General features: G+C 41.7%; 173 protein-coding genes, 28 tRNA genes, 1 pseudogene and 1 riboswitch (2 of these 203 running past the window's edge). Of the genes and pseudogenes, 92 read left to right on the top strand and 110 right to left on the bottom strand.

What is annotated here, in order from left to right; all coding sequences use genetic code 11:
* A protein-coding gene (locus AACU32_RS17440) for a hypothetical protein (RefSeq protein ID WP_096601631.1) crosses the window boundary here: on the bottom strand, window positions 1–167 show its 5' end (the start). Its footprint begins 403 nt before the window's first position; only the first 167 of its 570 coding nucleotides appear in the window; it begins with the start codon at window positions 165–167; the stop codon falls past the left edge of the window.
* 174 nt (window positions 168–341) lie between these two features.
* Complete coding sequence (locus AACU32_RS17435) at window positions 342–1,103, bottom strand: M48 family metallopeptidase (RefSeq protein WP_096601628.1); 762 nt, start codon at window positions 1,101–1,103, stop codon at window positions 342–344.
* A gap of 444 nt (window positions 1,104–1,547) precedes the next feature.
* Here AACU32_RS17435 and AACU32_RS17430 point away from each other — a divergent pair, with 444 nt between their 5' ends.
* On the top strand, window positions 1,548–1,790 hold the full coding sequence (locus tag AACU32_RS17430) for a helix-turn-helix domain-containing protein (RefSeq protein ID WP_096601625.1): 243 nt from the start codon (window positions 1,548–1,550) through the stop codon (window positions 1,788–1,790).
* The gene (locus AACU32_RS17425; protein ID WP_096601623.1) at window positions 1,787–2,431 is read left to right on the top strand and encodes a hypothetical protein; all 645 of its coding nucleotides are present in this window, start codon (window positions 1,787–1,789) and stop codon (window positions 2,429–2,431) included. Before AACU32_RS17430 ends, AACU32_RS17425 begins: the two co-directional genes overlap by 4 nt.
* Before the next feature lie 2 nt (window positions 2,432–2,433).
* On the opposite strand, the gene dcm is transcribed toward AACU32_RS17425, so the two are convergent.
* A complete protein-coding gene (gene dcm, locus AACU32_RS17420) occupies window positions 2,434–3,933 on the bottom strand; it encodes a DNA (cytosine-5-)-methyltransferase (RefSeq protein WP_339378007.1) in 1,500 nt (499 codons plus the stop codon).
* Between the two features lie 248 nt (window positions 3,934–4,181).
* Here dcm and purM point away from each other — a divergent pair, with 248 nt between their 5' ends.
* Both purM and AACU32_RS17410 read left to right on the top strand, forming a co-directional pair.
* On the top strand, window positions 4,182–5,210 hold the full coding sequence (gene purM, locus AACU32_RS17415; protein ID WP_096601620.1) for a phosphoribosylformylglycinamidine cyclo-ligase: 1,029 nt from the start codon (window positions 4,182–4,184) through the stop codon (window positions 5,208–5,210).
* A gap of 319 nt (window positions 5,211–5,529) precedes the next feature.
* A complete protein-coding gene (locus tag AACU32_RS17410; RefSeq protein WP_096601617.1) occupies window positions 5,530–6,216 on the top strand; it encodes a PHP domain-containing protein in 687 nt (228 codons plus the stop codon).
* A gap of 58 nt (window positions 6,217–6,274) precedes the next feature.
* Here the strand turns inward: AACU32_RS17410 and AACU32_RS17405 are convergent, their stop codons facing one another.
* Complete coding sequence (locus AACU32_RS17405; protein WP_096601614.1) at window positions 6,275–7,039, bottom strand: DeoR/GlpR family DNA-binding transcription regulator; 765 nt, start codon at window positions 7,037–7,039, stop codon at window positions 6,275–6,277.
* Window positions 7,040–7,451: 412 nt separating this feature from the next.
* On the opposite strand from AACU32_RS17405, the gene AACU32_RS17400 reads away from it, so the two are divergent.
* The gene (locus AACU32_RS17400) at window positions 7,452–9,362 is read left to right on the top strand and encodes a transketolase C-terminal domain-containing protein (protein ID WP_096601611.1); all 1,911 of its coding nucleotides are present in this window, start codon (window positions 7,452–7,454) and stop codon (window positions 9,360–9,362) included.
* A gap of 222 nt (window positions 9,363–9,584) precedes the next feature.
* Here the strand turns inward: AACU32_RS17400 and AACU32_RS17395 are convergent, their stop codons facing one another.
* From AACU32_RS17395 to AACU32_RS17385, 3 genes are all read right to left on the bottom strand, one after another.
* Window positions 9,585–10,142 (bottom strand): hypothetical protein, encoded by a 558-nt coding sequence (locus AACU32_RS17395; RefSeq protein ID WP_096601608.1) that lies wholly within the window; start codon window positions 10,140–10,142, stop codon window positions 9,585–9,587.
* A gap of 262 nt (window positions 10,143–10,404) precedes the next feature.
* Entirely contained in the window at window positions 10,405–11,751 is a 1,347-nt protein-coding gene (locus AACU32_RS17390) for a cytochrome P450 (protein ID WP_096601605.1), read from the bottom strand.
* 71 nt (window positions 11,752–11,822) lie between these two features.
* A complete protein-coding gene (locus tag AACU32_RS17385) occupies window positions 11,823–13,715 on the bottom strand; it encodes a lipoxygenase family protein (RefSeq protein ID WP_096601602.1) in 1,893 nt (630 codons plus the stop codon).
* Window positions 13,716–14,125: 410 nt separating this feature from the next.
* Between AACU32_RS17385 and AACU32_RS17380 the strand changes: the two genes are divergently transcribed.
* On the top strand, window positions 14,126–14,509 hold the full coding sequence (locus tag AACU32_RS17380) for a cyclic nucleotide-binding domain-containing protein (protein ID WP_096601600.1): 384 nt from the start codon (window positions 14,126–14,128) through the stop codon (window positions 14,507–14,509).
* 183 nt (window positions 14,510–14,692) lie between these two features.
* Here AACU32_RS17380 and AACU32_RS17375 read toward each other — a convergent pair whose 3' ends face one another.
* Together AACU32_RS17375 and AACU32_RS17370 are read right to left on the bottom strand one after the other, a co-directional pair.
* Window positions 14,693–14,896, bottom strand: a complete 204-nt coding sequence (locus AACU32_RS17375; protein ID WP_096601597.1) for a hypothetical protein — start codon at window positions 14,894–14,896, stop codon at window positions 14,693–14,695.
* A gap of 83 nt (window positions 14,897–14,979) precedes the next feature.
* Complete coding sequence (locus tag AACU32_RS17370; protein WP_096601594.1) at window positions 14,980–15,882, bottom strand: class I SAM-dependent methyltransferase; 903 nt, start codon at window positions 15,880–15,882, stop codon at window positions 14,980–14,982.
* A gap of 344 nt (window positions 15,883–16,226) precedes the next feature.
* Here AACU32_RS17370 and AACU32_RS17365 point away from each other — a divergent pair, with 344 nt between their 5' ends.
* The gene (locus AACU32_RS17365) at window positions 16,227–17,738 is read left to right on the top strand and encodes a hydroxysqualene dehydroxylase (RefSeq protein ID WP_096601591.1); all 1,512 of its coding nucleotides are present in this window, start codon (window positions 16,227–16,229) and stop codon (window positions 17,736–17,738) included.
* A gap of 146 nt (window positions 17,739–17,884) precedes the next feature.
* Window positions 17,885–18,361, top strand: coding sequence for a hypothetical protein (locus AACU32_RS17360; protein ID WP_096601588.1), 477 nt, complete (start codon window positions 17,885–17,887; stop codon window positions 18,359–18,361).
* Between the two features lie 101 nt (window positions 18,362–18,462).
* Here the strand turns inward: AACU32_RS17360 and AACU32_RS17355 are convergent, their stop codons facing one another.
* Window positions 18,463–19,671, bottom strand: coding sequence for a NupC/NupG family nucleoside CNT transporter (locus AACU32_RS17355; protein WP_096601585.1), 1,209 nt, complete (start codon window positions 19,669–19,671; stop codon window positions 18,463–18,465).
* A 115-nt stretch (window positions 19,672–19,786) separates the two neighbouring features.
* Here AACU32_RS17355 and AACU32_RS17350 point away from each other — a divergent pair, with 115 nt between their 5' ends.
* The 9 genes and pseudogenes from AACU32_RS17350 to AACU32_RS17310 all read left to right on the top strand — a co-directional run.
* On the top strand, window positions 19,787–20,062 hold the full coding sequence (locus tag AACU32_RS17350) for a peptidase (protein ID WP_096601582.1): 276 nt from the start codon (window positions 19,787–19,789) through the stop codon (window positions 20,060–20,062).
* 216 nt (window positions 20,063–20,278) lie between these two features.
* Window positions 20,279–20,485 (top strand): hypothetical protein, encoded by a 207-nt coding sequence (locus AACU32_RS17345; protein WP_339378006.1) that lies wholly within the window; start codon window positions 20,279–20,281, stop codon window positions 20,483–20,485.
* Between the two features lie 259 nt (window positions 20,486–20,744).
* Complete coding sequence (locus AACU32_RS17340) at window positions 20,745–21,965, top strand: RNA-guided endonuclease InsQ/TnpB family protein (RefSeq protein WP_096601579.1); 1,221 nt, start codon at window positions 20,745–20,747, stop codon at window positions 21,963–21,965.
* 261 nt (window positions 21,966–22,226) lie between these two features.
* Window positions 22,227–23,525, top strand: a complete 1,299-nt coding sequence (locus AACU32_RS17335; protein WP_096601576.1) for an acetyl ornithine aminotransferase family protein — start codon at window positions 22,227–22,229, stop codon at window positions 23,523–23,525.
* 131 nt (window positions 23,526–23,656) lie between these two features.
* The gene (locus tag AACU32_RS17330) at window positions 23,657–24,577 is read left to right on the top strand and encodes a DUF1338 domain-containing protein (RefSeq protein ID WP_096601573.1); all 921 of its coding nucleotides are present in this window, start codon (window positions 23,657–23,659) and stop codon (window positions 24,575–24,577) included.
* 610 nt (window positions 24,578–25,187) lie between these two features.
* On the top strand, window positions 25,188–27,233 hold the full coding sequence (locus AACU32_RS17325) for an AAA-like domain-containing protein (protein ID WP_096601570.1): 2,046 nt from the start codon (window positions 25,188–25,190) through the stop codon (window positions 27,231–27,233).
* A gap of 390 nt (window positions 27,234–27,623) precedes the next feature.
* Window positions 27,624–31,142 carry an AAA-like domain-containing protein gene (locus tag AACU32_RS17320; protein ID WP_096601567.1) on the top strand — a complete coding sequence of 1,173 codons (3,519 nt, stop codon included), beginning with the start codon at window positions 27,624–27,626 and terminating at the stop codon, window positions 31,140–31,142.
* Window positions 31,143–31,480: 338 nt separating this feature from the next.
* Window positions 31,481–31,726, top strand: coding sequence for a hypothetical protein (locus AACU32_RS17315; protein ID WP_339378005.1), 246 nt, complete (start codon window positions 31,481–31,483; stop codon window positions 31,724–31,726).
* A 316-nt stretch (window positions 31,727–32,042) separates the two neighbouring features.
* Window positions 32,043–32,342: pseudogene (locus tag AACU32_RS17310) on the top strand (type II toxin-antitoxin system PemK/MazF family toxin); the annotation flags it as partial.
* A gap of 269 nt (window positions 32,343–32,611) precedes the next feature.
* Here AACU32_RS17310 and AACU32_RS17305 read toward each other — a convergent pair.
* Together AACU32_RS17305 and AACU32_RS17300 are read right to left on the bottom strand one after the other, a co-directional pair.
* The gene (locus AACU32_RS17305) at window positions 32,612–33,514 is read right to left on the bottom strand and encodes a hypothetical protein (protein WP_096601558.1); all 903 of its coding nucleotides are present in this window, start codon (window positions 33,512–33,514) and stop codon (window positions 32,612–32,614) included.
* Window positions 33,515–33,699: 185 nt separating this feature from the next.
* The gene (locus tag AACU32_RS17300; RefSeq protein ID WP_339378004.1) at window positions 33,700–34,194 is read right to left on the bottom strand and encodes an Lrp/AsnC family transcriptional regulator; all 495 of its coding nucleotides are present in this window, start codon (window positions 34,192–34,194) and stop codon (window positions 33,700–33,702) included.
* 675 nt (window positions 34,195–34,869) lie between these two features.
* Between AACU32_RS17300 and hppD the strand changes: the two genes are divergently transcribed.
* The 8 genes from hppD (at window position 34,870) to AACU32_RS17260 (ending at window position 44,691) form a co-directional block, all read left to right on the top strand.
* Window positions 34,870–35,976 (top strand): 4-hydroxyphenylpyruvate dioxygenase, encoded by a 1,107-nt coding sequence (gene hppD / locus AACU32_RS17295; RefSeq protein ID WP_339378003.1) that lies wholly within the window; start codon window positions 34,870–34,872, stop codon window positions 35,974–35,976.
* Window positions 35,977–36,145: 169 nt separating this feature from the next.
* Window positions 36,146–37,366 (top strand): homogentisate 1,2-dioxygenase, encoded by a 1,221-nt coding sequence (locus AACU32_RS17290; RefSeq protein ID WP_339378002.1) that lies wholly within the window; start codon window positions 36,146–36,148, stop codon window positions 37,364–37,366.
* Between the two features lie 238 nt (window positions 37,367–37,604).
* Window positions 37,605–38,525, top strand: a complete 921-nt coding sequence (locus tag AACU32_RS17285; protein WP_096601552.1) for a hypothetical protein — start codon at window positions 37,605–37,607, stop codon at window positions 38,523–38,525.
* A gap of 142 nt (window positions 38,526–38,667) precedes the next feature.
* Complete coding sequence (locus AACU32_RS17280; RefSeq protein ID WP_096601549.1) at window positions 38,668–40,779, top strand: AMP-binding protein; 2,112 nt, start codon at window positions 38,668–38,670, stop codon at window positions 40,777–40,779.
* Window positions 40,745–41,929 carry a hypothetical protein gene (locus tag AACU32_RS17275; RefSeq protein ID WP_096601546.1) on the top strand — a complete coding sequence of 395 codons (1,185 nt, stop codon included), beginning with the start codon at window positions 40,745–40,747 and terminating at the stop codon, window positions 41,927–41,929. Before AACU32_RS17280 ends, AACU32_RS17275 begins: the two co-directional genes overlap by 35 nt.
* Before the next feature lie 158 nt (window positions 41,930–42,087).
* Window positions 42,088–42,450, top strand: coding sequence for a four helix bundle protein (locus AACU32_RS17270; RefSeq protein ID WP_096601543.1), 363 nt, complete (start codon window positions 42,088–42,090; stop codon window positions 42,448–42,450).
* Window positions 42,451–42,540: 90 nt separating this feature from the next.
* A complete protein-coding gene (locus AACU32_RS17265) occupies window positions 42,541–44,172 on the top strand; it encodes a CocE/NonD family hydrolase (protein WP_339378001.1) in 1,632 nt (543 codons plus the stop codon).
* A gap of 33 nt (window positions 44,173–44,205) precedes the next feature.
* The gene (locus AACU32_RS17260) at window positions 44,206–44,691 is read left to right on the top strand and encodes a YcxB family protein (RefSeq protein ID WP_096601538.1); all 486 of its coding nucleotides are present in this window, start codon (window positions 44,206–44,208) and stop codon (window positions 44,689–44,691) included.
* A 98-nt stretch (window positions 44,692–44,789) separates the two neighbouring features.
* Here the strand turns inward: AACU32_RS17260 and AACU32_RS17255 are convergent, their stop codons facing one another.
* Window positions 44,790–45,248: a VOC family protein gene (locus AACU32_RS17255; RefSeq protein ID WP_096601535.1), complete on the bottom strand. Its 459-nt coding sequence runs from the start codon at window positions 45,246–45,248 to the stop codon at window positions 44,790–44,792.
* A 77-nt stretch (window positions 45,249–45,325) separates the two neighbouring features.
* Here AACU32_RS17255 and AACU32_RS17250 point away from each other — a divergent pair, with 77 nt between their 5' ends.
* The 4 genes from AACU32_RS17250 to AACU32_RS17235 all read left to right on the top strand — a co-directional run bounded on the left by AACU32_RS17250 (window position 45,326) and on the right by AACU32_RS17235 (window position 51,131).
* Complete coding sequence (locus AACU32_RS17250) at window positions 45,326–45,799, top strand: DUF4385 domain-containing protein (RefSeq protein ID WP_096601532.1); 474 nt, start codon at window positions 45,326–45,328, stop codon at window positions 45,797–45,799.
* Between the two features lie 134 nt (window positions 45,800–45,933).
* Complete coding sequence (gene nifJ, locus AACU32_RS17245; RefSeq protein ID WP_096601529.1) at window positions 45,934–49,599, top strand: pyruvate:ferredoxin (flavodoxin) oxidoreductase; 3,666 nt, start codon at window positions 45,934–45,936, stop codon at window positions 49,597–49,599.
* 230 nt (window positions 49,600–49,829) lie between these two features.
* Entirely contained in the window at window positions 49,830–50,039 is a 210-nt protein-coding gene (locus AACU32_RS17240; protein ID WP_096601526.1) for a hypothetical protein, read from the top strand.
* Between the two features lie 60 nt (window positions 50,040–50,099).
* Window positions 50,100–51,131 (top strand): dihydroorotate dehydrogenase-like protein, encoded by a 1,032-nt coding sequence (locus AACU32_RS17235; RefSeq protein ID WP_096601523.1) that lies wholly within the window; start codon window positions 50,100–50,102, stop codon window positions 51,129–51,131.
* Between the two features lie 761 nt (window positions 51,132–51,892).
* Here AACU32_RS17235 and AACU32_RS40750 read toward each other — a convergent pair.
* Window positions 51,893–53,593, bottom strand: a complete 1,701-nt coding sequence (locus AACU32_RS40750; RefSeq protein ID WP_445223182.1) for a caspase, EACC1-associated type — start codon at window positions 53,591–53,593, stop codon at window positions 51,893–51,895.
* A gap of 413 nt (window positions 53,594–54,006) precedes the next feature.
* On the opposite strand from AACU32_RS40750, the gene AACU32_RS17220 reads away from it, so the two are divergent.
* Window positions 54,007–56,178 (top strand): DEAD/DEAH box helicase, encoded by a 2,172-nt coding sequence (locus tag AACU32_RS17220; RefSeq protein WP_096601520.1) that lies wholly within the window; start codon window positions 54,007–54,009, stop codon window positions 56,176–56,178.
* A gap of 241 nt (window positions 56,179–56,419) precedes the next feature.
* On the opposite strand, the gene AACU32_RS17215 is transcribed toward AACU32_RS17220, so the two are convergent.
* Complete coding sequence (locus AACU32_RS17215; protein WP_096601516.1) at window positions 56,420–56,683, bottom strand: hypothetical protein; 264 nt, start codon at window positions 56,681–56,683, stop codon at window positions 56,420–56,422.
* Between the two features lie 113 nt (window positions 56,684–56,796).
* Between AACU32_RS17215 and AACU32_RS17210 the strand changes: the two genes are divergently transcribed.
* Window positions 56,797–57,105 carry a HigA family addiction module antitoxin gene (locus AACU32_RS17210; protein WP_096601513.1) on the top strand — a complete coding sequence of 103 codons (309 nt, stop codon included), beginning with the start codon at window positions 56,797–56,799 and terminating at the stop codon, window positions 57,103–57,105.
* Window positions 57,106–57,678: 573 nt separating this feature from the next.
* Here AACU32_RS17210 and AACU32_RS17205 read toward each other — a convergent pair.
* Complete coding sequence (locus AACU32_RS17205; protein ID WP_096601509.1) at window positions 57,679–58,722, bottom strand: WD40 repeat domain-containing protein; 1,044 nt, start codon at window positions 58,720–58,722, stop codon at window positions 57,679–57,681.
* 94 nt (window positions 58,723–58,816) lie between these two features.
* On the bottom strand, window positions 58,817–59,788 hold the full coding sequence (locus AACU32_RS17200; RefSeq protein WP_096601506.1) for a CobW family GTP-binding protein: 972 nt from the start codon (window positions 59,786–59,788) through the stop codon (window positions 58,817–58,819).
* A gap of 131 nt (window positions 59,789–59,919) precedes the next feature.
* Here AACU32_RS17200 and AACU32_RS17195 point away from each other — a divergent pair, with 131 nt between their 5' ends.
* Both AACU32_RS17195 and AACU32_RS17190 read left to right on the top strand, forming a co-directional pair.
* On the top strand, window positions 59,920–60,486 hold the full coding sequence (locus AACU32_RS17195) for a hypothetical protein (RefSeq protein ID WP_339377999.1): 567 nt from the start codon (window positions 59,920–59,922) through the stop codon (window positions 60,484–60,486).
* 326 nt (window positions 60,487–60,812) lie between these two features.
* On the top strand, window positions 60,813–61,025 hold the full coding sequence (locus AACU32_RS17190; RefSeq protein WP_096601503.1) for a hypothetical protein: 213 nt from the start codon (window positions 60,813–60,815) through the stop codon (window positions 61,023–61,025).
* A gap of 294 nt (window positions 61,026–61,319) precedes the next feature.
* Here AACU32_RS17190 and AACU32_RS17185 read toward each other — a convergent pair whose 3' ends face one another.
* From AACU32_RS17185 to AACU32_RS17160, 6 genes are all read right to left on the bottom strand, one after another.
* Window positions 61,320–62,105: a peptidylprolyl isomerase gene (locus AACU32_RS17185; protein WP_096601500.1), complete on the bottom strand. Its 786-nt coding sequence runs from the start codon at window positions 62,103–62,105 to the stop codon at window positions 61,320–61,322.
* A gap of 191 nt (window positions 62,106–62,296) precedes the next feature.
* A complete protein-coding gene (locus AACU32_RS17180) occupies window positions 62,297–63,814 on the bottom strand; it encodes an HlyD family efflux transporter periplasmic adaptor subunit (RefSeq protein WP_096601497.1) in 1,518 nt (505 codons plus the stop codon).
* A gap of 337 nt (window positions 63,815–64,151) precedes the next feature.
* Complete coding sequence (locus AACU32_RS17175) at window positions 64,152–67,166, bottom strand: peptidase domain-containing ABC transporter (protein ID WP_096601494.1); 3,015 nt, start codon at window positions 67,164–67,166, stop codon at window positions 64,152–64,154.
* A gap of 21 nt (window positions 67,167–67,187) precedes the next feature.
* On the bottom strand, window positions 67,188–67,766 hold the full coding sequence (locus tag AACU32_RS17170) for a helix-turn-helix domain-containing protein (RefSeq protein WP_096608050.1): 579 nt from the start codon (window positions 67,764–67,766) through the stop codon (window positions 67,188–67,190).
* Window positions 67,767–68,860: 1,094 nt separating this feature from the next.
* Window positions 68,861–69,778, bottom strand: a complete 918-nt coding sequence (locus AACU32_RS17165; RefSeq protein ID WP_096601491.1) for an alpha/beta fold hydrolase — start codon at window positions 69,776–69,778, stop codon at window positions 68,861–68,863.
* Window positions 69,779–69,802: 24 nt separating this feature from the next.
* Window positions 69,803–70,237, bottom strand: coding sequence for a SufE family protein (locus AACU32_RS17160; protein ID WP_096601488.1), 435 nt, complete (start codon window positions 70,235–70,237; stop codon window positions 69,803–69,805).
* A 181-nt stretch (window positions 70,238–70,418) separates the two neighbouring features.
* Between AACU32_RS17160 and AACU32_RS17155 the strand changes: the two genes are divergently transcribed.
* Entirely contained in the window at window positions 70,419–70,712 is a 294-nt protein-coding gene (locus AACU32_RS17155) for a BrnT family toxin (protein WP_096601485.1), read from the top strand.
* Window positions 70,709–70,927: a DUF6364 family protein gene (locus AACU32_RS17150; RefSeq protein WP_096601482.1), complete on the top strand. Its 219-nt coding sequence runs from the start codon at window positions 70,709–70,711 to the stop codon at window positions 70,925–70,927. Before AACU32_RS17155 ends, AACU32_RS17150 begins: the two co-directional genes overlap by 4 nt.
* Before the next feature lie 214 nt (window positions 70,928–71,141).
* Here the strand turns inward: AACU32_RS17150 and AACU32_RS17145 are convergent, their stop codons facing one another.
* Window positions 71,142–74,597 (bottom strand): calcium-binding protein, encoded by a 3,456-nt coding sequence (locus AACU32_RS17145; protein WP_339377997.1) that lies wholly within the window; start codon window positions 74,595–74,597, stop codon window positions 71,142–71,144.
* 587 nt (window positions 74,598–75,184) lie between these two features.
* Between AACU32_RS17145 and AACU32_RS17140 the strand changes: the two genes are divergently transcribed.
* Together AACU32_RS17140 and psaK are read left to right on the top strand one after the other, a co-directional pair.
* Window positions 75,185–75,760 carry a TMEM175 family protein gene (locus tag AACU32_RS17140; protein ID WP_096601479.1) on the top strand — a complete coding sequence of 192 codons (576 nt, stop codon included), beginning with the start codon at window positions 75,185–75,187 and terminating at the stop codon, window positions 75,758–75,760.
* A gap of 189 nt (window positions 75,761–75,949) precedes the next feature.
* Complete coding sequence (psaK, locus tag AACU32_RS17135) at window positions 75,950–76,216, top strand: photosystem I reaction center subunit PsaK (RefSeq protein WP_096601476.1); 267 nt, start codon at window positions 75,950–75,952, stop codon at window positions 76,214–76,216.
* 182 nt (window positions 76,217–76,398) lie between these two features.
* Here the strand turns inward: psaK and AACU32_RS17130 are convergent, their stop codons facing one another.
* Together AACU32_RS17130 and mtnA are read right to left on the bottom strand one after the other, a co-directional pair.
* On the bottom strand, window positions 76,399–76,713 hold the full coding sequence (locus AACU32_RS17130) for a hypothetical protein (protein ID WP_339377996.1): 315 nt from the start codon (window positions 76,711–76,713) through the stop codon (window positions 76,399–76,401).
* Window positions 76,714–76,911: 198 nt separating this feature from the next.
* Window positions 76,912–77,973 carry an S-methyl-5-thioribose-1-phosphate isomerase gene (mtnA, locus tag AACU32_RS17125; protein WP_096601470.1) on the bottom strand — a complete coding sequence of 354 codons (1,062 nt, stop codon included), beginning with the start codon at window positions 77,971–77,973 and terminating at the stop codon, window positions 76,912–76,914.
* A 587-nt stretch (window positions 77,974–78,560) separates the two neighbouring features.
* Between mtnA and AACU32_RS17120 the strand changes: the two genes are divergently transcribed.
* The gene (locus AACU32_RS17120; protein ID WP_339377995.1) at window positions 78,561–80,093 is read left to right on the top strand and encodes a hypothetical protein; all 1,533 of its coding nucleotides are present in this window, start codon (window positions 78,561–78,563) and stop codon (window positions 80,091–80,093) included.
* 99 nt (window positions 80,094–80,192) lie between these two features.
* On the opposite strand, the gene AACU32_RS17115 is transcribed toward AACU32_RS17120, so the two are convergent.
* The 3 genes from AACU32_RS17115 to petH all read right to left on the bottom strand — a co-directional run bounded on the left by AACU32_RS17115 (window position 80,193) and on the right by petH (window position 83,689).
* Window positions 80,193–80,678 carry a hypothetical protein gene (locus AACU32_RS17115; RefSeq protein WP_096601464.1) on the bottom strand — a complete coding sequence of 162 codons (486 nt, stop codon included), beginning with the start codon at window positions 80,676–80,678 and terminating at the stop codon, window positions 80,193–80,195.
* A 245-nt stretch (window positions 80,679–80,923) separates the two neighbouring features.
* Window positions 80,924–82,222 (bottom strand): homoserine dehydrogenase, encoded by a 1,299-nt coding sequence (locus AACU32_RS17110; protein ID WP_096608048.1) that lies wholly within the window; start codon window positions 82,220–82,222, stop codon window positions 80,924–80,926.
* A gap of 147 nt (window positions 82,223–82,369) precedes the next feature.
* Window positions 82,370–83,689, bottom strand: coding sequence for a ferredoxin--NADP reductase (petH, locus tag AACU32_RS17105; RefSeq protein ID WP_096601461.1), 1,320 nt, complete (start codon window positions 83,687–83,689; stop codon window positions 82,370–82,372).
* 389 nt (window positions 83,690–84,078) lie between these two features.
* Here petH and AACU32_RS17100 point away from each other — a divergent pair, with 389 nt between their 5' ends.
* The 5 genes from AACU32_RS17100 (at window position 84,079) to AACU32_RS17080 (ending at window position 93,155) form a co-directional block, all read left to right on the top strand.
* A complete protein-coding gene (locus tag AACU32_RS17100) occupies window positions 84,079–84,207 on the top strand; it encodes a hypothetical protein (protein ID WP_339377994.1) in 129 nt (42 codons plus the stop codon).
* Window positions 84,208–85,210: 1,003 nt separating this feature from the next.
* A complete protein-coding gene (locus AACU32_RS17095) occupies window positions 85,211–86,215 on the top strand; it encodes a phosphoribulokinase (RefSeq protein ID WP_096601458.1) in 1,005 nt (334 codons plus the stop codon).
* Between the two features lie 393 nt (window positions 86,216–86,608).
* Complete coding sequence (metK, locus tag AACU32_RS17090; RefSeq protein ID WP_096608047.1) at window positions 86,609–87,883, top strand: methionine adenosyltransferase; 1,275 nt, start codon at window positions 86,609–86,611, stop codon at window positions 87,881–87,883.
* Window positions 87,884–88,532: 649 nt separating this feature from the next.
* A complete protein-coding gene (locus AACU32_RS17085; protein WP_096601455.1) occupies window positions 88,533–90,257 on the top strand; it encodes a sensor histidine kinase in 1,725 nt (574 codons plus the stop codon).
* A 441-nt stretch (window positions 90,258–90,698) separates the two neighbouring features.
* Window positions 90,699–93,155, top strand: a complete 2,457-nt coding sequence (locus tag AACU32_RS17080) for a hypothetical protein (protein ID WP_096601452.1) — start codon at window positions 90,699–90,701, stop codon at window positions 93,153–93,155.
* Between the two features lie 74 nt (window positions 93,156–93,229).
* Here AACU32_RS17080 and AACU32_RS17075 read toward each other — a convergent pair whose 3' ends face one another.
* Window positions 93,230–94,090: a DUF4388 domain-containing protein gene (locus AACU32_RS17075; protein WP_096601449.1), complete on the bottom strand. Its 861-nt coding sequence runs from the start codon at window positions 94,088–94,090 to the stop codon at window positions 93,230–93,232.
* 1,096 nt (window positions 94,091–95,186) lie between these two features.
* On the opposite strand from AACU32_RS17075, the gene pcrA reads away from it, so the two are divergent.
* The gene (pcrA, locus tag AACU32_RS17070) at window positions 95,187–97,499 is read left to right on the top strand and encodes a DNA helicase PcrA (protein ID WP_096601446.1); all 2,313 of its coding nucleotides are present in this window, start codon (window positions 95,187–95,189) and stop codon (window positions 97,497–97,499) included.
* 93 nt (window positions 97,500–97,592) lie between these two features.
* Here the strand turns inward: pcrA and AACU32_RS17065 are convergent, their stop codons facing one another.
* The 4 genes from AACU32_RS17065 to AACU32_RS17050 form a co-directional block, all read right to left on the bottom strand.
* Window positions 97,593–97,886, bottom strand: a complete 294-nt coding sequence (locus tag AACU32_RS17065) for an antibiotic biosynthesis monooxygenase family protein (protein ID WP_096601444.1) — start codon at window positions 97,884–97,886, stop codon at window positions 97,593–97,595.
* Between the two features lie 550 nt (window positions 97,887–98,436).
* The gene (locus AACU32_RS17060; protein WP_096601441.1) at window positions 98,437–101,265 is read right to left on the bottom strand and encodes a calcium-binding protein; all 2,829 of its coding nucleotides are present in this window, start codon (window positions 101,263–101,265) and stop codon (window positions 98,437–98,439) included.
* A gap of 177 nt (window positions 101,266–101,442) precedes the next feature.
* A complete protein-coding gene (locus AACU32_RS17055) occupies window positions 101,443–105,432 on the bottom strand; it encodes a two-partner secretion domain-containing protein (protein WP_096601438.1) in 3,990 nt (1,329 codons plus the stop codon).
* A gap of 285 nt (window positions 105,433–105,717) precedes the next feature.
* The gene (locus AACU32_RS17050; RefSeq protein WP_096601435.1) at window positions 105,718–108,060 is read right to left on the bottom strand and encodes a calcium-binding protein; all 2,343 of its coding nucleotides are present in this window, start codon (window positions 108,058–108,060) and stop codon (window positions 105,718–105,720) included.
* A gap of 213 nt (window positions 108,061–108,273) precedes the next feature.
* Here AACU32_RS17050 and AACU32_RS17045 point away from each other — a divergent pair, with 213 nt between their 5' ends.
* From AACU32_RS17045 to AACU32_RS17020, 6 genes are all read left to right on the top strand, one after another.
* Window positions 108,274–109,467, top strand: coding sequence for a sigma-70 family RNA polymerase sigma factor (locus AACU32_RS17045; RefSeq protein WP_096601432.1), 1,194 nt, complete (start codon window positions 108,274–108,276; stop codon window positions 109,465–109,467).
* Window positions 109,468–109,637: 170 nt separating this feature from the next.
* Complete coding sequence (locus AACU32_RS17040) at window positions 109,638–110,789, top strand: DUF1822 family protein (RefSeq protein ID WP_096601426.1); 1,152 nt, start codon at window positions 109,638–109,640, stop codon at window positions 110,787–110,789.
* A 121-nt stretch (window positions 110,790–110,910) separates the two neighbouring features.
* Window positions 110,911–111,540: a Uma2 family endonuclease gene (locus AACU32_RS17035; protein ID WP_096601423.1), complete on the top strand. Its 630-nt coding sequence runs from the start codon at window positions 110,911–110,913 to the stop codon at window positions 111,538–111,540.
* Between the two features lie 311 nt (window positions 111,541–111,851).
* The gene (locus AACU32_RS17030) at window positions 111,852–114,443 is read left to right on the top strand and encodes a CHAT domain-containing protein (protein ID WP_096601420.1); all 2,592 of its coding nucleotides are present in this window, start codon (window positions 111,852–111,854) and stop codon (window positions 114,441–114,443) included.
* A gap of 113 nt (window positions 114,444–114,556) precedes the next feature.
* Complete coding sequence (clpS, locus tag AACU32_RS17025; RefSeq protein WP_096601417.1) at window positions 114,557–114,862, top strand: ATP-dependent Clp protease adapter ClpS; 306 nt, start codon at window positions 114,557–114,559, stop codon at window positions 114,860–114,862.
* Window positions 114,863–114,867: 5 nt separating this feature from the next.
* Complete coding sequence (locus AACU32_RS17020) at window positions 114,868–115,161, top strand: DUF2103 domain-containing protein (protein WP_096601415.1); 294 nt, start codon at window positions 114,868–114,870, stop codon at window positions 115,159–115,161.
* 55 nt (window positions 115,162–115,216) lie between these two features.
* On the opposite strand, the gene AACU32_RS17015 is transcribed toward AACU32_RS17020, so the two are convergent.
* Both AACU32_RS17015 and AACU32_RS17010 read right to left on the bottom strand, forming a co-directional pair.
* A complete protein-coding gene (locus AACU32_RS17015; RefSeq protein ID WP_096601412.1) occupies window positions 115,217–115,537 on the bottom strand; it encodes a hypothetical protein in 321 nt (106 codons plus the stop codon).
* Between the two features lie 305 nt (window positions 115,538–115,842).
* Window positions 115,843–116,910, bottom strand: coding sequence for a glycosyltransferase family 4 protein (locus tag AACU32_RS17010; protein WP_339377992.1), 1,068 nt, complete (start codon window positions 116,908–116,910; stop codon window positions 115,843–115,845).
* 602 nt (window positions 116,911–117,512) lie between these two features.
* Between AACU32_RS17010 and AACU32_RS17005 the strand changes: the two genes are divergently transcribed.
* The 3 genes from AACU32_RS17005 (at window position 117,513) to AACU32_RS16995 (ending at window position 121,382) form a co-directional block, all read left to right on the top strand.
* Complete coding sequence (locus AACU32_RS17005) at window positions 117,513–118,475, top strand: glycosyltransferase family 4 protein (RefSeq protein WP_096601406.1); 963 nt, start codon at window positions 117,513–117,515, stop codon at window positions 118,473–118,475.
* Between the two features lie 118 nt (window positions 118,476–118,593).
* Window positions 118,594–120,051, top strand: a complete 1,458-nt coding sequence (locus AACU32_RS17000; protein ID WP_096601403.1) for a class I SAM-dependent methyltransferase — start codon at window positions 118,594–118,596, stop codon at window positions 120,049–120,051.
* 5 nt (window positions 120,052–120,056) lie between these two features.
* Complete coding sequence (locus tag AACU32_RS16995; RefSeq protein ID WP_096601400.1) at window positions 120,057–121,382, top strand: ABC transporter substrate-binding protein; 1,326 nt, start codon at window positions 120,057–120,059, stop codon at window positions 121,380–121,382.
* 264 nt (window positions 121,383–121,646) lie between these two features.
* Here the strand turns inward: AACU32_RS16995 and AACU32_RS16990 are convergent, their stop codons facing one another.
* Both AACU32_RS16990 and AACU32_RS16985 read right to left on the bottom strand, forming a co-directional pair.
* Complete coding sequence (locus AACU32_RS16990; protein WP_096601397.1) at window positions 121,647–123,716, bottom strand: prolyl oligopeptidase family serine peptidase; 2,070 nt, start codon at window positions 123,714–123,716, stop codon at window positions 121,647–121,649.
* A gap of 27 nt (window positions 123,717–123,743) precedes the next feature.
* Complete coding sequence (locus AACU32_RS16985) at window positions 123,744–124,508, bottom strand: hypothetical protein (RefSeq protein WP_096601394.1); 765 nt, start codon at window positions 124,506–124,508, stop codon at window positions 123,744–123,746.
* 112 nt (window positions 124,509–124,620) lie between these two features.
* Between AACU32_RS16985 and hemE the strand changes: the two genes are divergently transcribed.
* From hemE to AACU32_RS16965, 4 genes are all read left to right on the top strand, one after another.
* Window positions 124,621–125,673 carry a uroporphyrinogen decarboxylase gene (gene hemE / locus AACU32_RS16980; protein WP_096601391.1) on the top strand — a complete coding sequence of 351 codons (1,053 nt, stop codon included), beginning with the start codon at window positions 124,621–124,623 and terminating at the stop codon, window positions 125,671–125,673.
* A 232-nt stretch (window positions 125,674–125,905) separates the two neighbouring features.
* Window positions 125,906–126,874: an NAD-dependent epimerase/dehydratase family protein gene (locus tag AACU32_RS16975; RefSeq protein WP_096601388.1), complete on the top strand. Its 969-nt coding sequence runs from the start codon at window positions 125,906–125,908 to the stop codon at window positions 126,872–126,874.
* 147 nt (window positions 126,875–127,021) lie between these two features.
* Window positions 127,022–127,198 carry a hypothetical protein gene (locus AACU32_RS16970; protein WP_339377987.1) on the top strand — a complete coding sequence of 59 codons (177 nt, stop codon included), beginning with the start codon at window positions 127,022–127,024 and terminating at the stop codon, window positions 127,196–127,198.
* 235 nt (window positions 127,199–127,433) lie between these two features.
* Window positions 127,434–129,023, top strand: coding sequence for a B12-binding domain-containing radical SAM protein (locus AACU32_RS16965; protein WP_096601385.1), 1,590 nt, complete (start codon window positions 127,434–127,436; stop codon window positions 129,021–129,023).
* Window positions 129,024–129,160: 137 nt separating this feature from the next.
* On the opposite strand, the gene AACU32_RS16960 is transcribed toward AACU32_RS16965, so the two are convergent.
* On the bottom strand, window positions 129,161–129,661 hold the full coding sequence (locus AACU32_RS16960) for a sterol desaturase family protein (protein ID WP_096601382.1): 501 nt from the start codon (window positions 129,659–129,661) through the stop codon (window positions 129,161–129,163).
* Between the two features lie 737 nt (window positions 129,662–130,398).
* On the opposite strand from AACU32_RS16960, the gene AACU32_RS16955 reads away from it, so the two are divergent.
* Both AACU32_RS16955 and AACU32_RS16950 read left to right on the top strand, forming a co-directional pair.
* Entirely contained in the window at window positions 130,399–131,103 is a 705-nt protein-coding gene (locus tag AACU32_RS16955) for a haloacid dehalogenase type II (RefSeq protein ID WP_096601379.1), read from the top strand.
* Between the two features lie 173 nt (window positions 131,104–131,276).
* Window positions 131,277–131,459: a hypothetical protein gene (locus AACU32_RS16950; RefSeq protein ID WP_096601376.1), complete on the top strand. Its 183-nt coding sequence runs from the start codon at window positions 131,277–131,279 to the stop codon at window positions 131,457–131,459.
* Between the two features lie 133 nt (window positions 131,460–131,592).
* Here the strand turns inward: AACU32_RS16950 and AACU32_RS16945 are convergent, their stop codons facing one another.
* Together AACU32_RS16945 and AACU32_RS16940 are read right to left on the bottom strand one after the other, a co-directional pair.
* Window positions 131,593–132,063: a YbhB/YbcL family Raf kinase inhibitor-like protein gene (locus tag AACU32_RS16945; RefSeq protein ID WP_096601373.1), complete on the bottom strand. Its 471-nt coding sequence runs from the start codon at window positions 132,061–132,063 to the stop codon at window positions 131,593–131,595.
* A gap of 207 nt (window positions 132,064–132,270) precedes the next feature.
* On the bottom strand, window positions 132,271–133,389 hold the full coding sequence (locus AACU32_RS16940; protein WP_096601370.1) for a Gfo/Idh/MocA family protein: 1,119 nt from the start codon (window positions 133,387–133,389) through the stop codon (window positions 132,271–132,273).
* 348 nt (window positions 133,390–133,737) lie between these two features.
* Between AACU32_RS16940 and AACU32_RS16935 the strand changes: the two genes are divergently transcribed.
* Window positions 133,738–134,202, top strand: coding sequence for a cupin domain-containing protein (locus AACU32_RS16935; protein ID WP_096601367.1), 465 nt, complete (start codon window positions 133,738–133,740; stop codon window positions 134,200–134,202).
* Between the two features lie 490 nt (window positions 134,203–134,692).
* Window positions 134,693–135,529, top strand: a complete 837-nt coding sequence (locus AACU32_RS16930) for a hypothetical protein (protein WP_339377986.1) — start codon at window positions 134,693–134,695, stop codon at window positions 135,527–135,529.
* 34 nt (window positions 135,530–135,563) lie between these two features.
* On the opposite strand, the gene AACU32_RS16925 is transcribed toward AACU32_RS16930, so the two are convergent.
* Window positions 135,564–135,797: a hypothetical protein gene (locus AACU32_RS16925; RefSeq protein ID WP_096601361.1), complete on the bottom strand. Its 234-nt coding sequence runs from the start codon at window positions 135,795–135,797 to the stop codon at window positions 135,564–135,566.
* Window positions 135,798–135,936: 139 nt separating this feature from the next.
* Between AACU32_RS16925 and AACU32_RS16920 the strand changes: the two genes are divergently transcribed.
* Window positions 135,937–136,737: an isopentenyl phosphate kinase gene (locus AACU32_RS16920; protein WP_339377985.1), complete on the top strand. Its 801-nt coding sequence runs from the start codon at window positions 135,937–135,939 to the stop codon at window positions 136,735–136,737.
* Window positions 136,738–136,751: 14 nt separating this feature from the next.
* On the opposite strand, the gene AACU32_RS16915 is transcribed toward AACU32_RS16920, so the two are convergent.
* The 5 genes from AACU32_RS16915 to AACU32_RS16895 form a co-directional block, all read right to left on the bottom strand.
* The gene (locus AACU32_RS16915; protein WP_339377984.1) at window positions 136,752–137,495 is read right to left on the bottom strand and encodes an RNA ligase family protein; all 744 of its coding nucleotides are present in this window, start codon (window positions 137,493–137,495) and stop codon (window positions 136,752–136,754) included.
* Between the two features lie 281 nt (window positions 137,496–137,776).
* Entirely contained in the window at window positions 137,777–138,223 is a 447-nt protein-coding gene (gene aac(6') / locus AACU32_RS16910) for an aminoglycoside 6'-N-acetyltransferase (RefSeq protein WP_096601352.1), read from the bottom strand.
* Window positions 138,224–138,446: 223 nt separating this feature from the next.
* A complete protein-coding gene (locus AACU32_RS16905) occupies window positions 138,447–139,040 on the bottom strand; it encodes a neutral zinc metallopeptidase (RefSeq protein WP_096601348.1) in 594 nt (197 codons plus the stop codon).
* A 287-nt stretch (window positions 139,041–139,327) separates the two neighbouring features.
* Entirely contained in the window at window positions 139,328–140,149 is an 822-nt protein-coding gene (locus AACU32_RS16900) for a CheR family methyltransferase (RefSeq protein WP_339377983.1), read from the bottom strand.
* Window positions 140,150–140,160: 11 nt separating this feature from the next.
* A complete protein-coding gene (locus AACU32_RS16895) occupies window positions 140,161–141,234 on the bottom strand; it encodes a protein-glutamate methylesterase/protein-glutamine glutaminase (protein WP_096601342.1) in 1,074 nt (357 codons plus the stop codon).
* A 97-nt stretch (window positions 141,235–141,331) separates the two neighbouring features.
* Between AACU32_RS16895 and AACU32_RS16890 the strand changes: the two genes are divergently transcribed.
* Window positions 141,332–141,550, top strand: coding sequence for a hypothetical protein (locus AACU32_RS16890; protein WP_339377982.1), 219 nt, complete (start codon window positions 141,332–141,334; stop codon window positions 141,548–141,550).
* 51 nt (window positions 141,551–141,601) lie between these two features.
* On the opposite strand, the gene AACU32_RS16885 is transcribed toward AACU32_RS16890, so the two are convergent.
* The 3 genes from AACU32_RS16885 to AACU32_RS16875 all read right to left on the bottom strand — a co-directional run bounded on the left by AACU32_RS16885 (window position 141,602) and on the right by AACU32_RS16875 (window position 145,728).
* Window positions 141,602–142,909: a methyl-accepting chemotaxis protein gene (locus tag AACU32_RS16885; RefSeq protein WP_096601336.1), complete on the bottom strand. Its 1,308-nt coding sequence runs from the start codon at window positions 142,907–142,909 to the stop codon at window positions 141,602–141,604.
* Between the two features lie 108 nt (window positions 142,910–143,017).
* Window positions 143,018–143,458 carry a chemotaxis protein CheW gene (locus AACU32_RS16880; RefSeq protein ID WP_096601333.1) on the bottom strand — a complete coding sequence of 147 codons (441 nt, stop codon included), beginning with the start codon at window positions 143,456–143,458 and terminating at the stop codon, window positions 143,018–143,020.
* Window positions 143,459–143,595: 137 nt separating this feature from the next.
* The gene (locus AACU32_RS16875) at window positions 143,596–145,728 is read right to left on the bottom strand and encodes a chemotaxis protein CheA (protein ID WP_096601330.1); all 2,133 of its coding nucleotides are present in this window, start codon (window positions 145,726–145,728) and stop codon (window positions 143,596–143,598) included.
* A gap of 580 nt (window positions 145,729–146,308) precedes the next feature.
* Here AACU32_RS16875 and AACU32_RS16870 point away from each other — a divergent pair.
* The 5 genes from AACU32_RS16870 (at window position 146,309) to AACU32_RS16850 (ending at window position 151,726) form a co-directional block, all read left to right on the top strand.
* Window positions 146,309–146,677, top strand: a complete 369-nt coding sequence (locus tag AACU32_RS16870) for a response regulator (protein WP_096601324.1) — start codon at window positions 146,309–146,311, stop codon at window positions 146,675–146,677.
* Window positions 146,678–146,875: 198 nt separating this feature from the next.
* On the top strand, window positions 146,876–147,481 hold the full coding sequence (locus AACU32_RS16865) for a chemotaxis protein CheC (RefSeq protein ID WP_096601321.1): 606 nt from the start codon (window positions 146,876–146,878) through the stop codon (window positions 147,479–147,481).
* A 16-nt stretch (window positions 147,482–147,497) separates the two neighbouring features.
* Window positions 147,498–149,111: a hybrid sensor histidine kinase/response regulator gene (locus tag AACU32_RS16860; protein ID WP_096601318.1), complete on the top strand. Its 1,614-nt coding sequence runs from the start codon at window positions 147,498–147,500 to the stop codon at window positions 149,109–149,111.
* On the top strand, window positions 149,108–150,289 hold the full coding sequence (locus tag AACU32_RS16855; RefSeq protein ID WP_339377981.1) for an FAD-dependent oxidoreductase: 1,182 nt from the start codon (window positions 149,108–149,110) through the stop codon (window positions 150,287–150,289). Before AACU32_RS16860 ends, AACU32_RS16855 begins: the two co-directional genes overlap by 4 nt.
* A gap of 213 nt (window positions 150,290–150,502) precedes the next feature.
* Window positions 150,503–151,726, top strand: a complete 1,224-nt coding sequence (locus AACU32_RS16850; protein WP_096601315.1) for a tetratricopeptide repeat protein — start codon at window positions 150,503–150,505, stop codon at window positions 151,724–151,726.
* Between the two features lie 17 nt (window positions 151,727–151,743).
* Here AACU32_RS16850 and AACU32_RS16845 read toward each other — a convergent pair whose 3' ends face one another.
* The 5 genes from AACU32_RS16845 to cobG all read right to left on the bottom strand — a co-directional run bounded on the left by AACU32_RS16845 (window position 151,744) and on the right by cobG (window position 155,438).
* Window positions 151,744–152,079: a hypothetical protein gene (locus AACU32_RS16845; protein WP_339377980.1), complete on the bottom strand. Its 336-nt coding sequence runs from the start codon at window positions 152,077–152,079 to the stop codon at window positions 151,744–151,746.
* Window positions 152,080–152,090: 11 nt separating this feature from the next.
* Window positions 152,091–152,456 (bottom strand): papain fold toxin domain-containing protein, encoded by a 366-nt coding sequence (locus tag AACU32_RS16840; protein WP_096601309.1) that lies wholly within the window; start codon window positions 152,454–152,456, stop codon window positions 152,091–152,093.
* 120 nt (window positions 152,457–152,576) lie between these two features.
* Window positions 152,577–153,281 carry a precorrin-2 C(20)-methyltransferase gene (locus tag AACU32_RS16835; RefSeq protein ID WP_096601307.1) on the bottom strand — a complete coding sequence of 235 codons (705 nt, stop codon included), beginning with the start codon at window positions 153,279–153,281 and terminating at the stop codon, window positions 152,577–152,579.
* A gap of 3 nt (window positions 153,282–153,284) precedes the next feature.
* Entirely contained in the window at window positions 153,285–153,911 is a 627-nt protein-coding gene (locus tag AACU32_RS16830) for a precorrin-8X methylmutase (RefSeq protein ID WP_096601305.1), read from the bottom strand.
* Window positions 153,912–153,992: 81 nt separating this feature from the next.
* Entirely contained in the window at window positions 153,993–155,438 is a 1,446-nt protein-coding gene (gene cobG / locus AACU32_RS16825; RefSeq protein WP_096608045.1) for a precorrin-3B synthase, read from the bottom strand.
* 61 nt (window positions 155,439–155,499) lie between these two features.
* Window positions 155,500–155,581, bottom strand: a riboswitch (adenosylcobalamin-variant (AdoCbl-variant) riboswitch).
* Window positions 155,582–155,673: 92 nt separating this feature from the next.
* Between cobG and cbiE the strand changes: the two genes are divergently transcribed.
* From cbiE to AACU32_RS16805, 4 genes are all read left to right on the top strand, one after another.
* Complete coding sequence (gene cbiE / locus AACU32_RS16820) at window positions 155,674–156,897, top strand: precorrin-6y C5,15-methyltransferase (decarboxylating) subunit CbiE (protein ID WP_096601303.1); 1,224 nt, start codon at window positions 155,674–155,676, stop codon at window positions 156,895–156,897.
* A 186-nt stretch (window positions 156,898–157,083) separates the two neighbouring features.
* Window positions 157,084–157,464: a YtxH domain-containing protein gene (locus AACU32_RS16815; protein ID WP_096601301.1), complete on the top strand. Its 381-nt coding sequence runs from the start codon at window positions 157,084–157,086 to the stop codon at window positions 157,462–157,464.
* Window positions 157,465–157,472: 8 nt separating this feature from the next.
* The gene (locus AACU32_RS16810) at window positions 157,473–158,021 is read left to right on the top strand and encodes a DUF948 domain-containing protein (RefSeq protein ID WP_096601300.1); all 549 of its coding nucleotides are present in this window, start codon (window positions 157,473–157,475) and stop codon (window positions 158,019–158,021) included.
* Between the two features lie 553 nt (window positions 158,022–158,574).
* On the top strand, window positions 158,575–159,384 hold the full coding sequence (locus tag AACU32_RS16805) for a TPM domain-containing protein (protein WP_096601299.1): 810 nt from the start codon (window positions 158,575–158,577) through the stop codon (window positions 159,382–159,384).
* A 134-nt stretch (window positions 159,385–159,518) separates the two neighbouring features.
* On the opposite strand, the gene AACU32_RS16800 is transcribed toward AACU32_RS16805, so the two are convergent.
* Complete coding sequence (locus AACU32_RS16800; RefSeq protein ID WP_096601298.1) at window positions 159,519–160,118, bottom strand: MBL fold metallo-hydrolase; 600 nt, start codon at window positions 160,116–160,118, stop codon at window positions 159,519–159,521.
* Window positions 160,119–160,130: 12 nt separating this feature from the next.
* A complete protein-coding gene (locus AACU32_RS16795; RefSeq protein ID WP_339377979.1) occupies window positions 160,131–160,337 on the bottom strand; it encodes a hypothetical protein in 207 nt (68 codons plus the stop codon).
* Window positions 160,338–161,127: 790 nt separating this feature from the next.
* Here AACU32_RS16795 and AACU32_RS16790 point away from each other — a divergent pair.
* The gene (locus AACU32_RS16790; protein WP_096608044.1) at window positions 161,128–161,502 is read left to right on the top strand and encodes a four-helix bundle copper-binding protein; all 375 of its coding nucleotides are present in this window, start codon (window positions 161,128–161,130) and stop codon (window positions 161,500–161,502) included.
* 114 nt (window positions 161,503–161,616) lie between these two features.
* On the opposite strand, the gene AACU32_RS16785 is transcribed toward AACU32_RS16790, so the two are convergent.
* Window positions 161,617–162,177 carry a pyridoxamine 5'-phosphate oxidase family protein gene (locus AACU32_RS16785; RefSeq protein WP_096601294.1) on the bottom strand — a complete coding sequence of 187 codons (561 nt, stop codon included), beginning with the start codon at window positions 162,175–162,177 and terminating at the stop codon, window positions 161,617–161,619.
* Between the two features lie 178 nt (window positions 162,178–162,355).
* On the opposite strand from AACU32_RS16785, the gene AACU32_RS16780 reads away from it, so the two are divergent.
* The 4 genes from AACU32_RS16780 (at window position 162,356) to AACU32_RS16765 (ending at window position 167,007) form a co-directional block, all read left to right on the top strand.
* Window positions 162,356–163,288: a 1-aminocyclopropane-1-carboxylate deaminase/D-cysteine desulfhydrase gene (locus AACU32_RS16780; RefSeq protein WP_339377978.1), complete on the top strand. Its 933-nt coding sequence runs from the start codon at window positions 162,356–162,358 to the stop codon at window positions 163,286–163,288.
* A gap of 141 nt (window positions 163,289–163,429) precedes the next feature.
* Window positions 163,430–164,518 carry a DUF4350 domain-containing protein gene (locus tag AACU32_RS16775; protein WP_096601290.1) on the top strand — a complete coding sequence of 363 codons (1,089 nt, stop codon included), beginning with the start codon at window positions 163,430–163,432 and terminating at the stop codon, window positions 164,516–164,518.
* 212 nt (window positions 164,519–164,730) lie between these two features.
* On the top strand, window positions 164,731–165,681 hold the full coding sequence (locus tag AACU32_RS16770; RefSeq protein WP_096601288.1) for an AAA family ATPase: 951 nt from the start codon (window positions 164,731–164,733) through the stop codon (window positions 165,679–165,681).
* Between the two features lie 3 nt (window positions 165,682–165,684).
* Window positions 165,685–167,007 (top strand): DUF58 domain-containing protein, encoded by a 1,323-nt coding sequence (locus tag AACU32_RS16765; RefSeq protein ID WP_096601286.1) that lies wholly within the window; start codon window positions 165,685–165,687, stop codon window positions 167,005–167,007.
* Here AACU32_RS16765 and AACU32_RS16760 read toward each other — a convergent pair.
* Together AACU32_RS16760 and AACU32_RS16755 are read right to left on the bottom strand one after the other, a co-directional pair.
* Complete coding sequence (locus AACU32_RS16760) at window positions 166,985–167,848, bottom strand: DUF4114 domain-containing protein (protein WP_096601284.1); 864 nt, start codon at window positions 167,846–167,848, stop codon at window positions 166,985–166,987. The genes AACU32_RS16765 and AACU32_RS16760 overlap by 23 nt on opposite strands.
* A gap of 416 nt (window positions 167,849–168,264) precedes the next feature.
* On the bottom strand, window positions 168,265–169,230 hold the full coding sequence (locus AACU32_RS16755) for a stage II sporulation protein M (RefSeq protein WP_096601282.1): 966 nt from the start codon (window positions 169,228–169,230) through the stop codon (window positions 168,265–168,267).
* Window positions 169,231–169,309: 79 nt separating this feature from the next.
* Here AACU32_RS16755 and AACU32_RS16750 point away from each other — a divergent pair, with 79 nt between their 5' ends.
* Together AACU32_RS16750 and AACU32_RS16745 are read left to right on the top strand one after the other, a co-directional pair.
* Window positions 169,310–170,164, top strand: a complete 855-nt coding sequence (locus AACU32_RS16750) for a DUF975 domain-containing protein (protein ID WP_096601280.1) — start codon at window positions 169,310–169,312, stop codon at window positions 170,162–170,164.
* A 224-nt stretch (window positions 170,165–170,388) separates the two neighbouring features.
* Entirely contained in the window at window positions 170,389–171,168 is a 780-nt protein-coding gene (locus tag AACU32_RS16745) for an RDD family protein (RefSeq protein ID WP_096601278.1), read from the top strand.
* Between the two features lie 108 nt (window positions 171,169–171,276).
* On the opposite strand, the gene AACU32_RS16740 is transcribed toward AACU32_RS16745, so the two are convergent.
* From AACU32_RS16740 to AACU32_RS16575, 34 genes are all read right to left on the bottom strand, one after another.
* Window positions 171,277–172,074 carry a DUF1868 domain-containing protein gene (locus AACU32_RS16740; protein WP_339377977.1) on the bottom strand — a complete coding sequence of 266 codons (798 nt, stop codon included), beginning with the start codon at window positions 172,072–172,074 and terminating at the stop codon, window positions 171,277–171,279.
* 274 nt (window positions 172,075–172,348) lie between these two features.
* A tRNA-Ser gene (locus tag AACU32_RS16735) sits at window positions 172,349–172,432 on the bottom strand.
* A 7-nt stretch (window positions 172,433–172,439) separates the two neighbouring features.
* Window positions 172,440–172,514 (bottom strand) — tRNA-His (locus AACU32_RS16730).
* A gap of 6 nt (window positions 172,515–172,520) precedes the next feature.
* Window positions 172,521–172,594, bottom strand: a tRNA-Ala gene (locus AACU32_RS16725).
* Between the two features lie 6 nt (window positions 172,595–172,600).
* A tRNA-Arg gene (locus tag AACU32_RS16720) sits at window positions 172,601–172,672 on the bottom strand.
* Window positions 172,673–172,678: 6 nt separating this feature from the next.
* Window positions 172,679–172,753: transfer RNA gene (locus tag AACU32_RS16715), tRNA-Val, on the bottom strand.
* 5 nt (window positions 172,754–172,758) lie between these two features.
* Window positions 172,759–172,830: transfer RNA gene (locus AACU32_RS16710), tRNA-Gly, on the bottom strand.
* Window positions 172,831–172,852: 22 nt separating this feature from the next.
* Window positions 172,853–172,923, bottom strand: a tRNA-Gly gene (locus AACU32_RS16705).
* 4 nt (window positions 172,924–172,927) lie between these two features.
* Window positions 172,928–173,004 (bottom strand) — tRNA-Thr (locus AACU32_RS16700).
* An 82-nt stretch (window positions 173,005–173,086) separates the two neighbouring features.
* Window positions 173,087–173,160 (bottom strand) — tRNA-Leu (locus tag AACU32_RS16695).
* A 6-nt stretch (window positions 173,161–173,166) separates the two neighbouring features.
* A tRNA-Lys gene (locus AACU32_RS16690) sits at window positions 173,167–173,241 on the bottom strand.
* 41 nt (window positions 173,242–173,282) lie between these two features.
* A complete protein-coding gene (locus AACU32_RS16685; RefSeq protein WP_096601274.1) occupies window positions 173,283–173,957 on the bottom strand; it encodes an HNH endonuclease in 675 nt (224 codons plus the stop codon).
* 46 nt (window positions 173,958–174,003) lie between these two features.
* Window positions 174,004–174,076: transfer RNA gene (locus AACU32_RS16680), tRNA-Lys, on the bottom strand.
* 43 nt (window positions 174,077–174,119) lie between these two features.
* A tRNA-Leu gene (locus AACU32_RS16675) sits at window positions 174,120–174,197 on the bottom strand.
* 20 nt (window positions 174,198–174,217) lie between these two features.
* Window positions 174,218–174,291: transfer RNA gene (locus tag AACU32_RS16670), tRNA-Leu, on the bottom strand.
* 3 nt (window positions 174,292–174,294) lie between these two features.
* Window positions 174,295–174,371 (bottom strand) — tRNA-Pro (locus AACU32_RS16665).
* Between the two features lies 1 nt (window position 174,372).
* Window positions 174,373–174,453, bottom strand: a tRNA-Leu gene (locus AACU32_RS16660).
* A gap of 6 nt (window positions 174,454–174,459) precedes the next feature.
* Window positions 174,460–174,535: transfer RNA gene (locus AACU32_RS16655), tRNA-Gln, on the bottom strand.
* A 5-nt stretch (window positions 174,536–174,540) separates the two neighbouring features.
* Window positions 174,541–174,617: transfer RNA gene (locus AACU32_RS16650), tRNA-Gln, on the bottom strand.
* Between the two features lie 5 nt (window positions 174,618–174,622).
* Window positions 174,623–174,720: transfer RNA gene (locus AACU32_RS16645), tRNA-Asn, on the bottom strand.
* Window positions 174,721–174,729: 9 nt separating this feature from the next.
* Window positions 174,730–174,802, bottom strand: a tRNA-Phe gene (locus tag AACU32_RS16640).
* 6 nt (window positions 174,803–174,808) lie between these two features.
* Window positions 174,809–174,883 (bottom strand) — tRNA-Arg (locus AACU32_RS16635).
* A 5-nt stretch (window positions 174,884–174,888) separates the two neighbouring features.
* A tRNA-Ser gene (locus AACU32_RS16630) sits at window positions 174,889–174,973 on the bottom strand.
* Between the two features lie 4 nt (window positions 174,974–174,977).
* A tRNA-Tyr gene (locus AACU32_RS16625) sits at window positions 174,978–175,058 on the bottom strand.
* A 92-nt stretch (window positions 175,059–175,150) separates the two neighbouring features.
* A tRNA-Glu gene (locus AACU32_RS16620) sits at window positions 175,151–175,224 on the bottom strand.
* Between the two features lie 147 nt (window positions 175,225–175,371).
* Window positions 175,372–175,468, bottom strand: a tRNA-Trp gene (locus tag AACU32_RS16615).
* A 3-nt stretch (window positions 175,469–175,471) separates the two neighbouring features.
* A tRNA-Ile gene (locus AACU32_RS16610) sits at window positions 175,472–175,546 on the bottom strand.
* 5 nt (window positions 175,547–175,551) lie between these two features.
* Window positions 175,552–175,625: transfer RNA gene (locus AACU32_RS16605), tRNA-Cys, on the bottom strand.
* A gap of 5 nt (window positions 175,626–175,630) precedes the next feature.
* Window positions 175,631–175,707: transfer RNA gene (locus tag AACU32_RS16600), tRNA-Glu, on the bottom strand.
* Between the two features lie 3 nt (window positions 175,708–175,710).
* Window positions 175,711–175,786 (bottom strand) — tRNA-Asp (locus AACU32_RS16595).
* A gap of 204 nt (window positions 175,787–175,990) precedes the next feature.
* Window positions 175,991–176,527 carry an HNH endonuclease gene (locus AACU32_RS16590; protein WP_096601272.1) on the bottom strand — a complete coding sequence of 179 codons (537 nt, stop codon included), beginning with the start codon at window positions 176,525–176,527 and terminating at the stop codon, window positions 175,991–175,993.
* Window positions 176,528–176,918: 391 nt separating this feature from the next.
* Complete coding sequence (locus AACU32_RS16585; RefSeq protein ID WP_339377976.1) at window positions 176,919–177,065, bottom strand: hypothetical protein; 147 nt, start codon at window positions 177,063–177,065, stop codon at window positions 176,919–176,921.
* Between the two features lie 345 nt (window positions 177,066–177,410).
* Window positions 177,411–178,094 (bottom strand): hypothetical protein, encoded by a 684-nt coding sequence (locus AACU32_RS16580; protein ID WP_096601270.1) that lies wholly within the window; start codon window positions 178,092–178,094, stop codon window positions 177,411–177,413.
* A gap of 4 nt (window positions 178,095–178,098) precedes the next feature.
* On the bottom strand, window positions 178,099–178,665 hold the full coding sequence (locus AACU32_RS16575) for a hypothetical protein (protein ID WP_096601268.1): 567 nt from the start codon (window positions 178,663–178,665) through the stop codon (window positions 178,099–178,101).
* 296 nt (window positions 178,666–178,961) lie between these two features.
* Here AACU32_RS16575 and AACU32_RS16570 point away from each other — a divergent pair, with 296 nt between their 5' ends.
* From AACU32_RS16570 to AACU32_RS16560, 3 genes are all read left to right on the top strand, one after another.
* Window positions 178,962–180,212: a DUF4331 family protein gene (locus tag AACU32_RS16570; RefSeq protein WP_096601266.1), complete on the top strand. Its 1,251-nt coding sequence runs from the start codon at window positions 178,962–178,964 to the stop codon at window positions 180,210–180,212.
* A 97-nt stretch (window positions 180,213–180,309) separates the two neighbouring features.
* On the top strand, window positions 180,310–181,707 hold the full coding sequence (locus tag AACU32_RS16565) for a tetratricopeptide repeat protein (RefSeq protein WP_096601264.1): 1,398 nt from the start codon (window positions 180,310–180,312) through the stop codon (window positions 181,705–181,707).
* A 219-nt stretch (window positions 181,708–181,926) separates the two neighbouring features.
* On the top strand, window positions 181,927–183,018 hold the full coding sequence (locus AACU32_RS16560; protein ID WP_096601262.1) for a HupE/UreJ family protein: 1,092 nt from the start codon (window positions 181,927–181,929) through the stop codon (window positions 183,016–183,018).
* 33 nt (window positions 183,019–183,051) lie between these two features.
* On the opposite strand, the gene AACU32_RS16555 is transcribed toward AACU32_RS16560, so the two are convergent.
* The 4 genes from AACU32_RS16555 to AACU32_RS16540 all read right to left on the bottom strand — a co-directional run bounded on the left by AACU32_RS16555 (window position 183,052) and on the right by AACU32_RS16540 (window position 185,965).
* Window positions 183,052–183,450 (bottom strand): helix-turn-helix domain-containing protein, encoded by a 399-nt coding sequence (locus AACU32_RS16555; RefSeq protein WP_096601260.1) that lies wholly within the window; start codon window positions 183,448–183,450, stop codon window positions 183,052–183,054.
* Complete coding sequence (locus AACU32_RS16550) at window positions 183,434–183,733, bottom strand: type II toxin-antitoxin system HigB family toxin (RefSeq protein WP_096601258.1); 300 nt, start codon at window positions 183,731–183,733, stop codon at window positions 183,434–183,436. The genes AACU32_RS16555 and AACU32_RS16550 overlap by 17 nt, the downstream gene beginning before the upstream one ends.
* Before the next feature lie 318 nt (window positions 183,734–184,051).
* On the bottom strand, window positions 184,052–184,864 hold the full coding sequence (locus tag AACU32_RS16545) for an SDR family NAD(P)-dependent oxidoreductase (protein WP_096601256.1): 813 nt from the start codon (window positions 184,862–184,864) through the stop codon (window positions 184,052–184,054).
* Window positions 184,865–185,560: 696 nt separating this feature from the next.
* Window positions 185,561–185,965 (bottom strand): fasciclin domain-containing protein, encoded by a 405-nt coding sequence (locus AACU32_RS16540; RefSeq protein ID WP_096601254.1) that lies wholly within the window; start codon window positions 185,963–185,965, stop codon window positions 185,561–185,563.
* 687 nt (window positions 185,966–186,652) lie between these two features.
* Here AACU32_RS16540 and AACU32_RS16535 point away from each other — a divergent pair.
* From AACU32_RS16535 to AACU32_RS16520, 4 genes are all read left to right on the top strand, one after another.
* The gene (locus AACU32_RS16535; protein ID WP_096601252.1) at window positions 186,653–192,085 is read left to right on the top strand and encodes a phytase; all 5,433 of its coding nucleotides are present in this window, start codon (window positions 186,653–186,655) and stop codon (window positions 192,083–192,085) included.
* 671 nt (window positions 192,086–192,756) lie between these two features.
* Window positions 192,757–197,514: an esterase-like activity of phytase family protein gene (locus tag AACU32_RS16530; RefSeq protein WP_096601250.1), complete on the top strand. Its 4,758-nt coding sequence runs from the start codon at window positions 192,757–192,759 to the stop codon at window positions 197,512–197,514.
* Window positions 197,515–198,303: 789 nt separating this feature from the next.
* A complete protein-coding gene (locus AACU32_RS16525) occupies window positions 198,304–201,183 on the top strand; it encodes an alkaline phosphatase family protein (RefSeq protein ID WP_096601248.1) in 2,880 nt (959 codons plus the stop codon).
* Between the two features lie 424 nt (window positions 201,184–201,607).
* Complete coding sequence (locus AACU32_RS16520; RefSeq protein ID WP_096601246.1) at window positions 201,608–203,740, top strand: DUF4114 domain-containing protein; 2,133 nt, start codon at window positions 201,608–201,610, stop codon at window positions 203,738–203,740.
* Window positions 203,741–204,025: 285 nt separating this feature from the next.
* Here AACU32_RS16520 and AACU32_RS16515 read toward each other — a convergent pair whose 3' ends face one another.
* Complete coding sequence (locus AACU32_RS16515; protein ID WP_096601244.1) at window positions 204,026–205,369, bottom strand: hypothetical protein; 1,344 nt, start codon at window positions 205,367–205,369, stop codon at window positions 204,026–204,028.
* 211 nt (window positions 205,370–205,580) lie between these two features.
* Between AACU32_RS16515 and AACU32_RS16510 the strand changes: the two genes are divergently transcribed.
* Entirely contained in the window at window positions 205,581–205,826 is a 246-nt protein-coding gene (locus AACU32_RS16510; RefSeq protein ID WP_096601242.1) for a type II toxin-antitoxin system RelN family antitoxin, read from the top strand.
* Entirely contained in the window at window positions 205,819–206,169 is a 351-nt protein-coding gene (locus AACU32_RS16505) for a type II toxin-antitoxin system RelE family toxin (protein WP_096601240.1), read from the top strand. Before AACU32_RS16510 ends, AACU32_RS16505 begins: the two co-directional genes overlap by 8 nt.
* Before the next feature lie 267 nt (window positions 206,170–206,436).
* Here the strand turns inward: AACU32_RS16505 and AACU32_RS16500 are convergent, their stop codons facing one another.
* The 4 genes from AACU32_RS16500 to AACU32_RS16485 all read right to left on the bottom strand — a co-directional run bounded on the left by AACU32_RS16500 (window position 206,437) and on the right by AACU32_RS16485 (window position 210,352).
* Window positions 206,437–206,883, bottom strand: coding sequence for a DUF3598 family protein (locus AACU32_RS16500; RefSeq protein ID WP_096601238.1), 447 nt, complete (start codon window positions 206,881–206,883; stop codon window positions 206,437–206,439).
* A 93-nt stretch (window positions 206,884–206,976) separates the two neighbouring features.
* A complete protein-coding gene (locus tag AACU32_RS16495; protein ID WP_096601236.1) occupies window positions 206,977–208,395 on the bottom strand; it encodes an aldehyde dehydrogenase family protein in 1,419 nt (472 codons plus the stop codon).
* A 121-nt stretch (window positions 208,396–208,516) separates the two neighbouring features.
* A complete protein-coding gene (locus AACU32_RS16490) occupies window positions 208,517–209,560 on the bottom strand; it encodes a nitrilase-related carbon-nitrogen hydrolase (RefSeq protein WP_096601234.1) in 1,044 nt (347 codons plus the stop codon).
* An 18-nt stretch (window positions 209,561–209,578) separates the two neighbouring features.
* Window positions 209,579–210,352, bottom strand: coding sequence for a red chlorophyll catabolite reductase (locus tag AACU32_RS16485; protein ID WP_096601232.1), 774 nt, complete (start codon window positions 210,350–210,352; stop codon window positions 209,579–209,581).
* 150 nt (window positions 210,353–210,502) lie between these two features.
* Here AACU32_RS16485 and AACU32_RS16480 point away from each other — a divergent pair, with 150 nt between their 5' ends.
* Window positions 210,503–211,441 (top strand): NmrA family NAD(P)-binding protein, encoded by a 939-nt coding sequence (locus AACU32_RS16480; protein ID WP_096601230.1) that lies wholly within the window; start codon window positions 210,503–210,505, stop codon window positions 211,439–211,441.
* 82 nt (window positions 211,442–211,523) lie between these two features.
* Here the strand turns inward: AACU32_RS16480 and AACU32_RS16475 are convergent, their stop codons facing one another.
* Both AACU32_RS16475 and AACU32_RS16470 read right to left on the bottom strand, forming a co-directional pair.
* On the bottom strand, window positions 211,524–212,678 hold the full coding sequence (locus AACU32_RS16475) for a glycosyltransferase family 4 protein (protein WP_339377974.1): 1,155 nt from the start codon (window positions 212,676–212,678) through the stop codon (window positions 211,524–211,526).
* A gap of 71 nt (window positions 212,679–212,749) precedes the next feature.
* The gene (locus AACU32_RS16470) at window positions 212,750–213,928 is read right to left on the bottom strand and encodes a glycosyltransferase family 4 protein (RefSeq protein ID WP_339377973.1); all 1,179 of its coding nucleotides are present in this window, start codon (window positions 213,926–213,928) and stop codon (window positions 212,750–212,752) included.
* A gap of 802 nt (window positions 213,929–214,730) precedes the next feature.
* Here AACU32_RS16470 and AACU32_RS16465 point away from each other — a divergent pair.
* The 3 genes from AACU32_RS16465 (at window position 214,731) to AACU32_RS16455 (ending at window position 219,506) form a co-directional block, all read left to right on the top strand.
* Window positions 214,731–216,953 carry an SMP-30/gluconolactonase/LRE family protein gene (locus tag AACU32_RS16465; protein WP_096601228.1) on the top strand — a complete coding sequence of 741 codons (2,223 nt, stop codon included), beginning with the start codon at window positions 214,731–214,733 and terminating at the stop codon, window positions 216,951–216,953.
* A gap of 578 nt (window positions 216,954–217,531) precedes the next feature.
* Window positions 217,532–218,314 (top strand): PIG-L deacetylase family protein, encoded by a 783-nt coding sequence (locus AACU32_RS16460; protein WP_096601226.1) that lies wholly within the window; start codon window positions 217,532–217,534, stop codon window positions 218,312–218,314.
* Between the two features lie 82 nt (window positions 218,315–218,396).
* Complete coding sequence (locus AACU32_RS16455; protein WP_096601224.1) at window positions 218,397–219,506, top strand: glycosyltransferase family 4 protein; 1,110 nt, start codon at window positions 218,397–218,399, stop codon at window positions 219,504–219,506.
* A gap of 72 nt (window positions 219,507–219,578) precedes the next feature.
* On the opposite strand, the gene AACU32_RS16450 is transcribed toward AACU32_RS16455, so the two are convergent.
* The 5 genes from AACU32_RS16450 to AACU32_RS16430 form a co-directional block, all read right to left on the bottom strand.
* Window positions 219,579–221,030, bottom strand: coding sequence for a GH39 family glycosyl hydrolase (locus AACU32_RS16450; RefSeq protein WP_339377972.1), 1,452 nt, complete (start codon window positions 221,028–221,030; stop codon window positions 219,579–219,581).
* 327 nt (window positions 221,031–221,357) lie between these two features.
* Window positions 221,358–223,985, bottom strand: a complete 2,628-nt coding sequence (locus tag AACU32_RS16445; protein ID WP_096608041.1) for a CHAT domain-containing protein — start codon at window positions 223,983–223,985, stop codon at window positions 221,358–221,360.
* A 263-nt stretch (window positions 223,986–224,248) separates the two neighbouring features.
* Window positions 224,249–226,285 carry a WD40 repeat domain-containing protein gene (locus tag AACU32_RS16440; RefSeq protein ID WP_096601218.1) on the bottom strand — a complete coding sequence of 679 codons (2,037 nt, stop codon included), beginning with the start codon at window positions 226,283–226,285 and terminating at the stop codon, window positions 224,249–224,251.
* 254 nt (window positions 226,286–226,539) lie between these two features.
* A complete protein-coding gene (locus AACU32_RS16435; RefSeq protein WP_096601216.1) occupies window positions 226,540–229,935 on the bottom strand; it encodes a two-partner secretion domain-containing protein in 3,396 nt (1,131 codons plus the stop codon).
* Window positions 229,936–229,971: 36 nt separating this feature from the next.
* Window positions 229,972–230,686, bottom strand: the 3' portion of a protein-coding gene (locus AACU32_RS16430; protein WP_096601214.1) for a DUF11 domain-containing protein. 1,607 nt of this gene lie beyond the right edge of the window; 715 of the gene's 2,322 nt are visible here — the last part of the coding sequence; its start codon lies off the right edge, out of view; the stop codon is at window positions 229,972–229,974.

The following is a 230,686-nucleotide window of genomic DNA, read 5'->3' as shown; positions in this document are numbered from 1 at the left end:
TCAGCTACCCAAGGACTGGCGACAATTTGGCTGCTTTGTTCTTCAAAGTCGCCATCGAATAGGGGAGTAGGACAGGAAGCTTTTACTTTAACAGAGCCAAGACACTGGGTAATTCCAATAGTAATAAATAATGTGACTGTGGCGATCGCGAATTGTTTGCTAGTCATTTATGCTGACCTCTTGACTCAGGGTGATTACCCAAGTCAATGAGTATATAATATACTCACGCAATCAGCTTGAGGGAAATTACTGGTTTTACGGATAAAAGCGATCGCGACAAGGGAAGGGGGACAAGGGAGACAAGGAGGACAAATGACAAATGACAAATGACTATTGACAAATTACCTACCATTAGCAATTTTTCTTTCTATAACAGAAATACGTTCTTGGGTTGCAGGATGGCTACTCAAAAATGATGGTTGAGAAGATTGACGAAGTAATTTTCTCAAAAATGCAGGCATAGCGTTTGGGTTATACCCAGCGCGTTTCATATACTGCAATCCCTTATCATCAGCATTAAATTCTGCTTCCCGGCTATTAGGTAAGTCCACAGCCAGCTGATAAGCTATGGCTGTGACAGCACTTTGGTCTAGACCAGCAAGGGACGCTGCACCTTGAGCAAGTTGGGTTTGTTTCAATTTATTGATCAGGTCGTTGTTGCAAATATGAGCAATTTCGTGTCCCATAACAGATGCTAGTTGGTCTTCATTATCCGCAGCATTTAATAGCCCAGTGTGGACGTATACATAGCCACCTGTGGTTGCAAAAGCATTAATACTAGAGTCTCGCACGACATAAAAGCGAAAAGGAATTTGAGAACAGCTACTCGCTTTAGCCAACCTTTGACCAACACGGTTAACGTAAGCATTGGTTTTGGAGTTAGAATCCAGTTTGTAATTTTGTTTTACCTGCTGATGAATATTTTGTCCCAGAGTGACGGTTTGCTGTGGGGAAATGTTGGAAAGTTGCAACAACTGAACACCATTAAATATTAGCTGACCCCAAGGAATTGCACTGGCTGGCGCAAGAGAGGTTGAGCCTACAGCAAAAGCGGTGCCTACACCAAGGATTACAGAAAAACCTTTATGCATTCTCGAATTCATAACCAAAAATCAACAATTTCTAAGTGATGAACAGTAAAATTAAGTTTCTACCTCTGCGTCTAAATTAGGTATTTTTATTAGGAAAAAATCAAAAACTAGGTGATAAAATTGTGTTAGCAAAAAATAAAAAATTTTGACTAATATACTGGATTGAGTTATCTGAATATTCATACTTTAACGAAAAAAATTCTAAATAAAACCAGCATAAAGGAAGAATTTTAGAAGAATTTTACTTGCAACCTAACACTTTCAGTATCAGTCGCCAGCATTAAATAAGTGCGTGAAGAAATCGAAGAGTCTGGACAGCACGACAGCAATGCTTTGCAAAAACCGACAGAGTTTCGGTAAGACGAGCGGCAGGCAATTCGCTTCCGGATAGAGACGATACTTATAGTCCGTAGACTTATAGTCATCTATTGAGGTTTACTGCTGCATGATATGTCAATGCAGCCTAACAAAGACAAAGTGATTTTAAAGCTTTTCGGGGAGCGAGTACGTACTCTCAGGCAGTCTCGTGGCTGTTCACAAGAAGCCTTGGCACTGGCAGCAGGACTGGACAGAACCTATATTGGTGGTGTTGAACGAGGCGAACGTAATATCAGCCTGATCAATATTCAAAAGATAGCTTGTGCTCTTGAGGTGTCTGCTGCTGATTTGCTTCAGTTTCAGCAGGATGGAGATTTATGAGAGAACCTGCCTCAAATGGATTCGTAAATTCAAGTGCATTGGAGCGTATCGGTTTAAGCCATGACATATTACAAGAAGCAATTAGGGACACTTACCAATTGCTTGATCAGATAGATGCAACGCTTGAAATAGCGGGAGTTTTTCCATTGAGTCAGACGGTTGAGTTAGCCAATTTATCCTCAATGATTGGAAACATCTTCGCTTCAGCTATAGCAAAACATTCAAAGAATTTGCTCAGACGTAACGGACCTCATAAATATCCTGATTTGCTAACAACCGGGATTTCTCTGCAAGTGCCAAATATGGAACTAAAAATGGCTCTTGAGACTAATAAACCCAAAGGGCATCTTGCAAAAGAAGGACATTATCTCACATGCCGTTACGTCCTCTGTCAGTCTGATGGTTCTTTTAAAATTGGAAAGGAGAACCGTGGCATCAAGCCCTACATTTGGGAAGTACGCTGTGGTTATTTATTGCGAGAACATTTCAACATTAGCAATACAGAAGGTGATTCAGGAAAAACTGCTGTCGTAAATGCTGCGGGTATGGAAATTCTGGAAATAGTTTACTGCGACCTGGAACGTGCTCCTCTCTCACATAGAGGTAAAGCATATCAGAGATATCAAAAGCTTTTTGAGTAATATTAGTCACTCTCCAAAATCCCTTGTGCTATGATGCGTCCGAGTAATGGTGGTACAGCATTTCCAATTTGCTTGACAATCTGAGATCTTGTGCCAATGAATTCAAATGTATCGAAAAAACCTTGCAAACGTGCGCCCTCGCGTGGTGTTAATGCACGATCTTGGGTAGGGTGAATGCAACGATTTGAAGCTGGATGAACAAAATTAACAGTTAAGGTTACGCTTGGTTCTTCAGGGTTTAATCTGCTATAGCAAGAACTAAAACCGCTTGTGACTGTTCCTGGTGGTAAAGCATAAATATTTGCACCTGCTTGTCGAATTATTTCTAGCATTCGAGCAGAGTGATCTGTTGCTTCATGCATCGTCAATTGGTGTGCTTGATTGCGAATGAAAGTTTCGTATGATGTCAATTCAATATTCTCTTGATATGCGATCGCTCGTTCTCCAGCCTTAACAGGGGGAAGATCGTGAATTGCTTCATTAATCGTAATGGCAGGCTTTAGTTCTTGGGAAAATAGTCTTTCTGGTGGTTTAAGAACAAACTCTTGTTTCCCAGCCATACTCCGATGTTCGCACCAATGGGTAGGTTGATTCCATTTGAAAGGTTTACCTTGTCGATTCCCAACAATAATAAGACGCTCTCGACGCTGCGGTAATCCATAGTAAGCAGCATTTAGAACTTTATAGCTGGTTCGATATCCGATTTCTTCAAACGCTCCGATAATGGCTCTTAAGGTTTGTCCTTTGTTATGTGTCAGCATCCCCACTACATTTTCAAAAACTATCCATTCAGGCTGTAGCTCATGAACTATTCGACAGAATTCTTCTGCTAAGTTATTTCTAGGATCATGGCGTTCTACATTCCGAAATGGACGAATAGACGAAAAACCTTGACAGGGAGAGCCACCTACAATCACAAATGGGCGAGGATTCTCATGATCCAAAACATTAGTAGAAATAGTCCGAATATCTTGACCATAGGCATTTGCAGCAACATGATTGCAAGAAAATGTCTGTAATCGATCGCTTAGAAGATCAACACCAGCAACTACCTGAAATGCCTCATGCATCTCAAAACCAAATGAGAATCCGCCAACTCCACAAAACAAATCAAGAACAGCTTTTTTTCTAGCATCCGGATTTCTTTGACGTGGAATTTTTATATTGCTTTCGGGTCGGCCTGTAACGTAACCTTCACCTGTTAAAGGATGTTCACAAAGTTTGTTTTGACCGACTATGAGTTGCGCCGCGTCTATCTCCAAACAGTAGGATATCTGCTGAAGTAGCTTTTTTGAAGGCATAACAAGCCCCCGTTCTAGTTTCATCAGCTCATGTAGAGAAATCCCAACAGCAGAAGCAAGGTCACGCTGTCGCATTTTGCGGATTTGTCTTGCCGAGCGAATATCTAAGACCATACCAATCCAAATACTACGTACAGGTGGGAATATAGTGATGATATATATAGTCATCACTTTCATCAAGTTACTGCTGGATTTTGTCAACCTCGGTTTCCTAACGATAACTTTTCAACGGCATCTGGATGTTAGTGAAATTGTCCCAGAGACAGACCAAATCTCTTTTGACTCTGGAGTCACTTCTATTGCTGACCCCGACAAGTTTTAACTAATTTGTTTTGCGATCGCACCTTGAACAAGCTGTTTCAAACCCATACATTACTGTAGGGGTTGTTAAATGTCCCAACAACTTACTAGAGTGAATTAATAACAGTGCAGTCAGGAAGCGGTTAGGAATGGATTATCGGGATGCTGGGGTTGATGTTGAGGCTGGGCGAGCCTTTGTAGATCAAATTCGCAATTTGGTTCACAGTACTTTTAGAAAAGAAGTTCTTGGTGGACTGGGTGGTTTTGGTGGTTGCTTCCAGCTTCCTGGGGGTTTCCGGGAACCAGTGTTAGTTTCGGGAACAGATGGTGTCGGTACAAAGCTGAAAATTGCTCAAGTTCTTAACCGCCATGATACTGTCGGTATTGATTTGGTGGCGATGTGCGTCAATGATGTGCTGACATCAGGGGCGGAACCATTGTTTTTCTTAGATTATTTGGCCACAGGGAAGCTGGAGAAAGAACAATTAACGGAGGTTGTTGCGGGTATAGCCTCTGGATGTAAACAGGCTGGTTGTGCTTTGCTGGGAGGAGAAACAGCAGAAATGCCTGGTTTCTACCAAGTGGGTGAGTATGATTTGGCGGGATTTTGTGTGGGGATTGTCGAAAAAAGCCAAATGTTGGATGGTTCTCAGGTACAAGTAGGAGATGTGGCGATCGCTCTTGCGAGTGCTGGTGTCCATAGTAATGGCTTGAGTTTAGTCCGGAAGATTGTCAGCGATGGCGGATTCGCTTGGAGTGAACGCCCAGAATTATTAGGTGGCGAAACGATCGCCGAAGCTTTCCTAACACCAACGCGAATTTACGTCAAACCTGTGCTAGCTGCACGTCAAGCAGGGTTAGATATTCACGGGATGGCGCACATCACAGGTGGTGGTTTGCCAGAAAATTTACCTAGATGTTTAGGAACAGGTCAAGCAATTAAAATTAACCCCAATAGTTGGGCGATTCCACCTGTATTTAAGTGGTTGGCTGAAGCCGGAGGAGTGAGTGCCGAAGCAATGTATAATACCTTCAATATGGGTATTGGCTTTGTGCTATTGGTGTCACCCCAGCAAGTAGAACAAACAATTACTTACTTTGAATCACAAAATATTCCCGCTTTTGCGATCGGTGAAGTAATTACTGGTGATAATTCACTAGTGGGATTGCTTAGTTAAATACAGAATATCAATATAAGTAAATCAACTAGATTGAGGTTTAGTATGGGGAAATACTTTACTAAACCTCAAAGTGACTAAACTAACTGCAATGATAGTTTGGCAGTATTTGTTACATATTCTGATAATTGCAATTGAATATACTCATGGCCGTCAGCGTTAATATTTGCTAACGTAGTCTTAACATATTGCAAAATTTGCAGTGAATTCGAGAAAATACCTACCAGCACTAGCAAGAGCGTGTTGGTGGTTTCTCATCTGGAGATGTGTAGCGTGTTGGGGTATTTAGAACCATGTATTTTTTATCTCAGAGGGGGTTATGGTTGTAAATTTAGCTCGGAATTTTGCTTCTACGGAAATTTTAAAGCAAGTATTTGAGAATATTGATGCTCAAAGTTGCCCGACATTATTTAACTTTCATCTGCATACTGTCCATTCTGATGGCAAATTACAACCACATGCCTTAATGGAACAAGCGATCGCGATCGGATTAAAAGGACTGGCTATCACCGATCATCATAGTATTGCTGGTTTTCAAGCAGGAAAAGCTTGGTTAGAAGACTTCAGGTGGAATCATCCAGGTGCAACAATTCCCCACCTGTGGAGTGGTGTGGAAATTAATGCCAATCTTTTAGATATTGAAGTGCATATTTTGGCTTACTCTTTTGAGCCTGAACACAGCAGCATGAAACCCTATTTGCAAAGAAAAATTACCACAGGTAAAGAATATCAAGCAAATAACGTGATTGCTGCGATTCACGAAGCTGGAGGTTTAGCTGTACTAGCCCATCCAGCGCGTTACAGGCGATCGCACTTCGATTTAATTCCGGCGGCTGTAAATTTGGGAATTGATGGCGTGGAAACTTTCTACGCTTACAACAATCCTCACCCTTGGAAACCAAGTTATTTGGAATCAGAACAGATACAAAATTTGGCTGGACAATACAATCTTTTCAATACCTGTGGTACTGATACCCACGGTTTAAACATACTCCAGCGTTTGTAATCATGCAGCTAGATTGCTTTCAACTCCTGGTTTAACCAGCCAGGGGCTTTTACCACATTTAGATTAGGTCGTCGCGGATAATTGTTAATCCTAAAGCTTTATAAGCAGTCAGCATTTCATTAGATACTGTCGGTGCAGTGACAAGATAAGTTAGTGCATGAATGGACTCCACTACATAAGCAGCAGCTGTGTCTAATTTTTGTGCTGTCACTAATCCTACTACCTCAGCCGAGCCAGCAATCATGGCGCGTTTAACATGGGCTTCGTCTAAGTTTGGTACGCTAATCCCCACCTCTGGATGTAAACTGCACACTCCTAACATGCACAAATCTGCACGAATCATCCGTAATGACTCAATGGTAACTGTACCGACGTTGACTAAGGCTTGTTTGTAGAGTTTTCCACCCAACATCACAACTTCTATATTTGGATGTTCGGCTAAAGCGATCGCAATCGGTGGACTATTTGTCACGACTGTAGCTTGCAAATCTTGGGGTAAATGACGGGTTACCTGAAGAGTAGTTGTCCCCCCATCTAATATTACTACCTGTCCGGGACAAACTAATTTGGCAGCGGCTCGGGCGATCGCTTCTTTTTCTTTCGGTGCTTGTTTTTGGCGATCGGCGTAACTGGCGGTAGCTGGGGAAGCCAGCAGTGCGCCACCATGTACGCGCACTAAAAGTCCCGCTGCTGCAAGTTCCCGCAAGTCCCGACGAATCGTATCCTCAGAAACCTTCAGCACAGCACTAAGTTCCGTTGACAGCACCTTCTTATCACGATGCAGAATTTCTAAGATAAATTGTCGGCGTTCAGCAGTCAGCATAATTATTTTTCCGGAAGTTGCGTTTTTGGTCTTGAAACTGCACGTTTGTGAGTTTATACTTATAACATCAAGTTTCAATGACATAGACGACAACAACTAGATTGAACTTCCAAACTTTTTCCTTTCCGGACAAAGGTTTGGAGACATATCTGGATGTAGTCTATTCATTTAAAAATAGCGGTAATGTGCAGGTTTTTGGACATTTAACCGTAACTTCAATTGCATTCAAGCAAATTCAGGCACAGTTAAACGTATTAATTGTGCCACTTGGGCCTATGCCAACTCAAGCCACATGGTTCAATAATGGTTTCTAGTGGGCTACTTTTGCTTGGGAAACGATTGGATATCGATTTTTCGTTATTTGCTCATGTGGTAGGTCTGTTCAAATTAGTCCTTATTCCGGAAAATAGCCATGACTATTGCTAAGACCCAATTTCCCATTGATCTCGGTGCTTACAAATATTTAGCACTCAATCCCGCCAATGCTACTCTGACGGCACAACAGCGAGACACTCTCAAGGCGAATATTCAACTTTGTCGAGATGCGATCGTCTTTTTTACAGCCACAGGTGCGGCTAGAGGAGTGGGTGGTCACACTGGTGGGCCCTACGATACAGTCCCAGAGGTGATGATTCTGGATGCTTTCTTCCGGGGTGCATCTGAGCAATTTGTGCCAATTTTCTTTGATGAAGCTGGACATCGTGTTGCTACTCAGTACCTCATGGCGACGCTACATGGTGAATTACCAGCAGAACAACTCCTACGCTATCGAGAGGCACATTCACATTTACCAGGACATCCAGAATTAGGGCTAACGCCTGGTGTAAAATTTAGCTCTGGACGCTTGGGTCATGTGTGGCCTTACGTAAATGGGGTGGCAATGGCGAATCCCGGTAAAGTGGTTTTCTGTCTTGGTTCCGATGGTTCCCAGCAAGAAGGTAACGATGCGGAAGCGGCGCGGTTGGCGATCGCTCAACATCTCAATGTGAAGCTGATTATTGATGATAATGATGTGACGATCGCGGGTCATCCTTCTAAATATTTACCTGGCTTCACCGTCGCCAAAACTCTAGAAGGTCACGGGTTAAAAATACTTGAGGGAGATGGGGAAGATTTAGACGATTTATATCGCCGTCTTTGTGAAGCTGTGAATACACCAGGCGCGATCGCACTCATCAACAAACGCCCCATGTGTCCTGGAATTGAAGGCTTAGAAGGTTCCACCCACGGACATGATGTGATTTCCGTCGATTTGGCGATTAAATATCTCGAATCTCGGGGACAAACTGCGGCTGTGGAATACCTCAAGAGTATCGAGAAACCCAAGCAAACCTATACATTTCTCGGTTCTAGCGATAAATGGGGTGCTAACCGCAATGTCTTTGGGGAAGCTATGGTAAGTGTCCTCAGCCGCATGAGTGAAGCAGAACGCAAGGAAAAAGTCTTAGTTATTGATAGCGATTTAGAAGGCTCATGCGGATTGAAGAAAATCCATGATACCTATCCCGAAATTTTTATCCCCTCTGGCATCATGGAAAGGGGTAACTTCTCAGCTGCGGCTGGATTTGGGATGGTAAAAGGCAAACAAGGTATTTTCGCCACCTTCAGCGCCTTTTTGGAAATGTGCATTTCCGAAATCACGATGGCTCGGCTGAACTATTCCAACGTCCTGTGTCACTTTTCTCACGCAGGTATCGATGACATGGCGGATAACACCTGTCACTTCGGTTTAAACAATATGTTTGCCGATAATGGCTTGGATGACGGCTATGAAACAAGATTGTACTTTCCCGCAGATGTTAATCAAATGACAGCCTGTGTGGAAACTGTGTTTTCCGATCCTGGATTGCGGTTTATTTTCTCTACCCGTTCCAAAGTGCCCAATATCTTGGATAGTAAAGGTAATGACTTCTTTGGCAGTGGTTACAAATTTGTCCCTGGTAAAGATGAAGTTATCCGCGAAGGCACACAAGGTTATATTGTGAGTTTTGGTGATGCTTTATATCGTAGCCTTGATGCTGTAGAACGCCTCAAGCAGGAAGGATTAGACGTAGGTTTGATTAACAAACCTACTTTAAACGTAGTGGATGAAGAAGCGATCGCTAAAATTGGCAAAGCACCCTTCGTTCTGGTGGTAGAAGCCTTCAACCGTCGGACTGGCTTAGGTAGCCGTTTTGGTTCCTGGCTGTTAGAACGTGGCTTGACTCCCAAATATGCGCACCTGGGAACGCATAAAGAAGGTTGCGGTGGTTTGTGGGAACAATACCCACATCAAGGTATTGATCCTGTGAGCATTATTAACAAGGTGAAGGAATTACAATAATTCGTAATTCGTCAACCAATTTTGGATTTTGGATTTTGGATTTTAGATTAAAAATTCCTCAATCCAAAATCTAATATCAATTTGAAAAAAGAATGAGACAGATGCATCTTTACCGGCGGCGAAACCCCCGCCTTTACCACAATCTACATGTCACGATCATTAATTGAATCGTTATAAAATCCGGTAATTACAAATGACCAATGACAAATGACTAATGACAAATTACAAATTACGAACAATCACCAAACATTCATTTGGCGCCTTACTCAACATCTCTGGAAACGCTGGAGTATAGTTACCATCTGCATCCACAACTTTACGAAGTGTATAATCGCCAAGTCCAGGAAACATGCCGAAAAAAATGTTCTTGCGATACCAAATATCGCCATTTGGAGAATTTTCGTCTTGGATCATGGTAAAATTTAATATCCACTTGGGAATTGTCAACCCAAAAGCAAAAGCCATGATTTGCGATCGCTGCAAAGTTTCATCTTCAAACTGAATTTTGTAGGTAAACCGAGCTATTTGGGCACCAATAAGTAATAGCCATCCAGCAAATGAATTATGAAAAGTCCACTGCAATGGAGCAAAGACAGGTAGAACTAAGCTCAGGGTTTGGGTGTCCCATTCTAAGTTGTACATGGTGATGCAAGTATCAGGAAGGGGATTGCCATCCATAAAGAATACACCCTTGAGGGGCGTTGGTAACTTTGTTTCGGCGATGGGAATCATCCAGGTTGCAATATTGTCGAGTTGCTTTTTCTCGATTGGTTCAATCATAATAGCGGCTAGGGGCTAGGGGCTAGAGAAGAAAGATTTTACATGAACTCGTTGTGTGATTTATCACATTATCTGATATCTTGCACCTTTACGGGTAATTACTTGTTGTGAAAATAAAAGTCATTAATTTAACAGGATAAAACTTGGCATTTTTAGTCCATTACAATGGACTTCAATACTTTTCGCTCAAGGTGAAAGGGTTAGGGTTAAAGGTTTTTTCATTCCCCTTTTTCCCCTTAACCGAAAAGTATTGGGATGTCTCCTATCTATGAGCAAAGCCTTGTAGGACTAAATTATTAGGAGTAACAGCAGTTACTTTTTCAAAATCCCACTTAACCTCTGTAAATGAGTTCCATTGATAATTTTTCAACAAATACAGACAGAACATTTTTATTATGCCAATTGATAATGATCTGCCAGGACAAACTCGCTCATGTCCCTCGCCGTTCCAAGATACAATATCAGAGAAATCTCGCGTTAAGTCAAAATCATCTGGATTTTGATATCTTTGCGGATCTCGATTAGCAGTAAAGATAGAGCCAAGCAACCGAGTACCTTTTTGGAATGGACATTGTTTCCCACCGATTTCAACTGTCCCCCTTTCTGTAGTGAGTTGGCTAACAAATCGCACAGGTGGATAAAGACGCGCCGTTTCCAAAATTACTTTATTGATGAGTGTTGACTGTTCTATCGCGTAGCCGCTGGGAGTATTGTTTCCATCCCAAACAGCATTAATCTCTGCTTCTACATCATCTCTTAAGCTATCATTGAGGCAGAGAACACCAATTACAGATCCCAAAAGCGCACTTGTACCAGCAGTGCCGGCAATATGAATCATATCGAAGATGCTGTTAGCAATTTGGTGTTCGTTCAACTGATACTGGGCAGCAATTTGCATGTATGATGCCCATTTTGGCGATTGTTTGTATCGCTCGATTAACCGCTGACGATGACGAATGTTTGGTGCTGTTTTAAAAGACAGGAGATACTTGCTCACGAAATTTGGCAAGGATGAGAGAACCAAACCTTTAATATAAGCAGCCGATGCAGTGATTTCTTCCTCAGATAATGAAATCTGGAAAACAAGTTGGTGCAAAATCGCTAACATCATCTTAGGCAAATCATTGCCGATGTGTAACTGATTTTGTGTCGCCGCTTTTGACAAGGATTGATCGACTAATTGTCCTAAAAACTCTGCCTGTGCAGATGGATCTGGTAATGCTTGCAAGAACACAGCACGAACTCCTGTGTGTTCATTACCATTCATTCCCAAGCTCAATGGATTGTTGAGCATGTAGCTAGAAGCTAAGATTCTAATGATACCTAAATCATTTCCCCGCAATTGCGGCTCGACTTGCATTAGTTCCTTCACCTGAGAGTGAGAGGAATGCATAATCGCCTGATCTACTGCAAAAAATTTGTCTCCGATATTGTCCCTGCGGATGTAAAGAAAATCCCTCCATGCCTTCAGCAATATCGAGCCATCCAGATAATAAAAAACCAAGCGCAGCAGCTTGCCAATCGGAGTGTTATAACCAACTTTGGCGAGAAGGCGTGAAAGCCTAATTTGGCGGTTGTGGCCTTTGAGAATTTTTTCTTTGAGTTCCATAATGTTCTCTATCTAGGGCATGGGGCATGGGGCAACTGTATTTACACAAATGACAAATGACAAATGACCATTTAAATATTAATGCTCTGAGGAATTTTGGAAGGGAGCAGATACTCATAGGGTGGACGGTTCAAGTTGCGCTGATTGATGGTATTTTCAACTTGTTGCAGATTTTCCTGGAACCCTTGCAAAAAGGGTTTTACGCGCGCGTCAGTAAAGTATCCCTGCGGATATTCACCGAGTTTATTAAAATATACTGAACCCAGCAACGCCAGCAGGTTGTATTGTCGTTGCGACTGATCTAGGGGTGAGAGCAAATTGAAGTAGTCTTCCTCAGTAACTTCTCCTTGGAGAGTTGAGGCGGGTAAATAACCTGCCAAAGGTGTGGAGCCGGCATAGCCCATTAAATCTTTCTGGGGAAAGTTAACGGCTGCATGTTGGGCGCTGGCGGTGAAAATGATCAGCGTTACGGCATCAACTAGGTATTCTCGCGTCTGGATACGTCCATCTTCCCCAAACTCGCTAATGCGTCCACCTTCATACGCTTGAACTTCGGCAGCCCATGATTGCAAAGCGGCATCATTTTGAATTTCTTTATCTGTAGGGTAGTAAAGTTTGAGGTAGTCGGCAACCCATTGATGAATGGCATCCCAGACTAATAGGGCATCATCTCGGTAAGGATAAACAGGTAGCAAATTGCGATCGCCTACACCGCGCTGCTCGAATTGCTTTGGTAACATGGCACCGTTGAAGCCATAGCTTTGCAATCCCTTCACGGCTAACACTCGTGAGTTATCAATTGTCGATGATAGCAATCTATCTACCCCACCGCCACGCGCAATCAGAATTCTTTGGGCGGCATCATTGATCGCTAAAGTACCTACAAAATGGGGGCGTAGCAGTAAACTCAGGGGGTGTGTACCTGGTAGTTGTCGATAGGTAGCCATGACAAAAGCACCGACAAACAAGTGGGTTCTGGCTAGGTGGGTAACAGGTTCATGGAAGTTAGCATCGGCTATTTGCACAATTGTTTTGGCAAACAACCAAGTGTATTTACCAGAGTTAGGTGTAATAATTGGGTAATCGGGGCCGGGAGTTTGCCCACATTGAATGGCTATTGGGCGCAGTAAACGATCGGGACTTGAGCCTTTGGGTACAGCAAACAGTGCTAGGGGCGCATAGACATATTTTTGGGCTTTTGGGTGTGTACCATTGAGCGCACCCGCAAAAATTCCATAATCTGCGAGGTAAAGTCTTCCTTCTTCCCCAGCTGCTTGTAATGAATCGTCGCTTCCCATGACGGCTTGGTAATGCTCATCCGTGACAGGAAAGCGATCGCTTGTGCTGGTTACTCTCTCAATCATCACTGGATTGTACCCAGCTACCCGCATATAGGCAAATACTTCATCTTCTTGAAAAGTTTTGGCGATCGCCGGGACTCCAATGATCGGGAACAACTTTTCGTACTCTGTCAGGTTGGTTACATGTCCTGTAGGCTGTCCTTCATACAGCATTTCAATTACCCGATTCAGAGTATCTCTGAGAATCTGGACTCCGTTGTCCTTGAGAATAGAAAAAAACAGATCGTCAAGTTCGTGAAAATCTTTGGATATTCCTTTAATCAAAAACTGGGGGATAATTTGCAGCAGCCTAGCAATAATGCTGATATTTAAAGGAATCGCTCCCTTGAATAAGGCTTCCAAAATAAACAATTTCACATCATCACGAACCGACTTAGAACCGCGATTACCTCGGTTGGTAATCAAGGTATTGACAAAAATCATCCGTAACTGCTGGGCTAACAAAAAATACCAGCTAGTGGAGAATTTTTCCCCTGGAGGTAGCTCATCCACCATCGCCAGGGGTGGAATATGGCTATAGTTATATCGATATTCCTGCCTAGCTATCTCCAGGCTTTGAGTAATTGGCAGACTTATCAAATTATCTGGTGATGAAGCAGTCATGGACATTCTTGCATATATTATTCAAAGAGAACTTCAAAACAGTTAGCTCTGTCTCGTAGAGCTTATCGAATATTTTGCCCTAGTGGTCGTTATTCACAGGTTGTGTTGCAAAAATTTGTATGGAACAGAACTCTGGTATAGATTACAGGTAATTATGCCGCTATTCCAGAAATTTTGGCGATAAACTTAAAATTACGTTTTACCACAAGTTAATGCTTTGTTAACCTTGCTTGTTTTACCCTAGCATCTACAAACAGCGATCGCATTTGCCAAAGCTAGTGGTTCATCGCATTAATTTTGCACAGTTGCAAGATCCCCGACTTCTTTTAAGAAGTCGGGGATCTAAACACGCCCGACTCATGTACTAGGCAAAACATAGGTGAAAAATATACTATTTTGGAGCAGTTTTGATGTTAAATGCAGTACAGACTATCAGTATCTTTCAAAAACAACCAGATCCGAAAATATTTGCCGCCGGACAAGTAATATTTGAGGTGGGAGAACCTGGAGATTGTATGTATGGTATTATAGAAGGCTCGGTTGATATATTAGTTGATGGCAAAATTGTAGAAACAATTACAGCCGGAGAAGTTTTTGCGATCGGCGCACTTGTAGGTGTAAAAAATAGAACTTATACAGCTATTGCCAAAACCGATTGTCAACTTGCTTTTCTTGATGAACAAAGGTTTCTGTTTGTAGTGCAAGAAACTCCCTTGTTTGCTCTGCAAGTGATGAAAAACTACTCAGAACGTCTGACTCGTGTAGAGCGATCGCTCTCTAGTCTTTCATTATAATAAATCATTCGTGAGAAGTAAGATCCCCGACTTCTTTGAGGATAGTGCTGGCGAATGGCGGGTTTGATCCTCAATATTGATCGCTTACCCAACATACCGCCCGCAGGCTAGAAGCCACTGGCTAACGCTACAAAGCCTACCTTCGTAGGCTAAGAAAATTTAGCCCACGAAGGTGGGCTTTGTTCAATTAGCCCCACCCTTCCAGGGTGAGGGCGGGATTTCGGGATCAGTGAGGGGTCTTACTCCTGATTCGCCAGCAGCATCCTTTGAGAAGTCGGGGATCTGGAAGGCGATCGCTTGAACGCACCTGATAATTAAATCTTTAGTTGATAAAATAAAAAGAAACCACTGACTAACAATGGTTTCAAATTGACAAAAAAGAGTCAATAGTCATTGGTCATTGGTCATTTGTTATTTCTCCCCTGTCTTCCTTGTCCCCCTTCCTTTCCCTCATCCCCCTCATCCCCTACTCACTCCAGTGGATTACTATAGGCACTAAAGCCATAAGCTAAAGTTTCTTTCCAAGCATCTGAAGGTTTGAGACTTTGATTAATTGCTTTAGCAAACGGGACTGGAATACCTTTGATGGTTTCCGGTAAAATTGCATATTCTGTTGTTGGTTCAACTGTATATTCTGGACACTTGGTTTTGATTCCAGCATTATTCAACATTTCCTGAATTTCTATCGCTGAATATTGCTTGAGATAAATGGGGTTTTTCCCAAATATATTCAGATTTCTAATGAAATTATGAATGATATGGGAAGGACAAGATTTGTTATGGAAAGAATGGTTAAAAACGAACATTCCCCCAGGCTTGAGGACGCGAAATATCTCAGTCAATAAGTTTCTTAACTGCACATCTGGTATATGCATAAATACACAGTTAGAAATTACTAAATCGACAGAATTATCTGCTAAAGGTAATACTTCTGCGGAATTACAAATTATATTAAATTCTGCCTCTGGAAAAAAGTCATACTCTTGCTTAACTTTGATTAATCTTCTTAACAAAGATTCAGAAATATCAATAGCATAATATTTTTGACATTGCAGATTTTTAGCTTTGGAAAGATGTAAGGGCGCACGTCCGTAGCCACAACCAATTTCCAGAACAGAATCAACAGATTTATTCATCGGAAATTTATTCCAAGTCCCCCCAGGTTTACCACCTAACAAAGTGTAATCTTGTTTAATTGGTGATGTTTCTGCTACCTGCTCAATTTTTTGGGAACCATAGTATGTCTTACCAATTGCATCCCATTTTTGTTTATGTTCAGTATTTTTTAAATCTTCATAGTTTTTCGGAAAATAAATGCCATCCCGCAGATGAAATTCACTGAGACTAATTCTAGGTGTTTCTAATTGAGTCATCGGAGTATTTTTTTGATGTATAACTAGATATTTTTCTTGTTATACTCCTACCCAATAATTAACCGCAAGTGTGATTTTATCTAAATTATAGCAGTCCATTAGCTCCCTGACTTTTTGGATAAGTCGGGGATCTGGAAGGAGCGAATTTAAAAAAATCATCTAAGATTAATTACTTGAAAATGCAGTGGACTGCTGAAAAAAAATCTGTTAAGCAACGATATTTTTTAAATATTCTCAAATAAAATCATTGTCAATTATCAGTAATTTTACTATCAGACAGTTAAATTGCTTTACAAATACTTTAAATTTAATTATAGACGACAATGATCGGAGACTGTGCGGTAATGAATGAAGAGTCACAACAAAAACGGGTAGTAGTTGTAGGCGCAGGTTGGGCTGGTTTAGGCGCAACCTACCACTTAGCAAAACAAGGATATGATGTGACGCTTCTAGAAGCAGGGCCTTATCCTGGGGGATTGGTTGCTGGTTGGAAAACAGCCGCAGGACGTTCTGTAGAAGCGGGTATACATGGCTTTTGGTATCCTTACAGAAATATTTTTGCACTCATCAATGAATTAGGAATTAATCCTTTTACATCATGGACTCGTTCTGCGCAATATTCCCCTGCGGGTTTGGAAGTGGAATCGCCAATTTTTCAAGAGTTACCACGTCTTCCTTCACCACTCGGAACTTTCCTCTACACTCATTTTCAGCGTCTACCATTAATAGATCGTTTGAGTGCCTTACCTTTACTTTATGCTGTAGTTGATTTTGATAATTCTCATGAAGCATGGCGGCGTTATGACTTTGTCACGGCGCGAGAATTATTCAAAGATTTTGGTGTGTCGGCGCGACTTTATAAAGAAGCATTTGAACCAATGTTATTGGTAGGATTGTTTGCTCCTGGCGAACAGTGTTCAGCCGCCGCAACTTTAGGAATGCTGTACTTTTTTATTCTGGCACATCAGCCTGATTTTGATGTGGTTTGGTGTCGGGGAACTGTGGGAGAAAAAATATTTCGCCCTTGGGTAGAAAAAATTGAAAAAGCTGGTGCGAAAGTTTTATCGAAACGGCGAGTAACTGACTTAATAGTTGATAGTAATAATCAAGCCAAGGGCGTGGTTTGTGATGATGAAGTGTTTGATGCTGACGCTGTGATTTTTGCCGTTGGTGTGACGGGAATGAAGAAAATTGTTGCCAATAGCCCCAGTTTACAAAGTTGTGAAGAATTCCGCAATTTAAATAATTTGGGAGCAATTGATGTTTTAGCAACGCGGTTATGGTTTGACAGCCAGATAAATATTCCTCGTCCTTCTAATGCTTGTTTTGGATTTGATGATACTACAGGATGGACATTTTTTGACTTAAATGCCCTGCATGATGAATATAAAAATGAATCAGGAACGGTAATTGAAGCTGATTTTTATCACGCTAATCAATTTCTCAATTTAAGTGATGCGGAAATTGTGCCCATAGTGCAGCGTTATTTAGCAACTTGCGTCCCCGGTTTTCGCGAAGCAAAGGTGATTGATAGCAGTGTCATTCGCCTAGCAAATGCGGTGACTCATTTTGCGCCAGGAAGTTATCGTCATATGTTACCAGCCAAGACAAGTTTGGCGAATGTATTTATGAGTGGCGATTGGATTGTTAACCGTCATGGTTCATGGTCGCAGGAAAAGGCTTATGTTACTGGCTTAGAAGCCGCGAATTTGGTAGTGTCCTATTTAGGAACAGGTCAGCCATCTGTGATTTTACCAGTAGAAGCAGATGAAGCACATATACAAGTAGCGCGATCGCTCAACCAAACAGTGCGTCATCTAAGCAAATCCATTATGCCTAATTTTTGGTTACCTTAGCAGCCAGCTTGGGCATGGGGCATTGGGCATTTGTAAGACTCCCACACTGCCCACACTCCCCATATCTCCCTAGCCCCTAGCCGCTCATGGGTGACTTAAATAATAGTTAAGCTATAACAGCAAAAGGTAGTTTTGGATATTAAGAAGTGCGAAGTCGTCAATTCCTTTATATCTTGTTTGCCATTAGCTTAGTTGGTATACTAGGCTTTTCTTATATATCAGAGCGATCGCCTATCGGTAAATGTTATAAAAGTGGCTTTTTAAATTTTAGTCAAAAATATTACATTCAACCCGAAAAAATAGTTATTCAGCCTTGGCGTGGTCAGCATCATGTCTATGGCATTTTTATGATTCCAGATGAATATATACATGACTATTTGTTGCAATTTAAGTTACCAGGAGACAGGACTTACTGTGGAACTGTGTACTCTGGTATTAGTACTGATTTACAAAGTATCAGTTTGCCACCAGGTAATTACTTAGTTACGGGATTTGTAAATACAAGGTTGGCTTTGTTGCTGATAGCACAAGGAAAGCTAGATTACTTACAACAACCAAGTAATTGGAAATTGGGAATTGGGGATCAGAGGGAGTTCAGGGGAAGAGGGGGAAGAGGGAGATGAGGGAAGGGGGAAGGGGAAAGGGGGACAAGGGGGACAAGGAGGACAAGGAGGACAAGGTCGATAAAAAAGAAATACCCAATGCCCCCATGCCCCATACCCATTTAAACCAACATCCCTGCAATACAAGCAGTGATAAAACCTGCCAGTAATCCGCCAATCATGGATTTTACACCCATACGCGCTAGGTCATGTTGGCGATCGGGTGCTATACCTGCAATACCACCTACAGTAATTCCTATAGAGCCAATATTCGCAAAATTACATAATGCATAAGTGGCAATAATTATCGCCCTTTGGGAAATTTTGCCACTAGCAATCAGGGCCTTTAAATCTAGAAAAGCAATAAACTCATTGAGAATTGTCTTTGTACCCAATAATGCGCCTACTTGCAAACAATCAGCCCAAGGCACACCCATCAACCAGGCTACAGGAGCCATAATAAAAGACAAAATCCACTGCAATGACAACTGCGGTAAACTAACAAACCCTCCCAACCACCCCAGAAAAGCATTGAAGGCAGCTAGTAACCCCAAAAACGCTATGATCATTACCGCAACATTAACTGCTAGCTTCACGCCATCAATTGCCCCTGTAGTAGTAGCATCAATCACATTGATGTAATTTGTTTCCACTTTAAGCTTGGCATGACCAGCGGTTTCTGATATTTCCGTTTCTGGATAAAGCAGTTTTGATACTACCAAGGATGTAGGCGCAGTCATAAAGAAAGCAGCAATTAAGTGTTCTGCTGGTATGCCAAATGACAAATAAGCTCCTAGTACTCCGCCGGCAATTGTGGCAAAACCACCCGTCATGACTGCATGGAGTTCTGATTGCGTCATTTTAGCTATATAAGGCTTAACTATTAATGCTGACTCAGTTGGCCCCAAAAATATATTGCCTGCACAGGATAAGGACTCAGAGCCTGATGTTTTCATCGTCTTCATCATTACCCACGCTAGCCCATTCACCACGCGCGGCAAAATTCCATAGTAATATAAGACACTACTAAAGGCAGAGAAAAAGATAATCGTGGGTAAAACCTGAAAGGCAAATAAATGATCCTTAAAATTTTCGCCAAAGACAAATTTTGCCCCCACATCCGAGAATGCCAAAAAATTGCTGACCACATCGCCTAAAGTTTTAAATATAGTCAAACCACCAGGAGTTTTCAGAATCAGCAGGGCAAATGTAAACTCCAAACCCAAACCCCAGGCCACTGTTCGCCAACGAATAGCGCTACGATTAACAGAGAGCGCGTAAGATATACCTATAAAAACTAATATTCCTAGGGCGGAAATAGCGCGTTCCATAATTAATTCCCAAAAATGCACTGCTGAGACACTTGGTCACAAAGCATACACAAAAATATGTCTTTTTTGACAAATTAGTTTGATAACCTGAAGTTTACTAGATGAGAATTTACTTATGAATCGAGCATTTCGCAAATATCATCGCCAGATTGCTATCATCCTATGTCTGCCCTTGTTTTTGACTGTGTTGACTGGTTTGGGCTACACCATTGTAGATGAATGGTTTGGACAAGGCGAATTAGGGGAATTATTTCTCCGCATTCACACTATGGAAATATTACATTTAGGCAAAATTTATCCGTTGTTGAATGGTTTGGGGTTAATCGGCTTGTTGATTACTGGTATAAGTATGACGGGCTTATTTCGCAAACGTTCAGATTCACATAGCTAGGGGCTAGGGAGATGAGGGAGATGTGGCTCGACTTCGCGGTAGTTGAGCGGAGCCGAAACTCACCAACCGGGGGACAAGGGAGACACACTTCGGCTTCGCTCAGTGACCGGGGGATAACTATTGACTATTGACTATTGACCATTGACTATGGACACGCAAAGCGCAGTCAAAAAAAAAGACCCCCGGTAGTTAGCCGAGGGATTCTGCAAGTCGGTATTGTCGCACAAAGACATTCGCGAACCTCAAGATACCAACTTGACAATTCAAATATCTGCCAAAATGCCAAATCTATATGTTTACAGGATTGTAGACAATCTGCTTGCGATCGCTTCTCCAGCTAAAGCCTTGTTTAATGCTGTATTATGTCTCGGATTAGCACAGCTGACGGTGTTGCTGAAATCAGGGATGAAAGTTTGTCATTAAAATCTTAAAACTATCATTTTTTCTGCCCTGCTGTTGCCTCATGCGTGAGACAAATGATACCGCAAATCTGCAACACTAAAATTTTTATCTTAACAAGTTAGAAGACTCCAGGTGAAGCGAAGCGCAACCTGGGGATGAATAACGGTTAAAAACGAAACACCCTCTTAGACAATATTTCGTACAACGAAATAAGTTTAGGAGGGTAGTTGAGTTTTTGACAACTTTTTGATAATCTACTTAATAGAAATTCAGAAAAAACATGATAGTCTACGAAGCAAAAGCAGAAACCAAAAAACAGCAGTTACTTAAGATAAATGAAGTCTTAAGGACTGCTCTTTTTGTGCGTAACTCTTGCCTGCGCTATTGGTTAGATGGTCATGCAAAAACTGGATTTGATTTAAATAAATATACGAAAGTTCTGTCAGACAATCCTGACTTTCCTTGGGTATCAAAATTGAACTCAACGGCAAGACAGGCAATGGCAGAACGAGCGTGGGCAGCAATCACAAGATTCTTTGATAATTGCCAGAAAAAGATCCCAGGCAAGAAAGGGTTTCCAAAATTTCGGAGATTTCAAACCAGACTATCTGTTGAATACAAGCAAAGTGGATGGTCGCTTTCAGAGTGCCGTCGATTCATAACATTCACACATAAATTTGGTGTGGGAACAATAAAATTAATGGGAACTCGTGACTTAAATCACTATCAAATAAGTCAGATAAAACGGGTAAGAATTGTTCGTCGTGTAGATGGAATATACATTCAATTCTGCATCGACCACGACAGAAAAGAGGAGTTAACACCAACAGGTAAATCTTTAGGCATTGACTTAGGATTAACCAGTTTCTACACCGACTCTGATGGTAATAAAATAGAAAATCCTCGGTATCTCAGAAAGTCCGAAAAGGTATTAAAAAAGGCACAACAAAGATTATCTCGTTGTGCCAAAGGGTCGAAAAATCGTGTTAAAGCACGGAATCGACTCGGAAGGAAGCACCTGAAAGTACAACGCCAGCGTCAAGATTGGTGCGTGAAATTAGCCCAATGCGTAGTGAAGTCGGCAGACATCGTGGCTTATGAGAACTTACAGGTGCGCAATATGGTGAAAAATCATCATCTTGCCAAAAGTATTTCTGACGCGAGTTGGTCAACTTTCACTAACTGGTTGGAATATTTTGGCAAAGTATATGGGCGAGTTGTGATAGCTGTACCTCCTCACAATACGACAATCAACTGTAGTAATTGTGGGCATCCAGTACACAAAATATTGAGTACTAGGACACATATCTGCCGTGCTTGCTCATATATCGATTGCCGAGATATTAATGCCGCAAAAAATATTCTTAACAGAGGATTAGAACTGATTAAAAATACCGATGGGCTATCGGAAATTCACGCTTCTGGAGAGCTTGATCCCTGCTCAAAGAAGGCAACTTCTGCGAGTAAATCATCTCGTGGAAAGAAGAATCCCCGCACATAGCGAAGTGACGTACGGGGAGTGTCAATATGCTAAATTTAATGGAAATTATAATAAGATTGTCCGACGTAACCAGACAATAAAGATTTTTCAGGATAGCTGTTGATGTCAAGCTCAACTGTTAACTCAAAAGCCGATGTTTGGCCTTGTACTTTGTATTTAGTAATCCAAGTATAAATCTTTGACAAAGAGAATCAATTGATACTGCAATAGTTGCAACCTCAGCTTTAAATCAAAAATTATCTTAAAAAAATCTAAAAAACTATGTTAAGTATCTCTGTTAATTTGGGTTTACCGCGTGTACCCAACTTGGTGACTTCTTTACCAGGGCCGCGTGCCCAAGCAATTATAGAACGCGATCGCGCTGTAACTTCTCCTTCCTACACTAGAGATTATCCCTTGGTGGTGGCTAGGGGTGAAGGTTGTATGGTGGAAGACGTTGATGGCAATGTTTTCTTGGATATGACAGCAGGTATTGCTGTTACCAACACCGGACACGCCCATCCAGAAGTTGTGGCTGCAATTCAAGCCCAGTCAGCACAGTTGCTACATATGTCGGGGACTGATTTTTATTATGAACCGATGGTAGAATTGGCGGAAAAATTAGCGGTTCGCGCCCCTTTTCCCCAAGGTGCAAAGGTATTTTTTACTAACTCAGGGGCAGAGTCTAACGAAGGCGCAATTAAACTGGCTCGATATTACACCAAGCGATCGCACATCGTCGCATTTTTGGGCGCATTCCACGGACGCACCTATGGCGCAATGTCTTTGACTGGTTCTAAAGCAGTGCAAAGAGCCAATTTTGGGCCTTTTGTTCCGGGAGTGACTCATATTCCCTACGGCACTCATGCAAGCTTGGATTATCTAGAAAAACAGCTATTCCCGACCATATTACCACCTGAGGAAATTGCAGCAATTGTAGTCGAAGCAATTCAAGGTGAGGGGGGATACATCGTCCCAGAGTCAGGATTTTTGCCACGAATTCGCGATATATGCGATCGCTATGGCATCCTGATGGTAGTAGATGAAGTGCAATCCGGGATGGGACGCACCGGTCGCCTATTTGCGATCGAGCATTGGGGCGTAATGCCAGATATTATAACCACAGCCAAAGGTATCGCCAGCGGTTTACCCTTAGGTGCAATACTCTCCCGCCCAGAATTAATGACTTGGCCTCCTGGTGCCCATGCAACTACATTTGGCGGTAATCCAGTAGCTTGCGTTGCTGGTATTGCCACACTGCGACTGTTAGAAGATGGTTTGATAACTAACGCTTCTCAGATGGGAGAGTTATTACAAGCTGGTTTAACGCAACTGCATCAGAGATTTCCCAGATTATCCTTACCGCGAGGTAAAGGTTTAATGGTAGCGGTAGATTTATTGGATGAAGAAGGTAATCTTGATCGTCACATGCGCGATCGCATAATTCAAGAAGCCTTCTTACGGGGTTTGTTATTACTTGGTTGTGGTAAAGCCGCAATTCGTTTTTGTCCACCTTTAATTATTGATAGCAACCAAATTCAGATTGGCTTAGATATTCTCGCGGATATTTTAGGTTCTTAGGAAGGCAGAAGGCAGAGGGCACAAGGGGGATGAGGAAAAGGAGACAAGGGGGACAAGGAGGACAAGGGGGACAAGGAAGATAAATGCCCAATGACAAATGACAAATGACAAATGACTATTGACAAATAATTATGAAACCCGAACTTGCTATTCATCTTTACTCATTACTGTGGCAAGAATATAGTGCCAGAGTAAATTATGCTCGCACCTATCAGCAAATGATTACAGCGGCTGGTGGGATTGTTGCTAATGATCACATTGCTTTGCGGTCTTTGCGTCTGTCGCTGGATAGCCCAAAAGGTCAGGTTAGCTTGGGAATGGACTACCTTGAACAACTAGCCACAGCTTTGGGTTACGTAGCAGGGGGGGAATATATTTTTCCCGAAACTCATTTATATGCCCGTCATTATACTCACCCGCAGGAAGCAAAATTTGATTTGCCTAAGCTGTTTATCAGTGAGTTAATTGTTGATGAATTGCCTGATAGAATTGCCCAACTCATCCAAAAAACAGTATCTTCACTTCAGGATGAACTCATCTTTTCTGTAACTGATGCTTTACCAGAAGATGGGAACGTAGAAAGTATTGCCCAACAACTCCACAAAATCTTTACTCGTCCTTGGCTACCTCCCCAACGTTCAGTTGTGGAAGAAGTTAACCAAGTAACTCAGTATGGTGCTTGGGTATTGTTGCATGGTTATGCTGTTAACCATTTCACAGGCTACGTCAACCGCCAGAACGCAGCAAAATACCCAGATATTGAGGCTACAGTTAGCGGTTTAGTTAACCTGGGTGTCCCGATGAAAGCGGAGATAGAAGGTAATATTGCTTGGGGTTTGCGTCAAACTGCAACTCAAGCAGTAAAAGAAATGGTAACAGTTTTAGATGATAACAGCGGTGAGGAAATTCAGATTCCTTGGACTTACGCTTATTATGAAATTGCCCAGCGTTATCCTGTAGAAATAGAACCGGGAAAACATATACTGTTTGATGCTTTTTTGGGTAAGAATGCCCAGCAATTATTTGAAATGACGCGGGTTGGTAGTAAGTAAATCTCGTCCATTTTGAAACCTGGAGTAGTGCGGGCATCTTGCCCGCTACAAAGAGCAGGGAGCTATTAAAACTATGGTTCTCAAATATAGATGTAGTTTAATTTTATCAGTGGCGGGGCGACTATTTGTTTGTGAAGTTGCGATCGCATTACAGGTCGATGCAACTCAATTGTAGGGCGATGTTGAAAAACTTAAATGTAGGGTGTGTTGTCGCCAAGCGCCGCACCGACGCACCATTAATGATTCAAGATGCCGTAACTTCAGCAGTAAAATACTCTACAAATAATTTATATTTCTTCACATACATTAGATTTTTCTCGCTGACTTACTGATAAATCAACTTGTTGGTCAAGCTTGATAGACAATATCTGATTGTTACAAAATCCCAAAAAAAATTAGCTAGGGTTGATTTTGACCGTCAACTCGCAGTAAATTACTGATAATAATCCCTAAAATAGCGTTTTTTGCTCCAACAGTAGATATTAAATAGTTTTTATCTGTACAGCTAAATTCCTAAATTATATAAAAAAAATGGTAAAAAAATATACTAGTTAATTTTTTCGTGTCCATTATTTGACAAATTATCAGCTTAAAAGATAGAGGACGCAAAATGAGTTTAATTGGGGTAACGCTGCGAAATCGATATCAAGTTTTTAAATTGTTGGGAATTGGTGGATTTGGTGAGACTTACCTGGCTTATGATTTGGATTTACCCGGTTACCCTACATGCGTAGTCAAGTATCTCAAACCTAAAAATGCAAATCCTGCGATTTTAGAGATTGCTCAAGACAAGTTTGACAAAGAAGCAAAAATTTTATACAAACTTGGTAACACACATCCGCAAATTCCCCAATTATTTGCCCATTTTCTAGAAAACAGAGAATTTTATTTAGTTCAAGAATATGTTGATGGCAATAATTTGGGCACAGAAATTATCCCTGGTTACCGTCAAAGCGAAGCTGACGTATTAAGACTTACGAAGGAAATCTTAGAAGTTTTAGCTTTTGTTCATCAACAAGGTATTATCCACCGAGATATCAAGCCACTGAATTTGATGCGGCGCAAAGATGGGAAAATTGTCCTGATTGACTTTGGCGCAGTTAAAGAAATTGGTGCTTTGCAAGTTAATCCTCAAGGTCAAAGTAGCCTGACAGTAGCAATTGGTACTCCTGGCTATATGCCAAGCGAACAACAGGCGCTTTATCCCCAGTTTAGTAGCGATATCTATGCAGTGGGGATTATTGCTTTTCAGGCTTTGACTGGGTTACAACCTCTCCAGCTACCACGAAATGCTAATGGTGAGATATGTTGTGCTTTGTTCCAAGGCACAGTTAATATCAGCCTTGGCGTTGCAGAATTTTTAGATAAAATGGTGCGCTATGACTATCGCCAGCGTTACCAAGATGCTAATGCTGCTTTGCAGGCTTTACAGCAACAGTTTAATATATCTCAGGCTCAAACATTGGTGCCAGCGCCACCAACAGCTAGGCTAATTTCTTCTCAGTCTGGTGGTGAGGCTTCTATTTTCCAAAAAATTAGGCAATTCTTCCAAGAGTTATTTAGTGAAAGTACACCGGATAATTCCTTTGCATCAACTATTCCGATTACTCAGCCTGCTTTTAATTCTGCCTCTAAACAGATAAATTTTGAACAACCAGAAGGACAGGTTAGCTTAGAATCAGCTTTTTATATAGAACGTCCACCGATTGAGAATGACTGTTATGAAGAAATTTTACGACCAGGGGCGCTGATTCGGATTAAAGCTCCTCGGCAAATGGGTAAGACTTCACTGTTAACGCGCATTCTCGATTGTGGAACAAAACAAGGTTATTCTGCTGCTTATTTAAACTTTCAATCAGCAGATGCAGAATTTTTTACTAACTTAGATAAATTCTTGCAATGGTTTTGTGTCAGTATTGCTCAAGAATTGAATCTCCAAGATAAATTAACAGAATATTGGCAAGGTGTTTTGGGTAGTAAAGACAAGTGTACAAACTACTTTCAAAGATATTTACTTTCAGAAATTCCTCACCCGATTGTTTTAGGTTTAGATGAAGTCGATCAAGTTTTTCAATATCCGCAAGTAGCCTCAGAATTTTTTGCTTTGTTACGAGCTTGGCATGAAACCTCTAAGAATAAAGAAATTTGGAAAAAATTGCGTTTGGCAATTGTTCATTCTAAAGAAGTTTATATTCCTTTAAATATTAATCAATCGCCCTTTAATGTGGGATTGCCCATTGAATTACCAGAGTTTAATAAATTACAGATAGAGGATTTGCTGCAACGCCATAATTTGCATTGGAATGAAGGAGAAATTCAGCAATTCATGGATATGTTAGGAGGACATCCTTATTTGGTGAGAAAAGCTATTTATGAAATAGCTCGTGGCAGGATGAATTTGTCACAATTATTACAAATTGCTCCTACAGAAGAAGGTTTTTACAGCGACCATTTACGTAGACATTTGTCGAATTTACAGGAGGATATTAACTTAGCTAGTGCTATGAAACAAGTAGTTACCGCTACTAGTTCAGTACGCATAGATTCTGGGTTGGCATTTAAATTACGCAGTATGGGATTGGTGAAATTTCAGGTGAATAATGTGATTTCTTCATGTGAGTTGTATCGTCAGTATTTTGATGAGCATTTGGGGTGAATTTATGAGGATGTCTAAAAAGCTTACAAGGGGAGCATCCCACTTTTTTACATGTCATTGCGTTCGCGAAACGTCTCGAAGAGAGGAACGAAGCAATCGCAAAATCTTCCAGTTCAGAGCGAGTCCATGAGATTGCTTCGTCGTTCCTCCTCGCAATGACATTTATTCTCTTGTTGAGAAATAAAAACTGGGATGCACCCGCTTACAAGTAGGTTGGGTTGAGGAACGAAACCCAACATTTGCGTTTCTTTGTTGGGTTTCACTCCGTTCAACCCAACCTACATTTCTGAGCGCATAACCACAAATTTGGTCAGAATTTCTCAGCTAGCGTCGGGAAAAGCCTTATCAGCACGAGTAGTTATTAAATAAACAAAATTTGAGATATAACTAATGAATGCCATACCCCGCCCATCTTACGAATATCAAGTAGGGGGCAGTTTGCCAGTTAATGCCCCGACTTATGTGCAACGGGAAGCAGATATTGAACTTTACCAAGCATTAAAAGCGGGAGAGTTTTGTTATGTGTTGAACTCGCGGCAAATGGGTAAGTCGAGTTTGCGGGTACAAACGATGCAACGATTGCAAGCAGAGGGTATTGCTTGTGCGGATATTGATATTACAGCAATTGGCAGTTCTGATATTACTTGTGAACAATGGTATGCAGGGGTGATTAATGGCATTATTAACAGTCTTAATCTTTACGAAAGCTTTGATTTAAATGATTGGTGGGCTAGTCACAGTTCATTGTCTCCTGTTAACCGATTTAGCGAGTTTGTTGAAAGAGTTCTGCTTAATTCAATTTCACAGAAAATTGTGATTTTTGTTGATGAAATTGACAGCGTATTGAGTCTGGAATTTAATATTGATGATTTTTTTGCGGTAATTAGAAAGTTTTATAACAGTCGCGCAACTCAGCCAGAATATCAAAGGTTGAGTTTTGCTTTATTTGGAGTGGCGACTCCCTCAGATTTAATTCAAGATAGGCGACGGACACCTTTTAATATTGGTAGGGCAATTGAACTGACTGGTTTTAAGTTACAAGAAGCTCAACCATTAGCTGCGGGTTTGGCGACGAAAACTAAAAATCCCATGTTGCTAATAGAAGCAGTCTTAGAGTGGACGGGGGGACAACCATTTCTTACCCAAAGAATTTGTAAATTAATTCTGAATCATGATTATCCTATTCCAGAAGATAGGGTGGCGGCGTGGGTAGAGGAGTTGGTGCAAACTCAGGTAATTTCTAATTGGGAATCTCAGGATGAACCAGAGCATTTAAAGACAATTCGCGATAGAATTTTACGCAGTGGTGGACAGCGTACAGGTAGATTATTAGGGTTATATCAGCAAATTTTGCAACAGGAAGAAATTGCAGATGATAATAGTTTAGAACAAACTCAATTGCGGCTTTCGGGATTGGTAGTCAGGCGCAAGGGCAAGCTGGGAGTTTATAACCGGATATATGCTGCTGTGTTTAACCTGAATTGGCTGGAAAAAGCACTGGCTGATTTACGTCCCTATGGAGAAGCATTAAAAGCTTGGGTAGATTCAGGTTATCAAGATGAATCGCGTTTATTGCAAGGGCAAGCTTTGCGGGATGCCTTAGCTTGGGCAAGTGATAAAAGTTTGATTGATGAAGATTATAAGTTTTTATCTGCTAGCGAAAGAATAGATAAAAGAGAAATTGAAATTGCTTTAGAAGTCAAAGAAGAAGAGGGACGGATATTAGCACAAGCGAATGAGACATTAACGAAAGCGCAAAAAAAAGCCAAGCAACAAATTCGCATTGGCGCAATTGTTTTAGGTGTGTCGATAGTTGGAGCATTTATCACTGGGATATTTGCAGCTAATGCAATTAAGCTTAAGCAAGTACAAGAAGCACAGGAAGGTATAAAGCTTGAACAAACAGGAGTTTCAGCATTAAACCAGTTTGAGAAACAAAATCAAGAACTAGATGCTTTAGTTGCGGCTATGGATGGGGGACAAAGGTTACAAGAACTGGTGAAAGATGGACGACCTTTAGACCTATACCCCGCTAGTAGCCCGATTTTGGCTTTGCAAACAATTGTTGATAATATCCGCGAACGGGTGCAACTTAAAGGGCATCAAGGTTCGGTGAACAGCGCCAGCTTTAGCCCGGATGGACAGCGCATCGTCACTGCATCAGATGACAAAACCGCCAAGGTGTGGGACAGCAATGGCAAGTTGCTCGCTGACCTCAAAGGGCATCAAGGTGAGGTGTACCGCGCCAGCTTTAGCCCGGATGGACAGCGCATCGTCACTGCATCAGCTGACAAAACCGCCAAGGTGTGGGACAGCAAAGGCAAGTTGCTCGCTGACCTCACAGGGCATCAAGGTGAGGTGTTCAGCGCCAGTTTTAGCCCGGATGGACAGCGCATCGTCACTGCATCACGGGACAGAACCGCCAAGGTGTGGGACAGCAAAGGCAAGTTGCTCGCTGACATAACAGGGCATCAAATTTGGGTGAACAGCGCCAGCTTTAGCCCGGATGGACAGCGCATCGTCACTGCATCAGCTGACGGTACCGCCAAGGTGTGGGACAGCAAAGGCAAGTTGCTCGCTGACCTAACAGGGCATCAAAATGAGGTGAGCAGCGCCAGCTTTAGCCCGGATGGACAGCGCATCGTCACCGCATCTCTTGACGGTACCGCCAAGGTGTGGGACAGCAAAGGCAAGTTGCTCGCTGACCTCAAAGGGCATCAAGGTTCGGTGACCAGCGCCAGCTTTAGCCCGGATGGACAGCGCATCGTCACCGCATCTCTTGACGGTACCGCCAAGGTGTGGGGCAGCAAAGGCAAGTTGCTCGCTGACCTCACAGGGCATCAAGGTTCGGTGACCAGCGCCAGCTTTAGCCCGGATGGACAGCGTATCGTCACTGCATCATTGTACGGTACCGCCAAGGTGTGGGACAGCAAAGGCAACTTGCTTACTGACCTAACAGGGCATAAAAATTGGGTGTTAAGCGCCAGCTTTAGCCCGGATGGACAGCGCATCCTCACTGCATCATCTGACAAAACCGCCAAGGTGTGGGACAGCAAAGGCAAGTTGCTCGCTGACCTCACAGGGCATCAAAATGAGGTGAGAAGCGCCAGCTTTAGCCCGGATGGACAGCGTATCGTCACCGCATCTCTTGACGGTACCGCCAAGGTGTGGGACAGCAAAGGCAAGTTGCTCGTTGACCTCAAAGGGCATCAAGGTGAGGTGAGCAGCGCCAGCTTTAGCCCGGATGGACAGCGCATCGTCACTGCATCACGGGACAGAACCGCCAAGGTGTGGGACAGCAAAGGCAAGTTGCTCGCTGACCTCAAAGGGCATCAAGGTTCGGTGACCAGCGCCAGCTTTAGCCCGGATGGACAGCGTATCGTCACCGCATCTCTTGACGGTACCGCCAAGGTGTGGGATAGCAATGGCAAGTTGCTCGCTGACCTCACAGGGCATCAAGGTGAGGTGAGCAGCGCCAGCTTTAGCCCGGATGGACAGCGCATCGTCACCGCATCAGATGACAAAACCGCCAAGGTGTGGGATAGCAATGGCAAGTTGCTCGCTGACCTCACAGGGCATCAAGGTACGGTGATAAGCGCCAGCTTTAGCCCGGATGGACAGCGCATCGTCACTGCATCAGCTGACAAAACCGCCAAGGTGTGGGACAGCAAAGGCAAGTTGCTCGCTGACCTCACAGGGCATCAAGGTGCGGTGATAAGCGCCAGCTTTAGCCCGGATGGACAGCGCATCGTCACTGCATCAGATGACGGTACCGCCAAGGTGTGGCGGGTTGGTGGGTTGGATGAATTGCTGGCGCGGGGTTGCGACTGGCTGCAAGATTATTTTGTCACCCATCCAGAGGTGCGGGAGAGGTTGAAGGTGTGTGAGGTGACAAGTAGGCGAGATTAGGGGGAAAGGGGAAGGGAAAAAGGGGAAGGGGGAAGGGGGAAGGGGGAAAGGTTTTTTCTCCTGGGAGGCGGCTATTTGTTTGTGAAACAGCAATTCAATTGCAGGGTGATGCGATGTCTACGACAAGCCTTACTCTGCGAGAAGCCTCGCTAGCCTGCGGCAACCCCTACGGTGTACGCTCGTCTACCGCGTCTACGCACTTTTGCTCTCGATGTCTGAGCGATCGCTTTTAGTATTGTGTTAAAAATGACAACTAAAGGCAATTTGGTATCAGTAACAGATACCTCAAAGTCGTTTTGATCGTCGTCAACATCGTTTTGATCGTCGTCAAAGTCGTTTTGATCGTCGTCAACATCGTTTTGATTGTCGTCAAAGTCGTTTTGATCGTCGTCAAAGTCGTTTTGATCGTCGTCAACATCGTTTTGATCGTCGTCAAAGTCGTTTTGAGGTTTTTCAAACGCGATTGCACCGCCATCAAGTACACAGGTGCGATGTCTGGCGACAACAAGCCTAGCTCTCTACCCATTGTCAGTCGATACATTAACAATGTCACCCAATGCGATCGCACTAACCGTTCTCTTTAATTAAACTTTAGGCGATATCTCTTGACTTACCGCTTTGCTTTTACGCTGTTTTGGGGTTCGAGATTAAGCTACTATATTAGTATGAATTATTTTTACTACTAATTGGTAGGAATGTCAGTAACCCAGCCCTAAAAGGACTGGGCTTGCAAGAGAAATCAAACAAGCCGTACTGACCAGACCACTCGGTAAAACGAGTAGCCGTTATTTGAGTCACGACACCTCGGAATGCGTAGCTAGTTCCTCGCTCTGTCGCTTGTGATTAAACAGTTCTAAGGTCACTGGAACAGTGTTGCAAGCTTAAAATGACCTTAGTCCTACGATAGGTTCAGAAATGGGTAAACGCCGCCCAGTGCTAATAGTAAGTAATGATATAAGTAATAATGCTGCTACTACTGTGACTATTTTACCTCTTACTTCCAATGTTAGCCGGGTTTATCCCTTTGAAGTTTTGCTCAATCCAGAGGTGAGTGGCTTAACAAAATCTTCTAAAGTACAGGCACAGCAAATAAGAACAATTTCCAAGCAGCGCATTATTAGCGAAGTAATAGGTAGTTTAAACGAAGATATGATGGTACTAATTGATGCTGCCTTGAAATTGCATTTGGGATTGAGTTGAGTTTAAATAAAAATAGCGATCGCATTTGTGAGAGTTCTCAGATCAGCGGTAGGCGATGTCTGGCGACAAGAAGCCTAGCTATCTACGCACTTTTAGGCGGAGTATCCCAATTTTGCCCTTAATAAATTTGTAGTGGGAGCATTTTGCTCCCTAATGGAAATATTGCGGGCTAGAGAGTCCGATACACTCTTTTGGGCACGGCAGTGCCGTGCCCCTACAGGCAATGGTATAATTTTGTATTGCATCCTACTGAGAAGCGCTATATTTCCTTACACACTTTCTAGTAATTTTAGTTCCTTAAGGTCATCTATTGGTTCTTGAAATGAGCAGGAACCGAAGGAACGGAAAAAGTTTTTTCTAGCTGACTGTATTTCTGCAATATTTAGATGATAATTTTTCCACGAAAGGCGATCGCTTGTAAAGTGAAAATTATCTGTTGATGATTCTTGCAGTAGTTCTAGGGCTATCTCTGGTGTTAATTTTTGCTGATAAGCCAGTGCGGCTAAAACTGCGACATTTAAAAAACCTTGCATCAAAGCCACAGGACTGTTTGGCTCAGTGGTTACAGGATGTTTACTGAGTAATGGATGATGCAATCCGGCGGTGGCTTTAAAGGGAATTTGCGCTGCTGCAAAGGCGAAGATACTTTGGCACAGTTGAGTGATACTGGGAAAGGCATCAACTGTTACTCCTCCAGTACGAATTTTTGCGGCGGCGCGAGTCTGTTGCAACACAGATAAATAGCTTTGCAAGTCACTGTTAAAGGGAATTTCAAAGAATGATTCCACTTCAGCAGGAAGCAAAGGAAGTATCTTTGCGATTTCTGTTGGTGGAAGTGGGGGAAATTCTAGGGATGTAATCGCAATTTTCGGATTGTTGAGTGACTGTAAAAGAGCGTAGACGCTTCGCGGCTTGTCGTCAGACATCGCGTCTTTCACATCTTTGGTGATAATTATGCTCAATGGCCATTGTGTTGGATACTCAGGTAAAAGTTGCTCAAACTCCTGCAAACGGGAGATTGGCAAAATAAAGCGACCTAACATCCAATTGTAGGGACTTGTCTGATATTGAGCATAATTCGCCATTGCTGGTTGTAATTCCAACTTTGCTGGCGGGAATAATCCAGCATAGTCCACAACTGATGAAAGCAGCGCCTCTAATGATGCAAGCATTGTAATTCGTAATTCGTAATTCGTAATTCGTAATTATGAAAACCAGGTAGGTCTAGGTTTAGGGGTTTGAATGTGTTACCGGATTTTAGAGAATTTGTATGAGTCAGCGATTGAACAGAACTATGTTATTCAGCGTAAACACCCTTGCAACTCCTACCAATGACAAATGACAAATGACAAGCTATCTAATCTAATGGTAGCGAGGTGGAAGCTTTTATTTCATTCAGCACAATATTGGTCTGGATTCTATCTATACCAGGAATGCGGGTAATTTTTTCTGACAGTAACTTTGCTAAGTGCTGATGGTTAGGGACAACCATTTTTAATAAATAGTCAAATTCGCCGCTAAGATGATGACATTCTAAAACCTCTGGTAATTCCTTGACGCGATCGCAGAACATTCCCACACATTCAGGCTGATGATTGACTAAAGTAACCTGAGCAAAACACAGCAAGTCTAAACCTAGCGCCTCTCGATTCACCAAAGTGACATAGCGGTCAATCACTCCTTTTTCTTCCAGCTTGCGCAATCTCTTCTGTAACCCCGGCGTTGAAAGATTAACGTGACGGGCTAATTCCGCGAAAGTTATGCGGCTGTTCTCTTGTAAGAGACACAACAGTTGTCGGTCTATGTCATCTAATTGTTGGAGTTGTTCCAAGTTTTTGAGTGTTGGCTTCACTTTTACAGTCTCCAGTCTTATGAAGAAAGGCACAGGGGACACTAAGCTGAGTCGAAGTGTCCATAGAGCAGAAGGAAAGAAGTAAGCTATTCTGCTTTTAAGTTGCACAATCCATCGTGAGGGCTGTTGACAGTTGACCGTTGACAGTCAACAGTTAACAGTTAACAGCCCTTATTAGTAGTTATGCTTTTTTAGCGCGCATTAGCTTACTAATTAACAGCAACAAAGCAACTTTCCTCCTACGTGTACAAGGAAATTGGATTTTTTGTTGTTATATTTAACAATATCCCTAGAGAGGGTAGTTAAAACTACATTCTAAATGTATCTTAAAAGTTAATATTTTATACTTGTAGATACTTGTTAGTAAAATTTATAATCTAAATTAGGAGTAGAGTTAATAATCTCAACTCAGGGTTTGGCAAAAAAAGACAGATTTTGGCACAAGGCATCAGGTAAATCTGCCAAAGGGGAGATGTTTATTTATATCAATCTCCTTCTTGAGGAGACTGTGCCTATATTGATAGCACAGGTATGTAGAAAAAAAGGCCTTCATTCCCGACCATGTTTGGTTAAAACATGGAATACCTGAAACTGTCTGCATTTAAGCTGATTGAAACTGCTGTTCAATCGGCAGAAAGTTCAGCAGTTAAACAAGCTTTCTAGAAGGAGTAATATATGATGAAAGATTTTTGCCCAATAAAGCGCATCGACCACTTAGAATTTTATGTTGGTAACGCCAAGCAAGCAGCGCTATTTTATGCGCAGTGTTTTGGATTTACTAACACAGCTTATCGAGGATTAGAAACCAGCTACCGTGAAACAGCATCCTATGTGATGCAACAAGGAAATATTAATTTTGTTTTAAGTTCTGGGCTGAGTCTGGATCATCCCATTGCCAAAAGTGTCTTGAAACATGGTGATGCTGTGGCTATTATCGCTCTAGAAGTACCCGATGTGGCGATCGCTTACGAGCAAACAACGAGCCGAGGTGCAATAGGAGCGATCGCGCCCACAGGAGAAGAAGATAAATATGGAATATTCCGTTATGCTGCAATTCGCGGTTACGGTGACACTCTAATTAAGTTCATCGATCGCAGTGATTACGCAGGTGTATTTGCTCCTAGTTTCGAGGCGCAAAATAAAGCGCACCTGAAAAGTAAAGGCGTAGGACTAAAAGCCATTGATCACATAGTTGGTAACGTCGAATTAGGTGCAATGGAACGGTGGGTAGAGTTTTTTGCTCAAACAATGGGCTTTAATCTTTTAGTAGAGTTTGATGATAAAACCATTGCCACAGAATATTCTGCCTTAATGTCCAAGGTAATGCAGGATGGTGCAGGGAAAATTAAACTACCAATTAACGAACCTGCTACAGGTAAACGCAAATCTCAGATTGAAGAGTATTTAGAATATAACTATGGGCCGGGAGTTCAACACGTAGCTTTGGCAACTAACAATATTATTGCCACAGTTAGCCGCATGAGAGAAACGGGTGTAGAATTTTTGGTTCCCCCAGCAACTTATTACGATAACTTAGAACAACGGGTAGGAAATATTGACGAATCGATAGATCAGTTGGCAGAATTAGGAATCTTAGTAGATCGGGATGAAAATGGGTACTTGCTACAAATTTTCACCCAACCTGTACAAGATAGACCAACACTATTTTTTGAAGTCATAGAAAGACATGGGGCGCGGGGTTTTGGTGAAGGCAACTTCAAAGCCTTGTTTGAAGCTATTGAACGCGAACAAGCACGGCGCGGAAATCTCGTCAGTGTATAGAAATAATTCGTAATACTTCCCTGCGGGACGCTACGCGAACGACTTCGCTCAGTACAAGTTCGTAATTCGTAATTCGTAATTAATGAAGTGGGGAAAAAGAAAGTTAATTACTGAAGATTGTCATTGATCATCAAATGACAAATGACAAATGACGAATGACGAATGACAAATGACGAATTACCAATTGGAGCGCAGCAATATGACTTATTACTATCAATTGGGAAACATCCCACATAAAAGACACACCCAATTTCGTCAAGCTAACGGTTCTTTATATCATGAAGAATTAATTAGTATTCACGGCTTTTCCGGTGTGCAATCTCTGCTTTATCACCTGCATCCACCGACACAAATTGAGAAGATTTTGGTGGAAGAAAAGGTAGAAATTCCCTATGCAGAAACAGGTGCTTTGTTGCATCGCCATTTACGGACAGCAACAGTAGAGACGGGTGGGGATGCGATCGCATCTCGTGTTCCCCTGATGGCGAATACAGATGTCTGCATTTCCGTGGCTCGTCCTACCCAAGCGATGTATTACTGGTATCGCTTTGCTCATGGTGATGAAATAATTTTCATCCATGATGGTAGCGGTATCTTAGAAAGTCAATATGGTCTGCTGCGTTACAAAGTCGGAGATTACCTAGTAATTCCCACAGGTGTAATGTGGCGGATTATTCCCGACACTGGAATAGAGCAACGAATGCTGGTAATTGAAGCCAGGGGACATATTGAACCACCAGCCCGTTACCTCAATCGTTACGGACAATTTTTAGAACATTCTCCCTACTGCGAACGTGACATTCGCCCGCCTGATGAGCTAATTACCCACGACGAAGCAGGAGAGTTTGAGGTGCGAGTTAAAGCCCACGATAGAATTACCAGTTACCTGTATCGCCATCATCCCCTAGATGTGGTGGGTTGGGATGGACATCTGTGGCCTTTTGCTTTCAATATCGAAGACTTTGAGCCAATTACAGGGCGATTGCATCAACCACCGCCAGTGCATCAAACTTTTGAAGCCCCAGGATTTGTTGTGTGTTCTTTTGTACCGCGTCTATTCGATTATCATCCCCAAGCAATTCCCGCGCCTTACAACCATTCCAACGTTGATTCTGATGAAGTCATCTATTACGTAGAAGGTAACTTCATGTCCCGCAAAGGAATTGACCGGGCTTCGATTACCGTTCATCCTAGCGGTATTCCCCACGGCCCCCATCCGGGGATGTATGAGGGGTCAATTGGCAAAGAAGGGACGAATGAACTGGCAGTGATGGTTGATACTTTCCGTCCAGTGAAACTAACGAAGTATGCTTTGGGTTTAGAAGATAAAAACTATTCTTACAGTTGGATGTCATATACAGCAGAACCTATACAAGGCTTAAAGCCGTGAGTTTTTCATCAGGACTGAGGTATAGGGAAGGGAAAAAACCGCAGAGGACGCAGAGAACGCAGAGGAATAAGAGTTTGAGAGGTTTTTTGCGCAAGTTCTATAGCTGTAGCCAGATAGATTAGGACATCAAGCTAAAATCAAACCCTGACAATAACAGTCAACAGTCAACAGTCAACAGCTATAAGAATCAATGAACCCTTCTGCCTTCTGCCCTGTTTCTTAAAAACGAGGTATATTTATGAATCAAGTTATTGCAAAACCAAATAATTTAACGATTTCTTCACGGATTGAAGAACGCTGGCAGCGAGGTGAGTTAACTCAAGCTCAAGTGGAGAGTTTCCGCGACTTCCTCACTGAGGTAGAACGGGAATTTTTACAGCACCGCATCATTACTAATAACACCTATACTCAATGGTTTAGCAATGGTACGGCAACAGATACAGAATTACGGCACTTCCTCAAACAATTCTCGGTTTTCTCTAACCAATTTTTAATTGCAGCTTTACTCAAAGCAATCAACTCGCCTACCCTCCAGCAATCGCGGGCTAGTCGAGAGATTTTATTGAATGAGTTGGGTGTAATTTATCGCCAGTCTGGGCAAAATGTCGGTGAACGCATTGAGCAAACTGAAGCACAAAAAGACCGAGAAGGCGACCCCGAACTAATCAGTACAGAAGGTACAGTAGACGGTGGTATTTGTCGTTTTCGGGCGGCGCATTTTGAATGGCTGCTAGGTGTAGCTGAGGGTTTGGGGCTACACTACGAAGAATTGGGTAAGCGCAAACATGGCCGCCCTTCAACTTTACACTTTTGTGACGAATTGCAACGCCTCTATGGTAGCGATGACTCCCAAATAGCTGAGGGTGCTAGCTTTGCGGTAGAGAATTGGGCAGCCGCAGGCTTTTGGCAAGAATTAGAAGACGGACTAACGCGGATTAAACAAACACGACATCCGCAGTTACATCTAGCATTCTTCACTTGGCACAACCGCGTTGAAGGACAGCACGCCGGACATACCTTAGAAGAACTGGAAGAAGTCTATTTTCAGTCCAACTTTGACCGAAGTAAATTCATACTCGGTGGGCGAGAAATTTTAGATGCGATCGCCATCTTTTGGTATGGTCTCAACGAAGATAGAGTAAACCAAGTTTTTACTTAAAACTCCTTATCCTCTCTGCGTCTCTGCGCCTCTGCGGTTCAAAAATAATTTTTCTAACCGCAGAGGCGCAGAGGGCACAGAGTTAAGAAGATTACTGCATTTTTAATCCAAAATCTAAAATTCTTATATGAGGTAAAAAGCGATGACAAAGCAGTTGTCGCTCGAACAAATTACCGCTTGCGGCATAGCAAAAGAAACCGCTGCCGCAATGCTACCACAAATCAATCACTGGCTATCCTCCCGAAGAGCCTCAGAATGCTGGCAGCATCTCACCCAGCATATCCTCAAACCTGACCAACCCTTTAACTTTCACGAACTGCTTTATCAAACCACCTTTGCTGATTGGCATAGCAGCCAAGGAATTCCTCCCGCTTGGTTACCCAGCGATGAGCAAATCCAGTCAACCAACATCGCGGCGGTGATGAAGCAACTAAACGTGAAATCCTACCCAGAACTACACGCTTGGTCAGTTCAGCATCGTGGTGAGTTCTGGGAGATAATGATTCAACGATTAGGTATCTCCTTACAACAGCCATACAGCAAAATTGTTGACTTATCGCTGGGTGCAGAGTCACCCCAATGGTTAGTGGATGGGCGGTTGAATATTGCTGAGAGTTGTTTTTTAGCAGATGAAAACGCCCCCGCTATTATCTTTCAGGAAGAAGGTGGTTCTTTATCTACCCTCAGCTATGGTGAACTCCACAGTTTAACCAACCGAGTCGCCAATGGATTGGTACAAGCTGGCTTTATGATTGGAGATGCGATCGCGATCGCTATGCCCATGACTGCGGAATCGGTGGGGGTATATTTAGGTATTATCAAAGCTGGCTGTGTGGTTGTTTCCATCGCTGATAGTTTTGCACCTGCGGAAATTGCCATGCGGTTGCACCTTGCACAGGCGAAAGCTATCTTTACCCAAGATTATATTTGGCGTTGCGGTAAACAACTACCCCTGTATAGCAAAATTGTTGATGCTAATGCACCGAGAGCGATCGTGTTAGGCTCATCTGTGGAACTGCGTTTTGGTGATTTGACTTGGAAGGAATTTCTCAGTCACAACGAACAATTTGCTGCTGTTTCTGCCCATCCGACAGCTTACACCAATATCCTATTTTCTTCAGGTACTACCGGAGTACCCAAAGCAATACCCTGGACGCAAACTACCCCGATAAAATGCGCGGCTGATGGGCATTTACATCAAGATATCCATCTTGGTGATGTGGTAGCTTGGCCTACCAATTTAGGCTGGATGATGGGGCCTTGGCTAATCTACGCCAGTTTAATCAATCGCGCAACCATTGCCCTTTACTATGGCACGCCTACAGAAAGGGGATTTGGTGAATTTATTCAAAATGCTCATGTGAATATACTGGGTGTAGTGCCAAGTTTAGTCAGCATTTGGAAAACCACCGCCTGTATGCAAGGACTGGATTGGAGCAGTATCAAAGCCTTCAGTTCTACAGGAGAGTGTTCTAATCCCCAAGATATGCTGTTTTTGATGTCCAAAGCTGGCTACAAACCAATTGTAGAATATTGCGGCGGTACAGAAATTGGCGGCGCATATATTACTAGTACAGTGGTACAGCCTTCTGCACCTTCAACTTTGACTACACCAGCTTTAGGTTTAGACTTGGTGATTTTTGATGCCGAAGGTAACCCAGCGGATAAAGGCGAAGTATTTATAGTTTCTCCTTCCATCGGTCTATCTACTGAGTTAATCAACAAAGACCACCATCAAGTTTACTTCGCTAACACCCCCCCGCTCACTGAGCGAAGTCGAAGTGAGCGGAGTCGAAGTGCTGCCCCCCTGCCCCCCTGCCTCCTCCGCCGTCACGGTGACCAAATCGAACGATTAACCAACGGCTACTACCGCACTCTTGGTCGTGTTGACGACACAATGAATTTAGGCGGTATCAAAGTTAGCTCGATGGAAATTGAGCAAATTTTGAATACTGTAGAGGGAATTTGCGAAGCTGTGGCGATCGCTTATTCACCTCCTGAAGGCGGGCCTAGTCAGTTAGTCGTTTACGCTGTGCTGGAAACTAATATACAGCAAAACAAAGAATTACTGAAAAATTCCTTACAAACAGCAATCCGTCACCAACTCAATCCCTTATTTAAAATTCAAGACCTCGTAATTATTGATACATTGCCACGGACTGCATCGAATAAAGTTATGCGGCGTGTGCTGCGCGAAAATTATCAGGAGGCAAAGAATTATGACTGCTATAGCACCCAAACCTTTCCAACTTGAAGATTACGAAGTTAGTCCGGAAACTGGTTTTTTACCAACCCATTCTCCATCTGAGGTGCAATTACCGGATATATTTTGGCAAGTCCAAAAAACTGTGAGCTTGCTACCAAAGTTGATGGCGACTCGGAAGATTCGCTCCTTTATCGATAGCATCCTCAAAGTAGACGTAGAACGAGCCACATTAAATCAGATGCAATTGCGACAGGCAATGCAAGTATATTCTTACCTCACCCATGCCTATGTTTGGGGAGAACCAACACCCGCTCAAGTCCTACCAGCTAATATTGCTGTGCCTTTTTACACAATTGCCCAAAAACTGGGCAGACCACCCATATTGTCCTATGCTTCCTATGCCTTAGACAACTGGGTACGAATTTACGAAACCGAACCCATCGAAATTGGCAACATCATGTTGTGGCAAAACTTTTTAGGTGGTTTAGATGAAGACTGGTTTATCTTGATTCACATAGACATCGAAGCTAAAGCTGCACCTGCATTAGCCGTGATTCCCAACATTTTGCAAGGGATTGGGCAAGACAACAAAACTACTGTCATTAGTGGATTAGAGAATATCAAACAGGCATGGATAAACATTAACACCACCATGAAACGGATGCCAGAAGCCTGCGATCCCTACATTTATTACAATCGGGTACGTCCCTACATTCACGGCTGGAAAAACAACTCGGCATTACCAAAAGGCTTAATATATGAAGGCGTAGAAGCTTATGGTGAAAAGCCCCAGCAGTTTCGTGGTTCGACAGGGGCACAAAGCAGCATTGTACCGACAATGGATGCTCTATTTAATATAGCCCACGAAAGCGATCCCTTACAGGAATTCTTAATAGAATTGCGGGATTATATGCCACCATTACACAGTGCTTTTGTCAAAGAAGTAGAAAAGCGTTCCACACTACGTAGTTTTGTCAAAACTCGCATGGAGAAAGTACCTAAACTCAAAGATTTATATAATGATTGCGTTTCTCTGATAGAACAATTTCGGACTCAACATCTCAAATTTGCGGCTGCTTATATTCACCAGCAAACTGCAAAATTCAACAACAACACCGATATTGGTACAGGCGGTACACCATTCATGGAGTATTTGCAAAAACATCGTCATGAAAATAGCCAGCATTTATTAACTTAAAATTCGGTGAAAAGTCAGGTAAGCTTTCCTTTGAGCTTGTTTTGATGATGGTTAACTGTTGACGGTTGACAGTTGACGGTTGTCGGGTGACAATAAACACTTTGTTAGGCTAGTTTAGCGGTTGACAGTGAACAGTCAACCGTTGTCACTTAACAATTATGGAAACCTTTCAAAATTTGCGAGTTTACCAATTATCAGAAAAGCTAGCGAATGAAATTTGGTTTGTTGTAGAGAAATGGGATTATTTTGCCAAAGATACAATTGGGAAACAAATTGTTAAATCAGCAGACAGTATAGGTGCTAATATTGCAGAAGGTAATGGTCGCTATAATTTACAAGATAATCAAAGATTTGTAAAAATTGCTAGAGGTTCTTTAAATGAAACAAGGCATTGGTTAAGACTTGCTTGTAAGCGAAAACTTTTGACTCAAGAACAAATAGATATAATTAAACCAATTATTGATGAATTGTCACCTAAATTAAACGCTTATATGAACTCACTTAAAAGGAAATCTGAATAACAGTCAACAGTCAACAGTTAACAGTCAACGCGAAATCACATCCCCTTTTAGGGGTGGGATGAGCTTAAGAGAGATATTCAATAATTTTCTATGTTCAAAGTTCTTCCCAAACAAACAGCTTCTATGCATACCCGTGACGGTGTGCGTTTAGATGCAGATATTTACCGTCCTGATGCTCAGGGTAAATTTCCAGTATTATTAATGAGACAACCTTATGGTAGAGCGATCGCATCTACTGTTGTCTATGCTCATCCTACTTGGTATGCTGCCCAAGGTTATATTGTTGTGATTCAGGATGTCCGGGGACGTGGTACTTCTGAAGGAGAATTTAAATTATTTGTCCATGAAATTACAGACGGCGAAGATACGGTAAATTGGGCGGCGAATCTTCCCCAAAGTAATGGTAAAGTTGGGATGTATGGCTTTTCCTATCAAGGGATGACTCAACTATATGCTGCTGCTACCAAACCCAGCGCTTTACAAACAATTTGTCCGGCAATGATTGGCTATGATTTGTATACCGATTGGGCTTATGAAGGTGGTGCATTCTGTTACCAAACTAATCTTGCATGGGCGATTCAATTAGCAACTGAAACCGCCCGCTTACGCCAAGATAAAGCAACTTATCAAGCCTTATTTGCTGCTGCTCGCAATTTGCCTTTAACTAATCCAGAAATTCTCCAAACTCTCGCCCCTGATTCTTTTTATCACGATTGGCTGGCTAATTCCCAAGCAGATGCAAACTATTGGCAAGAACTTTCACCGAAACGCTATTTGCAAACTGTTGATTTGCCTATGTTCCATATTGGGGGATGGTTTGATACTTATCTGCGGGGGACTCTGCATTTATATCAAGATATGGCAGCCCGTAGCCACACACCCCAACATCTCTTAGTCGGGCCTTGGGCACATTTACCTTGGGGTCGTAAAGTTGGTAATGCTGACTTCGGTGCAAACGCAGCTAGTCCTGTAGATAGGATGCAAATTCGCTGGTTCGATCAGTTTCTTAAAGGTGTAGATACAGGTTTACTGAAAGAACAGCCTGTTTGCTTATTTGAAATGGGAAGTAATATTTGGCGCAGTTTTCCCAATTTAAAAACACAATCTCAGAAATTTTATTATTTGTCAACTACCGGACTAGCTAGTATCCGCGAAGATTCTGGAAAACTCAGCACTGAGCGATCGGCAACCAGCACTACTGACGTATTAGTTCACGATCCTTGGCGACCGGTTCCGGCTTTGGGTGGACATGCAGCGATACCAGCGGGAGTGTTTGAGCGATCGCATTTAGATTTACGTTCAGATATATTAACTTACACTAGCGAACCACTCAAAGCCGACTTACATTTAGTAGGGAATGCGATCGCTCAAATCTTTTGCAGTGCAGATCAACCCAGTTATGATTTGTGTGCCATACTGTCGGAAGTTCATCCTGATGGGCAAGTATATAATTTGACCCAAGGTTATGTACATTGTCGAGTAGGAACGAATTCCGCACCCGTAAAAATTCAACTGCAAGCGACTTGTGCGCGGATTTCGCAAGGTAATGCTTTACGACTGAGTTTGAGTGCAGCATGTTTTCCCGCCTACCCCATGAACTCTGGAAATGGTGTAGTTATTAATAGCGAAGGTTTGCTGAATGCTCAGATTATTACCTTAACAGTGAGTTGTGGAGGTGAGGGGAATTCTCAACTTTTATTATCTGTGATGACACCTTCTTAATCATGCCTTCCTGATAACTATTTGTAAATCAATATGCTAATTAGAACTAAACAATTTCAAATATCGCCCAAAGACTTGAAGGGAATTATTGCCGTTGATTATTATAAGCGCATGAAGTTAACCTTAATTATCTTGTCGGTTCTCATAGTCATAAATATTATCTTTGCTATCATCGAAAAGCGATTTGATTGGTGGTTGATATATCTCTTGGGTTTAATGGCTTACTTTCTATCTGTACCGCTTTTTTTTCGTCTGCAAGGACGCACTTCCGCATTAAATTTCCAGAGTAGATACTGCGAAATGGATGAAAACTTTTTTGCGATATTTTTTGAAGATGGTAGTATCACCAAGCTCAGATATGAGCATTTTCTGAAAGTTGTCAAAAAAAGTGAGTATTATTTTTTATATATCACAAAAATGCAATATCACTATTTACCTGTAGCAGCTTTTGAGTCAGAAAAAGATATGCACAGGTTTGATTTATTTTTAGAAGGTAAACAACTAATTAAATTGTGGTAAGGGGATTGGGCATTGGGCATTGCGGAGATGAGGGAAGGGGACAAATGACAAATGACAAATGACAAATGACTATTGACAAATGACTATTGACTATTGACTTATTCTGGATCGCAGCGAATCTCAATCATAAAACCATCAGGATCGTAAAAGTACACACCTCTACCAGTAGGACGAGTTACAGGGCCGTGAGCGATCGCAATTTTATTATCTCTGATTACTGCCACTGCTTGATCGAATAACTGCGGATCGATGTCAAAAGCCAGGTGGTATGCTCTAGTGAAAGACTTTTCTGGATTGGGATCTGGTGGTGATAATTCCGGTTCCCCAAATAAATCAACAATTGTACCATCGGGAGTGATGAAGTTAGCTACTTTCCCCGCAGCGACAAGTTCAATTAAGGTGGCGGGTACTTCATCGCCTGTCAGTTCATGCAAACCCAGGATAGTTCCATAAAAGTGTCGGGAAGCTTGCATATCTTTGACGTTGAGTGCAATATGATGCACTTTACGTAAAACACCTGGAGCTAGGACACTTTGCGTACAAGAGTTAGATAGCATGGCAGAATCAACTTTCTCCACAAAGATAGAAGTTCAACTCTTTATTTAGAGTTTATTATTTATCTTAAAAACTTACCATGCCTTTTGATTATTCTTTAGACTTCCAAAATATCAATTTTCGCCAACATCCTGAACTGTATCGTGTTGGCAAAGGTGAGCAAGGTGTACTTTTGGTAGAACCATATAAATCGGAAATTCTCCCTTACTGGCGATTTAAAAATCCTGATATTGCTAGAGAATCGAGCGAAAAAATCTATGAAATTTTTCTAGCTTATTTAGAGCAAGATGATTTTGTTGGTGCAGATATGGCCAGGAAGTTTTTACAAATGGGTTATACTCGCTCTCGCCGTTATGCTAATCATAAAAGCGGCAGAAAGTATAAAAAAACTTCGCCAGAGATGGGTGAAAAAAAAGAAATTCTACCTAATGAAGTAGATCCAATTAAAGCCGAATCCGCAGCAATATTTAAAGTCAAGTGGATACAAGCTAAGACAAATGATAAATATCTCCAGCTTTTAGGCAAGCATAAACAGATGTATGAAGTAAAGTAACATAGTGTCGAAATAATTAATCATTCTAACAATATGCAACGCCAGCGACTTCCTCACAAGTTCCTCAAGCTTTAGGTATATGTTCAAGGTGAAGCCTGAAAAATCAGGGCTAAGAAGCTGGCGGTTATACGAAAATGACTAACAGAACATTTGCAACCATTGATGGCAATGAAGCTGTAGCCCAAGTAGTCTATAAATTGAATGAAGTCATTGCTATTTACCCGATTACTCCTTCTTCACCGATGGCTGAGTGGGCGGATACATGGGCGAGTGAAGGAAAACCCAACATCTGGGGGACTGTTCCATCAATTGTACAGATGCAGAGTGAAGGCGGTGTTGCTGGTGCTGTACATGGTGCTTTGCAAACAGGTTCGCTGACAACTACATTTACCGCATCTCAGGGATTATTGTTGATGATCCCGAATATGTACAAAATTGCCGGAGAGTTAACACCTACAGTATTTCATATTGCCGCGCGATCGCTCGCAGCTCAAGCTCTCTCCATTTTCGGCGATCATAGTGATGTGATGTCAGCGCGGAGTACTGGTTTTGCGATGCTGTGTGCTGCATCTGTGCAAGAAGCTTATGATTTTGCTTTAATTAGCACCAGGGTGAGTTTAGAATCACGAGTCCCATTTCTGCACTTTTTTGATGGCTTTCGGACTTCCCACGAAATTAATAAACTGCAACTGTTAGCAGAGAATGATTTACAAAAATTTATACCAGATGAATTAGTATTTGCTCATCGTTCCCGCGCCCTCACTCCCGATAAACCGGTGTTACGGGGTACAGCACAAAACCCCGATGTTTACTTCCAAGCTAGGGAAACTGTTAATCCTTACTATTTAGCTTGTCCAGATATCACCCAAAAAGTGATGGATGAATTTGCGGCGATGACTGGACGACAATACCAATTATTTGAATATTACGGTGACCCATCTGCTGAACGAGTTATTGTTTTGATGGGTTCTGGTTGTGAAGCCGTCCATGAAACTGTAGATTATTTAAATAGTATTGGTGAGAAAGTTGGGGTTATTAAAGTTAGATTATATCGCCCCTTTGATGGTTCGCGATTTGTCGCCGCTTTACCAACAACTATTCAAAGCATAGCTGTTTTAGACCGCACCAAAGAACCAGGCGCATTGGGTGAGCCACTTTATTTAGATGTGATAGCTGCGATTCATGAGGGATGGGGAGCAGGGGGGCAGGGGAGCAGGGGAGCAGGGGAAACAATTTCTTCCTTGTCCCCCTTGTCTCCCTTGTCTCCCTTGTCCTCCTCATCCCCCCCATCCCCTAAAATCATTGGTGGGCGTTACGGTTTATCTTCTAAAGAATTCACCCCAGCAATGATTAAAGCTGTCTTTGATAATCTTGCTGCGGCTGAACCAAAAAATCATTTTACGGTGGGAATCAACGATGATGTTACCCACACCAGCTTGAATTACGACTCGGAATTTAACATCGAATCAGACGACACAGTGAGAGCTATTTTTTATGGTTTAGGTGCAGATGGGACAGTAGGCGCTAATAAAAACTCAATCAAAATTATTGGGGAAGAAACAGACAATTACGCCCAAGGTTATTTTGTCTACGATTCCAAAAAATCCGGTTCAGTGACAGTTTCCCATCTCCGCTTTGGTGCTAAACCAATTCGCTCTACATATTTAATTACTCAAGCCAATTTTATTGCCTGTCATCAATGGGATTTTATCGAAAAGTTTCCTATCCTCAAAGATATTATTCCTGGTGGTACATTCTTAATTAATTCTCCTTATGACAAAGCGGAAGTTTGGCATCATCTACCAACCTCAGTCCAAGAGCAAATTACCCAGAAACATCTCCAAGTTTATGTAATTAACGCTTACAAAGTCGCCCGTGCCGCTGGGATGGCTGGACGTATTAATACGGTAATGCAGGTATGTTTCTTTGCATTATCGGGTGTTTTACCACGAGAAGATGCGATCGCCGAAATTAAAAAGTCCATCCGCAAGACGTATGGTAAAAAGGGCGATGAAATTGTCCAAATGAATATCAACGCCGTTGATACCACCTTAGATAATTTATATCCAGTAGAGATTGGCAAACTAAACCTCAATCTCGAATCCCCAATCGAAAATTCAAAATTTATTGACAATGCGCCCGCTTTTGTCCGCGATGTCCTTGGTAAAATGATTGCTCGTGAAGGGGATGAACTCCCAGTTAGTGCTTTACCATGTGACGGTACTTATCCCACAGGTACGGCGAAATGGGAAAAACGCAACATTGCTCAAGAAATCCCCGTTTGGGACTCTGATGTCTGCGTCCAGTGTGGTAAGTGCGTGATGGTCTGTCCTCATAGTGTGATTCGTAGTAAAGTTTACGAAGCAGAGCAGTTAGAAACCGCACCTGCAACATTCAAGAGTACTAATGCCAAAGACCACGATTGGAAAGGTTTAAAATACACCATTCAAGTAGCTGCTGAAGATTGTACAGGTTGCGGTATTTGCGTAGATGTTTGTCCAGCCAAGGATAAAACAGAACTACGCCGCAAAGCTATTAACATGGCTCCGCAATTGCCATTACGAGAACAAGAACGGGAAAATTGGGATTTCTTCCTCAATCTCCCCAATCCAGATAGACGAGATTTGAAGCTAACTCATATTAACCAGCAGCAAATGCAAGAACCTTTATTTGAGTTTTCTGGGGCTTGCGCTGGTTGTGGTGAGACACCTTATATTAAGTTAGCCACACAATTGTTTGGCGATCGCATGATTGTCGCCAACGCCACTGGTTGTTCTTCCATCTATGGCGGTAATTTACCTACTACACCTTGGACACAGAACGCCGAAGGACGCGGCCCTGCTTGGTCTAACTCGCTATTTGAAGATAACGCCGAATTTGGGCTAGGTTTTCGTGTTTCTATCGATAAACAGGCAGAATTTGCCGCCCAATTACTGCAAAATCTCACACCAGAATTGGGTGAAGAATTAGTAAATAGTATTCTCAAAGCGGTACAAAAAGACGAAGCTGATATTTGGGAACAACGCCAACGAGTAGAAATACTGAAACAGCGCCTAGATGAAATCATCAATTCCTCATCAGACTTCAATCTAAAATCTAAAATCCAAAATCTAAAATCCCTTGCTGATTACTTGGTGAAGAAAAGCGTTTGGATTATCGGCGGTGATGGTTGGGGTTATGATATCGGCTTTGGGGGATTGGATCACGTTTTAGCTAGCGATCGCAACGTGAATATTCTCATCCTCGATACAGAAATTTATTCCAACACTGGCGGACAAAATTCCAAAGCGACTCCTAAAGGGGCTGTAGCTAAATTTGCTTCCGGCGGAAAAGCTGCACCGAAAAAAGACATAGGCTTAATGGCGATGACTTACGGTAATGTTTATGTTGCTAGTGTGGCAATGGGTGCAAGAGATGAACACACCCTCAAAGCATTTCTAGAAGCCGAAGCTTACGAAGGCCCATCACTAATTATTGCCTATAGCCATTGCATCGCCCACGGCATCAACATGACTACAGGAATGCAGAATCAAAAAGCGGCTGTTGATTCCGGTAAATGCTTATTATATCGGTTCCATCCAGAGCGAGCCAAACATGGAGAAAACCCACTACAGCTAGATTCCCGCTCACCTAAGTTACCAATGGAGCAATATATGTACTTAGAAAATCGCTTCAAGATGTTGACCAAGAGTAACCCCGAAGCGGCAAAGCAGCTACTCAAAGAAGCTCAAGAAGATGTAAATATTCGTTGGCAGATGTATCAGTATTTGGCTGCACGCCAACTGAAGGATGAAGTATGAAGGATGAAGTATGAAATTACCCCTAATCCCTAATCCCTAGGGCGTGTTTTCAAACTACTCGTTTAGCCTTCTAAATTTCTCGATCCCCCTAAATCCCCCTTTCCAAGGGGGACTTTGAAAGTCTTTTCGCCCCCCTTTTTAAGGGGGGTAGGGGGGATCTAAGACGCAAGAAAACACGCCCTAATCCCTAGCCCCTAGCCCCTAATCCCTAGCCCCTAGTAGAGTTAACTATGTCAGAAACTCATCATGAAATAGCCGATTGTCCTAAATGTGGAAAGCGTGATTTTGTTGAACAGAATGAACAGAAATGGCTTTGTTTAAGCTGTGGATTTTCTAAAGATTTGTCGCGCTTGGAAGAAGCAGAACCAGAGAGTGCAATCGGAGGAATGTGGATATTTGTGTTACTTGGTACATTAATTTGGATGGTGCTAATGCTTTGAAACTTTCAGATTTACCCACTTCTCAAAAGATTTTAGCTAATAAAAATTTAAATTTTCATTATGGACATCACTACATCTTATCTGGGGATGAGATTGCGATCGCCTTTAGTTCCCTCCGCATCTCCCCTATCGGAAGACATTGACAACATTCAGCGCATGGAAGATGCAGGTGCGGCGGCGGTGGTAATGCATTCGCTGTTTGAAGAACAATTGCGCTTAGAACGCTATGAACTTCACCATCACCTCACCCACGGTACAGAAAGCTTTCCCGAAGCTATAACTTACTTCCCTGAGCCAATTAACTTTCGAGTGGGGCCAGAAACTTATTTAGAGCATATCCACAAAGCCAAACAAAAGGTAAATATTCCGATTATTGCTAGCCTCAACGGCTCATCAGTTGGCGGGTGGACAAACTATGCTCAACAACTTCAACAAGCAGGTGCAGACGCGCTGGAACTGAATATTTACTATGTTCCTACTGACATGGAACTGACGAGTCAAGAAATTGAACAGACTTATATTGACATTCTACTTGCAGTCAAAGCAGCGGTAACTATTCCCGTAGCCGTTAAACTCAGTCCCTACTTTACTAACATGGCTAATATGGCAAAACGTTTAGATGATGCTGGGGCGAATGCGTTAGTACTATTTAACCGCTTTTACCAACCAGATATTAATCTCAATCTTTTAGAAGTTGAACCAAATGTACTATTAAGCACACCGCAATCCATGCGCTTACCTTTGCGCTGGATTGCAATACTTTATGGTCGTATTCATGCCGAATTAGCTGCAAATAGTGGCATTCATAAAGGCGAAGATGCGATCAAAATGCTCATGGCTGGTGCGAATATTACCATGTTTGCCAGCGTACTGCTACGACATGGTATCAACCAGATTCGAGTCATCGAGCAAGAACTAATCCACTGGATGGAAAAACACGAGTACGAATCAGTCACCCAAATGCAGGGAAGTATGAGCCAGAAGCATTGTCCCGATCCTAGTGCTTTTGAACGTGCCCAATATATGCGATCGCTTTCTACCTACAAGTCAGAATGGAAAGCTGCTCACGATTCATCATACTATTTTGGGTAATTTGTGCAAAAAAGGAACGAGGTTTTGTGAGGCGATCGCTCTTTGTCTATCTAGCTGAAGAATGCGATCGCTTTTTTAAGGAACTTCCAAATAAAAAAATATTCCAATCATTAACTTACCAAATCGGCAATTTGTAGGGGCGGGTTACCCCCATTGGTGTCAACTTAACGCGAAACTCATAGCCCGCCTCAGAATGAATTCTGAGTCTCATAGCAAAAGTCATCTCAAGATGACTAAAAATTATCACTTATCCTCAGTTTACTTTAGTAAACTTTGCCTATTAGCCTTGGAATTCATTCCAAGGCGGATAAGTAAGCCTTGCAATAAGCCATCTGTGGTTTAAGTTGACACGTATGGTTAAACCGGGCTACGCCTACACATTTTTATGTAGAGTTAAGAGCGATCGCTTGAATTTTAATTCTTAATGGTCAAGGTTTTGTTCTTAATGGTCGAGGTTTTGTTCTTAATGGTCGAGGTTTTGTTCTTAATGGTCAAGGTTTTGTTCTTAATGGTCGAGGTTTTGTTCTTAATGGTCGAGGTTTTGTTCTTAATGGTCAAGGTTTTGTTCTTAATAGTCAAGGTTTAAGTCTTAATGTTGTAACCTTGATGACTAAACTTTCTTGGCGACTTTTGACTTTTGACTTTTGACTTCCCCGAAGGGGTTGCCAGGTAACGAAAATTTTCTTTCTTTTTTTTACCTAGTGGCTAATCCTCCAAATCTTTATGGAAACTGGTTTCTAGCCAACGAATCGCGCTAGGTGTTACACTTTACAAGTCTCGATGCGAGAGAAGAAAAACCCCCAACGCCTCAACAACAAAACACAACCACAGATAGGGCACACGGGGGGCAGATCACTCAACGGAAAAGAACAAGTAGGGCAGTTGGAGATGACCAAACGGGGCAGATGTATTAAACCCACAACAGGGAGGTGTCCAAATGGGGCAGAGGTATCATAAGTGACTTTTGTGTAACTTATCCAGTTGCTTTTCACTCTCCATCCTACGCGATCGCCAAATTTCTCCCAGGCTTCTTCGTCATACTCGCCGTCTAGCTCACCACCAACGCTTAAATAAATTTTCTTTTGAACGCTCAAGCCAAAGCGTCCATTGCTATATTTTACCCATAAGCGGTCAATTGTGCGGAGGTCGGTACAAGGGAAGTTTAATAATTCTTCAGACTTAAAGTAATCACCTTCATTCTTACCTTTAGCCTGAATCATCACTCGATATGTTTCCATATCAGCATCTTTCCAGTTCCCTGCTGCTAGGAAGTCGCGCAGTTTGGTATAGTCTACGCCTTTTTCAGAACTGAGGTCATCGTCTTCTTTAGCTGTCAGTTCTTTGGTGTCAATTGTTGAGATTGGCTGCTGAGGAATTAAGCGATTATGTATGGCTGCAACATCCTCGTCTCGAAGTTTGAGAATTTGCTGTAATCGCTTTAATAACTTACGATTACTATCACTTAAATTTGGCTGCTTTTGTAATACCCCAGTCAGTGCTTTTTCATATTTCTGTAAGCTTTCCTGAAACTCGCGGAATGGTTTGAGAACTTCATTTTCTATCTCTTTTGCTTTTTCTGGAGTTAACCCTAGTTCCGTTTGTCTGAGATCCAGAATAAAGCGTCCCAGTTCCGATATTTCACTATCTGTAACACCACCATCTTTTACACATTGCTCAACTTCTTTGCGATACTCTAATTGCGGATCGCCTACTGGTGCTTTGGCTAAACGAATTGTATAACCTTCTTTAACTGCAAAGATTTCTGGCTTCATCGCTGGTTTTGCTTCCTGCACTTTGCGCTTGGCATATTCATGCAGTTCAGCTACTGTAATCACACCATCGTTGTCACTATCAGCGGCTCCTTTTTCAATCCCCTCAACCAAATAGCGGGTATAAACTCCACCGCCTGAATCTTCAAAGGATTTTTGTGTAGCTGTTGATGAAGTTAGCACAGCTCTACCTTCACCACCTAATTGCTCACCAATTTCATTTTTAATACTAATATTAGCAATCTCTTTGGCACTCATCCCCTCTGCAAAAGCACCACTAAAGCAGCAGTCAAGAATTAACACTTGTCGCTTAGATTTGCTGCGACTCATGTAATTTTGATGGATAAATTTGGCATCTACTGCTGTACCAATTCTGGGGAAACCTTGGGGATTGACTTGAGTGTTGCGGCTGATAAAAAATAGATTTCCGTCTTCATGTCTATAGCCATGTCCAGAAAAATAAAGCAGCACTACGTCATCTTTCTGGCATTTTTCCATAAACAACTGCTCAATTTCTGAACGCATGGTATCAGAATCAGGACTAGACAAAAATTTGACCTCATCAAATCCGCCTATCCCTGAATTCTGCAAAACACGCTGCATTGCTTCAATATCTTTAACTACACCAGATAAATTATTTATTTTTTGAGACTCATACTCACTAGCTCCAATCAGCAATGCATATTTCGCCATTTTGCTTGCTTAGTTCCGTTAAAATACGCGAATTTTCTATAATATATTTTATACAGTATACATCTGAAAGATTCCGTAAAATTGGGATGTAGCATCAACCAGGAATTTTGCCGTTACAGCGTCTTTGTACAGCGCTTAGCGCATGAAAACCGCGCAGCGTCCCGCACAATCACGATTGTAGCAAGTGGAAAGACAAGCGATCGCTGATTCATTATAGGACTTACGCAACTCTACAAATTCTTGGCGCTCTTGGCGTTCTTGGCGGTTCGATAAATCAAGCTTTTTGGCAATTTTTGCGTAAGTCCTGCATTAATAGAACTGACACAACTGGCATACAAAATAAAGGTTAGGGTTGTCAATGGTTAATAGTCAAAGTTAAATACTATGGACTATGGACTATGGACTAAAAATCTATGACCAATGATATTTTCCATCGCCTTGCCCCCTTTATCCAAGAATACATCTATCATCACAACTGGACTGAATTACGCCCAGCCCAAATTGCAGCTTGTCAAGTTATCTTTGATACCGATGCTCACTTGCTAGTTGCTGCTGCGACAGCTGCGGGGAAAACAGAAGCAGCGTTTTTACCTGTGGTGACTCGATTGTATGAAAACCCTTCTGCTACCATCGGCGCGCTATATATTGGCCCCATCAAAGCTTTAATTAACGATCAATTTGAGCGCCTCAACGGCTTACTGAAAGCAGCAGATATTCCAGTATGGCATTGGCACGGTGATGTATCTCAAAATCAGAAAAACAAGCTATTAAAAAACCCCAAAGGTATTCTGCAAATTACGCCAGAATCTTTAGAAAGTTTATTAGTAAATAAACATCAGGACTTAATCCGCTTATTTGGTGATTTACGCTTCGTTGTCATTGATGAAATTCACGCTTTTATGGGTTCGGAACGGGGTTGTCAAATTATTTGCCAATTGCAGCGGTTAGCAAACTTAACCCAAACCCAACCCCGGCGCATTGGTTTATCAGCAACTCTGGGTGATTACTCAATGGCAGAAGATTGGTTACGTTCGGGAACGGAAAAGTCAGTGATTACGCCAAAAATTGAATCAGGAAAACGTCAAATTAAACTCGCTATAGAACATTTTTATCTCAACGATGAAGTTGATGAAATCGAAGTAACTCCCTACGACAGATATCTATTCAATCTTAGTAAATCTCGCAAATGTTTGATATTTGGCAATAACCGTACCCAAACAGAATCTGTAATTGCATCCTTGCGACGAATTGCCGCAGAACAATCACTACCAGACATTTACCATGTACATCATGGCAGTATATCTGCTAGCCTGCGACAAGTTGCTGAAAATGCTATGCGCGAACCCAATAATCCGGCTGTGACAGCTGCTACTCTCACTTTAGAATTAGGTATAGATATTGGTCATTTAGAAAGAGTTATTCAGTTAGAATCGCCCCTTTCTGTAGCCAGTTTTTTACAGCGTTTAGGACGTACAGGTAGAAGAGGTGAAGCAGCTGATATGCGTTTTGTGTGCGCGGAAACTCAACCTTCCCCAGAAGCACCTTTACCAGAACAAATTCCTTGGCAATTATTACAATCTATTGCCATTATTCAACTTTATTTAGAAGAGCGATGGATTGAACCGATTAAGCCTGTCAAATATCCTTTTAGTTTGCTATATCAGCAAACAATGAGTATTTTAGCTGCCACGGGAGAACTTTCACCTATTGCTTTAGCTAAACAAGTTTTAAGCTTACCACCCTTTGCTGCTATTTCTCAAGATGATTATATCCTATTGCTCCGCTATTTAATTGATATTAACCATATTCAGCACACTGAAATGGGTAAATTAATTATTGGACTAACGGGAGAAAAAATAGTTAGAAAGTTCCAATTTTATGCTGTATTTGCTGATAGCCAAGAATATGTAGTTAAACAAGGTACAACAGCAATTGGGAGTATTTTAAAGCCGCCAATTGTGGGCAATCACTTCGCCTTAGCAGGGAGAACATGGGAAGTAACAGAAATTGATTTCAAGAAAAGGGTTATTTCTGTTAAACAAGTAGAGGGTAAGGCTAGTATTTATTGGCGTGGTGGTGGGGGAATAGTGCATACCAAAGTTTTGCAAAGAATGCGGCAGATTTTGCGGGAAGATTTAGAATATAGCTATTTACAGCCCAATGCTTTGCAATGTTTACGAACAGTGCGCCAGTTAGCCAGAGAAGCTGGTTTAGATAAACAAAATATAGTGCTTTTAGAAAAAGGTAAATGTTGTATTTTTCCTTGGATGGGAACTTTAGCTTGTCGCACATTGGAAAGATGGCTAAATTCCTGTTGTCGAGAATCCTTGGAAATTAAAAGTATTGGTGGTAGCAGTCCGTATTATCTGACAATCAAGTTAGGTAAGGATAAGTTTCAATACTTGGCTAAAGAAATTACAGCTTTGGCGGCAGAAAGAATTATTCCTGAGTATTTAGTGAGTGAATCAGAAGCGCCAGAACTGCAAAAATATGATGAATTTATTCCTCACCCGCTATTACGCAAAGCTTTTGTGAGTGATTATTTAGATATCGAAGAATTAAAACAGCAAGTGGCGCAATGGTAGTTTAAAAAAATCCCGTATTCATACCATTTCTCTGTGACGATGCACTTAATATTTATAAATTAACCGCCAAGTACGCCAAGTACGCCAAGAAAGAGAGAGTTAATCATTTAGTGCAAGTTTATAGAGAAGGTATCAGGATTTTACCTACATTTCTCACAAGCAGTAGGGGTGGGTTCACAAATATAATCCAATCATTCACGACTATCTCGCTTAACCCGCCCCTAAGACCTCTGGACTACGATTAAATAGGTAACTTGCCTTGTAGTAAATGAAATTGAGACTTAACACAACTAGCGCAACTGCAACCAAGTTGATCGCTGATGGGATTGGATGCAGGTGTTAATTTTGGGGCGATGAATTCATGCATGGGTTGTGCAGATACTACCATCGTGATTTGTGTGGCATCTGCATAATTTACACTGGCTGCCTGTGCTGGATTGGTGATGAACAGCACAGATGCAACAAAGGCAGGAAAAGCAAGCAAAATCAGTTTGAGTATATTCATAGTTCAGAAATAAAGACTGCTGGTGATACAGCATAGCCAATAAATTGGCTACGTTCAACCGAGACTACGGAGATTAATGACTGGTAAATTTCTTAATTAGTGCCCAAAAAATCATGATGAATAACCGTCTGACAAATATCTATCCTGGCGAAATTCTGCAAGTAGAATTTTTGGAACCGCTAAATATTACAGCTTATAGATTGAGCAAAGATATAGGTGTTGCTCAAACACGGATTAGCGAAATTTTATCAGGAAAGCGCAGTATTACAGCAGATACAGCTTTGCGGCTATCTCGCTATTTTGGTAACAGCGCTCAGTTTTGGTTGAATTTACAAACCCAATATGATTTACGCCAAGCTTTGTCAGAGAATGCAGAAGTTTACAATCAAATTCCTCAACTTCCCTGTCATGATGTAGCCTAAGAAATGAAGTCTAGCCCTTTCAAGGTGGATAAAAATTTTGCTCAAAAAATCTCTTTTTAATCTCTTATCTCTGTGTCCTCTGTGTCTCTGTGGTTAAATAAATTACTATTTTAACCGCAGAGTCCGCAGAGAGCGCAGAGAAAAAACGGATTTTACGAGTCACCTTGAAAGGGGTAGAAATGAAGTCTTACTCACTGTACAAATTAATTATTTTATGAATTGACCAAAATCGGAAATTTCCGGCTTTGCTCAATCATTAGTTTGATGGTACATAAATCCGCGCTATGCAGGGTTTAGCAGTGCTCATACGTGTCAACTTAACGCCAAACCCTGATCAAGACGTAATTTTGAATTAAATCGCCTACCATCAAGATCCGCGTTACCCCACCCCGGCTTTGCTGACGCAAAACCTCCCCTCCCCGTTTACGGGGAGGGGATTGAGGGGTGGGGTAAAATGCATGTGGAATAAGCGTTTGAGCTTAAGTTGACACCAATGAGCAGTGCTAAACCCTTACGACAGATGTGTTTTTTCCATGATTCATATTTGGTATTCTCTGATTTATATCCAAATCGTTAATCAGATAATACTTTTGACCAAATAAGTAATTCTCCTTGTTCGCCACCGGCGGCGAGATAATTACTTTGAGGATGCCAAGCGAGACAGGAAAATCCTGCTGATACACCTGTAAGAATTTGGCTGACTTCTTGGGCATTATTCCACAAACACAGCCAGCCGTCAGCAGCGGCGGAAGCTAGTAGGAAGCTTTGGGGTGCAAATGCGATCGCATTTATTACCTCTACATGATTAGTCAAAACTCTTGCTTCCCATCCTAAGGAATCATCTTCCAGTTTTTCCCAAACTACAACACCTTCAACGCTGGATGATGCTAAAATCGGTGCGCCTAATGATGTGGTAGCTTCTGACCATGCTAATTGGCGAATTTTACCCGGAAACCCGCGCATCACCCAAGGGTCAGGGTTACCCCATTCCAAAAGGGTGACGCTACGATCCATGTTACCCGAACCGAGAAATTTACCATCGGGAGACCATGCCATCGCTACACTCACGGTAGACATGGATAATATATATGGTTCCTCATCCCAGTCTTGGGTGTGCCAAATCTTCACCCCCTGATAACCGCTAATGGCTAAGTATTGCCCATCCCTGCGCCAGTCAATACCCAACACCGATGAGTTATCAAAATTTAAGGTGACAACAATATCATTAGTATCTGCATCCCAAACTTGGACATAACGCCCCAAACTAAAAGCCAGTTGATTACTAGTATGATTCCAAGCTAGCTTATCAACCCATGCTGGGGCATTGTCCAAAGTGGCGATTAATTCATCACCTTGCCAAATTTTTACCTGTCCATCTTGTCCCGCAACAGCTAAAAATTTACCATCAGGCGAAAAAGCAATGCAATCTACTGATTTACCATTCCCAGTCTGCAAGGTGACTAAGTCATCATGATTCCACATCACTACTTCCCCCGCCGCCGAAGTGGCTGCTAGGGTATTACCATCAGTTGACCAAGCGATCGCAGTTACATAATCTGAAAGTAACCCTGAAGAGTATTCTGCAAATTCTTGGGATTTAGTGGTTGTGGAGTTCATGGGGAAGGGGAAGGGGGAAGGGGAAACAGGGAAAGGGGGAAAGGGGAAAGGGCGAAGGATGAAATGACAAATGACAAATGACAAATGACAATTTTCAAACTAAACAAGCTAAAAAATCTTGCTTGAGTTTGGCTTCATCTAGATTGCGCCCGATGAATACTAGTTCGTTTTTTGGAGTTTCGGTAGGTTTCCAGGGGCGATCGGGTTTACCATCAAATATCATATGCACTCCTTGGAAGACAAAGCGGTTTTCTTCCCCAGCAAGATTTAAAATGCCTTTCATGCGGAAGATATCGGGGCCTTGAGTCCGGAGTAATTCTGTCATCCAAGCATTTAATTTTTGCCCATCAACTGCACCCTTTTCTACTAAAGCGACAGAATAGACAGTTTCATCATGTACATGGGCATCTTCACCTAAGAAATTTGGGTCAATTTCTAAGGCACGATCTAAATCAAAGGCTTGTACTCCCAATAAAGCATCCATGTCTAACTCAGAATTGCGGGTACGGTAAATTTTCGCTAAAGCATTCATTCCCCGAATCCGCTTTTCTAGTTCTTCTAGGACATCCGGTGTTACTAAATCAGTTTTATTCAGTAAAATTACATCAGCAAAAGCAATCTGTTCTTGGGCTTCATCGGCTTCCCAATGCTGCCAGATATGCTTGGCATCAACAACGGTTACCACTGCATCTAAAGATAGCTGGCTTTGCATATCTTCATCCACAAAGAATGTCTGAATCACCGGCGCGGGGTCAGCTAGACCAGTAGTTTCAATGACTAAATGGTCAAATTTATCACGCCGCTTCATCAAATTACCAATGATGCGAATCAAGTCGCCTCTGACTGTACAACAGATACAGCCATTATTCATTTCAAAAATTTCTTCATCCGCATCGATAACCAATTGATTGTCTATACCTACTTCCCCAAACTCATTAACGATGACGGCTACTTTCTTACCGTGTTCGTAAGTCAGGATGTGATTGAGTAAGGTTGTTTTACCTGCACCAAGATAGCCGGTGAGAACTGTTACAGGGACTGAATTGGATGTTTCGGCAGAGATCATAATCTCAAAGCATCTGTAGTGATAATCATTATCCGCCTATGATAGCGCTTGTCAAAAGTCAATCGTCAATGGTCAATGGTACGGGTTTCAAGTTTATTTACGTTTTGTAGTATAGTTGGGGGCAATTCTGATTGACTGAGTTTACCTACACTACCGCCAGTGTTGCGATCGCCGAAATAGCTTTTGCGATCGCCGAAATAGCTTTTGCGATCGCCGAAATAGCTTTTGGGTTTGCCGAAATAGTAATTGCGATCGCCGAAATAGCTTTTGCGATCGCCGAAATAGCTTTTGGGTTCTCCGAAATAGCTTTTGGGTTCTCCGAAATAGCTTTTGGGTTCCCCGAAATAGCTTTTGGGTTCTCCGAAATAGCTTTTGGGTTCTCCGAAATAGCTTTTGCGATCGCCGAAATAGCTTTTGGGTTCCCCGAAATAGCTTTTGGGTTCTCCGAAATAGCTTTTGGGTTCTCCGATATAGCTTTTGCGATCGCCGAAATAGCTTTTGGGTTTGCCGAAATAGCTTTTAGGTTCCCCGATATAGTAATTGGGTTTGCCGAAATAGTAATTGGGTTCCCCGATATAGCAAATGCGAATCAGGTTAACACCCCTTGCCTATCCTGCAATCCCGCCGTCACCTCCGGGCTATCGGTTCCTGCGGGCGTTATATCGGGTAAGCGAAAGAATTATTTGTATCAACATTGAGGAGTCAAACCCACCATTCCCCAGCAGCATCCTTGAAGCAGTCGAGGATCTGAAAATCAAATATTTATTCTTTCTGGACAAAACTCCTTTAATTATGTCTTAAAAACATTTATCTTGCCAAATAATGTATGAATTAAAATCAAGATAGACCTTTGATTGCTGAGTATTTTTATCTTTTTAATCAAAAGACAAAACTCCTTTAATTATGTCTTATCTCCTTTTTAAAGCTATTGATTTCACTTTTGATATCGCCGAAGATAGATTCAAGAGTTAAGCAAACACAAGCTTAATTACCAAACAAATTACTTATACCAGGTAAAACAATCATGTCTAGAATCACAATTTCCGACTTGGCTATTGACTCCAATTCCTTCATCAATGAAGTAGCTGAAACTGAAGCCGCATTTATTAACGGTGGTTATAATCCACTCATAGTAGGTGCTTTTATTAAAGGCTATGGTAAGTTGATAGAAAAAATTGTTAAAGTGTTGGCCAAAACATATCTGACAGCCCTGAAACTCCTATTGGATGCAAACTAATAATTACTGTTGATTGAATTACCAATTATTATTTAATTTATAACGAGATAACATCTCAAGTAATTAGACAATAAACTGGGTAATTCTTTAAAATATTTACAAACAATTTCTCTAAACGCAAACTGCATTTTGTGTTTAGAGAAATTATTTTTTATCAATGAAGTACAGAGATAGGGGCACAAAATTGTTGTACCCTTACAATTATCTGTACTCTTTTGCAATCTGCCTTGTTATGCCCAGATCCCCGACTTCTTAAATAAGTCGGGGATCTAAGCTATATATATAATCAAAAGTTTATGAAGCGATCCTCAGCAATTCCTGCACTGGTTGAGAATAGGAATCTGATTCAAAATGGGGAATAATTTCTACTTGGGCTATTTGTTGCTTTAACCAATCTGCGAATAACTCACCCATAATCTTTAAGCATAACTGCTGTTCTAATTTTGGCTGGATGATTTCCTCAACCCAAATTAGATGCACTTTTTGGGCAATGATAATCGGTTTGAGTAACTCAGGAGGATTAGCCACAAAGACAGCAGCTGCAATATCCGGTTTAAATTCTTGACGATTTTTAACTCCACGATAGCCACCAGCGCGACGGAGTTCTGGATTTTGGATATGTTGACGAGTTACATCTTGGAAAGTAATTTCACCTTCAGTTACTGCATAAAATAATTCCCAAGCTAAATCTTCATCTTCTAAGACAACTTCATAGGTAACTGCTGCAAGATAATTCAGTTGATTTTCATAAAAATATGCTTCAACTTTGTCCGCAAATAAATGAGCCGCTAATTTGAGAGACAGCAAATTAATTTCGGCGATTTGTTCAAAATCTTCTAAACTAAGATAATGTTTTTGTAGCCATTTCCAAGTATCTTCAGCTTTGACGAGTCTGTTGGCTGCCCTTAAAGCATCAGCCGCTTCTTGGAGTTCTTCATTTTCTACTGTAATACCTGCTTCTTTAGCTGTATTAAAGATAATTTTCCGGCTGGCGATCGCTTCTAATAAACTGGGCACTTGACAAGAAATTTTCAGTTGTTCAATTATTTCTTTTTGAGATACATTCATAGTTTTGAACATTTTTGGATTCCTTGGATAATTTCAAGATATTTTTATGTAATACCAATTTAATGTGAAGTTGCACATATCTAGATCCCCCTAAATCCCCCTTAAAAAGGGGGACTTTAATAGATGTTTTTCCGGTTCCCCCCTTATTAAGGGGGGCTAGGGGGGATCGAATTCTATGCAGCTTCATAAAAAATTGGTATAACTTAAAGGTCTAAACCACCTTTTTGGAGCTTTTTAAACGGATCTAAAATGAAATCCATCAGGCGGCGCTGACGCACAATTACCTCTGCTGTTGCTGTTTGTCCAGGGGTTAAGGGAATACGTTTATTACCAGATTTAATCTCAGTTTGATTTAGGGCTATATCCATTTCAAAAACTTCTATTTTGCCTTGAGGAGTTTCCATAACTTTGGAATCTGGCGATATCCGCATGACTTTGCCGGCTACTACTCCATAATCTTGGAATGGATAGGCATCAAATTTGATTTTAACTGCCATTCCTACTTTTAAGAAACCACTTTGTTGACTAGGCATATTGGCTTTGAGAATAAAGGGAATCTCTTTAGGCGCAATTTGGGCGATTGTTTGACCAGTTTGGACAACTACACCAGGTTTTTTGATGGGTAAATTAAAAATTACACCATCAATTGGTGATTTGATTAAACGTTGTGCTAACTGTAGTTTGATAGAAGTAATCTGGCTTCTGGTTTGAGCTATTTCTGATTTCAGGCTGGTAATTTGGGTTTGCATATCTTTCAGTTGTTCCTGATTTTTTAACAAAGACAATTTACCAGCCTGAACTAAACTTTGATAACTATTTTGTTGTTCTTCTAACCTCAACTTTGCTTGTACAATATCTGCTTGGGCTTGGCGCATTATTCCCTGATAACGGTTTTGTTCTTCTTGTAAGCGTAACTTTGCTTGTTTGACATCAGATTCATTTTGCTCATATATTCTTTCGCTTTCATCAGCAATTTTTTCTAGTTCTACTACTTTAATTTGCGGCACAGCACCCTGTTCGCCTAGCGGGCGATAACGTTGGATTTCTACTAAATCTGTCCGCCAACGATTTATAGCTAAGTTATAGGATGTCTGAGTAGAAACCTGGTTTTGTTCTGCCTGATTGACTAATGCGAGTTTCTCTAATTTTTGTAGGTTATAAGTACTCTGTTTAGCATCTAAATTTTGCTGTGCTTGATGAACTTGAGAAAGTTTTTCTAATTCTTGGGATTTGTTTTGTTGTTCTTGCACACCAATTGCTAGTTGTAATTGGTTTTTAAATAGTTCTAGTTGTGCGAGGCGATTGATTAGCCCGTCTAGTTTTGCTTTTCCCTGTTGTAAGTCGGTTCGTAGTACATTAGATTCTAGTTCTACTAATAACTGTCCGGCTTTGACGGGTTCACCTTCTTTGACTTTGACAGCAATAATATTACCGCTAGCTTGAGTGTCTAATCTTTGAGTTTCACCTAATGGTTCAATCCGACCTCTAGCGCTTCCGGTTTCGTCAATTTGTGATAGCATCGCCCAAGGTAATACGATGGCACTAAAAATTACTAGTAAATATAGTAGTGACCTTGTCCAACGTTTTGGTAAGGCATCTAGTAGTTCTTCTGTACCGTAATACCAATCTTGAGACTTAGCTGCTACAGGCTGATTTTCTTCGCTGGTATTAGTTGGTTGTTCAGTTAAGACTGATGATGAATTATTAGCGGGATTAGGCATATTGAGTTTAGTTGAAGATTTATTTTTAAGACTGACAAGGAGAAGTGGATATTTTCAAATAATAAGTGATTCTCTAAATTTGTTTCGTGAAAAGTAATTTTTGAATTGAACCGCACCAGGCGCAGAGAACACAGAGAGATAAGAGTTGAGGAGTGCTATCGAAACCTGAGTTAGATGAGTTTTGTATTAGTTTTGTCTCGGTGTCTATCGTAGAAGGAAAGGAAGAGTGAAACGCCTATTTTTTCTTACCTCTCCCTCTCCTAGTAGGAGAGAGAGGCTGGGTGGGTAAGGTCTTGATAATTCACGTTATAGAAGTGAATAATTTCTAAGTTGTAAATCAGACTGCTTGGGCCAGTTGTTGTTGATTTAGGTAGTAGTAATGACCTTTTTTGGCGATTAATTCTTCATGAGTACCGCTTTCTATTAATAAGCCGCGATCTAATACTAAAATTAAGTCGGCTTTGCGGATTGTGGAGAGTCGATGGGCAATAATTAAGCTGGTACGTCCTTGGAGGATTGTGTTTAAATTGTTCTGAATGATGCGTTCTGATTCTGCATCTAGGTGGCTGGTGGCTTCGTCGAAAATCAATAAGGGAGGATTACCTAGTAAAGCCCGCGCAATTGCTAGACGTTGACGTTGTCCACCAGATAGCATCCCACCGCCTTCACCAATTTGGGTTTCGTAACCCATTGGTAATTGTTTAATAAATTCATCTGCACCGGCTAAACGCGCTGCTTCGCTAATTTCTGCTAAGGAAGATTCGGGGAAGGCGATACTAATATTTTCGCGAATCGTCCCACCAAATAAGAAGGTATCTTGATCGACAACACCGATTTGAGAACGCAGCGATCGCAAGGCTAAACTGGTGACATCATGACCATCAATTAAAATTTTACCGTCTGTGGGTGTATATAAACCCAAAATTAATTTTGCTAGGGTGGTTTTTCCGGAACCGCTACGTCCAACTAGGGCTACTGTTTGTTCTGGTAAAATTTCCAAGCTGAGGTTTTCTAGGACGTTAATATCACTATCTGGATGATAGCGGAAGGTGACATTTTCAAAGCGAATGTTACCGCGAATGGTGGCTAAATATTGTCGGGGTTGATTTTGTAAGTCTTCTTCGGGTTCGGCTGACAGGACATCATTAATCCGTTCTGTGGAAATAATTACCTCTTGTAATTGATTCCAGAGTACGGTGAGGCGTTGAAAGGGACTAATTATATTACCCAACAACATATTGAAAGCAACTAATTGCCCAATTGTTAGTTGATTTTGAATTACTAACCAAGCTCCAAACCACAGTAATCCTGTAGTTGCTACAGATTCAATTGTAGAACTAAAAAATTCCATTTGGTTACCAATTACCTGTCCCCGGAATAATTTTTTAGTTAAGTTATTGAGCAGTTCTTCCCAACGCCAGCGCACGCTTTGTTCAATTGCCATTGAGCGAATGGAACGAATACCTGTCAGTGATTGAATTAAATAACTATTCTCCTTAGCTAAAGCATTAAAAACTTCCCGGTTAATGCGGCGAAAGAATGGTGTGGCAACTATTGCCAAAATTAAAAATGGGGGCACAATTGCGAGTGCTAGCAGTGTCATTTGCCAGCTATACCAAAACATCAATCCGACATAAATAAATACTGTCAATAAATCGAGAATAATTGACAGTGCTTCGCCAGTAAGAAAGCGCTGAATTTTTTGATTTTCTTGGACGCGGGAAACAATATCACCGACGTAACGCGATTCAAAAAAAGCTAGGGGAAGGCGGAAGGTATGTTTAATAAAACCTACCATCAGTGCTACGCCGATGCGGTTGGCTGTGTGGTCTAATAGGTATTGTCGCAGTGTGTTGAGGGCGACGCGAAATAAACCAAAAATCAACAAACCACAGCCGACGGCGGTTAAGGTGAGGGTACTACCTTGAACAATTACTCTGTCTAAAAGTAACTGTGTGAATAGAGGTGTAATTAATCCAAACAATTGGATAAATAAGGAAGCAATGAAGACTTCTAACAGTACTTGCCAATGTGGTTTAATTAACTCGAATAATTGCCAAAATGGTGTATTCGCTTCTTCGCTTTCTTTGAGGAGGGCGGTAGGTTGCAAGATTAAAGCGTAACCTGTCCACCCAGCTTGGAATTGATGATGGGTGAGGGTACGTTGTCCGATCGCCGGATCGCCGACAATCACCTGTTTTTTGGTAACTTCATAGACGACGATATAATGATTACCTTCCCAATGGGCGATCGCAGGTAGGGGTTGTTGGGCTAATTTATCCAAGCTGGCTTTGACTGGACGGCTAGCAAAACCTATACTTTCACTGGCGGTGGCTAAACCGCGCAAGGAAACGCCGATGCGATTGACGTTGGCTAAATCCCGCAATCTGTTGATGCTGAACTGTTTACCCCAATAACGACCGATCATTACTAAACAAGCTACACCGCAATCAGTGGCGCTTTGTTGTTCAAAAAAGGGATAGCGTTTAGTTAGCTGTAACCATAGATGTTTGGCTTTGACTTGCGGTGAGGGAAAATAAGCGCGTCTTTCCTGCTTTTTTGGGGTAGCGATCGCCGGAAAGGGAATTACATTCGGAATTGGCGATTGGCGATCGTCTTTATCTTGCACAGAGTTGGTAAATTCTGTTAATTGCGGCCAAGATTGCTGTGCTGTTTGCCAATCCGCAGTCCGCAGACGATAGATAATTGTCGGTTGAATCGCTTGCCAATTACCCTGTTTTGGCTCAGCATAGATTTTACCCGGTATTAAACAACTACCGTCACCATGTCGCAATTTTCCTTGATGTAGCAAAACTAACTTAGTGTCTGAAACTAGAGATACTTGGTCAAACTCTTTTACAGCAATTCTTTCAAACAACGATAAGCCTTGAAAAATCCCTTCCACAGTCGCCTGTGGTTGTTGCTGACGATACAGCATCAGCAAATCCCAACGTTCTGCACGCAGCAACAGGCGATCGCAGATTTTGGGGTATTTAGCCATCAAAGTCTGCAATACATCTTTGTTGAGGTAACAGAGTTTTAAATTAGTTGAAGCCCTCGCCGCATAACAGCTAAATTCTGCTTCTGGAAACAAGGTCATTTCCCCAAATGATGACCCTGTTGTTAGGGTAGAAATTAAGTTACCAGATATATCTAATAATCTAACTTTACCGGTAATAACTAGATAAATTCCCGCCTGCGCCTCTGTTGATTGCCAAAATAGTTTTGCTACTGCTGGTTCAACAATTTCCACATTTGTCCAGCAATTCTGTAATTCCCGATTGTCAAGCTTTTCATTCAAGATACCAGTCAACAATTGACCTAGTTGTTCTTGGGAAAACTTTGATAGCATTACCTCTCCTATATCCCAAGTTTAGTGATTAATTTGAATTAAATTAAATGATTGATAGAAATGAGAATCACTGGCAGATTCTAAGTCACAAATTCTCACCCCATTTGCCTTGTTATCGTCAATAGTTGCTTTTTTAGATGAGCGTCTTTTTTGTGTAGCTAAACCCATCTCTTTAAGTAATCTATTAATGTGGCGATTACTGATTTCAATGCCAAATTCACTCGCCAAATGTTTGCTTAACCATTGAGATGTCCAATTACTAAATGCATAGCCATACTTCCGGGGGCTATGACTGAGCAATTCTTTTAATCTAGCGAGATATTGTTGATTCACAGTTTTAGGTCTACCTATTCGGCGTTGCTGCCATTCTTCAACTAAACCTGCTTTAGCAATAGTTATCCAATAACGTGCCATCTCCTGAGAACAACCTAAAATTTGGCAAATTTCCGTTTGTGATTTGCCCATATCTGCCAGCAACATAATTTCTAGTCGCCGCCGATATTCTGGTGGCAAATTAGCTGGTAAATTCTTCAATAAATCCTTGTATTGATCGGGCGTTAAAAACTTATTTTCATTATGGTGAAAGGGATTTTGTGACATAAAATTTATCGCTAAATCCAAATTTTTTCCAAATACATCCTCAATTGTTTGCAATGAAGATTTCACAAACCATTTAGGAATAATCACAGAATTAGCACGGTTAGGTGTATTTGAGATCATCATCCCAAGTGATGCATGAGAAAATTTAAATTACCTATGCATTCAAATACATAGTCAATGGCGATGGGGATGATTTACAGCAGATTGCAAGTGAGGTACAGATAATTGTAAGGCACTGCCGTGCCCCTACCGGCGTACCTCATTTACCTGAAATACGCTGTAATTCAAAATTGGCCCAGAATGTTGAGAAATCTGTGGCATAAATGGAATTATTTTATACTGTTTATTACCCTTAACTTAATGACGAATAATCTAGGAAAAATCAGATTTTTTCTCTGTAGTGAGTTTGATAATTTCCCTAAATCATACTCAATCACTGAATAGCTTATCCTCCAGAAATTGTAGTGATTCAGTATATCGCCGACAAATAATACCGATTCGTAATTAGGAAATTCTGACATCATCTAGGTTTTAGGGTTTGAATCTGTTGCCGAATTTTAGAGAATTGGTATCAGAAGTCAAGGTTGTAAAAATAGCAACAGCGACAGTTAACATGAACTGTCATACTTGCTAGTTGCAGATGCATTACCCATAACTATTTTTTGCTCCGCAGATTTTGACTAATCAGAATTATTCTGAAAAGCAACTTCATCATAGAAGCAGCAAAACATCAAACTGTGTTTTAACGCACTGTATTGTTGTAGTCTCTCATCCTAGATGATGTCAAGAGTCATTGTCTAAAAAAGCCAATTTTTAACTATAAAATCTGCTAATTGACCGATGCTTGAAAATTAAATCTTCAGAAAAACTAATTTTCATTAACGCATCTATCTTAAGGTAGAAATTAAAAATAAAATAACGTATTGTATTAATTTTGACTTAATTTTTGTTCGGAGAATTATTAAAATTGTCTGAGATATTGCTGAAAAAATCTTGTTAATTATAATACCATTTCTAGATGAAAATGCATATTATTAGCCTGCTTCCACAGGCTTTATTTGTTTAGCCCCACCCAAGTAGGGTGAGGGCGCGCATCAAAAATTTTCTTTATTAAGTAAAAAAGGCAGTACAGCTTCGAGAACCTCTGCTGGGTATTCTTCATGTAGTCCCAAGGAACCAGGAAGCACAACGCTGCTGACTGCTGGTAACGTGGAGATTGCTTCCATTTCGGCTTTTGATTTAGGTGGGCTAGATTCTGCAATTACAATCATGAGTGGTGCAGATAGCGATTTTACTAATCCCAGAAAATCAGATTGCGCGTGTACCGCATCAATATTACCAGTAACAAAGGCAGCAGAAGCAAATCGCGCTCCTGGTTGTTGGGTAGTTTGCCATTTCTTTTCCATGAAACTGGGTGTTAGCCTCGCCGCATCGACAAAGACATGGCGACGGTACATCCAATTTAAAAAAGATGGCTGGGTATTGAGTTTGTAGAGAAATTGACCAACAATAGGCGATCGCACTAATCCTCTCACCATACCTGCTATCTGGGGATTTGCGCCCATTGTCGGTAAAGGGCCACGCCAAGTGGGAGCCACTAAAACAATTTTGCTGAAACTCGTAGGCTGTTTTACAGCTAATTTCAATACATAACTAGCAGCATGACCAGCTGCTAAGACATTAATTGCTGTGTTCAAAACAGAATTGACAAAATCTGTTAAAAATTGTTCATATAACTCTGGACGGTAATCCAAACTCGGTCGAGAAGATTCACCAAAACCAGGCCAATCTACAGCTACAACTTGAAAATGAGGAGCTAGTAACCTAGCTATTTCACCCATTTCTTGACGGCTGGAAACGCTGCTGAAGGCAGGGAGGAGCAATAGGGGTGAACCATGACCAAGAGTTTCATACACTACCCTTAATGATTGATTTTCCCAATTCCAGAGAAATTCTTGCACTACTCCACCAAAGCCAACAGCGTTATCAATTGATAATAAATTGGTAGACATGAGTTTTTACTCGGCACTCAGTACTTATGGATCTAACTTACATTCCAACGCCTTTTTTTGCATGGTTTTAAAAATGTTATAAAAACCGTTAGCGCGGGAAGGTGTCAGGCTGACGTTTAAACCAGTTTCTTGGATAAAATCTGGTGCTAGTTGGACAATTTCTGTAGGCGATAAACCATTTAAACCTTCAATCAACAGCCCGACTAAGCCCTTAGTTAACTGGGAATCAGAATCTCCTTGATATTTAACCTTCCCATCCTCCAAGGTGGCGGTGACATAAACCTGAGAAACGCAACCAGGGACTTTATTTTCTGGTATCTTGTCAGCTTCTGGCAATGCTGGGAGCTTTTGCGCATACCAGATCAGTTGTTCGTAGCGCCGCTTCTGGTCAGAAGCGCGTTGAAAGCGCTGGACAATTTTCGCCAGAGCAGGTGGTAAAGAGTCTGTAGAAGAGGACATAACAGCAGCTGCAAATAAATCTGTCTTCCCTTGAGTGTAAATTATCTAGAGTGCGATCGCGTTTATGATGAGCATTTCCCAAGACTTGCGTACCCACTCATAGATGAATGGGTATTGAGAATTTTCTCTTTTCCAGTCTACTCAAGTTGCTTATGATATACATTGTAACTACACTGTAAGTATGAGCCAGTTGAGATTCGAGTGGGATGAACGCAAGGCTAGGTCTAATGAGCAAAAGCATGGTGTATCTTTCGAGGAGGCAGAAACTGTCTTTTATGATGAGAATGCCCGCTTAATCTATGACCCCGATCATTCTATAGAAGAGGATCGCTACATACTGTTGGGTATGAGTGATTCATTACGTTTACTATTGGTGTGTCATCTGTATCAGGAAAGTGAAGAAGTTATCCGCATCATCTCGGCTCGAAAAGCTACGAAAAAAGAGCGTCAGCAATATCAAAGTTTTTCCTTATGAAAGAAGAGTACGATTTCTCCCAGTCTGTTAAAAATCCATACATTAAAAAGCTGAAGAAGCAAGTGACAATTCGGCTTGAAGAAGATGTGGTTGATTATTTCAAAGCCCTAGCTGAAGAAACCGGCATTTCCTATCAGAGCCTGATCAATCTTTATTTACAGGATTGTGTAAAATCCCAGCGCAAGCCGTCTTTAGAGTGGGTGAGTAAAGTCTAGTAAAGCGATGAAATAGCAGCGATCGCGTTTATCATGAGCATTTCCCAAAACTTGCGTACTCAGTTGTCTATCGCCGCTGACTTGTGCCGTTAACTCGCAGTGCGATCGCCCCTGCAATAAAAAACAGCCCCCAAATTATAGGGGCTGAAATTGTCGATTTCAACAAACTAATGAAAGCTAACTTAATCTTGCAAAAGTACTTCCGCTGCAAGTCCTAGGCGGCGAAATCCATAAATGATACATCAGTGTTATCCAACAGAGGTTTATTGCTCAGAACCGCAAATTTTCCTCCAGAACCTAATCCGGCGACTGCACCATCGGCATTATAGAAAAGGTTGCCGGTAGAAGTATTGTAAACCAGGAAAGCACTGCTACCCCCTGCCAGACTGACTTCAGCCGCACTATCGGCAGTAATTGTGGCAAATTCACTGGCAATTATGCCATTACTCATGGTTAAGGAATTAAATACACTATGGGATAACAGGATGAGATCGGTGCCCTTGGTAAAGTCGGTTATGGTATCTGTGCCTAAATCGCTAAAGTTAGCCACTCCACCAAAGCCAAAATAATCTACCCCTTCACCCCCTGTGAGGCGATCGCTACCTTGAGTTCCCTGGAGGAAATCGTTCCCTGTTCCACCAGAAAGGGTATCATTACCAGCACCACCTGTGAGGGTATTATTACCAGCATTACCTGTGATGATGTTACTGAGGCTGTTGCCTGTACCATCGATATTTGCTGTACCTGTCAGGGTTAACTGTTCAACATTATCTATCAAGGTGTAGCTAATTGAAGCATTAACGGTATCTGTGCCTGAGTTAGCATTTTCGATGACTACATCTCCTAAACTATCCACCGTATAGCTATCGTTGCCAATTCCACCGTTGAGGGTGTCATCACCAAGACCACCGTTGAGGCTATCATTACCAGCACCACCTGTGAGGGTATTGTTACCAGCGTTACCTGTGATGATGTTACTGAGGCTGTTGCCTGTACCGTCGATATTTGCTGTACCTGTCAGGGTTAGCCGTTCAACATTATCTGTCAAGGTGTAGCTAATTGAGGCATTAACGGTATCTGTGCCTGAGTTAGCATTTTCGATGACTACATCTCCTAAACTATCCACCGTATAGCTATCGTTGCCAAGTCCACCGTTGAGGGTGTCATCACCAAGACCACCGTTGAGGATATCATTGCCATCACCACCGTTGAGGCTATCATTGCCATCACTACCTATGAGGCTATCATTGCCAGTGCCACCAATCAGGGTATCATTGCCAGCGTCACCTGTGAGGGTATCATTGCCAGCGTTACCTGTGAGGGTGTTATTACCAGCGTTACCTGTGAGGGTGTTATTACCAGCGTTACCTGTACCGTCGATATCTGCTGTACCTGTCAGGGTTAGCCGTTCAACGTTATCTGTTAAAGTGTAGCTGACTGAGGCATTGATGGTATCTGTACCTGAGTTAGTATTTTCAACGATGACATCTCCAATACTGTCAACTATGTAAGTATCGTTGCCACCTCCCCCTGACATGGTGTCGTCACCAGCTTTACCATCTAGGGTGTTACTACCACTGTTACCTGTAATCGTGTTGTTGAGTGCGTTACCCGTACCTGAAAGGTTGCTAGTGCCTGTTAACACTAACTTTTCTAGATGATTTCCCAAGGTGTAGCTGATGGCAGCGTTAACCGTATCTATCCCTTCGTTGAGGTTTTCTGTGACTACATCGCCAACACTATTAACGGTGTAAATATCATCGTCTAAACCGCCGATCAGGGTATCATTACCGAGACCTCCATTTAGGGTATCATTGCCAGCATTACCTGTGAGGGTATTATTGCCACTATTCCCCGTGATGATGTTATCCAGAAAACTTCCTGTGCCGTTGATGTTGGCTGTACCCGTTAACGTGAGATTTTCTAGGGCACTTCCCAAGGTATAGCTGATGGCAGCTTTAACTGTATCTATGCCTTGGCCATTTATTTCCATGACCACATCCCCAACACTATCCACAATGTAAGTGTCATCGCCAGCGCCACCTGTGAGGGTGTCATTTCCGGCTTTGCCATCGAGGATGTTATTGCCGCTACTACCTGTGATGTAGTTATTCAGGCTGTTTCCTGTGCCATTGATGTTAGTAGCAGCACTTAACCTCAAATTTTCTAGGTGATCGCCCAAGGTATAACTAATGTCGGCGTAAACGATGTCTATCCCTTCGTTGAGGTTTTCATAAACTCGATCCCCAACCTCATCAACATAATAGGCATCATCTCCCAATCCCCCGATCATGGTATCGCTACCATCTGCTCCGTTTAGGGTATCATTGCCCAGTCCCCCTGTCAGACTATCATTGCCCCCAATTCCTCCAGAGATATAGTCATTACCTGCACCGCCTTGTACAGTGTCATTACTGGCATCGCCACCGGTGAGCAAGTCATCGTAGGGCGTTCCTGTAATATTGACCCCTTCAAAGTTCAAATAGTAAAAGTAATAATTACTAGTAGGGTTCCGAGAAGTAATATAGCTAGCACCGCTAATAATCCCCTGATTATTCACCCCAATGTTCGCACCAGTTGCAGTGCTATAGTCTGCGTATAAGATATCGATTCCGGCTCCGGCATCAATTGTCCCGCCAAAGATATAATTCGTGACATTGAAGATATCATTGCCACTTCCTGTGTAAATCTGGTTGATTCGTTCCAAATTTTGAACGATTGTATTACTATCTCCAGCTAAGTTGACACTGGTATCGGTCAAATTTAATGTCCAATTGTTAGTCGAATCCTGTAAATATAAAAAGAGGGTATCTATACCTTCTCCCCCATCTAGGTTATCTCCTATACCCCCTTTTAGGGTGTCATTCCCTGTCCCCGCTTGTAAGATATCACTTCCTCCAGCCCCATCTAAATCATCATTCCCTTCACCCCCTTCTAAGACATCACTCTCACTACCCCCGTATAAAACATCATTCCCAGTACCGCCAATCAGCAGATCGCTTCCTTCTCCACCACCAATGACATCATTTCCCCCTGAACCGTCAAGGGTATCATTCGCCTCTAACCCCTCAATGTAATCATCTCCACTACTTCCTAGAATCAGGTTAGGTTTTTCATCTCCGACAAAACTCGCCATTTCTACCCCGATATTTACCCCATCCAGGCTAATAACTGCGCGATCGCTCTCGGCTTTCAAGTGTCCTAACTCTGTCTCGGACAAACTCTCTCCCATCACCAACGCCGAGAAAATTCTTCCTTCATCCCCATCACTATCATTATTGCCATTCAATACCCCATCTATATAATGGCCATATTCTTCTAAAATTAACCCTACTAACCCTTGAATATCACTAACTTGCTGTAAATACTCATAAGCTAGATAAATTGTCCCTGTTTCTGCACTATAAGCTCCAATTGCTCCATTTAGGTCAGACTGATAGCGAATTTCTAAAAGCGGAAAATTACTAAAATCCCCATTTATCCAGGTTGTCTGTAAGCTATCTGCTTCCGGGTTTGGGTTAAAAGCCAATGCCATTTTAGAGACAAATTCAGGTTCCTTGGCAAAGCTTTGTAATCTAGATTGACTTGATAAAATTCCCTGTTCTAAGACAGCTAAAACAGATAGATCGAGTTCTAGAGAATTGACCGTTAAAGAGAAAATTGCAGTCATAACTAATTCCAAAATCAAGAATGAAAACTCGCTTTTTACACCAAGGGTAAAAAGTTAGGTTGGTGCGTTGTGCTGTGCAATAACAAGCTTTACGCTAATACTGAACACATAAACACTTTTTTAAATACAACAACTAAATATTCTTTTACGGAAAAATACTGAAGCTTTGTGATGAGAAATTAGTAACGACTGCCTTCCTGATGTTTGTCCCATTCGTTACTTTGAATGACCAGCCCCTAGCCCCTACGATCAAGACAAGTTAAAATAATTCGTAATTGATAATTCGTAATTTGTAGTGTAGGGGCGGGTTCACCGATATCCACGTTGCGAAACAAAGATCCAAATAAACCCGCCCCTACAGACGGTGATTCAGAGTAGGGGCGGGTTCACAGATATCCTTGTTGGGTATCGACGATTCAAATAAACCCGCCCCTACAAACTGGCTCCACGTAGAGATGAAGGGGAATTAAACCCAAAAATTACGAACTTGTACTGAGCGAAGCCGAAGTATTACGAATTACGAATTAGTAATTAGTTAAAGTACAGACAACTGACTTTAAATAAAGCACACAAGGAGCGCGTAACAGATGGGTAAGGGGAGGTTAGAAGCGTTCAGTGATGGCGTGCTTGCCATCATCATCACGATTATGGTGCTGGAACTGAAGGTTCCGCACGGTGATAATTTAGCGGCGTTGCGTCCGCTGATTCCGGTATTTTTGAGTTATGTGCTGAGTTTTATTTACATTGGTATTTACTGGAACAACCACCATCATTTATGGCAAGCAGTCAGACACGTTAATGGACGTATTCTGTGGGCTAATCTGCATCTGCTATTCTGGTTGTCGCTGATTCCCTTTGTCACTGGCTGGATGGGCGAGAACCATTTCGCCGCCTGGCCAATTGCTCTTTATGGTACGGTATTGTTGTTTTCGGCGATCGCCTACTACATTCTTACACTAGCTTTAATCAATCATCACGGTAGGGATTCTACCTTAGCGATCGCACTCGGTCGAGATTTCAAGGGCAAAATATCACTTGTATTCTATGCTGTGGCTATTCCCCTTTCCTTTGTCAACTCCTGGATAGCCTTTGGAATATACGTTCTGGTGGCGATTATGTGGCTCATCCCGGATCGGCGCATTGAAAAACATCTGACTTCCTGAAAAGTGCGATCGCCAACTAATGGTCTGGAACTGCCCATACACTAAAATACCGCAGCAAAGCAATAGTAATAAGTTAAGTATTGAGAATAATCGTTAAATATTGCTGCAAAATTAGCCTGATTTCTTGAAATTGGTTGGCAAATATTCAGATCATATTTCAATGATCAACAAATTTTAGGAGCGAAACAGTTGCTTACTTCAATCTTATTAGCTGCTTCCACTGTGCCCACCACCCTGCAATGGAGTCCAACAGTTGGGATAATCATGATCATCGCGAATATTATTGCGATCGCCTTTGGCAAATCAACCATCAAGTATCCCAGTGCCGAACCAGCTTTACCCTCACCTAATTTATTTGGTGGCTTCGGTGCGCCTGCATTACTCGCCACCACCGCTTTTGGGCATATTTTAGGCACGGGTATTATTTTAGGGCTACATAACCTGGGAAGAATCTAGGTTTTGTTAGCTGATTTAATTGCTCTTTTGTCTACAACCATACATAAGCTAGAGATTTAATTCTCTGGCTTTTTTTGTGTTCAATACCAAGTTGCAAAAAATTGTATCAATTAGCTTTTTTAATCAGCAGCAATTGTAGTATCAAAAACACCAAGTTGTTATTTAACTTACTTGCTAAATGACTAGACAGGCATGGGAGCTAAACCGTGCAACTGACGTACAGCGTTAATGCAGATTGGGCAATCACAACCAAATAATTTTATCGCCTCATCACTTTCTGCATCAGTGAATTCTAGTTCAGCAGGCTGGTTTGATTGAGCTTGCGCTACTGTCATCTCAGGTTTGGCTGGAGAAACAGCATTGTCAACCTGTATACATACCTGTGTAGGAGTTGCTGAGTGGGGGGAACGTACACAAGATAAATGAGTACCTACTGGAGTCACTGTTTGACTGGCGTTAGCTGGTCTGGTCATCATGACCATAGATAGCATAGACATAAACAGTGCTGGGGTGGAAAGCAAAGAGAGGACAAATCTCTTGTTCATGTATTCTCCAATATTCGGTAATTAAAGATGCAACTTATCATTTCACATCAATGGGTGATTGATCAGTCCATCTTATACAAATTCTGATAAAATGGCATGATCTATTTCACATGAGTTGAACAACACTGTACAGCGATTTGAGTTTGGACTTTACACCACTTGCTTTATCTGAGATTTTGCTAATTCACCAGGAGCAAACGCACCATTTTCTGTGATGATGGCTGTAATAAATTCTGCTGGTGTGACATCAAAAGCAGGATTATAAAACTCAACACCTTCAGGTGTGAGCATGGTATCGCCTACTTGATAAATTTCTTTGGGATTACGCTCTTCAATCGGAATTTGGCTACCATCGGCTAATTCAAAATCAACGGTAGACAGGGGAGCAGCGACAAAAAAAGGAATATTATGTGCTTTAGCTGCGATCGCCACACTATAAGTCCCAATTTTATTAGCGGTATCACCATTGGCAGCAATTCTATCAGCACCAACAACAACTGCATGAATTAAACCCTGTTTCATGCAATGGGCTGCCATGTTGTCAGTAATTAGCGTTACCGGAATGCCTTCTTGAACACATTCCCAAGCAGTGAGTTTTGCGCCTTGTAAACGGGGGCGGGTTTCGTCAGCGAACACACGCGCTAAACGTCCTTCTCTCCACGCAGAACGCACCACACCCAAAGCAGTACCATAACCAGCAGTAGCTAATGCCCCAGCGTTACAATGAGTCAAAATTGTCAGCTTTTCTGGGGTTTTCGGTAATACTGCCAAGCCATTGTCACCGATTGCCTGACAAGTTTGCAAATCTTCAGTATGAATACTTTGGGCAGTTTGTAACAAAATTTGTTTGAGTTCTGCTACTGTTCCCAGCGATTCATAGGCAGTTTTCATCATCCGACTAATTGCCCAAAATAAATTTACCGCCGTCGGACGAGTGGAACGCAACAACTGGGCAACTTGCTCTAAGCGTTGTAAAAATTCATTCCGGTTGCTGGTTTCAATCTCCCTCGCCCCAAGATAAATACCGTATGCTGCGGCTACACCAATTGCTGGCGCACCTCGGACAATCATCGTTTTGATTGCCAAAGCCATATCTTCACTACGGTGAATTTCCACAAAAGCATACTCGTTGGGTAAGCGAGTTTGGTCAATCAGCGATACCGAGTCATCGTGCCAAATAATTGGATAAACTTGGTTGGGAGAAGGTGTCATAGAACTTGAGACATATTGCAAGTAGGCATTAACTGAATGTAACTCAGCCTCAGCGACAAAGGCGATGGCACTATTTTAATTTTTGCAAGGCGATGCGATGTCTACGACAAGCCGCTGGGCGTCTACGCATTGTCACTCAATACAATCCCATTGTCACTCAATACAATCGCATTGTCACTCGATACAATCGCATTGTCACTCGATACAATTGCATTGTCACTCGATACAATTGCATTGTCACTTGATACAATTGCATTGTCACTCGATACAATTGCATTGTCACTCGATACAATTGCATTGTCATGGGATGCGATCGCGTTGTCATGAGATGCGATTACAGAGCTTTCAAGTTAGACACTCATGCGATAAATCACACAACGAGGGCATAAAAATCTCTCTTTCCCATGCCCAATGCCCCTAGATAATACTAAATAAAATTACAAAACATCGCCTCACCCCACTGTCAGGAGTTTAATAGTCACGTCAGAGATACTGTGACAATATTTATGCGCTTATTCAAAATGTTCGGGAAACATCTCAGCAAGAGGTATTATTATCCGCTGCTATCCTTGGGGCTAGTTTGCGTCTTGCTATTCACTTCTGTCGGAGTCGGTCAAGCACAGCAAGATGAAAGTTATACAGTGCCAACTAATACCACTTCTACTCAGCAACCTAGCAATGCGGCGGCGAGTGTACTTGATGTGACTTCGATTACAAGCATCAGTCCTAAAGAATTGTATGTTGCCATTCCTCAGTCACTTGTAGCCGAAAATTTTAGAGCTAACCCCCAAGAACGGCTGAATTTAGTTATCACAGGTGACAACTTCCCTCAACCAGACAGTCCGCTCAAAAATCAAATTGCAGTTAAAATTGGTAATCCTCCTGATAATGCTACGACTACTAATGTTAGAGTTGCAGAAGATGGAAGGGCAATTTTTGCCAGCTTTACTAACACTCAGCTCAAGAATTTGCCACGGGGAACACACCCTGTAAGAGTAGAAGTGGCTGGAAACGCAACTAGCATAAATCCCCAAATCACTGAGGATCAACTTCAGGTGAATGTCACTCGCCCTGTAAGTAATCTAACAACGTTCATTGTGTTTGGGATCACTACTTTTGTCACCCTGATCATAGTGGGAATCATCTACGCCCTAGCTACAGAGTCAAAAAAAACCAACTTACCTGCTAATTCCCTCAGAAAAAGTAATCAAAAAAGTCTCAATTCATTAGAATGGCTACTCCTAGACCGGGAGACAAACACCTTTAGTCTGGCACGTACCCAGTTTGTCTGGTGGCTGACTATCATTGTTTTTGGCTATTTATTTCTATTCATCGGGCGCGGAGTCATTCAAGGTATTTGGGAGTTCATTCCTTTATCCGGATTCGCCTATACTTTTTTGATTAGTTTAGTCACACTGGTAACAGCACAAGCAACTTCCAACATCCGTGGTAGTAAAGGATCTGGGGATGTTAATCCTGCTTGGTCAGATTTAGTGGTGCATGGTGGTGTAGTAGCCTTGGAACGGGTACAGCAGCTAGTTTGGAATTTAATTATTGGTATTGCTTTTATCGTAATTCTGCTAGTTACCTATACAACTGCATCTTCTTTACCATCCATCCCCCAAGAAATTTTAGTACTTATGGGAATCAGTGCGGGTGGCTACATTAGTGGTAAAGCTGTCCGCAAAGCAGGCCCCAATATCACCCAAGTAGTACTGTGCGATGAGCCTCAAGACCCAAGCACCAATCCTTACCTGAGCGTTGCTGGCGAACATTTGTCTCAAGCAGGAAGTGTCATCGTTCAAATTGTGTATTTAGATGAGGCCAATAATGAAAAACCCGAAACGCGGATTGAGGTGAAACAAGATAGCATTTGTACACTAGATCCTGATCCTAATAGTCCGGGAGAGTTTTGCAAAAAATTGCAAATTAATTTTAATACTTTGAATGCACTTCCAGATGAGCAATGGCATGAATGGCTACAAACTTTCGCTGATAATTTTACAGCACAAAAGGTCAAAATTACCCTGATTAATGCCGATGGACAACGGGCTGTTTGGGATGGTACTAATCCTGCACCTGAAAGAAAAACAGCTCATGCATTACAATCACAATATTAGGGGAGATTAAATTCGTAATCAGGGCTTTAATCCTGGATTCACCCTGCACTAAAGTCCTGACTAAAAACCTATCAAAAATTTAGCAATGAACCGAGAATTTTAGTAATTCTCACTCCGTAAATCGTCAATAACATCTCTACTAGCAGCCATCTCGACACTGCGCTTGGCTTGCTCAATATTAGCTTTGGCTCTGTTACGCCAACCTATAGCTGCATGAGCGTCTTCTTCTGGGGATATGTCTTTTTCTGCACTACGCAACAGCTTATAAATAGTCCGGAACTTATCTAGATGTTTAACAGAAGTATCAACATTTGGATTATCTTGCACATCTTTTTTGTCTATAACTGATGCTTTATCAAGCTCTTGGATGGCTTGATGAATCTGCTGATAAGCTATATTTGTTTCATGTACTACATTCGGCTCATCATGTTCTTGCAGAAGTAATTCAGCTTTCCGAAGATCGCTGCGTGCATGGAGATATAAGGGATGCTTACCAGGGGTATCGGCTCCAGCGATACCAGAACTCAGAGAAGCTGCGACTAATCCTGCTAAGAGACCAACCAAGCTAATTTTACGGACAATCATAATTTTGCACCAAATTACGATGAGTGTGAATTTGTTAATTGGTTAGACTCATTTATTATTCAAAAAGTTGTGTGCAATTTATGTCAATATTGTGTCAAGGCTATGTTTTATTGCTAATAAAAAAGCAGCCTTTGAGTAAAAGGGGAGAAAGCATAAATCCATAGATTTAAAGGTGAGGGTTTTTATCTCTAACCCATAAGTTTTGCAATAGCAAACTTCGCTATGAATTATTCTCCCCTATTCCCTCACAGTACACGCAGTAAGCTAGGAATACTATCTATTGCTTCCAAGTTACGAATTTCTGTCAAAGCTTGGCGAAAGTCACCTTCTTTCACATCGTGGGTAACTACAACAATTTCTGCTAGTTCTCCCTGAAAACCAGTTTGAACAACTGACTCTAAGCTAACGCCATAATTGCCAAAGCAAGTACCTAGTTTGCCAATTACTCCTGATTGATCTTTAGTGAGGAACCGGGTATAAAAGCGAGTTACTAGTTCTGCTATGGGTGCAATTTGACAGTAGTCTTGATGCCTACAAGCTAAAAGAGGATTGGGTTTTGCAGTGCTGGCTGTTTCTGTTTTGAGTGTTGCCACTAGATTTAAGATATCTGATGTGACGGCACTAGCAGTCGCCCCAGCACCAGCACCAGGGCCAAAAAACATTACCTGCCCAATTGGTTCGCCTTCCACCAAAATCGCGTTATACACGCCGTTGATGCTAGCTAAGGGATGTGCTTTAGGTAGTAAGGTAGGATGAACTCTTACAGATAGCTTTGAGGTGTCCTGGGCATGAAGTTTGGCGATCGCTAGTAATTTAATCACAAAGCCTAATTTCTCCGCATAGGCAATATCTGTCTTACTAACTTGGCGAATTCCCTCACAATAAACATCTTCCAGGTGAATGCGTCCACCAAAGGCTAATGAGGCGAGGATGGCAATTTTATCGCCTGCATCTAAACCATCCACATCAGCGGTGGGATCTGCCTCAGCGTAGCCCAATCTTTGCGCATCAGCTAATACATCCTCAAAATTGCTGCCTTCTTGCTGCATCCTTGTCAGGATGTAGTTGGTAGTACCATTGACAATACCCGTAACTGTGTGAATGCGGTTGACACTTAAAGACTGCTTCAGGGGTTGAATCACAGGGATACCACCACCAACTGCGGCTTCTAGTAAGACGTATACTCCAGCTTGATTGGCACTTGTGAAGATTTCATTGCCAAAACGGGCGATCGCAGCTTTATTGGCGGTGACAACATGCTTACCGTTTTTGATCGCTTGGAGAATTAGCGATCGCGCTGGTTCTAATCCACCCATCACCTCCACCACTATATCTACCTGTGGATCGTTGACTATAGCTTCTAAATCTGTAGTTACTACACCTGCTGGTAGTTCTACATTCCGGAGTTTATCAGGCGATCGCACTCCCACTCGATATATTTCTATTTCTTGCAATAACGGGTGACGCCCAGTTGTATCTTGTAACAACTGTACAGTACCCGTCCCTACAGTCCCTAATCCCAGTATTCCTAGCTTCACACCCACAACTTTTTTACCAAATTTCACCACTAACAATTGTAGGGTGAGCTGTTCGCCCACCCTACAAGTTATGTTTTATCATTTGTCATTTGTCCTTCGTCATTTGTCTAAAACCAATGACTAATGACTATTGACTAATGACTATTGACGAAATTAGTAAGTTTCTACGTGCCAGCGCCCAGCTTTCTTGAGTTCCTTCTGGTAATCACTCCAGGTAACTCCTTCCTTCGCCGCAGCAGCAGTCAACGCCGCATCGATTCCATCTTCCATACCCCGCAAACCGCAGATGTAGGTGTGGGTTTTTTCTTGTTTAATCAACTGCCACAGCTCGTCTGCGTGTTCTGCAACTCGGTCTTGAATGTACATTCTGCCACCTTGGGGATTCTTTTGTTCCCGGCTGATAGCGTAAGTGAGGCGGAAGTTATCCGGATACTTCGCCTGCATTTCTTCCAATTCTTCCTTATACAGAATGTTAGGAGTTGTGGGTACACCAAATATTAGCCAAGAAAATCCCTTGAACTGGTACTCAGGATTCGCTGCTCTTTCTTTATCCTTAAACTGGCGCCACAGGTAAGCCCGCATCGGCGCAATACCTGTTCCGGTTGCCATCATGATAACGTTAGCATCGGGGTCGCTGGGTAATAACATTTCCTTACCCACTGGCCCTGTAATTTTGACATCTGCTCCTGGTTCTAAGAAACACAGGTGAGTTGAGCAAACACCGTAGACTGTTTCGCCTGTTTCTGGGTGCTTATACTCCAACTGGCGCACACACAGTGATACTGTTTTGTCATCGACATCATCGCCATGACGAGTTGAGGCGATGGAATAAAGTCTGAGTTTTTCCGGCTTGCCGTTCTTGTCTACTCCTGGTGGGATAATGCCAATACTTTGACCTTCTATATATTTCAAATTACTGCCAGTCAGGTCAAACTTGATGTGTTGAACAATACCGATCCCACCTTCTTGGACTAACGGCTCGTTAGATATACACTTCCCAATAAAAGGTGCATTGGGACGATACGTGTTTACAGGAACATCAGCGTGTGCGTCTTTTTTGGATCTCGCTTGAGTCATGGTGTTGCCTTTTTGATCCTTCTTCTTAAGCTGTTCTTCAGCTGGTGCATTCACAGGTGTGGCTTGACCATTGCCCTCAATGTTAGCAGTATTCCCAGAGGTAGCTATATCGTTCACTTCACTGTTAGCAATCCCCAATGAGGCTTTTCCATTGAATTGCTGTAGAGCACTTGCTCTTTGAATGCTAACAATTTTGCCGCCTAGGCGAGTGATACGTCGCATTTCTTGATTCATGCGGTTGTAAGGCACTCTGATGAACACACTGCCACTGTTACGAATTTGGTAGTTCGTTTGGTCAGTTTGTTCGTTCTGACGCAAACCCACCACTTCGTATACGAAGACGCGGCTACCTAATTCTGTGTTGGCAGCACCCTCAACAGCACCTTGTTTGTTCATTCCTTCTACCACTCCGATGTTTACTTAACCGTTTTTCAAAAAAAAACTTTTCCTATCACTAGCCAGCTTTAGTTTACCGGATTTTCGCATCACAAAACTGGCAAAGAAGGAAAATGGCATCAAGAAATTACGCCTTGCTAAGTACACTCACCAAAGACAAGCAGGCAGCCCAAACACACACCTGTTCACCTTCTAAGTTAGAGGATAAGTCTTCTAGAGAATGTTAATAATGAGTCAATTTAATGTTTTTTTGTGAATTGATACTCCCCGAACTGAACAAATATCGCTACGGTTACTTAATTCTTCTTTAAATATGTTATCAAATATACTATGATATCTAAGTAGCATTTAGCCAACCGTGCATTTTTATTGTTGAGCCACTGACTCTGATGCAGGGGTTTCACGCCAGTTCCTTCAAGTCTCTTAACTTGCAAGAGCGGATTGGCTCCTTAATTAGAGCAACTGGCGTTCCAGATTTACCAGATGCATTTAAATCTCGTCCAGTATTAAGCTATTAGGCTTTTAAATTGCACAGTCGCTCATGAAGTTCGTTGACCGCTGACGGTTAACTGTCAACGGTCAACAGTTAACAGCCTAGTTTGATAAAATCGGTAAAATCCATCAAGCAAGAAGGCAGTTACACCAGATCTAATTACTTTATATTTTACTTGTCTGGGAAATTCAGAGAAATTGGCATCACTCTCCGTTCCCAGTTAACCGATGATTTTTCCACATCCCGGAAGTATTCATTTTGCGCATCAATTACTGCGTAGTTTTTGCAAAAAATGTAGTTGCCTTGTGCGTGGCATCTTTAGGTATATTAGTAATTCGTCGATGCAGTTTAGATATTGTCAGTTTGTGTTTTTTGTAAAGCTTCATGAGTGATGAGTCCTTTGTTATACCCTGCGGGTTCAGCTTTAGGCATTCTCGTCAGTGTAGCTGCGATCGCGTCTATGCCAACACAAATTACCCATAACCCAGGAATACCCTGGTGTCACAGATGACAACCGAGATTGTTTAATGCAACTTGCTAACTCATTCTTGGGATAGATTTTGGCTGATGAATCTCTGGGATATTACGCGATCGCAAATTAAAATGCGGAAATTGCCAAAATTTTGTGGCCGAATAAAACCATACATTATAAACTTGATTAATAGGCACACAAACAACTAGCAGTCTTTACCTGGCTGCTTGTGCTAGTGAAGAGATGTCTATTGAAATTAGCAACTAAATCATCAAGATGATTGATGAACCATTTGATTCTTCCTGACAGTAAACTTGTATAGGATAACCCCTTCTGTTAAAATCAAATATACCACTAGGATTAAATACTTACCAGCAACAAATTCAGGCTAGGCAGGCGAGTAATAACTATTACTATAGTTGTATACGCGCTTGACTTCTTATGGCGCTGTGGGTAATAAGAACGCCGGAAAAACCAATGGGTAAACTTTTGGCTTCAAAATCTGCTGTGTGAAAAATTATTGATTGACACATTTTTTAGTATCTAGAGGAGATTTATGACAAGTAAGCCGGAACGTGTGGTACTAATTGGAGTAGCTGGAGACTCTGGATGCGGTAAATCTACGTTTTTGCGTCGTTTAATCGATTTGTTTGGGGAAGATTTAATGACAGTTATCTGTTTAGATGACTATCATTCCCTAGATCGCAAACAGCGCAAAGAAACAGGAATTACTGCTCTTGATCCTAGGGCGAACAACTTTGACCTGATGTATGAGCAAATTAAAGCGCTCAAAAATGGTCAAGCAATTGATAAGCCGATTTACAACCACGAAACCGGTATGATCGATCCACCAGAGCGGATCGAGCCGAATCACATCATAGTAGTGGAAGGGCTGCATCCTTTATATGATGAGCGGGTGCGTGAGCTAATTGACTTCAGTGTTTATTTCGATATCAGCGACGAAGTCAAAATTGCTTGGAAGATTCAGCGAGACATGGCCGAAAGAGGTCACCGCTATGAAGATGTCTTAGCGCAAATCAATTCCCGTAAGCCTGACTTTGATAAGTTTATTGAACCACAAAGAGAATTTGCTGATGTAGTTCTGCAAGTATTACCCACCAACTTAATTAAAAACGACACAGAGCGCAAAGTCCTGCGGGTGCGGATGCTCCAAAGGGAAGGTAAAGACGGCTTTGAGCCAACCTACCTCTTTGATGAAGGATCAACAATTAACTGGACACCTTGCGGACGGAAGCTGACTTGCTCCTACCCTGGTATGCAACTGTACTATGGTTCAGATGTTTACTACGGTCGTTACGTCTCAGTATTGGAAGTAGACGGTCAATTCGACAATTTAGAAGAAGTGATTTACATCGAAACCCATCTGAGCAAAACATCTACCAAATACCAAGGTGAGATGACTCACTTGTTACTCCAGCACCGTGAGTATCCAGGTTCCAATAATGGAACTGGTTTGTTCCAAGTCCTAACTGGGTTGAAAATGCGCGATGCTTACGAGCGTTTAACAGCAAAGGAAGCCAAATTAGCAGTTCAAGTTTAAAACAGCAGTATTTGTGTCAAAGCTTTGGGGGGTGCTTGAGGGTATCTCCCTTTTTTTGTGTGCCAAAAAACATTTTTACCCAAAAATATATATTTTTTTGTAAAAAGTATTTAATACCAGTAATAAGTTGTCGAAAAGTTAAGAACAGACCAACTATTTAATGTGTAAATATTGTTATGATTTCAGAAATTAGAGTAACTGAGCTAAATAATCACCAAGAAGGGTGGGGTTTGAGTCCTTCTCTTTTAGAGATAGGAGGAAAGTCAAGCCCCGCCCGTGAGTGGTAAGTTGTGATTGTCAGTAGCAAAAACAACTGACGCTCAATCACCCAGATTAATTCCTGGGGATGAGTTAAATTTACTCAGTGAAACACTCAATGAAGGAGGAATACCTTTGTCTAGTAGATATCTTTTTACCTCCGAGTCAGTTACCGAAGGTCATCCAGATAAAATCTGCGATCAGATTTCTGATACGATTCTTGATGCCTTACTGACACAAGACCCCACCAGTCGTGTAGCGGCTGAAGTAGTGGTTAATACTGGGTTGGTGCTAATTACAGGTGAAATTACCACGAAAGCCAATGTTAACTATGTCAATCTCGCCCGCAAGAAAATTGCCGAAATTGGCTATACCAATGCTGATAACGGCTTCTCATCCAACAGTACCAGCGTACTAGTGGCGTTAGATGAACAATCACCTGATATTGCCCAAGGTGTGAACACTGCTCAAGAAACCCGCTCTGAAGATAGTGATGAACTATTCGACTCCATTGGTGCAGGCGACCAAGGGATTATGTTCGGTTTTGCCAGCAACGAAACACCAGAATTGATTCCCTTGCCGATTAGTCTTGCCCACCGCATTGCGCGGCGGCTAGCAGCAGTTCGCAAAACAGGTGATTTATCTTACCTACGCCCCGACGGCAAAACCCAAGTTACCGTCATATATGAAGATGGGCGACCAGTAGGTATTGATACAATTCTGATTTCCACCCAACATACAGCTAGCATTGGGGAAATCACGGATGAAGCCGCAGTCCAAGCCAAAATCAAAGAAGATTTGTGGACAGCAGTAGTTGAACCTGTGTTTGGCGACATTGAAATTAAACCAGACCACGAGACACGTTTTTTGGTCAATCCCACTGGCAAATTTGTTATTGGTGGTCCACAAGGCGACTCTGGTCTGACAGGACGGAAAATCATTGTAGACACCTACGGTGGTTATTCCCGTCATGGCGGCGGCGCTTTTTCTGGCAAAGACCCCACCAAAGTAGACCGTTCTGCGGCTTATGCAGCGCGTTATGTGGCTAAAAATATTGTCGCCGCAGGTTTAGCAGAAAAATGTGAAGTGCAGCTAAGTTACGCCATTGGTGTAGCGCGTCCTGTGAGCATTTTCCTAGATACCTTTGGGACTGGCAAAGTCGATGATGAAATTTTGCTGGAATTAGTCAAAAAGCATTTTGAACTGCGACCAGCAGGAATTATCCATGCTTTCAATTTACGCAACCTGCCAAATGAAAGAGGCGGACGTTTTTATCAGGACGTCGCGGCTTACGGTCATTTTGGACGCAATGATTTAGACTTGCCCTGGGAGCGTACCGACAAAGCCGACTTATTGAAGCAAGCAGTCAACGAATCACTTTCCGCCGCGATCGCTCAAGCACTCAAGTAACCCAATGTAAATATTAGCAGCGATCGCTAGATATGACAGTATATCCTCTGACTTGATGGTAGTAAACTACTTCCAAGCAGAGGATTTTTATTGCGCAAATCATGTCATTTGTCAATAGTCATTTGTCATTTGTCATTTCTCCCCTGCCCCCCTGCCCCATGCCCAAAGATAGTTATTGGTTAATTACAAGAATTGGTGATAAGATTGGAAAGCGGTCGGTCAGTCGATAAACAGCGGTAATTTTGATACTCTTTGCCGTAGGAAACTCAATTAAAATGCTTTTGACAGCGTGAAGGTAGCTTATGGAAGGCTAGAGAAGGGTAAATTATTTGCTTACCCGTTAACTCGACATAGCTGCAATTAATGCTGTGTGGAAGTAACTTAATTAAAAAGATATACTTGTAGGGGTGCATTTAGTTTAGGGAAGCGCTTTTTATGGAAAAAGCGATTTTTATTGACCGTGATAGCTCGTATTAATAATTTATAGTTAAATAACTGGAATTTAATCAAGGTCATGCCAATTATCTCGTGAGAAATAATTTGCTCTTGTCACAAAAAAAAGATAATTTAGGTCTTAATCACTAATACAATTTTTGCCCAAGCCAGACCAATGTGATGAGTTGTATGGGAGGGTAAGGAGATTTGAGGGATGCAAACTCAAAAGCGAATCCCTGTTGACAGCAGTTCGCAAAGCAAAACAGTGCCAGCTCAAGAGCCATCGACAGACGAACTCCCAACTATTGAATTTCCTTCACGAGGGAAACTCAAAGCGAGTTCTTGGCGCATACATCAAAAAATTGGCTATGGGTATTTTGTAGCCATTGGGATTGGTTTTTTTGGTTCACTCACTGGTTTGGTAATTGCCAACTATTACCGGGGAAGAGAAATAACACAACTAAATCAAGCTCATCAGCAAGGACAACTACTAAATAACTATAAAGATGCGGTAGTGGGGGCACAATTATATAGTTCCAACTTAGTTGCGGTATTAGAAGAGCCGAAACGGCTGCAAACTCAAAAAACTGAGTTTCTCAAAAGTGTTGATGAAGCTAAAAAATTAGAATCAGATATTAATAATTTTATAGATAAAAATCCTCAACAATTAGCAGCAACAAGTACCACTTTAGAAGCTTTATTAGAAGATTATTCGACTAATTTAGAGTCTTATGTTAAGCAGATAGATTCTGTTTTACAGCAAATTGAATCTCAGCCAGTGCAGACGCAGCAAATTTATGCAGCACGAGAGCGATTACTGAAAACTATGCGTGGCGACACAGCTACGCGGCTAGAGCAGCTTTCGCAAACACTGAGTAATATCTTAGAGTATGCTGAATTCCAAGAGCAAGAAAGAACAAGAGGTGTAGAGCAGGCTAAAGGTGTTGAGAGATTAATTGTGATCATGAGTATGCTGGTATCAGTGGCGATCGCGGCCATTGTAGCTTGGCGGACTAGTCGCGCGATCGCCGAGCCAGTGATCACGGTTACCCAAGTAGCGGAACAGGTAGCAAGAAAATCCAATTTTGATTTACGCGCACCAATCACCACAGAAGATGAAATTGGCTTATTAGCTAAATCTTTAAATCGTTTAATTGAGCGAGTATCAGAACGGACTAAAGAATTACAACAAGCTAAAGAATTAGCCGAAGCCGCTAGCAAAGCAAAAAGCATATTTCTCGCCAATGTCAGTCACGAATTACGGACACCACTAAATGCTGTGATTGGCTTGAGTCAACTGCTACAAGATGATGCTAACGATTTAGGTTTATCGGGAGATTTTACTACTGATTTAGAAACAATTAATGCTGCTGGTAGACATTTACTCGAACTAATTAACGACATCCTTGACTTATCAAAAATTGAAGCCGGGAAAATGAATCTCTACCCAGAGACATTTGAGATTGCGACACTAATTAATAATGTCGTTCTCACCGTGAGATCGGCTGTAGAGAAAAACGGCAATATTTTAGAAGTCGATTGTGATGAGCAACTGGGTATAATGTATGCCGATCAAACTCGGATGCGGCAAGTATTGTTAAATTTGTTAAGTAATGCAGCTAAATTTACCACAAATGGCAAAGTTACGCTAACAGTTAAAAGTGAAAAAGAAGACTTAGCACCAGAAGCGCCTTTTGGGATCATAACTTTTACTGTGAGCGACACAGGAATTGGCATGTCACAAACTCAACAAAAGCAGTTATTTCAACCTTTTATCCAAGGGGATACATCAACTACGAAAAAGTATGGTGGTACTGGTTTAGGGTTAGCAATTAGCCGCCATTTTTGCCAGATGATGGGTGGTGAAATTCTCGTCAAAAGTCAGCTGGGTGTGGGTTCTACTTTTACCGTGCGTTTACCTTTGACGGTGCAAGAATAAGGGTCTTCCAAATCAAAAAATATTCCAATTTTAGGGGCACGACACCGATCAATTCTCTGTTTTACCGAGAGTCTGCGGAAGCCGTGCCCCTACTTGTCGGATAATTCAGGGCATAATTAAACATAAGATGTCATTGCGAGGAGGAACGACGAAGCAATCCCAGTCTTTGCGATTGCTAAAGAGCGGTAAGCCGCTACGCTCCTACGTTCCTCTCTACGAGACGCTGTTCGCGTTCGCTGCGGACAGAACACATTATATTTAGTTATACCAATTCTATGTGAAGTTGCGCTATATTCGCTCTCACCCTATAAGGGTGGGGCTACACAAACAAAGCCCACCTTCGTGGGCTAATTAAACGCATCTTCATCCATAAACGGTATTATACTCATCTACTGATTCTGCCATCTATCTTCTACTTTATCTTTCAGACCAATATTTAGAATGACTTACTCAAATTCTCCATCTCATGTCCGTTTAATTCCCAGTCTAGAAAAAGGTATATTACCTGACTTATTAATTATAGATGCAGAAATTACTAAAGCATGGAATGAATTACCACAAAATATATGGGTTTATGGAGGTGAAACTCTAGCATCTTTAAAAATAGAAGATTTACGAACTAAAAAACTTGTCTGGCAAAATGTGCAATGGATTGAATCTAAAGATTTATTATTACCAGAGTTTTCTTTTATTAATCAAGAAGAAGCTTTAGCTGGTGCTTATCTCACCAAAGAAACTGTACTTTTAACTTTTGAGGGTTACCGGATTACACCACTAATTCCTCTCAATCCTAAATTGTTAGAGTATTTAACACCGGAAGATATCATTCGCCGGATTCAATTCCAATCATTTAATAATGATGATGAGCCTTATGTCAGGATAATTTTAGATTTACCACTAGCAGGTTTAAACAATGGCAATCCCCCTGCTAATTATCGCATATTCAAAGATTACCCCATCAAAGAAGAGAATGCTTTAGCAGAAGTGCCTGTTATAGACGTTTGGCCTAATTTTAAAGCCAAAGGTTGGCAATCCTATTACGCATTTTACTACGATGGCGAACACAAAAATGACACTTTTCAGATTTACCTACCGGAAGCCAAGCAAACCCATATTTTCAAAGATGGTGGGGGTTCCTACCAAATAGCGTATTTAGAGCAATTTCCATATTTTATTATTTGTCAGGGTCAAGATAAAAAAAATCTAGGTTTAATTCTACTGCAATATCCAAGTGAAATTGAGTGTAGAAGCTCATGGATAATTGGGATAGACTTTAGTGCTGATTTTACTAATATTTATGTTAATAGATATGGTGTAGTAGAACCTTTAAACCTAGAAAATTTACTTTTACAGGTAACAGAATATGACCCAGGAACTCTATACCCACTTTTGTATGAATACTTCATCCCTATAAATTTTATTCCTGTGGAAAAACCTCTTCCTCTATCTAGTGTATTAACAATTAGAGGGAATACTGGGTCAAATCAGGAAGATTGGCAACCAATTTTTGACGGTCGAATTTATGTACCAGATCGCAATCGATTTAAGCCTCAAGAAGACTGGATTAAAACTAATCTCAAATGGGAAGATTCACAGGACTTTAGTTACAATCAACTGTTTCTCAAACACTTAGCTTTACACATTTCAGCTATAGCAGCCAAAAACTATGTCAGGGAAATTCAATGGTCATTATCTTTCTCATCAGCTTTTTCTCTTAATGACCAGTATAGATATGCTCAGACATGGCAAGATTTAACGAAGGAATTACAAGCCAAGACAGGAATTATTCAGAATTCTCCACAGATAGATAATGTAGACTATTTCCGTTCAGAAACTTTAGCATTTGCTCAATATTTTGCCGACCAGGAAGAACACGACCTAATTAATACTACTTGTATTTATATAAAAGATGATACTTCTCATATATCTGTTTGGGAGGAAAATAATCTGATTCATCAATGTTCAATGATGTTTGCTGGTCGAGATTTATTTTCTCAATTTTTAGAACTCAATCCTATGTTTATGGAGAGTAGATTTGGGATTACTGCTGCTAAAGTCAAAGGATTAAAAGGTACTGCATTTAATCCCAAGCTAGATTTGTGGGTGCGATTAGAAGGTGATAATTGGCTAAATAATAAACGAAAATTTATAGTAGATCAACCGGATTTTCAGGAATTAATACAACTGATAGCAATTGGGTTTTCAGGTTTATATTATTATGTAGGAATTATTTTAAAAATTCTGCACGCCGAAGGTAAATATAGCCGCAATGAAATCACTCCCGTATATATAGGTGGCAATGGTGGTCGATTTTTGCAATGGCTGGCTGAAGGCTGCAGATTTGATCGCTATTCGGAAATTAATAAATTATTCAGCCGAATGTTGAGTAAAGCATCTGGATTTGAAGATACAGAAATAACTACGCGATTAAGCCAAAATCTGAAGGATGAAGTTGCTTGCGGTTTAGTTCTCAATAAAACTAAGCTGCAAGTAGCGAAGAAAAAAGATAAAGACTCATTGATTACAGGAGAATATTCTGAAGTCAATGGTAGACCAATAAACTGGAATCAGCGCTTAGAATTGTTAAAAAACGAGGATGGTATTGAGCAATTTAAAATTCCTAAATTAGAAATATTACCGCAGTTTCTTTATGATTTTGATATGGCTTTGGAAGAACTAGATATTAAAGGAATCAAACCACTAGAAGGGTATAAAAGAAGTCCAGAAACCCAAAATAACGAAAAATTATGGCGCGAAACCAACCGCGAATTGACAAATATTTTACTCAAAATCAGGGGTAAATCAGATGAAATTCGCTTAGAACCTGCTTACATATTAAGTTTGAAGGCTATGTTGAAGGTTTTAGGTAAGCAATGGGCGGCTAAATGGTCAAATTAAATATTTTGCCAGAATCTGTCTGTTGACTGGACAGAAATCTGGCAATAATCAGGGTTGATGGCGATACTATTTATTTAGGCTTTATTGCGCATAAAACCCACAAAATTTGTCAAAAACGACTTACTAATAGATGGTTTCATGTTAGACTCCAGTACCTCATCTTCTGGAACTGGGGAAGTAAATGAAGCAGCAGGAGTAACTTGAGAGTTTTCTTCTATTAAACCGATGACAATTAGTCGGTAAGCAATTTGCTGTACAGTTTCTATTGGGATGCCAATCTGACAGGCGATATCCTTGAGAGAAATATTACCGTTGACAAATTCCCAGACTTGCCATTCTTGAGCGTTAAGCTGGATCTGGGGTTGTTTTCCACTCACACTTGACAAACTAGAAGTGGGTTTGGGAAATTTTTTGGCTAAAGCACTCCAGTCTCGGACTAGTCGCAAACTCGTCAGCGTCACCTCAGTAGCTGACATACTTAAACCCGTCATCTCTAATAAGGGTAAAGGTAGTGTTTCTACTTGATTAAATTGAAATAGACCATCCTGACGTTGAAATAAGTTACAGATTGGTTTTAATATCTGGTTGTGAAACAACAGTTTTATTTGTTCTGGTTGCAGTAAGCCTTGGGATTTAAGAACTAAACCCAGAGGCTTATTGATGAAGTTTGACGAAATCTGTGTGACTCTAGAAATAACGCGCTCACTAATCCATCCACGTTCATCGATCATTAATGTTAAGCCTTGTTTGTCTAAGCGATCGGCAGCTGCAATCACTCGACCTTGATGCAACCAGATGTAGTAAACTTGCTCTTTTTTATTATCATTGGTGTTTGATGAAACATTGATGTAAAGTACACCTGACTTTTTTCCTTGCGCTAAAAATTGCAGTAGTTCTGGTAGAGGAAAATCAGCAAAATTCCCAGTAATTGCCATAATATCACCCTGTCTTTTGGTTAAAAGAGTCGTCAGTTATGCAAAATTTACGAGACTACAATATCTCTGGATTGAGAATCAAGTAAATACTAGTTGAGGTTAAACTCCAGCAATAAATACCTGATTTTTACAGTTTTTCTCAACTGTGCAAGGTAACATGAAAACCTATAATAAAAAAATTACTACTTCAGCTATGGAGTCGTGTAGAGTTGACTTACAATATCGGAGGTCAGTTATTTTCCTTAATCAATCTAAGAGCTAGTAAAACCTCTACTTCTCACCAAGCACCATGAAAATCAGTATGGCTGAAACCAATAATCATGAGCTTTTACATTCTTTGATTCATCAAGGTAAGAATTTTACGCACCTGCCGAAATTCGCTCTTTTCAATATGCTGCTAGTAGTAAAATATAAGTATGAGCCTTGCGAAACCTGTAGTTGCTGCTTTAAAACCAACAATAGTACTAAAATCACCCAATTCTTTTCGCAATAGTTCCGACATATCTTTTTTCGGTAGATGATGGCACATGGTATTGAGCAATGTGAATTCAATCAGCAGAATCATTACTTTAGGAGGCAATCATCAATGCTCGACATAATTTGAATTCACTTGGTTATGATAGAATTATTAATATAGAGTGTAATCTATTAATTCCATCATGAAATCAATTGTCTTTTAGGAAAAATTCAATTGAAACCGAAGAATTACGGAATAGTTCTAATTCAATAGAAATCTTCACAAATCCGGATATTATGTAAAGTTAGTCTGATATATAAAGCCAATAATTTCGGCTGTTTTTCCATGTTGTGTGTCACACTTTAGGTAGAAAAAAATTAGATTTGTAGAGGAAAATTCGACGACAGCGTCCCAATTGTGTAATGATCTAAATAGATTTTTGTAGTGATGGCTCTCTAGGGTGCTGACTAGAGATTAGGGAGCAAGATGCTCCCACTACAAATTTATTCAGGGCAAAATTCGGATGCTTCCAAATTCGACAGATGGGAATTGAGATATTGGAATTAGCCTAGAATAATAGGCGTTGAGTGCGATACTCTCAACATAAGCAATTCTCTGCCCAGTCGCTTTGGTTCATCCATGACCACAACTATTGACTTTCTTAGCCATCTTAACCCCAGCCAACGTCAAGCTGTGGAACACTACTGCGGCCCGCTGCTAGTTGTGGCTGGCGCAGGTTCCGGTAAAACACGCGCGCTGACTTACCGGATTGCTAACCTGATTCTCAAACACAGTGTAAATCCAGAAAATATTTTGGCGGTGACTTTTACGAATAAAGCCGCTAGGGAGATGAAGGAACGGATTCAAAAGCTGTTTGCGGAACAAGAGGCAATAAAAGAATACGGAACAAGGTTTGATTTGTTGACGGAATACCAACAAACACAATTACGCTCAAAAGTTTATAAAGAAAAAATTAAATTTTTGTGGTGTGCCACTTTTCACAGCTTATGCTCTCGTATTCTTCGTTTTGAACTTGGAAAATATCAAGATGAAAAAGGACGGTGTTGGAATAACAATTTTTCTATATTTGATGAATCTGATGTTCAAAGTCTGATAAAAGAAATTGTTACTAAAGACCTAAACCTAGACAATAAAAAATTTGATGCTCGTTCGGTTCGTTATGCTATTAGTAACGCTAAAAATCAAGGTTTATCACCTCAAGACTTTGAGCGTGAACAACCGAATTATCGCGGACGGGTAATTGCTGATGTCTATAGTCGTTATCAAGATAAGCTGGCACAAAATAACGCCCTTGATTTTGATGATCTGATTTTAATTCCAACAAAACTATTTCAACAAAATGAGCAAGTATTAGCTTACTGGCATAAACAATTTCACCATATTCTAGTTGATGAATATCAAGATACTAATCGCACTCAGTATGACTTGATTCGCCTGTTGGTGACCAATGGTGAAGATAGAAAGAGTGAATGGAATTGGCAAAATCGCTCGGTGTTTGTTGTTGGTGATGCTGACCAGTCAATTTACTCTTTTAGAATGGCTGACTTCACCATCTTGCTAGAGTTTCAAGAAGATTTTGGTGATGGCTTAGAAGATGAAGACACCAGAACAATGGTGAAGTTGGAAGAAAACTATCGCTCCTGTGAAAATATTCTGCAAGCGGCTAATGAACTGATTGAAAATAATACCCAACGGATTGATAAAGTTCTCAGACCGACGCGGGGAGCAGGTGAGCAAATTTATTGTCACAAAGCGGATAATGAACTAGACGAAGCCGAGTTTATCATCAATCAAATTCGCTCTTTAGAATATCAAAATCCGGAATTAAATTGGGGTAGTTTTGCCATACTTTATCGGACAAACGCCCAATCGCGACCCTTTGAAGAACTGTTAGTGAAATATCAAATTCCTTACACAGTGGTGGGGGGAATGAGGTTTTACGATCGCAAAGAAATTAAAGATGTTATAGCTTATTTAAGAGCGATCGCCAATCCGGCGGATACTGTAAGTTTGTTACGAGTCATCAATACTCCCCGGCGGGGTATTGGGAAAACCACCATTGATGCTTTGATTAACGCCTCTCAGCAATTAGGGACAACTCTCTGGGAAATATTGTCAGATGAGACATCAGTTAATACCTTAGCTGGACGGGGGGCGAAATCGGTGAAAGGCTTTGCGGAAATGATTAACCGTTGGCAAGGACAAATCGGCACGCTTCCCGCTGGGGAGATTGTTCAAGGTATACTAGAAGACTCTGGTTATGTGCAAGACTTGCTAAATCAGGGTACGGATGAATCACAAGATAGGGTACAAAACGTCCAAGAACTTTACAACGCTGTACTGCAATTTCAAGAAGAAAACGAAGATGCTACCCTACAAGGATTCTTACAAAGTACCGCCCTCAGTTCCGATTTGGATAATTTAAAAGAAGGACAAACAGCGGTTTCTTTGATGACTTTGCACGCTTCAAAAGGGCTAGAATTTCCGGTAGTCTTTTTGGTGGGTTTGGAACAGGGACTATTTCCCGGTTACCGTTCCCTCAGCGATCCCGCATCTTTAGAAGAAGAACGCCGCCTGTGTTACGTGGGAATTACCCGCGCCCAAGAACGGTTATATTTATCACACGCCCGTGAACGCCGCCTTTACGGTTCTCGTGAACCCGCCATGCGATCGCAATTTTTGGACGAATTACCAGAAGAATTATTAACTACCGGACGTAAGACTCGTCAAACCTATACTAAAAGTCCTGCTGCTAGCAATGGTAAGCAGAATTGGCAAGTAGGCGATCGCGTATTACACAAAACCTTTGGTATTGGTGAAATTACACATGTATTTGGGGAAGGAAATAAGCTTTCTGTGGCAATTAAATTTGCTAATTTGGGGCAAAAAATTGTTGACCCCAGAGTAGCACAGTTGCAAAAGGTAGATTAATAATTCGTCATTTGTCGTTTGTCATTTGTCATTTGTCATTAAAAAAAGAATGCAACAGATGCATTTTTAGGGTAAGGCTTTTCCCGCCGTTGACTACATTTCAACTTCTTCAAAATGTTCAACAGTGGGAAATGGCTCATAAAAATGATGCAGCAATTTTTTCCACTCTTGATACTCAGCAGAACCTCTAAATCCCACAGTATGAGATTCTAAAGTTTCCCATCTCACAAGTAAGAGATATTTACCATTAACTTCGACGCAGCGATGGAGTTCATGGGATAAATATCCATTCATCGACGCAATAATCTTAGAAGCTTTTTTGAAAGCAGATTCAAATTGCAATTCCATCCCAGGTTTAACATGAAGCATCACGGCTTCAAGAATCATAAACTATGTCCTGAAAGATTAATTATTACTTCGATGGTAAATAGATCCTCACTGTGCAGGGTTTAGCAGTGCTCATTGGTGTCAACTTAAGTCAAAACGCTTATTCCACAGGCATTTTACCCCACCCCTCAATCCCCTCCCCGCAAGCGGGGAGGGGAGGTTTTGCGTCAGCAAAGCCGGGGTGGGGTAGCGCGGATCTTGGTTGTACGTGATTTTGTCTCAAATCACATCTTGGCAAGGGTTTCACGTTAAGTTGACACGTATGAGCACTGCTAAACCCCTACGACAGATGTAATATAGTCCAATTACATATTTAGTGTTTTTTGTCAATGAGTAATAGCCCTTTCAAGGTGGGTAGAAATTTGGGTCAAAAAATCTCTTTTTAATCTCTTCTCTCTGTGAAGTCTGGGTAAAAAAATGATTTTTGAACCGCCAAGGACGCAGAGAGCGCAGAGAAAAAACAGATTTTACACAGATTTTACGAGTCACCATAAAAATTATTGCAGATCCCCGACTTCTCAAAGAAGTCGGTGATCTAAATCGTTGGCGTTTAGATAACCACAATATTAGTGTTACTCAGAGCAGGATTGCCGGATAAGGCGGCAATCTGTAGTGGTGCCGATCCGCCTAAGCTGCCATCGGCATCGAAGAAGAAAGCTCCATTCGTCGTATTGTAAATAAACCGCTGAGTTGCGGTGTTTGCTGTCGTAATGCCCGCACCGGAACGAAAACGGTCTGAGGTTAAAGTGCCTGCGACCAATCCCCCAGCAAAACCTACGGCAGATATTTGAATCTTGTCGCCACCAGCGCCACTGAAGCCACTAATTGTATCCAGGCGATCGCTTGGTGCTGTAAACCGATAAGCATCTGCCCCATCACCTCCGGTTAGCAGATCATTGCCGGCACCACCAACTAGTAGGTCATTACCAGTACCACCAGAGAGGGTGTCATTACCAGCACCACCAGAGAGGGTGTCATTGCCAGCACCGCCACTGAAGTTATCGTTACCGCTACCGCCTGCGATCGCATTGTTGCCAGCATCGCCGGTGAATACTCGTCCGAGATCGTTGAGGGTCAGACGGTAGTCTCCCGTAGCCCCCACACCAGCTACATCGCCACCACCGCTCACCGCGCTGTAATTGGAGTTCGGATTCAGCGATACGCCGACATAATATGTGCCTGCCTGAGTAAATGTATAAGCTAAGTAGGAGAACTTGCTGGCGGCTTCACCCGGCGCGGCTCCATCGTTGTTGGTCGCCAGTTGTGTACCGCTGGAGTTGAAAACTCTTAAGTAGGTATCAAGGTTTGAGCCATTGCGAGAATCCACATCAAACCCGACCTTCTGCCCAGCAGAGACAGTCAACTTCACCAGATCGACATCAGTTTGTGGACTCATGGAAAAGTCAGCGGACTGGCCTAGTGTCTTGATATTTCCTGAACGATTCACAACTTTAGCGATTGTATCATCAGGGTCTTCACTAGTAGAACTGGCGAACTTTGAGGTCAAGGTGTAGTTTGTGGAACCGTTAACCCCCTGGACACGGACAAAATAACGCCCAGCCCCAAGTACCTGTGAGAGAGTTTCTGTTGGGGAGTCCAAGGCGTTTGATGTGGCTAGGATATCACCTGCATCGATCGCACCGTTGTTGTTGACATCTTTGATGAGTGAAAGTGATAAATCTTCACCGGCAACGCCTGTTGTGTTCAGGGTGACTTGGTAGGTACTTGACAGATCAAAGCGATAAAAGTCGTTGACATCGCTGGAAGCATCGAAGGATTGTTCGATGTAGTCCTGGAAAATTTGGTTAGCTGGCGTGGCTCCACTGATTGCTGCTAGTGGGCGGGCTGTGCTTAAGGTATTGCCGGCGTAGTCTGAGACTAGACGCAGGTAGTAGGCAGCTTGTTCACCAGTACCAGTGGTGTGCAGAAAATACGTTCCTGCTGCCAGGTTAGCTGTCAGCGAGCCATTACTAAAGGGCGTAATGGTTTCACCAGGGTCGAGTCGCTGATTATTATTCAAGTCTTGGACAATTGACAAAGAGGGATTCTGGGTAGCTCTAGAGTAGTAGGAGTTATTAAATGCTGAAGCCGAAAGTTTTCCAGCAGCAGTCATTGTGAACTTGAAGTAATCAGAGAAATCACCTGCACTGATGCCAAATCCATCACCGAGATCGTAAGGTGTCTCTCCAATCAGATTACCAAGCGATCGCGCCTTTGACATGTTGTTATATGGCTGTGGATCGCTAGGAACTGCATCAAAGTCTGAATCGAGATCTAGCTGATAGCTGGTATAAGCCCCGTTTTGCACCACCTGAACGTAATAAGTACCAGCTCCTAATGTGGTTGAGAGGCGATCGCCTCCTGGGTTCGACGATGAAAGCAAAACTTCATCTGCGGTAATAAACCCGTCGTTGTTTGTGTCACGGGCGAGGCGTAAATTGGCATCGAAGGTGGGAGTTGGAAACGCAGAAGTATCGATGCTCAACTGTATATCTATAGGTGAAGTCTTATCCAGGGTGAATTTGTAGAGGTCGTTCGCATCTTCATAGGTTGGCAGTCCAAATGCCCCTCCCACCATATCGTATAAACGACGACTACTGCCACTGACGTTACCTAAGTCTCTTGCTGTGCCAGTAACGTCACCTGCATAATCAGTGACAATACGGACAGTGTAAGGGTCAGAGCCGGAAATTTGGGTGTACCTGACGTAGTAAGTGCCAGCAGCGGCAGAGAAGCGGTCAACATTGATACCGTCGCCCACTGTACCGGAGACCGTTCGCAATACATTGCCGTTGGAGTCGAGCAATTCCATCTTGGCTTGTAGTCCACCAGTATAGGTGAAGTCTTTCATCCGCAGACTGATGGTGCCAGGGGCTTCCATCTTGAACTTCATGACATCGACGTTATCGCGATAGTCGAGATAGTCTTGCCAGTTTATCTTGTTATAAGCTAAGTATTTATCGCTAGTTTGTCCCCAGCTGGTGCCGAGATCCCTAGCTGTCGCTAAGGTGGGGCCAGAATAGTCATTGTATAGGTATAGCCCATAGTTTGTGGAGCCTCCCGAATAAGAGTGTACCCTCACGTAGTAATACTGATTTGCCTGTAGCGCAGCGTTGATAGTCTCGCTCAGGTTACCGCCTTGGGTACTACTGGCAACAAGGTTTTTGTTTTGGTCGTAGAGGTAGAGGTCGGCATCGGCTGATAAGCCATTTAGAGGGGCGTAGAGAGTCGATGGCCCATAGAGAGTATAAAATTTGAAGTAATCGTCAGTGTCAGTTGAACTGACTGAATCGTTGAGAATTACATTCTGTTCTAGGTAGAAGTTGAAGTCTGGATCAATGTTGGTGGCGGTGTCGAAAGTATTGTTAGGTTCTGTCATAGAAATAATCTTGAATTAAAGTGGGAATGGGGCATGGAAAAGAATACCAATGCCTTGTTTGGCTAATGTCGGCGAGGGGTGAAGCAGCACGTTGCGGGGGAACCCCGCTTGAACTGCCATGAGCGATCGCCGAGTTTTGGTAAGTTGAAAATCTGAATATTAATACGAACAAAAGTTTTATTTATGCATTTGACTACAAGAAATCGTAGCGGGGTGGGAAGAGATTTGCTCTGATAAAGCTACTAAGATGACATCACCGCGATCGCTTTTTATCCATCCTTGCGCTTCCACAATCGGTTGCGGTTCTGCTGTCTGTTGTGTGATTTTATTTGTTGTTGCTGCTGGTAAAGTTACCCAATTTGTCATCACTGCACGCCCTCGCAATGGTTCCAGGGGATTTGCTGGTAATCCTCCCCTTCCTGTGGCGATAAAACTCCCAGGGGTTTTTCCTTTCGCAGAACAGCTTTGAACTATTTTTTGCGAAGCATCAACTAAGTTAGTAGGTAGCTGCACTAAGCCGTGACTAGGATCTACATCTGGGGTGTTAATAGTTACAAACCCCTGAATGCCAAAGTCTGAACTCGCTGTAATATCGCTGAGTGGTGTTAGGCGTTCTTGGGGGTTAATTCCGAAAATACCGTTGGCATTAATGTTAACTTTACCACCTGTACCAGTAAAGGCATTGGCGGTGATGTTGCTGTTTTCTTTGGGGAGGGCGGCAATAAATGGGCTATTGATGAGGATGTTACCGCCATCGCCGCCAAACTGACTATTACCTGCATTAGTGGAAATTCGGCTACCATTGCGTAATAATAGTAACTCTTGCAAGTTCAGGTTAATATTACCGCCTAAATTACTGCGGGTGTCGGCGGAGATAATTCCACGATCAAGAGTGAGCAAGCCTGCTGCTAGTTCAATGTTGCCACCAGCTCCTGTGCCTTGGCTATCAACTGCGATTTTTGCGCCATCTCTAATATTTACAGTTCTGGGGTCGATGAAGATACTACCACCATTGCCAATGGAAGTATCAGTGGTGTTGGCGAAGAGTCCTGTTTCTGAACCAGATAGGCTAATGTTGTCCTGCACTTTGAGGGTGATGTTGCCAGCATCAAAGTTGCTTGATGTAGTGGTGCGGAGTTGTCCGCCATTGCTGGCTTCCAAGGCGTTGGCTGTGACGATGATGTTGCCTGCTTTACCTTGTCCAGCAGTACTAGCACGCAGTTGAGCGCCATTACTGAGGGTGAGTAACCCAGTTGTAATCTCAAGATCGTTAGCATTGCCAATTGCTTCAGGTTCCACAGAGGTTACTATTTCACTACGCAATCCATTGCTGGCTATACCATCTAAAAATACTGCTTCTGGTGCAACAATCTTGATTTTGCCAGCATCCCCTACCCCCTCAACGGCTGAAGCTAAAGCAGCACCATTGGTTAGCGAAAGGGAATTGGCGACAATTTGAATGTTTCCACCACTTCCCTGACCGATATTTCCCCTATCATCTCTGCCAACAGCACTAAATATGCCACTGTTAATGCCGCGATTGTTGATACCATCGAAGGAGATTTTACCACTAGCCTCAATCGTGACATTGCCAGAATTACCAAGTCCAAAAGTATTGCTAGTCAGTTGAGCGCCATTAATGACGGTAAGCTCACCTGTTTGCAGGTTAATGTTTCCTCCTTGTTGAGGAGTAGTAGTTTGCACCGTCGTAAAAATTCCCGTTAAATGTTGAATTGCGGGATTGGGATTTTTTTCTGTCCCGTCGAAAAAGATGCGATCGCTTGCTTTAATTGTCACATCTCCGGTGTTACCTTGTCCCTCACTTTTAGTCTGAATCCGAGCGCCATCGGTTATGGACAACGAGCCAGTTCTGAGATTGATATTGCCGCCGTTACCAATTCCACTGCGGAAGACGGTAGCAAATAAACCACTAGGAAATCCATCTTCACCCATGCCATCCAAGGAAGTCAGATTGCGAACGTCAATGTCCATGTTACCTGCATTACCTTGACCTTGAGTGGAAGTTACGAGTTCATATCCCCCGCTTAAAGAAAGTGAATCAGCTTTAACTGTGATTCCTCCCACTGTCCCAAGTGCATACCCGCCTCCTTCTGCGCTCAGTCCAAAACCTACGGAGTTGAAAATTCCGTTGCCACCAGAAAGAGATACAGATCCATTTGCCTGTAATAAAATCTTCCCCGCATTACCCACTGCTCCTTTAACTACAGAATTGATGATATCACTGCCTGCAATTGAGATATTCTGGCGAGCATTGAGTTGAAGATCTCCGGCTTGAGTTTCAAGTGTCCCAGAATTGCCGAGGATTCCAGACAATATGTAACTTTCTAAAATGTTGATGTTTTGAGCATCAATATTTATACTTCCGCCACTATTACTGGCTACGTTAATGATAGACCCATTGACGGATACATCATTATTGCTGATGAGCCGAACATCACCACCCAAAGCATTGGCTACATCATCAACAGAGATTGTCAACGCATTAGCGTAAATTGCCGCACCATCGAGTTTGATATCGCCATTTGCGAGCAAAGCAATATCTCCAGCCCGAGTATATCTAGAAAAGGTATCAATATAACTACCTGCTAGTGTAATTTTACCTCTTGAGTCAAAAATAACCGAAGTTCCATCACCTTCCTCACTACCTGCGACAATTCCGCCAATATTTAATACTCCCTTCCCTGTGAGAGTAATGTTTCCCCCTGTCAGCGCCGGATTGGGCTGATACTGATTGGTGAGTAAAACAATGCCCTTGGGAGAATTTACCCTAATATCACCAATGGTAATATCTGCACTTGTCGCTACAGAATTGTTCTCAGGCGGCGCGACAATAGAAATGGAAGAGTCTAAGAAAATACCGGCATCGCCTATAGTTCCTAAAGGATTCCCGATGGCTGCTGGGTTCATCCCGGCGCGAATATCAAGGGTTGGTTTAACGCTACCATCAATAATAATGGGAGTTCCATCCGATAAAGTTACATTAGCCAAACTAGGAGTGGTTGTGGGGTTAATAGTTTCACCTGCTGTATCTGGCTCTGTGATAATTGCTGTATCAATATCTACCTTTCCCCCAGCTAAGATATGTAAAGAAGCTCCTTGATAAGCAAAAAAGCTGACATCGCCACCAGAACGAATAATCGGATCGTGGGGACTAAATAAATTACCTAAACTTCTGTCTAATTTCTCAATCCGAAAACTCCCACCACTCCAGAAATGAGCGTCACCACCCACGGTATTAGCACTACGTAAAACCATATCCCCACGGGAGAACAAGCCGCTACCGGGATGATTCAAGGCAAAAATATCTATATTTTCATTACCTTGAACTAACAGCTTACCGCCAGCCGCAGCAATGAAAGGATTGGTAACGCGATCGCGTACTTTGATAGTATCGGCTTGTAGGATTAAATCTTTGCCTGCTTGCAGCTTTCCCTGTAAATCTAAATTACCTGCAAACAGTCTTAAATCTTGTCCTGCTGCTAAATTTCCTGTATTTTCAATGGTTCTCAACGGGTCATTTGTGCCATACTGTAACCCTGGTGTTAAATTAATTTTTAACAGTGGCGGTGCTTGAGGATTAGTCGCACTAAATTCCATCCCATCGCCAAATACAAATGAGTTCGCCGTACTCGCCATAAACGAACCCGCTATATCTAGCCGTGCATTTTTGCCAAAAATAATCCCATTGGGATTGAGTAAAAATAAATTTGCTGTACCATTTACTCCCAAAGTACCGAGAATATGGGAAACTTTACCTCCCGTGACTCTGGTAAGAATATTCTCAATTCCTGCGGGATTGGCAAAATAAACTCGCCCCCCTTCCCCAACATTGAATTCTCGGAAACTGTGAAATAGATTTGCAGCGCGAATTGCGCCGCCATCGACGCGGTCTGCGGGGAGTCCTTTAATATTGACATTGGGGGTGATAGTTGAAGAGCGATCATCGCCTAATGTCTCATCGGGAATAATCTGAGCATCAGCGTAGTTTCCACAATATAATATGGCACAGGTAAACACGCCAGCAAAGCTGAAAATACCTACTAACTCTGAAAAGCCAGTTTTATCTCTTCTAATTGCCATACTTAAGCCAGCCTCACCAGTTCCGAATTTATCACCCAGCAGTCTATGCTTGGAAGCGTTAAACAATATTTGTGATATTCGTCACTATATCAATCCTGTTGGATTCGTGAAAATCGAGAGCCTTCAAAGCATTTGTGAGCAATATCAACCCATTCATAGAGAATATCAAGGCATTTGTGACCAACGCCTTGATATTTCTTATTAACGTCAACCTATTGATATAAAACATCAAGGCATTTTTGAATAACGCTTTGATGTTTTTTATGAACGCCAACCCATTCATCAAGAACATCAAAATATTTGTGAATAACGGGTTGATATTTTTTATCAACCCTAATTAATCTGAGCGACTCAAACAAGAATAATATCGAGTTGGGTTGAGAATCCAGCAGGCTTGTTTTCGATAGTTGTCAACTGGAGAGGACTAACATTGTCAGAGGGTGAAGCATCAAAGAACAAACCACCAGTACTGCTGTTATAGCTGAATTGGTTCAGGGAGGTGGCACCAAAACTTCTGGCGCTGATTTGAATTTTGTCACCTTCAGAGCGATTGAAATCTTTGATGATGTCAATGGTTTCCGATGGCGAGGAGAAGCTGAATTTATCTGCGCCTAAACCACCCACGAGAATGTCGTTGCCCTTTCCGCCAGTTAATATGTCGTTGCCATCGCCACCATTTAAGTTGTCATTACCATCGTTTCCGAAAAGGACATCGTTACCTGTTGAACCTAGTAGGGTATCATTGCCAATATCTCCTGAAAGTGTGTCATTACCTAGTCCACCATTAATGGAATCATCGCCGCCTCTGCCATTAACCTGATCATTTCCACCGTTAGCGTTGATGATATTAGCAGCAGCATTACCCAAAATATAGTTATTTAAGTCGTTACCCGTACCATTAATAACAGCAGCATTAGTCAAGGTGAGATTTTCGACGTTTGCTCCCAGAGCATAGCTGATATTAGAAACAACGGTATCAATACCCTCGGAAGCCAACTCGGTAACTACGTCAGCAGCACTACTAATCAGGTAATTGTCGTCACCGCTACCACCAATCATCATGTCTGCACCAGAACCACCATTGAGAACGTCGTTCCCGGCTCCACCGGAGAGAGTGTCGTTGCCATCGCCACCGATGAGGGAGTTGTTGGCACTGTTACCATTGATAATATTGTTGAGAGTGTTACCCGTACCGTTGATGGCAGCAGAACCAGTCAAGGTCAAGTTTTCGACGTTGCTCCCAAGGGTGTAGCTGATACTCGACTGAACTGTGTCGATACCGCCCGAACCGGCAGCAGTTTCATTGACGACATCACCGATGGCATCGACAATATAGAGATCATTGCCTGCTCCACCAAGGAGACTGTCATTGCCTGCTCCACCGTCAAGAGTGTCATTGCCGACTCCACCATCAAGAGTGTCATTACCTGCTCTACCGATGATATTGTCCTTGCCGTCGAGTCCTGAGATCAGCGAGGCATCTTCTCGACCAACAATATTGTCGTCCTCATTGCTGCCAACGATAGTAGAGTCACGGGGATCGACAATGCGGTAATTAAGAGTCGTGATGTTGGTAGAATCGCCCGTCTCACTTTGATAAGTAAGGATTACGCGCCCATCGTCGAGGGTGGCAATACTCATGCCAAAAAACCCTTGATCGCCCGGTGCGCGAATGTCGAGACGCGTACCGATTTCTGTGCCACTGGCATTGAATCGCTGCATAACCACATCGAGATCCGGCGAGCCGTCGGATTCCCTGCCGAAAGTGTCAGTCCAGGCAATCATAAAGCCGCCGTCATTCAGGGCGGTGAGCTTAGGTAAGAGTCCTAATCCTGTAGCACCGGAAACAAACCGAGGCTGGTCATCGATTGGTGTGCCTTCGCCAAAATATCGCCGAAACGCGATCCCCCCATTTCCCACTTGTTGCCAAGCAACCACAAAAGTACCATCTCGCAGAGCAACGACATCGGGAAACGCCGCATTGGCGTTTGATGCACTCACAACCCCACCACCGGTGTTCATTCCGTTGGCTGCATAGCTTTGAAAACGAACCTCCCGCGCAAATGTCGTCTGGTTGACAACCTCATAAGCAACTACAACATGTCCCGTATGGCGACCGGCAATTGCCGCATTTTGCTGACTCTCTCCATCACGAGGATCGACAAGGACACCTCCTTGGAAGTTACCAAACTTATCCACAAAGTCAAGCGCGACATTCGAGGTAGTGCCTAGACCTGGAACTAAATAAACGGTCGCAGTTCCGATATCTCCGACTCCATTTGACCTAGCGGTAGTATCGAGAAGAATTTCATTTCGCCCCCTCAGCCCTGTAACCACCGATGAATTAGCATTGGGGGTGAAGTTGGGATTGGGGCTATGCCAGCGAATGTCATTATCGCCAGAGGCAAAAAGCTCGTTGTAGTTCACTACTACTTTGCCGTCTGCCTGTTGGACAATGAATGGTTGGCTGAGGGCTTTGTCGGTAGAGGTAGAAATGGAAGTAGGCAAAGCGTAAAGGAAGTCACCGCCCATGAAACTGCCAAGAGAATTAAGATGCCGTCCGAAGATATCGGTTCCGTTTTCCCAGGCGATCGCAAAAGTATTATCAGAGAGTGCAGTTACTTTAGGGCTGAAAGCGAATAAATCAAAGGAAAAGGTGACTTCATTTCCCCAGAAAGTAGGTGTGGTAGTCATAATTTAAGAGTGAGATGTACTAAGTGAATATCTCTGCTCAACCGATCTACGATGACTTTTATTTTTTATGCACCCCAGAAATTTTTTGTCAAAAGTCAATAGTCAATAGTCAGTTGTCAATAGTCAATAGTCATTTGTCTCCCTCGTCTCCCTTATCCCCCTCAATAAAATCACTTATGCTTAAGTAGATAATTCAACAGCAATAAGTATTCCATGCAACCCCGTCAGGGCATTGTTGAAATTTTTTCTACGTTTGTACAATTTGATGCAGACAAATTTAGTGGTTGGGTAACAGATCCTAAATTGCGACGCAGTATTAAAAGTTGCTTGGAACAGTCTGCAAAACAAGAGTCAGATAGGGTTTGGGCAATCTATTGGTATAAGGTTTGGCACAATAAACCCAGTTCTCTAGCTGTGGGACATGTTTCTGCTTATTTACAAGAGGTGTGTTTCTGGGTGGGGAGAAAATTCGCTCTCAATTTTCCCACGCAGTTGTCTGTAGCTGACTGTTTTCAGATAGCGATCGCTAGTGTGCCGAAAATCTTAAAAAGTTTCAATCCTCAATACAGTTCCAATTTAAATAGCTACGCCCAATTAGCTTTTGAGCGGGTGATTAAGGATGCGATTCGCTTACGCCAGGAAGCAGATATTTCCTCAGACTGGGCATTATTGCATAAAGTCAGTCGCAAACGGCTAATTCAGTCATTACAAAATGCTGGCTTTAAACCGCAAAACATCGAGAGTTATGTTTTAGCCTGGGAATGTTTTAAAGAACTTTATACGGCTGAAAACACGACAATTCGCCAGCTTAATCGCCCAAGTGCTGACAGTTGGCAAGCAATTACTCGGCTGTATAATACTGAACGGTTGCAGCAATTGAATTTTGCTAATGCGGCAGTCAATGAGCAAACTATGGAACAATGGCTATTAGCCTGTGCCAAAGTTGTGCGCACCTTTATGTACCCGAAGATGGTTTCTGCAGATGCGCCGCTCAAAGACGCAGAAGATAGTAATTTATTAGATATATTATCGCCAGATTTGCAAACCTCTGTACTTACAGAACTGGTGGAACAGGAAGAAACTGCAAATATGCGATCGCAACAAGCGCAATTAAAGCAAATTTTACAACAAGCGATCGCCGCACTCGATGCTGAGTCACAAAAATTGCTCCAAGCCTACTATATTCAGGAACTCACGCAACAAGAAATTGCTACACAATTAAACATCAAGCAATACAATGTTTCCCGACGACTAAGCAGTATTAAAAAATCATTACTGTTGACTCTTACCCAATGGAGTCAAAACACCTTGCATATTTCCCCAAAATCCGACGTAATGGATGCCATAAATACAGGCTTAGAGGAATGGCTCAAAGTCCAGTATAAGGGGCTAGGGGCTAGGGGATGAGGGGGATGAGGAAGTGTGGGGAGTGTGGGGAGTGTGGGGAGTGTGGAGAGAATATAAAAAAGCTTCCCAATGCCCAATGCCCAATGCCCAATGCCCAATGCCCAATGCCCCATACCCAATGCCCAATGCCCCATGCCCCATGCCCAATGCCCAATGCCCAATACCCCATTATGTTTAACTCATCTACCCCATTGACCATTGACTCGCGCCATCTGTATCTGGAAATTCCCCAATCTTTCCAGGTACAAGAGCAACTCTACTCGACTGCGGGGGGTTGTCAACGCGCTAGAATCAATCAACTTTGTCTACAAGCATTTTTACCTTGGTTCCGCGAAGAAATCGCCCCGTCAGCGAAAATTTATCCGAATTCTGCTGCGTTACCCGGTTTTTGGGAGGTAGTTAATGGCACTGCGATTACTTTTAACGGCTCTCGTCTTGTATTGATTCCTACCTTAGCAATCGATGATGATGAGTTGCGGGTGCAGCAAGAATGGGTAGATATTCCGGAATGGGTTGCTGACTACTACGTAGGAATACAGGTAAATCCTGATGATGGTTGGATCAAAATTTTTGGCTACACCACCCATCACAAATTGAAAACCACAGGAGTTTATGATGCTACCGATCGGACTTACAGCCTGGATGTGGAAGATTTAATTTCCGATTTGAATGTGCTGTGGGTTAGCCGTCAACTTCATTCTGCCGAAGTTTTACGAGCAGAAATTACACCTTTAGCAGCTATTGCTACAACCCAAGCAGAAAACTTATTAACACGGTTAGGCAATCCTGATGTCAAATTTCCGCGTTTAGCTGTGCCATTTTCGCTTTGGGGTGCATTGTTGGCACATGGCGGCTGGCGACAAAGGTTATGCGATCGCCGTCAAGGTTTACCCGAACAGCAATCCATTCCCCAATGGTTGCGGACGGGGGTAACAAATTTAGCTCAACAACTGGGATGGGAAAAAAGGCAATTGTTGGTAATGCCAACAGGAATAAGGAGTGCAGAATCAGTTGTGGGTTTATCTCTTCAATTGCTCATAGCAGGCAATACCTACGAGTTACGTATTTTCCCGCATGGCGCACCGGAAGACCATATCTGGCGCTTTGAATTACGAAGTACAATTGCTGGTAGTCAAATTCCGGCTGGGTTGACACTGCGACTGCTAACTGAAGATTTGCAACCTTTTGAAAATAATCAAGATACAGCAACTACTCCTGTGGATATGTTGTATCTAGAAGTAATTTTGGAGTCAGGAGAGGGATTGATTTGGGAAACAGAACCCATACCTGAAGATTATGAGCGAGAGATTTTACGATTTTAGCGTTGTGCAACAGCAATCGCAGCTTTTTTGGCTGATGCAATCTTGCGAGGTCAAATTATAGCATCTGGAAGTTGAATTATTTCTGCCAATTGTCCAAATTATCGCCCAACTATTTCAAACCATGACTCAAGCCCTACAACGCAAACTAGTTACTTTCGATGAATTTGTCGCTAAATATCCAGACAACTCTGGTAAACGTTATGAGCTACACAATGGAGTAGTTATTGAGATGTCGCAGCCTACAGGAGATCATGAAGAAGTTATAGGATTTTTGGCGCTAAATATATCTATGGAAATTGGGCGACTAAAACTTCCCTACTTCATACCCAAAACAGCATTGATCAAACCATTAGAAAGTGAATCAGCTTACTCACCTGATGTGCTGATATTAAACCGCCCCAATTTAGTCAATGAAGTTCTATGGAAAAAAGACTCTACTGTTACCCATCCTGAATCTATTCCTTTAGTAATTGAAGTAGTTAGCACTAACTGGCGTGATGATTATCTTACCAAAGTCGCTGGTTATGAAACTGTGGGCATCCCTGAATACTGGATTGTAGACTACGCAGCATTGGGAGGTAGGCGATTTATTGGGAATCCCAAACAACCCACTATTTCTGTTTACTCGTTGGTTGAGGGAGAATACCAAGTCCAGCAGTTTCGTGGGAGCGATTCCATTATTTCACCAACTTTTCCGGAATTGAATTTAACTGCTGAACAGATTTTTCCAGCAGAATCTGTACCTACCTAGCTACGATCACACTCAAGATTTGGTTCTTGTCAGATTTTGGTGATGATGAAAGGTTACGCACTTTAAGGCAGCTATGCTGGAGGCAGATGGCAGAAGGTTTTAAAACGTTTTCTTATCCGGGCGTGGGATTTGTGACTTCAAGGGGCGATCACTTACGGCCTTCTTGTGATGCAGATGTTCTATAATCCTTGCACTGCTTTAATTGTGGAAATTTTTTCTTCCTCTTCCTTCTGCCCTCTGCCGTCTGCCTTCTGCCTTACCCCAACCAAGATCACCAAAAGTTGCCAAGATCCCAAGATTTATGCAAAATTATGAAACGCTTTCAGACAAAATATTACCAAAGATGCTTATTACGTAAATATCGCAGCATAATTTTTATTTTTCTGATTTTATTTACAGCTTTGGTGTGCGTAATTAGTTCTCCGGTTGCTGCCAAAGTGACAACCCTAGAGTCTCCCCAAACGCTTGATTTACTGCAACAAGGAAAAGCGCTGTATGACGCTGGACAGTTTGCGGAATCTGCGAAAATCTTACAACAAGCGGTGACAAATTATCACAGCCAAGGCGATGAATTAAAGCAAGCTGTGGCATTAAGTAATTTAGCATTGGCATATCAACAATTGGGTAGCTTAACAACAGCAAATCAGGCAATTAATGAGAGTATTAAGTTGCTAGAAAGAATTTCGGGAAATAATGGGCAGATTCGGGCGCAAATTCTCGATATTCAAGGTAGTATTCAACTAGATTTGGGACAAACTCAACAGGCGCTACAAACTTGGCAACGTGCAGAAGCAATTTATCAACAGTTAGGCGATCGCAATGGGATTACCAAAAGTCGCATCAACTCTGCACAAGCATGGCAAATCTTGGGCTTTTACCGTCGGGGTTTGACGTTATTAACCCAATTGCAACAGGAGTTACAATCACAACCCAACTCTATGACTAAAGCAGTAGAATTACGGTCTTTGGGGGATACACTGCAATTAGCGGGAAATTTGCAGCAATCTCGTCAGGTATTGCTGCAAAGTCTGGAAATCGCCCAAACCTTAAAGTCTCCCGAAGATGTAAGTGCGGCGTTGTTTAGTTTGGGTAATACAGCCAGAGTACAGCAAGATTTATCAGGAGCGATCTCTTTTTATCAACAAGCTGCGGCTGTTACTCCCAGCCCGATTACCAAAGTCCAAGCTCAAATTAATCAGTTGAGTCTACTTGTCAGTATGGGACAACAGCAAGCTGCACAGCAATTATTTCCCCAAATTCAGACTCAACTGACTAATCTACCATTGACTGTGGACACGATTTATGCTCGTATTCATCTGGTGCAAAGCTTGCTGAAGTTGGGGTCACCCATACCCGAAATCGCCCAAATGTCCGCCACCGCTGTGCAACAAGCCAGAGATTTGGCAGACAAGCGAGCTTTGAGCTATGCTTTGGGTACTCTTGGCAGTGTATACGAGCAAAATCAGCAATGGTCAACTGCGCAAAATCTGACCGAACAAGCACTTTCTTTAGCCCAAGCCATCAACGCCCCAGATATCGCTTATCGTTGGTATTGGCAATTAGGACGATTGGGGAAACAGCAGGGAAATATTCAAAGTGCGATCGCCGCTTATGATAATGCTGTGAATGAGTTGCACACTCTGCGCAGCGACTTGGTAGCTGTGAATCGCGATGTGCAATTTTCCTTTAAAGAAAGTGTCGAACCTGTTTATCGCCAGTCAGTAGAATTGTTATTGCAGTCCTACCAAATTAATCACCGGGAACAAACGTTAGACCAAGCTAGGCAAAGAATAGAAGCACTACAACTAGCAGAATTAGACGATTTCTTCCGGGAAGCTTGCATTAATGCCAAAACTGTTCCCCTGGATACAGTGGTAGACCGAGAAAATCCCACAACGACGATTATTTACCCGATTATTCTCCCCCAGGAACTACAGGTAATTGTCAAAATTCCCAACCAACCCCTGCGCCATTATGCGATCGCGAAATCACAAGCTGAGGTAGAAGCAGTTGTCAAACAAATTCGCGAGTATATTTTAGAACCTGACAGAACTGAAGAAGTAGAATTGCTGTCCCAACAAGTTTATGACTGGTTAATTAAACCCATAGAGTCTGATTTAAAAAACAGTCAAGTCGATACCCTCGTATTTGTACTGGATGGAGCCTTGCGCAATGTGCCCATAGCTGCTTTGTATGACGGTCAGCAATATTTAGTAGAGAAGTATGCAGTCGCTCTCAGCTTGGGATTACAATTGATCGAACCCAAACCTTTGACTCAAACAAAACTTAACGTCCTCGCTGCTGGTTTAGTGGAGCCACCAAAAGACTATCAAAGACAATTTCCGCCATTACCAGAAATTAAATCAGAATTTAATCTCATTTCCCAAGCTGGAGTTTCTACTACCGAATTATTAGATCGGCAATTTAATAGCAAGAATTTAGAGACTCAGGTAAATGCTGCGCCGTTTAATATCTTACATTTGGCGACGCATGGTCAATTTAGTTCGCAAGCAGAGAATACTTTTATACTTGCTGCCGATGGGCCGATTAACGTTACCCAGTTTGATAGTCTATTGCGCCGTCGTGATGAAAGTCGTACAGGAAGCTTAGAAATGCTGGTTTTGAGTGCTTGCCAAACCGCCGCAGGCGATAATCGTGCTACCCTAGGGCTGGCGGGTGCATCTGTGAAAGCAGGCGCACGTAGTACCGTGGCTTCCCTGTGGCATATTAATGATAAATCCACCGCCATCTTGATTGGTGAATTTTACCATGAATTAGCTAAAACCAAAGTCACAAAATCAGAAGCCTTGCGTCGGGCGCAGGTAACTCTGCTGAAAAATTATCCCAATTATAGCCGCCCCGCTTTTTGGGCGCCTTATGTATTAGTGGGAAATTGGCGTTAATCTAGAAAAATCCTATGATGGAAAAGTTTCCAGATTAAATCTGGATTCTGGACTATGGACTACACTAGTTATCTGTAATCTAATTTTGTACAACCCTGTTGATTAACTGTTATATGGTGACCAGACTTTCAACATCACCAACTATAGCTCCTGAACGGTCTAATCAAGTTACCCGCAAGCTATATCCAAACTACAAAGTGATTGTTCTCAATGACGACTTTAATACATTTCAGCATGTGGCTGAGTGTCTGATGAAGTATATTCCCGGAATGACCGGCGATCAAGCTTGGGATCTGACTAACCAAATACATTTTGAAGGTCAAGCGATCGTCTGGACAGGGCCTCAAGAACAAGCCGAACTATATCACCAGCAACTACGGCGGGCGGGTTTGACAATGGCTCCTCTTGAGGCAGCTTAAATATCATGGGCAAACCCAATGATGGTAGGCTAGTTTGGAACCACTCGACCCATATTGATGGACTCATCCCCATTTTAGAACGTCTGTGTCAGCAGCCAGGAATTCAAACTGTCACCCCTGGGGTGATAGGGCGGGTTAAAGGTCATGCTCCGAAAATGCAACTGCGTGTGTCTGTACCGATTCTTGGCGGTTATAAAGTAATCGCCAGACAAGGTAGGACTGTGCAAGAAGTATTTATCTTGACAACTTTAGATCAAGATACGCTGTTAGGGGCGATCGCGATCGCGATGAAAAATTAATCATCTCAATAGTCCATAGTCCATAGTTAATTGACTATGCACTGTTGACTCTAAACTATTCTTCTACCTGATGGATAGCAAATCTGTGCAGTGGCAAACTGATAATACAAGAAAATGTTAAAAAATATGACAGAGCCGTAGTGATTTTTAAAGTTGTGAGTATTGGTTCCCAACTCTGTAAAATTATTTTTTCTAAGCCAAAAGCAACACAGTAAACTAGCCAGTAAGAAAAGCTCATTCTCAAGAGAATTTGCTCTGTTTCCTCTAGTTCATCTTTTTGCTGCTTGCTATCCCAAAGTAACAATAAACCAACAATACAAGCCACAAAGGAAACAGCAACTACAAACTCGTGACAAAATATGTTTACCGAATGCATTTGACTTGATCCCAATCTCTTTCTATTGAAATTCAGTCTAAAGGAATAGTCATTGAGGTTACACAAAATAGTTACAAACTGCAATAGAAAAATGGGAATGATGTAAATAATTGCAACAAAAATCTTAATTTTGTTTTAATTAATACTAGAGCTTGGTATGTCTAAATAATCTGTAACTATGATAAATTCTCCTTAGTAGGAGAATCTTTTGTCCGGGAAAAAAAGTAAATTTTGCACATTGAAAATTGAAAACCTGGGAATTATCAATACAGTAGAGTCTGATAATCGCCGGGAAAGATGAGATCTCAAGCTTGAGCTTTGAGCTTGGGACTATGAGTGAGAATATCTTCAAACCATTGTTCCATGCGATCGCCCATCGCCGACACAGAATATGTCGTTTCTGCTTGTTGGCGACAAGCTTGGCGGTCAGTTTCATCCAGACGGTGAATAGCTTCCACTAAACCTTGGACACTATCTGGTTCTACTAAAAAGCCAGTTTTCCCTTCCTGAACAATTTCTGTTAACCCACCCCGACGATAACTAATCAAAGGTACACCACAAGCGAGCGCCTCTAATGCCACATTCGGATAAGCTTCTATCCATCTGGGAGTAACTAATAATGCTCGACACTGACCTAATTCTTGTTGAAGTTCATGTGTTGGCAAAAATCCTCTGTATTCGATGGGAGCATCAGGATAGTCCTGACAAATTTTCTCCCAGTAAGGTACATCCTGTATTAAGCCAAAGATTTTCAGTGGAATTCCTGTAATTTTTGCTGCTGCTACAGCATCTTCAATACCTTTTTCTGGTGCTATGCGACCTACCCAGGCCAGGTGAGAACCTGGTTGACTACAAAACTGATACAAAGATAAATCCATCCCATTCACCAAACATCTACATTTATCTGCAAATGTAAACGTGGCAGCTTGGGTTTTACCATGAACACCAATAGTACCAGGAAAATGATTGGCTACTTGTTCAATTATATGATCCATTGTATCTGTTAAAGAACCCATACTGATAAGATGGGCTATAGGAGTGTTAAAAAATGGTGTTAAATACAATGGCAGCCAATCATAAGCAAAATTCACGATCAAATCATAATTTGCTTGTACTTGGCGAGCATAATCCCACATATTCGCCAAAACTGAATTTTTAGGTATAAAAATTGGCTCAGTACGATTCTGATTTTGGGCTGGTATTTGCAGTTCTCCAGGAATTTCTCTAATCGGTAATGAACTGCTGACAGATCCGAATGGTGCAACAATTTCTAATTTATTTCCTCGCCGCAGCATCTCTTGAGCAATATTAGAAAGTGTCAATTCTACTCCACCTCCCAATCCTGAACCCAGCGCACCAATTGGGGTGGACATAAATAATAAGTTGTAATTTGGCATGATTCTTGATTGCTGCTACATCAACATTATTTAAAAATAATAACGCTTAACGAAGGTGTGATTAAGGTGAAATTATAGGTCACTGTATCTTAACCATCATTGACAAAAAGATGAGTTGGTCAGCTATTTGCATTGCCCGATTTAACTCCTAAATCAACCAGAGTTAAGCTCTGGCGTTGTTCAGCAGCCACAGTATAATTGTGACGCTAACTTAACAATCATCCTGTATTGCCATAGTCTGAAAGAAGGGAGTTACGTAAATACATAAAATATCAGCTATGTCAATAGTATTTGAGATGCTCTTGCCCGAGATAAAATAATTATTTTTAATCTAAATAACTTTTTGGGCGATCGCTGCGATAATTTCGATGATTTTGGTTTTTGCGTAGCATTATATTGCTATTAAATTGCTTTTTGTATTATACTCTGAACTGCCTTGTCTACAGCATAAATGCACAGAGTTTAGCAGTCCAAGTGCAATATTCCTATCTATGCCTCGATAAACTGCACTAAAAGATGACATTCAAAATCAATCAACTATATTTTTAACTTCAAAATTTTCCAAAGGATATTTTGTGATGAAAATTGCTATTGTTGCTTGGGGTTACATCCTCAAACCACCCTTGTCTAATTCTATTTACACTTTAATGTATGAGTATACAAAATTTTTAACTCAACTTGGACATGAAGTAGATTTTATAGATGAACAAGATGTTGATCAAGCCATAGAACATCTCAACAACAATCACTATGATTTTGTGCATTTATACACCTACGATTTTGTAGGTGCTTTTAATCAAAAACTCAAGCATAAATATTGTTTTACCTGCCAGTATGGTTATTTGTTGAAAGAAGATAGATGGGATGAAGACTTTCAACAAGCATTTAAACCTTATATGGATGTACCTGGCATCATTGCTGCTTCTCATGAGACAAAAGATTTTTTTATCAACAAAGGATACTCTGGATTTATCAGAGTTCAACCTAACGGTATTGATACTAATAAAATTAATTTTCAGGAAAAAGGAAATAATCAAGCTGTTTGTTTAGGTTGGATTCAACCAAGAAAACAGCAGCGATTATTGGCAGAAATTATCGATGGAAAGTTATCTTTGGATTTTGTCGGGCCTTTAGATGACCCTGATTTTACCGAAGGAAGCACAACAAAATATTTAGGTATCTGGAGTTTACAACAAGTTTATGCCAATCTCACAAATTATAATTGTTTAGTATTAATTAGTGATGGAGAAGTTGCACCCCTTGTAGTCCTTGAAGCTCTAGCAGCAGGTTTATGTGTGGTTATTTCTGAATCGGCTAGTGCTAATTTACATCCAAAACAGTTTATTAAAGTTCTGCCAGATAACATTTTAAGTAATGCCACTCCAGAAAATAAAATAATTGTCACTGAGGCAATTATGGAAATGATTGAAAAAAATCAATACTATCGCCAAGAAATTGTTGAATATGCCAAAGAAAATTTTGATTTTAGTCGCCTGATTCCCAACTATCTTCAGATTATCGACGAATTTAACAATTTTTAGGCAAATTTATTTAGGTAATTAAATAATAAATTAATTATCTCTGCCTAGTCTGAATTATATCAGACATTAAATCAGCAGCTAGTTTTACAGTTATAACCAGGATATTTGACGAAACAAGATGAATAAAGAAACCGTAGAATTTGTTGATAGAGAATTTTTAGCAGATGGTGATTATGTTTCACCAGGATTTGAAGTCATCAAGCCAGATAAATGTTTCCCCAATATGGTTGTGGCAGATCCCAGTGCTTGTACTTGGCCTTACATAAGAAGCACAATTCCTCATAACTGGTATGCAGATAAAAGACAACCATTTGCAGGCTTTGTCAGTCGAGATGAAGCTCATATTCTTTATAACACTGCCCTAAAATTTAGAGGTAAAAGAGCTTTAGAAATTGGCTGCTGGTATGGTTGGTCTGCTTGTCATCTAGCTTTAGCGGGAGTAGAATTAGACGTAATTGATCCCCGGTTAGCAGAAGCAGATGTCTATGAAAGTGTGACCGATTCTTTGCAATCTGCTGGTGTGCTAGATACAGTGAATTTAATCAGCGGTTATAGTCCTGAAAAAGTAGAGGAATTAGCAGAAAAATTACAGTGCAAGTGGTCTTTGTTTTTCATTGACGGCTCTCATGATGCTCCATGTCCACTCAACGATGCAATCATCTGCGAACAATTAGCCGAGACCGATGCTTTAATTTTATTCCATGATTTAAATTCTCCTGATGTTGCCCAAGGCTTAGATTACTTAAGGCAAAAAGGGTGGAAGACAATGATTTATCAAACAATGCAAATCATGGGAGTTGCATGGCGCGGTAATATTGAGCCAGTCCAACATCAGCCAGATCCAAAAGTTAATTGGTATTTACCAGAACATTTACAAAACTATTCTGTGAGTGAATTATCCATTGATGTAGTCAATGAATTTCTGGAAATTCTCGCTGCTGTTCGACCATACACTTTATTAGGTGAAATACGTTTATTTTCACTCTACTCTCTAGCCAAGAAAATTTGTTTAGAAGATATCCCCGGAAACTTTGTCGAATGTGGAAGTTATAAAGGCGGTGCAGCAGCGCTTTTAGCATCGGTAATCAAGCGCTACAGCCTTCGTCCACGCCGACTTTATGCCTGTGATACTTTTGAAGGAATGCCAGAACCAACAGAAGTAGATATATCTAACGGCATATCGGCAAATCTCACAGGGTTTGGAGTCGGCACTTTAAAAGCTCCAATTAGAGAAAATATACAATCAATTTGTCAATTGTTAAAAGTCCAAGATATTGTTGTCCCTGTTAAGGGGTTATTTGCTCAAACATTGCCGCAATATAAGTCTGAGATTGGTAATATTGCCTTTCTCCACGCTGATGGAGACTGGTATGAATCCACAATGGACATCTTCAATACGCTCTATGACAGTATTGTTCCTAATGGTATGATTCAGGTGGATGACTACGGTCATTGGGACGGTTGTAAAAAAGCTCTACATGATTTTGAACGTTTGCGGGGAGAGCAATTTAACCTGCGTCGAATTGATTACACTGGGGTATGGTTTCAAAAAGGTGAGAAGCAGTTGCTTAACTAAGTGGCATGAACTCGATCATCTTTCAATTCCAAATTAAGCAATTTTTTCGCCAAGGGATAAATTCTATTTGGCGGCTGTCACTGCTGTTAATTTCCCTGACTATATGTTTAATATTTTTATCCGGTTGTCAGGGAACAGCCCCAAAGAATGATGGAGTAATTCATCTGAGTCTATGGCAATCAATCAATCCTCCTCCGAATCGGGATGTGTTTGAAAAACTAGTCAAAAAATTTAATCAAACTCATCCTGATATCCAAGTGGAATCTATATTTGTAGGTGAACCCCAATTGCCGAAAATCTTAACAGCAGTTGTGGGCAATGTACCTCCAGATATTTTGGCATTCAATGCCCAAAATACAGGGCAATTTGCTGAATTAGGAGCAATTCAACCTTTAGATGAATGGCTGGAAAAATTACCGTTTAAGTCCGAAGTTATTCCCAACCTACTGGAAGAATTGCGCTTAAATGGCCATATTTGGTCAATACCTTTATACACCGCAAATCTTGGTATTTTTTATCGACCAAAACTTTTCCAAGCTGCGGGAATCACCGAAACACCGAAAACATGGGAAGAATTAAGACAAGTTGCTAAAAAGTTAACTATTGACCGCAATGGCGATGGACGACCCGAACAGTATGGAATGTTACTACCTTTAGGAAAAGGAGAATGGACTGTCTTTAGTTGGTTCCCTTTTTTACTGAGCGCTGGGGGCGAGATATTAACAGATAATAGACCTAATTTGACGAATCAGGCGGCGATTAATGCTTTACAGTTCTGGCAAGACTTGATCAAAGATCATTCAGCAACCCTTTCTCCTCCAGAACGTGGCTATGAAGAGGACGCTTTTATTTCCGGTCGGGTGGCTATGCAAATAACAGGGCCTTGGACTTATATTATGAAGTCTCAGGTTGATTATCAGGTATTTCCTATGCCCGCAAATCTTGAGAGGGCGACGGTGACAGCTACGGGGGTGATGTATTTAATGAAAACCACACCAGCTAGAGAACAAGCTGCACTCAAGTTTTTGGAGTATGTTTTGAGTGCAGAATTCCAAACAGAATGGAGTATAGGTACGGGTTTTTTGCCAGTGAATATCAAAGCTACTCAAAGCGAAGCTTATCAACAATTCATCAGCAAACAACCAGTATTAAAAGTCTTTGCCGATCAGATTTCTGTAGCCGGATATCGACCGATTATTGCTGGATATAGTCGCCTATCTGACAGCCTTGGTCGAGCAATTGAAGCTACATTGTTAGGTAAATCTACTCCGGAAAAAGCGCTCAAAACAGCACAAGAGCGTTTAGATTTAATTTGGGATAATAGTCAATAGTCAATAGTCAATAGTCAATATTAGAGATAAGAAATTTCTTATCTGTACAATAGTAATTTGTCTCTCTTGTCCTCCTTACCCTCCTTGTCCCCCTCATCTCCCTCATCTCCCGGTTGGTGAGTTTCGGCTACGCGGTAATCGAGCGTTCGCGTAGCGTCTCGTAGAGAAGTCGAGATTCAACTACCGCAAAGTCGTACTGCGAAGCAGAACCCGCAGGGTACCACATCCCCCTCATCCCCTAGCCCCTATTTTCCAGTCAGCATTTCACTCTGAGAAACCTAATCTATCAAGAATAAAAGCATATTCAAAAGCTAGTTCCCGCAAACTTTCATAACGTCCAGATGCGCCGCTATGTCCTGCACCCATATTGGTTTTTAACAGGAGAATGTTATTATCTGTTTTGAGTTCTCGAAGTTTGGCTGTCCATTTAGCTGGTTCCCAATATTTAACGCGAGAATCATTTAAGCCTGCTGTAATTAACATCTCTGGGTAATCTTTGTCCTCGACGTTATCATAGGGCGAGTAAGATTTCATGTAGTCGTAATACATTGGATCATTGGGATTTCCCCATTCTTCCCATTCCATTGCAGAAAGGGGTAAGGAAGTATCCAAGATAGTAGTTACTACATCGACAAAGGGGACATGAGCAACTACTGCTTTGAAGAGTTCCGGGCGCAGATTCACAACTGCTCCCATCAATAAGCCGCCCGCACTACCGCCTGTAATTACTAGGCGATCGCTCGCTGTCCATTTTTCCTTGATTAAATATTCAGCACAGGCGATAAAATCTGTAAAGGTGTTCTTTTTCTGTAAAAATTTGCCATCTTCATACCATTGTCGCCCCATTTCTTCCCCGCCACGAATATGGGCAATGGCAAACACTACTCCTCTATCTAACAATGTCAGGCGATTTGAGGAAAAGGTGGCGGGGTAAGAAGCACCATAAGCACCATATCCTGTGAGTAACAGGGGATTTGTACTATCTTTTTTGATTCCTTGTTTGTACACAATTGATATGGGAATTTTTGTCCCATCTTCGGCGGTAGCCATTAGCCACTCACTCTGATAATGGGTTCTGTCATAGCCTCCTAGCACTTCCGTTTCTTTTTTTAACTCCCGCTGATTTGTTTCCATGTTGTAATCGAAAACAGATTGCGGCGTAATAAAAGAAGTGTAATGGAAACGTAAAATATTAGTATTAAACTCTGGGTTATTACCTTCGTAAAATTCATAGGTAGGCTCGGGAAAAGTGATATTACTCTCTTCACCTGTGGAAAAGTTTCTGACTCTAGCAGTTTCTAGTCCACCTTTTCTTTCATAAATTACTAAATAATTGGCAAACAGACTAACTCCCGATAGCAACACATTTTCTTGATGGGGAATTACTGTCTGCCAATTTTCTTTATTTGGGCAACTTACCAAGGTTTTCATCAATTTAAAGTTAGTCGCCTCATCATTAGTCACAATGTAAAAGTAATCACTGTGATGATCGACTTCGTATTCCAACCCTGTAGTTCGTGGATGAATTAATTGCCAATTGTCCTCTGGATTATTGGCATCTAAATAATGAACTTCTGTGGTGATGCTGCTTCTTAAAAGCATCAATATATATGCTTGACTACGGGTTTTGTCAACATACAAATGGTAAATCTCATCCAGTTCTTCATAAATTAAAACATCCTCATCGACAGCAGTACCTAAAGTATGCCGAAATAGTTGGTAAGGACGATTGGCATCATCAATTTTGGTATAAAATATTGTTTTGTTATCGTTAGCCCAAGCCATCGAAAAATACGTATCAGGGATAGTTTCGGTCAATAATTTATTTGTGGTTAAGTCTAAGAAAAACAGTGTGTATTGCTCAGCACCAATAGTATCAACTGAATAAGCTAAGATTTGATGATTGGGGCTAATATCAAACACGCCTAAACTGAAAAATTCATGTCCTTGTGCTAGCTCATTTTCATCTAACAGCACTTCTTCTGGTGCTTCTAAGTTACCCTGTTTGCGGCAATAAATAGGATAATCTTTGCCTTCTTCAGTACGTATATAGTAGTAGTAGTCATCTTGGCGATAGGGCACTGATAAGTCGGTTTCCTTAATCCTTGCCAGCATTTCATTATAGAGGTTTGTTTGCAGCTGTTTGGTGTGTGCCATCATCGCTGCGGTATAATTGTTTTCAGCTTCTAAATATGCAGGAACTTGAGGATTATCAAGATCGCGCAACCAAAAGTAGTTGTCCATGCGGCGATCGCCATGTAACTCTAAAAGCTGTGGCTGTTTCTCGGCAACTGGTGGTTTAGTTATATTCGGTAAATGGTTATCTTTATACATCATCAATAATCAGCAGCAGTTAGCTGCCTAGTGATCTGAGGATGAGCTAGGAATCACAGGTTTGTGCTGTGGTTTTCTTTTTAAAGTACACAAGCCAATTGCGGGAATAAATCCCAGAATTAAAGCTGTAAATCCTTGCCCATTCCAATACAATATCGAAGTCCGGTTGGCTTCGGGAATAAAATTTTGCAATAAAGAAAGCAGCCAAATTAAAGTACTGATGAAGAAGAAGCAAATTGTCGGCAGAAAACTCCACCACCAAGGGTTGACTGTGTAGCGTCGCAATACCAGCCATTGGCAAAATCCGAGCCAAATTCCCGAAATAATATAGGAAATAGTAGACAAGCCTCCCAAAATCAGCATTGCATCAGTTGATAAAGTTTCGTTAAAGGATGCGCCAATGGACGAGATATAGTTAATCCAGCCTGTAGAAACGCTGTTGGCAATCACCCAACCGATGCTGGTAGCTAGCAACCACCACCAAGCAGGGATATAGGGACGCAGAATCAGCGCTTGTGCAGCAGCGAAAATCAAGGCAAAAACAATGGTACTCAGAACGCTGACTAAGCCATTCCACATTTGGGGATCTGGAAAAAAACTGGGTGAAACGCGATCTAGAAGATTTTCTCCGGCTATACTAGCAAGTCCACCCACAACCCATCCCAAACAGGTTATGAAAGTAAACTTGATCAAGAAACTTCTGGTTTGAGAACGCGGGATCAAAAACTTCCTGACTTTGGGAGCGTTCTGAGTCGATGCAACATGAGCGGAACTGTTGGAATCAGTTGGCATATGAAGTTAAGTTAAGCAGAGACTAGAGTGTAACCAGACTCCTGAAAAAGCGTAATCCCAGAATGATAAGCTAAACAGTGGCATAAAAAAGTGACTTAGGATGAAGTGTTAAATGGGTGTTTCCTCAACAGCTCCTAGACTCCTGCTTGCTGCTCGTGGTGAAGTAGTAGACCGTCCCCCTGTATGGATGATGCGACAAGCGGGAAGGTATATGAAAGCATATCGAGATTTAAGGGAGAAGTATCCTTCCTTCCGCGATCGCTCCGAAATTCCCGAAGTAGCGATTGAGGTTTCCCTACAGCCTTGGAGAGCCTTTCAACCAGACGGGGTGATTTTATTTTCCGACATTGTAACGCCGTTGCCTGGTTTAGGCATTGACATGGATATTGCGGAAGGTAAAGGGCCAATTATTCACTCGCCCATTCGCACTCAAGAACAAGTTGATAATTTGCATTCCTTTGAGCCTGAAGCATCCCTGCCGTTTATCAAAACCATATTGCAGGCGTTGCGTCAAGAGGTAGGGAATCAATCAACGGTGTTAGGCTTTGTCGGTGCGCCGTGGACATTAGCTGCTTATGCAGTCGAGGGAAAAGGTTCTAAAACCTATTCCATCATCAAGAATATGGCGTTTTCTGACCCAACGATTCTGCATCAATTTTTAGCAAAATTAGCAGATGCGATCGCCGTTTACGCACGCTACCAAATTGACTGTGGCGCTCAAGTTGTGCAAATGTTCGACTCCTGGGCAGGTCAATTGAGTCCTCAAGATTATGACACCTTTGCCCTACCCTATCAGCAACGGGTTTTTGAGCAAGTCAAGCAAACCCATCCCGACACACCCTTAATTTTGCTAGTCAGCGGTAGTGCAGGTGTGTTGGAAAGAATGGCAAAATCAGGTGCAGATGTTGTGACTGTAGACTGGGCAGTAGACATGGCAGAAGCACGAGCTAGATTGGGTAAGCATGTGAAAGTTCAGGGAAATCTCGACCCAGGCGTGCTATTTGGTTCTAAAGAGTTTATCCGCGATCGCATCCTTGATACTGTTCGCAAAGCTGGAAATTGGGGTCATATTCTTAACCTCGGTCATGGTGTACTACCAGAAACTCCAGAAGAAAATGTGGCTTTCTTCTTTGAAACTGCAAAACAGCTGAATGTATTGGTTTAGTCAATAGTCAATAGTCAGTTGTCAGTTGTGAGGCAGTGCGTTGGGCGGGTTCCCCGACTTGAAGCAACTGCCGAATCCGTAAGGGTCAGTTGTCAGTTGTTAGTTAATGATTAACAGCTGACAATTTACATATTGATCAATTCCCTTGAAAAGCCCCTATACTGGGAACTAAAAATTCATTATCAGCAACTTATAATAAATAAACTTAAATAAATAAAACTTAAAATTATTTATGAGCCAGAAACGGATATTAGTAACTGGTGCAAGTGGCTGTATCGGTCACTACCTAGCTGAAGCCTTAATTCAAGAAACAGATCATGAATTGTATCTACTAGTTAGGAACCCAAAGAAGCTGCAAGTAAATACACAGGCGCGTCTAGGTATCACCGTTTTGCAAGGTGATATGCAACAAATTAGTCAGTATGCTGAACTGCTATCAACAATTGATACGGCGGTGCTAACAGCAACAGCTTGGGGCGGTGATGAAACATTTAATATTAATGTTAACAAGACTTTGGAATTGCTGAAGCTGCTAGATCCAGAAAGATGTGAACAAGTAATTTATTTTTCTACCGCTAGTGTTTTAGATCGCCACAATCAACCACTCAAAGAAGCCGGGGAAATTGGTACAGATTACGTCAGTTCTAAGTATAAATGCTTACAGCAACTTCCAAAATTAGCGATCGCACCTAAAATTACCACAGTTTTTCCTACTTTAGTTTTAGGCGGCGATGCTAACAAGCCCTATTCTCATTTAACATCTGGTATCCCGGAAGTTACAAAATATATTAATATAATTCGGTTTTTGCAAGCCGATGGTAGTTTCCACTTTATCCACGGCCGAGATATAGCTACCACAATTCGATATTTAATTGATTATCCTCCCACAGAGCGGGAACCTCGCAAATTTGTTTTAGGTCAAAAGCAATTAACAGTTAACCAAGCGGTAGAAGAAGTCTGCGCCTATTTAGGTAAAAAGATTTACTTTCGCATTCCTCTATCCATATCATTGGCAAATTTGATTATTGCTGTCTTCCGAATTCAGATGGCTGCTTGGGATAGATTCTGCATGGGATACCGACATTTTACCTACGAAAACGCCATTAATCCCGCCAGTTTTGGGTTACCAAATTACTGTGCAACGATGAGTGATGTGTTGAAAATTAGTGGTGTCAAAAGTAGCGCTGTCAAGACTAATTAAGAAAATAAAAAACAGGGGATTATTGGAGCTTTTGGTAAAGGTCGGTTATGAATTGTTGTTTATGCTAGGAGAGAGGCGACTATTAAAACTGAGGAAAGTTGATGTTACAAACTATTCAAGGTATTTATAAAAACGGCAAAATCGAACTTGCACCAAACACCACAGGGTATTACTGAAAGTCCAGTTTTTGTTACTTTTTTAGAAATCAAATCCACCACTTCGCCAGAAATAATCATGGAATATCAAGGTGTTCCCGAAAGTATCAACTTTGAATCCTATCGAAATGAACTTCTACCACCTAACGAAGTAAAAACTGAATTATAAATCAATACTTAAGAGCCGTAGGAATCTAACCTTTGACTGGAACCTTTTGAATCATATTTTAGACCATACTCTTACATTCTTCTTTGCGCCTCTGCGCCTACTCTGTGAGAACGACTTCGTCGAATGCGTGAGAAATAAATTTGAGTCAACAGATGAACCCGCCTAGATAAAAAGTCAATGACTCTTAATTTTCGTTAAAGTGGGATAACAATCAAAGTGTGAGGGTTGATACTGTATGCGAGTCCTAATGGTGTATCCAATTTTTCCAAAAACCTTTTGGTCATACGAGAAAATTTTGGACTTAGTCGATCGCAAGGTTTTGTTACCACCTTTAGGTTTAGTAACAGTGGCGGCAATTCTTCCTCAAGAATGGGAATATAAACTTGTTGACCGGAACATTCGCCCAGCTACCGAAGCAGAATGGGCTTGGGCTGATGTCGTCATTTTCTCCGCCATGATTGTCCAGAAACAGGACTTACTAGACCAAATCCAAGAAGCAAAACGCCGTGGTAAGTTAGTCGCTGTGGGTGGCCCCTATCCCACCTCTACACCCCATGAAGTGCAAAACGTCGGCGCAGATTTTCTGATTCTCGATGAAGGGGAAATCACCTTACCCATGTTCGTTGAGGCGATTCAACGGGGCGAAACCTCTGGGACTTTCCGCACCAGTGAAAAACCAGATGTCACCACCACACCAGTACCCCGCTTTGATTTATTAGAATTAAATGCTTACGATATGATGTCCGTGCAGTTTTCGCGGGGATGTCCCTTCCAATGCGAATTCTGTGACATTATTGTTCTCTACGGTCGCAAACCGCGTACTAAAACCCCAGCCCAATTATTAGCAGAGTTAGATTACCTCTATGAATTGGGTTGGCGGCGGGGTGTGTTCATGGTTGATGACAACTTTATTGGTAACAAACGCAATGTGAAATTGTTGCTCAAAGAGTTAAAAGTCTGGATGCAAGAACATCAATATCCCTTCCGGTTTGACACTGAAGCTTCCATTGATTTAGCACAAGACACGGAATTACTAGAGTTGATGGTTGAGTCTGGTTTCTCCGCAGTATTTTTGGGGATTGAAACACCAGATGAAGATAGCTTGCAAATGACCAAAAAGTTCCAAAATACCCGCAGTTCTTTAACCGATGCGGTGGCAACCATCATCAAAGCCGGGTTGCGCCCAATGGCTGGGTTTATCATTGGATTTGATGGTGAAAAAGCAGGCGCAGGCGATCGCATTGTTCGTTTTGCTGAACAAGCAGCTATTCCTTCCACTACCTTCGCTATGTTGCAAGCGCTACCTAATACAGCCTTGTGGCATCGCCTGAAAAAAGAAGGCAGATTGCGGGAAAACAAAGATGGCAACATCAACCAGACCACTTTGATGAACTTTGTTGCTACTCGTCCTCTGGAAGATATTGCTAGAGAATATGTTGAGGCTTTTTGTGCTTTATACGACCCAGTGAAGTATTTGGATCGCACCTACCGCTGCTTTTTAATGATGGGTGCGCCAACTTGGAAAGCGCCGTTTAAATGGCCTGAGTTGGTAGTCATTAGAGCTTTGTTGATTGTCATCTGGCGACAAGGTATTAAACGAGAAACCCGTTGGAAATTCTGGCATCACTTGTTTAGCATTATCAAGCATAACCCAGGAGTGGCAGAGCATTACATTTCCGCCTGCGCCCACAACGAGCATTTTCTCGAATATCGCCAAATTGTCCGCGATCAAATCGAAAGCCAGCTAGCGGAATATCTCGCCCAAGGTACAGAAAAACCTTATGTACCACCTGTGAAAGAAAAAGCAGAAGCTGTAGTGAGTTAATCATAACTTTGCTTGGTTTCTAGTAGTTCGCCAAGGAAAGCGGGGGAAAGGTTAAGGGGAAAAGGAAAAAGGTTTTTAGTCCCTTACCCTTTCCCCTTTTTCCAACCTCAACCCAGCAAAATTAATGGGACAGACCACTAAATACGTGAGTAACGAAAATGCAGCCGGAGTAAACGTAACCAACGCATCCAAATAAGTGAAGGTTGTTCAAAGAAAGTGAAAATATCTCCGAAACCTTGGTTAGTTTTTTGATGGTGTAACCAATGTCTTTCGGGAGTAGTAATGAAGAGAATTTGGCACAAAATAGTTACAGGTTTCGGAGTTTTCCAATCCAAAACACTGATGTGTCTCCACCAAACATGTAATTGACCTAACAGTAGTCCAGAAATGACACCAATTGGAGAGAAAGACCACAAAATTATTGCCATTAACAAATAAGGCAAAGCACCCAGAATGCCATCTAATAGAACCTGGGTATTTAAAGTCAAAATAGCATAGTGGCGGAAATCTTTCTTCCAAGAATGATGCGTTTTCAAGTGGAGGCTACCAAAAACATGCTCGGGTACGTGGTAAACGAAGGTTGAAAGAAAATCACCAAAAAATAATAATAGCCAAGCAACAGCGATAGCCTCAAGCATTTGCACTCCTCACATCTAGTTACGAAAACATTGCCTCCAAGGAACCCATGTTACGTAGTTTCCTTGAATTTTTTATATCTATTATTTTTTTGATTTTGTCAGAAAATACACAGTTTATAAGGTTGTATTTTCTGAATTTAATTTCCAGAAATTATGGCACAACAACTTGTCAGAAACTCTCATCTGTATCTTAGGGATCAGTTCATAAAATAAATACATCTAATCTCCAATCGGGATAACGTATTTTAACAGATATTCCCCACAATCTTCTTATTAAGAGTGACAGCATTAGCAAAGATTGAGTTAAAATCGGTACAAATTTAGGTTAAGGGGCAAAAAATTTAAAAAATATCCAATATTTAGGATGAACAGTCCGATAAAACCTAGAAATAGCAATAAATTACTCTTCATGAGGCACATTAATAACTAACAGCCTGAGCAAAGATTAAGTTAAAATTGGTACAAATTTAGGTTAAGGGACTGAGAACTTAAAAAATATGCAATATGTAGAGTGCGGCAGACAGACAACACCTCAAAAGACCAATAAATTATTATTAATAACGCAGCCTATTAACTGACAGTATTAGCAAAGGTTGAGTTAAAATCAGTACAAATTTAGGTTAAGGCTTTCTGGAAAATTGTTTGACCGTACCATTGAAAACACGCCTTAGATGGAAGGCTTCAGTATTTCCGTCCCCTATAATTGAACACCATTAACTTAGCGTGGAGTAAAAAACTTGATTAACTTTGAACAGTCCAAAGTTTTAACATTTGATTGTTACGGTACTCTGATTGATTGGGAAAGTGGGGTTTTAGCAGCACTTAAGCCACTTTTATCTGCCCACGGTTATGATTTAGATGATGAAGAAATTTTGCAATTTTTTGCAGAATTTGAAGCGGAAATTCAAAAAGGAGAATACAGAAAATATCAAGAAGTTCTCACAAGAGTAGTCCAAAAATTTGGCGAACAATTTAACTTTGCCCCGACTAATGAAGAATTACCTTCCCTGGCTAATTCGATTAGGCATTGGCTACCTTTCCCAGATACAGTCGAGGCGTTGAAAGCTCTCAAAAAAAAGTATAAGCTGGCAATTATTTCTAATGTAGATGACAATCTCTTCGCTTTCTCTGCCCAACATTTAGAAGTTGAATTTGACTGGATTATTACAGCAGAGCAAGTTAAAAGCTACAAACCTGCTCTCAACAACTTCAAAGTTGCAATTGAGAGAATCAAGCTACCTCAAGAACAGATATTACACGTTGCTTGCAGTATTTATCATGACATTATTCCCGCCCAATCTTTAGGAATCTCAACAGTTTGGGTAAATCGGAGAGCAGGTAAAGAAGGACTTGGTGCTAATTTACCAGTAGAGGCTCAAGCTGATTTAGAAGTACCAGATTTGCATACCCTAGCTGTCTTGAGTATAGGATCTGGGAATTAGGGAAATGTGCTTACTCCGAACTCATCACAACACCAGATAGAAACTCTAGAGTTCGTCAAACACGTCAGATATGGATCGGTAGTTACACCATCTAGTCCGATCGCTTTTCGCCAGAATGTAATGTGGTGGTGCAAAATTATGCACTCTTACTCAGCTAAATTCAGAGGCTAGTTATGTTTCCTTTTTGGGGTAATTACTGTTATGGTGGCGAACCTATTTCGCACAAATCTCATTTAGAGCGCAAACTAAAATTCCTCACTTGGATGCGAGATGATTTAGAGTCCAAACTGGCTGGTATTAATGCCGCAATTGATACCATTCGGCAACAGATACAACGGGAAGATACAGCTGCTTAGAATTTCATTGTTGCTTTCACTATTTTGAAACTCAAGTAGTTGTCTTAAGAGTTGTCAATTCATCCCATGTCTAAATTGGGGCATAGCGAATGGGTTTTCCCAGGAAGTCCATGCCCTATGCCCTAATTTAGTGCTACTGCTCAATCTCCCTAGCATAACGACCCATAACTTCAGCCTTATCCAGAATATGACCTGCCATTGCTTGTAATACCTCTTCTTTAGTTGCACCTGGAGATAAATCAAGCGATCGCTCTAAAGCAAAGATTTTGAAAAAATAGCGATGAGCCCCGTCTTTGGGAGGTGGACAAGGGCCTCCAAAACCTAACTTACCAAAACTATTTTTTCCTTGTACAGCACCATTTGGGAGTCTAGGCTCTTGAGTAATACCTTCTGGTAGTTCGCGGCTATCAGCCGGTATATTGTAGACAACCCAATGGGTAAAGGTTTTTTGCGGCGCATCTGGATCATCTACAATCAAGGCAAAACTCTGCGTCCCTTGTGGAGGATCTTCCCAATATATTGGCAAAGAAATATCATCTCCATCGCAGGTGTATTTAAAAGGTATCGTATTGCCAATAAAAAAAGCTGAACTTCTAATTTCCATATTTTCACATCAAGGTGAGTAAAAAGCAGTTCCGATGAAAAAATTTCACCGCCAAGTATGAAAATGGTCATTGGGCATTGGGCATCCCTTCTGGTGCGTCCGCTACGCGAACAACTTGCGAGAGGGCAAGTGGACATTTCTTATTTATCTTCCTTGTCCTCCTTGTCTCCCCTGCTCCCCTGCTCCCCTGCTCCCTCTGCTCCTCCGTTACGACTTCCCGCTTGGATCGGCTGCATGAATTAACTCTGGCGATTCCGTCTCTGGACGTTGAATAATTTGCTGGGCTGATGGCCTGTGCTGACGCTTAAACTCTCCAAGTTGCACAGGCTGACCTGTTTGCGCTGATTGATAAATAGCACGAATAATGCGAACATCTGCCAAACCTTCTTCACCTGATGGCTCTGGTTCTTGATTATTCAGTATGCAATCAGAAAAGTAGGTAATTTCTGCTGCAAACTGATTACCAGCAGCATAGGATTTTTCTTGCGTTTCATCGTTAATACTAATTTTGTGCTTCAGTTCTCCCACATAGGAATATGGTGATTCCATCTGCAAATTACCTTTTGTACCCAGAAGCTGTAAGCTGGAAGCTGATGCAGCACCAAAGCTAGAAGTAAAGTTTGCGACTCTCTGTCCTGGAAAACGCAAAATAGCACTCGTCATTTCGTCAGCTTCATCAAAACGCTTTTCGTCTCTGCTTACACTATAGGCAAAAACTTCATTTGGTTCATTTTGAAACAGATATCGAGCAGCATTGATACAATACACACCCATATCGTAAACACTGCCACCACCATTAGAGATTGGTTCTAGGCGGACATTGCCTTCTGCAACTTGCTGGGAAAATACTGAGTTAAAAATACGAGTGTCGCCAATTTTACCAGACTTCGCAATCTCTACTGCTTGCATATTCGCTTGGTCAAAATGCAGGCGATAAGCAATCATCAGCTTAACGTGATGATCTTTAGTAGCACGAATCATCTGTTCGCACTCTTGTTCTGTGACTGCCATTGGCTTTTCGCAAAGCACATGAACTCCTGCATTTGCTGCCCAGACAGTGTAATCACAGTGTAAATGGTTGGGTAGTGCAATATAAACTGCATCAATTTCCCTACTTGTCAAGCAATTGTCATAGTCTTCGTAAGAATAAGCTTTAACTCCATACTGCTTGCTTAATTCTTCACGCTTGAGTTTGTCTTCAGAAAACAAGGCGACTAGTTGTGAATTTTCAGTTTCGGCAAAAGCAGGCAGTACAGTTTCCTGGGCAATCCAACCTAGTCCCACAACGGCGTAACGAATTTTGCGCTTCCCGTTTGTAGCTGCCATTTTTTAACCTCCTAATAAAGTACTTGTTTTCCCACAAATGTATTTTTAATTTCTCGGTGGATGCAAAAAATGCCAAGTTGATATGAACTGTGGCAATGCTGCAAAGTCTTTAAATATTTGCAGCCAGTTTTGCCCAACCCTTAACCTTAAAGTTAAAAATTTACAGCCTCAGCTCCATCCTCCTACCGATTGATTCAGATACTTGAGGGGTCTGTTATGCTTGGCTGTAGCTTGCACAGAATGTGAACAATCAAACTTCTGATTAAATTTTGATAAATGATTGATCGCAGCTATAGCCGCTTGTAAAACAATGGTTTGAGCACCTAAATTAAAGCTTCAGGAGTGCAAATGAGTCTACCCATCCAAGAAATTGTACTAGCGCCAGGAGAAGGCTCTCACCTGACAATTGGTAATAGCGAAGTTATATTCAAGGCTGTTGGTGCTGATACTCATGGTCATGTGGGATTATTTGAAAACACGATCCAACCAGGGGGAACCGCGCCCATACTGCATATTCACCGCCAGATGGAAGAAATGTTTTATGTTCTGGAGGGAGAAGTTGAGATTCAAGTCGGTAATCAAACAGTACAGGGTCAACCAGGAGCATTTATATTAGTTCCCCGTGGTACACCCCATACATTTGCTAACCGAGCCAGCAAAGCTGCGAAGTTATTGATCATGTTTTGTCCCGCAGGCGATCGCGAAAAGTATTTTGAAGGTTTAGCCAAACTCCTCCAAGAGGGACAGACACCAGACCGGGAAGCTTTACTCGAATTGATGCGACAATTTGACCAGGAGCCAGTAGAGACTTAAGCAAAGGGGTACGCCAAATTCAGCATTTTAGATATCTGCATATCTTGAAGATATAAAAAAGTTGAATATTAAGTTTTGCAAACAAATTGCCCAGTCTCTTCCAATTAGAGATTTAACAGAGTCAAAAAATCAGTTTAACTAATAATTTTTATTTTTTTAATAAACTAATATTATCATTTGATTCTCGAATGAGAAATTTCTGGCAAGAAATAATAATCGATGTAAAAGCTTGTACTTTTAACATGAAAGCTTTACCATGCTAATACGTATAAATACTGTTTTAGTTGTTTGTTTTGTTTGTGATTGACGTATCCGGATTTATTGCTTTGCTGTTGAAGAAGTAATTACTAACACAAGTAAAACTAACTAGAGCCAATGAGCAAGAGCTAACTTTGATTTTTTAATTTTCCAGATAAAAATACAGCTAAAACGACAAAAGCTTTGACATAACACACTTACAGGATTAATCCAGGGTAATAAGGAGTTAGCTATGACAACGTTAAATTTAATGGATGATAAAACATTAATTAGTCAATACGTACAAGGCAAGACCAGGCTAGCATTTAATCAAAATCTACGTATAGAATCAATATCAGAAACAATTCAGTTATTAACTAAGAAAGGTTTCTTACTGGCAAGTATTAATTTAGCTAACCAATCTAAGGTTTTCTTAGTACGGCAAAACTCTAATCATTTGGAATTAATCAATCAAGTATTACTCGAAAATAGTTTTATTCCGACAGGCAAAATTGAGAATGGGTTGATGCGGTATGAATATTACCAGATTCCGGTAGGCTACCAAATGTATTACACTGAAGTAAAACATTTATGGAAGTTGTGGCGTTCGCAAATAAATTTGCCAGGGAAAAATCAGACAGCATTGAATTTACTCATTTTTAGTGGAAAGGGTTTCGAGAAAATTCACGAAATGGCATTTAGTCGGGAAAGTTTATATATCAAAACTACCAATAATGAAATTTTAGTACAATCCGGCGATCGCGTGATTTGGATCAGTTCTGTACAGGCACAATCAGAACCTACAACTGCGATCCAAGCACAGACAAAGGTTAAGGATAATCAGGCTTCATCTGTGTCAAAAGTTACCGCTGAGGATTTGCTGAGTTTATATCAAGAGCAGATTCAGCCTAGTGAACAGTTATTATCGATGGCTGCAATCACAACTAATAATATTGTGCGCTTTGATCAAGGAAAACTGTATATCCAAACGACTGAAGGTGAGATTGTCGTTGAAGGTTATAACCTGAGATTCTCGCTAAATGAGCGTAGAGTTGAGAATCGCACTTCTCAACCAGTATCGGTAAGGTAAAGAATAGCGTTTTACATATAAAATTTAGTAGTGGCTATTTTTTAGCATAGTCAAATGATACACAAGGACTGTCAATTTCCTGGGCTGGTTGGAACGAATTGCAAAAAATTATGGTAGAACAATTAACTTGCAATTCGTCTGGGTGAATACAGTCTATCCCGTCTTCTCTCTTGGTATGAAAAGCACAGTCTTGGCAAATAGTTTGACGTGGCGATGGTTGGGAGTATTCGGAAATTAACTGATATTGGTACTCGATTGAGTCTGACATAAGCCAAAATCACGATTGGTAGGTTTGTAGTCAGCACAAAGCGTGCTTTAATTCAGGACTGAAGTCCTGACTACGAATTAATTTACTCTCTATGTGGTAAACTTTTTGAAAGTTATCATCCGATTGTTGTCAATATTTCATGATGGATCTGGCATTAATCAAGCTGGGAGGGTCGTTGATTACTGATAAGGATCAACCATTAACTGCTCGACCCGAAATTATCCAACAACTGGCCAGGGAAGTGAGTGCGATCGCACATCAACATCCCCATCTAAAATTGATTATTGGCAATGGTGCTGGTTCTTTCGGTCATCAGTCAGCTAAGAAATACAATACCATCAATGGTATTAGCACTGATGTTGATAAATTCGGATTTTGTCTAGTCCACCAAGATGCTCTCGATCTAAATCGGCTATTGGCGAAGATTTTTTTACAAGCGGGTTTACCAGTAATTAGCCTACCACCTGTAACGATGGCTGTTACTCAGGAAAAAAAATTACTCAAATTTGACTATTCAGCTATAGAAAATAGTCTCGCAGCTGGTTTGATTCCTTTAGTTTTTGGTGATGTGATTTTTGATAAAATAATTGGTGGTACTATCCTATCTACTGACAGATTATTAGCAGAATTAGCTAAATATTTTTACACAGAAGAAAAGTTTCAGGTTCGATTAATAAATGTCGGCAACTATCCTGGTGTGTATGATGAAGATGGGCAAGTGATATCTGAGATTACTCAAGCTAACTATCCGCAAATCAAAGGTTTTATTGGTGAAAGTAAATCTATAGATGTTACGGGCGGTATGCTCAGGAAAGTTGAAGAATTTTTAGCTATCTCTAATTTAGGAATTGACTGCTGGATAATTGATGGTAATATCCCCGGTAATTTGGCTAATGCTGTGTTGAGCAATTCGGCTCTAGGTACTGTGATTCGGGCATAATAATCTTGAGACTACTATCCTCTTCGTTTGCTATGACGTTCGTAATCTTCAAAACGTAACTTGGCGATGGTCGCTCCGCGAACCGCCGCAGGCATCGCACTTCGGGATGTAGTTCGCGCTACAATACCTTCGGCTTGACCACGGGCACCTACATCGAGTGCAACGTTTGTTTGTGGTAGCATTGTTTTGAGAAACTCATGTGTTTCTTGAATCGTCACGGGTAAAGATGTGACTGTTGCAATTCGTGGTGTGAGAGCAAATCCATATTCTTTGCTAGCTTGAGTGAGTTGCATTTCATCAAGGAAGACTTGACCACCACGATCTCGCCATGCTGCTAGTTGCTTGATAGGTTGAGCAAATAGCGTTTCTATGTCTGTGAGAACTGCTACATCAAATAGTCGCCAGCCAACAGTTTGTTGTGAGGTGTATTGTTTGCTAGCTCCGGTAATCTTCCCGCCATACAATTCTAGATAGGTAACAGCAATACCATTTTGCGATTGGGGTAATGAATCTGCAATTTTTTTGAGAGCATCTACAATCCCAAGTGCAGGATTACCAATGAGATCACCTTTGGCAAAGAGTAGTTCTTCTCTACTACCCAAAACGAAGTTACCATCAGGCAGTAAAATGATGCGAGAGTTTGTACCATCTACTTTTTCAGTCAGGATGACCTCACCATCAAAATTAACTGTCTGTTCTAGCAAAGCTCCTTTGTCCCCTAGAGCGTGATAAGTAGGGATACTAGGATATTTGGTCATTGAGTTGAGTTTGTTTAAGTCACAACTTTGCAGTGAAAAATCATAACTCATATGCAATTAAATATTAAGCGCACTACAAGTATAATACATAAATTTTTATTTTAATAACATTAGAGATTACAACTTGCATAAGTAAGTCGGCACGAATAAACCCAACTATGTAACAAAATGTAAATTCCTCAAAACCCTTGTGATTGCTTCGTCGTACCTCCTCGCAATGACAAAAGTATAGTTATGTTTTTTAACGCCCACTTACTTACCTTAGCGGTAAAAATTTATCATCACCTGTCTATTGGCTTAATGAATGTCACGATTCTTTCTACCTCTTGAAAACCTACCTGGCGATGAAATTCGTAACTTGTGGTGTTATCTAATAAAGCATCTGAGGCGATTTCTAGACAGCCATGTTCCCGTCCCCATTGTTGGGCATATTCTATTAAGAATCTACCTATACCTTGTTTTCGATACTCATTTTTGACATAAATCCCTTCTACATATGCAACAGGACTAGTGGTAGCACCAGGTACATAATCATATCGCAGGGAGAGATTAATAAAGCCAATTGCTATTCCAGCGTCATCTTTAATTAAAAATCCTGCTTCACGGGGCGATTGGAGAATATTGGTGAGAGATGTGTGTCTTTCTTCGGGGGATTCATCTGGCCAAAGTTCCAATGACAAATTTAACCATGTATCAAAGTTATCTTGGTTAACTGGGACAATTTTCATGGTTTTCTCCTTTGATTTCAGACTTATAAACCTCTCTCTAAATCTCTCTATTATAAGGATCTACGGTGTACACACAATTCCTTAATTCCTTATTTTTCTCCTCTGTGGTCTCTGTGCGCTCTGCGTTTAAAACAATCATTTTTGTACCGCAGAGTACGCAGAGTATAGATGTGTGTACACTGTAGCTTACAACCAGAGAGAGTGTGAAAACACGCTCTCAGGGTTAAACGCGACAAACAGCGAAACCTCTACCATTAACTGCGCCTTTCATCCCTAAGACAACGGCTTTGACTCGTTGTTCTGGGGTTCCGTGATGGTGTCGGCTACCCCAGTCATAATCACCGATGTGATAAGCTAGGCTAGCAATTTCTAATGTATCGCGTTCGTCAAAAACAATATTCGGAATTAATCCTAAATAAACGCCTGCTAAACAATCTGCTTGTAGTTCTGATATTGGTGTGATTCGTGGTTGAAATCCATAGGCAGTTTGCATGGCATGAGCATATTCATGTGCAACTATATAAGCTAAGGCAGCATCGCCAAAATGATATGCCATTTGAATATCTTGTTTGGTTATATATACGGTATGGTTTAGTTTGCAATACAAACTACCGGAAATACGCCCACAACGACTACGAGATCCTTTAGCAACGTTCCATATTAATTGTGGTGTGGCTTGATAACCATGAATATGTTGAATACCTGCATAAACTCCATCGACAACAGGTTGAGGTGCCCATTCTGCTTTTACTGGGATATTTGCTAGTACAGATGTTAGGCTAACTAAGGCTGTAGTTAAGGCTTTGAGTGCTTTCATTGTGTGATATCGTCAGCGGATGAATTTAGGGCTAAATCATTCAAAGGCTGATGACGGATTTTACCCAAAAAAGTGCTTTAGCTTAAAAAATATTGAAATAATAAGATATTTAGCTGAAGTGTAATACCAATTTGAAAAAACAATGCGACAAATAGGTAGGGACACCTTAAGAATCATTGATGTGTCGCCAAAATTATTTGAATTGGTATAGCAATTTTCGTTTTACTTAATGTACATTCTCAGGGCACGGCAGTGCCGTGCCCCTACAACTCGCGATATAATATTAATTATTTATTTAAGCGATAGCAAATAGCTTTATCAAATTGAACACGAGTGAATGCTGTATCTAGGTGGATGGTGGTTTCAGCATTACCCAGAAATAAGTAACCATCTGGATTTAAGTTCTGCTTGATTTTTTTTAGTAAGGATTTTTTAGTTGCAGTATCAAAGTAAATTAAAACATTGCGTAAAAAAATTACGTCATGTTTGGGGAGGGATGGCCAACATTGCACGAGATTAATCTGGCGAAATTCTACCATCTGAAGAATTTCTTGCTGAATTTGCCAGTTGTGATCTAGTTTTTGAAAATAGCGATCGCGGAAATTTTTCGGTAATCCCCGCTGTATTTCTAGTTGGTTGTAACACCCTTCTCTCGCCTTAGCTAAGACTTTGCTGGAAAAATCGCTCGCCATGAGCTTTAAAGACCAATTGTCCAGTACTGGAAAATGTTCTTTAATCAGCATGGCGATGCTGTAGGGTTCTTGTCCATGAGAGCAAGCTGCACACCAAATATTCAGTGATCGCTCTATACTTCTTTTACCGACCAACTCTGGTAGCACAAATTTTTTCAGTGCTTCAAAGGGATGATAATCTCGAAAAAAGGATGTTTCATTGGTTACTAGGGATTCAATCACCTGACTGTGCAGACTGCCAAAAGGTTGAGTCTGTAGATAGCCAACCAAGTCGGAAATTGAGGCAAATCCGGCTGATTCGGCAATTGGCTGTAAATATAGATCTGCTAGATAGCTTTTTTCGGCGTGCAAGACCACTGCCGAATATTTGTATACTAGTTGACAGATAAACTCAAAATCATTAGTGTTTACACTCATAGTCTGTTTCATTACAGACCGGAAATAGGTACTTGATTGTCACGAACTCGATGGACAATTTCACCTGCGATTTGGTCAAGGGGAAGAATCTTATCGGCTAAGCCTGCATTGACAACGAAACTAGGCATTCCCCACACCACACTACTAGCTTTATCCTGTGCTACCACCTGTCCGCCTGCTTCCCGGATACATTTACAGCCATATAATCCATCTTGTCCCATGCCTGTCAAGATGATGGCGATCGCTCTTTTATTATATACTTTTGCTACAGATACTAATAGTACATCTACTGAAGGACGACAGGAATTTTCTGGTGGCGCTTGATGGGTAGCCAGTCGCACAACATCGCCCTGACGTTGTACAACCATGTGAAAATCGCCAGGTGCAATCCAAGCTTGTCCAGGCTCTAGTACGGTTTGGGGAACTGCTTCATCTACACGAATTTGGCACTGAGAATCTAATCTTTGGGCTAATAATTTGGTAAACATTGGTGGCATATGTTGGACAATTAATATGGGAACCCCGATATCGGCGGGTAGTGCAGGAAGTATTTTTGCTAGGGCATTTGGTCCTCCTGTAGAAACCCCAATTGCCACAACATCTACCTGTTCTCTACGATTGTGGATGGCTGGAACCACTGAATCAGTAATTGTAGTTGATGGGGAAAAAAAAGTAGTTCCGACACCAAATACCTTAATTTTGGGGATTAATTCCTCACGGATATGTTGGTTGCTGGCCTCCACGCTTCCTAGGTTACTAGGTTTGGTGGCATAATCTGAAGCACCTAAAGAAAGAGCTTCGAGTGTGGCGATCGCGCCAGTGTGGGTAGAGGTGCTAAACATAATCACAGGTAGCTGTGGATAGATCTCCCGAATCGCCGCCAAGGTTTGTAAACCATCCATCTCTGGCATTTCGATATCAAGAATGATGACATCGGGATTCAATCGAGGAATTTTCGCCAAAGCAATGCGCCCATGAGCAGCGACTCCCACTACCTCTAGTTCTGGATCGTTGGATAAAATTTTACTAACACGACTACGAACTACTACGGAATCATCAACTACGAGTACCCGGATTTTTGGCATTGGGGATTGAGGGGATAAGGGAGATGAGGGAGTGTGGGGAGATGAGGGAGACAATCTGCATTGTGAATTGATGATGCTTTTTGAGGTTTTTAGCTTCGTGAATCAGGCTTTTAACTCCGTTAACGAGGCTTTTAGCTCCGTTAACGAGGCTTTTAACTCCGTTAATCAGGCTTTTAGCTCCGTTAACGAAGCTTTTAACTCCGTTAATCAGGCTTTTAACTCCGTTAACGAGGTTTTTAACTCCGTTAACGAGGCTTTTAGCTCGGTTAACGAGGTTTTTAACTTGGTTAATCAGGCTTTTAGCCTGAAAGTTTGAGCTTCACCAATGCCCAATGACAAATGACAAATGACAAATGACAACTGACAACTAATATTTAAATTGATTGACGACTTTTTGCATATCTACAGCCATGCGGGCTAGTTCTGTGGCTGCTTGGGAGGTGTTAGTTGCACCAATTGTAGTATTTTGAGCATTGACGGCGACAATTGCGATATTTTTCGCAATATCTGAGGTTCCTTGGGCGGCTTGGGCTATATTTCGGGCAATTTCATTAGTGGTGACTGTTTGCTCTTCCACAGCACTGGCGATGGTGCTTTGCAAGTCGTTTATCTGGTTGATGATGTCTGTAATTTGAGTTATGGCACTAACTGCACCTTTGGTATCAGTCTGAATGGCTTCAATTCGCTGGCTAATATCTTCGGTGGCGTTTGCAGTTTGTTTGGCGAGTTCCTTCACCTCATTGGCTACAACAGCAAATCCTCTACCTGCGTCTCCGGCTCTAGCTGCTTCAATGGTAGCATTCAAGGCTAGTAAGTTTGTTTGTTGAGCGATCGCAGTAATGACTTTGGTGACTTTACCAATTTCTAGGCTGCTTTGACCAAGTTTAGCAATTGTCTGGTTGGTGCTTTCGGCTGTTTTTACGGCTTGGGCGGCTACTGTTGCGCCACTAGCCACAGTTTTGGCAATTTCGCGAATGCTGGCGTTCATTTCTTCGGTCGCAGTGACTACTGTACTGCTGTTTTGATTCACTTGCTCGGCTGAGGCGGATGCGGATGTTGCTTGTTCTGCGGTTTGTTCTGCATTGGTGCTCATTTCGGTGCTAACTGCGGTAAGCTCTTCAGAAGATGATGCAACTGCGATCGCTACATCGGCCATTTGTCTGATGGAAGATTTCAGGCTACTAATCATCTGATTGGCATTATCGCTGAGTTGCTTAAATTCTCCGGCATTGCGTGCTTTAATTTGTTTTACTAAATTACCTTGGGCTACTGCGAGGGTGACTTCATTAATATTTTTGATCTGCTGTGCCAAGTTAGCAGACATTTGGTTTAAATTGTCCAATAATTCTTTCCAAGAACCTTCTGCGCCTTTGAGTGTAATTTGTGAACCAAGCTTTCCTTCTTGGCCGATTTCGGTTGCTAAACGGGTGACTTCGGTGGCAAAGTGGAAATTGAAACTCACCAATTCGTTAAAAACTGCGGCGATTTCACCAAAACCATTGTTCTCTACTGGGAGACGAACGTTAAAATCACCGTTTCTAGCGGCTTTCATGGCTGCTAGTAATGGTTGCAGTTGCGGATCTGTTGTGCCGTAATTAATTTCTATCGCATCTGCACTATTATCTGTGGGAGAATTAGAGTCATTAGTTTTTTTCCCCGTCCGATTTGTCGCCATTACTCAGCACTCCTAATTTTTTAAATAAAAGAATTTTGGTGAGTCGTAGTCAGCACTTCAGTGCTTCAAAAGAAAGGACTAAAGTTCTAACTACGAATTAATTTGAACCTATAGAATTTTTTCAGTGTCTAGAACTAACAAAAACCCTTCTGGTAATGGGTAAGCTCCTGCTAGCAGCTGACGCATTCTCCCTTTTAACGTTGCGGGTGGGGGTTGAAAGGTGTTTGCTGGTAACGCTAAGACATCGCCAACCTCATCAACTAGCAAGCTAACTACTTGATCGTCAGCACAGACAACAATATAAAATCCTAGTAGATCATCTCTTAGTTTAGTGGTTAAGCGCATGGCTGATTGACCCATGTCTAATCGCTGCTGTAAATCTATGACTGTTAAAATTTGCCCTCTGAGGTTAATTAAGCCACAAATATCTGGTGGCGCTAAAGGTACAGGTGTTAATGTATGGGGACGAATCACTTCTTGCACATCCTGTACATCAATACCAAAAAACATTCCGTTGAGAAAAAAGGTGCAAAGTTCTTGTTCAGCCACTTTAATATCATGTCCGCTTAATTACTTACTAAACCCTCTGAACCCCACCCCGCCAAAGCTGTGCTTTGTCTCCCCTCCCCGCTTGCGGGGAGGGGATTAAGGGGTGGGGTGCTTTTGACTTTGGGAATCATAACTAATTACTCGGACATGATATAACTCCGTGACAACAAATAGGGGTTAGCAATTTGAATTACAGCCTCAACGTCAAGAATTTCTGTGATTTGACCTTGAATTACTGTACAAAAAAGTACGCCCGGTCTGCTAGCCATACCTATGATGGTTAGTGGTTCGTCTACAATGTCAACAATCTCCTCAACTACTAAACCCACACTAACTTCTGAGGTAGGAGAGACGATCGCAATCTCTAATGTCTCGGTTGCAAGTTTAAGTTCGCGATGATGGCGATCGCTAAATATAGTGTGCAGATCAATTAAGGGTAAAATCTGACTGTTATACCGAAAAACATCCTGATTCGCGACTTTTTCCACAGCAGTCGCCGGAATTTTTTCGAGCCGCAATGCTTTGGTTAGGGGAATGCCCATCGGTGCAGCTTCCGGCCCGGTAAATAGTAAAATCATTTGGCGATCGCTTTGGGGATCTGGGATATCTGCGGCTGCTCCAGTTGCTAATTGCTGGTGTTTCTCACTCACACTGGCTTGTTTAGCTAAACCCACAACATCAATAATTAATCCTACTTTGCCATCACCTAAAATTGTCGCTCCAGCAAATACAGATACAGATTTTAACTGCTGTCCTAGAGGTTTGACAACGATGTCTAGGATATCTTCTATGGTGTCCACAACTATCCCAAATCGATAGTTATCAGCTTGGAGAATTACAATACTCAGGGTTTCTAAGTTGGCGCTCTTTTCGGGAATCTGCAATGCTTGATGTAAGTAAATTAAGGGTATAAGTTCTCCTCGCAAGCGATATACAGGTACGTTGTAAAACATCTCAATTCGATTGATTGCTGAGACTGCTTCTAAACGAACTAGCTCTTGTAGACTAGTTTGGGGGATGGCATAGCGATCGCCAGAGCTAGTAATGATTAATGCGGGAATAATTGTTAATGTCAGCGGCATTTTCATTTTAAATGTTGTGCCTTGTCCCTGCTGACTGTAAATTTCCATGCTCCCGTTAATTTTTTCAATATTGCTCTTGACAATATCCATCCCTACCCCTCTTCCAGACAGGCTTGTCACTTGTTCACTAGTCGAGAAGCCAGGTAAGAAAATTAAGTCTATTGCTTGGGAATCGCTCATGGTTTCAGCTTGGTTGGGGCTGATTAATCCCAGTTGCTGCGCTCGTTGTTTAAGTTTTGTCGGATTTATCCCCCGTCCATCATCACTAATTTCAATATTGACTTTACCCCTTTCATGAAAGGCGCGCAGACATATTTTTCCTAGGCTGGGTTTACCACTAGCAATGCGTTCAGCTGGTAATTCAATGCCATGATCGATACAGTTACGGATTAAGTGGGTTAAGGGATCTTTAATGGCTTCAATAATACTTTTATCGATTTCCGTATCTACCCCTACCATTTCTACTTGAACTTCTTTACCAGAAGCGATCGCTAAATCACGAATTACCCGGGGGAATTTTTGCCAGATACTATTAATTGGTTGGAGGCGAGTTTTCATGACTTGTTCTTGCAAATCGCCTGTAATTAAATTCAAGCGTTGGCAAGCCAGAGTCAAACTATTATCCTTGAGCTTGGCAGATAATCCCATGACTTGGTTCCGGGCTAAAACCAACTCACCTACCAAGTTCATCACCTGATCTAACAGCCCAACATGAACGCGGATATGGGATTCTGAGGCTGTATCGCCATCAAAGGACTCGACAAATTGAGGTGATGGCGATGTGGCTACAGTAGGTTGAGTTTGTTGTAATGTAGTTAAAGTTTGTATCAGTTCTGCATAATCGCGATCGCCTTCCTTTCTAGTTACTGCAATTACAGACAACATTTGGCGGATACTGTCAACTGTTTGCAGTAAGGTGCTGACGATTTGGGGAGTGATTGCTAAATTGCGATCGCGCAGCGACGAAAGCAAACTTTCCGCCCCATGAGCCAGCGCTTCTAACTTGGGAAACGGTAAAAAGCCACAGTTCCCTTTGATAGTATGGAGTGAGCGATAAATCCTTGCTAGCTCTTCGCCATTTCCAGAATCTTTCTCTAGTTCAATAATGTCTCGTTCAATTTGATCCAGATTCTCGTAGCTTTCAACGAGAAATGCTTCTATATCATCATCAATTTCTGCTAACTCCATTGTGTTGATAGCTTCTAAACTCCTTATTTTAATACTAATAAGCTGCAAAAATCAATATATATCTCTCTAATGAGAGATGTTTATCTCACTAAATGCTGAAAATATAATGTTACACTGAAAAACGAAAGCAGAGAGATGCAATGTCCTTGTTGCTGTTCAAATCAAACTTTTAAGAATGGTCGGCGTAAAGACAGACAATGTTACAAGTGTAAACAATGCAATCGTCAGTTTCTCGAATTCTATCAACCTTGGGGTTACTCCCATGATATCAAGCAACTTTGCCTGCAAATGCATCTTAATGGCATGAGTCTGAGAAAGATCCAGCAAGTAACTAATATTCACCATACAACAATTTTACATTGGGTGCGAAAAGCTAAAATGAAAGGAGATGAAATTTCCCAGCAATAACTGATTTTAAATGCATATATTTACGAAATATATCTATGTTTGTTTAAAAATTTAATCATTGTTTACGCAGAGTAAAAACTGCTGCACCAACTAAAGATAAATTTTTACGAATAATCCCAGAATGGACTAGTTGCACAATTTTTGTCAGACACAGATCAAAAGGGTAAAGCTGATGGCATTGGTTTTAATTATCGATGATGCAGCATTCTCTCGCAGAATGATTCGCAAGTTTCTGCAAGTAGATGGCTATGAAATCCTCGAAGCTAGTAATGGGCGCGAGGGATTAGAAATGGTTCACAAACATCAGCCAAACTGCGTCTTAGCTGATATTTTAATGCCTGACATGAATGGGTTTGAATTTTTGCAAGCTCTCCAAGATGAACAATTAGAAATTCCTACCATTATCATCTCAGCCGATATTCAAGAAGGCGCACGCAATCAAAGTTATCAGTTAGGGGCAGTTAACTTCATTAATAAACCGCCGAAAGAAAATGAATTGCGCTCAGCTGTCCAGCAAGTTATTAATAACGTAAGTTGCTAATTATTTGAGAATGGGTAATGGGGAGATGAGGGGGATGAGGGAGATGAGGGGGACAAGGAGGACAAGGGAAGGAGGACAAGGGAAGGGGGACAAGGGAGTATGGAGAGTTTTTTCCCCATCTTCCCCCTCTTCCTCATGCCCAATGCCCAATGCCCAATGACAAATGACCAATGACAATTGACTATTGACAAATAACAAATGAATGTGACACCAGAACAACTAGATGCCTTGCAAGAATTAATTAATATTGGAGTTGGTAGAGCAGCAAGTTTACTTAATGAGATGGTAAACTCTCACATTCGCTTAGAAATTCCGTATGTGAAAGTATTAAAAGCTGCGGATGCCTATCAAGAATTAGCTTCAAGATTTCATGATGATAGTTTAGCAGCTGTGCGACTTGGCTTTACAGGCCCCTTTTATGGCACAGCTGGCTTGATTTTTCCCACAGACAGTGCCTCGACATTAGTTGCAGTTTTAACTGGAGAAGAACCTGGTTCAACTGATTTAGATGCAGTCAAAATTGGCACATTAAGCGAAATTGGTAATATTGTAATTAATGGGGTAATGGGTTCGATTAGCAATGTGCTAAGGCAACATATGAATTATACATTACCCGTGTATTTAGAAGATAAAATTGAAAATTTATTGGCATCTGCTAATGTCAGCGAGTCAAAAATGTTGTTAGCACAAGCCAGGTTTACAATTGAACAATTAGAACTGATTGGAGATATTATTTTAATCTTCGAGTTAGATACATTTGATGCCTTGATTCATATTATTAATCAAGAGATGGGAGTCTCATGAACGGAAAAATCAGAATATGAACAAAATCGAACAAGCTCAAGAAAAATTTGCCCTGCTAGATAAAATTACTTTAGGAGCTTTTGTTCTACAATCAGACTACAGTGTTTTATTCTGGAATTGCAGTTTAGAAGAATGGACACAAATTCCTCGCAGTCGAATTTTAGGCAATTCAATTCTGGAATATTATTCCCATCTCAATCAACCACGCTACACAAGCCGCCTAGAACAAATTTTTCAGGGTGGCCCGCCCACAATCTTTTCTTCCCAACTGCATAAATTTATCATTCCCGTACCTTTACCCCAAGAGAAATACCGCATACAGCACACAACAGTAACTGCTGTACAGGCTGATGGTGATGAATTTTATGCCCTGTTTTCTATTCAAGATGTTACCGATTTAACCTTCCGCGTTCAGGAATATAAACACCTGCGAGATCAAGCATTAGCAGAAGCCGAAGCCCGCCAGCGATCGCAAGAAGCCGCCGAAGCCGCCAACCGCATCAAAGATGAATTTCTCGCCATAGTTTCTCATGAGTTGCGATCGCCATTAAATCCGATTTTGGGTTGGGCTAAGTTACTCAAAAAAGGAACATTGAATGAAACTGCGACTCTTCGCGCCGTGGAAACGATAGAAAGGAATGCGGAACTCCAAGCGCAATTAATTGATGATTTATTAGATATATCTCGAATTCTCAGAGGTAAGCTAGCACTTAGTTTAGAAAATGTGAATCTAGCTATTGTAATTGAAGCGGCATTAGATACAGTGCGACTAGCAGCAGAAGCCAAGTCAATTCAAATTGATTTGTATTTAGAGGCAAAAGTGGGCACTGTAAAAGGTGATAGTAGCCGACTGCAACAAATTGTTTGGAATCTGCTTTCTAACGCCATCAAATTTACACCGACTGGTGGAAAGATTCAGGTGAATTTAAAACAGATTGATTCGCAAATCCAAATCCAAGTCAAAGATACTGGTAAGGGGGTTAGTCCGGAATTTTTGCCCCATGTATTTGAATATTTCCGGCAAGCAGATACTAGTATAACCAGAAGATCGGGTGGATTAGGGCTAGGTTTAGCGATTGTCCGCCAACTGGTAGAATTACATGGCGGTAGAGTTTGGGCAGAAAGTCCCGGAGAAGAACAAGGTGCAACATTTACAGTTTCTCTACCAGCAGTGCAAAAGACGCTGACATTATCAGATAAAGATAGTAATTTATCGGAAGATTTTTATCCATTATCTGTGCCTTATGCGCCATTAGAAGGAGTGAGGGTGTTAGTTGTGGACGATGATGTTGATACACGCGAATTTCTCGCCTTTTTATTAGAACAGTATGGCGCGATCGCCACAATCGCCGCCTCAGCCCATGAAGCATTAGCGGCGATCGCCCAAATCAGGCTAGATGTCTTATTGAGTGATTTAGGTATGCCAGACGTAGATGGTTACTCCTTAATCCGTACAATCCGCAGATTACCAGCCCATCAAGGTGGACAGATTCCCGCGATCGCGCTGACAGCTTACGCCGCAGAAACCACCCAACAACAAGTATTTGCGGCGGGATTTCAAATGCATATCGCCAAACCAGCCGATCCCTCAAAGCTAGTAGCTGCGATCGCTGCACTCATGAAACGGTGAACAGAAGGGGCATTTTCCAGTTAAATGAAGAAGAAATGATCCAGACAGCCCAGAAAATTATCATTATTGGCGGAGGTATTGGCGGCGCAGCAACAGCGTTAGCGCTGCATCAGGCTGGATTTGATGTTACTGTTTACGAACGCACCTCGGAGTTAAGGGAAGTAGGCGCAGGAATTGCACTTTGGGCAAATGCTACCCATGTGTTACAAAATTTGGGCTTGTTAGAAGAGGCAATTCGTGTAGGTAATCCCATCACCAATTATCAATTTAATTCCCAAGCTGGAAAAGAATTAGTCAACGTAAATGTGAATCGATTCGATTTACCAGTTCTCGGAATTCATCGTGCTGATTTACACGCCCTACTTTGGGGGAATGTAGCAAGGGAAAAGTTTGTCTTAGGGCAAATTTTTGAGCGATTTCATCAGGTGGGTGACAAAATTCAGGCTGATTTCGCCTCTGGCTTGAAGATTGAAGGCGATGCTTTAATTGGCGCTGATGGTTTGAAATCGCGGGTACGAGCATTACTATTAGGCGACAACCCGCCTATTTATCGTAATTTTACTACCTGGCGCGGTCTCACAGATTACATTCCCAACGGCTACCGTTCTGATTATATTAGAGAATTTTTTGGTTTAGGTAAAGCCTTTGGATTTATGATGCTGGGTAAAAATCGGATGTATTGGTACGCCGCAGCTAAAGCACCAGAAGCACAACCTGACTCAGCACTAGGACGCAAAAGGGAACTGGAACAAATGTATCAAGACTGGTTCCCCGCGATTCCAGAATTAATTGCGGCGACAGATGAAGCCAATATCCTGAAAACAGATCTTTACGATCGCATCCCCACTCGCCCTTGGGGAAAGCAAAATATTACACTGCTAGGAGATGCAGCCCACCCCATGCTACCAACATTAGGACAAGGCGCTTGCATGGCATTGGAAGACGCAATTGTGATAACCAAGTGTTTACAAGCACAATCAGATCCCACATCTGCTTTTGAAAAATACGAATCACAACGCTTTGCCCGGACTAAATCGATTGTCGAACAGTCATTGCGATCGTCGAAAATGGGAGAATTAGAAAATCCTTATGCTGTCGCCTTACGCAACACATTTATGAAACTCATGGGAGCAGCAATTAACAACAGCTTTCACTCAATTCACGCCTACAGAGCTTAACCTCAACTCTTACTCTCTGCGCCTGGAGCGACTCTGCGTGAGATAAATTCATACTTTCAGCAAGTCAGCGCTAATATTTCAAGCTATGTTAAGAAATTTAAATCTTTAGCCAGTAAATTGGTTACAAAAACCGAAACCATAGCCCGATTCACCCACCATACCCCTAAAATCAACATAAAGTTTCAGATAATCACTTAATGAGACTGACAAATCATGGGGAGTGCAAATAATCAGGCAATTTGCTGGTGGTTTCTACCAACTTTATTGCTGAGTGTGGTTTGGCTGTCTGATGCTGTGGGTGCGACACCAACAAACCAAGGTTTGCAGATAGCACAGCAGCCAGGAACCACTCAACAAAATGCCACTCGCGCTGCTGCGGAACAGGTTTTTCAAGAGGGAATGCAGCTTTATCAACAAGGTACAGCAGAATCACTGCGACAGGCGATCGGGAAATTGCAAGAAGCACTGAAGCTTTGGCAACAACTTGATGATAAACGCTGGGAAGCCGAAACCCTCAACAATATTGGCTTAGTCTACTCCGATTTAGCACAAAAGCAAGAAGCGCTCAAATACTTCAACCAAGCTTTACCCATATTCCGTGCAGTGGGGGACAGAACAGGGGAAGCCACCACACTTAACAATATTGGCAGTTTCTACAACTCATTAGGAGAAAAGCAAGAAGCGCTCAAATACTTCAACCAAGCTTTAGCCGTAATCCGTGCAGTGGGGGACAAAAGAGTGGAAGCCGTCACCCTCGGCTATATTGGCGTTGTCTACAACTCATTAGGAGAAAAGCAAGAAGCGCTCAAATACCTCAACCAAGCTTTACCCATAAGCCGTGCAGTGGGAGACAAGGGAATGGAAGCCAGCACCCTCATCAATATTAGCAGTGTCTACGCCTCATTAGGAGAAAAGCAAGAAGCGCTCAAATACCTCAACCAAGCTTTACCCATAGGCCTTGCAGTGGGGGACAAAAGAGTGGAAGCCCGCACCCTCAACGATATTGGTTTTGTCTACGCCTCATTAGGAGAAAAGCAAGAAGCGCTCAAATACTTCAACCAAGCTTTACCCATACTCCGTGCAGTCGGCGAGAGAAGAAGGGAAGCCACTATCCTCCACAATATTGGCAGTATCTACAACTCATTAGGAGAAAAGCAAGAAGCGCTCAAATACTTCAACCAAGCTTTACCCATACTCCGTGCAGGGGGGAACAGGCAAAGCGAAGCCAACACCCTCCTTAACATGGCTGCCCTAGAACACAGTCGGGGTAATTTACAACAAGCCCAAACACATATTCAAGCAGCTATTGAAATAATTGAAGATTTACGCGCCAAAATAGCTAACGAAGAACTACGCGCTTCTTACTCTGCCTCAGTCCGAGTCTACTACGAATTCAACACCTATCTGCTGATGGAACTGCAAAAAAAAGACCTATAAACATGCATTGATTGCACTTATCCTACAAGCGGGCGATCGCGCTGAAGCGGATGGGATTGGGTAAATTCTTCAAATAGCTTGAAAAAGCTATCCAAAGCGCTGCGTTCGTCTTCGGCGTAAAAAAGAATGATTTTGTCCCAAGATTGACCCGAAGAGATGTTAAATTTGCTTTGAATCCAGGTTTGAAATTCTGTAAACTGACTTTCTTCGTCGGTTTGTGGAATGCCCAATTCGCGACGCGCCAGAATGTAGCCAGAAATACAGGATCGTAGGTTACACACAGAAGGTTTACCCAGATACATAGAAGGGCGTTTTTGGACTTTGCGAATTAAATCATATAGATTACTCATCATATATCTCCTGGTTAAAAATCTGTCTCTGTAATCTGAAAGTCGCCGCCGATGTCTTTGACAGCACAGTAGAGGTTGTTCAGCCAAACTTGTCTTTGAATTCCTTGCGGATGAATGTTGTCAAATATTAGCTCCTCTTGTAATATTTCAACTGCGATCGCCTCATGTATCCCATTGGTAGAAATATTTTGCTGAAGTATCTCGTGATATATGTTGCAGTAGGGTTCTTCGTTGCTGCCTGTGAATAATTGTAGCCGTTTTCCCGCAATGCCCCTTTCAAGTAAGAATGTTTGGATTGCATTGGCGCACTGAATACATTCAAACAACGGGAAAGCTTCAGCAATTTTAGAAATCTGCTGTCGCAACTGGAAATCGGTCACAAAGGTAGATTTTTAGTAAAAATTAATAATATCAAACTAAATTATCTAGCATTTCTGGTATTTAAAAAAATCCTATTCAATGTTAGCTAATTTATCTGAATCTAATACAATTTTCACATTCTATAACCTACTCTTACTTGGAATTATAATCATCGCAAAATAAGGCACATCCGCCGGATCAACTTCATCCAATGGTACAATTCTTTGCTGTGCCATCGTTGCCCGTTCAATATACAGCGCCCGCGATGCTAACCCTAATTGATGCAAAATATCGCGTACTTTGGTAAAGTGACGCCCCAATTTCATAATCGCCGCTGCATCGGTTGTTAATAGTTGTGAAATCAGTTCTTCAGCTGGTAAAGGCGCAGGCAAAACGGTGAGAATATCGTTGTAGTAGGTGAAAGGTACACCCAAGGCTACCGGACAAGCCATGAGTGATGAGACTCCAGGGACAACTTCGGTTTCGTACTCCTGGGATAACCGGGTGAAAACATACATAAATGAACCGTAGAAAAACGGATCACCTTCACATACCACAACCACATCTCGCCCTGCGGCTAAATGTGCCGCAATTGGTGCAACTTCTTGGTCGTAAATTGACTTGGCTTTTTCTGGCTCCAAAGCGCGGGGGAGGTGATATAGTACCTCAATTTGATTGCCAGACAGATATGGCGCGATAATTTTTCTGGCAATACTTTCTTTATCTGTGGCTGATTGATAGGCAATTACAGGCGCAGCTTGTAACAATCGTAGCGCTTTCAGGGTCAAGAGTTCTGGATCGCCAGGCCCTATGCCAATTCCATAAAGCCGACCTTTCGTTGACATATATTATTCTTCCTCTGTTGCTAGGGCGTTAACTGCGGCGGCGGCGATCGCACTTCCACCACGCCGACCATGTAATGTTAAAAATGGTACATTGCGACTGTCTGCTGCTAGTGCAGCTTTCGACTCTGCCGCACCCACAAACCCTACAGGAAAACCTAATATTACCGCAGGTTTGGGACAACCCTCATCCAGCATTTCCAACAACCGGAATAAGGCTGTGGGCGCATTCCCAATTGCCACTACTGCGCCTTCGAGATGAGATCGCCATAATTCTAAAGCCGCCGCCGATCGCGTAGTACCCATTTTTTCCGCCAATTCTGGGACTTCGGCATCGTAAAGAGTGCAGATAACTTGGTTATTTACTGGCAATCGCCGCCTAGTAATGCCTTCAGCCACCATCCGGCAATCACAGAGTATAGGCGCACCATTTGCCAAAGCTGCCCGTCCAGACTGCACTGCTGTTGGTGAATATCCTAAGTCAGTGACAATATCCGTCATTCCACAGGCATGAATTAAACGTACTGCAACTTTTGCTACATCTGGCGGCAATATTTCTAAATTCGCTTCTGACCGGATGATAGCGAAAGAATTACGGTAGATTTCCTTAGCATCTTGGATGTAATCAGGCATTGAGGCAGGGGGCTAGGAAGGGGGACAAGGAGGACAAGGGAGACAAGGGAAAGGGAGACAAGGGGGACAACTGACAACTGACTATTGACCATTGACTATTGACCATTGACTAATACCATATCGATGGACAAATTCCTTAAAAGTTTCATCCAGGTTCAGGCGTTGGGTTTTATATACTAGCAGCATCTGTTCAATCAATGCGGGCAATTTCGCCACAGTGACAAATTGATATTCCCGACCAAATTTTTGCTCGTTGTTGTCAATACCTACATAAACGCGATAGCCCTCTACTGTTCTATTTTCTTCTTCAATGGTGACACCGAGGAGAGTAATATCACTTTGGTGATGTTGGGCGCAGGATTTAGTACAGCCGCTAAAGTGGATATTTACAGGGCTATCTAAAGCAACGTGGGTTTTGAGATATTCTGCTAATGTTAATGCGTCTTTTTTGGTGTCAGTTGCAGAAGCTGCACATCCTTTATTGCCAGAACAGGCAACTAATGCACTATTAATATTACTGATGGCACAATCTAATCCTAAAGCAGAAATTTCACTTTGAACATTAGCGATCGCTTGTTGGGGAATATCTGTTAAAAGTAAGTTCTGCCAAGGGGTAAGCCGGAGAGTCCCACTACCATATTTTTCTGCTAACTCAGCTAACCCCAATATCTGCATGGTTTCTAACCGACCTAAAGGCAAAACAACGCCAAAATAAAATAAATTCGGCTGGCTTTGAGGATGAATGCCAATATGGTGGTAATTTGTAGCCGTTTTCTCAATCCATGTCTCTGTTTTCCCGCAGGAGAGAGGAAAAGCTAGACGCTGCTGGACTTGTTGCAGATAATTTTCATAGCCCAAACTGTTGATTACCTCTCGCAGACGCAGTTTGTGTTTACTACTAGGATCGAGATACCCTAGGTAAACATCGGCTAAAGCTATCAAAATCGGCAAACATTGCTCTGGTGACAATAAAATTCCTGTATCCTGGGCTGGTTTACCCTTGGCGCCGACACTCAAACCAAGGCGGAAGTAAACCTTACCGTCTACTAACACAGCCGCAAAGACGATATCATTGATGCGATCGCTGACCGAAACAATTCCCCCACCATCAAAGCACACACTAAATTTGGCAGATAGCCCTGATAATTGGGAATTAGCTGTGATGTAATTGTCCCAAGCTGTCACCAAGGGACGAGTATCGATCAATTCTTGGGGATCAATACCCGCCGTCGGACTGGTCATAATATTGCGGATTTGATCTACAGTCGTGTTACTACAACCTAAACCTAAATCTTGTACATGCTTCAACACAAGAGCGTTGATCCCCTGATGAATTTCCCGAATTTGCAAGTTAGCGCGATTAGTGACATCAACATAACCACCGCCATATTGGTCAGCTATATCTGCGATCGCGCGACATTGTTGACTATTTAAAATCCCACCTGGTATTCTAATGCGGGATAGTATGCCATCTTGAGCAGGTGTGGCGTAAAACAAGCCTGGACATTTGGTAAATCCGGACAGCAAAACTGGAACTCCTTCCCCGTGCAACGCAGAGAGTAGATGAAATATGATCCTGAAGGATAGCCTGAGAATTGGCATTCTGACTTACTTTACAGCTGCGGCACAGTCCCGGAATTTCACCGGAGTTTCCCAACCCCAAGCTTTAGTAATTTAGCATGAGAAGCCTGTCAGAATTCTCGATGGTTCATAATTTTCATCACCTGATAACATTTCCTTAATGGAGTTATATATCTAAGACTTGCTAGACTCACATAAATGGCTTTCTATCGTCGGCATTGGTGAAGATGGGTTACAGGGGTTAAGTGCGATCGCCCGTTCCCTAATTGATCAAGCTGAAGTTATAGTTGGAGGCGATCGCCATTTGGCAATGCTTCCTAGCAACGACCAACGCCAGAGAATCCCCTGGACTTCGCCGATTAGCACCTCAATCGCCGAAATTATCCAACGTCGCGGTCAATCTGTCTGTGTCCTGGCTAGCGGCGATCCCATGTGTTACGGCATTGGTGTCACATTAACACGACAAATTCCCATCACCGAAATCACGATCGTTCCTGCACCTTCAGCCTTCAGTCTCGCCTGTGCCAGATTAGGATGGTCATTGACGGAAGTGGAAACAATTAGCTTGTGCGGTCGTCCATCCTCCCTGATTCAGTCTTACATCTATCCTGGGGCACAGCTATTGATTTTGAGTGAAGGTCAAGACACACCTACAATTGTGGCAAAAATTTTAACACAAAGAGGCTATGGAGACAGTAAAATTACGGTTTTAGAAAGGATGGGTGGCACACAGGAACGCATTCAAGAAGGTACGGCTGCGACTTGGAGTGAAACAGACATCGCCCCCTTAAATGCGATCGCAGTTAATTGTCTTGCCGATCCTGGGGTTGTATCTTGGCCCAGAGTACCAGGATTGCCAGATAACGCTTATCACCACGATGGACAATTAACCAAAAAAGAAGTGAGGGCGATTACCCTAGCTACCTTAGCACCCACACCAGGAGAACTGCTGTGGGATGTCGGCGCGGGTTGTGGTTCAATTTCCATAGAATGGATGCGGACTCATCGGCAATGTCGAGCGATCGCCATTGAACAAAATTCTACCAGGCTGAGCTATATCGCCGATAATGCTGCGGCTTTAGGTGTACCAAATCTGCAAATTATTGCCGGGAAAGCGCCAAACGCCCTCAAAGATTTACCCCAACCAGACGCTATTTTTATTGGTGGTGGAGTCACAGCCGATGGATTATTTGATATTTGTTGGTCAGCGCTAAAACCTGGTGGACGTTTAGTCGCCAATGTCGTCACCATTGAAGGCGAGCAAACCTTATTTAAATGGTACGAACAAGTTGGGGGCAACTTCACCCGCATTGCCATTCAACGAGCCGAACCCATCGGTAAATTTTTAGGGTGGCGCGCAATGGCTCCTGTCACCCAATGGCATAAAAGGAAGGATGAAGGATGAAGGATGAAGTATGAAGTTAATTGTCATTTGTCCCCTTTCCCTTGTCCCCCTTCCCTTGTCCTCCTTGTCCTCCTTGTCCCCGTTCCCTTGTCCCCCTTCAGGCGCAATCAATAAATAAAATCACTTGAGTCTTGCAAGGAGAGAAAACCCACCTAAAATGAGTGTAAGGAGAGAAATAATATAAAAATGTCTAACAACCGTTCTGGAGTATTTTTTGGCGGTGTGATGCTTGGAGCAACCATTGGAGCCTTGACCGGTTTGCTCGTTGCTCCACGCACAGGGCGCGAAACGCGTAAACTTTTAAAAAAATCTGCCGATGCCCTGCCAGAATTGGCAGAAGATTTATCAACAAGTGTGCAGCTACAAGCAGATCGTCTTTCTGCCAATGCACTACGTAACTGGGATGAAACTTTAGACAGACTGCGAGATGCGATCGCGGCTGGTATTGTTGCCTCTCAAAGAGAAAGCCAAGTCTTAAAACGGCAACCCGTTGACGAAAACCGCAGCAGCGATTCGCAAACGGAAGAAGACTCAGATTCTCTTGCCCAGCATTTAGAAGGTTCATAGATAGCATTGTGATCGATCCGCTGTTTTGGCTGGGACTTTCTATACTCTTAGTCGCTGCTAGTCTGACGGCTGTTTTAGTAGCGGCTCTACCCGTGTTGCAAGAATTAGCGCGTGCAGCTCGCAGTGCAGAAAAATTATTTGATACCCTCTCGCGAGAGTTACCACCTACTCTGAATGCCATCCGCAACACAGGCTTAGAAATCACTGATTTAACCGATGATGTGAGTGAAGGTGTCAAAAGCGCCAGTCAAGTGGTTAAACAAGTTGATCAAAGCTTGGATAATGCCAGAAAACAGGCTCAGAACGTTCAAATAGGCACACGCAGCATTTTTGTAGGTGTCAAAACCGCCTGGAAAACCTTCACGCGCCAAAAAACTCCTAGGCGATCGCCCCTGGAACGTTTGCCCATTCCGGAAAAACCCGCCCTCAATTTACGCGAACGAGAAGCACTCAAACCAGAAAATCGCCGTTCTAAATCAGAAATCTACCGTAATAACGACAGTTACAAAGAAACTTCTGACTGGGAAACGAGTTTTGATGATGAAGACTTGCCGTAACAGGGGAATGGGGCATTGGGCATGGGGCATTGGGCATGGGGCATGGGGCATAGGTGTCAACTTAAGCCGAAAGCTATATCGGGCAAGCGTTGTACAAATCCCCCACGCCCTCATCCCCTAACCCCTTCTCCCCAAGGAGAAGGGGAATTGAATCTCTAGCTCCCCTCTCCCCAGGGGAGAGGGGCTGGGGGTGAGGGCGAAACCTTTTCACCAAGCGGGTTTCACGTTAAGTTGACACCAATGGGCATGGGGGAGCCACTACGTTGCCTATTTCCAGTGTTGTGCAAACTGCCGTCATGAAAGATGAGGTGGATGAGGGGGACAAGGAGGACAAGAAATTTTAGATTTTAGATTTGCGATGCCCGGATTTCAATCTAAAATCCAAAATTGTTTCAATGCCCAATGCCCCATGCCCAATGCCCAATGCCCAATGACTATAGATTAATTCACCAAGATTAGAGTAAAGTAAACAAGTGTAAAGAACTCTCACTTTTCCTGTACCTTTAAAAACAACTTGTTCACTTCTACTGTAGATATTTGTATAAAAAAGTCCATGCAGTCCTGTTTTTGGCGCCGAATTCTCTTAACTGTTGCCGTATTTTTCCTTGCTGGGTCAATTTGGGTGATGCATTCTCCGCCAGCACTGGCTTATGACAATCCGGAATTATTACCCAGTACTCCAACTCCGGTTGTAGACTTAGCGAAATCGCTCACTGACGTACAAGAAGAAAAGCTCATTCACGATTTAGAGGAATTTCAATCTGAAACTGGCTGGAAACTGCGAGTATTGACCCAATATGACCGGACTCCAGGTCGAGCAGTGATCAATTTTTGGGGTTTAGATGACAAAAGTATTTTGCTAGTTGCCGATTCTCGTGGTGGTAATATTCTCAGTTTTAGTGTTGGCGACGCAGTTTATGAACTTTTACCCCGGACTTTTTGGATAGAATTACAAACCCGTTTTGGCAATTTGTACTTTGTCCGCGAACAAGGGGAAGACCAAGCTATTCTCCAAGCCTTAGATTCAGTTAAAGGTTGTTTACTTCAAGGTGGTTGCAAAGTTGTTCCCGGATTACCACGAGAACAGTGGATTCTCACGCTGGTTACCTCAGTTATTGGTGGAATTATTTGTGGATTTGCGGCTCAACCCCAAAAAGAAGGACAAATTTTTGCTTGGCAATGGGCTTTAATTTTCTCACCTTTATGGGGCATTTTGTTTATTGCCTTCGGTATTGGCCCAGTAGTCACAAGAACCAGCGAATGGTTACCTCTATTTCGTAATATCGCTGGTTTTCTCATTGGCGCGTTGGTTGCTTATCTTTCGCCTATTTTCAATCGGTCTTCTTCCAATGCTGAATTCTAATTATGTCAGTAGGGCTAGGGACTAGGGACTAGGGGCTAGGGGCAGAAGAGTAGGGGAAGGTGGACAACTGACTATTGCCCAATGCCCAATGCCCAATGCCCAATGCCCCATGCCCCATGCCCCATGCCCTATACTTACAATGTCGCTACTAGTTCCTTTAAGCGATCGCGTCCATCCCGAAAAACTGACCAACCATCACCAACTAACACTGTTTCCACCTGTGCTAATTGTGCTAATTTATGCACCGATGCAACTGCTTGTTCTCGGTTCAAAAGCTTTTCATTGGGCAATATCGTTAATGTACCTGCTTTATGCGCCCGCACCAAATCCCCGGTAATTAACGTAGTTTCCTCTAGCAACAGCGCTAGTTCACCTGGAGTTTTAGAACCTTGGAGTTCAATCACCTTCAGTCCGGGGACTACTTCCTCACCATCAACCAGCCAGCGATCGCAATGTATGGGAAAATTGTCTTTCTCCCCTACTGGCGCTGCTATTTTGGCATAAGTTTGATTAGCAATTTCTTGAGCAGACCGAGTATGGTCGGAATTAGTCAGTACAATCCAAGCTACTCCACCAAGGGATTCTAGGTGATTCCAATCATGGTTTGATAAAGCTACTGGATCAATCAGGATATTGCCACCAGGACGAATCCAAGCAACCCCATTAAAATCAATATTTCTTGCCGGATTGAAATAAGACCAACCATAGAGATCAGGACGGTGCAGAGATTTCATGTTGATTTTGCGTCAATTATTGCCTATGTTTATTTTATGGCGCGATCGCCTGCAATCAGCTAACAATTGCGATTGCTGTTTTCTCCAATCTCCTCGACGCGATCGCACTTTTCGCCGCTGATTTTGTACGGGCGCGGTAACCACGTTATTGGGCGGGGAGACCCCGCCCCTACTCATTGCTCTCTCACCCACAAAGGCGATCGCATCAACATCAATCACAGCAACCCACTCCTTAATCCCCTTATATGCAGGCTTTTCATAAAAGGGTGAGTTATGACTCTCATTTGAATGCAGGAATAAGCTTTTTTTAGCTTCCCTTGTCCGGTTTATAGGTTTTTTGTCATACCAATTTGAAAAAATAAATATTTGTAGGGGCGGGGTCTCCCCCATTGGTGTCAACTTAAGTTAAAAGGCTTATCCCACAAGCGTTTTACCCCACCCCTTTATCCCCTCCCCGTAAACGGGGAGGGGAAGTTTTGCGTTAGCAAAGCTGGGGTGGGGTGACGCGGATCGTGATGGTAGGTGAGATAATTCGGTCATCACGTCTTGGCAAGGGTTTCACGTTAAGTTGACACGTATGGGTCTCCCCGCCCTTGACCACCATCAACAACTAGTTCTCTTCATCCCTTCCCTCCAAAAATTCTCTTTTTGGAGCGATTTACAAATATTTTTATAGACATTTGTTAAAAAAATCTGACAAAAATCTATCTTGAGACTTAAGCCTAATTATTGATCCCAGATTGACAAATTTATTCATCAAACAAAACACCGCTTTTTTAGGGGAGTTTCTATCCCTTTATCTATAATAATTATCAGAAAATTCCCACTATAAACCTCACTAAATTATGTGTAATTAATCTCAATTAACGATAAATATATCGAGATAGTCAACTTATAAATACCCTGGTAATAACACTATTGACTACTCAAAAATATAAGTCTAGAGTGTTAATTAAGTCCTACCAAGGACTGGTCACAATGCATCAGCTAGTTAGGAGGTTTTCCTATGATGATGATGATGATGAACGAATCCATGACAACTGAAATGCAAAAGAGCATGGACGCTTGCATGGAATGTCATAAAATGTGCATGGAAACCATGACCAACTGCATGTCTATGTCACAAGGCAAGCAGATGGACATGAACATGATGAGCATGATGGGCATGATGCGCGACTGCTCGGAAATGTGCATGATGTGCATGAACATGATGATGAGTGGTTCCGAATTTATGGGACGCACTTGTATGCTTTGTGCAGAAATGTGCGATCGCTGTGCTATGGCTTGTGAACAAATGAGCGACAATTCTAAAATGATGGAATGCGCCGCCGCTTGCCGCAAGTGTGCAGAAGCCTGCCGTTCTATGCAAATGATGCCTGCTTAATTTCCATAACTAGCAGAAGTTTGTCTGCAACCTAATATTCAAGCGCTCAGGCTCAAAAAGTCTGGGCGCTTGAAGTATGTATATAAAGATGGAAAAGGCAGAGGTGCTGCTTCCTCAATCTCCTGGTAAATTACTCAGTGGTGTTGGTAACCCATCAATACTGACAAGATTTTTTTGCTGTTGATATTCTTTAACGCCCTGTTCGCCTTTCTTATTTGCCCAATCGACTAAAATATGACGTTGACCTTGATATTCATAGAGTGGTACGCCAAAGCCACAAGAAGTTTGCACCCGTTCAATATCAGCGATGATGATTTGGCGACATCCAGGAAGTGGCGGAAACAAAGGGTAAAGTGAGTTCCAATCTGGGGAATCTGGTAAAACTGTGTATCCCTGACCGTAAAGGCGTAAAATGCGAGGAGGTTCTTGAAAAGCACAAAACAGAAAGGTAATTCGCCCATTTTCTTGCAAATGCGCTGAGGTTTCGTTACCGCTACCTGTTAAATCCAAGTAGCCTACGCGATTGGGAGAGAGAATGCGAAAACTGTCCAATCCTTTGGGAGATAGGTTAACGTGACCCGTAGGACTTAAGGGTGCGCTACCCACAAAAAAAAGGTGCTGGGTACTAATGAATTGTTGTAATTCCTCTGTTATACAGTCAAAAATTTTAGCCATAAAATGTCATTTGTCATTTGTCATTTGTCAGTTGTCAGTAGGGACGGGTTTATGCGCGATCGTTATCGATATTTGAGGATATCTGTGAACCCGCCCCTACAGTGGTCGGTGGTCAGTTGTCTTCCTTGTTCCCCTTCCCTTGTCCCCCTCATCTCCTCAGCCTTCTTTGATGCACAGTGTGAACTATTTTTCATTGGGACTGCTTCCCACCATACAACCTATCAATAGCGCGATCGCCCAACAGGCTGGAGTTGAGTTGTCTGTGCTTCGTCTCGATTGTATGCACCCTTGGGTTAATGGTAATAAGTGGTTCAAACTCAAGTACAACCTCCAGGAAGCTAAACAGAGAAATTTGACAACATTGCTTACCTTTGGCGGTGCTTATTCTAACCATATCTTTGCCACCGCTGCGGCTGGAAATCTCTTTGGATTCCGCACTATTGGGATGATTCGCGGCGAGGAGACATTACCACTCAACCCTACCCTGAGTTTTGCTGTGCAACAAGGGATGCAACTTTTCTACGTTAACCGCGATAAATACCGAGAACGTCAAACAACAGCATTACAAGCAGAATTACAGCAACGCTTCGGTGAAGTTTTGATTATTCCCGAAGGTGGAAGCAATCTCAATGGTGTGCGCGGTTGCATGGAAATAGTGAATACTAGGGAATTTGATACCGTATGCTTGGCTTGCGGTACAGGTACTACTTTAGCGGGAATTATCCTTTCGTTACACAAAAGCCAGCGCGCCATCGGTTTTCCTGTTCTCAAAAATGGCAGATTTCTTGCGCCGGAAATAGATAACTGGCTGAGGAATTACCTCGCCTCTGGTTTACCTGTTGCGGATGAGGCAATTGCATCCTGGGAACTAATATGTGATTATCACATGGGTGGTTATGCCAAAGTAAACGACGAATTATTACAGTTTAGCCAGCAGTTCACCCAAGAACATGACATACCCTTAGATTATGTATACACCGCCAAAATGTTTTATGGTGTGATGGATTTGCTCAAGCAGGGATTCTTTCCTAGAGGCGATCGCTTGCTGTTAATACACACTGGCGGCTTACAAGGCAATATTGGTATGGAGAAGCGATTAAATTGGCATTAGTCATTGGTCATTGGTCATTAGTCATTGGTCATTGGTCAAGAAATTCTCAACTGTGAACTATGAACTCTCGACTATGGACTATTGACTATTGACTATTGACTCTGGACTATTGACTCTGGACTAAATTAAAATTTACAGCTTATGAAGCGTACAAACCGCTTGGCTTGGCTGGGGGCGATCGCATTAGCGGTAATTATTTTACTAAGCTTGTTCGCGGCTCCCAGAAATAGCATTATTAATAGTGGTTCTACCTATAACCGTGCTGCCGATGGTTATGGTGCTTGGTATGCTTTTATGCAAGAGCAGGGAATTTCTATCAAGCGCTGGCAAAAACCGTGGGATGATATCAAAACACAGAAAAATCCCGTGACGCTGTTACAGGTCTACAGTAGTCTCAATCTAGCACTGCTAACTTCAGAACAACGCGCATGGATAGAAAAAGGTAATACCTTGGTAATTTTAGGTGCGCAGTCTCCGGTAACAGCATCTAACTTTCACACCATGCAAAAATCGCCCTTTGGTGAGGTCAAAATTGCCACCCGCAGACGTTATAAAAAAGGCGATAGTGAAGAAGTTTCGTTAAGCGATCGCTTCGGTGCTATAGTTTGGCAACACAAATATGGAAAAGGAAAAGTTATTTTTGCCACAACTCCCCATTTAGCAGCTAATGCTTATCAAGATTATTTAAGTAATTTTAAATTTCTTGCAGATTTGGTGAGCAAACAAAATAACGCCATTTTTGTTGATGAATACATTCATGGCTATAAAGATGCTGATGTCCGAGAACAAGAAGGTCAAGGCGACTTATTGACTTATTTTGCAAATCAACCTTTAATTGTCGCCTTATTACAAACAGGTATATTACTACTAGTGCTAATTTGGGGGCAAAATCGCCGCTTTGGTAAGCCAATAGTTTTAGAAACACCAGTTTTAGACAACAGCGAAGCATATATCCAAGCTTTAGCAACAGTCTTAGAAAAAGCTGAATCCACCGATTTTGTAATAGAGATGGTAGGAAAAGCAGAACAAATACAACTCCAAAAATCTTTAGGATTAGGGGAAATTTTCCTAGAACCTCAAGCCTTGATTGATATTTGGGTTGAGAAAACAGGTAAAAGTTCAGCAGAACTAGCTACAGTATTAAAGCTCAAGTCGCAAAAACGACCGATGAGTGAACGAGAACTGTTAAACTGGTTGGGGAAATGGCGAACCCTGAAAAATAATTCGTAATACTTCGACTGCGCTCAGTACAAGTGACGCTCCTTCGTCGCTAACGCTGCGCTAACGTAATTCGTAATTCGTAATTTGTACAGATGGGAAATGACAAATGACAAATACTTCGGCTTCTCTGCGAGACGCTACGCGCTAAGCGAAGCTATGGCGCAGGCTTTACGCTCAGTACAAGTTACAAATGACAAATGACAAATGACAAATGACAAAATATGAGCGATATCCATTCTATATTAATTCGCCTTGGACAAGGACTTAACCAAATAATTGTCGGACAATCCAGCCTGGTACAGCAGCTAATAGTAGGACTACTGGCGGGGGGACACATAATTTTAGAAGGAGTACCGGGAACAGGTAAAACACTCTTAGTAAAAGTGTTAGCGCAGTTAATTAAAGCAGAGTTTCGCCGGATTCAATTAACACCAGACGTACTCCCATCAGATATTACTGGAACAAATATATTTGATTTGAATAGTCGCAATTTTACTCTCAAAAAAGGGCCAGTTTTTACTGAAGTACTACTAGCAGATGAAATTAATCGCACTCCACCAAAAACACAAGCGGCGCTGTTAGAAGCAATGGAAGAAATGCAGGTAACCTTAGATGGTGAAAGTTTGCCCTTGCCAGAATTATTTTGGGTGATTGCCACACAAAATCCTCTAGAATTTGAGGGCACTTATCCCTTACCAGAGGCGCAGTTAGATCGGTTTTTATTCAAGTTAGCAGTAGATTACCCCGAACCAGCTGCGGAAAAACAAATGTTACTCAATCGTCAAGCAGGGTTTGCGGCGCGACGTGGGGATATTAATCGTCTTCAACCCATCGCCACAGTAAGTGAAATTTTGCAGGCGCGACAAGCTGTGAAAGCGGTTGAGGTAGATGAAAAAATTATTGATTATCTGCTAGCGTTAGTCAAAACATCACGCCAACATCCCGAATTAGCGTTAGGTGCATCACCTCGCGCCGCTGGTGCTTGGTTACAGACATCCCAAGCAGCAGCGTGGTTAGCAGGAAGGAAATTTGTCACGCCAGATGATGTCAAAGCTGTTGCATCACCATTGTTGCGTCATCGTCTAATTCTTAAACCAGAAGCGATGCTAGATGGTTTACAAATTGATGCGGTAATTGCATCGGTAATTAAACAAGTTCCAGTCCATAGATGAAGAATGGTTGCGACAAATAGAGTTTATTTATTATTAGTTTCAGGAATTGCGATCGCACCTATCTGCGCCATGCTTTTTGGTATTCCCGCCAGTATTGCGATCGCACTTTTATTTGATGTTCTGGTTTTAGGATTGATGGTTGTGGATGGTTTGCGCGTCAGGCGCGCTCGCGTGCAAATTAGCCGCGAAATTCCATCCCGATTATCTATTGGTCGAGATAACTCCGTTGTGCTAAAGGTAACCTCGGAAAATACTAATGCTGTGATTCAAATCCGCGATGACTATCCCACAGGCTTTGGTGTTTCTGCATCGGAACTGAGGGCTAATGTAGCGTGTAACACCACTCAGGAATTAACATATACCGTCCACCCCACACAGCGGGGAGAGTTTGACTGGGGAAATATTCAGGTACGACAGTTAGGTTTATGGGGTTTAGCTTGGGATGATTGGCAAATTAAGCAAAAACTCAAGGTAAAAGTTTATCCAGATTTAGTGGGATTGCGATCGCTTTCTATTCGGCTAGCATTGCAATCATCTGGATCTATCCGTCAACGCCGCATGGGTATTGGTACGGAGTTTGCTGAACTGCGTAACTATCGCACTGGTGATGATTTACGCTTAATTGATTGGAAAGCTACCGCCCGGAGAGTCGGGGCTTCTGGGAATACACCACCCTTGGTAAGGGTTTTAGAACCAGAACAAGAGCAAACTTTGATCATTTTACTCGATCGCGGCAGGTTAATGACAGCCAAAGTACAAGGTTTACAGCGCTTTGACTGGGGGTTAAATGCAACTTTATCCTTGGCTTTAGCCGGATTACATCGAGGCGATCGCGTCGGAGTGGGTGTATTTGACCGCCAAATGCATACGTGGATTCCTCCAGAACGTGGTCAAAATTATCTCACCCATTTAATCGATCGTCTGACTCCAATTCAACCAGTATTGCTGGAATCCGATTATTTAGGAGCAGTCACCAATGTTGTCCAGCAGCAAACTCGGCGGGCACTAGTAGTATTAATTACCGACATAGTTGATGTCACCGCCTCCACCGAACTCCTCGCCGCCCTTTCCCGGCTAGCACCCCGTTATCTGCCATTTTGTGTGACTCTGCGCGATCCGCAAGTGGATCGTCGGGCACATACCTTTACTGAAAATGTTACAGATGCTTATGTCCGGGCGGTAGCCTTAGATTTATTAGCACAACGACAAGTTGCATTTGCCAAGTTAAAACAAAAAGGTGTGTTGGTACTTGACGCACCAGCACATCAGATTACAGATCAGTTAGTTGAACGATACTTGCAACTCAAAGCGCGGAATCAACTTTAACAAGTGAAGCACGGCGGCGACGAGTTTTAAACAAACCCAGTCCAGCAATACCAAACAATGCTAGAGTGGCTGAAGGTTCTGGTACAGGTGTAACACCAGCAACATAACGAGCGTTTTCTGCACCAATATCAATGGCAAACACCGTATCGTTATAGTCTTTATCACCACCCCCCCACAAATCTTCAAAACCTAGTACTAAATAGTCTTTGTAGTAATAAGCGATCGCGTGCTGTAAACCATCTGGGTTCAAAGCTTGATTTAAACTCCAGACACCTGGAACCGTCTTTCCATTTTTATCGGTACCAGTAATACCACCATTAATATCATCGGCACGCAGCAAAAAGTCTAAGTTAGTACCAGCCTTCATAGAGCCAATGTTTGCCCAGTCGCCTATATTTAAAGGCTTATCAGGTGCAACTTTATTGGCTAATGGATCGTTAGGATTAGGGCAAAACTTACTAAAATTGAGGAAATTTTTATCCCCAGTGTTACAAGAAGTATCACCAAAGATTTTCCCGGAAGCCACTGTGGAGCCAGTCGCTGAAAAGTCTAGTCGGTTGCGGTATCCTCCGGCTGTTTCACCGATAAAGAAGACGTTTACATCATGGTCAAATTTAAGTTGTAATTTAGACAGGTCTACTTGTTTTGCCTTAATGGTGTCAGGACTTAAAGTTTTACCTTCTTCACCAACGAAAGCTCGAAAATCTTGGAGAATATTTTTGAATTGATCGGGAGCCTGGTCTCGGCTTTTGATGTCAAAAGCTCTAGCAGAAGCATTTCCAGATAAAATGCCAAACAAAGTACAAGCAGCAAGGAAAGAAGTAAAAAGTTGATTTTTCATAAGGATTGATGATTTCAGAAAAATAGAAACTTTTACAGACTTAATTCATTCATATTTGAATATCTCTGAATTTGTCCACCTTATTTTCAACTAATTACTATTATTTTTTGATGCATTTCATTTATTAGGTTTATTTCCAAAATATAAGTATTCTTACTAGAGTATTAACAATCTAGAAAAATAGACTTAGCAACACTTAAGTAAACACCTATCACGGTAAAAAATATTAATACTTCGTAGTCAGCACTAAGCAATTCAAAATCCTGGAATAAAGTCAATACTGCAAGAGATAGAATTTTCTACTTGGAGTTTCGTTTGGAGAAAATATTAAAGGTAAGAGTTAAAGGTTTTCTTCCCCTTTCCTCTTTCCTCCTTAACCGACAAATATTAAAACTGAAGTCCTAACTACGAAGTGCTTAATTATCTTTAATTTTAGGATTGCGACTACAATACATTACCAAAATGACAAATAACCCCATACCAACAAGATACTTGAAAGCATCTGGCACACTGGGATTGGGGGAGAAAAAACCTTCGATAGTACCAGCAATAATTAACATTGGCACAATTCCAAATACTAACTGCACCGCTTGGGAACCATAGAATTTGAGTGCATCACGACGACGGTATTTACCTGGGAATAAAATCGCCTTTCCTATTAGCAATCCTGCACCACCAGCGAAAAAGATAGCTGGTAATTCTAGAGAACCATGTGGAAACACAAATGCCCAAAAGGGATAGGCGAGATGATTTTGTCCTACCAAAGTACCAATAGCACCAATTAATAAGCCATTAAATATCATTAAATATGCTGTATATGCCCCAGCTGTCATCCCACCAGCAACAGCCCCAAAGGAAACCGACAAGTTATTAATCATAATACTGCTGGATGCTAGGGGTTCAATGCCAACAATCGAACCCATCCACAATTTATGATCGTCTCGCACACGAGAAATTAAGCTTTCGGGTACGATGAGGGGCATAAAGCTGGGATCTTGCCAAGCGTACCACCAAGCAACTAACGCCCCCAACAAAAACAACAAAGTAGCCGCAACGATGTATGCAAATGTTTGCTGTACTACAGCCGGTAAGCCCCGTTTGTAGAATTCCACTACAGCTTGCCATTCTTGTCGTCGCGAACCTTGATAAATCTGCGTATAAGCGCGAGTTGTTAAAGATTGTAAACTATGTATCAAAGTGTTGCCGACTTTCTGAGTCCGGGCGCGTGCGAGATCTGCCGCTACTGAACGATATAAACTGGCTAATTCCCGAATTTCCCCTGTTCGCAGTGATTTTAGCCCTTTTTTTTCTACCTGGCGCAAAAGGTTGTCCAAACGCTGCCAATTTATTTCTCGTCGTGCAATCCAACGTTGAATATTCATAAATTTTAGGAGGATTGGGTTGAGTGTACTTTAAGATAGCCTCAATTCATCTCCGTACTTGCAAGGAAAATTTAACATCATGTCTGGTGATTTTGGTTCTCCCAGCCCTATGCAACCTCTCAGTGTGGGAAATGTCGTGAGCGCAGGAATACGATTGTATCGTTCTCACCTCAAGGAATACTTTTTACTAGCTCTTAGGGCTTATCTTTGGATACTAGTTCCAATTTATGGGTGGGCAAAGTTTTATGCCCTAACAGCATTGATTTCCCGTTTGGCTTTTGGTGATTTGGTCGATCAACCTGAAAGTATTGCTGCTGGTGAAAGTTTTGTTAATTCCCGATTATGGCAGTTTTTAATGACAATGCTGTTAATGTTGATTGTCGCTATGGGAGTTGTCTTTGGTGTTGGGTTTGTATTTGTTTTAATTGGCGTTTTAGCGGCTGTAGTAGTGGGCGGGATAGCTCAACAAACCAGTCCTGCTGCTGCTTTTCTCGTGGGTTTAATTGCCTTGGTTTTAGGTTTGGCAGCATTTGTGGGAATTTTATGGCTGTTGACACGTTTTTATTTAGTGGATGTACCGCTTGCAATTGAGGATAACGTTGATGCGACTTCAACTATCGGTCGTAGTTGGGAGTTAACTCAAGGTTACGTGTGGCGGATTTTATTGATCGGGTTTGTAGCTTTTTTGATCACAATACCCATTCAAATTTTGCTGCAAATTTTATCGACGATTATTCAGCTAATTTTTATGCCTTTGATGCAACAAGGAAATAGCGCCGTGTCTGTGCTTGTCTTCTTGCTCATCTTGGGGTTAAGTTTTGCCAGTGGAGCGGTGATTGTACCATTTTGGCAAACCATCAAAGCTGTGATTTATTATGACCTGCGCAGTCGGCGCGAAGGCTTAGGCTTGAAGTTACGCGATCGCGATATTTAAGTGTTTAGTCAATAGTCATTTGTCATTAGTCATTGGTTCTTATTGTACATAGTTTATGACTACTAGCTTCTATCTGGTTGGTGAGTTTCGACTACGCGGTAATCGAGCGTAAAGCCTTCGGCATAGCTTCGCTTAGCGCGTAGCGTCTCGCAGAGAAGTCGAGATTCAACTACCGCGAAGTCGAACCACTGCCACCTGCCTTATCATAGAATTTTAAATTGCTTATGCACCTTTTTAACCGTGTTAAATTCCGTACCCCAGAAAGTGTAGAACTAGAATTTACCCTGGCGGGAATTGGTAATCGCGCTTGGGCTTTGCTGATTGACTATCACATTTTGGCTTTAATTTTACTGGGGTTTTACATTATTTTTTGGGTAATTATAGTACAATTATCAGATTTTTGGGTAAAAGTTTTCGGCGCTAATTTAGGTTTGTGGATGATCGCGATCGCTTTGCTGATCACGTTTGCTATTTATTCAGGTTATTTTGTATTTTTTGAAACTCTCTGGCAAGGGCAAACCCTTGGTAAACGCTTTGCTAAAATTCGGGTTGTGCGAGATGATGGTAGACCAATTGGACTACAACAAGCAGTTTTACGTGGTTTGCTACGTCCCCTAGACGAGTTTTTATTTATCGGTGCTTTTTTAATTATGTTGGGTCGTCAAGAAAAGCGCTTGGGTGATTTCGCCGCAGGTACAATTGTCATTCAAGACCAAATACCTAGTGGTTCAGCGACTTTAACTATTTCCGAACAAGCAAAATCACTTCATGAAGAACTGATACAAATTGCTGATTTATCACCATTATTACCAGATGATTTTGCTGTGATTCGAGAGTATTTACAAAGACGTAATGGTATGTCACCTAGGGCAAGATCCTCTCTATCTTTAAAGTTATCTCAACAAATTCAAGCTATTATTAACTTAGAGCAAATGCCCGCAGGTGTTGCACCTGATGTATTTTTAGAAGCTATTTATCTAGCTTATAAACAGACTGAATATTAAATATAAAATCTATATTTTGGAGATAATCTCTGCTAAATCAATAGTCAAAAGTCCAGAATCTCATGACTAATGACTATTGACTAATGACTAATGACTAATGACTAATGACTAATGACTAATGACTAAACTCGGCCAGTCCGGCTGACGATTATAGCTTGTCATATCGTCAAATTTTCTCAGTTCAACACGATCTATGAAAAAGTCTGGTGAGTTTAACGGCCATTGTTGATTCAATTCAGATAACTGTGTACTAAAATTTGTCCGGTCTAGTTCGGGTGAGATTTCTCCAAAATAAGCTAATGTAATATGGGCAGTGAAGTGATAATGTTGTTCAATACCCAAAGCCATTAACTGAGAATTTTGATAAACAGTGCGGCGAAATTTAATCACCTGTTCGTAACAACGCTCATCCTGTGGTACTAAACAAACTCCTATTGCTCTTGGCATGACTATCAGTCCCAGTACTTGCCAATATATTGGTTGACTGTCGGCGGTAATAGATTCTTGATAGTCCTGAAAGATATCAGCTATGCAAGAACGTAATTCTTCTTCAAATTTCGGGTTTTCCTCACAAACGTGACGGTAGGCACTATCCCAAATCAAGTCTGCTAGCGTCAAATGAAAGCTAGTATTGGGTACAGGCACAATCAAATCACGGTTAGCTGACAATTGTAACAATTGTTGTTGATAACTTTGTAATTGAGCGTAGAAAGCAGAGTTTTCTGTTGCTTCTACCGCCGGTGGGGTAATTAGCGTATAGCCGGGAAATGGTACTGGTTGCCTCAATCCAGCCGCATCGGGCTGAAATTTAGAAGACTCCTGGATATGCTGGACTTGGGATCTGTAGGCTTCTGGTAGCGTCATTCGTGCTACCCGATTTAAGTAAGTTTGATAATTGTCGTCCAATCTCGTTGGCCTCGCGCTCTCACTGGATAGATTTTAGCTGAATAGGCAGGAAGCCTTGCAATCTAACTATACTACCTTCATATAATGTCGAAGTTAAAAACCAGACGTACCTAAATTGTGCTGAGTGCGATCGCCCTTCATAAAATTTGATCCAGCTTGCGCCACTGGTGTATGTTAACAACTCTACGCATTTAAGAATCCACCAGGGAGGTACTGCCCCTCCTGTATCTGTGTTATCAGCACAGCGCCTCACTTTTCGGCTTCTGGTGGAAGGCGGAAGCTGAGAGAATCGAACTCTCGACGGTGTTAGCCGCAGCCGCTTTCAAGGCGGTTTCCTCGTCCATGCCGGACAGCTTCCATTCAGGGGTATCTGAGGAGACTTGAACTCCCTAATTACTAGCTCCACAGGCTAGCGTCTCGACCACTTTGACTTCAGATACCACCAGTGGAATCAAGGGGATTTGAACCCCTAACCTTCCGCTTGCAAGGCGGATGCTCTAGCCAGTTGAGCTATGACCCCATACAGCAGGAGTGGTAGGACTCGAACCTACATCGGTCGATTTAGAAGATCGATGCCCATCCATTAGGCGACACTCCCATCAATTGGTAGCCCTGACAGGGATTGAACCTGTAACCCTCTGTTTGTAGAACAGTTGCTCCACCATTGAGCTACAGGGCTACGAGAGCGAGTGATGGGACTCGAACCCATGCGCTGAGTGTGGCGCACTCAGATGCTAGCCACTACATCACACCCGCATTTAAGAACCTTAAGGTTCAGAGCGATCGACGAGAATCGAACTCGTACCGTGAGTTTGGAAGACTCTGATGCTGCCTTTACACCACGATCGCATTCTGGGGCTGGTGACAGGAGTTGAACCTGCAACCTACTGATTACAAGTCAGTTGCTTTGCCAGATTGAGCTACACCAGCATTTGGTAGCGGAGGCGGGATTTGAACCTACTACGTGAAGGCTTATGAGACCCCAGAGCGCACCATAGCTCTATCTCCGCGATACCCCTGACTGGATTTGAACCAGCAACTTCCAAATTTTAAGTTTGGCACCTCTTCCAATTGGGTTACAGGGGCATAATTTGGTGGGCGCTACAGGGGTCGAACCTGTGTCAGCCTGATTAAGAGTCAGGAGCATAATCGTTCTGCCAAACGCCCTAGTATTGGGTCGCCCAGGGGTTGAACCTGGATAAGTCTGCTTAATCCAATCTTGTGCGAATGTGTTTTTTCACTGCGTTGCTGCTAACGCCTAAACGCTTAGCTACAGTCGTATATGATGTTGCCTCTACTTCCTTGATGAGATCCTCTAAGTTGTCCCAAGCAATCTTTGTTGGCTTCACATATCCAGAGTGTTTATGCGAACAGGATCTACACCTAATTGCAGACCTTGATATTTGCGTCCCACAATCTAAACAAGAATAGCTATTTTTCTTATTTTTATTGCCGCAGTATGTTTCTGTGAGTGAATGACAATTTGGGCATAAAAGTCTAAGATTTTCTAGTTTATTATTTCTCCTATTTCCATCTATGTGGTCGAGATGTAAAGATAACTTCTTCCCTTGCCAGTAAAGAACCCCGCATTCGTAACATTTTTCCTCCAGTAGCCCTGCCTTGATTAGTCTTTTTTTGAGCCGATGTGTATGAACTTCAGTTCCCTCAAGTAAAAGTTCTTCAAGTGGTATTTCGATTTTTCTTGAATTAGACATTCCTACATTGCTTCTCAAGAAATGAGAAGTATCAAGCCCTAAACGCTGCACATCTTTCTGAACTCTCTTATATCTTGAACTGTGAATTCGCAAGCCTAGATGTCTCAAAACATCAGCGTAAGTCAAGCTAATTTTTACTGCTGCAATTAACGCTTCATCAGTGTACACTTTGGCTGATAAATATTACATAATTTTCCTCATTTTAGTAAATTTATGGGGTATACAGGAGTCGAACCTGTCTGAGTCGGATTAAAAGTCCGATGCACTTGCCGCTATGCCAATACCCCATACACAAGGCCGTTATTTATCCGCTCTGCCAACGACCCAATTTGGTACTCCCGACAGGAATCGAACCTGCAAAGATTCCGTCCCTCAAACGGAAGCGTTTACCAATTTCGCCACGGGAGTATGGTTGGGCAAATGCCCAGTACCCTTGGTGGGAGTCGAACCCACAAAATCTGGTTTCTAAGACCAGCACGTTTGCCAGTTTCGTCACAAGGGCAAATGGTCGGAATGGCAGGATTTGAACCTGCAACCTTCAGCTCCCAAAGCTGCCGCGCTACCAAGTTGCGCCACATCCCGTTGGTACTCCTGACGGGAGTCGAACCCGTACAAAATAGACTGTTTTTGAGACAGCCGCCTCTTCCAATTGGGCTACAGGAGCATAATTTGGCTGCCCTGCCAGGGTTTGAACCTGGAATCTCCTCGTTCAAAGCGAGGGATGTTGCCAGTTACACCACAGGGCAATAATTGGTTGCCGAGGTTGGGGTCGAACCAACTTCTCTATGATTCAGAGTCACAGCGACTTTCCAAGTCGTCCACTCGGCAATGAATGGCTGCCCCAGTAGGACTCGTTCGCGTAAGCGTTCCCGAAGGGTACCTACAACCTCGCGGTTAACAGCCGCTTGCTCTGCCATTGAGCTATGGGGCAATGTGCCAGTCCCCCAGATCCGGATTGAACGGATGACCTCCTGTTCTTCAAACAGGCACTCTACCAACTGAGTTACCGGGGGATAAGGCGAGAACGGAGGGACTTGAACCCCCACTCTTCGGTTTCGTAGACCGATGTGTTCATCCAGTTACACCACGTTCTCAAAGGCGGAGAGAGAGGGATTTGAACCCACAGTGGACTTGCATCCACGACTGTTTAGCAAACAGCTTGCCCTGCCGATAGCAATCTCTCCATAATGGGTCGGGCTGGAATTGAACCAGCAACGCAAACGCGGCGGTTTTACAGACCGTTGCCCACACCAATAGGCGAGCCGACCCATATATTTTGAGTAATGACTTGAGATTTCTCGGTGAAATAAAGGAATGGAGAGATCAGTTTTCCTGCTCTCTGCCATCCCAACTCAAGTCAGCAGTGCCGACGGGGATTGAACCCGCAATCTCCTGCTTGAAAGACAGGTGGCTTTACCAATTTGCCTACGGCACCAAGAGTGAAATTTCTACCACATGCAAGTTTGAGAAGCTGTTTTTTCAGCCCCCAGGTTTGGTGGAGGCTGTAGGATTTGAACCTACTCTGATGGAGAAAATCAGATGACCAGTTTGTAAGCTTCTTATGTTGGGGCACGTAGTAGAACGCAGAGACTAGGATTTGTAGACGCGAAGCGGCTTCCCGCAGGGTACCTAGACTAAAGGTTTTGGAGACCCTTATGCTGCCGTTACACTATCCCTGCATTTGGTCGCAGCGGCGAGAGTTGAACTCGCATTTCCTCGGTTATGAGCCGAGTACCTTACCATTAGGTTACACTGCAACGTTTGGAGTCCAGGGCGAGAATTGAACTCGCACAGTCGGTTTTGCAGACCAATACCCTACCATTAGGCGACCTGGACATTTTTGGAAGCCTCGACGGGAGTTGCACCCGCTTCTCTCTGACTGAGAATCAGAGCGACTTTTCTATTAGTCCACAAGGCTACACGGGGATGATGGGATTTGAACCCACGGTCTTTCGCTCGACAGGCGACTGCTTTAAACCGGACTAAGCTACACCCCCACGTTGGGTGGCAATTATTTAGTTTTCATGGTTCAGAGGTGTTAGCGCTGTGCCTTTTGCAGAGGCTCTTTTGCTTCACTACATATATACTACATAAATACTACAAGGCTGTCAAGGGTATACTACAAATTTTTTTTGAGAAATGAGAGGGCGGTGTTACTTAATCGCTGTATTGCCCTCTCTGACTGGGTTTAGGGGAGTGAATTACTCATTCTCAGTTAGGCGTTGTGCGTTCCAGAACTGTTCGGCAAATGCGACGGCTGGGTGAATTGGCGCTTTGGGTTTGGTTTTGAGTACCATTCCGGCTTCATGTGGAAGGCGATCGCTCTTGGTAGAATTACAACGTTCACAAGCTGTAACAACGTTGTCCCAGGTATGCTGTCCACCTTTGGAACGGGGTATTACATGGTCGAGGGTTAAACGCTTGGTGCTTCCACAGTATTGGCAGCTGTGGCTATCACGCTTGAGGACTTCACGTCGGTTTACAGGTGGTACTTTCCAATGACGTTCGGGATTACCAACTGTGAGACGAATGTGTTCGGGAACTTGTAGTACGACACTGGGCGATCGCACTTCCCAAAGCGTTGTACTGCCAAACTCTAATGATTCTGCCTGTCCGCTTACTAACAGTACAATAGCGCGTTTAATGTTAACCCTTGCCAATGGTAGGTAGTTCTTAGAGAACACCACTACCGAGTTTTGTAATATGTTGGCTTTCTGAGTCTGTGGTTGAGCTTCCATAGGTGAATTCACTCCCAAAAAATAACCCCCGTCTCTGGTAATCAGAAGCGGGGGTCAAGTAGTTGACACTTGTTTCCTTATATGCGGTACAAGAACGCACTTGCACCTCCCGCTGTTTATAAGTCGGTCTGGATTTAGCCATGCGGCTAACACTTCAACAATCCTTTCAGTTGCAGATTTACTGTCTGAATATTGATATGTGCCCTCAAATCCAAATAGGGCAATGTTTTTGCCTAAACCTTTGCGGGGTCGGCAATGTCTTGCGCTATCTATGTTTGAGGACAAGCTCTTGTGGATCATCGAATTTCTGTAGTATTTGTAATTGAGATTAATAACTTATTTTTATAATACAGTTGTAGTATGAAATTGTCTACCGTACAAATTTGAAGAATCAGCGAGGCGATGTCTGTCTTGAAAAGTTCAGATCTAAGGAAGCCTTATCTGGTGACTTTTCGCTACGACGGGCTACGCCGGAGCGAATCAACGCCAGCACCCTAAAGTTAATGCGATCGGTCAGTTTTCTGGAACGATTGAGCATAACCATATTAAAAAGGGTAAAGGGAAAGGAAGAAATATTTACCCCATAATATATAGATTAACGCAAAGCATTATTGATGTAATATTGGACTAAAGTCCGAAAAACCCCATACTCCAGATCTAGAAGTATTTAAACAACAATATTTACAGTCATTGCGAGCGAAGCAATCGCAAGGGTTGGGATTGCTTCATTCCGCTGACGCCACCTTCGCAATGACGTTGTGTAGTTAATTATGCGCCATAGACCAACAATGCGATCGCCGAGACTTGTTATATTAATACATCGCTCTGCAATTGAGTTACATCGGGCGACAATGCGATCGCATCAATTCCCCTCGTCAGATGACTAGGCGTATTTAACTTGAATGGATGGAATTATAATTTGACGATTTGCATTAACAGTAACATCAATGATGCCGTAACCTCCATTCCCTGGTTGGACAGCGCGATATTCAATTAATACACCATTTTGGGAAGCAATATTAGAATATGTTATGTAGCTTGTAGACTTAGACCAAGAAGTAAAATCATTATAATCCTGATATTGAGGTAAAATTGCTGACTGTACTTCTTCAGGAGTCATTCTTTCATTTTCTCGCAGGTACTTGGCTGCAATAGCCATACCGATAGAACCCGGCCCCGCAAAGGATGCGATACTCGGTTCGCTATTATGCATTTGAGGAAAAGCAAAAGCTACATTGTGTCCCAGTTGTTCACGACGTTCAGCAGCTAAAACCACAGAATATTGAAAGTTGTTAACTTCTGCGGCAGTAATATTAGTGAAATTGTTGTTTAAAAATTTACTTTGAGCCAACATTGCATCTAATCGTTGGTCATACCACTGTTGATTACGTCGTTGCCAAGAGACAAAAGCACTGTGTAGCAAAGTTCTAAAAGCAAAACCTAAGATTGAACGAGCTAGTAGTGCAAGCAGAAAGGCATTAGCTGGTTGAGGATTGTGTAGGCCTAGATTGACAACAAATAAAGAACTTCCCAAAGCACCATATTGAATAAATTTTCTACGCTTCATTTATTTACTTCTTTAACGTATCCTCGAAGAAAATGATATTAGGACACTCATAATTATTTGCAGAACGAAGACATTCAGCTTCAAGTGCTATGCTCCGAGTTCCTGCTATATCTATTGGCCAGGGAACCAATTCTCCATGACCAAAAGTTTGGGAACCGTACAAATTGCCATCCTTATATACTGATAGGCGCATCATTAATGCACCATCAGCTTTTCCAGCTACACCAAAACGCAGAATCAAAGTTTTAAATGGAGAACTAGCTGTTGGTGGAGTCAATGAGCAAACTACTTGTGTTGGTTCTTTAGCTAAAATTCCACCGCCACTACCAAGCATATAAGTTGCACCCAATACTGCTATAGCCCGAAGTGACTGACGACCTATAGCAACATCTTGATTCATAGCTAAATAGCCACTACCAAAAGGTGCTGTGTTACCTCCTGTTTGCTCACATTTCATCTCTGCAAGCGAAGCGACTCCGCTGGGACGACGTTTTTGAGCCTGCGAAGGATTGGATGTAGCAATTAAAACTCCGAGCGCAATACAAGCAACGGTTAATCTATGTAATCTCATTTTTAAAATAGAGCTTTTTTATACAAAATATCTTATTTTGGATGTTGTAACCACCGAAAAAACCCGGAAAAAGCAAAAAAGAGTGCAAAACGGACACTATAAACTATTAATTTTTTGATTTTATGGCGTTTTTGGTATAAAATAGGCTGATTTTGAAATTAATGCTGCCTGATTTTGCGTCTCAAGTTGAATAGTAAACAAAAAGTGAGCAGTGATTGGTCTGGAAAGTGAGCATTCTGACTACACAGAATATAGACATCAAATCAATCAAGTTCAATTTTATGGTAATCGCCAACATGAAAAATCACGCAAAAAACAGTAAAAAGACTTGGTATCGCTTTGGGTTTGGCAATATAAAAATACTTGCAGGTATCAGCTTATTGGCTTTAAGTCTGACAGTAAGCTTAGTAACTTCAGCACCGAAATACGCCACAGCTTCCGATCATGACGACGGTGAAGTGGATACTAAAGGTCGCAATTTAAATCTCACTGATTTATATGTGTTCCGCGAACAAGACCAAAACCCAGCGGCGCGTCAAGATGACTTGATATTAGTAATGAATACAAATCCGCGATCGCTCGCTCGACAGCAGTATTATTTTAGTACTAATGCTCTCTATGAATTTAAAATCAGTCGAGTTGCCAATCGAGATGCAACCCCCACGGGGAAAGAAGATGTCACTCTCCGCTTTCAATTTGATGAACCTAACAGCAGAGGAGAACAACAATTTAAACTGACATTAGTTACCGATGGTCGTCAGAGAAGCGATACAGGTAGAACTACGCCTCTGAGTACTGACCCGAACAACTCAACTATTAACAACTTATCTTTGGGTGATACTAAAGTCAAAGTCTTTGCTGGACTGCGGGAAGATCCCTTCTTTTTTGATGTCGAACAATTCTTTCGAGTACGTGCAGGTGCTTTGGGTATCGGCCCTGCGGTGGGTTTCCGTCCTGCTAACCAAGCAATTGACTTTGCTAAAGGCTACAACGTCAATTCCATTGTGGTGAGAATTCCCCGCGCGGCTTTAGCAGGAAATACCAATGCTACTACCTTTGATGTCTGGGAAACCATCTCTGTCAAAGACCATCGTAGCGGTAAATTCCAACAATTTGAACGCCTAGCTAGACCGGGAATTAACGAAGGTTTAGTTGTCACCAACGATTTCCTGAATGCATTCAATAGCATTCCGCCAACTGCGGATTTAAGTTCTGCTGCTAAACCTGTGGTAGCAGAAGCGAGAAAGACACTCAAAGCTCTCGGTAATAATGACGAACGTGCTAAAGCTCTCCTTGGTGCATTCCTCCCCGATGTGATGCGCATAGATACTACTGTAGCTAGTGGTTACGCCAATGCCCTCAATACCAAAGGCGCTCCTGTCGCCGGACGTAAACTAACTGATGATGTGATTGATATTACTCTAGGCGTGCTGACTAATGGAGCGGTAACTACTGATAACGTCTCCTACGAAGGCGCTGCTGGTAACCCATCTCAAGGACACCAGCCATTAGTACAGCAATTTCCTTATCTAGCTTTACCTAATTAAGTCAAACCTCACCCACCCAACCTCCCTCTCCTAGGAGGAGAGGGAGGAGTAAGAAAGAATTAAGGGGTTTTCCTGGGCGTATCTCTGCGTTAAAACCATGAACCAAATACAGCTTTTTCATTACAAATTGCCGGTAAAATTTATCTGGCTATTAGTTGCAGCACCAATTGCAACCAGCCTATTCTTTACTATCTCACCTCATTTCAATTCTCAGAAACTGCAAGCACCCTACCGCTACAATTTTTCCCCATCTATACCCGGTACGAGCGATCGCCGTGCGACATTACAACAAGAAATTACTTTTTACCAAGAAAAAGTTCGAGAAAATCCTGATAGTGGTTTGAATTTAACAGCATTAGCTCAAACCTACTTAAAAATGGCTAAGGCTACGGGAGAAAGTAACTGGTATTTATTAGCAGAACAGGCAGCCAAGCGCTCTTTATCTCATTTACCATTCAATAATCAAGGTGCAATTATAGTTTTGGCTCGTGTCGCTCAAGCTAGACATGATTTTACACAAGCCATTCGCCTTGCCGAACAAGTATTAAAATTGCAACCCAGTAACGATAATGCGATCGCTATTTTGGTAACATCAAACCTAGCAATGGGCAACTTACCACCAGCGAAAACCGCCGCCGATCAGCTTGTCAACAAACTTCCCTCCCAAGGTAACTTAACTTTACAAGCTTTAGTATTAGTTGCTCAAGGACAAGACAAAGCTGCAATTGAGACATTCCAATATGCTTTAGCAGCTGAAGAACCGGGAGAACTGGGGACTTCCGCATGGACAAGAGTATTATTAGGTCAATTTTACTACAAACATGGACAGCTAGAATTAGCTGAAAACCTCTACAAAGAAGCCTTACGAATTTTACCGAGGTATCCTCTAGCACTATTGCATTTAGCAGAACTAGAAACCCGCAAAGGAAATTATCAGACAGCAGAAAGCCTCTATGCGCAAGTTTTGCCCAATTCGCAAAAATCAGCCACGATTTTCGACCATGCTGTACTGCGAGGTAAAGCTAAACTTCAGCAATTACAAGGTAACGAAGCAGAAGCGCGTCAACTTTTAAACCAAGCCGAAATTTTACTGCGCCAAGAAAATGCGACAGGACACACCAACGGTTCCTTTGGACATCGGCGAGAGTTAGCGCGATTGTTATTAGAAAAGAATCATCCCCAGGATACAGCAGAGGCTTTATCCCTAATGCAAGCCGAAATTAATATCCGCCGTGATGCGCAAACCTTGGATACCTTAGCTTGGGCTTTGTTGCGTTCTGGACGTTTAGCAGATGCACAAGCGAAAATTCAAGCCGCTTTGCAACTAGGTACAAAAGATGCGGGTATTTTCTACCGTGCAGGGATAATTGCTAAAGCATTGGGAAATAAAGAACAGGCTTTGAATTACGAGAAACTCGCGCAAACCGTTGACCCGACTTTTAACGCACAAGCGCGACTGACATCTGGGTTGGGGTTGGAGAATTTGGGAATTTAGATTTTGGGCGTTGCTGATTGAAAATATTAATTAGTCTCACGCAGAGGCGCAGAGACGCAAAGGTATAAAGAAAAATTTCTCTCTTCTCTCTGCGTCACGGGCAGTTTGCTCAAGTCGGGAAACCCGCCCACGCAACTGCCCTCCTCTGCGTCTCTGCGGTTGAAAAATAATTTTCCCAACTCCTACACAGATTGCTGTATATCAAACTCTCAGAATACTATGAAAACTAACTGGCGCAGATATCGAATTTATCTCATCTCCTTTATCGGAGCATTCTTACTAGCGATCGCTTTCCCTACCCCCAGTCAAGCACATTGGGCAGATTTAGCAGTCGCGGAGGTAACAGTAGAACAGACAAAAACCGGAATTATCTTGACATTTCCTACAGGTTTAGTCGCTTCCGCCGACGATAACCGCGATGGACAACTATCCAATAATGAAGTTACCACACATCAAACAGAACTAGAGAAATTTTTAGGCGATCGCATTCGTCTTATCGACAATCAAGGAGAAGCTGGCAAAATCGCAGTTACATCAGCCGATAATTTACCAGCCAATATCCAGAGTAATACTAACACTCACACCACCCTAGAACTAACTTACACTTGGTCACAACCAGTTACCGGACTCACCATCAACTACGATTTATTTCTGCCAAATGTCCCCACAGCCCGGTGTTTAGCTACTGTAATTCAAGGGGGACACACTCGCAACCTAGTATTTACTCCCGAACAAAAGGAATTTGCTTTAATTGACCATTCTATATGGCAACAAATCAGCAGTTTTATCTTGTTAGGGATTGAACATATTATCACAGGTTACGACCATGTTTTATTTTTGATAAGTTTATTAATGTTAGGCGGTGGTTGGCGTTACCTGCTGAAAGTAGTCACAGCTTTTACTATTTCCCATTCCGTCACCCTGTCATTAGCAGTATTGAATATTGTGACATTACCAGTGCGCTTTGTCGAAAGTGCGATCGCACTGACTATTGTCTATGTAGCAGCAGAAAATTTCTGGCGTAAAGGTGTACGTGGGCGTTGGTTGCTGACATTTATCTTTGGACTCATCCACGGACTGGGTTTTGCTGGAGTTCTCAAAGAAATTCATCTGAGTCAGTCAAACTTGGCTTTATCGCTAGCTAGTTTTAATATTGGTGTAGAGATTGGACAAATTGCGATCGTTTCTATCGCCTTTATAGTGTTGCGTACTATCCAAAAGTATCCTTGGGAATTAAATTTGCGTCGCTTCTTATCTGGTTGTGTCGTCGCTCTGGGATTATTTTGGTTTGTCCAACGAGCTTTTTATTAAGCTAATATAAAATTGATAATAATTTGTACAAACTCAAATAAACAAACTAGGCGACACCTTAAAATACTCACTCAACGCTTTAGCTTGCGCCTTACTAATCGAACGCTTACCATTGACAACCTCAGACACTACACCACTCGAACCAATAATTCCCACTAAATCGGCTTGACGAGTTCCACTTGCTTCCATAATATGCTGAAGAATTTCATGAGGTGCAGATTCTGACATCGGATAATTTTCTGTCTCATACGCTTCAATCAATATCACAAGCAACTTGTGCAAAGCTTGCTCTTCTCTGGTACGATTCTTCTTAAAAGTTAGCTGTTCTACTACTTTTAAAACACGTTCGTACTCTTCTTCTGTTTCTATTGCGACAGGAACAACTTCTGATAAAAGATTGCGATAGCTATGTTGGTCAAAAGTAAGGGTCATTTTTCCATTTATCTTTATCGTATTCGGCGTATGTCAGAAAATACTTGTAATAGACGACCTGGTTTTCGTAGTCAATACCAACAATTAGACGATAATCATTACCTTTAATATTAAATACAGTAAAATTTCCCACTGCTTCTGCATCTCGATAAATTTTTCTCACATCTTCGAGGTTTTGCCAATCTGCCTTCTTAACGGTAGCATACCAGTCTTCTATTTGCTTTTTGACATCAGGAAACTGACTAGTATCAATGCGAAGGTTACGAATGGAAATTAAATGCATTCGTCTTTGGTTGTCTGCGCATATTTATTCATCAATAAAAATCAATTACTTTAATACTCTCATTTTGAGAGTATGATGTCAAGCTCATATAAGCCGTTATGTCTATCAAGAGTCAAAAAGTCCAGAGTCTAAAGCTTTTAGATGCATACTGCAACTACAAACGAATTTTATAGCTGTAGCCAGATATATTAGGACATCAAGCTAAAATAAAACCCTGACAATAAAAGGCTTTCAAGTCTGTCAACAGTCAACAGTCAACAGTCAACAGCTATATCTTGAATTCTTGACCGTTGACTCTTGAATCTTGACTCTTGACTCTTATGATTTATTTTTCAGTTCGTGCATACTTTTCACAACTTTTGTGACTAGGTTTCTGGGTGTAAATCTGACACTTTCTGTGAGAATCTTATTCCTCAACCCAGGAATCACAACTATTTTGTTTGCCATTAAGCTACGATAACCAATTTTGGCTACTCTTTCTGTATCCATCATCCGATTAACACTGGCAATTTTTGAGTCTTCCATCGCCGCTGTTTTTTGAAATTCCGTTGCTGTTGGCCCTGGACAAAGAACAGTGACGCTGACACCTGTACCTTCTAATTCATTAGCAATTGCTTCGGAAAATGATAAGACATAGGCTTTAGTAGCAAAATAAACCGCCATGAGAGGCCCTGGTTGAAAAGCAGCAACTGAGGCAACGTTTAATATTTTTCCATAGCCTTGTTCTACCATATCCTTAAGGAATAACTTTGTTAAATGGGTGAGACTCACTATATTGACCTGTAGCATTTTTAGTTCAGTAGTGAGGTCGGTTTCGGCAAAGACTCCATAAGTACCAAAGCCTGCATTGTTTACCAACACATCAACCTTAATAGATGATTGTTGTAACTCTGTGAAAATTTCTGTGGGCGATGTGGGTATAGATAAATCTTTAGCCAATATTTTTACAAAAATGCTAAATTTTTTGGGGAATTCATCTGCGATTTCATTAAGTTTTTCTTCATTCTTGTCTACTAATACCAAATTGTAATTATTCCGACCAAAAATGTATGCTAATTGGTAGCCAATGCCACTAGCGGCTCCAGTAATTAGAGCAGTTTTTTGACGCTGAATTTTTGGGGTATTATTCATCTCAAAAATATTGTAAATTTAAGTGAGCTAGCATAAATACTCACTAGAATGTAGAGAGTTTTATAAAAGAATTTAAGTTGATAGCTGCTGAGCTATGTTGCCAATTTGGCAATGATTAATCTTTTGAATATATAAGCTATTTATCAAATAAATATTAAATTATGTAAGCTATGTTACGGCACTTTGTATGCCTAGTTTTTATCGCAAATTACGTGTTGTAAGTGGGTGCATATCATGTGCGTTAAATAAGAAGCTTTTAAATAAAAAAATATTTCCATTATCAATTTGTCTATCCTATCACTTGTCAGGCTGGGGATTACCCCTGCCCGACAATTTGGGATAATTTATTTTTTGGTATTCCTTAACTGTAATTGCGATCGCTCTTAAGCAATCCCAAAAATCTGGCGATCGCGTCGTTTCATTAGCTGTGGAAATATTCAGAATGATTTGAATGATGCCTTAATTTCGATGATTTAACCGCCGATTTACGCTCCTTTACGCTAATGCGCTAAATTAGCTGTGTCATGCTACTACTAACTTCATGGTATTTCTGCATTACAGCGCAGTACTTATGTAAAGATCAGTGTTTAACCGGACACGATAATATATCCTAACGAGCGCATTCCAAAAGTAGTAGGACAGCAACTAATTTTAATCGCTGTCCTACAAATGCGCTCTTAATTATTTGAGCTTTTTTTAGCCAGGAATCAACACCGTATCAATAACATGAATCACACCGTTATCAGCTTCAACATCTGGTGTAACAACGTTAGCGTCATTTATTTTCACTCCGCCATTAGATGCGTCAATTTGTACGCTGCTACCTTCAACAGTTGGAGCTGAGTCCAAATTGACCACATCTGCTGCCAGTACTTTACCTGAGACAACATGATAAGTCAGGATTTTCGTCAGTTGTGGAATGTCCTGGAGCAATGAGTCTACTGTCCCTGCGGGTAGCTTAGAAAATGCCTCGTCAGTAGGTGCAAAGACCGTAAATGGACCTTGTCCCTTGAGGGTATCCACTAAGCCAGCAGCTTGGACTGCCGCCACTAAAGTATTAAAGGAACCAGCATTAACAGCAGTATCAACGATGTCAGCCATATGTTTGAAAAATTTCCGTATATTTCATTACAAAAATATACTTTTATTCATATATTTACAATCTACCCTGAGATAGGTTAAGTGCTGTTAATTACTTGATATTTACACTAGAAAATTCAGTCATGACTATAACTTAGGCATTGACAAAATAGAGAGATAATGTATTACAGCAGTTTTCATATGAATAGACCACAGTGAGCAAACCAACCCTAAGCATCGTCGGATGAAATTTGCTCATTTACAATGTCACTTGTCCTTTCTCTCGATAGCGACAGATTAACCTTTTAATACCAATTTGAAAAAAGAATGCGACAGATGGTAGGGGCACCGCAGTGCCGTGCCCTCTAGAATATATTGATGTGTCGCCAACATTATTTGAATTGGTATAACAAATGATAAGCTGACTTGAAAGCGGTCAGCAATTTGTCTTTGTGACCCTATAATTATAATCCTTTAACCTGGCGCTAGCTATTTCTTAACGTTACCAGGATAACTTGAGCTACTGAAATAGATATTAATAGGTGTGACTGAATATGAGGATAAAATTCAACCTCTGATTCTCTGCGACTCTGCGTGAGAATTCATGTATTTCACTCAGAAAAACTCATAATTCTCTCAAGTTTATAGTTTATCGCTTTAAATAATCTCTCTTATTCTCTAAATCTAGAATTTACCTCAAAGCATTCTATGGTAACTACCAACACAATTCGCTTTTCCCAATTCAATGCTTCCCTAAACCGTAATGCTGATGGTCAGCTAATCACTGATTTATCTACACCTAATAATGCTCAGGCGAAAGCTGTTGCAGAAATTATCCAGCGCAACAATCCTGATATATTATTAGTTAATGAGTTCGATTACGTCAAAGTCAATCCTTTAGAGGCGGTTCAATTATTCCAGCAAAATTACCTAGCTGTTAGCCAAAATGGTGCAACTGGTGTTAATTATCCCTACTTTTATATTGCTCCTAGTAATACAGGAATTGCTTCGGGATTTGATTTAAATAATGACGGTCAAGTTGTCACTACCCCAGGCGCATCCGGATACGGCGATGATGCTTTTGGATTTGGTAATTTTCCTGGTCAATATGGGATGTTGCTACTTTCCAAATATCCTATTGATACTGCGAATATCCGCACCTTCCAAAATTTTCTGTGGAAGGATATGCCAAATTCTTTACTTTCTACTATCTCCACTCCCAATTCTAATACTCCTTGGTATTCACCAGAGGAACAAAACGCTTTACGCCTTTCTTCTAAAAATCATTGGGATGTTCCAATTAAAATTAACGGCGAGACAATTCACGTTCTCGTGAGTCATCCTACACCACCAACCTTTGACGGAACTGAAGACCGCAACGGTAAGCGCAATCATGATGAGATTCGCTTGTGGGCAGATTATATCACCCCAGGTAAAGGCGATTACATCTATGATGATGCAGGTAAAAAAGGCGGGATTACTGCTGGTTCGCGGTTTGTGATTATGGGTGACCAAAATGCAGACCCGGTAGATGGTGATAGTTATGACAACGCTATTCGTCAACTATTACAGCATTCTGGTATCAATACTAATGTCATTCCTACTAGTCCCGGCGCATCGCAACAAGCAGCCTTACAGGGTGGTGCAAACGTTAACCAAAAGGGTAATGCTAATTTTGATACCGCAGACTTTCCTGATACTGCACCCGGTAATTTGCGGACTGACTATGTTTTACCTTCGGCTGATTTAACTATTAGCAATTCCGCAGTGTTCTGGCCTGTAAATACTGACCCGAATTTTCCTTTGGTAGGTACTTTTCCCTTCCCTAGTTCCGACCATCGTTTAGTATATGCAGATGTGGAAGTGGGAGCAACGACAGCAGGGAAAACGATTCCCGATATCGGATTTTTGGGACAAACTACATTACCTACAGGCTTTATTCCCCCTGGTGCTGCGGGAACGGTAAATGGAGTACAAACTGCGTTAGGTGGGTTGTCTGGTGTCGCCTATGATGCAGCTAAAAACCAGTTTTACGCAATCTCTGACGATCGCTCTCAAATTGCTCCCGCCCGATTTTATACTTTTACTAGCGACCCTGCAAATATTGCCACAACTGGAGCGACTTTTACCAATGTTACGCCGCTAAAAGATGCTAACGGCAATTTCTTTGCTAGCAACAGTCTTGATCCAGAAGGGATTGCATTAACTAACAATGGTACAGTTTTCATCTCCTCTGAGGGTGAAGTGAATCCTAGTGCGGGTAGGGTGACTAATCCCTTTATTAAAGAATTTTCCCTGACTACAGGGCAAGAAGTTCGCAGTTTAGCTGTCCCCAAGAAGTTTTTACCAGTTATAGATACTAGCAATACCCAAACCGCAGGTGTATATAATAACCTGGCGTTTGAAAGCCTGACAATTACACCTGATCAAAAAACTCTGTTCACCGCCACGGAAAACGCTTTATTGCAAGATGGGTCGAGAGTTACCACGACAACAGGTAGCAGATCGCGGATTTTGCAATATAATTTGGTAACGGGACAGCCAGAAAAGGAATATCTCTACATTACAGATGCATCTGTCACACCAAACCCAACTACAGGCTTTAGTGATAACGGTTTGGTGGATTTATTGGCTATTGATAATCGTGGTACATTACTAGCTGTAGAACGTTCTTTTGCACAGGGTTTTGGGAACGAGATTAAAATCTACGAAATTTCCCTACAAGGTGCAACTGATATCAGCAGTATCGACTCACTCAGCAGTTTCAGCGAAACTCAATTAGCTGCTATTCAACCAGCCCAAAAGCGGCTAGTGTTGAATTTAAATGACCTAAATCTACCAACTGACCCCAATCATCCGATTACAGGGACAGATAACATCGAGGGTATAGCCTTCGGTCCGAAATTAGCGGATGGTCGTCAATCGATTGTTTTGGTGAGTGATAACAACTTTGGTGCAACTCAATATACCCAAATCTTGACTTTGGATGCAGATTTAGTCCCTACCGCCGCGCCGAGAGTTGAAACTCGTCCTGACTTATTTGACGATGAGACATTACCAACAGATCAGCGGGCTGATGCTGATGACCCAGCTATCTATATTAATGCTAATAATACTGCTGATAGCTTAGTTCTGACCTCAGTCAAAAATGCCGGACTGCGGGTGTATGACTTATCTGGTAAACTATTGCAAGAAGTGAATCCTGGCGGTATTCGCTACAACAACATTGATTTGCAATATGGTTTTGAATTAGGTAACGAAAAAATAGATATTGCGGTAGCGAGCGATCGCGGTAATGATAAACTAGCAATATTCAAGATTAACCCCAATCCTAGCACCCTTGGTAAGTATTTAGAAGAGATTAGCGATCGCAGTCTTGGGACTATTTTCCAAGCACCACCCTTTTTTGCTCCCTACTCCTCATCTTCTCGCAGTGCTTACGGGTTAGCTTTATATCGTAGTCCCATCACCAATGATTACTATGTCTTTACCAGTCGTCGGGAAACTGGAGATATCGCCCAGTTCAAACTGATTGACAAAGGTAATGGCAAAATTGGGGCGCAACGAGTACGAGAGTTTACTATTCCTTCCCCCTCCGATCCCGAACGTTCAGCCCAAACAGAGGGAATGGTTGTAGACCAAGAAACCGGTTTCCTCTATATTGGTCAAGAAGATGTAGGTATTTGGAAATTTTCAGCAGAACCCAACAGTGGTAAAACTGGTAAGTTAATTGATCGAGTTAAAGCTTTAGGTGGTAGTCACCTCATCGATGATGTGGAAGGATTGACTATCTACTACGGTAAAAATGGCACAGGCTATCTATTAGCATCTAGCCAAGGTGATAATACCTTCGTTGCTTACACCCGTGAAGGAAATAATGATTATTTAGGTAACTTTGCAATTGGTAGTAATGGGGGAATTGATAGTGTACAAGAATCAGATGGTGCAGATGTTGTTAACGTACCTTTAGGTTCCAACTTCCCCTACGGTTTATTTGTGACTCAAGATGGTAACAATGAACCAGCTAAAATAGTTAGCGATGGCGATGAAACAGAGAATATCAACTCTAATTTCAAATTAGTACCTTGGGAAAATATCGCTAACGCCTTCCCCACTCCTTTAAATATTGACACCAATAGTTACAATCCGCGTCATCCTGTTGCGCAACCCAAACTAACTATATATGACTTTGAAAATTTACCAAAGTTAGGCACAACTTCCAAAGGTGACGATATTTTCTTAGGTGGTTTTTCTGGGTTGTACTTCCAAGGAATTGCACCTAACGGTAATCTCCGATTTGTTACGAATACAGATAGAGGCCCCAATGGTGATTCTGTTGGTGCAAATAGACCATTTTACTTACCCGATTTCCAACCAGAAATCGTCAGCTTTGAACTTAACCGTAGTACCGGTGAGATTACAATTACCAAGCGAACAGAGTTATTCCGCCCTGATGGTACAACGCCGTTAACCGGACTCCCAAATTTGCAAGCTGGGGCGAATGGTACAGCCTATACAGATGAAATAGGCGTTGATTTAGATAATAAACCTCTACCTAACGATCCTTTAGGTGCAGATTTAGAGGGAATTGTTGTAGCAGAAAATGGTGATTATTGGATGGTGGATGAATACCGTCCCGCAATTTACCACTTTGATAGTAACGGTAAATTAATTGATAGATTCATCCCCAAAGGAACTGCAACTGCACCCAATCCAGATCAAAGTGTGGGAACTTTTGGAACTGAAGTATTACCAGAAGTTTACGCCCAGCGCCGCAACAATCGGGGATTTGAAGCCGTGGCTTTAGAAGGTTCTAAACTCTACGCCTTTATTCAAAGTCCAATTGATAACCCTGATGTCGCTAATGACGGAACTTCTAAAGCCTCTCGCAATCTGAGAATTTTAGAATTTGATATCAAAAGCAACCAGGTAACAGGCGAATATTTATATTTTCTAGAAGGTTTACCAGGAACTGACAAAATTGGTGATGCAGTTTCTCTTGGTAACGGTAAATTTGCAGTTGTAGAACGAGATGATAATGGTACATCCGCTAGTAACAAATTAATCTACCAAATTGATTTGACAGGCGCAACCAATATCAATAATTCTACTAACTTTACATTGCCAGATGGCAAGACAATTGAACAACTAACTCCGGCTGAATTAGCGACTGCAAAAATTACTTCTGTGAGCAAAAGCTTAATAGCTAATGCTGCACAGTTGGGTTACATCGGCGGAGAAAAATTGGAGGGTTTAGCATTAGTTGCACCCAACACTTTGGCTTTACTTAATGACAATGATTTTAACGTTACTGGTAACACCCCTGCTGAAAGATTGGGAATTTTGGAATTACCTAATAACCTGACGGTTGTTAAACCTAATATCCAATTTGGTTCTAGCAACAGCGATAATATTACACTTCAGCCCGGTCAAACCCTATTCACAGGAAACGGTGCAGATATTGTCGAAGCTACCACAGAAAATACCATCGACACTGGTAACGGTGATGACACAGTATTTACAGGTAGTGACTCTTCAGTATCAACGGGTAATGGTAATGATCAAGTCTTTGTTGGTGCGAATGAACCTGCGAAAAATACTGTTGTTGATGGTGGTGCGGGTAACGATGAACTCACCGTAGTTGAAGCTAGTGGTAGCAATAATTTATTTGGGGCTGCTGGTTCTGATACCCTGAAAGTGGTTGAAGGTTCTGGTCAATTCCTCTTTGGTGGTTCAGGTAACGACACTCTCACCAGTAAGGGGAATAATAACCGACTTTATGCAGGTTCCGGCGATGACAAACTTTTTGCTAACACCAATGACATCCTAGTTGGTGGCGATGGTGATGATGTGTTATTTGCTGGACAAGGAGGTGCTAACCGCCTGACTGGTGGCGCTGGTATCGATCAATTCTGGATTGCAAATGCTAGTCTCCCAACTAGCAAGAACATTGTCACCGACTTTACCCCAGGAATTGACGTAATTGGACTTGGCGGTATTGGAATCACAAAGTTCAGTGACCTAACTTTATTGCAGCAGGGTAGTGATACCTTAGTGAAAAACGGCAGTTCAGAGTTAGCTTTATTACTGGGAATTACAGCAAATACCCTCAGCGCTCATAATTTTACCTTCATCGCCTAAAGTCAATCAGTGCGCTTGAGATCCTCGACTTCCCCTCACCCTATAAGGGTGGGGCTAAACAAACAAAGCCTGCGAAGGCAGGCTAATTATATGCATCTTCATCAAGAATTGGTGTGAGAATTAATCTTTTGTTCCATTCACCTTATTTTTTTCTTAACCTGGCGATGAAAATATTAAACAGACTAATTTAGTTGGGTATATTTTAACTATTTGTTTTATCTAACTTAGATTTTTCTTAATCTTGCCATGAAAATATTATTAGCGATATGCAATCATTCAACATTCGTGAAAAGTTAATATTTTGGTAAATTAGGTAATGCCTATCTTACTAGAAAATTTTCACTAAAAAGCTTTAGTGACATGTCAACTATGGTGAGGTTTGATAGCTAATTTTTCAAAGTTAATTATTTCTTTGAACCAAAAAAATATTAGTTTTGCCATCACTATATTAATTGGGAAATTTCACTAAAGCTAATACCAATTTTCCCTGAATATGCACTTAATTTTTCAAGTAACCGCCTTATCTGCGAGAGGCTTGCGCCAACGCGCAGCGGACTTACCAGAAGAGCGCTCAGAACGCCAAGGAAGATAAGGATAATTATTGAGTGCAAGTTTACGGAGAATAGGTATCAGACCATTTCATACAGTTCAAAACACGGAGATTCTCTTTCATGGCTAAGAATGTCATCATTATGATTGGGGATGGTATGGGCTGGGAAATGGCTCGTGCTGCATCCATATATAAAGAGATTCAAAATGGTAAGACAGGTGCTACTCTCAGTGATTTTTATACAGAGGGTAAGGGTGAAGGACTCAACTTTCAAACACTCCAAGGCTACGGTTTAGTAACTACTTACGGTACAACGATCGCGGATAGTAATGGAGTATATAGTACTGGTAACTCAGCTCTAGATGGTACTAATCCCCTCACTGGAGCCAGTTCTGTTCGCCCTGGTTTCCAATTTGACCCAACTTTTAACCCAGGTAATACCCCAACAGGTGGTGCAAAAGTTAGTGATGGTGCTGTTGGTAACTTGGTAGGTTATGACCCTGCCAAAGGTGGTGTTAATCCTTGGACTCCTGGTAGTGACCCGGAATATATCAAATACAGCTATCCTGACTCTGCAAATACCGCTACTACTCTCTACACTGGGGTCAAAAGCTACAACAACGCTATTGGTGTTGATATTTTTGAAGACCCTCTAGAAACGATTCTCAAAACTGCAAACGAAGTTGGGAAATCAACCGGTTTGGTGACTTCAGTTCCCATCGACCATGCAACGCCTGGTGCGGCGGCGGCTAACGTTAACCGTCGTAGCAAGTATGATGCTGACTATCCGGCATTAGACAACATTCTGCAACAAGAACTGCGGGTATATCAACCAACAGTCATCCTTGGTGGTGGTCATCCACTCTCTGCGCCTGGAGACTTATTACCAACAGGAGTTGAGCCAAATACTAGCAATGAATTTATCAGCAAATCTACTTACACAGAACTCAGCACTAAACCCACTGATAACGTTTACGGTTACACCTTTTTAGAACGAGGTGAGGATGCAGCTAAGACACTAGCTGAAACTGCGGCGAAACTCGATCCCGAAAAAGGCGATCGCCTTTTAGGTCTGTATGGTGCGCGTGGTCAAAATGGTAATTTACCTGTAAGTTCTGCTAACGGCGACTACAGCACCACCGGCTTAGATATGTTCAGCGTTTTCACCAACAAAGGTGATGACACCAAAGTGGATACCAAGCGTCCACTGCTTCCAGGGGAGACGGATGCGTCTTTTATTGCCAAAGAGGTTAACGAAAACCCCACCCTCAAAGACTTGACAAGTGCGGCATTAAATGTGTTAGAGAAAGACCCCGACGGGTTCTGGTTGATGGTTGAAGGTGGTGATATTGATTGGTCTGCCCATGATGACAACATGGACAACCTCATCGGTACCATGCAGGACTTTGACAAAGCAGTTGGCTCAACAATTGACTGGATCGATAAAAATGGTGGTTGGGAAGACAATCTCTTAATCGTTACCGCAGATCACGATCACTATCTAACTCTCAATGGTGACTTTCCGACTTTAATATCAACTAAAGGTGCTGAGGCGTTAACCAACCTGGATAAGCCTGGGGAAGTTGGACATTACTGGGGTTCCGATCCCAATGTCAAATATGGCTGGGGAAGTCACGCCAACCGCCCAGTTCCTGTTTACTACCAAGGTGCGGGTTCAGAAGTTCTCACTAGTTTGGTAGGTAAAGGGTATGAAGCCTACGGATCTCAGATTCCGGGAATTGCGGGTTTAAACGATCAAACCCACATTTACCAAACCATGTTTGCTGCAATTGTGCCCAAAGTTGAGTTAGTTGGTTTTGCTTCTCTTCCTGCTGATACCTTTAGTGAGGGGCCTGCTTCTGGTAGCAAGATTTCCGCCAATGGGAGAACCGGGCCTTTCCCAGGACAACCAGTACAAGGTTTGAGTGGCGTACAATTCGCTAACAGTAACTCTTTCTACTTCCTTTCAGACAATGGTTACGGCGCTAAAGATAACAGTGCAGATTTTCTGCTGCGTATCCAACGTTTAGACCCGAATTTTAAGGGAGCAGAAAATGGTGATGGTAGCGTTAAAGTTTTAGACTACATCCAACTATCTGACCCAGATAAAAAGGTTCCTTTCAAAATTACGAATGAAGGAACTAGTGAAAGATTCCTCACCGGTGCAGACTTTGATGTCGAGTCATTAATCGTTGATAAAGACGGTAGCTTCTGGATCGGGGAAGAGTTTGGCCCCTATCTCTTACATTTTGATCGCTCTGGTAAATTATTAGAAGCTCCCATTGCCACACCCGACGAATTCAAGACTTTAGACGGTAAAGCACCGAAAGTTCTTGGTCATAGAGGTGCAAGTGGCTTTCGCCCAGAGCATACCCTGGAATCATATAAACTAGCAATCGAGCAAGGCGCTGACTTTATTGAACCTGACTTGGTAGTTACCAAAGATGGTGTGCTAATTGCTCGTCATGAACCAGCTTTAGCAATTTTAAACGCTGATGGTACTGTAAATACTGGCAATACAACCACAAATGTAGCTGAGATTGCCAAATTTAGCGATCGCAAGAAAACAGTCAATTTGGATGGAAACCAAGTTACAGGTTGGTTTGCAGAAGATTTCACCTTAGCGGAAATTAAAGAACTACGCGCCATCGAACGTTTATCTTTCCGCGATCAATCCTACAACGGTCAATTTGAAATTCCTACCTTGAAGGAAATCATTGACTTAGTTAAGGATGTGGAAGCGAAGACAGGTAAAAAGATTGGTATCTATCCAGAAACAAAGCATCCAACTTATTCTGCTAGTGAAGCCACATACGTAGGCACTGACACCAAGATTAACCGGAATTTGGGTCAGATACTCATCGATACCCTCAAAGCCGAGAACTTCACCGATCCTAGCCGCATTTTCATCCAGTCTTTTGAAGTCGGAAACCTTAAGGAACTGCATGATACAATCATGCCTGCTGCTGGGGTTGATATCCCACTTGTGCAACTTCTCGATGCCAGCGATATCGATATCAACGGTAAAATCATCGAAAGTCAGCCTTACGATTTAAAAGTGAGTGGTGACAAACGCACATACGGCGATTTGCGCACCCCAGAAGGCTTAGCAGAAATTGCCAAATACGCTGATGGTATTGGCCCTTGGAAACGGATGATTGTCAGCGTCAAAGGTACTGATGCTAATAATGATGGCAAAGCAGATGATGTTAATGGGGATGGGGCTGTAAATGATGCTGACAAAACAACTTTAGCTCCTACTACCTTAGTCCAAGACGCTCACACAGCAGGTTTGCAGGTTCACCCCTACACCTTCCGCAATGAAGATAGATACCTCGCAGCCGATTACAAAGGTAATCCAGAACTAGAGTTTCAGCAGTTCATCCAACTTGGTGTGGATGCATTCTTTACAGACTTCCCAATTACAGGAGATAAAGTCAGAGATCAACTGAGCGATCCTCAAAATAATATAGTGCGATCGCCCCAAAATCCTGATGTTCTCTCTGGAAAGGCTGTTGCTAACTTAGGCGGCTCTAAAGGCTTTGAAGGTGGCGCAATCAACGCCAGCAAAACCAAGCTCTATATGCTGTTAGAGGGAACAGTTCAGGGTGATCCAACTGGTGCTTTGCGGATTAACGAATTTGACATTGCTAGCCGCAAATACACTGATAATAAGCTTTACTACAAACTGGATAATCCCGCAAATGCGATCGGCGATTTCACAGTTGTGAATGACAATGAATACTTAGTTGTAGAACGGGATGGCGGTCAGGGAGATACTGCTAAATTCAAGCGGATCTATAAAGTAGACCTGTCTAAAACTGATGCTAATGGCTATGTAGAAAAACTACAAATTGCCGACCTGTTAAACATCCAAGACCCCAATGACTTAAATGGTGATGGTAAGACAACTTTTGACTTCCCATTTGTCACCATTGAAAATGTCTTAGTTATTGACAAAGATACCATTTTGGTAGCTAATGACAACAACTATCCTTTCTCCACAGGTCGTCCGGGAAATGATCCGCAAAATCCCAAAATCGACAACAACGAAATTCTGCTGCTAAAGTTGGAAAAACCGCTTAATTTGGCTCCTGGTGTAGGTCAACCAAAAGCTGAAGAAATTAAATTTGGTTCTACTTCCAGCGATGATATTACCACTCAGCCAAATCAAACTGTATTCACAGGTGATGGCGCAGATTATGTTGATGCTAACAAAGGTAATACAGTTGTGACCGGTAATGGTGATGACACTGTATTAGCAGGTAGTGACTCTTCTGTTTCTACTGGCGCAGGTAGTGACCAAGTAGTAATTGGTGCTAATGGTTCTGTTAGCAATATCAATGCTGATGCTGGTAATGGTAACGATGAAGTCACCGTAGTAGAAGCTAGTGGTAGCAATAACTTATTTGGTGGCGCAGGTTCTGATACTTTGCAAGTAGTTGAAGGTTCGCGTCAATTCCTCTTTGGTGGTTCCGGTAACGATACCATCACTAGTAATGGGAACAATAACCGACTTTACGGTGGTTCCGGTGATGACAAGCTCATTTCTAACGTCAATGACACCCTAGTTGGTGGCGATGGTGATGATGTGTTATTTGCTGGTTCTGGTGGTGGTAACCGCTTGACTGGTGGCGCTGGTATCGATCAATTCTGGATTGCTAATGCTAGTCTTCCTACTAGCAAAAACATTGTCACTGACTTTACCGCCGGAATTGATGTTATTGGACTAGGTGGTATTGGCGTAACTAAGTTCAGTGACCTGACGCTATTGCAACAGGGTAGTGATACTTTAGTGAAAGTAGGCAGTTCAGAGTTAGTTTCATTGTTAGGAATTACCTCTACTACCCTCACTGCAAATAACTTTGCTTTTGCATAGTGCAGTGATTTTTAATCAAGGTATTTGCAGCAAAAATTCAACAATCAAAATTAGTTATAATTTGTTGAGGCTGTACTAATTTTTCTCATTGAGGGGGTGTTCATCCCTCTCTTTTTTTATCTGTTGTTAACTAATCCTTAATATTTAAGCCATAAAAGATAAAAACAGATTTTTGCCTCTATCCTATAGAAGATTTTTCCGATTTTTCTGGACTTAAGCACAGGTCACATAAAATCAAACCGCAGAGGACACAGAGTAAACAGAGGAATAAGAGTTTGAGATATTTTTTGCGTAAGTCCTACTTTTATAATTTGCAATTTTTCTTATTAGCTCGCATATATAAGCATCTACGTATCTGATACAGTTATGAATATGTTATTTTCTAAAAGTCATATTTATAACCTTAACTTGCCGATAACCTTTCTTCAGTCTTGAAAGATTATCCTTGTATGTAGTTGCTAAAAATACAGCGTTTTAATTAACCACAATCATAAGTTGTGGAGCTAGAGCATTTTGTCACCAAATACTAATTCTGTAGAGTAAAAAATCAATTTTAAATAGGAAGTGGCAATTAATTAATAACATATTCCCATGAAGGTGTTTTTCTAAAAACTGGAAAAGCTCACAGATATTTAAATGGAGTCAATACTCATTTTTATCTGACTTTTTCCCCTAACGTGATTGAAGTTGAATAAACAATAAATTTTCTACAACACCTTAATAGGACTAAATGTTAGTAAGCCAATCTCCCTATTAATTGCAGAACTAAATACTTAAGGAGTAGTAGACATGGCTGGTACAAACAGCAACGGTAGAAATGTCATTATTTTTGTTGCGGATGGATTGCGAAACGGTTCTGTAAATCCAATTGATACTCCAACTTTATATAGTATTCGTCAGCAAGGGGTTAATTTTACCAATAGCCATTCGCTATTTCCTACTTTTACCACCCCGAATGCTTCTGCGATCGCCACTGGACATTATCTGGGTGACACAGGCGACTTCAGCAACACTGTCTATACTGGTTATCCAGTAATTAACGCCAATGGTAATGTCACACCATTTATTGAAAATGATCCGGTTCTGGCTGATATCAATGCCAATTCCAATCTTGCCGATCCAGATACCAGCTTCAGCAAAAATAACTTTCTCACGGAAGAGTCACTTCTAGCTTATGCCCGCGCTAATGGTTATTCTACAGCTGCGATCGGTAAGCTGGGGCCTGTAGCGATTCAAGATGTCACTCAAGATAACCGAACTGGTGGAACTGCAACTGCGAATATTACGCCTAAGACTGTCATTATTGATGACAGCACGTATATTAACACCATTGCCAACGCTACCAATCCTCCTGTTAACGCTGTTGGTTCACAAAGTGCGATTCCATTGAACCAAGCGATCGCAACTGACTTGAACAATGCGGGTTTGATCGGTCAAAATGTTCCTGGTACGACTACTGTAGCCACTACTGTCGGCAGCATTAGAAGCAATCAGCCTGCGGGGAACTTGACAACAGCTGGAACCCTGAACCCTAATGCCCAACAACAGCAATACTTTGCAGATGCTACCACCAAAGCTGTCCTACCTCAGTTTGTTGATGATATCGCTAACAAAAATTCCCAAGGATTTGCCGTAGTCTATTGGTCTAGAGATCCTGATGGTACTCAACATAACAATGGTGATGCCTTCAACCCAGCCGATCCTGGCAACAACTCCCTCACCATTGGCATCAATGGCCCTACATCCAAAAAAGGTATTCAAGATGCTGATGCCAACTTAAAGCAGATTATTGATTATCTGAAAGCGACACCCGACCCTGCAAATCCTGGTCATACCCTCTACGAAAACACAGATATCTTTGTGACAGCCGATCACGGGTTTTCCACAATCAGTAAGCAGGCTGTCGGAGTAAAATTTGATGCCGCAGGTACACCAACCTACATCAACACCACTAGCTATGCTGCTTCCCTGAACTATTACACAGTAGATGCTACTACTGGTGTTAAGACTCCTACTGTTCACGCTGGATTTTTACCCCCCGGTTTTGTAGCGATCGACCTCGCCCATGACCTCGGATCGACTCTCTACGATCCCAATAAACCCACAGCCCCCGTTACTACCAGCAATATCAATAATATTCAGTACGCCGTAGTTGATCCAAGCGCAGGTCAAAACCCTCTCAGTGGCAATGGTGTTATTGGTGGTAACGGTTCAGTTGTCAATGGTGTTATTGACCCTAAGACCCAAGTCGTAGTTGCTGCGAATGGTGGCTCTGATTTACTTTATGTTCCCAGCAAAGATAAAACCTTAGTCGCTAAGATTGTTTCATTCTTGGCACAAAAAGATTACATCAGTGGTATTTTTACCGATGATGCTTTTGGTGATATTCCTGGGGCGCTTAAACTCAGCACGATTGGGCTAGTAGGGACTTCAGAACTTCCTACCCCTTCGATTGTTATTAACTTCAAAACCTTTAGCACTAACCCGAATAATCCTAACGATCCTCAAGCGCAAGTAGAAGTTGCCGACACTACTCTCCAGCAAGGACAAGGGATGCATGGTAGTTTTGGTCGCGGTGATACTTTCAATAACATGGAAGCGATCGGCCCTGACTTTAAAACAGGTTATGTAGACTCTGCACCTGTAAGTAATGCTGATGTCACGCCTACACTCGCCAAAATACTGGGGTGGAACATTCCCAGCATTGGAGATTTAAAAGGTCGGGCAATTACAGAGGCGCTGGTAGGAGGAACTGATACAGTTACCTCTACTAAAGGAACTTTAAGGTCTGAACCATCTGCTAACGGTCAAGCAACAATTCTCAATTATCAAAGTGTAGGTGATACTCAATACTTCACTGCCGCAGGATTTAGCGATCGCACTGTGGGATTGAATGCAGTACAATTAGACCTGCAATTTGGTTCTAGTAACAGCGATGATGTCACCTCTAAGCCAGGACAAACCTTATTTACAGGTGATGGTGCAGATACGGTAGATTCAACCAACAACAACACAATTATTACTGGAAATGGTGATGATAGCGTATTTACAGGTAGTAATTCTACTGTAAACAGTGGTGATGGTAATGACCAAGCCTTAGTGGGTGTTAATGGTTCGGCTAGCAATACCACTGTTGATGGTGGCACAGGTAACGATGAAATCACCGTAGTCGAAGCTGGTGGTAGTAATAACCTCTTTGGCGGTGCAGGTTCTGATACTCTGCAAGTAGTTGAAGGTTCAGGTCAATTCCTCTTCGGCGGTTCTGGAAACGATACCATCACTAGTAACGGCAGCAATAACCGACTCTATGGTGGTTCTGGGGATGATAAACTCTTCTCCAGCGTCAATGATTCCCTTTTTGGTGGTGATGGTGATGATGTGTTATTTGCTGGTCAAGGAGGTGGTAACCGCTTGACTGGTGGTGTTGGTGCTGACCAATTCTGGATTGCTAATGCGAGCCTTCCTACTAGCAAGAATATTGTCACCGACTTTAACCCAGGATTTGATGTGATTGGCATTGGTGGTATTAGTGGAGTGACTAAATTTAGTGACCTGACGCTATTAAAACAAGGTAACGACACTTTGGTAAAAGCTGGAAGTACTGAATTAGCTGCATTAGTTGGACTGACCGACCGTACCCTGACTGCAAATAACTTTGTTTTCTCGTGAGTGTGGTGTCAGGAGAAAGTTATTACAGTTAAATCTAACAACCAAATTTAGTTAGGCTGTACTAATTTTCTAATAGCGAGGAAGTATTACTTCCTCGCTTTTTCTATCTATATACTTAGTTATAAAATGAACACACTTTAATTATTTGATAACCTTTTAATAATTGATTTTTAACTTAATCATGAGTTTATATTTATTAGGATTAGCGCTTAATCAAAACCTTATAAACTTACCTGAGATTATTTGTAAATAGATAAAATACTACGTTAAAAAATGTTGTAAGAATATAGTTATCAGCCCCAAAAAATATCTCTTAAAAGATAAAAAATATCTACCTCTAAATGGTATCAAGCTAAAAATTAGCACTTAAACCATTTGGAGAAAATTTGTGTCTCAAAATATGGTCTAGGTAAAAACATAATTTATGATTATCAACGGAACTGCAAATCAAGATGAGTTATATGCTCAAAAAGATGATCAATTATTTGGTTTTGAAGGAGATGACATACTCGATTCCTCCAACAGTCAAGGTAATAATTTGCTTGATGGTTGTTCTGGTAATGACCGACTTTTTGGCAACAATAACGATACTTTAAGAGGTGGTATTGGCAAAGATGATTTATTTGCTGTCGGGAGTGTAGGCTTTAATATCCTGGAAGGTGGCGAAGAAAGCGATCGCCTTTTTGTTGTCGAGGGTAGTCATAACAAACTCGATGGCGGTGCTGGTAATGATTTTCTCAATGCATCCAATCCTACAGGTAACAATAGCCTAGAGGGTGGCTCTGGCGATGATCGGCTGATTGGGGGATTAAATAGCGATCGCTTATTTGGTGGTGCTGGTGATGATTCACTATTCGCGGGTATAAACGGCAGCCAGTTTACAGGCTATACGGGGAGAGACCGCTTTTATCTTACTAGTGCTGCGGTTCCAGATGTGCCTGTAGAAGTATTCGATTTTACTAAGAGTGAAGATAAAGTTATCATTGCTGGCATCCCAGAGGTGCAGAGATTCCAAGATTTAAAAATAGAGCAAATCTTGGTCAATGGTCAACCAGGGCCGGATACATCGATTAAAGCCACAATTAATGGTGAGTTAAAAGAATTAGGGATTTTAAGGAATGTCCAAGCTAATAGTCTGACAGCAGATGACTTCGACTTTTCTGATACAAGCGATGGTACAGGCGATACTAATGCAGGTATTACCATTACCCAGACTGATGGTAGTACGAAAGTCAGCGAAGGTGGAGCAGGCGATCGCTATTCGGTGGTACTCCAAAGCAAACCCCAGTCTGATGTGACGATAGCGATTAAAAACGGGAAACAAACTAAAACCAGTGCAAATACTCTCACCTTCACCCCACAGAACTGGAATATCGGACAAGAGGTGACGGTAACAGCTTTTGATGATGCAATTGTCGAAGGAAATCACAGCGACATTATCCAACATACAGCTAGCAGTACCGATGGCAACTATAATGGCATTGCGATTAATCCTGTAGACGTTAGCATTACTGACAACGATATTCCCTTGGCGAAGACTGTTGATAATGATGTCTTCACTATTAAAGGTGAAAGCGATCGCGCCAGATTGCAAGTAACCCTCACAGGACATAGTTCTAAATTGGTGAATGAACTGGGGGTATATGTTGTTGATGATGCTCAAGGTAGAATTAACGGTATTGCGCCGGGTGCAGCAGGTTATGCGCAAGCTGCTTTAGAACGTGCTAGGGTAATTTTTTCTGCGATCGCCAAAGTTCCTAATGGATTTAGTACGAACAATGTTAAAAGTTTGCTGGAATTCAACTCTGGTGAAAACTTAAGATTTTATTTAGTGAAAAACAGCACAATTGATGCTGTAAAATCGGGAATTGCTCCCATTACAAACGTACTTTTTTCTAGTACGACGACACAGAAAATTACAGACTTAGGCGCTGATGGCTTCTCCCTAGCTTGGGAGGATGGTTCTGGGAATAATACCAATAGCTTTCAAGATTTGGTAGTGAAGATTCAAACAACAAATGATCCATTATCTCTGGGGACAAATTTGCAAAGTCAATCCCAAGGAGAATTTATTGATTTACGAGGTGTGACGCAACAAGTCAAAGCTGATTTTGTAGTTAATCGCGAAGCAGCTTTTGATAACTTTGTTGGCTTTTATCAGGCTATTGATAAAAATGGTGGGATTGATACTAATAACGATGGCGTAGCAGATATTCTCCCTGGACAAGCGGGTTACACTCAAGCTGCGGTACGTGGACGGGTTGCAGGAATTAACTTGATAGCTAACAACCAAGGTACAGCAACTTACAATAGCACTTTTAAACCTGGTTCTATCTTCGTACCATTTATTATTATTAATGGCAGACCCGATGCAGTTGTGGATAACAATCTGAATAACAATCCAGCAGTTTACTTCCCATTTTTAGGCGCTAATTCTGACAAAGTTGACCATATTCGCCTGTTAGGAAATAACACCTTCGGCTTTGAAGATTTAGCAAATGGCGGTGATGGAGATTTTAACGATGTCATTGTCAAAGTGAATTTGAGTATAGCTTAGTATTTTGCCACATTAATTTTGATAGGCTGCAAGATCCCCGACTTCTTGAAGAAGTCGGGGATCTGACACCTCAAAAATGAGACTTAAATGTAAGTTGGGTTGAGGAAGGTAGACGCAAAGCGGCTTCCCGTAGGGTAACCCAACATTTGCGTTGCTTTGTTGGGTTGCACTACGTTTAACCCAACCTATTTTTTGAGGCAATAAAATAGGTTTTTTTCATATTTCACCACATTTCCGCTAACGCCAAAAAATCCGATGTCAACAGTCAACCGTCAACATTCAACATTATTTCTTCACCAAAATATATGCCGTAGCATATTCAGGTAATGTGCTGACATGTCGTCCAAAATCTTTTTGATTTTGAAAAATACCTGCTAAAAAATCAAGTTGATGCAGGTTAGGTAAAAAAGCTCCACCTGTATCAGCAATAATGCCCATTTGTAGCTGTTTGCGTCCACCTGCATTATGCTCAATCACAATCACTTTACCCAAACCGATATTGAGGACATCGCCAGCAAAAGTTACTCCTGGTTTGATGGATATTTTTGCATCTATCTTGTATCCATAACCTTTGATAGCGTCAACTTCTCTAAAATACCAGTAACGTTTTTGCGCTGTTGCTTTTAAACCCCTCACATAAGGTATTTCATTACTTCTATCTACATTGAAATAACCCTGAGTTCCATCTGGGAACTTAATTAATATTGTTCCCTCCATCAGTGCTTCTTCAAAACCAGTGCGAGTTAGATATGCCAGGGTTTCTACTTTGCCATATTCTTTACCACCTGGTTCATAAATTCCTGATAATACCTGCTGCTTTGTATATCTCGTGTAGAATTTATCAGCAGTGAAATCATCTTTTAAGCTATAAACGGGAATGTTAAAAGTAGAGGTTTTTTGACGCGAACCATCATGAGTAAATACAGCATATTTAGTAATTCGTAGTTGCTGTTGATTTCTACTCTTGGGGTTATACGCAGACCATTTGATGACTTTAAAATTAGCATTAATAAAATTAGGATCTTGTAAACGAGTAGCTCGATTATTGGCAATATCTTCCTGTAAAACCGCAATCATGAAATCTAAGGTTTTGAGAACATCCTCTACCGAAACTCCTTGAGTCTCAAGTATACCTTGGCGTAAAACATCAGGGTCTGCATTCCCGTGGTCTTGATAATATTTTCTGGTATTGACAAGAACAGTGAGTAAATCTGTTTGATTAAACTTAATTTTTGTAGTTGGGAGTTTTCCAGCCTTAAAAACCTGACTACCATTAACATTAAATTTAAATTTTTTTAACTCATCAATAACTGCATAGGGTGTAGAGGCTGATATCAAATTCTGCCCAGATGGCTGAATGTTTTGCTGGTTAAAATTCTGCTCAACCGCTTGTTGATCGCTCACAATATTTAGCCAATTTGTGGCGAGTAGCTGAAAAGATTGTTTGAAGGGTAAGGAAACAAGTGGTTGAGTTAGGGGTTTTTCTTCTTGAGTAAAAGAGACATTCTGTGCAGTCTGATGTTGTTGAGTTTTTGACTGACCATATAAATGGTTATTGGTTAAACCGACAAGTAATAAGGTAGCAAAACCTACCATCAAACTATTTTTTTTACTGAATGGTATACTCATGGTATGAAAAAAAATTCTCTTGCTACATAATAGTTGCACTTAGTTCATATGTGAACAACTTGCCATAAAAAAGTTCCCTTGAACTGCAATCAGGAACCAAAAAATCTCCTCATAGTATTGGAGTGGTACAGCTATAGACATCGCTCTCTCGTTGACAAGAGGGTGAATTCAATTACATTAATATTGGTAATCTTAAACGCTGGGAGTACCCATGAAAGCAATTAAAGTCATGGCAACCATTGATGAGCATGGGCAACTGACTTTAGATCATCCCTTAATGACCGATAAGAACAGTCGCGTTGAAGTAATTGTACTCATCCCAGAAGCAGCAGAAATCGATGAAGATGATCAATCCAAAGAAAGTATTCTAGAAGATTTTCGCCAAGCTTGGCATGAAGCCATGACCGGACAAACAATTCCTGTGGCTCAACTTTGGGAAGGGCTTGAGGATGTCTGAGCAACCGCTTATTCAAGTCGAAGCCACGCCTACTTTCAATCGAAATCTACGAAACTTGTCCAAAAAATATCGTAGTATTCGTATTGATATACAACCCGTAATCGAACAACTGGAACGGGGAGAGTTACCTGGAGATCAGATATCTGGGATTGGTTATGAAGTTTTTAAGCTGCGAGTCCGAAATAGCGATATTCAAAAAGGTAAAAGTGGTGGCTACCGTCTCATTTATTATGTCAAAACAGCAACAGGTATTATTCTGCTGACTATTTACACTAAATCAGAACAAGCCAATATCGCAGCTGATGACATTAAGAGGATGTTTGAAAAGTCCTGTCGTGGGTAGCAAAACCTTTTAGATCCCCCTAAATCCCCCTTAAAAAGGGGGACTTTAAGAAGTTTTCCCCCCTTTTTAAGGGGGGCTAGGGGGGATCGATTAGTGCGAAGATACAGCCAACCACTTTTCAAACAACCTCTAAGAGCATCATTGCTGAGTATGAACAACGTGTGGTAGAAAATGATGAGAGTTCCAAAGCATAGACCACCTCATATCCGGGTGAAATATTTTCTTAAATCTTGCTGATTGCTTTTTGACTCTTGAGCCTTTACCAATCTACCGTAACCGTTCTTCTTGGATGAGGGTACGTTGGTAAATTTGATGATTTTTAAACCAATGCCAAGTACGGGCACGATAGTTATTGTCAGGACTAATTATAATCATTTCATACAAAGACAATTCTGGTGCTGTCTTATAAGAAAACGATAATATGACTGTAGAATCGTCTATTTCCCAGGCTTTACCTAAAATGCGTTCAGTATCAAAGAATAGAGTTTTATCTCGATATGTTCCCGGAAATTGATGTTCCTCTTTTTTCCCATCAGCCCAGGTATAACGATTAATTTGGTAATAAGGATAGGGACTATTTTCAGGGAATTGGCAGGTTAAGTGAGATTGATAGTGATCGAGAATTTTTCCGGCTGTATCGACTACTGTATACGTACCTGCCCAATCTCCTTCATGACGAACAAGTACGGGCATTCCTTCGCGAATTGTAGACATAGAAAACTCCTTTATATCGTCATTTGTCATTTGTCATTTGTCAGAGACGCGATTAATCGCGTCTGTACAGTTGTTATTTGTTATTTATTGTTGTTAATCATTATCAAACCACCAAGGGTTGTGTGCAGAATTAGTTTTGATCAAAAAAGCTTTTTTTCGCATGAACCGTTTCAACGCCGCAGGCCCCATGCGTGACCCACCCAGACCGGAAAATTTAAATGAATTTTTTTCACCTTCGTGCATGATAGCAGTAAGAGCAGCATCGTTGATACTGATGCCTCCTGCTTCGATTTGTTGAGCAACTTCTAAGGCTAATTCTTCTGTTTCAGCAAACACAGACGCACTTAAGCCATAAATGGAGTCATTAGCTAAGTTAATTGCCTCATCGATTTGAGAAAATGGCATTATTGGCATAATGGGGCCAAAAGTTTCTTCGGTCATCACTTTCATTGAATGGTTGACATTAGTCAGCACTGTGGGACGACACCACCAACCTCCGCCTAATTCTTCAACTTTACCGCCACAGTGAATTACTGCTCCTTTCTCTACAGCATCTAGAAGATGATCGCTAATAATTGCTGCTTGTTTTTCGGCAATAATGGGGCCAATTTCTCCGGTTTCAAATGTGGGATGAGCTAATTTTAACTTTTGCGCTTTAGTTACTAATTGTGAAACAAATTTATTAAATATAGTTTCGGCAACGTAAATTCGCTCAATTGAAAGACATGATTGTCCGGTGTTGACAACTGCACCCCATAAAATTGCTGATGTTGCTAAGTCTAAGTTAGCTGATCCTAAAACGATCGCGGGGTCTTTACCCCCTAATTCCAAAAATACCGGAATGAACTTTTTCGCGGCGACTTCGGCAACTTTTCGCCCGGTGGCGACACTACCTGTAAAGCAGACTAAATCTACATATTCAATTAGAGCAGCTCCTGTTTGCCCTGCTCCTTCAATAAAAGTAAAAACATCGCGCAATTTGGGAACAGCATTAAGTGTTGTCATCAGTGGGGCGACGAAGCGGGGAGCAATTTCGCTAGGTTTGACAACGACAGCACAACCCGCCAGTAATGCGGGAATCGCATCAATTGTCGATAGTAATAAGGGAAAATTCCACGGACTAATCACCCCCACTAGGGGATAGGGAATGGCTGTTTGTTGCAAGGCAATAAAGGGAATGGCTGTATTTTTGGCCGAGTCTTGCAGCAGTTCTGGCGCTAACCGACACCAGCGATCAATGCTAGAGATGAAAGAGTCAATTTCCATTTCCGAGATGGACAATCTCCCTGTATCATTGACCAAAGCCTCAGTTAAGCGATCGCGTTCTGATAATATCGCTTGTTTCCATTCCTGTAATACTTCTATTCTCCCTTCCACACCCATCTGCTGCCAACGCACTTGCGCCCGCCGCAGCCGATTGCATAACTGCGCCAGCAGCTTAGGCGGCGGCGGTATAATCACATAGTCAAATTTTCCCGTGCGCGGATTCCGAACATCTATTGAGTTGGTCATTTGTCAGTTGTCAGTTGTCAGTTGTCAGTTGTCAGTTGTCTAGAAGGCAATAGGCAACTGACAATAATTATGTTGTCCTCCTTGTCTCCCTTGTCCTCCTTGTCTCCCTTGTCCCCTACCATCAAATCACGCCTAAGTTGGCTAGGCGTTCAATGGTTGCTTGCTGTGTTTGCAGAAAGTGTTTCCGGTCTACTTCTGTATCCAGCATAGTGTTTGGTGGGTAAAATTGCGACTGGAGGTAACTTTGGGCATATAATTCAAATCGCTGGCGGGAAAGTAAATTATTTAACCCTGGTCTTTTGCGATCGCGTCTTAAGGCGGCTAGGTCTATCTCTGCAAAGGCTGCCATACTTTCGCCTGTAGTTGTCTCTGCTAAGACTATTCCGCGATGGTCAATAATTTTAGAACCACCATCAACAGAGGCGACGGGGATGGGGATATTAGCGATACCTGCTGTATTGGCGGAAACAACGTATGCAGTATTTTCTACTGCACGGGTAATTTTCGCTGCATCTTTGGGTGTTAAGGCTTTGCTATAAATTTCCGAGGTGGAATGGAGAAAAATTTCTGCGCCGCGCATTGCTAAACAGCGTGCGACTTCTGGATATAAAATTTCTTCTGATGCTAAAGCTGCTAAATTACCGATCGCAGTTTTGGCTACGGGAAAAACTCCTTCTAATCCGTAGCAGTCAAGATATTTATCCCATACATCATGGGGTGTGGGCGCAAACATGGAATTTAGCCGCCGATACCGCAAGATTAGATTTCCCGATGGATCAATTACAAAGCAGGTTTGGAAGTACAATCCGGGAAAATTTGGGTCTACTTCGTAAGCATTCCCTGCTAAAAAAATACGATGTTTTTGCGCAATTTTACTGAGAGAGTCATACTCAGCACCGTTCATTTCCAAACAGGCTTTTTCTGCCCACACCGCCAAAGATTCGCCTAGAGGGAAACCCGTGAGGAAATATTCTGGTAAAACAATTAACCGACAGTCAAAGCCAATAAAAGCAATACTGGCAGCAATTTGCTGTGCTAAGCGGTTAATAGTATTTTGCATTAAAGAGCGAGCTTCAGTGCGATCGCTTGCTTGATTAACTGCCTGACAGGTAACTTGCAGTGCTAAGGCGCGATATGAATCTATATAATCGGTGTGGGCTGTCATAATTGCTGAGTGAAAATTTTAACTGCCACTCTTAAGCATACGATCACCACCCCACAGCGATCGCACAAGTTGATCTGCTAACTCTTTGCCAAACATCTGCACCGCAATTTGGTTGTCAGGATCGCGTTCTGCGATCGCACGCAGTACAGTTAAGTCACGTTCAGCAAGAGCAGCACGCTTGTCTTCTGCTACAGGTTCCGCGCTATCTACCCAAGTCAGCCAACGATCCATCATTTCATGAGCCAGGGTGCGAACCAAAGGAAGTTTCTCTTTGGCTGCTTTGCTAGTGCAACACAAATTTGTCGGCGATTGTGCCTGACGAATGTACAAATTTCTACTGATATACTGCTCAAATTGAGTATCCTTACGTAACTCCAGATATCTCTCGTTCCCTGGCTGAAAATAGCGATCCAAATAGTTAAGGTCAGCTAACAAATCGCTGCGAGGGATGTAATCCATGTAAAAGAACAAGTGTGGTAATGTAGCAAACCCGTAAGCGAGATGAGGAACATTGATTTGCGGTCCCAACCAGATAATCAGGCGCATGTGACTAAAGCCTGATTTTGGATTACGCAGCCATGAATGTACTAACCAATCAATTTCGGAACCAGAGAAAGTGTTAAGCGTTCCGTGCGCTTCTCCATTTAAACTGGAGTAGCTTTGTAAATTATTGGTAGACGGGTCTGGATGTAGCTGAAAACGAGCGTCTATTTTCTGGCGGAGTTCGGTTGTAACACTCCACAATTGGTCAAATAAGTCAGTATAGTCTTCATTCGGTTGTTGTTCCAGCATAGTTGAGTTCAATTTATCTTGATTTGATGTCAACAAACTTAACAGCCCTCATTATCAGCAGTATCTAACTACTGGCTGAGTTTGTGAATTATCCGCCCTCGCCTAGCTTTGGATAAACTTAATTTAAACGCAGAACTCAAGGTTAAGGAAATGTTATCTCAGAGCGATTGCACAGAGTCAAACATCGGTAAAGTCTTGCTCATCGGCGTTACTGGTGGAACTGGTGGAAATGTCGTCAAGGGATTTCTCGAACAAGGCGTTACCAATCTACGTGCCATCACTAGGAAAATAGACCTTAACCGTCCTTCTCTATCAAAGTTGAATCATGCTGGAATTGAACTAGTTGAAGCTAACCTAGACGATGCAGATTCTCTCATAAGAGCTTTTACAGAAGTTACTGCTGTTTACTGTCACGCCACCACTGGGGATTTAAGTAAAGCTGATCCTTTAGAAATTGAGAGAGCAAAACAAGTTGCACAAGCTGCAAAACAAGCTAATATTCAGCACTTAGTCTACAATTCCGCAGGTGGTGCAGACAGAAATTCTGGCATTCCGCATATTGAACAAAAGTATGAAGTCGAGAAAATTTTCCTTTCAGCTGGCTTACCAACAACCATGTTGCGTGCTTGCTTGTTCATGGAGGAGTTTTGGAAAAAATACACACGCCCCTCTATCCTCAAGGGGAATTTTCCCTTTTCCATTCAACCAAACAAACCCCTACATCTGATTACAACTAAAGACATGGGGCGTGTCGCTGCTTATGTGATTAAACACCGCTCCCAATACATTGGGCGAGAAATTGAATTAGCTGGTGATGTGCTGACTCCTAAGCAAATGGCAGAAGCATTTTCTCAAGCGCAGGGAATAAAAGTTACCCACAAAGAAACACCAGCTTGGATTTTTTTACTACTTTGGCAAAAAGAACTATTCGATTTAATTCAGTGGTATCGCCATAAAGGTTATCAAGCCGATGTTCAGCATTTACGCACAGAATTTCCAGGACTGTTAACTACATTCAGTGAATTTCTGGCAGAAACCAACTGGAAAAACCCAGAACTTACATATGAAAATATGGAGGCGATCGCATAATTCCTAAGTGGGGTGATCTGAAAATTTTCTGCCCATACAATCAAAAGTTACGAATGACCAATGACCAATGACAAATGACGAATTATCTAAATTTTGATGATAAAAGTTGAGCAATTTGCTGATTAATATTTGACACATTAAATCGCTGAATAGCCATTTTTCTAGCATTATGAGCTATAGTTGCACTGTTGTGTCTTTGATGAAGACAAGCAGTAATGACTTGCGCTAGTTCTTGCGAGTCCCCAGGTTGAAATAAAAAACCGTTAATCCCCGGTTTGATTAATTCCATTGCACCGCCAGCTTTACTTGCAATCACAGGTGTACCACACAACATAGCCTCAACAATTACTCTGCCAAAAGGTTCTGCAAAAGTCGAGGTATGGGCAACTAAGTCACAAGCTGCCATTAACTGAGGAATATCAGAACGGAATCCTAAAAATTTGACACGTTTTTCTAGTCCCAATACCCTAATTTGTCGATGCAATTGTTGCACATAATCTTGTTCACCAAATAAAGCATCCCCAACTAAAAGCACTGTTACTTGTGGGGGAGACTGAGCAAGTGCATCAATTAAAATATGTTGTCCTTTCCAAGGCGAAAGCCGACTGAAGTGTCCGACTACAAATTTTCCAACTAGTCCTAATTCTTGCTGTAATTGCCTAATATCAGATTCATCGGTTTGATAAATTTTGGGTTCAAAGCCGTTATAGATGACAGTGGTCAGTTCTTTACGTCCTCCCGCTTCTATAAAAGCTGTTTGACTAGCTTGGGAATTAGCGATTACTACAGATGCTAAATGATTAGCTAAGTTAACAGCAATCCACCGATTAGTTAGGCTAAAATGTTCTTTTGAGAGAATATCATGCAAATGATACACCAGAGGACGACGGGCGAAAAAACTAGCGATCGCGCCGATGACTAATGCTTTTTGAGTATTAGCATAAATTAAATCATATCCCCTAGCTATTTTTACTACTTTAATAATTAACGGGATTATTTGTTTTAAACTGTTTAACCCTAAGAAAAAACTACTATCTTTTTTAACAGAAATTGATTGATTAGTTAAAACTTCTACAGGAATTTTATTTTCCTGTAGTAAAGTTTTAAATGATCCATCAGCAAATAAGCCAACAAGAGAGCGATCGCGATAGGGTTTAGCAATATCTATCAAACAAAGTTCAGCCCCACCGGGCTTACCACTTTGGTCTAAAAAAAGTATTTTTAGCATATTTGTCATTTGTCATTTGTCATTGGGCATTTTTTATTTATCTCCCTCATCTCCCTTGTCCCCCTTGTCCCCCTCATCCCCTATCCCCTATCCCCTTCCCCTAATAAAACTCCCCGTACTTCCTGGGCGATTTTCTGCCAGTTAAAGTTTGTAGCGGCGTACTGGTGACAGGCTTCACGTGAAGGAATAAGTATATTTCCTAGTAAAACTTGTTCTAATTTTTCGGCAATAGCTGAAACTTCTATAGAATCAGTAATTAAATCTGGTGATAATGGTGATAAAATTTCTGGCATTCCCCCAACAGGGGTACATAAAACAGGCGTACCACAAGCAAGAGATTCTAATATTGCTAATCCAAACCCTTCAAAAGATTGGCTGGGCATAATTGTTAAGTCAGCAGCTTGGTAAGCTAAAGGTAGTTGTTCATCAGGGAGAAAACCTAAAAATTTCACGTTGTCTTCTAACCCTAATTCTTTAGCTTGTTGTTGTAGTGCAGCTTGTATATGTCCCCGTCCGGCGATCGCCAGCCAAACATCAGGAATTGTTGGCTTAATTATGGAGAGTGCTTGCAACAATTTATCCAGCCCAACGCGATGCACTAAACGCCGGGATGTAAATAATATCTGGCGGCTATCAGGCCAGCCTAATTTGTTACGCGCCGCTTGAGGTGATAAATTTGCTTGAAATCTGTTAATATCAACTCCACCAGGAATAATATGGATTTTCTGCCAAGGAACTTGATATTGTTGATGTAAAATCTTGCCAAATGCTTTACTGAGAACGATAAAGCGATCGCAACGTTGATAAGTGCTTTTTTCTATCAGCCAGCGCTTGAGTAAAACACTCACCATCTGATTATTTACTTCTTCTTGACTTTCCGATGCCCAAGGGCCATGAAAGTTAAATGTAATTGGTACTCCTTTGGGCAAAAGATCCAAAATCGGAAAGCTATATAATGCAAAATGCAGGTTAATTGCATCTGGCTTGCTGACTCTGGTTTTTTGAAAATTAGTGCGAATATTCCACAACCTTCGCCAAATTACACTATCTGGTTCAGCTAAATTAGTTAGTTTGATTGGGGCATTTATTTCTGTTGTTGGTAAACCTACTCCACATAATTCAATTTTGTCTTGATTTGCTGCTAATTGATGAATTAAATCATAAATATAGCGTTCTAATCCTCCAGGTGTATTAGGAAACCAGCCCATTCCCAAAGTGAGTATAGACGCGGGAGCGAAATTATCTTTGTTACCTTCCACCTATTGTACTCCTGTGATATATGGAAATTGCTTGCGGTAGTTTTTACCCCAAATTCACCCATTTTTTGAATTCAACAATCAAGTAATCTTGCTACTACTTTTATTCGGCACTCCACCACATCATCAGTACTTTTAGGAGTTTTATATATGAAAAGTATTAGAGTAATTTTCCCCAGAATTCTCAGTTCTAAACTATTTAAATCTGAATGTCAACTAGTAAATTTAAACTTGTGTTTTTCTTAACTTCATAACTCTGAGAATGATGAATGTTATACTTGTTTCATAAGCAGACACTGAATTATTGGGATTTAAAGTCTCAACATTAGGCGTAGAATGTCAGATTAAGAGCTAACTATTCTGTATTCAGATTTACTGTTTTTATAAATAAAAAAGTGATTATTATTACATTAATAAAAAAAGAACGATCGCTCGGAAAGATAAATTTAAAAATGCGTGTGTTTTTTATAAAGTTTTCGTGAACTAGTTATTTTTAATATCAAGACTTTGTTATTGATGTATATATCTTGTTAAATGCAAGATTAGTCATTATGATTCAATAATTTATTATTAAGGGCTAGACAATCTTAAGTAAGCGAGCGCAAAATCAACATATCACGCCACAATAGCTAAGATTCCATAGCTAACAGTCAAAAATATCAGGGCTTTGACAATTAATTTTGATTTGATTAATTAGCTAATACCTATTGGCAATCACCAGGTATTAACTAATACTTGTGCATCGATTGCTAACTCATAATAAAAATACATTTTTTTTTCTTAGCCATATAAATTTGGAGATTATATGAACTTGAGATTAATGCCAAAAATCAGCAGAATCTGCCATAAATTTGACCAATATATCAAAAAAATATTTCGACCTGGCAGATTTCAACAAAGAAAAATTTTCACATTTTTACTTTGTCTAACAGTGGGAGTAATTATTGCTTATGTCGGCATCACAACACGCTACACTGTCAATGGAATGCCTACAAACACTTACAAAACATCTTGGATAGGTAATAGTTTTGGTGGTGGAAAATATTGGGTACAAAACCATATAGAAGGCATGTATGTTGCTCCCAATGGCACAGTATATACCAATAGTGTTTGGGATGAAGCAGGTAGAGAAGCCGGAATATATAAAGATGGCAAAATTATTGGTATGGCTGATGACACTCACGGATGGAGTCGTACTGGTGGTACAGCCGTGACAGTAAATAGCAAATATCTTTACTTAGCCATAAATCAAGGAAGCATTGGTAATACCGAGAAAGATTATCCGCCAGATAAAACAAATTGGTACTGCGTGAGACGCTATGACTTATCTGGAAAACCTGCGCCTTTTGCTGATGGTCGTGGCTGGGATAAAAGTATGCTAATTGTTAGTACCAAAGGTGAAGTTACTGGATTAGCAACTGTTAAAAAAGAACTATATGTAAGTGATTCGGCTGCTAACCTGATTCGCGTTTATAGTACCGAAACGATGAAGGAATTACGCAGCTTTAGCGTTACTAGACCTGGTGCGATCTCTATTGATTCCCAAGGTAATCTATGGATTATTCAAAATAAAAAAGGTAGTAATCCTGCGAAGATTGTGTATTATTCCCACACTGGTAAGCAACTACCCCAACAGATTACCCAAGTTGTCGAACCAACTGCGATCGCAATTGATCCGCAAGGGAGACTTTTGATCGCAGAAAATAGCCCACGCCAGCAAATATTGATTTACAACGTTACAGGTAAGCCAGTGCAGGTGGGAACTTTCGGCACAAAAGGCGGTATTTATGCGGGTAATCCTGGAGAAGTCCAAGATTTGAAACTTTACGGAATTACAGGAGTAGGTACAGATGCAGCAGGGAATATTTATGTAAATAATAATGGTTTCAATAGATCGGGAACAGACTTAAGAAAGTTTTCACCATCAGGAAAACAACTTTGGCAATTATTCGGATTGATATTTGTCGATAATGCTGATGCTGATCCCCAAAGTGATGGCGTTGATCTCTTCACCAAGCAAGAACACTTTGTTATGGACTACAGTCAGCCGCCGGGGAAGCAATGGACTTTTAAGAATTACACTCTTAATCCTTTTAAATATCCTCAAGATCCAAGACTGCATACATCCCCAGATGCTACCTTTGTCCGCCGCATTCAAGGTAAGCCTTTTTTGTTCCTGACAGATATGTATAGCAGCTTTCTGCAAATTTATCGTTTCGATGCAGCTAATAATAGCAAAATTGCTATCCCATCGGGAATGTTTGTAAATACTAATCCTGACGGTAAACCATCAATCCCTGGTAACTGGCCGCCATATGAACCAGAAAAAGGCGAGTGGATTTGGCGCGATCGCAACGGTAATGGTGCGTTTGATGAAGGTGAGTACGACAAGAACGAAGATTATCCCTACTTAGGCGGTTGGTGGGTAGACAATAAAGGAGATGTCTGGAAAACCTTGCGCACTCAAGATGGTATCGGTATCCGCCATTATCCCTTACAAGGACTAGACGCTCATGGTAACCCCATCTATGGCTATAGTTCTATGAAAAAGCAAAACACTCCCAGCATGTTTACCGATTTGCGGCGGATCGAGTATTTCCCCGAAACCGACACCATGTATTTGTCAGGCTTTACCGTCGATCACCCAGCCAAAGGTGACGATACTGGCGTTGTTGGATCGGAGATTGTCCGTTTTGATAATTGGAGTCAAAAAAATCTCATACCTCGTTGGCGCATCGTAGTTCCTCACGACATCACAGGTAAGCGCGAAGTCTCCACCGCCGCCATGAGTGTAGCCGGAGACTATGTATTTGCTGTCACATTTAAAAACGCAGAAGTACATGTTTACAACGCCGCAACCGGAGTGCAAGTACAACAGTTCAAACCCGGCCCAGAAGTTGCTCTAGAAAGCGGTTGGATTGATATCCCCTACGGTATCCGCGCTTTTCGGCGCGCAAATGGTGAGTACTTAGTGTTTGTTGAAGAAAATTGGAAAGGAAAAGTGATTATCTATCAATTGATGGGGTAATCTAATTTTCTACTTCAAAATCGCGATCGCAACGCTAAAAATTAGATCCCCGACTTCTTAAAGAAGTCGGGGATCTGATACTCTCCATAAATTAAATATAAATTTATAAATTAATTACTAGCCTTTTGAACACAAATAATATTGCATTATTGTTCATTATTAAAATGATCATCAATTCATACTGCGCATTTTTATTATTATTAAATTTACGAAAAATTCATTATCTAATTGTTATGTACCGGAGAAATTTACACAAAAAATAAATATATTTAATGACAAGCATCGCTGAGTAAATTATGATTTTATAACAGCAATATTAAAAAAGTCACAAAAATCAGTAACCTCTGAAGCAAAACTCAGTTTTCACTGTATATTGTAACTAAATTAGGACTTACGCAAAAATCACGTAATTATATCATTACAAGCGTACTGCGAAGCAGAATCCGGAGGGTAGCGACCTAATCGCCTGAAATTATGGGATTGCTTCTCTACACTACTTTATGGCCGTAATGACAAATTTTGATTGCGTAATTTCTGTAAATATCTCAGTTTTTGGAGCGCCATTAAAGTGAGTAATTATGAATTTAAAAATGTATTTACAGCAATTACAAAAATTTATTCCCCATAGCTGGCTGGAGCAGATACAAAATCTGCACTCTAGCTTACTATTTCGATGGATTGTGCAGAATGGAAGTCAGCCACTTAAATTAAGTCATAAATCAGTCATGGTGTTTTCGCCTCACCAAGATGATGAAACCTTTGGTTGTGGTGGAATGATTGCTTGGAAAAGAGAGCATGGTATCCCAGTAATAGTAACTTTTCTTACTGATGGACAGGGTTCAGGTAATTCCAACCATACTCAAAATCAAATCATCCAAATTCGCAAGCAAGAAGCAGTAAATGCATTAGAAATTCTCGGAGTCAAACCATCAGAAATTTATTTTTTAGAAAAACCAGATGGCACATTACCATATTTAAAGGATGAAGAAAGACAACAAACAATTAAACAGATTACTGAACTATTAAAACGTTACCAGCCTGGGGAAGTATACGTACCTCATCGTAAAGATTGTCATCGAGATCATGAAGCTACCTATGAATTAGTGAGGGATGCGATCGCTCAAACAGAGATGAAACTCGATCTGCTACAATATCCTATTTGGTTATTTTGGAGAGCGCCACTATTTATTCTGCTCAAATTGCCGGATATAGCCGCAGCTTACTATATTTCTATTGCCTCAGTTCAAGATAAAAAAAACCGCGCAATTTCTGCCTATTCTTCTCAAATTTATAGCCTACACCCTGGCTTTATTCAGAGATTTTTGAGTAAGCATGAAATATTTTTTAAATCTGAGTCCTAATAGCTAGTAATTTGTCATTTGTCTCCCTAGCCCCTAACCCCTAACTCCTAGTCCCTATTTTCAAATTGTGGAGAAAATTTAAATGCGGATACTACATATCACCAATCACGTCCAACAAATTGGCAATGGAATTGTTAATGTAGCAGTAGATGTAGCTTGTTTACAAGCACAAAATGGTCATTATGTTGCTGTAGCATCTGATGGGGGAGAATACGAAGCATTACTTACACAAAATGGCGTTCAACACTTTCATCTCGATCAGTCGAGAACACCATTAAATATGATCAAAGCTGCTTGGCGTTATCGAGATATTATCCAAGAATTTCAACCAGATATTGTCCATGCACATATGATGACAGGAGTTGTGCTAGCAGGAATTCTCAGAAACAGCGGTGAGTATAGTTTAGTTTCTACCGTACACAATGAATTCCAGCGTAGCGCGGTATTGATGGGATTAGCAGATCGAGTTATTGCTGTGAGTAATGCTGTCGCCGATTCAATGGTACGGCGTGGTATACCTCAGAGTAAATTACGAGTAGTAGCCAACGGGACATTAAATAGCCCTCGAAATCCTAGTATTAAAGATTACCAACCATTACCTTTATGTCGTCCAGCAATTACTACAGTAGCCGGGATGTATACCCGTAAAGGAATTGTGGAGTTAATAGAAGCATTCGTCAAAATTGCTACAGACTTTCCCCAAGCACATTTATATTTAGTCGGAAATGGCCCCGATCGCGCCATGTTTGAGAAAATGGTGCAAAGTACGCCTTTTAGCGAGCGCATTCATTTTGAAGGCTTCCAACCAGAACCACAGCGCTATATGCTCTCAAGTGATATTTTTGTTCTTGCTTCCCACTGCGAATCCTTCGGACTAGTGCTGACAGAGGCGAGAGAAGCAGGGTGTGCAATTATTGCTAGCGATGTCGATGGAATTCCAGAGACTTTGGATGGGGGACAAGCCGGACTTTTAATACCACCAAAAGATAGTCAAACTTTGGCTAAGGCTTTAGCACATTTACTTAGCGATCCACAACAATTACAAAAGTTGCAATCTCAAGCCAAAGACAATATCGACCGCTTCAGTGTGACGCGGGTTCATGAAGAAACGCTAAATGTTTATTCTGAATTAATCAAAAACTACAGTGTATTTAATCTACTAAGAAACGAAGAACTTGCAGTTAGTAAATAAATTGGTACTCCGTTAACTGTTGACTGCTGACGGTTAACTGTTAACCGTCAACCGTCAACACCGACCTGTTAATTAATCAGGCTTGACTGTGAGGAACAAAATACTATTAGGTTCGACGGAAAATGCCTGTCCGCGAATAATTGTGGATGCCAAGGTTGAACTCGGTACAGAGCTGGTACCATTTTGGTTGACTTGGTAAAGTTGTATTTTCTGATTGGAGGCTCCGGGTAACGCCCAACTTTGGGGTGCAACCATCTTGAGACGTGCGGAAACATTTTCAAGAGATCTGTTGACTAACATCAAGGATAAGGACTTCTTACCACCTGCTTCGCCCAAAATTGCTAAAGGTACTAAAGCAGAGCTGTTAGAACTTATTGAGTCAAGTACTTTACCCGAAAATCCTTGATTCAAATACTCAAAAACCCACGATGCAGGGCGTCTGTTAAACGACGGAGAAGCACCAAGCTTACCATACCACCCATCAGCTTCGTTCCACGCTGTAGCGCCTGTTGCGCCAGCATAAAGAATCGAACGTACAGCCAGAGCATCAAATATAGCACTGACATAGTTAGTCATGCGCTGATCGGGAGGAGACCAACTGATGTTGTACTCATTATGGAAATATTCCACTGGTCGGGAAGTAAACTTCTTGACACTGGTGCGCATATATTTGGTTGCGCCTCCTATACTTTGTTGGGCAGAGTTCCACAGCTTGGAGGTGTTATCGCTCTTAGAGCCAGTGGAATAGGTGTGATAGGAGATAAAATCTAACTCAGGGAATGCGGTCGATACAAAAGCATCAATTCTCGCTGGGTTATAAGATTGGGCAAAGGCTGGGCCTCCTATTTTGATTGTCGGATCGACTTTGCGCATTTCTCGAGCTGCGATCGCAAATATCTTCCCTACTTCTGCCATGTTATTTCGATAGAAGGGTTTGGAATCAAGCTCATTGGTAATCTCCCAATATTTAATCTTTTTTTGCAGCTTGAGATTTAAGATTCTCACCAACTCTGCACAAAACTGTCCGTATCTCACGTATTCAGACTGTTTGAGAACTCCACTACCATCGGTTAAGTAAGCAGGGAAGTTCGCGAGGTTCATCATAATTGTGGGATCATGAGGGTAGGCTCCATTCATGGCCGCAGTTATCTTTTCCACATCCCAGGAAAAGTTGGGTGTGTTTGGGTTCTTCACCCACCCACGCTTATCTGTGGTGGAATCTTTCATTTGTCCTGCGTAATGGTACCTGACCAGACCAGGTCGCATTGCATTCAGACCATTACGATAATTAGCATTACCGCCTGCTCCCGCTATTCCTGGTATGTTTCCCTGATAAGAGTTGAGTCCGAAGTGCAAAGGAGTTGACACTAAGGGCTTTTCGGTAATTGGATTAGTCAGCTGCTGGCTCCAGTTCACAGAAATGGTGATGTCTTGGGAGAAAGCTGGTTGACTAAATATGATGACAAGAAAACTGCCGAGACAAAAAGGTAGGAAACGTCGAAAAAACGAATTATTCAGGAACATAACAAATCTCAAAAGACACAACAGAAGTGGCTTGAGATCGGACGCATCTGCCGATTTCAAGCCCCTCCAGGGCGGAAGGAGAAAAATCAGCCCCAATGATTGGTCAGATACCCCTGAATTTATTCATGTAAAAAATCAAGCCGGATGTCATCGAAATTGACTAAAGTCGTTGCTATCAGATAGCCTGCACGATATAAGTCCTTATTTTAGGTATGCCAACCTGAAAACTTCATGTATTCTTCATATAAGTTTACCATTTTTTATACAAACTTTATGGAGTCTTTTAGCTATAATCTTTGCCCAGTAAGGTTTTCAGTCTTAGCTTACTTATAACCAATTACCTACGAGAACAAACGCAGCCCAAAAATAGGGATGTTTGTATAAGGGATCTGCCATAATTTTGAGTTGCGCTTGTCGTAATGCCTCAGCTTTGCTGAGTTTAGGGTTATTCAACAGCTGATAAAATTCTTTCATTAAGTTGGACGTTGATTCGTCATTTACTGACCACAGACTAGCGATCGTACTCTTAGCTCCCGAACGCAAAGCAAACCCAGCTAACCCTAAAGTAGCGCGATTATCACCTGAGGCTGTCTGACAAGCACTCATGACTAATAATTCAATTGGTTCTAGGATTCCCAGCCTTCTTTTTTGGAATAAACGATCAAAATCTAAAATAGAAATGCGATCGCTCCAAGTCAGCAAAAAAGTTTCCTTTGGATTAGAACTAAATTGACCGTGAGTCGCCAGGTGGACTATGGGAAATGGTTGACTTTCCAGGGCTTTTTTCAAGCTATCGCGAGTAAATTGTTGATTGAGCAATACTTTTGCTTGAATTTTCGTTGTTACTTGTTGAATTTCTCCTTTAACAGCAGGTAGGGAACTGAAGCCTTGGCGTGCTTCCGCTAGTCCAGCTGCTAATACACCGAGTTTTTTTCGTTCCAATCCTTGGGGAAATAACTGTAAACCTGGACTCAGAGCAACACTATATTTTTCTAACAAATAATGTTGCCCATCGTGAAGCGCTGCCATTGGCAAGTTACGCAAAAAACCATCTAGCACAAATACTAAGGTCTTCATTTTACTACTGTTGAGCCTAGCTGACGCAGGTGCAATCAGCCATTGATAAACTGTTTGCGACAGCCGAAAACTCTCTTGGCGAATATAACCACGGGACACATAAGAGTAAAGGCGTTTTAGGGTAGTTTCTACTTGTGTTTTTGGCAGTTGTGTGCTGTAGTGATGTAGGGGTTGATTGGGAATAGAAAGGATGACTTCCAGGCGATCGCTGAGAATAATTGGATAGATGACAGCTGCTTGCACATCGATTTGATCTATAGATACAGGATGGGTATCTACACAAGCGTCTTGAAAATAATTATCCAATTCAGCTAGTTGTAAAGCTTCGATTACCTGACGCGCTTGTTTGAGGTTGCTTTGATTATCACCAGGTTGTAACAATAAGCTGACATAATCTCGATAGATGGGTTCAATACTTTCTTTAAAATCAAATTGAACATCGGGATTAATCGCAATTAAATCACTGCGCAGGGATTGTAAATTATTAAATGCAATTTCATAAGCGGCGATCGCACTCTCATTATCTCCTTGTGCTTTGGCAATTTTACCTGCCTGTGACGCAGTCCGAGCCACCAAATCAGCCGCATTCATTTCTTGAGCTATTCTTTGTGCTTGTTTTGTCAGTTCTTTGGCCTCTGCGAACTGGCCGTTTTGTTGGTAGAGTTTACCTAGTTGTTGCAGAGAATAAGCCTCGGCTGTAGGATCTTGGATTTCTCTAGCTTGTTGGATAGTTTTTGCTAACAATTGGGCTATTTTGACAGCATTGGAATTTACATCTACCGTCTTACTCGCTTTGACCATGAGACTTTCTGCAAAATTTATCTTGGCATAAATAGCAGGACGACTGGCAGAAAGTAAGGCGAGGTTAGTGTCAATTTCTGGAATTAGCGCCTGTGTAGCTTCCCATCTTTGCAGTTTGACTAACAAGCTCAATTTATTTAATTGGGCTTCTAATTTAATCTGTGGTTCTGGAGATAAATTAATTGCTTCTTGGTAGTCGAGCAAAGCAATATCATATTGATTTAAATTTTTAGCGACATTACCAAGACTGAACACAACTGCACTCACATCAGCTGGAGAGTTAAATTGTTTACTAATTGCCAAACTTTTCTCTAGTACTGTTTGGGATTGCTGAAAATCGCCAGTAGTTTGCAGCGCTACCCCTAAACTTCTTAGTCCTTGGGCTTTGAGCAAGCTATCAGGTTGATTTTGTAGTTCTGCTACCAGTTCTTCTAACAAAGTTTTTGCCCGTCGATATTGTCCTAATATTTGCAAACCCTGTGCTTGATTAATTTGACTGATGAGTTTGCCAGTTTTATCTCCCGTGCGCTCGTAAATTCCTGCGGCTTGCTTCCAAGTAGCTATAGCAATTTCTGTTTTTCCTTGGATTATTTGGATTGAGCCTTGGGTATTTAATGCCTGTGCTAATAGCAAACTAATCTTTGTATCTGGTTCTTTAAACTGTTTTATTAAATTAATACTTTCGGTAACTGTAATGTAACTTTGTTGGATATTTCCTAAAGTTTTATATACCAATGCTAAATAATTAAGCACTTGAATTTGCTTGATTACTTCTTTGTTATCTTGATAAAATTTTAGAGCGTTTTCCCAAGTTTTAGCTGCTGCTTGATATTGTCCATTTTGATAGTAATTTTTGCCTGGTTGCAGTAAATCTGAATTATTAGATAACTGTTGAGTTATCGGCTGAGATTCTGTTATAGGTTTTGATTGTTTGGCAACCGCATAAATACCTGGATTAACTAATATTATAGTAAATATTAGGCTAATTAATAAAAACCCTAATACGCGGATTTTTTTTGCTGATGATCGCCGAAAATTTAAAATTTTCGCTAGTTTTATTAGGGCTTTTTTCTTCATATAATTTAAACAGCGTTTTTTAGGTAAATGAATCTGAATCCGACAAATCTCACCCACAAGAAGAGTGACGAGTAACGAAAAATTAACGGGAGCATCCCAATTTTGAAAAAAAGACAGTAGTGGGAGCATCTTGCTCCCTACTTTATTGTCCAAGCGGGCAAGATGCCCGCACTACAAAATAAAATGAAGTACACAGGTAGAGAACGGCCGTTCCCTAGGATCGACGATAATCTGTATCTCACCAAGTTGCAATATGCTGTAAGTTAAGAAGATAGCTCCCAAATCCTAATTTGGAAATCATCAGTACCACTAACTAAAATTTTGCCATGAGGACTGAAAGCAAGAGAATTTACCAGACTTTGAGGTTCAAGAGTCTGTATTAGTTCTGCTGTTTGATAATTCCAAATCCTGATTGTATTATCTTCACCTCCACTGGCAAGGATTTTTCCGTCTGGATTAAATGCGATCGCATTCACAGAATCTCTGTGTCCAGTAAGAATACGCAGTTCATTTCCAGTGCTTGCGTTCCATAGTTTTATTGGTGGATTAAAAACACCATTATCACCGACACTACTACCTCCACTAGCAATAATTTCTCCATCAGGACTAATAGCAACTGACCGAATTGATCCTACCGAACGGTCTAACCAAGATACTATCGAACTAAAAAAATCAGCAGGGCGATTTAGCGTACCTATTCTCTGCCCATTGCGCCAATTCCAAATTATGATTGCACCATCAACTCCACCACTGACTAAAAACCGTCCATCACGACTAAATGTAACATAATTGACATCCCATCCATGCCCCCTTAAGGTACGTATCTCTTTTCCATTACTGATATGCCAAAGTCTAATAGCCGCGTCAAAATGTGCTGTGGCGAGGGTTTGTCCGTCTGGGCTAAAGGCGACACAACTAGTTCGCAAAGCAACCAAAGAACTGCCTAAAGTTTGTCGAACTCTACCTGTACGTACATCCCACAACTTGATATTTCCATCCTGAAATTCCCTGTCGCTGGCACTTGCTAGAGTTTGTCCATCTGGACTAAAGTCAACACTGAGAACTGGGCTGGAGTGTCCTGTTAAAGTAGTTAGCAATTCTCCGGTAGTCAAGTTCCATAATTTGATTGTGCGATCGCGACTGCCACTAGCAAGTATTTTTCCCTCTGGACTAATAGCAACGGATACAACAGAATCTGAATGTCCACTGAGGGTATTAATATTTTTGTAGAGACTATTTATACTATCTACTCGTTTTTTTGATTTGCCAAAATCTTGTTGAATTGGTTGGAAAATTACTACAGCAAAAACCCCCAAATCAATTAATAAAGACGTAACATTTGAAGTCCAAGTTTTGATTTGAGTTTCTGAAAATTTATAAATTTCTTTGTAGACTATTGCATCGTTTAAACCGTGAAATACCCTGGCTCTCAAGTGTAGATTTAGATTATACTTGATTTTAGGCTCTACAAAATTGACATAAATTGTTGCCCCAGTATAATTATACTCAGTCTGGATATTTTTAATTTCTATTGAAGATGCAACTTGAGCCAACCAATTATTTAATTCTGTTTCTAGTTGATGCCAGTCGTCTAACAATATTCCTGTCTTAAATACATGTGTTAATATTTGTTCTGATTCTATATTCTCAACCTGACTAGTATTAATTTCTTGCAGTAAATTATCAATCTGTTCCTGGATATCAGCACCCACATCCTCACGAATCACTTCCAATAATGCACAAAGCGCTGGTTTACCAGAAGATGTTTCACCATAAGCAACTAATTCATTCACCAAATTAGCAATAAAATCATTCGTAGGTATATTAAAAGCTAGCCGATACTGCACAGGTGTATTAGTCCCCAATGCCCTGAATAAATACGCCCGACGCTGGCTTTCATTTTCCATCAATGGTCTAAGTAAGGTTAATATCTTTTGGATTAATTTGCTATTTATGTAAATTTTGGGGACTTGATTTTGTTTGTTTCTCAGTTCTTCTCTAATCTGTCGCAGCAAATTCTCAATTTTTGGTAGACTATCTAGGCCTACATTTTCACCTATGACTTCCAATAAACTACAAAGTGCAGGCTTACCAGGGGTAATTTCTCCAAATGCTACCAATTCCTTTACCATGTGGGGAATAAAAACATCAACAGGTGTATCCCATACCAAACGATTCAATACATTTGCATTAGTCCCTAAAGCTATAATAAGATAAGCCTGACGTTGTTGTTTATCCCACATAAATGGTTGCAACACACGCGATAATTCTTGAATTATTTCCCCACTAATTTCTGCCATCTAAATTACCTCTGCAACCTTGTGTAATGCGATCGCACTTGTTCCTGCATTACATCAATACCTTACTTGCCTAACATTTTGCCGCTATGGTGAATCCCATCTACCTGAAAATCATCATCGAAAATAGGCGACCCTGATGAACCTGGTTCTGTACTATTAGTATACTGTAATACCTGATTATCAGCGTAATATCATATAGCAGTTCTTGAGAAAGTTTAATGATTGTAGCGACTGTCCACTAGATTGGGGTTTTTCTAGGGATTAGCCAAGCTATTTGGATTGTTTTTCAACTTTGATAAATTGCTACAGTCAGGATATTTATTTAATATTTCTTGAGGTACAGATGCCACTAATTCTACTTCTCCTTGTGGATTAATGATCCAACCTGTGGCGGCAACAATTAATTGTCTAATTTTTGGCAAAGAATTATTGACTTGATTGGGGCTATGTGTAGTTGTAAAATCTCGCATATCAGACAAAAAAGTTTGACCGCGACCAGTTGCAGTGGGATCTGCTGGTAAGCCGCCTCTTCCTGTGATGGTAAAGGAATTACCCTCAGTCGCAGCACAACTAGCAATTATGCGATCGCTTGGATCAGTGGGTTGATCTGCTAACGCTACTAACAAGGAACTAGGATCAATTTCTGGATTATTAATTGATACAGTTCCCGCAACGCCTTTCTCAGAACTAGCTGTAATATCACTCCTCCTAGGGATAGGCTGCTGTTGAAACCCAGTCCCAAAAATACCTGTGGCTGTAATATCGACATTACCGCCACGACCGGAGAAAGCGTCGGCTTTAATATCATTATCTTCTGCGGGTACGGTAACGATAAAATTCGTGTCTATTTTAATGTTACCGCCATTTCCACCTGCTCTAGCAGTCCCCGCTGTTGTGGAAATGCGACTACCACGGCGTAACAACAAAAAATCTGGTAACTTCAAAGTAATATTACCGCCATCAGTCCTGGCTGTCTCGGCAGAAATTAGGGCTTGATTATCAAGGGTTAATTTGTTTGCTTGAATCTCAATATTCCCACCAGTTTCAGTACCTGCACTTTCAGTTAATGCTTCTAACTTTGCGCCATTGGTGACAGATAAAGATGGTGTAGTAATTTGCAGGGTTCCGGCTTTTCCGGTTCCACCCTGTACGGTTCCCACATAAGCACCACTAGGCTTAAACCGTTCCCCTGGATTACCATCGAAGGCTACTGATTCACTAGCATTGATATAAATATTACCAGCACTTCCTGATGAGCCAGTACTAGCACTGATAACAGCCCCATTTTTGACAGAAAGTTGACCAGTTTTAATGTCAATAATATTACCTTCTCCCCTAGAACCGGGTAAGACTTCGCTAATAATCCCGCTAGGAATTACCACTGCTTGAGCAAGATTGGAGTTCGAGAATAAAATTGCTCCATCGATGACAATGGATTTTGCAGCTTCCACTTCTATTCTGCCTGCATTGCCAACTCCTTGCGTGCTAGCTTTAATTTGCGCTCCTTGTTGCAGAGATAGGGAGCCAGTTTTAATTTTAATAATACCGCCATTGCCTTGATCAAAACCAGAGACAATGCGACTAAAACCACTAAAAACCCCATTCAAGGTGCCGGTGAGGGCGATCGCATCCGCCGCATTCACTGTAATATTACCAGCATTGCCTACACCTTGGGTTTGGGAAAATACCTGACCCCCGTTTGTGGCGACAAAGGTTTTGGTATTAATCTCCACATCACCTGCATTACCCCCATTTGCACTTATGGTTTGACTTGCTAACCGAGAGTTATTTAAAGAAATTGTCTCAGCATTAACGATGACATTACCAGCATTACCACCACGAGTAATGTTTGATAATTCCGCTTGGTTTGCTTCTAAAGAATTAGCCGTAATTATCAGCTTCCCACCAGGGCCTGTTGCACCTGTACGCAAATTACTTTGCACAAAATTACTCAGAGAAATCAACGGTGCATTGAGTGTAATATCACCACCTTTACCTGCACCAAAAGCAGCAGTTTCAATAAATGAATTTCCCAGAGTTGCTGATTCTTGAATAATCGCTGATTGACTCTTTAAGGTAATATTTCCCCCGACTGACCCGTAGGAAAAAATTTTAGTTCCCGATGGCATGAAAATATCACCTTTAGCTAACAATGTGATATTTCCACCGGGGTTGGTAAACACAGAATTAGAAGTCTCGATTTGAGAAGCAGCAATAAATTGGGGGGTGATAATTTTTCCTTTGGAGTCAATGACAATATCACCACCAGTGTCAGCCGTAAATGTCCCCAACAGCAATTTAATATTAATATCACCGGATAAAATAGGATTCGGTTGATACTGATTGGTTAAGAAAATCAATCCTCCCTGATTAAAAATTTGATTGATGTTGATATTTGCATTGCTAGGATTACCATCTGTGCTGGGAGTAGGAGAAAAAATCGCAGGATTTCCTGTAATTCCTGTTGGGTTGAAGGCGGTTGTTCCGGCTCTAATATCAACAGTAGGTTTTACACTACCATTAATCGGAACTTGCGTTACACCATCAGCCAGCGTGACTGTTTCATTAATAAAATTAGTAGTATCGGGACTGGTAATATTTAAACTATCAATTGTGACACTACCACCTGCAATAATGTGGATTGAAGCCCCTGTATAACTATTAAAACTCACATCGCCACTCGCCCGAATAATCGGGTCATCAGTGCTGGCTAAATCTCCCCCCTGACCATTCATTTGTTCGAGGCGAAAATTACCACCACTGAAAAATTGTGCATTTCCACCAATAGAATTGGCGGAACGCAATAGCATATTGTTACTAGCAAAGAAGCCACTGCTAGGATTATTTAAAGCAAATATGTCTATTTTATTACCTTGGACTAAGAGTTGTTGTCCAGCCGAAGCGATGAAAGGGTGATTAACACTATCGCGGACTTTGACAGTATCGCTAGCTTGCAGAGTTAAATTATTACCTGCTTGCAACTGTCCTTGTAAGTCAAGATTTTTACCAACTAAAGTCAAGTCTTGCCCTACAGACAAGTTACCAGAGTTAGCAATGGCTTTGCCAACGCCTTCTCTGCGAGACGCTTCGCGAACGGCGATCGCACTTTCAGGCGTTAACCAGCTATCCAAACCCGGAAGCTGGTTTATAGTCAGCAGGGAAGGCGCTTTTGGGTTTTGCGTACTAAATTTTTCTCCATTCTCGAATAACAAGCTGTGACTGGTGCTGGCGAAAAAAGAACCGGAGATATCCAACCGCGCATCTTTACCGAAGACAATCCCGTTAGGATTAATCAAGTATAAGTTAGCACTACCTAATACTCCCAAAGTCCCGAAAATCTTCGATGCTTGATTTCCCGTCACTCGTCCCAGAATATTCTCAATTCTAGCGGGATTGGCAAAATAGACTCGTTGCTGATTACCAACGTTGAAGTCTTGGAAGCTGTGAAATAAATTACTACCCCGAATCGCCCCGCCATCAATGCGTTCAATCGCATTACCTTGGTGTTGCACATTCGGAGTCACAATTGAGCGTTCAGTGCCTAAACTATTGTCAGGGATAATCTGCGCCCATACACTTGTGGTTAAACCTAGGGTACAGGCGATCGCTCCACTGCTGACCAAAATATTAATTAACTTGTAATGCACCATCTCTTTTAGTCTATTGCGTCACTGGGGAAAATCAGGTTAAAAAATAAAATCCGAGATATTGACCGCAGTGACTCCTGTGAAAGTGATAGTACCACCATTTAAAGAGGTTAGATCAAGCTTCAGACTACCAGCGATCGCATCGGCGAGGTTATCCTTGGTATTGATCACACAATCGCCATTACTGTCCAAAGCACCTTGAATGAGACTCAGTTGTCTCAGGTCAATTTTGTCTTGACCTTTACAAAAATCAGTAATCGTATCGTTACCAAATTTAACACCAAAGACAAAATCATCAGCACCCAATCCCCCTGTCAAAATATCGTCACCTCTAGCACCGGTTAACAAATCGCAACCATTACCCCCATTAATCGAGTCATTTCCATCAAAACCAGACAAAATATCATCCCCGTTACCGCCGACAATTACATCATTAAAACGACTACCTGTAATTGTATCCTTGCCATTATTACCCTGTAATTGAAAATTCCCAATGGGATTGGTAATGTTAACTTGGGAAAAATCAATATTAGCTGCCTTATTTCCTGATGCTAAAATTACCTGATTGACATTATTACCAATCGTAACGTTTTGAATTTTCCAATTTTTATCAAAATTATAAGTGCTAAGTTGTTGCAATTTGCTTTTAACTACCCCATCCCCATTTGCATCTTGAATAGTCACGTTGACACCAGTAGAATTGGCAAAGTTAAATGAGTCTAAAGCAGTTTGCAAATTAGCAAATGTCCCCACA

This window comes from Calothrix sp. NIES-2100 (assembly GCF_963875285.1).
In the GTDB taxonomy this organism is placed as follows: domain Bacteria; phylum Cyanobacteriota; class Cyanobacteriia; order Cyanobacteriales; family Nostocaceae; genus Aulosira.
The sequence above is the reverse complement of the archived record's forward strand: the minus strand, read 5'-3'. Positions and strand labels throughout refer to the sequence as shown.

Excerpts from the sequence above, each read along its gene's own strand:
- AACU32_RS17435 (WP_096601628.1), bottom strand. The coding sequence starts at position 1,103 with ATGAATTCGAGAATGCATAAAGGTTTTTCTGTAATCCTTGGTGTAGGC.
- AACU32_RS17430 (WP_096601625.1), top strand. The coding sequence starts at position 1,548 with ATGCAGCCTAACAAAGACAAAGTGATTTTAAAGCTTTTCGGGGAGCGA.
- AACU32_RS17425 (WP_096601623.1), top strand. The coding sequence starts at position 1,787 with ATGAGAGAACCTGCCTCAAATGGATTCGTAAATTCAAGTGCATTGGAG.
- purM (WP_096601620.1), top strand. The coding sequence starts at position 4,182 with ATGGATTATCGGGATGCTGGGGTTGATGTTGAGGCTGGGCGAGCCTTT.
- AACU32_RS17410 (WP_096601617.1), top strand. The coding sequence starts at position 5,530 with ATGGTTGTAAATTTAGCTCGGAATTTTGCTTCTACGGAAATTTTAAAG.
- AACU32_RS17405 (WP_096601614.1), bottom strand. The coding sequence starts at position 7,039 with ATGCTGACTGCTGAACGCCGACAATTTATCTTAGAAATTCTGCATCGT.
- AACU32_RS17400 (WP_096601611.1), top strand. The coding sequence starts at position 7,452 with ATGACTATTGCTAAGACCCAATTTCCCATTGATCTCGGTGCTTACAAA.
- AACU32_RS17395 (WP_096601608.1), bottom strand. The coding sequence starts at position 10,142 with ATGATTGAACCAATCGAGAAAAAGCAACTCGACAATATTGCAACCTGG.
- AACU32_RS17390 (WP_096601605.1), bottom strand. The coding sequence starts at position 11,751 with ATGGAACTCAAAGAAAAAATTCTCAAAGGCCACAACCGCCAAATTAGG.
- AACU32_RS17385 (WP_096601602.1), bottom strand. The coding sequence starts at position 13,715 with ATGACTGCTTCATCACCAGATAATTTGATAAGTCTGCCAATTACTCAA.
- AACU32_RS17380 (WP_096601600.1), top strand. The coding sequence starts at position 14,126 with ATGTTAAATGCAGTACAGACTATCAGTATCTTTCAAAAACAACCAGAT.
- AACU32_RS17370 (WP_096601594.1), bottom strand. The coding sequence starts at position 15,882 with ATGACTCAATTAGAAACACCTAGAATTAGTCTCAGTGAATTTCATCTG.
- AACU32_RS17365 (WP_096601591.1), top strand. The coding sequence starts at position 16,227 with ATGAATGAAGAGTCACAACAAAAACGGGTAGTAGTTGTAGGCGCAGGT.
- AACU32_RS17355 (WP_096601585.1), bottom strand. The coding sequence starts at position 19,671 with ATGGAACGCGCTATTTCCGCCCTAGGAATATTAGTTTTTATAGGTATA.
- AACU32_RS17350 (WP_096601582.1), top strand. The coding sequence starts at position 19,787 with ATGAATCGAGCATTTCGCAAATATCATCGCCAGATTGCTATCATCCTA.
- AACU32_RS17340 (WP_096601579.1), top strand. The coding sequence starts at position 20,745 with ATGATAGTCTACGAAGCAAAAGCAGAAACCAAAAAACAGCAGTTACTT.
- AACU32_RS17335 (WP_096601576.1), top strand. The coding sequence starts at position 22,227 with ATGTTAAGTATCTCTGTTAATTTGGGTTTACCGCGTGTACCCAACTTG.
- AACU32_RS17330 (WP_096601573.1), top strand. The coding sequence starts at position 23,657 with ATGAAACCCGAACTTGCTATTCATCTTTACTCATTACTGTGGCAAGAA.
- AACU32_RS17325 (WP_096601570.1), top strand. The coding sequence starts at position 25,188 with ATGAGTTTAATTGGGGTAACGCTGCGAAATCGATATCAAGTTTTTAAA.
- AACU32_RS17320 (WP_096601567.1), top strand. The coding sequence starts at position 27,624 with ATGAATGCCATACCCCGCCCATCTTACGAATATCAAGTAGGGGGCAGT.
- AACU32_RS17305 (WP_096601558.1), bottom strand. The coding sequence starts at position 33,514 with ATGCTTGCATCATTAGAGGCGCTGCTTTCATCAGTTGTGGACTATGCT.
- hppD (WP_339378003.1), top strand. The coding sequence starts at position 34,870 with ATGATGAAAGATTTTTGCCCAATAAAGCGCATCGACCACTTAGAATTT.
- AACU32_RS17290 (WP_339378002.1), top strand. The coding sequence starts at position 36,146 with ATGACGAATTACCAATTGGAGCGCAGCAATATGACTTATTACTATCAA.
- AACU32_RS17285 (WP_096601552.1), top strand. The coding sequence starts at position 37,605 with ATGAATCAAGTTATTGCAAAACCAAATAATTTAACGATTTCTTCACGG.
- AACU32_RS17280 (WP_096601549.1), top strand. The coding sequence starts at position 38,668 with ATGACAAAGCAGTTGTCGCTCGAACAAATTACCGCTTGCGGCATAGCA.
- AACU32_RS17275 (WP_096601546.1), top strand. The coding sequence starts at position 40,745 with ATGACTGCTATAGCACCCAAACCTTTCCAACTTGAAGATTACGAAGTT.
- AACU32_RS17270 (WP_096601543.1), top strand. The coding sequence starts at position 42,088 with ATGGAAACCTTTCAAAATTTGCGAGTTTACCAATTATCAGAAAAGCTA.
- AACU32_RS17265 (WP_339378001.1), top strand. The coding sequence starts at position 42,541 with ATGTTCAAAGTTCTTCCCAAACAAACAGCTTCTATGCATACCCGTGAC.
- AACU32_RS17260 (WP_096601538.1), top strand. The coding sequence starts at position 44,206 with ATGCTAATTAGAACTAAACAATTTCAAATATCGCCCAAAGACTTGAAG.
- AACU32_RS17255 (WP_096601535.1), bottom strand. The coding sequence starts at position 45,248 with ATGCTATCTAACTCTTGTACGCAAAGTGTCCTAGCTCCAGGTGTTTTA.
- AACU32_RS17250 (WP_096601532.1), top strand. The coding sequence starts at position 45,326 with ATGCCTTTTGATTATTCTTTAGACTTCCAAAATATCAATTTTCGCCAA.
- nifJ (WP_096601529.1), top strand. The coding sequence starts at position 45,934 with ATGACTAACAGAACATTTGCAACCATTGATGGCAATGAAGCTGTAGCC.
- AACU32_RS17240 (WP_096601526.1), top strand. The coding sequence starts at position 49,830 with ATGTCAGAAACTCATCATGAAATAGCCGATTGTCCTAAATGTGGAAAG.
- AACU32_RS17235 (WP_096601523.1), top strand. The coding sequence starts at position 50,100 with ATGGACATCACTACATCTTATCTGGGGATGAGATTGCGATCGCCTTTA.
- AACU32_RS40750 (WP_445223182.1), bottom strand. The coding sequence starts at position 53,593 with ATGGCGAAATATGCATTGCTGATTGGAGCTAGTGAGTATGAGTCTCAA.
- AACU32_RS17220 (WP_096601520.1), top strand. The coding sequence starts at position 54,007 with ATGACCAATGATATTTTCCATCGCCTTGCCCCCTTTATCCAAGAATAC.
- AACU32_RS17215 (WP_096601516.1), bottom strand. The coding sequence starts at position 56,683 with ATGAATATACTCAAACTGATTTTGCTTGCTTTTCCTGCCTTTGTTGCA.
- AACU32_RS17210 (WP_096601513.1), top strand. The coding sequence starts at position 56,797 with ATGATGAATAACCGTCTGACAAATATCTATCCTGGCGAAATTCTGCAA.
- AACU32_RS17205 (WP_096601509.1), bottom strand. The coding sequence starts at position 58,722 with ATGAACTCCACAACCACTAAATCCCAAGAATTTGCAGAATACTCTTCA.
- AACU32_RS17200 (WP_096601506.1), bottom strand. The coding sequence starts at position 59,788 with ATGATCTCTGCCGAAACATCCAATTCAGTCCCTGTAACAGTTCTCACC.
- AACU32_RS17190 (WP_096601503.1), top strand. The coding sequence starts at position 60,813 with ATGTCTAGAATCACAATTTCCGACTTGGCTATTGACTCCAATTCCTTC.
- AACU32_RS17185 (WP_096601500.1), bottom strand. The coding sequence starts at position 62,105 with ATGTTCAAAACTATGAATGTATCTCAAAAAGAAATAATTGAACAACTG.
- AACU32_RS17180 (WP_096601497.1), bottom strand. The coding sequence starts at position 63,814 with ATGCCTAATCCCGCTAATAATTCATCATCAGTCTTAACTGAACAACCA.
- AACU32_RS17175 (WP_096601494.1), bottom strand. The coding sequence starts at position 67,166 with ATGCTATCAAAGTTTTCCCAAGAACAACTAGGTCAATTGTTGACTGGT.
- AACU32_RS17170 (WP_096608050.1), bottom strand. The coding sequence starts at position 67,766 with ATGTCACAAAATCCCTTTCACCATAATGAAAATAAGTTTTTAACGCCC.
- AACU32_RS17165 (WP_096601491.1), bottom strand. The coding sequence starts at position 69,778 with ATGTCTACCAATTTATTATCAATTGATAACGCTGTTGGCTTTGGTGGA.
- AACU32_RS17160 (WP_096601488.1), bottom strand. The coding sequence starts at position 70,237 with ATGTCCTCTTCTACAGACTCTTTACCACCTGCTCTGGCGAAAATTGTC.
- AACU32_RS17155 (WP_096601485.1), top strand. The coding sequence starts at position 70,419 with ATGAGCCAGTTGAGATTCGAGTGGGATGAACGCAAGGCTAGGTCTAAT.
- AACU32_RS17150 (WP_096601482.1), top strand. The coding sequence starts at position 70,709 with ATGAAAGAAGAGTACGATTTCTCCCAGTCTGTTAAAAATCCATACATT.
- AACU32_RS17145 (WP_339377997.1), bottom strand. The coding sequence starts at position 74,597 with ATGACTGCAATTTTCTCTTTAACGGTCAATTCTCTAGAACTCGATCTA.
- AACU32_RS17140 (WP_096601479.1), top strand. The coding sequence starts at position 75,185 with ATGGGTAAGGGGAGGTTAGAAGCGTTCAGTGATGGCGTGCTTGCCATC.
- AACU32_RS17130 (WP_339377996.1), bottom strand. The coding sequence starts at position 76,713 with ATGTCTATGCTATCTATGGTCATGATGACCAGACCAGCTAACGCCAGT.
- mtnA (WP_096601470.1), bottom strand. The coding sequence starts at position 77,973 with ATGACACCTTCTCCCAACCAAGTTTATCCAATTATTTGGCACGATGAC.
- AACU32_RS17115 (WP_096601464.1), bottom strand. The coding sequence starts at position 80,678 with ATGATTGTCCGTAAAATTAGCTTGGTTGGTCTCTTAGCAGGATTAGTC.
- petH (WP_096601461.1), bottom strand. The coding sequence starts at position 83,689 with ATGAACAAACAAGGTGCTGTTGAGGGTGCTGCCAACACAGAATTAGGT.
- AACU32_RS17100 (WP_339377994.1), top strand. The coding sequence starts at position 84,079 with ATGCAGGGGTTTCACGCCAGTTCCTTCAAGTCTCTTAACTTGCAAGAG.
- AACU32_RS17095 (WP_096601458.1), top strand. The coding sequence starts at position 85,211 with ATGACAAGTAAGCCGGAACGTGTGGTACTAATTGGAGTAGCTGGAGAC.
- AACU32_RS17085 (WP_096601455.1), top strand. The coding sequence starts at position 88,533 with ATGCAAACTCAAAAGCGAATCCCTGTTGACAGCAGTTCGCAAAGCAAA.
- AACU32_RS17080 (WP_096601452.1), top strand. The coding sequence starts at position 90,699 with ATGACTTACTCAAATTCTCCATCTCATGTCCGTTTAATTCCCAGTCTA.
- AACU32_RS17075 (WP_096601449.1), bottom strand. The coding sequence starts at position 94,090 with ATGGCAATTACTGGGAATTTTGCTGATTTTCCTCTACCAGAACTACTG.
- pcrA (WP_096601446.1), top strand. The coding sequence starts at position 95,187 with ATGACCACAACTATTGACTTTCTTAGCCATCTTAACCCCAGCCAACGT.
- AACU32_RS17065 (WP_096601444.1), bottom strand. The coding sequence starts at position 97,886 with ATGATTCTTGAAGCCGTGATGCTTCATGTTAAACCTGGGATGGAATTG.
- AACU32_RS17060 (WP_096601441.1), bottom strand. The coding sequence starts at position 101,265 with ATGACAGAACCTAACAATACTTTCGACACCGCCACCAACATTGATCCA.
- AACU32_RS17050 (WP_096601435.1), bottom strand. The coding sequence starts at position 108,060 with ATGACTACCACACCTACTTTCTGGGGAAATGAAGTCACCTTTTCCTTT.
- AACU32_RS17045 (WP_096601432.1), top strand. The coding sequence starts at position 108,274 with ATGCAACCCCGTCAGGGCATTGTTGAAATTTTTTCTACGTTTGTACAA.
- AACU32_RS17040 (WP_096601426.1), top strand. The coding sequence starts at position 109,638 with ATGTTTAACTCATCTACCCCATTGACCATTGACTCGCGCCATCTGTAT.
- AACU32_RS17035 (WP_096601423.1), top strand. The coding sequence starts at position 110,911 with ATGACTCAAGCCCTACAACGCAAACTAGTTACTTTCGATGAATTTGTC.
- AACU32_RS17030 (WP_096601420.1), top strand. The coding sequence starts at position 111,852 with ATGAAACGCTTTCAGACAAAATATTACCAAAGATGCTTATTACGTAAA.
- clpS (WP_096601417.1), top strand. The coding sequence starts at position 114,557 with ATGGTGACCAGACTTTCAACATCACCAACTATAGCTCCTGAACGGTCT.
- AACU32_RS17020 (WP_096601415.1), top strand. The coding sequence starts at position 114,868 with ATGGGCAAACCCAATGATGGTAGGCTAGTTTGGAACCACTCGACCCAT.
- AACU32_RS17015 (WP_096601412.1), bottom strand. The coding sequence starts at position 115,537 with ATGCATTCGGTAAACATATTTTGTCACGAGTTTGTAGTTGCTGTTTCC.
- AACU32_RS17010 (WP_339377992.1), bottom strand. The coding sequence starts at position 116,910 with ATGTCCACCCCAATTGGTGCGCTGGGTTCAGGATTGGGAGGTGGAGTA.
- AACU32_RS17005 (WP_096601406.1), top strand. The coding sequence starts at position 117,513 with ATGAAAATTGCTATTGTTGCTTGGGGTTACATCCTCAAACCACCCTTG.
- AACU32_RS17000 (WP_096601403.1), top strand. The coding sequence starts at position 118,594 with ATGAATAAAGAAACCGTAGAATTTGTTGATAGAGAATTTTTAGCAGAT.
- AACU32_RS16995 (WP_096601400.1), top strand. The coding sequence starts at position 120,057 with ATGAACTCGATCATCTTTCAATTCCAAATTAAGCAATTTTTTCGCCAA.
- AACU32_RS16990 (WP_096601397.1), bottom strand. The coding sequence starts at position 123,716 with ATGTATAAAGATAACCATTTACCGAATATAACTAAACCACCAGTTGCC.
- AACU32_RS16985 (WP_096601394.1), bottom strand. The coding sequence starts at position 124,508 with ATGCCAACTGATTCCAACAGTTCCGCTCATGTTGCATCGACTCAGAAC.
- hemE (WP_096601391.1), top strand. The coding sequence starts at position 124,621 with ATGGGTGTTTCCTCAACAGCTCCTAGACTCCTGCTTGCTGCTCGTGGT.
- AACU32_RS16975 (WP_096601388.1), top strand. The coding sequence starts at position 125,906 with ATGAGCCAGAAACGGATATTAGTAACTGGTGCAAGTGGCTGTATCGGT.
- AACU32_RS16965 (WP_096601385.1), top strand. The coding sequence starts at position 127,434 with ATGCGAGTCCTAATGGTGTATCCAATTTTTCCAAAAACCTTTTGGTCA.
- AACU32_RS16960 (WP_096601382.1), bottom strand. The coding sequence starts at position 129,661 with ATGCTTGAGGCTATCGCTGTTGCTTGGCTATTATTATTTTTTGGTGAT.
- AACU32_RS16950 (WP_096601376.1), top strand. The coding sequence starts at position 131,277 with ATGTTTCCTTTTTGGGGTAATTACTGTTATGGTGGCGAACCTATTTCG.
- AACU32_RS16945 (WP_096601373.1), bottom strand. The coding sequence starts at position 132,063 with ATGGAAATTAGAAGTTCAGCTTTTTTTATTGGCAATACGATACCTTTT.
- AACU32_RS16940 (WP_096601370.1), bottom strand. The coding sequence starts at position 133,389 with ATGGCAGCTACAAACGGGAAGCGCAAAATTCGTTACGCCGTTGTGGGA.
- AACU32_RS16935 (WP_096601367.1), top strand. The coding sequence starts at position 133,738 with ATGAGTCTACCCATCCAAGAAATTGTACTAGCGCCAGGAGAAGGCTCT.
- AACU32_RS16930 (WP_339377986.1), top strand. The coding sequence starts at position 134,693 with ATGACAACGTTAAATTTAATGGATGATAAAACATTAATTAGTCAATAC.
- AACU32_RS16925 (WP_096601361.1), bottom strand. The coding sequence starts at position 135,797 with ATGTCAGACTCAATCGAGTACCAATATCAGTTAATTTCCGAATACTCC.
- AACU32_RS16920 (WP_339377985.1), top strand. The coding sequence starts at position 135,937 with ATGATGGATCTGGCATTAATCAAGCTGGGAGGGTCGTTGATTACTGAT.
- AACU32_RS16915 (WP_339377984.1), bottom strand. The coding sequence starts at position 137,495 with ATGACCAAATATCCTAGTATCCCTACTTATCACGCTCTAGGGGACAAA.
- AACU32_RS16905 (WP_096601348.1), bottom strand. The coding sequence starts at position 139,040 with ATGAAAGCACTCAAAGCCTTAACTACAGCCTTAGTTAGCCTAACATCT.
- AACU32_RS16900 (WP_339377983.1), bottom strand. The coding sequence starts at position 140,149 with ATGAGTGTAAACACTAATGATTTTGAGTTTATCTGTCAACTAGTATAC.
- AACU32_RS16895 (WP_096601342.1), bottom strand. The coding sequence starts at position 141,234 with ATGCCAAAAATCCGGGTACTCGTAGTTGATGATTCCGTAGTAGTTCGT.
- AACU32_RS16885 (WP_096601336.1), bottom strand. The coding sequence starts at position 142,909 with ATGGCGACAAATCGGACGGGGAAAAAAACTAATGACTCTAATTCTCCC.
- AACU32_RS16875 (WP_096601330.1), bottom strand. The coding sequence starts at position 145,728 with ATGGAGTTAGCAGAAATTGATGATGATATAGAAGCATTTCTCGTTGAA.
- AACU32_RS16870 (WP_096601324.1), top strand. The coding sequence starts at position 146,309 with ATGGCATTGGTTTTAATTATCGATGATGCAGCATTCTCTCGCAGAATG.
- AACU32_RS16865 (WP_096601321.1), top strand. The coding sequence starts at position 146,876 with ATGAATGTGACACCAGAACAACTAGATGCCTTGCAAGAATTAATTAAT.
- AACU32_RS16860 (WP_096601318.1), top strand. The coding sequence starts at position 147,498 with ATGAACAAAATCGAACAAGCTCAAGAAAAATTTGCCCTGCTAGATAAA.
- AACU32_RS16850 (WP_096601315.1), top strand. The coding sequence starts at position 150,503 with ATGGGGAGTGCAAATAATCAGGCAATTTGCTGGTGGTTTCTACCAACT.
- AACU32_RS16845 (WP_339377980.1), bottom strand. The coding sequence starts at position 152,079 with ATGATGAGTAATCTATATGATTTAATTCGCAAAGTCCAAAAACGCCCT.
- AACU32_RS16835 (WP_096601307.1), bottom strand. The coding sequence starts at position 153,281 with ATGTCAACGAAAGGTCGGCTTTATGGAATTGGCATAGGGCCTGGCGAT.
- AACU32_RS16830 (WP_096601305.1), bottom strand. The coding sequence starts at position 153,911 with ATGCCTGATTACATCCAAGATGCTAAGGAAATCTACCGTAATTCTTTC.
- AACU32_RS16815 (WP_096601301.1), top strand. The coding sequence starts at position 157,084 with ATGTCTAACAACCGTTCTGGAGTATTTTTTGGCGGTGTGATGCTTGGA.
- AACU32_RS16805 (WP_096601299.1), top strand. The coding sequence starts at position 158,575 with ATGCAGTCCTGTTTTTGGCGCCGAATTCTCTTAACTGTTGCCGTATTT.
- AACU32_RS16800 (WP_096601298.1), bottom strand. The coding sequence starts at position 160,118 with ATGAAATCTCTGCACCGTCCTGATCTCTATGGTTGGTCTTATTTCAAT.
- AACU32_RS16790 (WP_096608044.1), top strand. The coding sequence starts at position 161,128 with ATGATGATGATGATGAACGAATCCATGACAACTGAAATGCAAAAGAGC.
- AACU32_RS16785 (WP_096601294.1), bottom strand. The coding sequence starts at position 162,177 with ATGGCTAAAATTTTTGACTGTATAACAGAGGAATTACAACAATTCATT.
- AACU32_RS16775 (WP_096601290.1), top strand. The coding sequence starts at position 163,430 with ATGAAGCGTACAAACCGCTTGGCTTGGCTGGGGGCGATCGCATTAGCG.
- AACU32_RS16770 (WP_096601288.1), top strand. The coding sequence starts at position 164,731 with ATGAGCGATATCCATTCTATATTAATTCGCCTTGGACAAGGACTTAAC.
- AACU32_RS16765 (WP_096601286.1), top strand. The coding sequence starts at position 165,685 with ATGGTTGCGACAAATAGAGTTTATTTATTATTAGTTTCAGGAATTGCG.
- AACU32_RS16760 (WP_096601284.1), bottom strand. The coding sequence starts at position 167,848 with ATGAAAAATCAACTTTTTACTTCTTTCCTTGCTGCTTGTACTTTGTTT.
- AACU32_RS16755 (WP_096601282.1), bottom strand. The coding sequence starts at position 169,230 with ATGAATATTCAACGTTGGATTGCACGACGAGAAATAAATTGGCAGCGT.
- AACU32_RS16750 (WP_096601280.1), top strand. The coding sequence starts at position 169,310 with ATGTCTGGTGATTTTGGTTCTCCCAGCCCTATGCAACCTCTCAGTGTG.
- AACU32_RS16745 (WP_096601278.1), top strand. The coding sequence starts at position 170,389 with ATGCACCTTTTTAACCGTGTTAAATTCCGTACCCCAGAAAGTGTAGAA.
- AACU32_RS16590 (WP_096601272.1), bottom strand. The coding sequence starts at position 176,527 with ATGGAAGCTCAACCACAGACTCAGAAAGCCAACATATTACAAAACTCG.
- AACU32_RS16585 (WP_339377976.1), bottom strand. The coding sequence starts at position 177,065 with ATGCTCAATCGTTCCAGAAAACTGACCGATCGCATTAACTTTAGGGTG.
- AACU32_RS16580 (WP_096601270.1), bottom strand. The coding sequence starts at position 178,094 with ATGAAGCGTAGAAAATTTATTCAATATGGTGCTTTGGGAAGTTCTTTA.
- AACU32_RS16575 (WP_096601268.1), bottom strand. The coding sequence starts at position 178,665 with ATGAGATTACATAGATTAACCGTTGCTTGTATTGCGCTCGGAGTTTTA.
- AACU32_RS16570 (WP_096601266.1), top strand. The coding sequence starts at position 178,962 with ATGAAAAATCACGCAAAAAACAGTAAAAAGACTTGGTATCGCTTTGGG.
- AACU32_RS16565 (WP_096601264.1), top strand. The coding sequence starts at position 180,310 with ATGAACCAAATACAGCTTTTTCATTACAAATTGCCGGTAAAATTTATC.
- AACU32_RS16560 (WP_096601262.1), top strand. The coding sequence starts at position 181,927 with ATGAAAACTAACTGGCGCAGATATCGAATTTATCTCATCTCCTTTATC.
- AACU32_RS16555 (WP_096601260.1), bottom strand. The coding sequence starts at position 183,450 with ATGACCCTTACTTTTGACCAACATAGCTATCGCAATCTTTTATCAGAA.
- AACU32_RS16550 (WP_096601258.1), bottom strand. The coding sequence starts at position 183,733 with ATGCATTTAATTTCCATTCGTAACCTTCGCATTGATACTAGTCAGTTT.
- AACU32_RS16545 (WP_096601256.1), bottom strand. The coding sequence starts at position 184,864 with ATGAATAATACCCCAAAAATTCAGCGTCAAAAAACTGCTCTAATTACT.
- AACU32_RS16540 (WP_096601254.1), bottom strand. The coding sequence starts at position 185,965 with ATGGCTGACATCGTTGATACTGCTGTTAATGCTGGTTCCTTTAATACT.
- AACU32_RS16535 (WP_096601252.1), top strand. The coding sequence starts at position 186,653 with ATGGTAACTACCAACACAATTCGCTTTTCCCAATTCAATGCTTCCCTA.
- AACU32_RS16530 (WP_096601250.1), top strand. The coding sequence starts at position 192,757 with ATGGCTAAGAATGTCATCATTATGATTGGGGATGGTATGGGCTGGGAA.
- AACU32_RS16525 (WP_096601248.1), top strand. The coding sequence starts at position 198,304 with ATGGCTGGTACAAACAGCAACGGTAGAAATGTCATTATTTTTGTTGCG.
- AACU32_RS16520 (WP_096601246.1), top strand. The coding sequence starts at position 201,608 with ATGATTATCAACGGAACTGCAAATCAAGATGAGTTATATGCTCAAAAA.
- AACU32_RS16515 (WP_096601244.1), bottom strand. The coding sequence starts at position 205,369 with ATGAGTATACCATTCAGTAAAAAAAATAGTTTGATGGTAGGTTTTGCT.
- AACU32_RS16510 (WP_096601242.1), top strand. The coding sequence starts at position 205,581 with ATGAAAGCAATTAAAGTCATGGCAACCATTGATGAGCATGGGCAACTG.
- AACU32_RS16505 (WP_096601240.1), top strand. The coding sequence starts at position 205,819 with ATGTCTGAGCAACCGCTTATTCAAGTCGAAGCCACGCCTACTTTCAAT.
- AACU32_RS16500 (WP_096601238.1), bottom strand. The coding sequence starts at position 206,883 with ATGTCTACAATTCGCGAAGGAATGCCCGTACTTGTTCGTCATGAAGGA.
- AACU32_RS16495 (WP_096601236.1), bottom strand. The coding sequence starts at position 208,395 with ATGACCAACTCAATAGATGTTCGGAATCCGCGCACGGGAAAATTTGAC.
- AACU32_RS16490 (WP_096601234.1), bottom strand. The coding sequence starts at position 209,560 with ATGACAGCCCACACCGATTATATAGATTCATATCGCGCCTTAGCACTG.
- AACU32_RS16485 (WP_096601232.1), bottom strand. The coding sequence starts at position 210,352 with ATGCTGGAACAACAACCGAATGAAGACTATACTGACTTATTTGACCAA.
- AACU32_RS16480 (WP_096601230.1), top strand. The coding sequence starts at position 210,503 with ATGTTATCTCAGAGCGATTGCACAGAGTCAAACATCGGTAAAGTCTTG.
- AACU32_RS16475 (WP_339377974.1), bottom strand. The coding sequence starts at position 212,678 with ATGACAAATATGCTAAAAATACTTTTTTTAGACCAAAGTGGTAAGCCC.
- AACU32_RS16465 (WP_096601228.1), top strand. The coding sequence starts at position 214,731 with ATGAACTTGAGATTAATGCCAAAAATCAGCAGAATCTGCCATAAATTT.
- AACU32_RS16460 (WP_096601226.1), top strand. The coding sequence starts at position 217,532 with ATGAATTTAAAAATGTATTTACAGCAATTACAAAAATTTATTCCCCAT.
- AACU32_RS16455 (WP_096601224.1), top strand. The coding sequence starts at position 218,397 with ATGCGGATACTACATATCACCAATCACGTCCAACAAATTGGCAATGGA.
- AACU32_RS16450 (WP_339377972.1), bottom strand. The coding sequence starts at position 221,030 with ATGTTCCTGAATAATTCGTTTTTTCGACGTTTCCTACCTTTTTGTCTC.
- AACU32_RS16445 (WP_096608041.1), bottom strand. The coding sequence starts at position 223,985 with ATGAAGAAAAAAGCCCTAATAAAACTAGCGAAAATTTTAAATTTTCGG.
- AACU32_RS16440 (WP_096601218.1), bottom strand. The coding sequence starts at position 226,285 with ATGGCAGAAATTAGTGGGGAAATAATTCAAGAATTATCGCGTGTGTTG.
- AACU32_RS16435 (WP_096601216.1), bottom strand. The coding sequence starts at position 229,935 with ATGGTGCATTACAAGTTAATTAATATTTTGGTCAGCAGTGGAGCGATC.